188 protein-coding genes, 2 tRNA genes, 3 rRNA genes and 1 pseudogene (1 of these 194 only partly in view) are annotated in these 230686 nt (G+C 67.5%); 91 read left to right on the top strand and 103 right to left on the bottom strand.

All coding sequences use genetic code 11. The features are described 5' to 3' along the window. Positions 1-23: 23 nt before the first annotated feature. Genes I6H87_RS23120 through I6H87_RS23105 form a run of 4 tightly spaced genes read right to left on the bottom strand, consistent with a single transcriptional unit; the run spans position 24 to position 4249 of the window. On the bottom strand, positions 24-974 hold the full coding sequence (locus I6H87_RS23120; protein ID WP_011616854.1) for a CobW family GTP-binding protein: 951 nt from the start codon (positions 972-974) through the stop codon (positions 24-26). Beyond that, on the bottom strand, positions 971-2635 hold the full coding sequence (locus tag I6H87_RS23115) for an amidohydrolase (protein WP_371852247.1): 1665 nt from the start codon (positions 2633-2635) through the stop codon (positions 971-973). Before I6H87_RS23115 ends, I6H87_RS23120 begins: the two co-directional genes overlap by 4 nt. A gap of 12 nt (positions 2636-2647) precedes the next feature. Next, positions 2648-4030 carry a sodium:solute symporter family protein gene (locus I6H87_RS23110; protein ID WP_011616852.1) on the bottom strand — a complete coding sequence of 461 codons (1383 nt, stop codon included), beginning with the start codon at positions 4028-4030 and terminating at the stop codon, positions 2648-2650. 12 nt (positions 4031-4042) lie between these two features. Then, entirely contained in the window at positions 4043-4249 is a 207-nt protein-coding gene (locus I6H87_RS23105; RefSeq protein ID WP_010813395.1) for a DUF3311 domain-containing protein, read from the bottom strand. A gap of 155 nt (positions 4250-4404) precedes the next feature. On the opposite strand from I6H87_RS23105, the gene I6H87_RS23100 reads away from it, so the two are divergent. Together I6H87_RS23100 and I6H87_RS23095 are read left to right on the top strand one after the other, a co-directional pair. After that, a complete protein-coding gene (locus tag I6H87_RS23100; RefSeq protein ID WP_011616851.1) occupies positions 4405-5340 on the top strand; it encodes a LysR family transcriptional regulator in 936 nt (311 codons plus the stop codon). Positions 5341-5399: 59 nt separating this feature from the next. After that, positions 5400-6437, top strand: a complete 1038-nt coding sequence (locus tag I6H87_RS23095) for a LacI family DNA-binding transcriptional regulator (RefSeq protein ID WP_041688032.1) — start codon at positions 5400-5402, stop codon at positions 6435-6437. A gap of 4 nt (positions 6438-6441) precedes the next feature. On the opposite strand, the gene I6H87_RS23090 is transcribed toward I6H87_RS23095, so the two are convergent. Genes I6H87_RS23090 through I6H87_RS23080 form a run of 3 tightly spaced genes read right to left on the bottom strand, consistent with a single transcriptional unit; the run spans position 6442 to position 9969 of the window. Beyond that, complete coding sequence (locus I6H87_RS23090; RefSeq protein ID WP_010813392.1) at positions 6442-7149, bottom strand: sulfite exporter TauE/SafE family protein; 708 nt, start codon at positions 7147-7149, stop codon at positions 6442-6444. A 2-nt stretch (positions 7150-7151) separates the two neighbouring features. After that, positions 7152-8600 carry an amidohydrolase family protein gene (locus I6H87_RS23085; protein WP_062804587.1) on the bottom strand — a complete coding sequence of 483 codons (1449 nt, stop codon included), beginning with the start codon at positions 8598-8600 and terminating at the stop codon, positions 7152-7154. A gap of 19 nt (positions 8601-8619) precedes the next feature. Beyond that, positions 8620-9969 carry a uracil-xanthine permease family protein gene (locus I6H87_RS23080; RefSeq protein WP_010813390.1) on the bottom strand — a complete coding sequence of 450 codons (1350 nt, stop codon included), beginning with the start codon at positions 9967-9969 and terminating at the stop codon, positions 8620-8622. 301 nt (positions 9970-10270) lie between these two features. Here I6H87_RS23080 and sorA point away from each other — a divergent pair, with 301 nt between their 5' ends. The 4 genes from sorA to I6H87_RS23060 all read left to right on the top strand — a co-directional run bounded on the left by sorA (position 10271) and on the right by I6H87_RS23060 (position 13168). Then, positions 10271-11533 carry a SorA family sulfite dehydrogenase catalytic subunit gene (sorA, locus tag I6H87_RS23075; protein ID WP_010813389.1) on the top strand — a complete coding sequence of 421 codons (1263 nt, stop codon included), beginning with the start codon at positions 10271-10273 and terminating at the stop codon, positions 11531-11533. 10 nt (positions 11534-11543) lie between these two features. Beyond that, a complete protein-coding gene (gene sorB, locus I6H87_RS23070) occupies positions 11544-12206 on the top strand; it encodes a SorB family sulfite dehydrogenase c-type cytochrome subunit (RefSeq protein WP_010813388.1) in 663 nt (220 codons plus the stop codon). 100 nt (positions 12207-12306) lie between these two features. Next, positions 12307-12693, top strand: a complete 387-nt coding sequence (locus I6H87_RS23065) for an ArsR/SmtB family transcription factor (RefSeq protein WP_051398556.1) — start codon at positions 12307-12309, stop codon at positions 12691-12693. After that, complete coding sequence (locus tag I6H87_RS23060; RefSeq protein WP_010813386.1) at positions 12683-13168, top strand: SRPBCC family protein; 486 nt, start codon at positions 12683-12685, stop codon at positions 13166-13168. Before I6H87_RS23065 ends, I6H87_RS23060 begins: the two co-directional genes overlap by 11 nt. Positions 13169-13330: 162 nt before the next feature. On the opposite strand, the gene I6H87_RS23055 is transcribed toward I6H87_RS23060, so the two are convergent. The 10 genes and pseudogenes from I6H87_RS23055 to I6H87_RS23010 all read right to left on the bottom strand — a co-directional run bounded on the left by I6H87_RS23055 (position 13331) and on the right by I6H87_RS23010 (position 26083). Then, entirely contained in the window at positions 13331-14017 is a 687-nt protein-coding gene (locus I6H87_RS23055) for a hypothetical protein (RefSeq protein WP_011616847.1), read from the bottom strand. Beyond that, positions 14014-15129 carry a DUF6708 domain-containing protein gene (locus I6H87_RS23050; RefSeq protein WP_011616846.1) on the bottom strand — a complete coding sequence of 372 codons (1116 nt, stop codon included), beginning with the start codon at positions 15127-15129 and terminating at the stop codon, positions 14014-14016. Before I6H87_RS23050 ends, I6H87_RS23055 begins: the two co-directional genes overlap by 4 nt. A 9-nt stretch (positions 15130-15138) precedes the next feature. Next, entirely contained in the window at positions 15139-17298 is a 2160-nt protein-coding gene (locus tag I6H87_RS34825) for a T6SS effector BTH_I2691 family protein (protein WP_276507980.1), read from the bottom strand. A gap of 85 nt (positions 17299-17383) precedes the next feature. Next, a pseudogene (locus tag I6H87_RS23040) lies at positions 17384-19060 on the bottom strand (type VI secretion system Vgr family protein); the annotation flags it as partial. Between the two features lie 495 nt (positions 19061-19555). Next, entirely contained in the window at positions 19556-20581 is a 1026-nt protein-coding gene (locus tag I6H87_RS23035; protein WP_010813380.1) for a porin, read from the bottom strand. Between the two features lie 52 nt (positions 20582-20633). After that, positions 20634-21641, bottom strand: coding sequence for a Bug family tripartite tricarboxylate transporter substrate binding protein (locus I6H87_RS23030; protein WP_011616843.1), 1008 nt, complete (start codon positions 21639-21641; stop codon positions 20634-20636). Between the two features lie 105 nt (positions 21642-21746). Beyond that, positions 21747-22892 (bottom strand): acyl-CoA dehydrogenase family protein, encoded by a 1146-nt coding sequence (locus tag I6H87_RS23025; protein ID WP_062804662.1) that lies wholly within the window; start codon positions 22890-22892, stop codon positions 21747-21749. Positions 22893-22935: 43 nt separating this feature from the next. Then, positions 22936-24159 (bottom strand): acyl-CoA dehydrogenase family protein, encoded by a 1224-nt coding sequence (locus I6H87_RS23020; protein ID WP_011616841.1) that lies wholly within the window; start codon positions 24157-24159, stop codon positions 22936-22938. A gap of 14 nt (positions 24160-24173) precedes the next feature. Next, positions 24174-24863 carry an enoyl-CoA hydratase/isomerase family protein gene (locus tag I6H87_RS23015; RefSeq protein ID WP_011616840.1) on the bottom strand — a complete coding sequence of 230 codons (690 nt, stop codon included), beginning with the start codon at positions 24861-24863 and terminating at the stop codon, positions 24174-24176. Further along, on the bottom strand, positions 24860-26083 hold the full coding sequence (locus I6H87_RS23010) for a CaiB/BaiF CoA transferase family protein (protein WP_011616839.1): 1224 nt from the start codon (positions 26081-26083) through the stop codon (positions 24860-24862). The genes I6H87_RS23015 and I6H87_RS23010 overlap by 4 nt, the downstream gene beginning before the upstream one ends. 200 nt (positions 26084-26283) lie before the next feature. Here I6H87_RS23010 and I6H87_RS23005 point away from each other — a divergent pair, with 200 nt between their 5' ends. The 3 genes from I6H87_RS23005 to I6H87_RS22995 all read left to right on the top strand — a co-directional run bounded on the left by I6H87_RS23005 (position 26284) and on the right by I6H87_RS22995 (position 29727). Next, positions 26284-27216: a LysR family transcriptional regulator gene (locus tag I6H87_RS23005; RefSeq protein WP_010813374.1), complete on the top strand. Its 933-nt coding sequence runs from the start codon at positions 26284-26286 to the stop codon at positions 27214-27216. A gap of 222 nt (positions 27217-27438) precedes the next feature. Then, entirely contained in the window at positions 27439-28692 is a 1254-nt protein-coding gene (locus tag I6H87_RS23000) for an alkyl sulfatase dimerization domain-containing protein (protein ID WP_041688026.1), read from the top strand. Positions 28693-28701: 9 nt separating this feature from the next. Further along, entirely contained in the window at positions 28702-29727 is a 1026-nt protein-coding gene (locus I6H87_RS22995) for a Bug family tripartite tricarboxylate transporter substrate binding protein (protein ID WP_011616837.1), read from the top strand. A gap of 58 nt (positions 29728-29785) precedes the next feature. Here I6H87_RS22995 and I6H87_RS22990 read toward each other — a convergent pair whose 3' ends face one another. Beyond that, positions 29786-30619, bottom strand: coding sequence for a universal stress protein (locus tag I6H87_RS22990; RefSeq protein WP_010813371.1), 834 nt, complete (start codon positions 30617-30619; stop codon positions 29786-29788). A 291-nt stretch (positions 30620-30910) separates the two neighbouring features. Between I6H87_RS22990 and I6H87_RS22985 the strand changes: the two genes are divergently transcribed. Continuing rightward, complete coding sequence (locus tag I6H87_RS22985) at positions 30911-32920, top strand: alkaline phosphatase D family protein (protein ID WP_011616836.1); 2010 nt, start codon at positions 30911-30913, stop codon at positions 32918-32920. Positions 32921-32949: 29 nt separating this feature from the next. Here I6H87_RS22985 and I6H87_RS22980 read toward each other — a convergent pair whose 3' ends face one another. Together I6H87_RS22980 and I6H87_RS22975 are read right to left on the bottom strand one after the other, a co-directional pair. Continuing rightward, positions 32950-33879, bottom strand: a complete 930-nt coding sequence (locus I6H87_RS22980; protein ID WP_011616835.1) for a 2-hydroxyacid dehydrogenase — start codon at positions 33877-33879, stop codon at positions 32950-32952. Between the two features lie 2 nt (positions 33880-33881). Beyond that, on the bottom strand, positions 33882-34652 hold the full coding sequence (locus I6H87_RS22975) for a class II aldolase/adducin family protein (RefSeq protein WP_010813368.1): 771 nt from the start codon (positions 34650-34652) through the stop codon (positions 33882-33884). A gap of 109 nt (positions 34653-34761) precedes the next feature. On the opposite strand from I6H87_RS22975, the gene I6H87_RS22970 reads away from it, so the two are divergent. Together I6H87_RS22970 and I6H87_RS22965 are read left to right on the top strand one after the other, a co-directional pair. Continuing rightward, positions 34762-35466 carry a Crp/Fnr family transcriptional regulator gene (locus I6H87_RS22970; protein WP_011616834.1) on the top strand — a complete coding sequence of 235 codons (705 nt, stop codon included), beginning with the start codon at positions 34762-34764 and terminating at the stop codon, positions 35464-35466. A gap of 157 nt (positions 35467-35623) precedes the next feature. Continuing rightward, positions 35624-36019 (top strand): hypothetical protein, encoded by a 396-nt coding sequence (locus I6H87_RS22965; protein WP_062804663.1) that lies wholly within the window; start codon positions 35624-35626, stop codon positions 36017-36019. 75 nt (positions 36020-36094) lie between these two features. On the opposite strand, the gene I6H87_RS22960 is transcribed toward I6H87_RS22965, so the two are convergent. After that, a complete protein-coding gene (locus I6H87_RS22960; protein ID WP_011616832.1) occupies positions 36095-36991 on the bottom strand; it encodes a LysR substrate-binding domain-containing protein in 897 nt (298 codons plus the stop codon). Between the two features lie 112 nt (positions 36992-37103). Between I6H87_RS22960 and phnA the strand changes: the two genes are divergently transcribed. Both phnA and I6H87_RS22950 read left to right on the top strand, forming a co-directional pair. Next, positions 37104-38324 (top strand): phosphonoacetate hydrolase, encoded by a 1221-nt coding sequence (gene phnA, locus I6H87_RS22955; RefSeq protein ID WP_011616831.1) that lies wholly within the window; start codon positions 37104-37106, stop codon positions 38322-38324. 88 nt (positions 38325-38412) lie between these two features. After that, a complete protein-coding gene (locus I6H87_RS22950; protein ID WP_011616830.1) occupies positions 38413-40092 on the top strand; it encodes a Na/Pi cotransporter family protein in 1680 nt (559 codons plus the stop codon). Positions 40093-40294: 202 nt separating this feature from the next. On the opposite strand, the gene acs is transcribed toward I6H87_RS22950, so the two are convergent. The 4 genes from acs to psrA form a co-directional block, all read right to left on the bottom strand. Beyond that, positions 40295-42277 carry an acetate--CoA ligase gene (gene acs / locus I6H87_RS22945; protein WP_136227856.1) on the bottom strand — a complete coding sequence of 661 codons (1983 nt, stop codon included), beginning with the start codon at positions 42275-42277 and terminating at the stop codon, positions 40295-40297. A 204-nt stretch (positions 42278-42481) separates the two neighbouring features. Continuing rightward, entirely contained in the window at positions 42482-43927 is a 1446-nt protein-coding gene (gene phnY / locus I6H87_RS22940; RefSeq protein ID WP_011616828.1) for a phosphonoacetaldehyde dehydrogenase, read from the bottom strand. Positions 43928-44012: 85 nt separating this feature from the next. Further along, complete coding sequence (locus I6H87_RS22935; RefSeq protein WP_010813479.1) at positions 44013-45317, bottom strand: MFS transporter; 1305 nt, start codon at positions 45315-45317, stop codon at positions 44013-44015. A gap of 79 nt (positions 45318-45396) precedes the next feature. After that, the gene (gene psrA / locus I6H87_RS22930) at positions 45397-46488 is read right to left on the bottom strand and encodes an iron-containing alcohol dehydrogenase PsrA (RefSeq protein WP_011616827.1); all 1092 of its coding nucleotides are present in this window, start codon (positions 46486-46488) and stop codon (positions 45397-45399) included. 244 nt (positions 46489-46732) lie between these two features. Between psrA and I6H87_RS22925 the strand changes: the two genes are divergently transcribed. Beyond that, positions 46733-47599, top strand: a complete 867-nt coding sequence (locus I6H87_RS22925; RefSeq protein WP_010813481.1) for a LysR substrate-binding domain-containing protein — start codon at positions 46733-46735, stop codon at positions 47597-47599. Positions 47600-47771: 172 nt separating this feature from the next. Here the strand turns inward: I6H87_RS22925 and I6H87_RS22920 are convergent, their stop codons facing one another. Both I6H87_RS22920 and I6H87_RS22915 read right to left on the bottom strand, forming a co-directional pair. Then, positions 47772-48608, bottom strand: a complete 837-nt coding sequence (locus I6H87_RS22920; protein WP_011616826.1) for a DUF2182 domain-containing protein — start codon at positions 48606-48608, stop codon at positions 47772-47774. Positions 48609-48616: 8 nt separating this feature from the next. Continuing rightward, on the bottom strand, positions 48617-49393 hold the full coding sequence (locus I6H87_RS22915; RefSeq protein ID WP_011616825.1) for a DUF899 domain-containing protein: 777 nt from the start codon (positions 49391-49393) through the stop codon (positions 48617-48619). Positions 49394-49491: 98 nt separating this feature from the next. Between I6H87_RS22915 and I6H87_RS22910 the strand changes: the two genes are divergently transcribed. From I6H87_RS22910 to I6H87_RS22885, 6 genes are all read left to right on the top strand, one after another. Next, entirely contained in the window at positions 49492-50712 is a 1221-nt protein-coding gene (locus tag I6H87_RS22910) for a hypothetical protein (protein WP_011616824.1), read from the top strand. Between the two features lie 34 nt (positions 50713-50746). Continuing rightward, entirely contained in the window at positions 50747-51415 is a 669-nt protein-coding gene (locus I6H87_RS22905; protein WP_011616823.1) for a Vgb family protein, read from the top strand. Between the two features lie 109 nt (positions 51416-51524). Further along, the gene (locus tag I6H87_RS22900; protein WP_010813486.1) at positions 51525-51719 is read left to right on the top strand and encodes a lipoprotein; all 195 of its coding nucleotides are present in this window, start codon (positions 51525-51527) and stop codon (positions 51717-51719) included. Positions 51720-51844: 125 nt separating this feature from the next. Then, positions 51845-52378: a hypothetical protein gene (locus I6H87_RS22895; RefSeq protein WP_010813487.1), complete on the top strand. Its 534-nt coding sequence runs from the start codon at positions 51845-51847 to the stop codon at positions 52376-52378. Between the two features lie 110 nt (positions 52379-52488). Beyond that, the gene (serA, locus tag I6H87_RS22890; protein ID WP_011616822.1) at positions 52489-53706 is read left to right on the top strand and encodes a phosphoglycerate dehydrogenase; all 1218 of its coding nucleotides are present in this window, start codon (positions 52489-52491) and stop codon (positions 53704-53706) included. Positions 53707-53881: 175 nt separating this feature from the next. Then, positions 53882-54229: a hypothetical protein gene (locus I6H87_RS22885; protein WP_011616821.1), complete on the top strand. Its 348-nt coding sequence runs from the start codon at positions 53882-53884 to the stop codon at positions 54227-54229. Positions 54230-54294: 65 nt separating this feature from the next. Here I6H87_RS22885 and I6H87_RS22880 read toward each other — a convergent pair whose 3' ends face one another. Further along, the gene (locus tag I6H87_RS22880) at positions 54295-55299 is read right to left on the bottom strand and encodes a Bug family tripartite tricarboxylate transporter substrate binding protein (RefSeq protein ID WP_041688024.1); all 1005 of its coding nucleotides are present in this window, start codon (positions 55297-55299) and stop codon (positions 54295-54297) included. Positions 55300-55631: 332 nt separating this feature from the next. On the opposite strand from I6H87_RS22880, the gene I6H87_RS22875 reads away from it, so the two are divergent. Continuing rightward, the gene (locus tag I6H87_RS22875; protein WP_011616819.1) at positions 55632-58337 is read left to right on the top strand and encodes a winged helix-turn-helix domain-containing protein; all 2706 of its coding nucleotides are present in this window, start codon (positions 55632-55634) and stop codon (positions 58335-58337) included. 40 nt (positions 58338-58377) lie between these two features. Here I6H87_RS22875 and I6H87_RS22870 read toward each other — a convergent pair whose 3' ends face one another. Together I6H87_RS22870 and kbl are read right to left on the bottom strand one after the other, a co-directional pair. After that, positions 58378-59334 (bottom strand): L-threonine 3-dehydrogenase, encoded by a 957-nt coding sequence (locus tag I6H87_RS22870; protein ID WP_010813492.1) that lies wholly within the window; start codon positions 59332-59334, stop codon positions 58378-58380. Continuing rightward, the gene (kbl, locus tag I6H87_RS22865; RefSeq protein ID WP_011616818.1) at positions 59334-60533 is read right to left on the bottom strand and encodes a glycine C-acetyltransferase; all 1200 of its coding nucleotides are present in this window, start codon (positions 60531-60533) and stop codon (positions 59334-59336) included. The genes I6H87_RS22870 and kbl overlap by 1 nt, the downstream gene beginning before the upstream one ends. A 104-nt stretch (positions 60534-60637) precedes the next feature. Here kbl and I6H87_RS22860 point away from each other — a divergent pair, with 104 nt between their 5' ends. Then, entirely contained in the window at positions 60638-61234 is a 597-nt protein-coding gene (locus I6H87_RS22860; protein ID WP_010813494.1) for a helix-turn-helix domain-containing protein, read from the top strand. 35 nt (positions 61235-61269) lie between these two features. Here the strand turns inward: I6H87_RS22860 and I6H87_RS22855 are convergent, their stop codons facing one another. The 8 genes from I6H87_RS22855 to I6H87_RS22820 are packed head-to-tail and all read right to left on the bottom strand — an operon-like array spanning position 61270 to position 69984. After that, entirely contained in the window at positions 61270-62439 is a 1170-nt protein-coding gene (locus I6H87_RS22855; RefSeq protein WP_011616817.1) for a xanthine dehydrogenase family Fe-S subunit, read from the bottom strand. A gap of 9 nt (positions 62440-62448) precedes the next feature. Beyond that, complete coding sequence (locus tag I6H87_RS22850) at positions 62449-63276, bottom strand: FAD binding domain-containing protein (RefSeq protein WP_011616816.1); 828 nt, start codon at positions 63274-63276, stop codon at positions 62449-62451. A 3-nt stretch (positions 63277-63279) separates the two neighbouring features. Further along, positions 63280-65676, bottom strand: a complete 2397-nt coding sequence (locus tag I6H87_RS22845; RefSeq protein ID WP_011616815.1) for a xanthine dehydrogenase family protein molybdopterin-binding subunit — start codon at positions 65674-65676, stop codon at positions 63280-63282. Positions 65677-65709: 33 nt separating this feature from the next. Further along, entirely contained in the window at positions 65710-66336 is a 627-nt protein-coding gene (locus tag I6H87_RS22840; RefSeq protein WP_011616814.1) for an N-carbamoylsarcosine amidohydrolase, read from the bottom strand. A 2-nt stretch (positions 66337-66338) separates the two neighbouring features. Further along, entirely contained in the window at positions 66339-67394 is a 1056-nt protein-coding gene (locus I6H87_RS22835) for a 2,5-dihydroxypyridine 5,6-dioxygenase NicX family protein (protein WP_010813499.1), read from the bottom strand. Positions 67395-67410: 16 nt separating this feature from the next. Beyond that, the gene (locus I6H87_RS22830) at positions 67411-68238 is read right to left on the bottom strand and encodes an alpha/beta fold hydrolase (protein WP_062804643.1); all 828 of its coding nucleotides are present in this window, start codon (positions 68236-68238) and stop codon (positions 67411-67413) included. Positions 68239-68247: 9 nt separating this feature from the next. Beyond that, positions 68248-69000, bottom strand: a complete 753-nt coding sequence (locus I6H87_RS22825) for a maleate cis-trans isomerase family protein (RefSeq protein ID WP_011616812.1) — start codon at positions 68998-69000, stop codon at positions 68248-68250. A gap of 21 nt (positions 69001-69021) precedes the next feature. Then, positions 69022-69984, bottom strand: coding sequence for an amidohydrolase family protein (locus I6H87_RS22820; RefSeq protein WP_011616811.1), 963 nt, complete (start codon positions 69982-69984; stop codon positions 69022-69024). Between the two features lie 439 nt (positions 69985-70423). Here I6H87_RS22820 and I6H87_RS22815 point away from each other — a divergent pair, with 439 nt between their 5' ends. From I6H87_RS22815 to I6H87_RS22770, 10 genes are all read left to right on the top strand, one after another. Beyond that, entirely contained in the window at positions 70424-72028 is a 1605-nt protein-coding gene (locus I6H87_RS22815) for an MFS transporter (protein ID WP_010813503.1), read from the top strand. Positions 72029-72193: 165 nt separating this feature from the next. Next, a complete protein-coding gene (locus tag I6H87_RS22810) occupies positions 72194-73411 on the top strand; it encodes an ABC transporter substrate-binding protein (protein WP_011616810.1) in 1218 nt (405 codons plus the stop codon). Positions 73412-73418: 7 nt separating this feature from the next. Then, positions 73419-74225: an ABC transporter ATP-binding protein gene (locus I6H87_RS22805; protein ID WP_011616809.1), complete on the top strand. Its 807-nt coding sequence runs from the start codon at positions 73419-73421 to the stop codon at positions 74223-74225. Further along, positions 74222-74959 (top strand): ABC transporter ATP-binding protein, encoded by a 738-nt coding sequence (locus I6H87_RS22800; RefSeq protein ID WP_010813506.1) that lies wholly within the window; start codon positions 74222-74224, stop codon positions 74957-74959. Before I6H87_RS22805 ends, I6H87_RS22800 begins: the two co-directional genes overlap by 4 nt. 10 nt (positions 74960-74969) lie before the next feature. Continuing rightward, on the top strand, positions 74970-75854 hold the full coding sequence (locus I6H87_RS22795; RefSeq protein ID WP_010813507.1) for a branched-chain amino acid ABC transporter permease: 885 nt from the start codon (positions 74970-74972) through the stop codon (positions 75852-75854). Next, positions 75854-76900 (top strand): branched-chain amino acid ABC transporter permease, encoded by a 1047-nt coding sequence (locus I6H87_RS22790; RefSeq protein ID WP_011616808.1) that lies wholly within the window; start codon positions 75854-75856, stop codon positions 76898-76900. Before I6H87_RS22795 ends, I6H87_RS22790 begins: the two co-directional genes overlap by 1 nt. An 82-nt stretch (positions 76901-76982) precedes the next feature. Further along, positions 76983-77288 (top strand): non-heme iron oxygenase ferredoxin subunit, encoded by a 306-nt coding sequence (locus I6H87_RS22785; RefSeq protein ID WP_011616807.1) that lies wholly within the window; start codon positions 76983-76985, stop codon positions 77286-77288. Positions 77289-77299: 11 nt separating this feature from the next. Beyond that, positions 77300-78580, top strand: a complete 1281-nt coding sequence (locus tag I6H87_RS22780; protein ID WP_011616806.1) for an NAD(P)/FAD-dependent oxidoreductase — start codon at positions 77300-77302, stop codon at positions 78578-78580. Positions 78581-78592: 12 nt separating this feature from the next. Continuing rightward, on the top strand, positions 78593-79882 hold the full coding sequence (locus tag I6H87_RS22775) for an aromatic ring-hydroxylating dioxygenase subunit alpha (RefSeq protein WP_010813511.1): 1290 nt from the start codon (positions 78593-78595) through the stop codon (positions 79880-79882). Positions 79883-79917: 35 nt separating this feature from the next. After that, on the top strand, positions 79918-80433 hold the full coding sequence (locus I6H87_RS22770; RefSeq protein WP_011616805.1) for an aromatic-ring-hydroxylating dioxygenase subunit beta: 516 nt from the start codon (positions 79918-79920) through the stop codon (positions 80431-80433). A gap of 42 nt (positions 80434-80475) precedes the next feature. Here I6H87_RS22770 and I6H87_RS22765 read toward each other — a convergent pair whose 3' ends face one another. Both I6H87_RS22765 and I6H87_RS22760 read right to left on the bottom strand, forming a co-directional pair. After that, positions 80476-80949 (bottom strand): MarR family winged helix-turn-helix transcriptional regulator, encoded by a 474-nt coding sequence (locus I6H87_RS22765; RefSeq protein ID WP_010813513.1) that lies wholly within the window; start codon positions 80947-80949, stop codon positions 80476-80478. Between the two features lie 132 nt (positions 80950-81081). Then, the gene (locus I6H87_RS22760; RefSeq protein ID WP_011616804.1) at positions 81082-81756 is read right to left on the bottom strand and encodes an ankyrin repeat domain-containing protein; all 675 of its coding nucleotides are present in this window, start codon (positions 81754-81756) and stop codon (positions 81082-81084) included. 257 nt (positions 81757-82013) lie between these two features. On the opposite strand from I6H87_RS22760, the gene I6H87_RS22755 reads away from it, so the two are divergent. From I6H87_RS22755 to I6H87_RS22705, 11 genes are all read left to right on the top strand, one after another. Then, entirely contained in the window at positions 82014-82481 is a 468-nt protein-coding gene (locus I6H87_RS22755) for a nucleoside deaminase (RefSeq protein WP_010813515.1), read from the top strand. Between the two features lie 363 nt (positions 82482-82844). Then, positions 82845-83054, top strand: a complete 210-nt coding sequence (locus I6H87_RS22750; protein WP_010813516.1) for a hypothetical protein — start codon at positions 82845-82847, stop codon at positions 83052-83054. Between the two features lie 66 nt (positions 83055-83120). Beyond that, complete coding sequence (locus I6H87_RS22745) at positions 83121-83816, top strand: intradiol ring-cleavage dioxygenase (RefSeq protein ID WP_010813517.1); 696 nt, start codon at positions 83121-83123, stop codon at positions 83814-83816. A 389-nt stretch (positions 83817-84205) separates the two neighbouring features. Beyond that, complete coding sequence (locus I6H87_RS22740) at positions 84206-85249, top strand: TRAP transporter substrate-binding protein (RefSeq protein ID WP_010814223.1); 1044 nt, start codon at positions 84206-84208, stop codon at positions 85247-85249. Positions 85250-85274: 25 nt separating this feature from the next. Then, positions 85275-85904, top strand: a complete 630-nt coding sequence (locus tag I6H87_RS22735; RefSeq protein WP_011616803.1) for a TRAP transporter small permease subunit — start codon at positions 85275-85277, stop codon at positions 85902-85904. After that, entirely contained in the window at positions 85901-87820 is a 1920-nt protein-coding gene (locus tag I6H87_RS22730) for a TRAP transporter large permease (RefSeq protein ID WP_011616802.1), read from the top strand. Before I6H87_RS22735 ends, I6H87_RS22730 begins: the two co-directional genes overlap by 4 nt. Positions 87821-87864: 44 nt before the next feature. Further along, positions 87865-89331, top strand: a complete 1467-nt coding sequence (locus I6H87_RS22725) for an MFS transporter (protein WP_010814226.1) — start codon at positions 87865-87867, stop codon at positions 89329-89331. A 517-nt stretch (positions 89332-89848) separates the two neighbouring features. Further along, entirely contained in the window at positions 89849-91231 is a 1383-nt protein-coding gene (locus I6H87_RS22720) for an HlyD family secretion protein (protein WP_010814227.1), read from the top strand. 27 nt (positions 91232-91258) lie between these two features. Next, a complete protein-coding gene (locus I6H87_RS22715; RefSeq protein ID WP_011616801.1) occupies positions 91259-92611 on the top strand; it encodes a hypothetical protein in 1353 nt (450 codons plus the stop codon). Between the two features lie 2 nt (positions 92612-92613). After that, positions 92614-94575 carry a glycosyltransferase gene (locus I6H87_RS22710; RefSeq protein WP_010814229.1) on the top strand — a complete coding sequence of 654 codons (1962 nt, stop codon included), beginning with the start codon at positions 92614-92616 and terminating at the stop codon, positions 94573-94575. Between the two features lie 39 nt (positions 94576-94614). Continuing rightward, entirely contained in the window at positions 94615-96438 is a 1824-nt protein-coding gene (locus I6H87_RS22705; protein WP_011616800.1) for an efflux transporter outer membrane subunit, read from the top strand. Between the two features lie 28 nt (positions 96439-96466). On the opposite strand, the gene I6H87_RS22700 is transcribed toward I6H87_RS22705, so the two are convergent. Next, a complete protein-coding gene (locus I6H87_RS22700; protein WP_011616799.1) occupies positions 96467-97684 on the bottom strand; it encodes an acetyltransferase domain-containing protein in 1218 nt (405 codons plus the stop codon). A gap of 2 nt (positions 97685-97686) precedes the next feature. Beyond that, positions 97687-99870 carry a TonB-dependent siderophore receptor gene (locus tag I6H87_RS22695; protein WP_011616798.1) on the bottom strand — a complete coding sequence of 728 codons (2184 nt, stop codon included), beginning with the start codon at positions 99868-99870 and terminating at the stop codon, positions 97687-97689. A 99-nt stretch (positions 99871-99969) separates the two neighbouring features. Between I6H87_RS22695 and I6H87_RS22690 the strand changes: the two genes are divergently transcribed. Together I6H87_RS22690 and I6H87_RS22685 are read left to right on the top strand one after the other, a co-directional pair. After that, the gene (locus tag I6H87_RS22690; RefSeq protein ID WP_010814233.1) at positions 99970-100392 is read left to right on the top strand and encodes a Fur family transcriptional regulator; all 423 of its coding nucleotides are present in this window, start codon (positions 99970-99972) and stop codon (positions 100390-100392) included. Positions 100393-100523: 131 nt separating this feature from the next. After that, a complete protein-coding gene (locus I6H87_RS22685; RefSeq protein WP_010814234.1) occupies positions 100524-101399 on the top strand; it encodes an EamA family transporter in 876 nt (291 codons plus the stop codon). Here the strand turns inward: I6H87_RS22685 and I6H87_RS22680 are convergent, their stop codons facing one another. Then, the gene (locus tag I6H87_RS22680; RefSeq protein ID WP_011616797.1) at positions 101400-101981 is read right to left on the bottom strand and encodes a GNAT family N-acetyltransferase; all 582 of its coding nucleotides are present in this window, start codon (positions 101979-101981) and stop codon (positions 101400-101402) included. Positions 101982-102059: 78 nt separating this feature from the next. Here I6H87_RS22680 and I6H87_RS22675 point away from each other — a divergent pair, with 78 nt between their 5' ends. The 8 genes from I6H87_RS22675 (at position 102060) to I6H87_RS22640 (ending at position 113899) form a co-directional block, all read left to right on the top strand. Then, positions 102060-102545 (top strand): winged helix-turn-helix transcriptional regulator, encoded by a 486-nt coding sequence (locus I6H87_RS22675; RefSeq protein WP_010814236.1) that lies wholly within the window; start codon positions 102060-102062, stop codon positions 102543-102545. Positions 102546-102863: 318 nt separating this feature from the next. Further along, positions 102864-104183 (top strand): MFS transporter, encoded by a 1320-nt coding sequence (locus I6H87_RS22670; protein WP_010814237.1) that lies wholly within the window; start codon positions 102864-102866, stop codon positions 104181-104183. A 65-nt stretch (positions 104184-104248) separates the two neighbouring features. Continuing rightward, entirely contained in the window at positions 104249-106810 is a 2562-nt protein-coding gene (nirB, locus tag I6H87_RS22665; protein ID WP_011616796.1) for a nitrite reductase large subunit NirB, read from the top strand. 25 nt (positions 106811-106835) lie between these two features. Beyond that, a complete protein-coding gene (nirD, locus tag I6H87_RS22660) occupies positions 106836-107219 on the top strand; it encodes a nitrite reductase small subunit NirD (RefSeq protein ID WP_010814239.1) in 384 nt (127 codons plus the stop codon). Positions 107220-107277: 58 nt separating this feature from the next. Next, positions 107278-108519, top strand: a complete 1242-nt coding sequence (locus I6H87_RS22655; RefSeq protein WP_010814240.1) for an NAD(P)/FAD-dependent oxidoreductase — start codon at positions 107278-107280, stop codon at positions 108517-108519. A 41-nt stretch (positions 108520-108560) separates the two neighbouring features. Continuing rightward, the gene (locus tag I6H87_RS22650; protein ID WP_011616795.1) at positions 108561-111290 is read left to right on the top strand and encodes a nitrate reductase; all 2730 of its coding nucleotides are present in this window, start codon (positions 108561-108563) and stop codon (positions 111288-111290) included. A 174-nt stretch (positions 111291-111464) separates the two neighbouring features. After that, positions 111465-112472: a tripartite tricarboxylate transporter substrate-binding protein gene (locus tag I6H87_RS22645; protein WP_010814242.1), complete on the top strand. Its 1008-nt coding sequence runs from the start codon at positions 111465-111467 to the stop codon at positions 112470-112472. A gap of 278 nt (positions 112473-112750) precedes the next feature. Continuing rightward, on the top strand, positions 112751-113899 hold the full coding sequence (locus tag I6H87_RS22640; protein WP_011616794.1) for an MFS transporter: 1149 nt from the start codon (positions 112751-112753) through the stop codon (positions 113897-113899). Positions 113900-113977: 78 nt separating this feature from the next. Here the strand turns inward: I6H87_RS22640 and rrf are convergent. From rrf to I6H87_RS22615, 5 genes are all read right to left on the bottom strand, one after another. Beyond that, positions 113978-114090: ribosomal RNA gene (rrf, locus tag I6H87_RS22635) — 5S ribosomal RNA — on the bottom strand. Positions 114091-114203: 113 nt separating this feature from the next. Then, a 23S ribosomal RNA gene (locus tag I6H87_RS22630) occupies positions 114204-117177 on the bottom strand. A gap of 296 nt (positions 117178-117473) precedes the next feature. Then, a tRNA-Ala gene (locus tag I6H87_RS22625) sits at positions 117474-117549 on the bottom strand. 12 nt (positions 117550-117561) lie between these two features. Further along, positions 117562-117638 (bottom strand) — tRNA-Ile (locus I6H87_RS22620). A 62-nt stretch (positions 117639-117700) separates the two neighbouring features. Further along, a 16S ribosomal RNA gene (locus I6H87_RS22615) occupies positions 117701-119232 on the bottom strand. Together the 16S, 23S and 5S rRNA genes with 2 tRNA genes alongside form the textbook arrangement of a ribosomal RNA operon. 489 nt (positions 119233-119721) lie before the next feature. Between I6H87_RS22615 and I6H87_RS22610 the strand changes: the two genes are divergently transcribed. Then, a complete protein-coding gene (locus I6H87_RS22610; RefSeq protein WP_041688015.1) occupies positions 119722-121317 on the top strand; it encodes an exonuclease domain-containing protein in 1596 nt (531 codons plus the stop codon). Positions 121318-121430: 113 nt separating this feature from the next. Then, positions 121431-121871, top strand: coding sequence for a hypothetical protein (locus tag I6H87_RS22605; RefSeq protein WP_010811651.1), 441 nt, complete (start codon positions 121431-121433; stop codon positions 121869-121871). Between the two features lie 36 nt (positions 121872-121907). Here the strand turns inward: I6H87_RS22605 and I6H87_RS22600 are convergent, their stop codons facing one another. The 3 genes from I6H87_RS22600 to I6H87_RS22590 all read right to left on the bottom strand — a co-directional run bounded on the left by I6H87_RS22600 (position 121908) and on the right by I6H87_RS22590 (position 124721). Further along, positions 121908-122915 (bottom strand): Bug family tripartite tricarboxylate transporter substrate binding protein, encoded by a 1008-nt coding sequence (locus I6H87_RS22600; protein WP_010811652.1) that lies wholly within the window; start codon positions 122913-122915, stop codon positions 121908-121910. Positions 122916-123050: 135 nt separating this feature from the next. Next, on the bottom strand, positions 123051-124025 hold the full coding sequence (locus I6H87_RS22595; protein ID WP_011616792.1) for a pyridoxamine 5'-phosphate oxidase family protein: 975 nt from the start codon (positions 124023-124025) through the stop codon (positions 123051-123053). 54 nt (positions 124026-124079) lie between these two features. After that, positions 124080-124721, bottom strand: coding sequence for a glutathione S-transferase family protein (locus I6H87_RS22590; protein WP_010811654.1), 642 nt, complete (start codon positions 124719-124721; stop codon positions 124080-124082). Between the two features lie 98 nt (positions 124722-124819). Between I6H87_RS22590 and I6H87_RS22585 the strand changes: the two genes are divergently transcribed. From I6H87_RS22585 to I6H87_RS22570, 4 genes are all read left to right on the top strand, one after another. Continuing rightward, a complete protein-coding gene (locus I6H87_RS22585) occupies positions 124820-125722 on the top strand; it encodes a LysR family transcriptional regulator (protein ID WP_011616791.1) in 903 nt (300 codons plus the stop codon). Between the two features lie 23 nt (positions 125723-125745). Continuing rightward, positions 125746-126480, top strand: coding sequence for a VIT1/CCC1 transporter family protein (locus tag I6H87_RS22580; RefSeq protein WP_011616790.1), 735 nt, complete (start codon positions 125746-125748; stop codon positions 126478-126480). Between the two features lie 157 nt (positions 126481-126637). Further along, on the top strand, positions 126638-127324 hold the full coding sequence (locus I6H87_RS22575; protein WP_010811657.1) for a TetR/AcrR family transcriptional regulator: 687 nt from the start codon (positions 126638-126640) through the stop codon (positions 127322-127324). Positions 127325-127521: 197 nt separating this feature from the next. Next, positions 127522-128196, top strand: a complete 675-nt coding sequence (locus I6H87_RS22570) for a histidine phosphatase family protein (RefSeq protein ID WP_010811658.1) — start codon at positions 127522-127524, stop codon at positions 128194-128196. Positions 128197-128369: 173 nt separating this feature from the next. Here I6H87_RS22570 and I6H87_RS22565 read toward each other — a convergent pair whose 3' ends face one another. From I6H87_RS22565 to I6H87_RS22555, 3 genes are all read right to left on the bottom strand, one after another. After that, positions 128370-129545, bottom strand: a complete 1176-nt coding sequence (locus tag I6H87_RS22565) for an acetyl-CoA C-acetyltransferase (RefSeq protein ID WP_011616789.1) — start codon at positions 129543-129545, stop codon at positions 128370-128372. A gap of 146 nt (positions 129546-129691) precedes the next feature. Beyond that, complete coding sequence (locus I6H87_RS22560) at positions 129692-130162, bottom strand: PaaI family thioesterase (RefSeq protein WP_010811660.1); 471 nt, start codon at positions 130160-130162, stop codon at positions 129692-129694. 4 nt (positions 130163-130166) lie between these two features. Beyond that, positions 130167-131138, bottom strand: coding sequence for an NAD(P)H-dependent flavin oxidoreductase (locus I6H87_RS22555; protein ID WP_010811661.1), 972 nt, complete (start codon positions 131136-131138; stop codon positions 130167-130169). A gap of 216 nt (positions 131139-131354) precedes the next feature. On the opposite strand from I6H87_RS22555, the gene I6H87_RS22550 reads away from it, so the two are divergent. Together I6H87_RS22550 and I6H87_RS22545 are read left to right on the top strand one after the other, a co-directional pair. Further along, complete coding sequence (locus tag I6H87_RS22550; protein ID WP_010811662.1) at positions 131355-132230, top strand: crotonase/enoyl-CoA hydratase family protein; 876 nt, start codon at positions 131355-131357, stop codon at positions 132228-132230. A gap of 34 nt (positions 132231-132264) precedes the next feature. After that, the gene (locus I6H87_RS22545; RefSeq protein WP_011616787.1) at positions 132265-132936 is read left to right on the top strand and encodes a nitroreductase; all 672 of its coding nucleotides are present in this window, start codon (positions 132265-132267) and stop codon (positions 132934-132936) included. Positions 132937-132973: 37 nt separating this feature from the next. On the opposite strand, the gene I6H87_RS22540 is transcribed toward I6H87_RS22545, so the two are convergent. After that, positions 132974-135736: a winged helix-turn-helix domain-containing protein gene (locus tag I6H87_RS22540; RefSeq protein WP_011616786.1), complete on the bottom strand. Its 2763-nt coding sequence runs from the start codon at positions 135734-135736 to the stop codon at positions 132974-132976. A 157-nt stretch (positions 135737-135893) separates the two neighbouring features. Beyond that, positions 135894-137441: an AMP-binding protein gene (locus tag I6H87_RS22535; protein ID WP_011616785.1), complete on the bottom strand. Its 1548-nt coding sequence runs from the start codon at positions 137439-137441 to the stop codon at positions 135894-135896. A 254-nt stretch (positions 137442-137695) separates the two neighbouring features. On the opposite strand from I6H87_RS22535, the gene I6H87_RS22530 reads away from it, so the two are divergent. The 4 genes from I6H87_RS22530 (at position 137696) to I6H87_RS22515 (ending at position 142749) form a co-directional block, all read left to right on the top strand. Then, positions 137696-138847, top strand: coding sequence for an acyl-CoA dehydrogenase family protein (locus I6H87_RS22530; protein WP_010811666.1), 1152 nt, complete (start codon positions 137696-137698; stop codon positions 138845-138847). A gap of 45 nt (positions 138848-138892) precedes the next feature. Next, positions 138893-140128, top strand: a complete 1236-nt coding sequence (locus I6H87_RS22525) for an acyl-CoA dehydrogenase family protein (protein WP_011616784.1) — start codon at positions 138893-138895, stop codon at positions 140126-140128. A gap of 575 nt (positions 140129-140703) precedes the next feature. After that, the gene (locus I6H87_RS22520; RefSeq protein WP_011616783.1) at positions 140704-141840 is read left to right on the top strand and encodes an FAD-dependent monooxygenase; all 1137 of its coding nucleotides are present in this window, start codon (positions 140704-140706) and stop codon (positions 141838-141840) included. Positions 141841-141909: 69 nt separating this feature from the next. Continuing rightward, positions 141910-142749 (top strand): IclR family transcriptional regulator, encoded by an 840-nt coding sequence (locus tag I6H87_RS22515; RefSeq protein ID WP_010811669.1) that lies wholly within the window; start codon positions 141910-141912, stop codon positions 142747-142749. On the opposite strand, the gene I6H87_RS22510 is transcribed toward I6H87_RS22515, so the two are convergent. From I6H87_RS22510 to I6H87_RS22480, 7 genes are all read right to left on the bottom strand, one after another. After that, positions 142736-143752 carry a tripartite tricarboxylate transporter substrate binding protein gene (locus I6H87_RS22510; protein ID WP_010811670.1) on the bottom strand — a complete coding sequence of 339 codons (1017 nt, stop codon included), beginning with the start codon at positions 143750-143752 and terminating at the stop codon, positions 142736-142738. The two genes, I6H87_RS22515 and I6H87_RS22510, sit on opposite strands and share 14 nt — an antisense overlap. Before the next feature lie 38 nt (positions 143753-143790). Next, complete coding sequence (locus I6H87_RS22505; RefSeq protein ID WP_010811671.1) at positions 143791-144642, bottom strand: IclR family transcriptional regulator; 852 nt, start codon at positions 144640-144642, stop codon at positions 143791-143793. A 102-nt stretch (positions 144643-144744) separates the two neighbouring features. After that, on the bottom strand, positions 144745-145482 hold the full coding sequence (locus I6H87_RS22500; protein ID WP_010811672.1) for an SRPBCC family protein: 738 nt from the start codon (positions 145480-145482) through the stop codon (positions 144745-144747). Further along, complete coding sequence (locus I6H87_RS22495) at positions 145472-145948, bottom strand: (2Fe-2S)-binding protein (RefSeq protein WP_010811673.1); 477 nt, start codon at positions 145946-145948, stop codon at positions 145472-145474. Before I6H87_RS22495 ends, I6H87_RS22500 begins: the two co-directional genes overlap by 11 nt. A 9-nt stretch (positions 145949-145957) precedes the next feature. Further along, a complete protein-coding gene (locus I6H87_RS22490; RefSeq protein WP_010811674.1) occupies positions 145958-146824 on the bottom strand; it encodes an FAD binding domain-containing protein in 867 nt (288 codons plus the stop codon). Then, positions 146817-149108, bottom strand: coding sequence for a xanthine dehydrogenase family protein molybdopterin-binding subunit (locus I6H87_RS22485; protein WP_011616782.1), 2292 nt, complete (start codon positions 149106-149108; stop codon positions 146817-146819). The genes I6H87_RS22490 and I6H87_RS22485 overlap by 8 nt, the downstream gene beginning before the upstream one ends. 49 nt (positions 149109-149157) lie before the next feature. Further along, positions 149158-150150 (bottom strand): Bug family tripartite tricarboxylate transporter substrate binding protein, encoded by a 993-nt coding sequence (locus tag I6H87_RS22480; RefSeq protein WP_011616781.1) that lies wholly within the window; start codon positions 150148-150150, stop codon positions 149158-149160. 322 nt (positions 150151-150472) lie between these two features. Here I6H87_RS22480 and I6H87_RS22475 point away from each other — a divergent pair, with 322 nt between their 5' ends. Beyond that, positions 150473-150991, top strand: a complete 519-nt coding sequence (locus I6H87_RS22475; RefSeq protein ID WP_010811677.1) for a MarR family winged helix-turn-helix transcriptional regulator — start codon at positions 150473-150475, stop codon at positions 150989-150991. Positions 150992-151052: 61 nt separating this feature from the next. On the opposite strand, the gene I6H87_RS22470 is transcribed toward I6H87_RS22475, so the two are convergent. From I6H87_RS22470 to I6H87_RS22410, 13 genes are all read right to left on the bottom strand, one after another. Then, the gene (locus I6H87_RS22470; RefSeq protein WP_231881505.1) at positions 151053-152360 is read right to left on the bottom strand and encodes an MFS transporter; all 1308 of its coding nucleotides are present in this window, start codon (positions 152358-152360) and stop codon (positions 151053-151055) included. A gap of 374 nt (positions 152361-152734) precedes the next feature. Beyond that, positions 152735-153691: a PDR/VanB family oxidoreductase gene (locus I6H87_RS22465; protein ID WP_010811679.1), complete on the bottom strand. Its 957-nt coding sequence runs from the start codon at positions 153689-153691 to the stop codon at positions 152735-152737. Between the two features lie 26 nt (positions 153692-153717). Beyond that, positions 153718-154692 (bottom strand): VOC family protein, encoded by a 975-nt coding sequence (locus I6H87_RS22460; RefSeq protein ID WP_011616780.1) that lies wholly within the window; start codon positions 154690-154692, stop codon positions 153718-153720. A gap of 23 nt (positions 154693-154715) precedes the next feature. After that, a complete protein-coding gene (locus tag I6H87_RS22455; RefSeq protein WP_010811681.1) occupies positions 154716-156194 on the bottom strand; it encodes an aldehyde dehydrogenase in 1479 nt (492 codons plus the stop codon). 41 nt (positions 156195-156235) lie between these two features. Continuing rightward, positions 156236-157036 carry an aspartate dehydrogenase gene (locus tag I6H87_RS22450; RefSeq protein ID WP_010811682.1) on the bottom strand — a complete coding sequence of 267 codons (801 nt, stop codon included), beginning with the start codon at positions 157034-157036 and terminating at the stop codon, positions 156236-156238. Between the two features lie 12 nt (positions 157037-157048). Then, positions 157049-158764: a thiamine pyrophosphate-binding protein gene (locus I6H87_RS22445; RefSeq protein ID WP_011616779.1), complete on the bottom strand. Its 1716-nt coding sequence runs from the start codon at positions 158762-158764 to the stop codon at positions 157049-157051. Beyond that, positions 158757-159560 (bottom strand): SDR family oxidoreductase, encoded by an 804-nt coding sequence (locus tag I6H87_RS22440; RefSeq protein ID WP_011616778.1) that lies wholly within the window; start codon positions 159558-159560, stop codon positions 158757-158759. Before I6H87_RS22440 ends, I6H87_RS22445 begins: the two co-directional genes overlap by 8 nt. A 5-nt stretch (positions 159561-159565) precedes the next feature. Next, positions 159566-160420, bottom strand: coding sequence for an IclR family transcriptional regulator (locus I6H87_RS22435; protein WP_041688341.1), 855 nt, complete (start codon positions 160418-160420; stop codon positions 159566-159568). 38 nt (positions 160421-160458) lie between these two features. Further along, positions 160459-160995, bottom strand: a complete 537-nt coding sequence (locus I6H87_RS22430; RefSeq protein ID WP_010811686.1) for a cupin domain-containing protein — start codon at positions 160993-160995, stop codon at positions 160459-160461. A gap of 34 nt (positions 160996-161029) precedes the next feature. Further along, positions 161030-161803, bottom strand: a complete 774-nt coding sequence (locus I6H87_RS22425; RefSeq protein ID WP_010811687.1) for an SDR family oxidoreductase — start codon at positions 161801-161803, stop codon at positions 161030-161032. Further along, a complete protein-coding gene (locus tag I6H87_RS22420; protein ID WP_011616776.1) occupies positions 161796-162857 on the bottom strand; it encodes an aromatic ring-hydroxylating dioxygenase subunit alpha in 1062 nt (353 codons plus the stop codon). The genes I6H87_RS22425 and I6H87_RS22420 overlap by 8 nt, the downstream gene beginning before the upstream one ends. Before the next feature lie 40 nt (positions 162858-162897). After that, the gene (locus tag I6H87_RS22415; RefSeq protein WP_010811689.1) at positions 162898-163203 is read right to left on the bottom strand and encodes a recombinase-like helix-turn-helix domain-containing protein; all 306 of its coding nucleotides are present in this window, start codon (positions 163201-163203) and stop codon (positions 162898-162900) included. A gap of 250 nt (positions 163204-163453) precedes the next feature. Beyond that, positions 163454-164338, bottom strand: a complete 885-nt coding sequence (locus I6H87_RS22410) for an alpha/beta fold hydrolase (RefSeq protein ID WP_010811690.1) — start codon at positions 164336-164338, stop codon at positions 163454-163456. A gap of 321 nt (positions 164339-164659) precedes the next feature. On the opposite strand from I6H87_RS22410, the gene I6H87_RS22405 reads away from it, so the two are divergent. The 3 genes from I6H87_RS22405 (at position 164660) to I6H87_RS22395 (ending at position 167512) form a co-directional block, all read left to right on the top strand. Further along, a complete protein-coding gene (locus I6H87_RS22405; RefSeq protein ID WP_010811691.1) occupies positions 164660-165754 on the top strand; it encodes a porin in 1095 nt (364 codons plus the stop codon). A 112-nt stretch (positions 165755-165866) separates the two neighbouring features. After that, positions 165867-166859, top strand: coding sequence for a Bug family tripartite tricarboxylate transporter substrate binding protein (locus I6H87_RS22400; RefSeq protein WP_010811692.1), 993 nt, complete (start codon positions 165867-165869; stop codon positions 166857-166859). Between the two features lie 161 nt (positions 166860-167020). Beyond that, complete coding sequence (locus tag I6H87_RS22395; RefSeq protein ID WP_010811693.1) at positions 167021-167512, top strand: DUF421 domain-containing protein; 492 nt, start codon at positions 167021-167023, stop codon at positions 167510-167512. 49 nt (positions 167513-167561) lie between these two features. Here I6H87_RS22395 and I6H87_RS22390 read toward each other — a convergent pair whose 3' ends face one another. Together I6H87_RS22390 and I6H87_RS34740 are read right to left on the bottom strand one after the other, a co-directional pair. Next, the gene (locus I6H87_RS22390) at positions 167562-169640 is read right to left on the bottom strand and encodes a 3-hydroxyacyl-CoA dehydrogenase NAD-binding domain-containing protein (protein WP_011616775.1); all 2079 of its coding nucleotides are present in this window, start codon (positions 169638-169640) and stop codon (positions 167562-167564) included. Next, positions 169637-171022 (bottom strand): MFS transporter, encoded by a 1386-nt coding sequence (locus I6H87_RS34740; RefSeq protein ID WP_011616774.1) that lies wholly within the window; start codon positions 171020-171022, stop codon positions 169637-169639. The genes I6H87_RS22390 and I6H87_RS34740 overlap by 4 nt, the downstream gene beginning before the upstream one ends. Before the next feature lie 533 nt (positions 171023-171555). On the opposite strand from I6H87_RS34740, the gene I6H87_RS22380 reads away from it, so the two are divergent. From I6H87_RS22380 to I6H87_RS22350, 7 genes are all read left to right on the top strand, one after another. Next, positions 171556-172740: an acyl-CoA dehydrogenase family protein gene (locus I6H87_RS22380; RefSeq protein WP_011616773.1), complete on the top strand. Its 1185-nt coding sequence runs from the start codon at positions 171556-171558 to the stop codon at positions 172738-172740. Between the two features lie 54 nt (positions 172741-172794). Beyond that, positions 172795-173934, top strand: a complete 1140-nt coding sequence (locus I6H87_RS22375; protein ID WP_010811697.1) for an acyl-CoA dehydrogenase family protein — start codon at positions 172795-172797, stop codon at positions 173932-173934. A gap of 297 nt (positions 173935-174231) precedes the next feature. Continuing rightward, a complete protein-coding gene (locus I6H87_RS22370) occupies positions 174232-175188 on the top strand; it encodes an ABC transporter permease (RefSeq protein ID WP_011616772.1) in 957 nt (318 codons plus the stop codon). After that, positions 175188-176105: an ABC transporter permease gene (locus tag I6H87_RS22365; protein ID WP_010811699.1), complete on the top strand. Its 918-nt coding sequence runs from the start codon at positions 175188-175190 to the stop codon at positions 176103-176105. The genes I6H87_RS22370 and I6H87_RS22365 overlap by 1 nt, the downstream gene beginning before the upstream one ends. Positions 176106-176231: 126 nt before the next feature. Then, the gene (locus I6H87_RS22360) at positions 176232-177899 is read left to right on the top strand and encodes an ABC transporter substrate-binding protein (protein ID WP_010811700.1); all 1668 of its coding nucleotides are present in this window, start codon (positions 176232-176234) and stop codon (positions 177897-177899) included. Positions 177900-177923: 24 nt separating this feature from the next. Further along, complete coding sequence (locus tag I6H87_RS22355) at positions 177924-178925, top strand: ABC transporter ATP-binding protein (protein WP_011616770.1); 1002 nt, start codon at positions 177924-177926, stop codon at positions 178923-178925. 46 nt (positions 178926-178971) lie between these two features. Next, a complete protein-coding gene (locus tag I6H87_RS22350) occupies positions 178972-179982 on the top strand; it encodes an ABC transporter ATP-binding protein (protein ID WP_041688337.1) in 1011 nt (336 codons plus the stop codon). 14 nt (positions 179983-179996) lie between these two features. Here I6H87_RS22350 and I6H87_RS22345 read toward each other — a convergent pair whose 3' ends face one another. The 3 genes from I6H87_RS22345 to I6H87_RS22335 form a co-directional block, all read right to left on the bottom strand. Next, the gene (locus I6H87_RS22345; protein WP_010811703.1) at positions 179997-181235 is read right to left on the bottom strand and encodes a TetR/AcrR family transcriptional regulator; all 1239 of its coding nucleotides are present in this window, start codon (positions 181233-181235) and stop codon (positions 179997-179999) included. Positions 181236-181382: 147 nt separating this feature from the next. Further along, the gene (locus tag I6H87_RS22340) at positions 181383-182966 is read right to left on the bottom strand and encodes a fatty acid--CoA ligase (protein WP_011616768.1); all 1584 of its coding nucleotides are present in this window, start codon (positions 182964-182966) and stop codon (positions 181383-181385) included. A 76-nt stretch (positions 182967-183042) separates the two neighbouring features. Then, entirely contained in the window at positions 183043-183825 is a 783-nt protein-coding gene (locus I6H87_RS22335) for an SDR family NAD(P)-dependent oxidoreductase (RefSeq protein ID WP_011616767.1), read from the bottom strand. A gap of 264 nt (positions 183826-184089) precedes the next feature. On the opposite strand from I6H87_RS22335, the gene I6H87_RS22330 reads away from it, so the two are divergent. Next, complete coding sequence (locus I6H87_RS22330) at positions 184090-186459, top strand: mechanosensitive ion channel family protein (protein WP_041688010.1); 2370 nt, start codon at positions 184090-184092, stop codon at positions 186457-186459. 27 nt (positions 186460-186486) lie between these two features. Here I6H87_RS22330 and I6H87_RS22325 read toward each other — a convergent pair whose 3' ends face one another. Both I6H87_RS22325 and I6H87_RS22320 read right to left on the bottom strand, forming a co-directional pair. Continuing rightward, on the bottom strand, positions 186487-186915 hold the full coding sequence (locus I6H87_RS22325; RefSeq protein WP_011616765.1) for a type II toxin-antitoxin system VapC family toxin: 429 nt from the start codon (positions 186913-186915) through the stop codon (positions 186487-186489). Then, positions 186912-187166: a FitA-like ribbon-helix-helix domain-containing protein gene (locus I6H87_RS22320; protein ID WP_010811708.1), complete on the bottom strand. Its 255-nt coding sequence runs from the start codon at positions 187164-187166 to the stop codon at positions 186912-186914. Before I6H87_RS22320 ends, I6H87_RS22325 begins: the two co-directional genes overlap by 4 nt. Before the next feature lie 446 nt (positions 187167-187612). On the opposite strand from I6H87_RS22320, the gene I6H87_RS22315 reads away from it, so the two are divergent. Next, positions 187613-188809 (top strand): helix-turn-helix transcriptional regulator, encoded by a 1197-nt coding sequence (locus tag I6H87_RS22315; RefSeq protein WP_010811709.1) that lies wholly within the window; start codon positions 187613-187615, stop codon positions 188807-188809. Positions 188810-188828: 19 nt separating this feature from the next. On the opposite strand, the gene I6H87_RS22310 is transcribed toward I6H87_RS22315, so the two are convergent. Beyond that, positions 188829-189719, bottom strand: coding sequence for a LysR family transcriptional regulator (locus I6H87_RS22310; protein WP_011616764.1), 891 nt, complete (start codon positions 189717-189719; stop codon positions 188829-188831). Between the two features lie 106 nt (positions 189720-189825). Between I6H87_RS22310 and I6H87_RS22305 the strand changes: the two genes are divergently transcribed. From I6H87_RS22305 to I6H87_RS22285, 5 genes are read left to right on the top strand one after another with little or no spacing between them, the layout of a single operon-like run. Continuing rightward, entirely contained in the window at positions 189826-191049 is a 1224-nt protein-coding gene (locus tag I6H87_RS22305; RefSeq protein WP_011616763.1) for a CaiB/BaiF CoA transferase family protein, read from the top strand. After that, entirely contained in the window at positions 191046-191507 is a 462-nt protein-coding gene (locus I6H87_RS22300; protein ID WP_010811712.1) for a MaoC family dehydratase, read from the top strand. The genes I6H87_RS22305 and I6H87_RS22300 overlap by 4 nt, the downstream gene beginning before the upstream one ends. Positions 191508-191557: 50 nt before the next feature. Continuing rightward, on the top strand, positions 191558-192547 hold the full coding sequence (locus I6H87_RS22295; protein WP_010811713.1) for a tripartite tricarboxylate transporter substrate binding protein: 990 nt from the start codon (positions 191558-191560) through the stop codon (positions 192545-192547). Between the two features lie 40 nt (positions 192548-192587). After that, complete coding sequence (locus tag I6H87_RS22290) at positions 192588-193748, top strand: acyl-CoA dehydrogenase family protein (RefSeq protein WP_011616762.1); 1161 nt, start codon at positions 192588-192590, stop codon at positions 193746-193748. Between the two features lie 39 nt (positions 193749-193787). Beyond that, positions 193788-194786, top strand: coding sequence for an acyl-CoA dehydrogenase family protein (locus I6H87_RS22285; protein ID WP_011616761.1), 999 nt, complete (start codon positions 193788-193790; stop codon positions 194784-194786). Between the two features lie 31 nt (positions 194787-194817). On the opposite strand, the gene I6H87_RS22280 is transcribed toward I6H87_RS22285, so the two are convergent. The 8 genes from I6H87_RS22280 to I6H87_RS22245 all read right to left on the bottom strand — a co-directional run bounded on the left by I6H87_RS22280 (position 194818) and on the right by I6H87_RS22245 (position 206055). Further along, positions 194818-196371 carry a SpoVR family protein gene (locus I6H87_RS22280; protein ID WP_010811716.1) on the bottom strand — a complete coding sequence of 518 codons (1554 nt, stop codon included), beginning with the start codon at positions 196369-196371 and terminating at the stop codon, positions 194818-194820. A gap of 135 nt (positions 196372-196506) precedes the next feature. Further along, complete coding sequence (locus tag I6H87_RS22275; protein ID WP_010811717.1) at positions 196507-197769, bottom strand: YeaH/YhbH family protein; 1263 nt, start codon at positions 197767-197769, stop codon at positions 196507-196509. 37 nt (positions 197770-197806) lie between these two features. Continuing rightward, positions 197807-199729: a PrkA family serine protein kinase gene (locus I6H87_RS22270; RefSeq protein ID WP_010811718.1), complete on the bottom strand. Its 1923-nt coding sequence runs from the start codon at positions 199727-199729 to the stop codon at positions 197807-197809. Positions 199730-200155: 426 nt separating this feature from the next. Then, positions 200156-201343, bottom strand: a complete 1188-nt coding sequence (locus I6H87_RS22265) for an acyl-CoA dehydrogenase family protein (protein ID WP_037024190.1) — start codon at positions 201341-201343, stop codon at positions 200156-200158. A 136-nt stretch (positions 201344-201479) separates the two neighbouring features. Beyond that, positions 201480-202259, bottom strand: a complete 780-nt coding sequence (locus I6H87_RS22260; protein WP_010811720.1) for an enoyl-CoA hydratase/isomerase family protein — start codon at positions 202257-202259, stop codon at positions 201480-201482. A 23-nt stretch (positions 202260-202282) separates the two neighbouring features. Further along, positions 202283-203266, bottom strand: coding sequence for a Bug family tripartite tricarboxylate transporter substrate binding protein (locus tag I6H87_RS22255; protein ID WP_011616760.1), 984 nt, complete (start codon positions 203264-203266; stop codon positions 202283-202285). A 34-nt stretch (positions 203267-203300) separates the two neighbouring features. After that, a complete protein-coding gene (locus I6H87_RS22250) occupies positions 203301-205013 on the bottom strand; it encodes a long-chain fatty acid--CoA ligase (RefSeq protein ID WP_011616759.1) in 1713 nt (570 codons plus the stop codon). Between the two features lie 34 nt (positions 205014-205047). After that, entirely contained in the window at positions 205048-206055 is a 1008-nt protein-coding gene (locus tag I6H87_RS22245) for a tripartite tricarboxylate transporter substrate binding protein (RefSeq protein ID WP_011616758.1), read from the bottom strand. 321 nt (positions 206056-206376) lie between these two features. Here I6H87_RS22245 and I6H87_RS22240 point away from each other — a divergent pair, with 321 nt between their 5' ends. Further along, positions 206377-207549, top strand: a complete 1173-nt coding sequence (locus I6H87_RS22240) for an AraC family transcriptional regulator (RefSeq protein WP_011616757.1) — start codon at positions 206377-206379, stop codon at positions 207547-207549. Positions 207550-207623: 74 nt separating this feature from the next. On the opposite strand, the gene I6H87_RS22235 is transcribed toward I6H87_RS22240, so the two are convergent. From I6H87_RS22235 to I6H87_RS22205, 7 genes are all read right to left on the bottom strand, one after another. After that, complete coding sequence (locus I6H87_RS22235) at positions 207624-208976, bottom strand: TolC family outer membrane protein (RefSeq protein WP_011616756.1); 1353 nt, start codon at positions 208974-208976, stop codon at positions 207624-207626. A gap of 166 nt (positions 208977-209142) precedes the next feature. Beyond that, positions 209143-213801 (bottom strand): beta strand repeat-containing protein, encoded by a 4659-nt coding sequence (locus I6H87_RS22230; protein WP_011616755.1) that lies wholly within the window; start codon positions 213799-213801, stop codon positions 209143-209145. A gap of 74 nt (positions 213802-213875) precedes the next feature. Continuing rightward, complete coding sequence (locus tag I6H87_RS22225) at positions 213876-215264, bottom strand: HlyD family type I secretion periplasmic adaptor subunit (protein WP_011616754.1); 1389 nt, start codon at positions 215262-215264, stop codon at positions 213876-213878. Further along, positions 215248-217440 (bottom strand): type I secretion system permease/ATPase, encoded by a 2193-nt coding sequence (locus I6H87_RS22220; protein WP_011616753.1) that lies wholly within the window; start codon positions 217438-217440, stop codon positions 215248-215250. Before I6H87_RS22220 ends, I6H87_RS22225 begins: the two co-directional genes overlap by 17 nt. 293 nt (positions 217441-217733) lie before the next feature. Next, complete coding sequence (locus tag I6H87_RS22215; RefSeq protein ID WP_010813946.1) at positions 217734-217940, bottom strand: DUF6494 family protein; 207 nt, start codon at positions 217938-217940, stop codon at positions 217734-217736. A gap of 146 nt (positions 217941-218086) precedes the next feature. Beyond that, positions 218087-219331, bottom strand: coding sequence for a CaiB/BaiF CoA transferase family protein (locus tag I6H87_RS22210; protein WP_010813947.1), 1245 nt, complete (start codon positions 219329-219331; stop codon positions 218087-218089). Then, on the bottom strand, positions 219331-220245 hold the full coding sequence (locus I6H87_RS22205) for an SDR family NAD(P)-dependent oxidoreductase (protein WP_010813948.1): 915 nt from the start codon (positions 220243-220245) through the stop codon (positions 219331-219333). The genes I6H87_RS22210 and I6H87_RS22205 overlap by 1 nt, the downstream gene beginning before the upstream one ends. Positions 220246-220435: 190 nt before the next feature. On the opposite strand from I6H87_RS22205, the gene I6H87_RS22200 reads away from it, so the two are divergent. Beyond that, a complete protein-coding gene (locus tag I6H87_RS22200) occupies positions 220436-221338 on the top strand; it encodes a LysR family transcriptional regulator (protein ID WP_010813949.1) in 903 nt (300 codons plus the stop codon). Positions 221339-221359: 21 nt separating this feature from the next. Here the strand turns inward: I6H87_RS22200 and I6H87_RS22195 are convergent, their stop codons facing one another. Together I6H87_RS22195 and I6H87_RS22190 are read right to left on the bottom strand one after the other, a co-directional pair. Beyond that, a complete protein-coding gene (locus I6H87_RS22195) occupies positions 221360-221866 on the bottom strand; it encodes a DUF2628 domain-containing protein (RefSeq protein ID WP_010813950.1) in 507 nt (168 codons plus the stop codon). Positions 221867-222062: 196 nt separating this feature from the next. Continuing rightward, positions 222063-222530, bottom strand: coding sequence for an MgtC/SapB family protein (locus I6H87_RS22190; RefSeq protein WP_010813951.1), 468 nt, complete (start codon positions 222528-222530; stop codon positions 222063-222065). A gap of 500 nt (positions 222531-223030) precedes the next feature. On the opposite strand from I6H87_RS22190, the gene I6H87_RS22185 reads away from it, so the two are divergent. From I6H87_RS22185 to I6H87_RS22165, 5 genes are all read left to right on the top strand, one after another. Further along, a complete protein-coding gene (locus I6H87_RS22185; protein WP_011616752.1) occupies positions 223031-224200 on the top strand; it encodes an acyl-CoA dehydrogenase family protein in 1170 nt (389 codons plus the stop codon). A gap of 9 nt (positions 224201-224209) precedes the next feature. Beyond that, the gene (locus I6H87_RS22180; protein ID WP_011616751.1) at positions 224210-225406 is read left to right on the top strand and encodes a CaiB/BaiF CoA transferase family protein; all 1197 of its coding nucleotides are present in this window, start codon (positions 224210-224212) and stop codon (positions 225404-225406) included. A 79-nt stretch (positions 225407-225485) separates the two neighbouring features. Beyond that, positions 225486-226868, top strand: a complete 1383-nt coding sequence (locus I6H87_RS22175; protein WP_011616750.1) for an MmgE/PrpD family protein — start codon at positions 225486-225488, stop codon at positions 226866-226868. A gap of 10 nt (positions 226869-226878) precedes the next feature. Further along, positions 226879-227703: an HpcH/HpaI aldolase/citrate lyase family protein gene (locus tag I6H87_RS22170; protein WP_011616749.1), complete on the top strand. Its 825-nt coding sequence runs from the start codon at positions 226879-226881 to the stop codon at positions 227701-227703. Positions 227704-227745: 42 nt separating this feature from the next. Then, positions 227746-228612 carry an HTD2 family dehydratase gene (locus I6H87_RS22165; RefSeq protein ID WP_011616748.1) on the top strand — a complete coding sequence of 289 codons (867 nt, stop codon included), beginning with the start codon at positions 227746-227748 and terminating at the stop codon, positions 228610-228612. 908 nt (positions 228613-229520) lie between these two features. Here I6H87_RS22165 and I6H87_RS22160 read toward each other — a convergent pair. Both I6H87_RS22160 and I6H87_RS22155 read right to left on the bottom strand, forming a co-directional pair. Further along, positions 229521-230492, bottom strand: a complete 972-nt coding sequence (locus I6H87_RS22160; protein ID WP_011616747.1) for a Bug family tripartite tricarboxylate transporter substrate binding protein — start codon at positions 230490-230492, stop codon at positions 229521-229523. A 57-nt stretch (positions 230493-230549) separates the two neighbouring features. Beyond that, positions 230550-230686: the 3' end of a class I adenylate-forming enzyme family protein gene (locus I6H87_RS22155; RefSeq protein ID WP_011616746.1), read on the bottom strand. The gene runs 1384 nt beyond the window's last position; only the last 137 of its 1521 coding nucleotides appear in the window; its start codon lies off the right edge, out of view; its stop codon occupies positions 230550-230552.

The following is a 230686-nucleotide window of genomic DNA, read 5'->3' as shown; positions in this document are numbered from 1 at the left end:
AGCGACGCCGTTCGCGCGCCCGCTCAGGCGAGCGCCCGATCGAGGCAGGCGCGGATACGCCTCTCCTCCTCCGCACCGAAGGCACCGATCAGGACCATTGCAGACCCTGCCGCATCGCCTTGCGCCATCGGACTCAGCCGCATGCGGCCCGCGACCACATGCAGTTCGTGCAGGCGCGGATCGGCTGCCAGCCTGACCATGCCCTTCGCGCGCAGCAGCCGCACCGGCAGCGCCTTCAGCGCCTGCCGCAGCAGCGCCTTGTCGAAGTCGCGGCCGGTCTGGTATGAAATGCTGCGGATGCCGGCGGGCACGGTGCCGACGGCTCGCCGCCAGTGCCCGCCCGCCTGCAGCACGGCATCGGCATGTGGTTCCGGCGGGGCGGCGTCGACAAAGACCGACAAGGGCACCTCGCCCTCGCATGCGGTCAGCACCGCGGCATGCGGCGCGATGGCGTCGACCGTGGCGGCAGCCATTGCCAGCGCATCCGCATCGGCAAGATCTGCCTTGGTCAGCACCACTACCGAGGCCCCCGCGATCTGTTGCCGCACCATGTCGCCCACCAGCGGATCGTGCAGGTTGTGGCCGACCTCGGTCACGTCCACGGCCACCGCCACGGCATTGAGCACAAAGGCCCGATCCAGCAAGCCGACCTGAGCAATGCGCTGCGGGTCCGAGACGCCGCTGGCCTCGATCACCAGCAAGTCCGGCCGCTGCTCCCGCGCTGCGATGGCCACCAGCGCCTCGGCCAGCCGGCCGCCAATCGAGCAGCAGATGCAGCCGTTCTCCAGCTGGATCACGTCGTCGCTGCGCGTGCGGATCAGCGCGGCATCGATATTGATCTCGCCGAAATCGTTGACCAGCACCGCGATGCGGCGCCCCTGCGCGTTGGCCAGCAGGCGGTTGAGCAAGGTGGTCTTGCCGGCGCCAAGGTACCCGCCGACCACCACCAGCGGGACCGGAGCCCGCGCGTTCATCGTGCCGGCGCCGCGAACACGCGCCCGCCCAGCACCGTGCCCCAGACACGCACATCCTTCAGGCGCTCTGGAGCCACCTCGGTCGGGTCATCTTCCAGCACGGCAAAGTCTGCCAGCTTGCCGGGCGCGATGCTGCCGATGCGGTGATCGAGCTTCAGCGTATAGGCCGCACCCATGGTGATGGCATACAGCGCGTCGGCGGCCGGCAGGCGCTCAGCTTCGCCCAGCACGCGGCCGGAAGCGGTCTGGCGCTGCACCGCGCACCACGCCGTAAAGAGCGGGTTCAGCGGTGTGATCGGCGCATCGGAATGGATCGCGAACGGAATCCCCAGCCGCCGCGCCGTGCCCGCCGGGTTCATGCGCGCGGCCCGCGCCGGTCCCACGGTCTGGCCGGCATGCGCATCGCCCCAGTAGTACAGGTGGTTGGAGAAGAAGTTGATGCACAGGCCCAGCCGCGCCGCGTGCGCCAGCTGTGCCTCGTCCGCCAGCTGGCAGTGCTGCAGCGTATGGCGATGGTCCGCGCGCGGATGGCGCGACAGCATGGCTTCCAGCACGTCCAGCACCACTTGCGTCGCCTCGTCGCCATTGGTGTGGATATGCAGCGGCAGGCCGGCCAGGTGGAATGGCGTGAAGGCGTCGAGCAGTTGCTCCGGCGGGATCAGCCACAAGCCATTGGCCTGGCCCCCGGCATACCCCGGCGCGCGCAAGCGCGCGGTAAAGCCCTGGATCGAGCCGTCGACGATGAACTTGACCGGACCGAAGTGCAGCTTGTCGGTGCCGGCCGCCGCCGCGGCCTGCACGCGGGCGGGGCCGCCCTGCGCATTGCGCTGCGGCGAGAACGCCGGAACGATGCGCAGCGGGAAGCCGGGGTCGGCAGTGACCGCCTGCAGCGTCTCCAGCCCCTTGGGCGACAGGTCGTTGACCAGATCCGTCGCCGTGGTCACGCCCGCCAGTTGCGCCACGCGGCCGAAGCGGCGCACCGCGTCGGCATTCTCGGCCGCCGCCAGCGACAGGCCGCTGCCAAGCACGCGCTGCACCGGGAACATCGCCGCGAATTCCTGCAGCTCGCCGGTGGGCAAGCCCCGCGCGTCCTTGTGCACGCCGTCGATATCGGTGTCCTCGTCGATGCCGGCCCGCGCCAGCATCGCGGAATTGACGTTCATCAGATGCACGCTGGCATGCATCACCACGATGGGCCGCGTGGCCGAGACGCGATCCAGCTCGCGCACCGACAGCCGGCTGGCGCCGAAATAGATCGGGTCGAAGCCCCAGGCCAGCAGCGGTGTGTCCGGGTCATGCATCTGGCTTGCCGCGCCCGCCAGGCGATCGATCACCTGCTCCAGCGTGCGCAGGCCGCGCCACAGCTTGCCGTCCGGATCGCGGCGGTCGAAGTAGCCGACGTAAACCGCATCCCACATCGCGCCTTCCATCAGGTGGCAATGGCCTTCCACCAGCCCGGGCATCAGCACCTTGCCACGGAAGGTATCGACCTGCACCGCATCCGGCCAGCCGGCCATCTCGGCGGCGCCGCCCACGGCAAGGATCCTGCCGTCGCGCACCGCGACATGTGTCGCCTCGGGCTGGCCGGCTTCCATCGTGAGGATCTTGCGCGCCACGAATACCTGCGTGCGCGCCGTGTCGTCTTGTGTCATGGATTGCATGATTCCGGTCATTCACGCCGCCTGCACGCGGGCCAGTCGGGGCGTGTAGTTCACCAGCGCGGTCACCAGCAGGTTGACGCCCAGGCTGACCAGCCCGAGGTTGATGCCGCCGAAGTCGACCTGCTGCACATACAGCGCGATCGCCAGTGCCTGGCCGGTGACGATGCCGAGCGCAATCGCCAGCGGACGCACCTTCAGCGAGAACAGGATCACCAGCACGCCAGGGAAGAACTGCGTCACGCCGTAGTAGGTGGTATTGATCAGCGTCAGCATCAGGTTCGGCGTGGCCAGTGTCATGGCGATCGACAGCACCAGGTAGATCACAATCACCACCTTGGCGCCCTGCTTCTGGCGCGCCTCGGGCATGCCCGGCAGCAGGTTGCGCGTGACGATGGGGCCGATCGCCAGGCAGATGCCGGCCAGCACCAGCAGTCCCGACAGCGCCGCGCCGGCGGTCACCAGTCCGAGCAGCCAGTCCGGCAACAGCCGCACCGCGGCCGCGAAGAAGGCCTCGTTGGGGGAGGCGAGCTGCAGGTTCTGGCTGATCGCGTAGTACGACGCCAGCACCAGGAACGGATACATCAGCATGTACAGCGGCATCGCCACCTGCGTGCGCCGGATGGTGTTGGCGCTCTTGGCCGTGAAGAAGTTCTGCACCGCGAACGGCATCACGTAGAAGCCCAGCGCCTGGAACAGCATGGTGCTCATCGAGAAGCGCAGCTGGGTGTCATTCATCTGGTTGCTGACCTGCATGCTGGCGGCATGGAACACTTCGCCCACGCCCGCCTTCCAGCCCACCGCAACGCCGGTGACGACGATCGCCACCACCATCAGGATGTCCTTGAGGATGGCGATATAGGCCGATGCGCGCACGCCGGAGATGGCAATGTAGGTAAAGGCCAGTGCCGCCGAGATCATCACCAGGTACACCGGCTCGAACTCCCAGCCCAGCCCCTTGAGCGCCGCCACCAGCCCGGTGAACTGCAGCTGGCCCCAGGGCAGCAGGAACAGGATCGCCGAGCCCGCCACGATCAGCTCCAGCGCACGGCTGCCATAGTGGCCCTTGAACAGGTCTGGCAGCGTGATCGCGTTATAGCGCGCGCCCGCCTGCCAGATCTTGGGCCCGAGGAAATAGCCGAGCGGATACGCCAGCAGGATGTAGCCGAGGAACCAGACCCCGTAGGTCGGTCCCTTGGCGTAGATGCCACCGGGAAAGCCCACCATCGTGCCGATGCTGTAGATCTCGCCCGCCGCGAGGAAGAACACCAGGTAGGCGCCGAACTGCCGCGACGCCACGAAGAAGTCATGCACGCTCTGCGCGCCGTGGCCTTTCTTCGAGCGGATGGCGAGGTAGAGCGAGAAGACAATGAAGCCGACGAATACCGCTGTGGTCATGGTGGTCTCCCTTCAGGCTTCATGCGCCGCGTCGGCGGCGTGGCGGTCGAACAGCAGCCAGCACGCCAGCATGCAGCCGGAGGTCAGCACGAACCAGGCAAAGATCCAGGCGTAGATGAAGGGCACGCCGAGCACGAAGCGCTCGACAGCCGCCACCCAGGGCAGCATTCCGATGACGCCGATAAACGGCAGGCCTAGGCCGATAAACAGCTTGAGCATGATGTCTCTCCGATTTCCGATGGACGGTGGATGGCGGACGCCGTGTGTGCTGTCACCGGCCCGCTCTTGTGTTCCGGTCATCATAGGGAGCGCGGGGGTATGATTCAAATGCAAATGTTGAACCGCTCCCATAACCAACGCGCATGGTTTTCCGCATGGACACACAGAAACTTCTGCACCTGCTCGCCGTGGTCGAGCACGGCACGTTCTCCGAAGCGGCCCGTGCCGTGCACCTGACCCAGCCGGCGCTGAGCCGCAGCATCCGCGCGCTGGAAGACGAACTCAAGGCGCCGCTCTTTGACCGCGGCGCGCGGCGCGCGCGCCTGACGGTGTTCGGCGAACTGGTGGCCGAACGCGCGCGCCGCATGCGGCTGGAAGAACGCCAGTTGCGGCGCGACCTGGACCTGCTGCGCGGCGCCGAGGAAGGCTCGCTGACGATCGGGGTGGCGCCCGCGCCGGCGGCGCTGCTGCTGACGCCGTTCCTGATCCACATGGCGCAGGCCCACGCGCGCATCAAGGTGCGCACCGAGAGCGGCGCCACCAGCGCCCTGCTGGAGGCCCTGCGCAACGAGACCATCGACGCCATCGTCGGCGATGCCTATGTGCTGCGTGCGGCCGACGACATCGACGTGGAGCCACTGGGTGAATTGCCCGCAGGTCTTGTATGCCGCGCCGGGCATCCGATCCTGCGCAAGCGCCGCATCGATATCGAGACCATCCGCGCCTACCCGGTGGCAACCACCACGCTCAGCACCGTCATCAGCCGGCAACTGGCGGAGCTATGGGGGCCGGGCGCCGCGCCGGACAAGCTCTTCACCCTGCATTGCGACAACCTCGACATGCTGCGCAGCGTGACGCTGGCCAGCGATACGCTGCTGTTCGGCGTACTCTCGATCACGCGGCAGGAGCGCGCCGCGGGGCTGATGGCCGAAGTGCCGATGCCGCCCGATCCGCGCCGCTGCGGCCGCTATGGCATTGCACGCATGGCGGCGCGCTCGCTGTCGCCGGCGCTGGAGGTGCTCTATCGGTTCACGCGCGAACACTGGAAAGCGCTGTCGTCCGAAGCTGGCGGTGCCAACGCGCGCCGCTGAGCCTGCCCCTTGCCGCGCGCTGTTGTATGCTCCGCCCTGAACCATCGCCCGTGTCCCGCATGACCGAATCCACGCCAGACCGCCCTCGCCGCATCACCATCCATGACGTCGCCCGCGCCGCCGGCGTGTCGCTGACCACGGTGTCGCACGCGCTGAACGACCGTGGCGTGCTGGACCCGGCCACGCGTGCGCGCGTCAAGCGCGTTGCCGCCGAGCTGGGCTACCGTCCCAGCGTGCGCGCGCAGCGGCTGCAGTCGGGCCGCGCCAACTGCATCGCGCTGTTGTCGTCGATGCCATTCGCGGTGGCGGGCGGCACATCGCGGCTCGGCTTCATGATGGAAGTGGCGGCGATTGCCGCCGAGGCGGCAATGGGGCGCGGCCTGGGCGTGGTGCTGGTGCCACCGCTGGAAGGCGCGGGGGGCCTGCTCGATACATTGGATATCGACGGCGCGATCGTGATCGAGCCGATTGCGGGCGACCCACATATCGCGCGGCTGCGCGAGCGCGGCGTCAGCATCGTGTCGATCGGACGCGAGCCGCTGACCGACACGCCGGTGCCTTGCGTCGACCTGCAATCGGCCGACACCGCCCGGCTGCTGCTGGCGCACTTGCACGGGCACGGGCGCCGGCATATCGGCCTGATGATCGGCGCGGCGCCGCGCCAGTCGTATGTGGAAACCGAACGCGCTTACCGCGAGTTCACGCAGGCAATGGGCCTGCCCTGCCATATCGTCAAGGCAGCCGAGGAACACGGCGAAGCCGCGGGCGCCGACGCCTGCGCGCAATTGCTGGCGCAGATGCCGGCGCTCGATGCGCTGTGCGCGCCGGTGGATGCGTTTGCGGTGGGCGCCATGGCCCACCTGCAAGCGCTGGGCAAGCACGTGCCCGACGATGTGCTGGTGGTGACGCGCTATGACGGCATCCGCGCCCGCAGCGCGCAGCCGCCGATCACCGCGGTCAACCTGCACCTGGAGCGCGTGGCATCGCTGGCCGTGGAGCTGCTGTTCGCACACCTGTCCGGCGACCGCAGCCGCGACGTGATCACCGGGCCCGCGCCCGAACTGGTGGTGCGGGCATCGTCCACGCCAGGCGTCTAGGACACTAACCGCGCAGCAGCACCACCGCACCGGAAACCAGCGCAAACACCAGCACGCCGATGCGCAGCATGCGCTGGTTGATGCGCTTGTGCACCAGGTGGCTGGCCACCATGCCGACCATCAGCACCGGCAGCAGCCCGATGGCATAGAGCACCTGCTCCATGCCGAGCCGGTCGCTCAGCGCCAGCACCACCAGCGAGATCGCTTCACCGACCAGGAAGCACAGCGCCACGGTGGCGCGCAGCGTCGCGACCGGCGCATGCTGGTAGGCCAGCGCCAGCGGCGGGCCGCCGACACCGGTTGCGGTCTCGGTCACGCCGGTGATCAGGCCGGTCGAGGCAAAGGTCAGCCGCCCCGGCGTAAAGGCCGGCGCCAGCAATGACACCACCGCTGCGGCAATGGTGCTGCCGCCGACCAGCGCGTTGAGCCATGCCATCGGCATCGCCACCAGCACCCACAGCCCGCCGAAGGTGCCGGCCAGCCGCCCGGCGCTGATCCAGCCGGCCCCGCGCATATCGATGGCATGGCGTTCGCGCCAGGCCACATAGGCGTTGAGCGGCAGCATCGCCAGCAGCAGCGCGCCGGGCAGCATTGCCGGCGCGGCCAGCGCCAGCACCGGCACCACGATCAGCGCGAAGCCCATGCCGGTCGCACCCTGGACCAGCGCGCCGGTAAAGACCGCCACGCCGACGCTGAACAACGTCATGTCCATGGTCAGGATGCCTCCGTGCCGGCATGGCGGACTCGGTGCACGTCCGCGGCTTCATGCAGCTTGCGGATCGGGGCGTTGGCGACGGTGTCCTCGGCCATGGCGTGGATCGCCCGCATCAGCGCGCGTGCGTCCCAGTCCGTGGGCCAGCCCTGCCACAGGCGCAGGCTGCCATCGACAAAGACCGCGCGGATCTGGTCGCGGTTGGCCAGGCGCACCAGTTCCCAGGTCAGGTCCCAGGACGGCGTCAGCTCAGGCACGTCCAGGTCGACCAGCAGGAAGTCGGCGCGCTTGCCCGCGGCGATCTCGCCGGTGAGCGCACCGAGACCCGCCACATCGGCCGCGTCGTGCGTGGCCATGTCGACCCAGCGCCAGCCCGCGCCGCAGGAGGAATCGCCCACGCCGATGCCGAAGGCGAAGCGCTGGGCGGCCTCGGCATAGTCCAGCAGGCGGAAGCCGTCGCTGCGGGTGCCATCGGTGCCCAGGCCCAGGCGCACACCGAAGGTAGCCATGGTCTCGGCCGGTGCCACGGCGTTGCCCTTCCAGGCGCTGGCCACGGGGTTGTAAGCCACCGCGCTGCCGGTGTCGGCCAGCAAGCGGATCTCTTGCGGCGTCACCAGCGTGGCATGCGCCAGCAGTGCCGCCGGACCCAGTGCGCCGACTGCGGCGAGATGTTCGATCGGACGGCGCCCGCAGGCGTTGAGCGAGCGCTCCACCGCCACCAGGTGCTCGTTGGCATGGGTCTGGAAGATGCGGCCGGACTCGGCGCACAACTGGTAGACGTGGTGCAGCATCGCGTCGGAGGCCACCTCGGGAATCGAGATCGCCAGCGACGGGGCCACCAGCGGATCGCTGGCGTACTTGTCCAAGTGGGCGGCGGCGCGGCGCAGGATCGGCGCGGCGTCGAGCGTTTCGGCGCCGGGCTTGTCGTTGCAGATCAGGCCCAGCACGCAGCGCACGCCGGCATCGGCGACCGCGCGCGCGACCGCATCCAGCCCGGCGTCGCTGCGCGTGCCGGCATCGACCACGGTGGTGAAGCCGCCGCGCAGCGCTTCCAGCGCCGCCAGCTTGGACGACAGGTACAGGTGCTCCGCCTTCAGGCTGCCTTCCAGCGGCACCCACACGCGCCGGAAGATCTCCGATGGTTCGCCGAACACCAGCGACTTGCCGAACGACTGCGTCAGGTGGTGGTGCGTGTCGATCATGCCGGGCATCAGCAGCATGCGCGGCAGCGGCAGGGTTTCCAGCTCGGGGAAGCGCGCGGCGACTTCCGCGGCCGTGCCCACTGCCGTGAAGCGGCCGCCCTCCACCACCACCGCGTGGCCGCGTACCGTGCCCTGGCGCAGCAAGGTCCATTCCGGCAGCAGGATGCGCGGCTGCCTGAAGCTGTCCGGCACCAGGGCCGGGTTGGTATCGCCGGGCCAGGCCGGCGTCGAGTCAGAACGATCAGTCATTGCAATTCAGGAAGCCGGGTCAATGCGTGGCGGCGGCATCGTCGCGGGCAACCGCGCCCGCTGCCGCGGCTCGCAGGCCCGTATGGAAAAACAGGAAGTTGAGCAGCGCCGCGGTAATGGCCCCCATGGCCACGCCATTGCCCACCAGGATGCGCACATTGGCCGGCAGGCCGCCATAGATGCCGGGCACCAGGATCGGCAGCAGGCCCACGGCCAGCGCCACGGCCACCACGTACATATTGGCGTGGTCGCGCAGGTCCACCTTGCGCAGCATGTCGATGCCCATGGTGCCGACGATGCAGAACACCACCAGCCCGGTACCGCCGACCACGGCCTCGGGAATCGCGCTGATCAGCGACGACACCGGCACCAGCAGCCCGAACACCACCAGGATCGCGCCCGACATCGCCGTGACGAAGCGCGAGCGCACGCCGGTGGCACGCACGATGCCGATGTTCTCGCCGCTGGTGATGATCAGCGAGGTGCCGAACATCCCGCCCAGCAGCGAAGTCAGCGCATCGGCGCGGATGGTGCGCGGCACGTCGCGCTGCTGGTCAACCGGCCGGCCCACGGCATCGCTGATCGCCAGCGTCTGGCCGGTGGCCTCCACCATCGAGATCACGGCGAACACCATCAGCGGGATTGCCGCCACCACATCGAAATGCGGCCACCCGAACGGGAACGGCGTGGGCAACGCGAACACGGGCGACATCGACACATGGCCAGGCTGGAACGCGCCGGCCAGCCCGGCCACCAGCGCACCGCCCAGCAGCCCCAGCAGGATCGCCAGCTGCGCCAGCATGCCCGACAGCAGGCGCGATGCCGCCACGGTGCAGGCAATGGTGGCGAACGCCAGCAGCAGGTTGAGCGGGTCCACCGTGCTGCCCGCGGCCGGGTGGCCGGCAACCAGCTTGCCGGATACCTGCGCCAGGTTGATCGCCACCAGCAGCAGCATCGTCCCCACCACCACCGGCGGGAAATAGCGCAGACAGCGCCGGAACACCGGCAGCACGCAGAAGTAGAACACGCCGGTCAGGATCACCGCGCCGGCAGCGGTCTGCACGTCGGTCTGCTGCGCGATCAGGATAAACAGCACGATCGGGGCGCCGCCGGGCAGCATCACGAACGGCAGCCGGGCACCGATGCCGCGCTTGCCCAGCGACTGCAACAGCGTGCCGAGGCCGCAGATCACAAAGGTGGCGCTCAGCAGCTGCACCGCCAGCGCGGGCGGGAAGTTCAGCGCCTTGCTCATCAGGAAGACGGACGCGATCGGCGACGCGGCCATGACCAGTACGTGTTGAAGCCCGAAGACAAACAGGCGCCGCCATGGCAGCCGTTCATCCACCGGCGCGGGGGCGGGGTGGGACATGCTTTGCTCCTCGTTTGGTGTGTGAGCGTTTGTGCCGGTGGCTCGCAAGCCACTTGCTGCGTCTGTGCGCAATTCGCCTCAGATATTATCGATTTCCGCAAACAAAAACGTTTTGGTAAGTGTAGGGAAATGGAATTCGCGATGCAAGCGGTTTCTCGGCGGAACGCCCGTGGTCTTCCCCTATATCGATTCAATCGATAAGTGCTAGCAGCAAAACACGTTTCACAAGTTGATGCCGCGGCCTCAAAGTACCCGCCATAGCGCCTTGCGAGACACAACAAGCCCCTGAAGGAGACGCCCCATGCGAGACAAGAACAGTCCGGCGGAATCTGCCGACCCCGCCCAGCCGCTGCCGGCCCGGCGCCGCATCGTCCAGGGCGCGGGCCTGCTCGCCCTCGGCGCCACCCCGCTCGGCGCACTGGCCGCGCGCATCAGCGACGGCGTCACGCTGGCCGACGGCCCCCGCCCGCTGGTGCGCTATCCGGGCAAGCGCCCGCTGGTGCGCGTCAGCACCCGGCCGCCACACCTTGAGACGCCCTTCTCCGCGTTCAACGAGGGGCCGATCACCGCCAACGACGCCTTCTTCGTGCGCTACCACCTGGCCAACATTCCGCTGTCTGTAGACCTTGCCACCTTCCGCCTGACGGTCGGCGGCCACGTCAACAAGCCGCTGAAGCTGTCGCTCGATGAACTGAAGCGGCTGGCCGATCCGGTGGACATCGTCGCCGTGAACCAGTGTTCAGGCAACAGCCGCGGCTTCTCCGAGCCGCGCGTGTTCGGTGCCCAACTTGCCAACGGCGCAATGGGCAATGCGCGCTGGACCGGCGTGCCGCTGCGCAAGGTGCTGGAGCACGCGGGCGTCAAGGCCGGCGCCAAGGTGGTCACGTTCAACGGGATGGATACGCCGGTGTTGCCGAGCACGCCGGACTTCCGCAAGTCGCTCGATATCGCCCATGCCATGAACGGCGAGCCGATGCTGGCCTGGGGCATGAACGGCGAAGACCTGCCGCTGCTCAACGGCTACCCCGTCAAGCTGGTGGTGCCGGGCTACTTCGGCACCTACTGGATCAAACACCTGTCCGAGATCGAGGTGCTGGACCACCCGTTCGAAGGCCATGATGCGTTCTTCATGACCAAGGGCTATCGCGTACCGGATAACGACTGCCAATGCGTGGCGCCGGGCACCCCCGCCAGCAAGACGCGACCGATCTCGACGCTGGCGGTACGCAGCTTCATCACCAGCGTGGGCGCCGGCGGCGTGCTGCCCGCCGGGCGCACGGTGGAGCTGAAAGGCATTGCCTTCGATGGCGGCTCCGGCATCCGCGGCGTCGAGGTCTCGGTGGACGGCGGGCAGAGCTGGCAGGCCGCGACGCTGGGCCAGGACCTGGGGCGCTTCTCGTTCCGCGCCTGGCAACTGCCGGTGAAGTTCGCGCGCAAGGGCCCGGCGGTGCTGATGGTGCGCGCCACCAGCGTCCAGGGCGAGGTGCAGCCCGCCAAGGCCAACTGGAACCCGGCCGGCTATCGCCGCAACGTCATTGAATCCACGCCGGTCACCATCGCCTGAGGAGCGCACCATGCATCGATCCATCACCCCAGTGCTGCTCGCGCTCGCCCTGCTGGGCGCGGGCAGCGCGTCCGCGGCCCCCCAGGACATCAAGCTGCCGGCGGAGAACGTCAAGCTCAAACCCGCCAAGCTGCCCGGCTACGGCATCGCCATGCAGAAATGCGCGATCTGCCATTCGGCCGACTACGTCTCCTACCAGCCGCCCGGCCTGAGCCTGACGCAGTGGACCGCCGAGATGAAGAAAATGCAGCAGGCCTATGGTGCGCCGATCGACGATGGCGAGGTCGAGCAGCTCGGCGCCTACCTCGCGGTGGCCTACGGCTCCGCCAGGATCAAGGACCCGGAGATCGTGGCGATCGCGCAGAAGGCGGGCAAGCCCGCGCCGGCCACACCCGCGGCCGCCTCGGCGCCTGCCGCCGCCGCGGTGGACGTGCAGGGCCTGCTGGCCAGGAACGCCTGCCTGAGCTGCCACAGCGTGACGCAGAAGGTGGTCGGCCCGGCTTATCACGAAGTCGCCACCCGCTACAAGGGCGATGCGCAGGCACAGGCCAAGCTGGAAGCCAGCATCCGCGGCGGCAGCAGCGGCAAATGGGGATCGGTGCCGATGCCGCCGTTTGCCGGCTTGAAGGCGGATGAGGTCAAGGCGCTGGCGGCGTACGTGCGGCAGCAATAGCCTGCGCCCCGCTTCCCCGATCACAAGACGCCCCGGCTGATGCCGGGGCGTCTTGCATTTCGCGCTTGCAGTTTCCGCTTGCTTCCCTATACTTAGCCCCATGGCTAACCATTGTGCCGAGTTTGCTGACGTGTCCCAGGCTGTCGATATTTCCCCGCTTTCCGACGTGTTCTACGCGCTGGCGGACCCGACCCGCCGCGCCATCGTCAGCGTGCTCGGCCGCGGGCCGGAAACGGTCTCGGCGCTGGCGGCACCGTTCACGATGGCACTGCCCTCGTTCATGAAGCACCTGCAGGTGCTGGAGCGCAGCGGCCTGATCCGCTCGCGCAAGACGGGGCGCGTGCGCACTTGCGAACTGGTACCGCAACCGCTGTCAGACGCGCAGCAATGGCTGGCCGACCAGCGCGCCATGTGGGAGGCCCGTACCGACCGCCTGGCCGCTCTTGTCGAAGCCCTTCATCAGGAGGAACAGTCAGATGCCGAATGAAAACGCCGCCAGCCCTGAAAGCCAGGACCTGGTCATCTCGCGCCTGCTCAAGGCCCCGCGTGCCAAGGTCTGGCGTGCATGGAGCGATCCCAAGCTGCTCAAGGAATGGTGGTGCCCCAAACCCTGGACCACCGAGGTCCTGGCCTTCGACATGCGCCCCGGCGGCGCCTTCCATACCCTCATGAAAGGCCCGGACGGCGGCGTCAGCGACAACCCGGGATGCTTCCTCGAGATCGTGCCGATGGAGAAGATCGTCTCCACCTCGGCCCTGGTGGCCGGGTACCGGCCCAACAAGCCGTGGCTGTCGATGACCGCGGTCATCACCATGGCCGACGAGGGTGACGGCACCCGCTACATTGCGCGCGTGATGCATCCGGACGAGGCCACGCGCAAGCAGCATGAGGAGCTGGGGTTCTATGAAGGCTGGGGCATCTGCATTACGCAGCTGGATGAGTTTGCGCAGCAGTTGAAGTAGGGCTGCGGCAAGTGAATGGCGCCGGCACGGGATACCGTGCCGGCGCGACTTCCTTGATATTTCGCCGGTCTGCATGGTGAGGTGAGGGTCTCAAATTACATGGCCTCAAGGAAAGGCTGAATTGAACAACGTGTCGTCTGGCCGAGACGCTCCGAATCAACGTCAGCCTACCGTGGCGCTGTCGCCGCCTCCATGTGGGTGATTGTTCTCCGGCACATCGTCCATCGTCTGGCAAGGGACAAAATGCCATTGTTCCGCCTCCGGATCGAATACGGCGATCTGGTTCACGACCTGGCCAGCCGAATGCACTACCGTACTTGCGGTTGCCAGCGCGCTGTCTATTGCGTGCTTCATGCGGTCGCCCTTCCAGATCCTGGCTAGCGACTGCAGTGTGTCCTGCCAGGCAAAGAGACCTGCGCCCTCAAAGAGACGGCTGATCTCGCGTCGGCCATCGGTGGTGTATTCAGGCATAAGAATTCCCATCCGCAATGGCGCGCGCACGTCATGCACCAAGACGTTGCGCCGCCACTTGCCGCTTGGGCTGAGCAGGAGCTGTCCGTCGCGGGCGAGAAAGCCGCAGGCAATGTCCAACTCCACGCCGGTCGGGAAGGTTTGCTTCACGCGGGCTGCGGGCAGCCGGTCAAGGGATGGAAACTTGAAGGCTTGATTGGGGGCGCTGCCCCGCATTGAGTCCAACAGCAGGTCGATCGGCGACAGGTAGGCAGTCAGGACCGTCTTGTTCCCGTAGCGCATGCCCCAGAATCCTTCCATTCCGCGCTTGCCCGGTACCTTGGAAGGTTGCTCTATCAAGATAACGTGAGGCGCTGGTAGCGGCGAAGTGGCGGTCATGTGGTCTGTTCCGTAGTGCTTCGAAGCAGGGCTTCCGCTTCCGCGCGGGTCAGCGCGCCACGCTTGCGTCGCTCCTGCTGCTGGTCGAGCATTCGCGCCAGATCCTCGCGGGAGGGCCTGGCATCCGGGCCGCTCGGCACGCCGATGTAGTCGTCGGCGTACGGGCGCGCGTACGGGTCATTGGGCATGGGCTTGCACGCCGCCTCGATCTCCGGCGGCCACACGGGATCACTGCACGTGACGAGCACGAGCCAGCGGGCGATCGCATCCAGCAGTGCGAACGGTGCAAAGATGACGTCGGTCAAGGTGAAGAACGCTCCGGAGAATTTACCCCCTCTGCAGATCTTGTAGCCTTCCCAGAACGTTTCCCGCGGCGCCCAGAAGCGATATGGCTCGGGCAGCCCAGCCGGCCCGTCCTGCATGTAGCGGCGGTAGTATTCCCACTGCGCGTAGGCTTCTTCCAGGGTGAAGACGAACTGGCCGAGCACGAATGCGCGGACGACGTTGCCACTCGCGTCGAGCTGGTAATGGCGGATGTCGTACATGTCATAGGCGCGTGAAAATCCGCCCATGCGCCGATGGCCCACACAGAAGAATTCGTCATGGTTCCATGGCACTTCCCAGATGCCGCCCGGGTCCTTGGTGCGAATGGCATAGATACGACGGGTCTTCCGGTTCAGGCGGATGGGGCGGCGCTTCAGCGTGAACATGTTGCGACGCATCGGATCGAAGGCAAGCAGACCGAAGAAGCCTGCAGAACTAAAGCCAAGTAATATGCCGACGATCGTACCGAACCAATACCCGTTCTTCGCCATCATTTCCTCAGAGTCTCTGAATGGGCTAGTTGCAAGCAATAATCCGTAAAAGAGAGAAAACGACGCAAATGCTGAACAGATAATCCAAAGCAGACCAACGTTCTGCATCCGAGCCTGCGACTCATCGGTGATCTCCAGGCAGGTCGAATCAATGCGGTAGACATTGCCGCTCTCCAGCACATGCTCGCTGGCAGGCTGGCCGACATGGAGCCGGTGTTCTTGCTCCCACTTGCCCAGCGGTTTGCCCTGTTGGCGGAAGTAGAAAGGCGTGCGTTCATCCTTGGTCGGGAATTTCATCGAAGAGTCCTATTTGACGTCCTTGAGGCCCAGTTGCACGAACTCGAACGACTCGGTCTCCAGGCTGGTGTAGCGTTCGCTGGCGGGTCCCTTGCTGAAACGGCAACGCTTGGCCCACTTGAGCGTCGCCGGGTCGTCTAGTATCAGGATGCCGATGTTCACCGCGAGCAACACGACTAGGAACGGCCAGCTAGGCACCCCAACGAGGAAGGCCAGGAATTCTTCAGTCGCCAGCGGGAGGACGGCTGCTGCGCCTCCGGACATCGCAGAGCCAAAATATAGTATTGAGACTGTCCGGTTTCCCCTCATGCCTTCATCGTAGGCATGGTACGCATCCCATCCCACCCCAACTGCAGCCCCGGCAAAACCAATCCAACGCCCTCTGACAGCCAGCTTCTTGCCCATTTCCAGCCATTCCGCCTTCGGCGGCGAGCGCATGATGCGCCGGACAATTACGTGCGTCGGCGCCTTCTCCAGCACGACGCCAGTCTGCTCGGCAAGGGTCCCGGCCATGGACACCAGGCCGCCGACCAGCTTGATTCCTCTTTCGGGTTCGTCGAACTCGCCCGCTGCGCGGAACGATTGCGTGGCGTGATAGAGTGCCAGTCCCTGCAGGATGCAGGCGACCGCCCCGACATTCACGAAGCGTGAACCCAGGACCGCCTTGACTTGCCGCACCCCAGGCACGTCATTGGCGGTACGCAGCTTGAGGGCGCTCAGTTCCGGAATGCGCTCCAGGTCCTCTGTCTTGAACCACACCAATCTGGCGGTTTGAGCCATGCGCTTGGCCGCGCGTCCGAGTGCCACGGCGTCCTCGCGCCGTCGGGTGCGGTCCAGTTGCTTGTACAACTCCGGATTCACTGTGGAGAGATCGTTCAGCACGACCGCGCGGATTTGCATGACGCTGGCCGTCGGGGCGATCAGGCGCACGCCGCCTAGCAGGCTCATCCCGTACAAGGCGAGCCTGGCCGATGCCGAACTGAAGCTGTTTGCAAGGGTCGGGATGATCTGGTCGGCCAGTATCCAGGTCAGGCGCGGTACCAGGCCCATCTTCGCTAGGGCTTCGGGAAGAGTGAGGCCCTTTGCCATGGAGTCCATCTTGTCGAGACCGCTCTTCAGGATGCCGAAGATGGCAGCATAGCCCTGGTCGGTCGGGTCCGGCACCGTGTCGATGATGGGCTTGTGGTCCAGCAACAGGGCGCGCGCAAGCAGATTGCTGTGGTTCTCCGGATTCGCCTCGTTGAACCAACGCTGGATGACCCGACGGCATTCCACGGTGTCGAGCGCGTTCTCCAGGCAGCGCGTCAGGGATTCGTTGTAGACATAGCCGTGCGGCAGGTCCATCTTGTCATGCCGGTATTGCATGTAGGAAGCAAGCTGAGGACTCATGAGCCACTGTGCGAGCGAGGTCGCAATGGGTGCCAGCACGTCCTCGTTGAGGGCCTTCAGTCTGGGACTCAGGTCCTGGTGGCGCTTGCCTGGCGTGAGTTCGTCTTCGTAGGGTTTCCAGGCGGCGTCACTGGCGGCTTTCTTGCGGGCAAGTCGCGTGGCTTCACGCTCCGCATCTTCGCGCTTCCATCGCTCGGCCGTCGCTTTTCCATTAAACAGAACCGACATGAGTTCGTAAGCCGGAAATCCATCCGGCGTGGTCTTCATGCGCTCAGCCTCGGCCGCCGCGGCCTCCGCCTCTTTCGTGTGCTGCGCCTCGGCGTTGGCCCGGATGTTCTTTTCGAGCGTATCCAGGAACAGATCTGTTGCCTTGTCCCAGATGACGCCGTTGTTTGCCTTAGCGTGCAGCTTGGGATTGGTCAGGATGCCCAGGTCTTCAGTGATTGCGAGCGGATCATTGAACGCCAGCATCATCGCCTTGCCGGGGGACACGATCTCCATCCGATCCGCAAGCATCGAACCGCTTATGGGGCCAATCGGAGCAATCTCGCCCAGGTTAATGGTTCCGGGTGGTGTGGCGCTCAGATGCCGGAATGCTTGTTGCTGCGCTTCGGGCGTCATGGCGAACGATGCCACGCGCTTGTTGATTTCCGTCGCGCGGCCGGCGTGTGGCTGGTTCTGGTTGCCCATCCAGGCGGCCACGTCGAGGCATTGCATATGAGCCCTGCGCACATCGACTTTGTGCTTGTTGTCGTTCAGTTGGGCCTTGGTCCAGGCCACATGCGAATAGGCGTACCAGACACGCGTCGCGTGCGCGGGATCGGGGGTAGGTGGTTAGCAGCATGCCCAACGCCGCGCGTAGCGCGGCATGTCCATCGGTGCGCGCCTCCAGCCCCTCACCACGCTTGTCGCGGCGTCCCTGCACGTCAGGAATGCCGGTGATGTACCCCATGCTGATCTGCGACTGCAGGTGGTCCGATGCGAGCTGCGCCTGGATTTTTCCCTTGGTGTCGTCCAGCACCAGGTGGTTACTACGACCACCATCGTGCTCGCGGCTGCGAATGCCGGTGAGAGCGAGCTGGTCCGGCAGCTGCCATGGCGGCATGTTGAGGCTGTTCGGCACCGCCCCCATCACAATGGGCTTGTCCGGATCGCCGCCGTCCAGGAACATCACCAGAACTTCGCTGCCGATACGCGGGATGCTGATCTGGCCGTACTGTGAGCCCGCCCACGGCGTGGCCACGCGCACCCAGCAGGACATCTTGTTGAAGCGGTCCCACGGAAACTGGACGCGGACGCGCCCATACTGATCCGGCCACACGACATGGCTGTCTTCCGGCCCGACCACGGTCGCGCTTTGCGGCCCAGCGACCACCGGCCACGGGATGCTCAGCGCCGGACGGAAGACCTCATGGGTGGGGTGGCACTCGAACTCGACGCGGCAATGCCAGCGCTGGCCCTCGCCGGAGGCCTCGGCCACGTCTTCCAGCCTGAGGTTGGCGCCAAGCACCACGTACTCGCGGTTGGCCGCCTGCTGGGGGTGTCCCTTCACATTCATGGTGCAGCCTGGCACCACCGCGCGCAGGTTGCCGGTGCCAAAGCAGCGCAGGCCACGCGAACGGATTTCCTCCATGCGGATGCGGGCGATCATGTCGCCTTCGTCCCACGGGCGGTTGTCCGTGGCCGGCTGGGCATGCTCGCTGGGGAAGTCGTACACCTCCTGGTGCAGCGCGCCAGTGTTCAGGCCCGTGTCCCGCGGGTCCGAACTGCTGGCGCTCAGGTTGCCGCGCGGCTGGGTGAAGCTGTAGGCATTGGTCGTGTACTTGCCTGCGACCACGGCATCGACAACCGAGAACGCATCGAGGTGTTCCTGGTCGACCCTGACGCCAGGCGGATGGATTTCCAGCACCTGGTACGCCTCGCTCGGCATGCTGAAATAGCCACCGACGTGATCGACCAGAACCAGGCGGTGCTTGCCGTCAGAATGTTCGAAGAACCACGATATGCCCCAGTGCTGCATGAGGCGGGCGATGAAGGTGTAGTCGCTCTCGTCGCACTGGGTGCGGTAGACCCGCCTGGGGTATTTCGCCACGTCGAGCCTGCGCTCAACCGGAAAGGAGTATGCAGACAGGACCTCTTCGATGATCTCGATGTCGGTGCGGTTCTCGAAGACGCGGCTGTTCCGGTTCTGGGAGGCGATCCACAGCCAGGGACGCAGGGTCAGTCCGTAGACAAAGTGCCGCCCTTCGGCGCGCAGGTAGCGGGCGCGGTCCACTATGCCGCTGATCTCACGCGTGCCGGCACCCACGCCGCCTGCCATCCCGGTGCCCATGCCATCCAGTTCGATGCGAACGGTCAGCTCGCGCCCGTTCATCTCGCGCAAGTCGAAGTTGCCTTCCGGGCCGTGGAAGTTGTAGGCCTTGTCCGGCGTCTTCAGTTCGATGTCGTATTCGAACAGGCCGCAGACGCCTTCCTTGCCATCCAGGCGTACGAAGGTAAAGGGGGACTGTCCGAAGAGTTCCGGCAACGCCGGACCAGACACGGTGACGGTGCGGGAGGAAAGGAACGGCGGTCGGTTATCCAAGTGCAGCACTCCGTAGCGTTGAACTTTCTCTTGCCGCAGAAGCACCAGTGTTCCGGTGCTTTGCTTCTCGCGTCATTTGCATGACCGTCAAGAAGATGCGTTCGTCGCGTACGGTAGCCGTTATGCGTTGAGGAAGGAAGGTGGATTATTCAGATATCGCCATTGTTTTCGATTGAATGAGAATTCCAATAGAAATTAAGGGATGTCCTATATCAATCTCGTATCGCCATGATCTATAGGGTCGTTCCGTGCGATTTCGTTCGCCTTGTGAAGCGCGAAGAGTAAGCACAAAGGAAAATGACCCGACACGAGCGACAGCCCGGGATGCGTTCTAGAGATTGGCGCCCTCCCCCAGTTTGCGGGGAGCGCCACGGGACAGGTGGCAGCCCGCCCCGGGTCTCCGTAGCCTCAGCCGCTTGGCCTCAGCGCCGCATGAACGGGCAGCAGTCCGTTTCAGAACCGATGCCGCAACCCCACGCTCACCGACTTCGCATCATCCCCGCTACCCGGATCGATCACGATGCTGTTGTTGCTCACGCTGCCGCCAGGGCTGTTATGCACCAGCACCGCCCGCACATAGGCGGTGGTGCGCTTGCTCAGGTCATGGTCCCACCCCAGCGTCACCGCCAGCGGCCGCTGGCCGCCGCCCAGGATCTGGCGCTTGAGTGCGGCGGCCTTGAAGGTGTCGCGCTGCGTCACGTTCCAGCTGAAGGTCACGCCGTAGTGGCGTGCCGAGCGGGTCTCGGGCCGGTCGCTGCTGGCGGCGCTGTACAGCAGGCCGATTTCCACCGGCTTGAAGCGATAGGAGCCGCCGACGAAATGGTTGGAAGTCAGCGTCGGTTCCACCGGCACGTTGGCGCCCGAATACATCCCCTGGTAGGAGTAGAACGCGTAGACGTTGCCGGCCTCGTAGGTCGCATTCATGCCGAAGTTCAGCCCTGAGCGCGCCGACCCCGGCACCTCGCCCGGCGCCACCGCTGCGCCGAAGGAAAAGCCGCCCCACTTGGGCGAGAAATACTGCACCGCGTTGTCGAAGCGGGCGCCGTAGGCCACGTGCCCGGTGCCCTGTGATGCGGTCGCGCTCAGCAGGTTGAACGGCGACACCGCGCCATTGAGCAGGAACGGATCCAGCCGCAGCAGCGCATAGAACGACGGCGTGTACTGCCGCCCCAGCCGGAACTCGCCCCAGTTGCCCGACAGGCCCAGATAGGCCTGCCGCCCGAACAGCCGGTTGTTGCCGAAGAACTCGGTGCCGTTGTCGATATTGAAGCCCGACTCGACCAGGAAGTTGGCCTTGAGCCCGCCGCCCAGGTCCTCGATGCCGCGGATGCCCCAGCGCGACGCGGCCTGCTGGCCTTCGCGCATGCGCACCACGCTTTCCGAGCCCCTGGCGTATTCGATCGATGCATCGACCACCCCGAACAACTGCATCGTGCCCGCCACGGCATTGCCCGCGGCCAGCGCCGCACCCATCACCATCCACTGTCTTACCTTCACGCTGCCTGTCTCCCGTTGTTGTTGTGGTCCAGCCTTACTTCGCCTGCAGCCCCGCCACCTTCACCACCTCGCCCCACGCGGCCAGGTCGGCGCTGACCAGCTTGCCCAGGTCGGCCGGGCTCGACGGCGCGGCCGGCTGCAGGTTCATGGCAGTGAATTTCTCGCGGTCGCCCGGTGTCTGCAGGATGCGATTCACCTCGGCGTTGAGCCGGTTGACGATCGGCGCGGGCAGGCCCCTGGGGCCGAAGATCGCGACCCAGCTGGCTTGCTGGAAGGGCACGCCCTGCTGCGACATGGTCGGCACGTCCGGAGCCGTCAGCAGGCGCTCCGGTCCGGAGATCGCAATGCCCCGTATGCGGCCGGACTTCAGGTGCGGGACCGACGAGATGGCGTCGGTGATGCCGACGGTGACGTGGCCCGCGGCCAGGTCGTTGCTGCACTGGGTGGCGGTCTTGTAGGGGATATGGCGCAGGTGGATGCCGGTCTTGGCCTTCAGGTATTCCATGGCCAGGTGGCCGCCCGAGCCCACGCCCCAAGAGCAGTACGCCAGTTCCGTCTTGCTGGACCTGGCGTAGGCAATCAGCTCCTGCAGGCTGTGCACCGGCACATTGGCGCTGACCGCGAGCAGGTTGCCGCCGGGCTGGCTGGGGCGTGCGATGGGGGTGAAGTCCTTGATCGGGTCATAGGGCAGCGACGGCGTGGTCCACGGGTTCACCGTCATGGTCGCGGCATAGGTGAACAGCAACGTGTAGCCGTCGGGCGCGGCGCGCGCCACGGTCTCGTTGGCGATGATGCCGTTGGCGCCGGGGCGGTTGTCGACCACCACCGGCTGCCTGAGCGCGGCGGTCAGGCGCTCGGCCACCAGCCGTGCCGTCTGGTCGGTGACGGTGCCCGCGCCCGAGGGCAGCACCATGCGGATGGGCTTGCTGGGGTACGGGGCCTCGGCGTGCGCGCTGGCGGCGCCCGCCAGGGCCAGCGCCGCGGCCAGGGCTGCTGTGCGCGTGGCACAAGCCCTGCGGGCGCCAGTGTGCTGGCTGCTCATATTGCTGTCTCCGTTGCGGCGCATTGGCCGCGCATGCCGGTGCGTTGCCGGCGTGTCATGGGTGGGCGCACCGGGCAGCGGCCCGGGCGCCCTGGCTGAACCGGCTCAGGCTTGCGCCTGCGCCGCGTGATCGAGTGCCGCCAGCCGTTCGTAGTGCCAGTCGGCATCGCCGAACAGGTTGGCGTGGGCTGCCAGGCGCTTGTAGCAGTGGCCGATTTCCATCTCGTCGGTCATGCCCACCGCACCGTGCAGCTGCACCACGTCTTCGCCGAGCGCGCGCCCGGCATCCGAGACAAAGGCCTTGGCATGGGATACCGCGCGCATGCGCGCCACCGCATCGCCATGCAGGGCGTTGGCCGCCAGCTCGGTGATGGCGCGTGCCTGCTCGACGCTGACATAGAGGTCCACCAGCCGGTGCCGGATCACCTGGTTGGCCGTCAGCGCGCGGCCGAACTGCTCGCGCGTCACCAGGTAGTCGCGGGTCAGGTCGAACGCGCGCGACATGGTGCCCACGGCTTCGGCGCAGGCCATCACCGTGGCCTGGTCGATGGCGGCTTCCACCAGCGGCCAGGCGCCGTCCACCGGGCCGATGCGCGCGCTGTCCGGCACGGTCGCGCGGCGCAGCGTCACGCTGGCGGTCTGGCGGCCGTCGTAGGTCGGCAGCGCATCGACGCTGATGCCGCGCATGTCGGCCGGCACCGCGAACAGTGTCAGGCCGTCGCGGTCGCGGCGCTGGCCGCCGCTACGCGCCAGCACCAGCAGCACCGCGGCGCTGCCGCCGCCCAGCACCAGGGTCTTGCGGCCGTCCAGCGTCCATTGCCCCGGCTCATGCTGTTGCGCGGTGGTGCTGATATCGAAGGCGTCATAGCGTCCCTGCGTTTCCCATGCGGCCAGCGCCAGCATCGCGCCACCCTCGGCCATCGCCGCCGCGATCGCGGCGTGGGCGGGATCGCCGCAGGCGGCCAGCAGCGGCGCGCACAGCGCGGCATTGGCCAGCCAGGGCTCGGCAGGCTGGGCGCGGCCCAGTTCCTCGGCCAGCAGGGCCTGGTCCGCGGCATCGCCCAGGCCGCCGCAGGCTTCGGGCAGCCCCACGGCCAGCCAGCCCATTTCGGCAAACGCCTGCCAGTGCTTGCGCGAGAAGCCATCGGGCTCGGCCAGCGCCGCGCGGCGCTGCTCGAAGCCGTAGCCGCGTTCGACATAGCGCCGCACGCTTTCCTGCAGCATGCGGCGATCGTCCGTTGGATCGCTCATGTGTTCAGTTCCTTGTCCTGGGTTGCGGGCACGATTGGAGCCACTACAGGCCCAGCACCTGCTTGGCCAGCAGTTCGTGCTGGATCTCGCTGGAGCCGCCGGCAATGGAGTAGCCGCGGGTGACGAAGCGGCGCGCCGATGCCGCCGCGGCGTACGCCGACTGTCCCGCTTGCGGCACGGCGGGCTCGAAGTGCGCGGCGCGGTCATAGGCCAGCGTGTCCGGCCCCAGCGCATCGACCGCCAGGTTCTCGATGTCCTGGATCAGCCGGCTGCCCAGCAGCTTGAGCATGCCGGTCTCCGGCCCCAGCGTTTCGCCGGCGCGCGCCCGCTTGCGAAAGCGCAGCACGGTTGCAGCCAGCGCTTCGAGCCGCACCTCCAGCGCGCGCATCCGGCGTGCAAACCACGGGCGCTGCGACAGCGGCTGGCCGCCCTCCTCCAGCTCGTTGCCGATGGCGCGCACCTTGGCCAGGCGGCGGCGGTTCTCCGCCACGCGCGCCAGGTTCAGCCGCTCATGCTCGAGCAGGGACTTGGCGATGGTCCAGCCGGCGTTCTCCTCGCCGACGAGGTTCTGCACCGGCACTTCCACCTCGTCGAAGAACACCTGGTTGAACAGGTGCCAGCCATGGATGCCCACCAGCGGCCGCACGCTGACGCCGGGGCTGCGCATGTCGATCAGCAGGAAGCTGATGCCCCGCTGCGCGCGCGCCTCGGTATCGGTGCGCACCAGGCAGAAGACCCAGTCCGCGTACTGCGCGTAGGAGGTCCAGATCTTGCTGCCGCTGACCACGTAGACCTCGGTGCCGTCGGGCCGCGTCTTGCGCACCGCACGCGTCTTCAGCGAAGCCAGGTCGGAGCCGGAGTTCGGTTCGGAATAGCCCTGGCACCACCAGTGCTCCTGGTTCAGGATGCGCGGCAGGAAGTACTGCTGCTGCGCCGGCGTGCCGTAGCGGATCAGGATCGGGCCGATCATCTCGAAGGTGATGCCGCCGCTCTCGGGCGCGTGCGCCAGCACCAGTTCTTCCTGGAATGCGGCGCGGCGCTCGGCGCTCCAGTTGCAGCCCTGCCATTCAGCCGGCCAGTGCGGCGCCAGCCAGCCGCGTTCGGCCAGCCGGCGCTGCCAGTCGACCAGCTCTGGCTTGCTGAGTTCCAGTCCGAGGCGGACTTTCTCGCGCACGGCATGGGGCAGCGACCGGGCGACGAACTCGCGCACCTCGCGGCGGAAGTCCTGCAGCGACGCGTCGTCGTCGGTGGTGATGGAATCTGTCATGGAAATATCGGTCCTCAGGAATTCTTGTCGCGCGCAGCAGATGCCATGCGCCTCGTCGCGGCGCGCATGCCGCCCTTGATCGCAGCCACGCCATCAGCCGGAAAACCCCCGATGGTGGCGGCCAGGCCGCGCGCGCGGTCCAGCACCTCGGCGTCTTCGACCAGTTCGGTGGCAATGCCCAGGCGCAGCAGCTCCGGCGCGGGCACGCGGTCGCCAAGCAGGCACAGGCGCGCGGCCACGGCCTCGGAATGGCGCAGCGCCAGCCAGTCGGCATTGCGCGGCGCGGCCATGCCCAGGCGGATCTCGCCGATCTGCAGGAAGGCCCCGGCGCCGCACACCAGCAGGTCGCCGGCCAGCGCCAGCGCCGCGCCGCCGTTGATGGCATGGCGCTCCAGCGCCACGATCCATGCCTTGCTGCTTTGCAGCAGGCCCAGGTGGACGCGCTCCCAGAGCGGCGCAAACGCGGCCAGCCCGCCGCGCTCCGCCTGCAGTGCCTGCAGGTCCAGGCCGGAACAGAAGGCGCCGTCGGCGCCGCGCAGCAGCACGGCGCGCACGCTGTCGTCGGCGGCCAGGGTCTCGATGGCGTCGCCCAGCGCGCGTGCCAGCGACATGTCGACGGCATTGCGGCGGGCCGGGCGGTTCAGCACCACCTCGGCCCAGCCGGCATGGCGCTGCAGCAGTACAGGGGATTGGGGGGTGTTCATGCGGGCTCCTGCCGGGCTTGTTCCACGCCGATCGCGCCGGCGCGGGCCATGGTGTGAATCTCCGCGGCGCTGAAGCCGAGCTCGGCCAGCACCTCGGTCGTATGCTGGCCGAGGCGCGGCACCGCGGGCATCGCGCCTGCCGGCATGCTGGCCATGGTGAAGGGCAGTCCCGGCAGCTCCAGCTGGCCGCCCTCGCCGTCGTCAACGGCTTGCAGCACGCCACTGGCGCGCACGTCGGGGCTCGCGTTGACCTGGTGGTAGTCGCGCACCACGCCCACCACCACCTGGTGGCGCTCCAGCAGCGTGCGCGCGGCGTCGCCGCTGAGGTGGCGCATGGCGTCGTGCAGGATGGCCAGCAGCGCCGGGCGGTTCTGCACGCGCAGCGCGTTGCAGGCAAAGCGCGGATCGTGCGCCAGCGCCGGCTGGCCGATGGCCTCGCACAGGCGCGTCCAGTGCTCGTCGAGATAGGCCGACAGCACGATATGCCCGTCCGCCACCGCGATCACATCCGCGGCCGGCGCGGCCTTGGGCTGGCTGTTGCCGCTGCGCACCGGCAGCGCGCCGGAGCACTGGTACTCGGCCCACAGCTGGGCCTGCATCTGCACGCCGACCGACAGCAGCGAGGTCTCGATGGTCTCGCCGGCGCCGGTGCGCTCGCGCCGGAACAGCGCCGCCAGGATGGCGTTGCCGGTCGCCAGCGCGGTGGCCGCGTCGATCAGCGCAAAACCGGCCTTCAGCGGCTGCCCGCCGGCCTCGCCGGTGACGGACATCATGCCGCTCTCGGCCTGCGCGGCAATATCCAGCCCGGGGCGCGTGCGCGACGGCCCACGCGTGCCGAAGCCGCTGATGGAGGCATGGATCAGGTCGGGACGCGCCGCGCGCAGCGTGGCGGCGTCCAGCCCCAGCGCTTCCATCACGCCGGCGCGGGTGTTGTGCAGCACCACGTCGCTGGCCAGCGCCAGCCGCCGTGCGGCGTCCAGCCCGCCGGGCGTGCGCAGGTCCAGCGCTATGCCGCGCTTGCCGCGGTTGTAGGCCAGGTACATCGGGCTCTGCGGGCTGGTGCCGTCAAAGCGCCGCGCGCTGTCGCCGCGCAAGGCCTCCACCTTGACCACGTCGGCGCCCAGGTCGGCCAGCATCATGGCCGCGCCCGGCGCCGCGATGAACTGCCCGAACTCCGCCACGCGTATGCCTGCCAGCGGCAGGTCTTGCCGGTTCGTCATGCGATGCCACTCCTCGAAGATGCCGGCGCGGCCGGCGGTTTGCGACGATGTGGAGCGATCATGCGTTGGCACGGCGCATCACGGCAGATGCTAAAACTGCCTCGGTGCAAACCAATGGTTAGCACCCTGGGGTTATCCCGAACCCGCCGGAATGCCGCTATGCTGTGCGCCCAGTGCGTCGTTTGAGTGGAGCCAAATCCATGCGTCTGAGCCAAGTCCAGGACTTCATCGCCGTGGCCGAGCACGGCAGCATCCGCGCCGGGGCCCGTGCGCGCGACGTGTCGGCACCGGCACTGACCAAGAGCATCCGCCAGCTGGAAGAGGAGCTGCATGTGCCGCTGCTGACCCGCACCACCCGCGGCGTGGTGCTGTCGCGCTACGGCGATGCCTTCCTGCGGCGCGCGCGGCTGATCGCCACCGAGGCCCGCAAGGCCAGCGAGGAAATGGCGCAGATGCTGGGCGCGCGCAACGGCGTGGTGCGCGTCGGCACCACCCGCGGCCCGGCGCATGTGCTGCTGCCCGCGGTGGTCAAGCGCTTTCGCGTCCAGCACCCCGACGTGCTGGTGTGCATCGACAGCTGGGGCTACCCGACCCACCTGGACGAACTGCGCTCGGGCGTGATGGACATGGCAGTCAGCCCGGTCCCGGATGAGGGCATCGAGCGCGAATTCACCTGCGAGCCGCTCTACAACAACGACTCGGTCGTGATGGCGCACCGCGAGCATCCGCTGCGCAACGCCCGCAGCCTGCGCGAACTGATCGGCTCGGACTGGATCCTGACCGGCCAGCGCATGCACGGCCCGGGCGCCGCCATCCTCGATGCCTTCCGTGAACGCGATCTGCCATTGCCGCGCGTGGCAGTGCGCTGCGACACCATCGGCATGATCGAGCACCTGATGCAGGACCGCCACCTGCTGTGCATGCTGCCGCGCCAGATGGTGGCAGGCCGGCTGGCCGCCAATGGCCTGGTGCCGTTGCCGATCGAGGACAAGCTGCCCAGCCACACCGTCAGCCTGATCTACCGCGCCGATTCGCCGATGACGCCGGTGGCGGCGCAGTTCGCCACCTTGCTGCGGCGTGAAGTCCACTATCTGTCCAACCTGCCTGACAGTCCGCTGCGCCGACTTGACTGAAGGCAGCCGCTACCGCAGCGCGTGCCGGCGGGGAACTCCCTGCACCCGCGCGGTGCTAACCAGCGGTTTACACATGAAATTCCAAAACCTCCGCCGGGCCGCACCGGCGCTTGGTTTGCGGCCGGTTCGCCGCATCCCGGCGGGATTTTCCCCAATCCCCGGGATGCCCCTTCTTGCGTGACAGTTGCGCTGGACGCGACCTGGTTCGCAGAGGAGGCAAGCATGCAGGACATTGAGGACCGGCCGGCCGCACTGGTCACTGGCACCGGCATCGAAAGCGTCAGCGACGGCGTGTGGCTGCTGCACGGACAAGGGCAGAGCTTTGTCGCCGACGTGGGCGGCGGCCTGCTGGTGGTCGACAGCGGCCCCGGCGGGCGCGTCACGCGCGGCATGATCGAGGCGCTGCGCACGCAGACCGGGCTGCCGGTGCTGGCAGTCTGCTACAGCCACGGCCATATGGGCTACAACGCCGGCCTGCAGCAATGGCTGGACCACGCCGCCGCGCGCGGCGAGCCCGCGCCACGGGTGCTGGCCCACGTCAACGTGCTGGCGCGGCAGGCGCGCTACCGCGAGACCCAGCGCATGCAGGAGCGCATGGCAGAGATCCAGTTCCGCCAGCCGGCCGGCGCGCTGGCGGGAAAGCTGGTCCACATCGAACCCACCGAGACCTTCGCCGATGGCCTGACCCTGGGCCGGGGCGAGCGCCGCGCGGAAATCCTGTGGGCACCGTCCGAGACCGACGACGCCGTGGCGGTCTGGCTGCCGGGCCGGCGCCTGCTGTACGGCGGCCCCGCGGTGATCGATTCGATCCCGAACATCGGCACCCCCTTCCGCACGATGCGCGACACCGTGCGCTGGGCCGATACGCTGGAACGCTTGGCCGGCCTGCAGCCGCGCACCGTGGTGCAAGAGTTCGGCGCCACGCTGCAGGGCGAGGAAGAATGCCAGCGCGTGCTGTGCCAGACCGCCAGGGCCCTGCGCTGGCTGCGCGCGGAGGTGGTGCGGCTGATGAACGCCGGCTGCAACGAACGCCAGGTGCTGGCCGCGCTCAAGCCGCCGGCGGACCTGTTCGACCAGCCCTGGATGCGCCCCACCTATGGCGACCCCAGCTACATCGCGCGCGACATCTACCGCTCTGAGAACGGCTGGTGGGACCGCAATGCCACCACGCTGCATCCAGCCGCGCCTCAACAGGCGGCCGCCGAGATCGCCGCGGCCGTGGCCGACCATGGCGCACTGATCCGCCACGCGCAGGCCCTGGCCGCGCGCGGCGACACGCAGCTGGCGCTGCACGTGATCGACGTGCTGGCGCTGGCGCCCGATGAAACGCCCACCGTGCGCGAGGCCCGCCAACTCAAGGCCGCCTGGCTGCGCCAGCGCGCCACGCAGATCCGCAGCTATGTGTCGCGCAGCCTGTACGGCGCGGCCGCCGACGCGCTGGAAAGCGACGCGGCGGACAACTTCGGCATGCACTAGGGAGACGCCATGCCCCGAGCAATGAACCCGGCTCCGACGGAACTGCCTGGCAACGCCGCGCGCCGGCGCGACGTGCTGCGCGCGCTTGCCGCACTTGGTCTTGGTGCTGCGGCCGGCCCGCTATGCGCCAGCAATGCCTGGCCCGCCAAGCCCATCCGGCTGGTGGTGCCGGCCCCGCCCGGCGGCGGCACCGACCTGTTCGCGCGCGCGCTGGCCGCATCGCTCGGCAAGGCGCTGGGCCAGACCATCGTGGTCGACAACAAGCCCGGCGCGACCGGCATCATCGGCAACGATACCGTGGCCAAGGCCAGCCCCGACGGCTACACGCTTCTGTTCACCTATGCCGCCACGGTGGTGATCAACCAGACCCTGCAGCCCAGGCTGCCCTATGACGGCCTGCGCGACCTGTTGCCGGTGGCGCAGGTCGGCGCGGGCGGCAATTTCCTGGTGGTGACGCCGGACTTCCCGGCGCGCACGCTCAAGGAGCTCGTCGCCCACGTGCTCAAGCGCCCGGATGCATACGACTACGGCTCATGGGGCATCGGCTCGGGCGGCCACCTGACCATGGAAGCCCTCAAGATGCAGACCGGCATGAAGCTGCGCCACGTGCCGTACAAGGGCGTGGCGCAGATCCTGACCGACATGCAGGGCGGCGTGGTCAAGGTGGCCTTTGTCGATACCTCGTCGTCGCTGCCGCTGATCCGCGCCGGCAAGCTGCGCGCGCTGGCCATCAGCGGCACGCGCCGCGCGCCGGCCACGCCGGACGTGCCGACCATGACTGAACAGGGCTACCGGTTCGATACCGACAGCTGGTATGGCCTGTTCGCGCCGGCCGGCACCAGTGCCGCCATCGTGCAGCGGCTCAATGCGGAAGTGACCCGCCTGCTGGCTGACGCGCCCATGCGCGAGCGCTTCCTGCAGCTGAACATGGGCATGGCGCCCGCCAGGAGTGCCGAGCAGTTCGCGCAGACCGTGCGCGACGACGTGGGCGTGTGGGGCAAGGTGATCCAGGCCAACCACATCACGGTCGACTGAAGACCACCGGGGGGCGCCGCGCTGGAGGGGCTTGCCGCATGAACCCTGGCGCTGCGCTTCAGTGCGAGAACAGCACCGGCACCGTCATCGACTCCAGCACCACCCTGGTCACGCCGCCCAGCACCAGCTCGCGCAGCCGGCCGTGGCCGTAGGCGCCCATCACGATCAGGTCGGCACCAAAGTCCGACGCTCGCGACAGGATCAGCTCACCGATGGCCAGGTCGCCACCGCCCGGGCCGTGCTCCACCTCAACTGCCACACCCTGTCGCTCCAGCACGTGCACGGCATGGCTGACCGGAGTGGCATCGGCACGCGGCTCCCTGGCGGCATGGGCGCCCAGCACCCGCGCGCGTGCCCCGGCCATCAGCGGCAGCGCGTCGTGCAAGGCACGCGCGGCCTCGCGGCTGCCGTTCCAGGCCACCAGCACGCGTGTGCCCACGGTGGCGAAAGCGCCGGAACAGGGCACCACCAGCGCCGGCCGGCCGCTCTCAAGCAGCAGCGCCTCCAACAGCTGCCGCGCCACCGGGCCTTCAGCGTTGTCGGCGTCATACTGGCCGGAGACGATCAGGCCGGCCTCGCGCGCCTCGCGCAGCGCCAGTGGCACCGGATCGCGCTCGACGGTGCGCCAGTCGCAGGCAACCGCCAGCTCGCGCGTGGCGGCCGCGAAGGCACAACGCATGTTCTCGCGCTGCAGCCGGCGCCGCTCCTGGTCTTCGGCCAGGCAGCGCTGGGCATTGTTCATGCGGTAGAACCAGCTGGGGTCTGGCACGCGCCCGGCCAGCAGGCCGATCAGCGGACACTGGCTGGCGGTGGCAAGGCGTGCCGCAACCTGCAAGCGCTGCATGGCCTGCCGGTTGCCGTCGAGATGGACCAGGATGCTGTCGTACGCCATGATGCCCTCGCGTCCGAATCTTTTGCTTCCAGTCTAGGCCGCGTCGCAGGCAATGCATGCCGACTTGCCGATCGCGCCAGCAACGGTGGTGCGCGGTGCGCCAGCGCCGGCACGAACCAGTCGACTTCCTCCTATATCGATGTCGGAACCTCACCGACGGCGAGCGTGCAGGCCAGCCACTAGTATGCATTCAGCAACCAGCACGCCCCCACGAATCCTGGTGCCGCAAGCGGCATCGTGGCCGCGGCTGCGCGCTGCGTGGACCGAGACCGCAAGCACAGGAGGAGCGCCATGGACCGCCGACAGTTTCTCAAGTGGGGAAGTTTCCTGACCGTCACCGTTGCCACCGGCGGGCTGAGCGCCTGCGGCGGCGGCGACGACCCGGAACCCGACACCGGCAATCCGGAAAATTTCAATTTCGTCCATGGCGTCGCCTCGGGCGACCCCAAGCCCGACAGCGTGGTGGTATGGACGCGGCTGGAAGGCAGCAATGGCAAGCGGCCGGTGGTGGTGCGGCTGCAGGTGTCGGCGCAGCCTGACTTCCCGCCGCCGAGCCTGCTGGTCAATCAACCGCTGATGGCCCTGCCGGACTGGGACTACACCATCCGCAACAAGGTCACGGGCCTGAGCCCCGGCACCCGCTACTACTACCGCTTCCTGCTGGGCAACCGCCCCAGCACCGTCGGCCGCACCCGCACCGCGGCAGCGGCCGGCACGCCCTTGTCACAGCTGCGTTTCGCCTTTGTCAGCTGCCAGGACTGGAATGCCAACCACTGGGCCGGCATGGAAGAACTGGCGCAGCAGGACCTGGACTTCATCGTCCATGTCGGCGACTACATCTACGAGGCCGTCCCGGGCGGCTCGCGCGCCGGCAATGTGGAGGATCGCCACGGCGTGCTGCAACTGCCCAATGGCACCGCGCTGCCGGACGGCAGCGTCTACGCCACCACGCTGGACGACTATCGCTACCTGTACCGCAGCTATCGCACCGACGCGCGCCTGCAGGCCCTGCATGCCGCGTTCCCGATGATTGCGATCTGGGACGACCATGAATTCTCGGACAATTGCTGGCAGGACCGGCAGACCTACGACTCCGACGACGACCTGACGCCGCGCACCGCGCGCCGGCGCGCTGCCAACCAGGCGTGGTTCGAGTTCATGCCGGCCGATGTCAGCCTGGACGTCAACAACCCGTCGTTCCAGAACATCCAGATCTATCGCTCGTTCACCTTCGGCAATCTCGCCACCCTGCTGATGACCGACGAGCGCCTGTACCGCGCCGACCACATCATCTCCGAGCAAGCCACCGGCCGCGCAGTCGGCGCCCTGTACTTCGTCCCGGCCGAGACACTGGCTGCGGCCGAAGCGCAGAAGATTGCCGCCGCCGGCGGCACGCTGACACCGGTGTCGATGCTGGGCGATGCGCAGCGCGCGTGGTGGCAGGACCGCGTCGGCGCCGACGCCACCGCGTGGAAGCTGTGGGCCAACCAGTTGTCGCTGTTGCGCATGCAGGTGGATGTGATCCAGGCGGTGGCACGGCTGATCGCCAGGGCGCTGGTGCTGGCCAACAATTCCCTGTCCTCGCTGGAGAGCGCCATTGCCAATGCGCTGGCCGACGACCTGCGCGCGGCCAAGACCGCCGGCACCTATGCCAACCTGGCCTACACGGCGCTGCGCAATGTACTGGCGCAGGTCGGCATCGACAGCGCCACGTTCGATGCCAACATCAAGCCGCTGATCGAAAGCCGGTTGCCGGCCATCGCGCTGCTCGACCGCTTTATCCTCAATGCCGACCAGTGGGATGGCTACAACGCCGAGCGCAAGAACCTGATGGCGTTCCTGAAGAACAACGGCGTGCGCAATGTGGTGGCGCTGAGCGGCGATATCCACGCATTCTTTGCCGGCCAGGTGATGGACGACTACGATGCGGCGACGCCAGCGCCGGTGATGGTGGACCTGGTCACGGCCGGCCTGTCGAGCAACTCCCTGCTCAGTTCATTCCGCTCGATCGTCGACAACGACCAGGCCTTCGCCGCACTGCGTGAACTGGTCTACAGCGACGTGGGCAGCACGGTGGTGAACACCTTCGACACCACCTTGCGCACCTTCAACGCGTGGCTGCGCCATGCCGACTCCAACGCCGAGGGCTACACGCTGGTCACCCTGACGCCCGAGAAGCTGAGCTGCACCTTCCATACGCTCAAGCCGCTCGAGGGCGGCACGGCGCCGGCGCTACCTGCCACGGCGAGCACGCGGCTGCTGGAGGTGGCGGCGGGAACCGCGGATGTAAGCGTGACATAGCCACCCGGACGGACCGGCACGCCGGGCGCTCAGTAGCCCGCTTGCCGGTCCACCTGGTTCAACAGTTCACGCCCGTCGCGCGCGCGCCGCAGGTTCTCGATGCATTGCCGCGCCACCAGTTCGTACGAGGGGTCGGCCGCGATATGCGGCGTGGCCTCGATGCGGGGATGGTTCCAGACCGGATCGTCCGCCGAGGGCGGCTCCTTGGCGAACACATCAAGCGCCGCGCCGGCAAGGTGGCCTTCGTCGATCAGTGCGACCAGGTCTGGCTCGACCACATGCTCGCCACGCCCGACGTTGATCAGGAACGCCCCCTTGGGCAGCCGCGACAGCGTCTGGCGGTTCAGCATGCCCTCGGTGCGCGGCGTCAGCGGCAGCGTGCAGACCAGGATGTCGCTGTGCGCGAGCATGGCATCCAGCCCGTCGTCGCCGGTGAAGTCGGTCACGCCGGGCAGATGCTTGGCGCTGCGGCTCCAGCCGCTGACCGGGTAGCCGATGGCGGCAAACATGCGCGCCACCTCGCTGCCGATCTCGCCCAGCCCCAGCACACCCACGCGGCAGCGCGACACATCGCGCCCCGGGTGGCGCTTCCATTCGCCGCGGCGCTGCTGTTCGGCGTACCGGCCGAGCGCGCGGGTATGGCGCAGCGCCATCGCCAGCACGTAGTGGGCGATGCCGGCCTGCTGGCCGGGATCGACGATGCGCGTGACCGGCATGCCAGGCGGCAGGTCCGGCGCCGCCAGCAGCTTGTCGACGCCCGCGGTGGCAGCGCAGACCAGCCGCAGCTTCGGGTAGGCCGGCAGCACGCCGGGCTTCAGGCCCCAGGCGATGATGGCTTCGACCTGTTCCGCGACGGCGGCCTCGCGGCCGTTCCACACGGTGATGTCCGGCGCGGCTTCGCGCAGCGCGGCAGTGATGGGAACCGCCATGAACGACGGCAGGTGAACGAGGATGGCCATGGTCAGTTGCGGTAGTCAGGGTTGATGCGGTCGAGGCGGCGCAGCAGGCCCGGCCAGGCCAGGTTGGAGCCCTTGCCCTTGGTGGCCTGGCGCGCCTGCTGGCCCATGTTGGCGCTGGCGGCTTCGGGCACCATGGTCAGCGGCGTGCCGCCGCTTTGCGCCAGGATCTGGATGCGGCAGGCGGACTCGAGCGTGTACATGGTCAGGAAAGCATCGGATACCGTGCGCCCGCACGTCAGCAGGCCATGGTTGCGCAGGATCATCTGCTTGCAGCGGCCCAGGTCTGCCACCAGCCGCGCCTTTTCGTCCTCGCGCAGCGCCACGCCTTCATAGTCGTGGTACGCCAGCCCGGTCAGCGCGAACATCGACTGCTGCGAAATCGGCAGCAGGCCCGCCTGCTGCGCCGAGACGGCGACGCCGTGCGAGGTATGCGTGTGCATCACGCAGCCGACTTCGGGGCGCGCCTCGTGCACGGCGCTGTGGATGATGAAGCCGGCCGGGTTGACGTCATACGGCGTTTCCAGCACGGGCTGCCCTTCGTGGTCGACCTTGACCAGGCTCGATGCCGTGATCTCGTCGAACATCATCCCGTACGGGTTGATCAGGAACTGGTCCGGTGCATCGGGCACGCGTGCCGAGATATGGGTGAAGATCAGGTCGTCCCAGCCGAAGTGGGCGACCAGGCGGTACGCGGCCGCCAGGTCCACGCGCATCTGCCATTCGGCGTCGGAGACGCGGTCCCTGATTGAATCGACGAGCTGGATTTGCGCCATATGCGTACCTCCCGGGGGCATGTGAGTCATTGAATCGATGCATTGTCCGGGCGCACCGCGCCAAAGTCTGTTAAGTATTGGACAATCTCGGCTCCAGCAGGGGAGCAATGTGAAGGCTGATGTGAAGAGTGGATCGAGAGCGGTGGAGCCGGCGCGCACGCTGCCGCGCAGCGTGCTGGCCAGCGGCTGGCTGCGCAATGCGCCGCCGGGCGTGCTCGATGCCGTGGCGAACGCCGCACGCCGCCTGCGCTTTGGCGACGGCGAGATGATCTTCGCGCGCGGCGATCCGCCCACCTACTTCTGCATGGTGCTGTCGGGCCGGGTGCGCATGAGCCGGGTCAGCACGGGCGGGCGCGAGTCGGTGTACTCGGTGATCGGGCGTGGCCGCTGGTTCGGCGAGATCTCGCTGCTGGACGGCAAGCCGCGCACGCACGACGCCTTCGCCGTAGGCAATACGGAACTGATGGTGCTGAGCCAGCGCGACTTCCACCGCATCCTGGCCGCGCATCCGGAAGGCATGCAGCTGATCGTGCAGCAGATCTGCGCGCGCCTGCGCGTAGCGTTCGACCACGCGCAAAGCGCGGCGCAGGCGCCCATCGACGCGCGCATGGCGGCGCGCCTGCTGGAACTGGCCGACCGCACCGACCATGTCGTGCGCATCAGCGCTGAGGACCTTGGCGACATGGTCAACCGCTCGCGCCAGACCGTGGCCAAGTACCTGCAGGCGTGGGAAGACGCGGGCCTGATCCGCCGCGAGTACCGCCAGATCGAACTGCTGGACCCCGCGGCGCTCAAGCGATTGGCCCGGCGTTGACGGCCGCGCAAGATTTGCAGGCCGCGCGCGCAATTAACCTGCCCTGGCCGCAATGGCAAGGCTGGTTAACGACCGTTGCAAAATCAAACAGAATGTCAGGTGCTGCGGCGCTACAGTGACTGTTCCCTTGCCTGTAGGCGTTCTAGGAGGTACACGAATGAAGCAACATCTGGCGAAATCCCTGGTCGTGGCTGGCGCGATGATCGCGTCCTACCCGCTGTTTGCGCAGCAGGCTCAGCCCCTGCAGCCGAGCCAGCCGATGCCAATGACGCAGCCGATGCAGCCGATGCAATCCAGTCAGCCGGTGCAGTCCGCCCAGCCCGTGCAAGCCATGCCGTCGGCAGCGCCGTCGGCCCAGGTGGCACCCGCAGCGGGCGGCAGCTATGCCCAGGCTCCCGTACAGGCGGCCCAGCCGGGCATGGCGCCGGCAGCCGCCGACCCGACCATGGCAGGCAGCCCCGCCTCGGCCGTGGACCCCGCCAGCATGAGCCTGGCCCCCGATGCGCTCGGCTCGCGCCTGGGCCAGCGCAGCGCGTTCCTCGACGGGGCCTGAGCTCCCGTCTCAGCGCAGGCCCGCATCGCGCGGGCCGCGCGCCACACTCGCCCCGCTTCCCCGGCTCGCGCCGCTTCAGGTCGCTGCGGCCGTCTGCCCCTGCTGCTGCAGCCACTCCAGGAACGCGCGCAGATGCAGCGGCTTGTCGGCATCGCGCGGCACCAGCGCATGATAGGTATTGCCCGGTGCGCGGATGGCGGCAAACGGCGTCGCAATGCGCCCGTCCGCGCGGTCCGTTTCCAGGGTCGGAAAGGTGCCGATGGCAAAGCCAAGGCTGTCCACCACCGCCTGCAGCGTGACAAAGAAATGGTCGAAGCGCAGCGTTCGCACCGGCAGCAGCGAGGCATGTCCCGCCTGCTGCAGCCACGATTCCCAGCTTCCCGGCCGGGTCTCCGTATAGAGGAAGACGCCCTCCACCAGGTCCTCTACACCTTGCAACGGCACCTGCTCCAGCATCGCCGGACTGGCGATCACCGTCTGGTACTCCGAAAAGATCGGCACTGACTCGAACTGTTCGCCACGTTCGAGGGTGCGCCGTATCGCCACGTCAAAGGTGCCATTGAATCCTGCCTCGTTGCTGAAGGCGGTCGACACACGCACGTCGACCTCGGGCTGCCGGTGCCGGAAGTCATCCAGCCGCGGAATCAGCCAGCGCATGGCAAAGGTTGCCGGGGCATTGACGCGCACCACCTTGCGCGTGGCGATGCGGCCATAGCGCTCGGAAGCGGCGCTGATCTGGTCGAACGCCGTGCTGATCTCGCGCGCGAACGCCTGCGCGTGGACAGTCGGCACCATGCGCTGGCCCTGGCGGATAAACAGCGGCTGCCCCAGCCATTGCTCCAGGATCTCGATCTGCCGGCTGACCGCGCCATGGGTCAGGTGCAGCTCGCGCGCGGCCGCCGAATAGCTGCCGGCGCGGGCGGCAACCTCGAAGATGCGCAGGGCGTTGAGCGGAGGCAGCTTGTGCGGCATTGTGAGATTTCCTGACAGAATCTGGAAAATAAACTCGATTGTGAGAGTTTATCGCCTAACTTAGCATGGGTCTCAGGCAAATCCCCTTCACAATCCTTCCGCAAGAGACGCCATGAGCACCCAGATCCAGGTCAACGGCCACCACTACCAGCTTCCCGCCCGGCCCACCGTCATCGTCTGCATCGATGGCTGCGAGCAGGAATACATCAACCTTGCCGTGCAGGCGGGCGCCACCCCGTTCTTCGCCAGCCTGGCCAAACGCGGCACCGTCCTGACCGGCGATTGCGTGGTGCCGTCGTTCACCAACCCCAACAACCTGTCGATCGTGACCGGCGTGCCGCCGTCGGTGCACGGCATCTGCGGCAACTTCTTCTACGACACCGAAGCCGGCGCCGAAGTGCTGATGAACGACGCCCGCTACCTGCGCGCGCCCACCGTGCTGGCTGCGGCAGCGCAGGCCGGCGCATCGGTGGCGGTGGTCACCGCCAAGGACAAGCTGCGCGCGCTGCTGGGCCACGGCCTCAAGGGCATCTGCTTCTCGGCGGAGAAGGCCGACCAGGCCACCATCGAAGACAACGGCATCGACGACGTGCTGCGCAAGGTCGGCATGCCGCTGCCCTCGGTCTACAGCGCCGACCTGTCCGAATTCGTGTTCGCCGCCGGCGTGGCCTTGCTGGAAACCGTCCGCCCCGACCTGATGTACCTGTCCACCACGGACTACATCCAGCACAAGCATGCCCCGGGAACGCCGCAGGCCAATGCCTTCTACGCCATGATCGACAGCTACCTGCAGCGCCTGGACGCGCTCGGTGCGGTCATCGGCGTCACCGCCGACCACGGCATGAATGCCAAGACCGATTCGCTGGGCAAGGCCAACATCCTGTTCCTGCAGCAGGTGCTGGACGAGCGTTTCGGCGCGGACGCCACGCGCGTGCTGCTGCCGATCACCGATCCCTACGTCGCCCACCATGGCGCACTGGGCTCCTACGCGACCGTGTACCTGCCTGCCGGCACCAATCAACAGGCCGTGCATGAAGCCATCGCCGCACTGCCCGGGATCGAACTGGTGCTGGACAAGCGCGCCGCCAGCGAGCGCTTCGAACTGCCGCCCGACCGCATCGGCGACCTGGTGGTGGTCAGCGAACGCCTGACCGTGCTCGGCACCACGCCGGCGCGCCATGACCTGAGCGGCCTGGATGCCCCGCTGCGCTCGCATGGCGGCCTGTCCGAGCAAAAGGTGCCGCTGCTGTTCAACCGCAAGGTCACTGCGCCCGCAGGCCAGCGGCTGCGCAACTTCGACATCCTGCGGCTGGCGCTGAACCACGCGGACTAAGTCCGGTGCGTGCCGGCCTGGCCGGCACGCTTCCTCAACAAGCAGATAAAGGTGGCCGCGAAGACAGCCACCACCAGGGGGCGGCGCCATGCAAATCCTGCTTTCCCTGATGTCCGGGGTCGCACTACTGATCTGGGGCGCGCATGTGACGCGCCACGGCATGCTGGAGCTGTTGGGGCCGCGCTTGCGGCTGGTGCTGGCCGCGGGCACGGCCAGTCCCGCGCGTGGCTTCCTGGCCGGGCTTGGCGTGACCGCACTGATCCAGAGCAGCAGCGCCACGGCGCTGATGACCAGCGCCTTCGTTGCAGGGGGCCTGGTGTCGTTGCCGGCGGCACTGCCGATCGTGCTCGGTGCCGACGTCGGCACCAGCCTGATGGCGCGCCTGCTGACGGTCGATATCTCCTGGCTCTCGCCACTGCTGCTGGTGATCGGCATCGCACTGCGCCTGTCCGGCAAGGCCAGCCTGCGCGGACAGGCCGGCGAAGTCATCGTGGGACTGGGGTTGATCACGCTGGCCTTGCAGCTGATCCGCCTCTACGCCGCGCCGCTGCTGCACGCCGAGATCGTGCGCGCCATCTTCACCTCGCTTGGTAACGACGCACTGCTGGCCCTGGTGATCGGCGCCTTCGTGACCTTGCTGGCCTACTCCAGCCTGGCCGCAGTATTGCTCACCGCAACGCTGGCCATGGGCGGCGTCATCGGACCTGCCACCGCCTTGCCGCTGGTGCTTGGCGCCAATCTGGGCAGTGGCCTGATTGCCTGCCTGGCCAATTCCGGCAGTTCGCCTGCCGCGCGACGGGTATCGCTCGCGAACCTGATCTTCCGGTTCGCGGGGATACTGGCATTCCTGCCGCTGCTGGACGCCATCCCCTGGCTGCTGGCGCGCCTGGGCAGCAGTGCCGGCACCATGGCCATCGACTTCCACATGGCCTTCAACCTGACCCTGGCCGCAACGCTGATCTGGTTTGTCAACCCGGTGGCGGCCCTCTGCACCCGATGGCTGCCTGATGCGCACGACGACGCAGCGCCCGGCGGCGCGCGCTACCTGAGCCAGGGCGACCTGCGGCACCCGTCCGTCGCGCTGGGCAATGCCACGCGCGAGGTCGTGCGCATCGGCGACGTGATCGAGGAAATGCTCGATGGCATGAAGCTCTCGATCGTGGGCAACGACCGCGCCGCTAACGCCCGCTGCCGCGCGCTGGACGACCGCATCGACGACCTCTATTCGTCCGTCAAGATGTACCTGACCGACGTCGACGCCGGCAGCCTCGACGGTGAGGATGCGGAACGCTGGGATGCGATCATGCTGGTCAATATCAACCTGGAGTACGCGGGCGATATCGTCGAACGGATCCTGGTCGACCTGGACCAGCGCAAGCTCACCCGCAACTACTGCTTCTCGGCCGAGGGCAGCGCCGAACTGCTGGAACTATGCGACATGCTGGTGGCCAACCTGCGTACCAGGATGTCGCTCTTTGTTGCCAACGACCGCGCAGCTTCGGCATTGCTTCTCGAATGCGCCGGCGACTTCCAGGCGCGCGCCGAGCGCTTCACCGCCCGCCACATTGCCCGCGTCGCGCAGCGCCGCACCGCGAGCGTGGAAACCAGCGCATTGCACCTGGACACCCTGCGCGAGCTGTCCCAGATGAACGCGCTGCTGTGCGCCGCGCCGGCAGGCATGCCTGGCGCCCTGCGCGAAGACCCTTCGTTCCTGGCTGCCGGCAACCACGGCACGCCGCACGCAAGTCCCAGGCCAAGCTCAACATGACCCATGTCGCCTACAAGGGCGGCGGTCCGGCCATGCTGGCCGCGATGGGCGGCGAGGTCACCCTGACGATCGAGACCATTGCGGAATGATCCCGCGCGTCAAGTCTGGAAAGCTCAAGGGGCTGCGGTCACCTTGGGCCAGCGCTCGGCGGCACTGCACAATTGCCGACCTTGTCTGAATCGGGCATAGTCGCGCCGCATCTTCAGCGTGCCTGGCCAAGCTGCTCCAGGATGGCCGGATTCTCCAGCGTCGAGGTGTCCTGCGTGATCTCCTCCCCCTTGGCCAGCGACCGCAGCAGGCGCCGCATGATCTTGCCCGAGCGCGTCTTGGGCAGGTTGTCGCCAAAGCGGATGTCCTTGGGCTTGGCGATCGGGCCGATCTCCTTGCCGACCCAGTTGCGCAGCTCCGTCGCGATCTTGACGGCCTCTTCGCCAGTCGGACGCGAACGCTTGAGCACGACGAAGGCGCAGATGGCCTCGCCGGTCATGTCGTCGGGGCGGCCCACCACGGCGGCTTCGGCCACCAGCGGGTTGGACACCAGCGCGGACTCGATCTCCATCGTCCCCATGCGGTGGCCCGACACGTTCAGCACGTCGTCGATGCGGCCCATGATGGTGAAGTAGCCGGTGTCCTTGTCGCGGATCGAGCCGTCGCCGGCCAGGTAGAGCTTGCCGCCGAGCTCTTCGGGGAAGTAGCTCTTCCTGAAGCGCTCCGGATCGCCCCAGATGGTGCGGATCATGGCCGGCCACGGACGCTTGACCACCAGGATGCCGCCGTTGCCGTTGGGCACGTCATGGCCGGTCTCGTCGACGATGGCGGCCATGATGCCCGGCAGCGGCAGCGTGCACGAACCCGGCACCAGCGGCGTCGCGCCCGGCAGCGGCGTGATCATGTGGCCGCCGGTCTCGGTCTGCCAGAAGGTGTCGACGATCGGGCAGCGCTCGTTGCCGATGTTCTTGTAGTACCACATCCAGGCTTCGGGGTTGATCGGCTCGCCCACGGTGCCGAGCAGGCGCAGGCTGGACAGGTCGTACTGTTTCGGGTGGATCTTCTCGTCGGCCTCGGCGGCCTTGATCAGCGAGCGGATCGCGGTCGGCGCGGTGTAGAAGATGCTGACCTTGTGGCGCGCGATCATGTCCCAGAAGCGGCCGGCGTTGGGGTAGGTCGGCACGCCTTCGAACACCACCTGGGTGGCGCCCGCGGCCAGCGGGCCGTAGGCAATATAGGTGTGGCCGGTGACCCAGCCGATGTCCGCGGTACACCAGAACAGGTCGTCGGGCTTGATGTCGAAGGTCCACTTCATTGTCATCAGCGCCCACAGCAGGTAGCCGCCGGTGCTGTGCTGCACGCCCTTGGGCTTGCCGGTGGAGCCGGAGGTGTAGAGCACGAACAGCGGGTGCTCGGCGCTCACCGGCTCGGCTTCGCAGGTCTCCGGCTGGCCGGCGCTGACATCTTCCATCCAGCGGTCGCGGCCTTCGGTCCAGGCAACCTTGCCGCCGGTGCGGCGGTAGACGATCACGTTCCTGACGGCCTCGCAGCCCCCCAGCGCCAGCGCGTCATCGGCGATGGCCTTGAGCGGCAGCGCCTTGCCGCCGCGCATCTGCTCGTCGGCGGTGATCAGCGCCACCGCGCCCACGTCCACCAGCCGCTCCTGCAGCGACTTGGCCGAGAAGCCGCCGAACACCACCGAGTGCGTGGCGCCCAGGCGTGCGCAGGCCTGCATCGCGACCACGCCTTCGACCGACATCGGCATGTAGATCACCACGCGGTCGCCCTTCCTGATGCCGAGCGCCTTCAGGCCGTTGGCAAAGCGGCACACCTTGCCATGCAGCTCGCGGTAGGTGACGCGCGTCACGCTGCCGTCGTCGGCCTCGAACACGATCGCGACCTTGTCCGCATTGCCGTTCTGCAGATTGCGGTCCAGGCAGTTGTAAGAGGCGTTGAGCTCGCCGTCTTCGAACCACTTGTAGAACGGTGCGTTGCTTTGGTCCAGCACCTTGGTGAAGGGCTTGGTCCAGTGCAGCAGCTCGCGCGCGTGGCGCGCCCAGAAACCTTCATAGTCACGCTCGGCTTCGTCGCACAGTGCCTGGTAGGCCTCCATGCTGGGAATCGCGGCCTTAGCGCTGGCGTGGCGGGATGGCGGGAACATCCGCCCTTCGTGCACAACGGATTGAATGCTTGTCATGAAAGCTCGGAAACAGGAATGCGGCGCAGGACAGCGCCGCCTGAAAACAAAGCAGCCGCCTGCTCAGGCGGCCAAATCCGGGGTGGTGGTGCCGGAGAACCCACCTGGCCCCGGCTACCGGAGACACCAGCAGAAACTACGCGCCGGGGCAGGCAGCGCAGGGACGAACTGCGCTGCCGCCCCCGGCGCACGGGCCACCGCCGCTTACCACGGCAGCGAATACGTCTTGGTATTGGTAAAGCTCCTCATCGCCTCCAGCACGCCTTCCTTGTAGCCCAGTCCGGAATCCTTGATGCCGCCGAACGGCGTCAGCTCCAGGCGATAGCCCGGCACCTCGCGCACATTGACGCTGCCGACCTTCAGCTCCCGCACGAAGCGCGTGATGTAGTCGAGCCGGTTGGTGCAGACCGACGACGACAGCCCGTACGCAGTGCCATTCGAGATGCGGATCGCATCTTCAATGTCCCTGAAGCGGATCACCGGCGACACCGGCCCGAAGGTCTCATGCCTGGCCACGGTCATTTCGGGATCGACATGATCGAGCACCGTCGGCGAGTACAGCGCACCGCGGCGGATATTGCCGTAGCGCAGCGTGGCCCCGGCGGCAATCGCTTCATTGACCACCGCCTCGAACTGGATCGCCGCGGCTTCGTCGATGACCGTGCCCATGTCCACCTTCGGGTCCATGGGGTCGCCATAGTTGAGCGCTTCGGTCTTCGCCACCAGCAGGTCGACAAAGCGGTCCGCCACCGACTCATGCACCAGCATGCGCTTGATCGCCGTGCAACGCTGCCCGGAGTTCTTGTACGAGCCGCTGGCGGCCAGCGTGGCGGCCTCTTCCAGGTCGGCGTCTTCCATCACGATGATCGGGTCATTGCCGCCCAGCTCCAGCACCTGGCGCTTGTAGGTGGCCGTGGCGGCGATGTACTTGCCGATCGGCACGCCGCCGGTGAAGGTCACCAGGTCCACGTCCGGGTGCGTCAGCATCTCGTCGGCGATCTCGCGCGGGTCGCCGGTGATGACCGACAGCATCTGCGGCGGCAGCCCGGCCTCATACAGGATATCGGCCAGCAGGTAGGCCGCCAGCGGCGTCTTCTCGCTGGGCTTGAGCACCATGCGGTTGTTGGTGGCCACCGCCGGCGCCACCTTGTGGATCACCTGGTTCAACGGGTGGTTGAACGGCGTGATCGCGGTGATCACGCCCAGCAGCGGCTCGCGCAGCGTATAGACCTTGCGGCTCTTGCCGTGGTGGGTCAGGTCGCACGAGAACACCTGGCCGTCGTCGACCAGCGCCTGGTTGGCGGCAAACAGCAGCACGTCGGAGGCGCGGCCCACCTCGTACAGCGAATCCTTGCGGCACAGGCCGGATTCCAGCGTGATGGTGCGCGAGATCTCGTCCAGGCGCGAGGCGATGATCTCGCCGGCGCGCATCAGGATCTTGTAGCGTTCATAGCGCGTCAGCGTGGGCTGGTAGTCGCGCGCGATGCGGTAGGCGCGGCGCACTTCGTCGAGCGTGGCCTTCGGCACGGTGGCGATGACTTCGCCGGTGTACGGATAGGTCACCTCGATCACGTCTTCGCGGTAGATCTTCTCGCCGGCGATGCGCAGCGCTTCGTGGCGGATTTCGGCAATGGCTTGCAATGCGGTCATGAGCTTGCCCTCTCGGGTCTTGAGCAGTGTGTGGAAGGAGATGCAGCCGTCGCGGGCGGGCCGGCAAGGCGCCGGCCCGGCGCGCTCAGCGGCGGATGAAGGCCGCGATCACGGCGCTGATGATGCAGCTGGTTGCCACGATCGGGAACACCAGCGAGGTATTGCCGGACTGGTCCAGGATGCGGCCGATCAGGGGTTCGCCCAGGCCTGCGAGCAGGTACGAGAAGAAGTTCAGGATACCGGTGGCGGTGCCGGCCCGCTTGGCGCCGACCAGGTCCGGGCACAGCGCCCAGAAGGACGAGGCGGGGCCGTACACGAAGAAGCCGGCAAGGAACAGCGCGACGATCGCGCCCATGCCCGTGGGCAGCTGGTACATGATCATCGAGGCAATCGCACCCAGCACCATGTAGAGCATGATGGCCTTGCTGCGGCTGGAGCCGAACAGGCGGTCGGAAATCCAGCCGTTGGACAGCGCGCCGAAGGCCATGCCCACCGGCAGCGCCACCGAGATCCAGGCCGGGTCGATCAGGGTCTCGGCGCTCTTCCAGTTCTTGCCCAGGAAGTGGACCGGCACCCAGACGATCAGGCCATAGCGCGCGGCATTCTGGAAACCGATCGACAGGCCCGCGATCAGAAGCCGCGGGTTGCGCAGCACGGCCTTGTAGCGCGACCAGGAGCTTTCGCCGGCATCGGTCTCGACTGCGGTAGCCTTCTCCGCACCCTCGGCCTTGGCAACGCCGGTATCGGGCGACTTGAAGCCAAGGTCTTCCGGCCGCTCGCGCACGATCAGGAAGAAGGTGATGCCGCCCACCAGCATCAGCAGCACCGGCAGGCGGAAGATCCAGCGCCAGTCCAGGTGCAGGATATTCACGACCACGATCGAGGTGACGAACGACAGCACCGAGGCGCAGCCGGCCGCGAACACGTAGAAGCCGTAGACTTTGCCGCGCTCTTCGGCGCCCCACCAGTTCGACAGCAGCCGGCTGCCGGGCGCCCAGCCAAGGGCCTGGAAGTAGCCGTTGATGCCCCAGGGAATCGCCAGGCTCTTGAAGCCGACGGCGAAGCTGACCACCCAGTTGGCCGCGCACGACAGGATCGCGCCGGCGGTCATCACGCGGCGGCCGCCGAACTTGTCACCCAGGTTGCCGTTGATGGCCTGCCCGATGGCGTAGCACCACAGCAGGCAGGTGGAGGCCCAGCCCAGCGCTTCCTTGGAAAACCCGAATTCCTGCTGGATGCCGGGAATGGCGAAGCCAAAGGTCTGCCGCCCCGTGTAGAAGAAGAAGTAGCAGAACATCGCGGCCAGCAGCATGCGCCACTGGGCGCGCCGGAACGAATGCTCGGCCGGAGCGACGAACGCCCCTGCCTGGATGCGATCGGCAGTTTCCATTTTTGTCTCCTCTTGTATTGTCGGCCCGTATTGCGGGCTCGTGTTGGCCGGCTGCACCCGTCGGCCGGGGGTCGTGCTACTAGGCCGGCACAGCGCCGATGAAGTTCTTGCCCCGGGCGCCGTCCAGCGCACGCGCGATCATGGCGCCGGCCTCGTCGTCGGAGACGCCGTAGTCGGCAAACTCGGTCTTCACGCCCAGGTCCTGCAGGAAGGCGCGCAGCCGCTGCTGCCCGTCGCCCAGCACCGGCCCGAACAGCCGCTGCAGCGTGCGGTCGCGGTCGGGCCGGCGTGCCCACGCCTTTTCAAGCACCATCGGCAGCGTGAACGAGCACGCGATGCCGTGCGGCAGGCCATGGCGCAGCGTCATTTCGTAGGAGATGGAGTGCGCAAGTGCCGTCTTGGTATTGGAGAACGCCAGTCCGGCCTTGAGGGCGGCCAGCGCCATGCGCTCACGCAGGCCAATGTCGTCCAGGTTGCGCACCAGTTCCGGCAAGGTGTCGAAGATGTCCTCCACCGCCGAAATCGCGAAGGTGTCGGAAACCGGGTTGGCGTTGACGTTCCAGATCGATTCCAGCGCGTGGGACAGGGCATCGAGCCCGGTGGAGATCGTGGTGTCCCGCGGCACCGACATCATCAGCTCCGCATCCACGATGGCCGCTTCGGGCCAGGTTGCCTGCAGGTGAAGCGAGTACTTCTTCTGGTTCGCGGCGTCCCAGATGGTGGCCCAGGGCGTCACTTCGCTGCCGGTGCCGGCAGTCGTCGGCACCGCGATCAGCGGCTTGACCTGCGCCGGCGTGAACGCCTTGCCGGTCGCCAGCAGGCTGATCAGCGAATCGAACCGGCCCGACCTGGTCCCTACCATCAACGCCTTGGCGGTATCGATCGCGCTGCCGCCACCGACCGCAACGATGGCGTCGCAGGCGTCGGCGTCTTCCCAGAAGCGGTTGTACAGGCCGGACAACTGGGCGACATCCGGGTTCGGCTGCACGTCTTCGATCAGCCCGGCAAGGTCTGCGCCCAGCAGGGCTTCAAGCCGCGCCACCAGTCCCAGCGCACGCGCTTCGGGAAAGGTCACGACGACGACGCGCCGGCCGTGCAGCAGGGCCGGGAGCCGGTCAAGGCTGCCAGCCCCGCAATGGATCGACACGGGGTTGTGGTAGGCATGGTTCATGGGGTCTCCTCACTTCTTTTCTGGGTAGCCTGGGCGGCGGCTTGAGCCGCGTTTCCTGGTGGCTGAAGTTTGGGAGACGCCAAACCCCCGGTCCAATCGCATCTTTGACGGCGAGGTGCGCCAAAACCGATGGATCGCCGGCACGCTGCCGGCCTCGGGGAAACCCTGTACGCAACGGCACGCGTCTGTGGGAGACTCGCCGCACACGCCGCGCAGAACGGCGGCCAGCTCCCATCGAGACCCCATGTTCCACCAGTACTACAAGTCGATCCGCTGCTTCCATGCGGTCGCCCGGACGGGCGGCTTTACTGCCGCGGCGCAATACCTGCATATCGGGCAGCCGACCGTGACCGACCAGGTCAAGGCGCTGGAGACGCGCTTCGGCGTGGAGCTGTTCCTGCGCGCAGGCCGCACCGTGCGCCTGACCGACACCGGCGAGCGGCTCTACGCCATCACCCAGGGCTTGTTCGGGCAGGAAGCAGAGGCCATGCAGTTCCTGCAGAGCGCGCACAAGCTCAAGACCGGGCTGGTGCGCGTGGGCGCGGTGTCACCGCCGATCGCGCTGGGGCTGGCGCGTAGTTTCCGTTCCACCCATGCTTCGCTGGAACTGACGGTCACCATCGGCTCGGAAGCCTCGGTGCTGCGCGGCCTGCAGGATTTCGATATCGACGTCGGCATCCTGGCCGAGCCCGATCCGGTCGATGGCCTGCATATCGCGCCGTATCGGAGAGAGCGCATCGTTGCCGTGATGCCGGCCGGCCATCCGCTGGCCGCGCGCGCTTCGATCACGGTGCAGGAGGTCGCCGGCGAAGCCGTGATCCTGCGCGAGCCGGGCTCGAAGACCCGGCTCCGGGTTGAACGCGCGTGCGCACAGCATGGCGTGGCGCTGAACTGCGTGATGGAGATCAACAGCCGCGAGGCCATCCTGCATGCAGTGGCCAATGGCATGGGCATCAGCTTCGTCACGCAGATCGAATGCATCCCGCTGCCGGGCCTGCAGGTGGTGCCGGTCGACGAGCCGCTGCTGTCGATCGATTACTCGCTGTGCTGCCTGGAGGTGCGCAAGGAGCGGCCGCTGATTGCGGCGCTGTTCGCGGTCGCGCTGGGCTAGTGTCCTGTTCCGCAGATAGCTTGCCAACGTGAAATCGTCCAGTTGGTCGTCAGGCTAGGCGCGAGGAGGCGCCATAGCCGTAGCTATGGCAACGACGAGCAGCGACGCATGGCGGCCAACTGGGCGATTTCATGGCAAGCTATCTGCGGAACAGGACACTAGTACCCCGCCGTCATCCGCCCCAACCTGCCTGCACAAGCGTAGCCACGCCCACGCCGACCAGGACGGCCCCGGTAAGCCGTACCGCAAGCCTGGCCACGCGCGCACCTGCCGGCATCCATCGTTCGAGCGTCATCGCCAACATCACCGCTGCCATCACGCGCAGGTCCATCACGCCCATGACGAGCAATGCCGCAGTCAGGCCCGCACAGCACCGGGTGCAGTGCAGGCCCAGCCGCAGGCCATGGCGCCACGCCGAGCCGGCATCCGCCGGCAGTGCGCGCGTGCGGCCCGCTGCGTTGGTGCAGCAGGCAAGCTGCCGTGCTTTCCACGGGGTGAACTGCAGCACGCCTGCCATCACCAAGACCACCGCCGTGGCGAGCGGAACCGCGCGCGCCAGGCCCTGCGCCTGCACGGCTATCGCCGCCAGCGCAGCGCCAACCGGGAAAACGGCGAAGCCCACCATGCCCCACACGAAGAAGTAGCCGGCGCCCGCCAATACCGTCGACATGCCCGGGCGCACCTGCCCTGCCGTCGCCAGGGCCTGGCGGTAGCGCCACAGTATCGGTGCCAGTGAGGGCAGCATCATCGGCACCATCATGGCGATCCACATGCCGAGGAAGGCCATTGCCGTGCGGGCCCAGGTCTGGCCGCACATCCGCATCCACGCCATCGACATGGTCCAGCCGCCGGGCATCGGCATCGCGCTCATCGCCGGCATGGATGCATGCCAGGCGAGTGTCGCCGCCCCGCCGGCGATGAATAGCACGGCCACGATGCCAAAGAAGGCAAGGCGCGGGCCGGTGCCGCGTGAGCGCGCCAGCCTGTGCGTGGTGAGTACGATGGACATGGAATGCCTCAGCCCTGCTCGTATTCATCGTGCCGGCGCCACCAGACCCCGGCCTCGTTGCGTCCGCGCGGTGCGCGATCCAGCCACTGGTACATGCCCCACAGGCCATCCAGCCCGCGCGCATAGGTGGAATAGGTGTGGTACACAACGCCATCTTCCAGCGCGAAGGCGCTCATGCCCGGCCGGTCGCGCTGGTACGTTGCGGCATCGGTGCCGCACATGGCAGCAAACTGGGCCTCGGCCGCTGCGCCGCCGGCCTCCAGTTCAGGTCGCCAGGCGAATGCCGCCTCGCGCCGGTAGTTGTAGTCGATATCGCCCTGGCGTTGTTGCGCTTCGCTGAACCAGACGTTGAAGTCCGTGTTGAAGTCGCTGCCCTGCGACGATGCCCACGGGAAGGTCCAGCCCATGCGCCGCTGGTACGCCTGCAACTTCGCCAACGGTGCCCGCGACACCGCGGCCAGCGTGACGTCGTGATGCGCCAGGTGGACGACAAAGCCGTCAAACCCGTCCGCAATCGCGGAGCAGGACGGGCACCCTGCCTGGTAGTCCGGGCCGAACATGAAGTGGTAGACCAGCAGTTGCGAACGTCCCTGGAACAAGTCTGCCAGCGAGGCGCTGCCCGCCGCGGTCTCGAACCGGTAGGGCTTGTCGATTCGAACCCACGGCAAGGCCTGGCGCTGCCGTGCCAGTTCATCGCTGCGTCGGGTGAGATCCTTCTCGGCCTCGAGCAGTTCACGCCGCGCGGCCAGCCATGCTTCACGGGTTCCGGTGCTGTGTGTGGTCATCGTGCATCCCTCCGTTGGTTGGTGTTCGTGTGCTAGATTAGGCGCCGGCTTCCAACGGTGGGAGTGACAAGTGTGGCGGGATTTCTGGCGGGATTCGGATGGACTCACGCATTGCCGCCGCGGCGCTCGCGCTTGCCGCGGGTGATCCGCTTGGCGCGCTGAACCGGGTTGCCCTGCGCGACGATCCGCCGGCGCTGGCGTTGCGCGGCATCGCCATGGCGCAACTGGGCGACTTTATCCGCGCCCGGGCACTGTTGCGCAGCGCGGCGCGCGCCTTCGGTCCGCGCGAAGCCGTAGCGCGCGCCAGGTGCTTGGTGGCCGAAACGGAAATCGCCTTTGCCTCGCGCGACCTGGGCTGGCCGGCAAAGACGCTGGACCGTGCGCGCGCCACCCTTGAAGCGCACGGCGACTGGGTCAACGCCGCCCATGCGCGGTATCTCGCGATCCGGCGGCTGCTGCTGATCGGCCGCATCGACGACGCCGAGCAGGCGCTTGCCGGGCTTGACCCCACTCCCTTCCCGCCCGCATTGCGCACAACCCATGCCCTGATCGTGGCGGGCATCGCGATGCGGCGCGTGCAGACCCGGCCGGCGCGCACCGCGCTGGCACAGGCCGCGCACGCGGCGCAGCGCGCCGGCATTCCATCCTTGCGCGCCGAGGTCGAAAGCGCGGCCCAGGCGCTGCACAGCCCCGCGGCACGCCGCATCGCGCGCGGCGAGGAACGGCCGCTGCTGCTTGAGGAAGTCGAAGCGCTGCTGGCATCGAAAGCGCTGGTCGTGGACGCGTGCCGCTATGCCGTGCGCTGCGCTGGCACCACGGTCCCGCTCGCCAGGCGGCCGGTGTTGTTCACGCTGGCGCGCGCGCTGGCCGAGGCCTGGCCCGCCGACGTGCCCCGGGACACGCTGATCGCGCACGCCTTCCGCACCAGGCACGCCGATGCATCGCACCGCGCGCGGCTGCGTGTCGAGATCGGGCGGCTGCGCGCGGTGCTTGGCGCATTTGCCGGCGTCACGGCAAGCGGGCGCGGCTTCGCGCTGGTGCCGCACCACGCGCGCGAGGTGGTGGTGCTGGCGCGGCCGGTGGAAGAGAAGCACGCGGCAGTGCTCGCCTTGCTGGCCGATGGCGAGTCATGGTCCAGCTCCGCTCTCGCGCTGGCGCTGGGTGCCAGCCAGCGCTCGGTGCAGCGGGCACTGGAAACGCTGGCGGCAGCCGGCAAGATCCAGTCCCTTGGCCACGGGCGTGCGCGCCGCTGGATGACGCCGCCGGTGCCGGGATTCACGACGACCTTGTTACTCCCCTCGCCGCTGCCGGTTGACTAGCATGTAGCCATCCCCAAACCAAAAGGATGACAGCATGAAACGATCACAAGCCGAAGTGCTTCGCGAGTATGGTCCCTTCCCCGGCGTCGAGAACGTCCACGGTGTCAGCTATGACGGCCAGCGGGTCTGGTTTGCCAGCGGAGACAAGCTCAATGCCCTGGATCCGGTCACCGGCAGGACGCTGCGCTCGCTCGATGTCGCCGCCCATGCCGGTACTGCTTTCGACGGCCAGCACCTGTACCAGATTGCCGAGGACCGGATCCAGAAGATCGATCCGCAAAGCGGCCGCGTGCTGGCCACGATCCCCGCGCCGGGCGGCGGCGGCGACTCGGGGCTTGCCTGGGCCGAAGGCACGTTGTGGGTGGGCCAGTACCGGGAGCGGAAGATCCGCCAGGTCGATCCACAGACGGGGGCGATCCTGCGCACCATCACGTCCGACCGCTTTGTCACCGGCGTCACCTGGGTCGATGCCGAGCTCTGGCACGGCACCTGGGAAGGTGACCAGAGCGAGCTGCGGCACATCGACCCGCAATCGGGCGCGGTGCTGGAATCGGTCACCATGCCGGCCGGCGCGAGCGTGTCGGGGCTGGAGTCCGATGGCGGCGACCAGTTCTTCTGCGGCGGCGGCAACAGCGGCAAAATCCGTGCGGTGCGCCGGCCCCGGCCAGCCGGGAAGCGCCCCGCCGGCGGCGCGGGCAAGTAGCCGGCATTCACCCTGAGCGGACTCGTTTTCACTATTCCTTACAGACAAAGGCGCTGCCACCATCTATTCTCCTGTCGCAAACGGAATCCCCCACAACAAGGAGAATGCGATGAAATCCGCTCTGGCCCTTCTGGTCGCCTGCAGCGCACTGCTGGGTGGCTGCGTGGTAGCCCCTTATGACACCTACGGCAGCGGCCCCCAGGGCTGCCCGCCGGGGCAGGCAAAGAAGGGCAACTGCCGCGTCGACCCGTACGGCAACGAGTCCTTCTGCCCGCCGGGACAAGCCAAGAAAGGCCGCTGCTGAGCCAGCGCCCGGCGCCGCACTGACCGGCCGGCCCCGCCTGCCCCCGGCACCAGCCGGTGTTGCACGGGCCGGCCTGGCGGACGGAGAATGGCCGGATGCGGGCATCTCGTCCGCAGGAGAGCGCCATGCAATCACGCACGCCATCCCGGTGTATCGGCGAACTGTGCGTCGCCGCTGTCGTGCTCGGCTCGCTCGGAGCCTGTGCGACCTTGCAGCCGGAACAGACCGGCAAGCAAATGATCGGCAGCCCAGAAAGTGCCGTACGCAGTACATTCGGATCCCCCACCGAGACCTACCGCCTCGCCGACGGCACCAGCCGCTGGATCTGGTCGCGCCAGCCCCTTGGCCATCAGGTCTATGCCGCCGATTTCGACGCCGGCGGCAAGCTCACCAACTATCGCCAGATGCTGACCGAGACGGAGATCTACCGCGCCCAGGTCGGGACCTGGACCAAGAAGGACGTGCAGGAGCACTTTGGCCTGCCGCGCGAGCCCATCCAGTACTACCCCCTGATGAAGCGTGAAGCCTGGTCCTGGCGCATGTACAAGGATGGCTTGCAGACCGCGCATTTCAGCTGCTACTTCGATGATGCCGGCGTGCTGCGCCAGACCATGATCATCGTCGACCCGCTCGGCGGCGACGCGCGCCACTCGCGCTGAAGCGACGCCAGCGAGGCAGCCGGTGCCATTGCCGGCAGCAGGGACTCCCCGGTCCACGGGCTTTTTTGCGCGCAGAATGGTGGCGATGCGGCAAGCGCCGCCAACCCTCCATGCGGAAAACAAACGTGACCACTGCGATCCTGCTCGAGAACATCCACCAGAGCGCCAATGCCCGGCTGGCTGAAGCCGGCCTGCAGGTCGAGCGCCGCACCGGCGCCCTGGCCGGTGCCGAACTGCGCCAGGTGCTGGCCAGCCACGACGTGGTCGGCATCCGCTCTGCCACCCACCTGCGCGCCGACGACATCCGCAGCGCGCCCGAGCTGCTCTCGATTGGCTGCTTCTGCATCGGCACCTCGCAGGTGGACCTGGAAGCCGCCACCACGGCCGGGATCCCGGTGTTCAACGCGCCCTTCTCCAACACCCGCTCGGTGGCCGAGCTGGTGGTGTCGGAAGCGGTGATGCTGCTGCGCCGGATTCCGGAGAAGAACACCCTGGCACACGCCGGCAAGTGGGCCAAGGGCGCCGCCGGCGCGTTCGAGGCGCGCGGCAAGACCATCGCCATCGTCGGCTACGGCAATATCGGCTCGCAGGTGGGCGTGCTGGCCGAATCGATGGGCATGCGCGTGGTCTACTACGACGTGCTGGCGCGGCTCTCGCACGGTTCCGCGCGCGCCGCGGGATCGCTGGAAGAGGCGGTGTCGCAGGCCGAAGTGGTGACCCTGCATGTGCCAGCCACGCCGCGCACGCGCAATATGATCGATGCGCGCATCCTGGCCGCCTGCAAGCCGGGCGCGATCCTGATCAATGCCTCGCGCGGCAGCGTGGTGGACATCGCCGCGCTGGCCGCGGCGCTGCGCGAGAAGCGCCTGGGCGGCGCCGCCATCGACGTGTTCCCGGAGGAGCCGAAGACCAACAACGATCCTTTCGTCAGCGAACTGCAGAACATGCCCAACGTACTGCTGACCCCGCACGTGGGCGGCAGCACCGAAGAGGCGCAGGAGAATATCGGCACCGAAGTGGCGGCCAAGCTGGCGCACTTCCTGGCCACCGGCGGCACCATCGGCGCCGTCAACTTCCCCGAGGTCGATCCCGGCCCGCTGCACGCGCCGGCGCGGCTGCTCAATGTGCACGGCAACGCGCCGGGCGCCCTGGCGGCACTGAACACGCTGCTGGCGCAGGAAGGCGTGAATATCACCGGCCAGCACCTGCAGACGCGCGGCCACACCGGCTATGTGGTCACCGACCTCGACCGCGTGCCGTCAGACCAGCTGATGCAGGCGCTGCGCACCCATGCAGGCTTTGCCCGCTCGCGGCTGATCCTGCGATAGGGCAGCGGCCGTCCCCAGGCTCAATTGTCACAGAAGTGTCATAACTCTTAAGAATGTTCTGAAACCGTCGCTATGATGAATATGGCCCACGCGCGGATCCGTGGGCCTGCACTGTGCCGGTTCTCAGAGGCGCCCTGTCTCGGCGCCACGCTGACAATAAGAGAGAGGGGTAGTCATGAAAACGGTCGAACTCAGCAGGAAGGCCGCCGGCGTTGCCGGCCGGCTGGTCGCAGTGGGCGTTCTGGCAGCCGCGGGTATCGGCACCGCTGCCGCGCATACCGGCACCATTACGTTCCTTGGGGGAATCTCGTACCCGTCCTGCGGCTTCCGTCCGTCCGCCGGACAGTTGCAGGCGAGCTGCCAGCAGCCGTCGGGGCAGATCGTCTCGGCGCCGTTGCCGTTGTCGCCTGCCCGGATGACCGGGCAAGCCCGCATCGGCGTGGCAAGGCTGGACGTCGAGCCCGCCCGTGCCGGGCAACGCGGCACGCCGGACGCGTACGTGGTGGTAGTGACCTACCAGTAAACGCGCGGCAGGCAGGCGCCCGCACCAGCCGGCCCTGCCTGCCGCCATGCCCTGCCGGGGCCGCATCAGTCCAGGCGGATATTGGACGCCCGGATCGCTTCAGCCCAGTAGGTCTGCTCCACCTTCACGACATCGGCAAAGGCCGCGGGCGAGCTTCCCTTGACGATGATGCCGAGATCGACCAGCCGTGTGTGCAGCTCGGGGTTGGCCAGCACGCGGTTGACGTCGGCAGACACCTTGTCGACCACGGCGCGCGGCGTCGCCGCCGGCGCGAACAGGCCCAGCCAGCCCTGGCGCTCCAGCCCGGGCACGCCCGCCTCCTGGAAGGTCGGCACCTCCGGCAGCAGCGGCGAGCGCGACTGCCCGGCCACGGCGACCACCTTGAGCTTGCCGGCGCGCGCATGCGTGCGCGCGGTGACCGCGGCCACGACGCCGGCGGGCAGTTGTCCGCCAAGCAGGTCGTTGACCAGCGGGCCCTCGCCCTTGTAGGGCACGTGGGTCAGTTCAACCCTGGCGTTGCGGCCGAAGACCTCCATCTGCAGATGCCCGCTGGAACCCAGCCCGTAGCTGCCATACGGCAGCGGCTTGCCCAGCTTGCGGATGTAGTCGATCAGTTGCTTCACGTTGGCCGCCGGCACGTCGGGCTGCACCACCAGCGCCAGGTTGGAGGTCGCCAGCTCAGAGATCGGCGCGAAGTCACGCACTGCGTTGTAGTTTGCCTTGCTGTACAGCAGCGGCGCCTGGACCAGGCCGGTCAGCGCGAACAACAGCGTATAGCCGTCCGGCTCTGCCTTGGCCACCATGTCCGCGCCGATCATGCCGCCGGCACCCGGCCGGTTGTCCACCACCACGGCCTTGCCCCATGCCTTGGCCAGGCCGTCCGCGACCATGCGCGCGACCACGTCGCCGGTCCCGCCCGCGGCGTATGGCATCACGATGCGCACCGTGCGTGCCGGGAAATCCACCCCCGCACCACCCTGCGCGCGCGCACCCAGCCCAACCCCTGCCAGCGCCGCACCCGCGACGCCCAGACCCATTTGCTGCAGAACCCTGCGCCTGCCTTGCTGCATACCTTGTCTCCTGTGTCTCGTCTCCGGCAGCCGGCCTCGTGCCGTGCCGGCATCCTGCCGTGTCATACCCGGCCAGCCTCTGCGGGCCGCTGCCGGGAGCGCGTGCGGGTCAATGTAGGAGGCTCGGGCACCGCTGTCGTCCATCGAAGGGAGGAAATTCGGCAAGCCGGCAGAATCGTCCAAACGAACTAGGACGCAACCCTCAGGGCCGTGGAACAATCGCCCGGACCTGATGCCCTCCCGCCAAAATATTCCCGATACAGCACTTATGATCTTGTCTGCCACAGACGGGCCAGGGTGGCGGTGACGGGCATCGCCCCCAGGAGAGTGCATTGCATCCCTTTGCCAACCACGCCGTGAGCGGCGGCCCGCTGCCGACGGTGCTCGCCTCCAAGCTCGCGCCCCCCGTGGCGCACCCCGCCACGATCGGCCGGCCGCACCTGGTCGCGCGCATGGCGCAGGACCGCGCTGCGCGCGTGATCCTGGTGCGGGCCGCGGCCGGCTTTGGCAAGACCACGCTGATGCAGCAATACGCGGAGCATTGCGCAGCGCAGCAGCAAGCCACGGTGTGGCTGCGCCTGGATGCGGGCGACAATGACCTGCAACGGCTGCTGGTCCACCTGGACGCCGGCCTGGACGCGCTGCGCGGCGGCAAGCGGCGCGGCGCGGCAGCGCCGGAGCCGGCCAGCGGACCGCGCCTGGCGCAGCGCATCCTGGGGCTGGTGGGCGCCACGGCGCAGCCGTTCGCGATCATGCTGGATGATTTCGAGACCTTGCAGAGCCTGCCGGCGCTGGACCTGGTGCAGCAGCTGATCGAGGCGATGCCGCCCTGCGGCATACTGGTGATCGGCTCGCGCACCGCGCCGGAAATCGGCCTGGGCCGGCTGCGCGCGCGCGGGCAGTTGCTGGAGATCCCGCCCGCCGCCCTGCATTTTTCCGTCGACGAGGCCGCGCAGCTGCTGCGCAGCCGCTGCGGCCTGCCGCTGCGCGACAGCGACATCGCCACGCTGCATCGCCGCACCGAAGGCTGGGCCACCGCGATATACCTGGCCGCGCTGTCGCTGCAGCAGTGCAGCGACCACGCCGCCTTCGTCGCGGTGTTTTCCGGCACTCACCTGGAGCTGGGCGAATTCCTCGCCGAGGACATCCTGGCGCGGCAGTCCGACGCGTGCCGCGCCTTCCTGCTGGAAACCAGCGTGCTGGGGCAGCTGAGCGCGCCGCTATGCGACGCCCTCACCGGCCGCGCCGACGCGCGCGCGATGCTGGATCACCTCGAACGCGCCAACCTGCTGCTGTTCCCGCTCGATGCCGAACGCACGTGGTACCGCTACCATCGGCTCTTTGCCAGCTTCCTGCAGCACCGGCTGGCCGTGCAGGCGCCGGATCGGGTCGCGCCGCTGCACCTGGCCGCCGCGCACTGGTACCTGGAGCACGGCTACCCGATCCCCGCAGTGGACCACCTGCTGCAGGCGGGCCGTCATGACGAGGCGCTCAGCGCCATTGCCAGCCAGTCCGACTCGCTGCTGGGCACGGGCCGGGTGCGCCTGCTGTTGCGCTGGTTCGAGCAGATCCATCCCGCAACGCTGGCGCGGCAACCGGCGCTGGCGCTGACGCGCGCGTGGGTGCTGCTGCTCAACCGGCGCCACGCCGAAGCCATGGCCGCACTGGCGTCATTCCAGCCCGAACTTGAGCAACCCGGCGACGACAGCCAGCGTGCGCGCCTGGGGGTGGAAGCACAGACCATCCACTGCGTGCTGCTGGCCATGACCGACCAGGTCGAGGCCTGCCGCGATGCCGCCGGCGCGCACCTGCGCCGCCTGGCGCCCGACGAGCCCTTCCAGTACCGCATCCTGGCCAATTCGCTGGCCTACGCGCTGATCTGCACGCACCGCTACGACGAAGCGCGCAGCGTGCTGTCGCGGGCGACGCTGCGCGCGCAGCAGCCCCAGCCGGTACGCAGCCTCAGCGACACGCTGGAGGGCGTGATCGACCTGGTGCAGGGGCGCCTGGGCAACGCGCTGGCGCGCCTGCGCGCCGCGTCCGGCGACAGCCCGGGCAGCGACGTGTTCTGGGCACTGGCGCTGTATGAGCACGATGCGCTGGAAGAGGCCGGGCGCCTGCTGGCCAATGCGCTGCCCTACAGCAAGGGCAACGGCCCGCCCGATTCGCTGATCGCCTGTCACGTGCTGAGCGCGCGGCTTGCGCTGGCGCGCGGCGACCGCGGCCAGTGGCTGCAGCGCCTGGCTGAACTGGAGCAACTGGGACAGCAGTCCGGCACCGCGCGCATCGTGTGCTCGGCCTGGCTGGAGCGGGCCCGCGTCGCCACGCTGGAAGGCAAGCTGGAAACCGCATCGCAGGCGTTGCAGGCGGCCGACCTGTACGGCGGCTGGGAAGCGCTGGACGCCACCGGCCATGCCAACGACATCGACCGGCCTTCCATCGCGCGCTGCCGGCTCGACATAGCGCGCGGCAATATCGCGCCGGCGCTGTCCGCGCTGGATGCCGCCATCGACGCCGCACTGGCACGCCAGCGCTACTGGCGCCTGATCCGGCTGCGCGTCCTGCGCGCCACCGCGCTCGACGGCATGCAGCAGCGCGATGCCGCCCTGCAGGAAATGACCGAAGCCCTGCGCCTGGCCAGCCATGAAGGCTTCCTGCGCTCCTTCCTGGAAGAAGGCGAACGCGTTGCCGTGCTGCTGCGGGCCTGGGCAGGTGTCCATCTGGCACAGGCAGCAGCGCTTGGCGTGGCCGAGCCCTTTGTCGCGAGCCTGCTCGCGCGGCTTACCGACGCAGGCTCGACCAAGCCGGCCGCAGAACCGCCGGCGGAACCGGCGCACCAGCCCGACCCGCTGACCGGGCGCGAACTGGAAGTGCTGCGCATGCTGTCCGCGGGTTACCGCAATCGGGTGATCGCGCAGAAGCTGTTCCTGTCCGAGCTGACCGTCAAGTCGCACCTGCGCCGCATCCATGCCAAGCTGGGCGCGCAAAGCCGTACGGAAGCGGTGGCTCTGGGGCGCGCGCGCGGCCTGATCCCGTGAGCCACTGCGCGCACGCGCTTCCCGTTGGGGCCATAGCGCTTCAGCCCGCCAGCGTGGCCTTCAGGTTGGCAAGCATGTCCGCGACCATCTCCTTCAGTCCATACTGGGCCTTCCACCCCCAGTCCGCGCGCGCGACCGAATCATCGATCGAATCCGGCCAGCCCTGCGCAATCGCCTGGCGATAGTCGGGTTCATAGCGGATCTGGAAGCCCGGCACCTGCTCGCGGATGGCCGCGGCGATCTGCGCGGGCGTGAAGCTCATGCCGGCGATGTTGTAGCTGCCGCGCTCGCTCAGCTTGTCCGCCGGGGCTTCCATCAGTTCGATGGTGGCGCGGATCGCATCGGGCATATACATCATCGGCAGGGCTTCGTCTTCCTTCAGGAAGCAGGTGTAGGGCTCGCCCGTCACCGCCGCATGGAAGATGTCGACCGCATAGTCGGTGGTGCCGCCGCCGGGTGGCGTCTTGTGCGAGATCAGGCCCGGATAGCGCACGCTGCGCACATCCACGCCGTGGTTGGCGTGATACCAGCGGCACCAACCCTCGCCCGCCTGCTTGGAGATGCCGTAGACCGTGGTGGGCTCCATCACGGTCTTCTGCGGTGTCTGTCCGGCAGGCGTGGTCGGGCCGAAGGCTGCAATCGAGCTTGGCCAGAACACCCGCTCCAGCCCGGTCTGCCGCGCCAGCTCCAGCACATTGAGCAGGCTGGTCATATTGAGGTTCCAGGCCCACTGTGGCGCCTTTTCGCCGGTGGCGGACAGCGCGGCGGCCAGCAGGTAGACCTGGGTGATGCCATGGCGCTCGACCACGGTGGCCAGCTCGCCGCGGTCGGTGGCGTTGAGCATCTCGTGCGTCAGATGCACATGGCGGCCGGTGGGCACCACGTCGGAGGTGATCACGTTGGTGCGCCCGTAGCGCTCGGCCAGCGCCAGTGCCAGTTCAGACCCGATCTGGCCGTTGGCGCCGACAATCAGGATCTTCGGTTTGCCAGCTTCCATCAGATCAGCCCCAGTTCACGGCCAGCCTGGCCGAAGGCATCCAGCGCCGCCTGCAGCGCGGCCTCGTCATGCAGCGCGCTCATCTGCACGCGGATGCGCGCCTGGCCCTTGGGTACCACCGGGTAGAAGAAGCCGACCACGTACACGCCCAGCTCCAGCAGGCGCTGCGCCAGTTGCTGCGCCTTGTCGGCGTCGTAGACCATGATCGGGATGATCGGGTGGTCGCCCGCCTTGACGTCGAAGCCCAACCGGTCCAGTCCCGCGCGGAAGAACCTGGTATTGCCCTCCAGCCGGTCGCGCAGCTCGGTGCTGGCTTCCAGGATATCGAGCACCGCGATCGACGCGCCCACGATGGCCGGCGCCACGGTGTTGGAGAACAAATACGGCCGCGAACGCTGGCGCAGCAGTGCCACCACTTCCTTGCGCGCGCTGGTGAAGCCGCCGGAGGCGCCACCCAGCGCCTTGCCCAGCGTGCCGGTAATGATGTCGATCTTGCCGAACACGCCGCGCGCCTCATGCGTGCCGCGCCCGCGCTGGCCCATGAAACCGGTGGCATGGCATTCATCTATGCCCAGCAGCGCGCCGTACTCGTCGCAGATCGCGCGCATCTCGTCGAGCCGCGCCACGGTGCCGTCCATCGAGAACACGCCGTCGGAAAACACCAGCGTGTAGCGCGCGCCGTCGGCCCGCGCCTGCTCCAGTTGCACGCGCAGGTCGTCCATGTCGTTGTGCTGGTAGCGGTAGCGGCGCGCCTTGGACAGGCGGACGCCGTCGATGATCGAGGCATGGTTGAGCGCATCGCTGATGACCGCGTCTTCCGCGCCCAGCAGCGTTTCGAACAAACCGCCATTGGCATCGAAGGCCGAGCCATAGAGGATGGTGTCCTCGGTGCCGAGGAAGGCCGACAGCCGCGCCTCCAGCGTCTTGTGCAGGTCTTGCGTGCCGCAGATAAAGCGCACCGAGCTCAGCCCGAAGCCATGCGTGCGCAGCGCTTCATGCGCGGCCTCGATCACCTGCGGGTGCGACGACAAGCCAAGGTAGTTGTTGGCGCACAGGTTGATGACCTCGCGGCCGTCGGTGGTGCGCACCCGCGCACCCTGCGGCGTGGCGATCACGCGCTCGTTCTTGAACAGCCCCGCCGCGCGGATGCTTTCGAGTTCGGTACGGATGGATGCATAGAATGCCTCGGCATTCGACATGGCTTGGCTCCCGTTGGTGTGCGAGGGATATGCTAGGATTCGATCGATAAATCGAACACGTTCTGTATATCGAACATTTTGCGCAATATAACGAACATTAATCCATGACGCAAGCCCTCGCCCAGACCCCGCAGGCCGATGGCCCGCCCGCCGTCGGCATGGCGCTGCAGGCGCTGCGCCAGCAGCAACGGCTGTCGCTCGATGAACTGTCACGCCGTGCCGGGGTTTCCAAGTCGATGCTGTCGCAGATCGAACGCAACCTGGCCAACCCCACCGTGGCGGTGCTGTGGCGCCTGGCCAATGCGCTTGGGGTGAACCTGACGGACTTCCTCGCCGGAGGCGCCGCTGAGCGCCCCGCCGGCGGCATCACCGTGGTCCAGCCGCACGCGATCCCGTCGCTGAAAAGCCCTGATACCCGCTGCGACCTGCGCATCCTGGGCCCGATCGACCTGGCCGGGCGCTTCGAGTGGTATGAGCTGACCATCCAGGCCGGCGGCGTGCTGGCCTCCGAGCCACACGAGGCCGGCACCCAGGAACACCTGTCTGTGCTGAGCGGATCGATGACAGTGCGCGCGGGTGCCGATGAAAAGAAGCTGAGGCACGGCGAGACCGCGCGCTATGCGGCCGATGTCGCACATGCGATCTCCAATGGCGGCAAGACCACTGCCACCGCACTACTGGTTGTAGTGCATCCGGGCTGACGCGGGCAAGGGTTGCGACAGCCCGGAGGGCGGGTTCAGCGGGCGCCGAACCACCGTTTGACCCGCTCCCACAGCACGCCGAAGAACATCGCCGCGGGATTGAGGCGTACCGCCTGGTTGCGTTCGGCATCGCTCAGCGTCGGGTCCATCCGGCGCGCCACCGACTTGCCGAAATCCGCAATCATGCGCCGCACGAAATCGCGCACCAGCCCCGACCGCGAGAACTGCGCCAGCGGCCCCTGCAGCGAATACTGCAGGTCGACCGCAACCTCGGTCTCGTGCGCGGCAAGCGCCTTCAGCTGGTAGGCGATGTCGCCCGCGGCCTTGGAATTGCTGAGCGAGTCCTGCCCCGCCCCCTTCAGCACGCCGCGCTTGTTCGCGTCGTCGCGCTGCAGGCGCGCGGCGCCTTCGAACCTGGCGGACATCGGGCCGAACTTGATGGCGATATGGCCCTTGACCTTCTCCCCCTCCATTTCAGTGAGCACCGCACCCGGCAGGCAGCCTGCCACGGCCGGCAGGTCGGCCATGAAGGCCCATACCGCGTCGAGCGTATAGGGGACGGTGAAGCCGCCTTCGATGCGCGACCAGCCCTTGCGGTCGGCTGACCGTTCCGCCTCGGCGCCGGTGCCCGCGGCCAGGTGAGGCAGCGTGCCGAGCGCTTCGTCCGCAACGGCAAAACCGGTGAACGGCGCTTCGGCCGGCGCCGCGCCCGCGGCGTGCCGCGCAATCACGCCGGCTGTTGCGCGGCGTGCGTCCAGCACCGAGCGGATGGCGGCGACGATTCCCATATAGCCGGTGCAGCGACACAGGTTGCCCGACAGCTCGTGACGGATGGTGGCGTCGTCGGCGTCGGGCAGGCGCAGCACGATGTCGCGCGCGGTCGCCAGCATGCCCGGCGTGCAGAAGCCGCACTGCAGCGCGTGGTGCTGGTTGAACGCCGCGCGCAGGCCGGCCATCACGGCATCGTCCTGGTAGCCTTCGACGGTGACGATGTCGGCGCCCTGGCAGGCAGCCGCGAAGGTGATGCACGAACGCACCGGCTTGTCGTCGAGCAGCACGGTGCAGGCGCCGCACACGCCGTGCTCGCAGCCGAGGTGGGTGCCGGTCAGCCGGTGCGTGTCGCGCAGGAAGTCGCCCAGGTGCGTCCGGTCCGCGCACGCGCCGGAAACCCGGCGGCCGTTGACACTGAATTCGATGGTCTGCACGGGCGCTCCTCAGTTCAGCATTTGCGTGACGCAGCGCATCACGACGGTACGGTAAAGCTTGCGGTCGATGGCGTCCTTGCCGGGCGCGGCCTGCGCCACCGCTTCGTCCACGGCACCGGCGGTGAGCGCCGCGGCGCCTTGCGCGGCGACCGCGCGCGTGAGGCCGGGCAGCACCACCGGCGGTCCGTCCAGCGCGCCGAGCACGATGCGTGCGAAGCGGCAGCCGGCATCGAAGTACGCGGCGCAGCTGGCTTCGGCAAACTCGCCGGTCTTGCGGCACAGCTTCTGGTAGCCCCAGCGGCTGTGCGCGGTGGCGTGCGGCACGCGCACGGCGGCGATCAGCTCGCCATCGGCCAGCACCGTGGTGTAGGCGCCGATCATGAAGGCTTCCATGGGCACCTCGCGCGTGCCGGTGCCTGATGCAATCTCGATGCGCGCACCCAGCGCGGTCATCACCACGACCCAGTCCGCGGCCGGGTCCGCATGGGCCAGGCTGCCGCCAACGGTGCCGCGGTTGCGGATCGCGCGGTAGGCAATGCCGCCCGCCACGGCCTGCAGCATGGTGCCCTGCAGCGGCGCGAACACGCCGTCCTCGATCTGCGCATGGGTCACGCAGGCGCCGATGCGGATGCCATCGGGGGTGGACGCGACTTGCCGCAGTTCGGCCAGCCCCGACACATCGACCACCGTGTCAGGACGGGTCAGCCGCAGGTTCAGCATCGGGCCGAGCGACTGGCCTCCGCCCATGGTCTTGGCCACGTCGGTGCCCGCGCCAAGGCGGGCCAGCGCGTCCGGCAGCGAGCCGGGCGCATGATAGGAAAAGGCGACGGCTTTCATCGGTCAGGCTGCCTTCTTGCTCTGTGCGCCGGCCACTGCCGCATCCAGCGCTTCAAGGATCTTTCTCGGGGTCAGCGGCGTCTCCTGAAGTTCGACGCCGAAGCCGCGCAAGGCGTCGTTCACCGCATTGAAGATCGCCGCCGGCGGTGCGATGGCACCGCCCTCGCCCATGCCCTTGGCGCCGAATTCCGTATGCGGCGACGGCGTCTCGAAATGATGGATGCGGATCGACGGAATCTCGGTCGGCCCGGGCAGCATGTAGTCCGCCAGCGTGGAAGCCAGCGGCTGCCCGTTGCCGTCATAGCGCATCTCTTCGAACATCGCGGTGCCGATGCCCTGTGCCACGCCGCCATAGGTCTGGCCCTCGACCACCATCGGATTGATCATGGTGCCGCAGTCCTCCACCACCACGTAGTCCAGGATCTCGACATGGCCGGAATCGGTGTCGACTTCCACCGCGACCGCATGCGTGGCGTAGGTGAAGCTGCCGGTGTCGACCGCGGGCTTGAAGCCCATGGTGACCTCCAGCCCTTGCGCATCCACATCGGGCGGCAGCAGGTGGGGATTGATGTACCAGGCGTCGGCAATACGGCCGATGTCGATGGCGTCGGCATCGCCCGCACGAACCGCGCCGGCTGCAAACGTTACCGCCTCCACCCGCTGCCCCAGCATATGCGCGCCAATCTTCTGCAGCCGCGGCAGCAGCGCCTTGCACGCCCGCGACACCGCGCCGCCCGACATCACCAGCGAGCGCGAGGCATAGGTACCGGTGGAGAACGGCGTGAGTCCGGTATCGCCGTGCACCAGCTTGATCCGTCCGATGTCGATGCCCAGGATCTCGTGGGCAATCTGCGCGAAGGTAGTCTCCATGCCCTGCCCGTGCGAGTGCACGCCGACGCGCACCTCCAGCCCGCCGTCCGGCGTGATGCGCACCGTCGCCGAGTCGAAGCCGGGGATCACCGGCGTGCCCCAGGCCGCGAACACGGAAGTGCCGTGCGCCGACTGCTCGGTGTAGGTGCCAAAGCCCACGCCGACATAGCGGCTGCCCTGCGGACCCGCCTGCTGCCGCGCGCGGATCGCGGGCAGGTCGATCATCTCCATCGCCTGGCGCACGCTGGCCGGGTAGTCGCCGCCGTCGAAGTGCTTGTTGGTCACGTTGACGTAAGGCATGGACTGCGGCGGCACCAGGTTTTCAACGCGCACTTCCCACGGCTCGCGTCCCACCTCGCGCGCGATCGCGTCGATCATCAGCTCCATGGCGAAACAGACGCCGGTCCGGGCCACACCGCGATACGGCACGAAACCCGGCTTGTTGGTGGCCACGCAGGTAGTCTCGCAGCGGTATCCGTCGAAGGCATAGGGACCGGGCAGGTTGCCGATCGCCTGCCCCGGCTCCAGCCCGATGGTGAATGGCCAGACCGAATAGGCACCGCCGTCGATGGCAATGTTCGCGTCCAGCGCCAGCAGGCGGCCGCGCTTGTCGGCATAGGCGGTAAGCTCGTAGTGATGCTCGCGCGAGTTGGCGCCGGCGGTCAGGTGCTCGCGCCGATCCTCGATAAAGCGGAACGGCCGCTTGTAGGTCAGCGCCAGCCAGGCGATACAGAGCTCTTCCTGCTGCAGCACGCATTTGTAGCCAAAGGCGCCGCCAACGTCCGGCGAGATCACGCGCACGCGCGCCTGGTCCAGGTCCAGGCAATGGCTCAGGATGGTCCGGATCATATGCGGCACCTGGGTGGCGCTGTACACCACCAGCTGGTCGAACTGGTGGTCCCAGTAGGCCAGCACCGCCTTGCCCTCCATCGGCACCATGCACTGGCGCGCCAGGTTGACCTTGCGGTGAACGACGACGGAGGCCTCGCGCTGGCGCGCCTCGAAGTTCTTGTCGATATTCAGCGTCAGGAAGGTGTTATCGCGCCAGTGTTCGTGCACGCGCACCTCGCCAGCGAGCTGGCGGGCCTGCGCCACGTCGGTCAGCGCGGGCAGCTCGTCGAACTCGGCCACCACCTGCTCGGCGATGTCCTCGGCTTCGGCGCGCGTGGGGGCAAAGGCCATGGCAACGGGCTCGCCGACAAAGCGCACCTTGCCGCTGGCCAGCGGCGCCTGAGCCGACGGCTGGTAGGACGGGAACGCCGAATCCGCGACGATGTCCCGCGCCGCCGCCATGTCCTCGCGCACGATCACCGCTTGCGCGTGGCGCGCGGGCTTGGTCACGGACAACAGCCTGGCATGCGCCACGGGGCTGCGCAGGAAGGCCACCTCCTGCAGGTCCGGCATGGCGATGTCCGCGACAAAGCGGCCCTTGCCGTGCAGGTGCCTGGCGTCTTCCTTGCGCGCCACCCGGGCTCCCACGCCCTGGCCGCACCCTCCTTCCGAATGATCCGGTTCCATCGACGATGTCATTGTTTTATCCGTCCCGATGATTCATGCAAGCGCTCATTCGCGCACCCCGATGGCCGCCAGCCCTTCCGCGCGCGTGGTGACCGTCGCATATTTCTGCTCCATGTCGAACAGGTTGGCCTGGTGCGGTCCAAGCGCGCGGTCGCCGACGCAATCCGACAGCACCAGCGGCCGCAAGCCGTACTGCATGGCGTCCACCACGCTGGCGCGCACGCAGCCGCTGGTCACCGCGCCGGCCACCACCAGCGTGCGCACGCCGCGCTGCGTCAGCCAGGCGGCCAGCGACGTACCGAAGAACGCCGACGGCACGGTCTTGCGCACCACCAGCTCGCCCACCCGCGGCGCCAGTTCTTCGACGATGGCGCTGTTGCGTTCGCGCTCCTTCAGCGACAGCATGTTCGGCACCTTCATGGAAAAGATGTTGTGGTCCGAACCATCGTCCGCAAAGACGATGCGGCTGTGCGCAATCGCCCAGCCTTCGCGCCGTGCCACGGCCAGCAGCGGCACGGTGTTGGCGATGGCCTCGCGGATATTGCCGCCGCCGAACACCTCCGGGTCGGCAAAGCCGTTGACGAAATCGACCAGCAGCAGCCCGAACGGGCCCGCCAGTTCCAGGTCGTTGCCGAAGCCCTGGCGCTGGTACGCGCCGATCTCCTTGTGCATGGCTACTTCTCCTCCGGGTAGCGGAACCCGTCCATGACCTTGCCGCGGCTCACCACATCCACGCCGTCCAGGCGCACGGTGCAGTTGCGCACGGGAATATCGATATGGCAGGCCGTGGTGCGGCTGCCGCCGGCTTCGTTATTGGGGCCGAGCGAGAACAGGAAGTTGCCCTCGAACGCGCGCGCGTCCATGCCGATGGTGGCCTCGCGATCGTACAGCCCCAGCGTGGACCAGTGCGCGCGCGGCTGCAGCCCCCAGCCGATATGCGAGATGGCATAGGCCTGCGGGTCGTTGAAGGAGGCCATGTACTCGCTCAGCAGTTCGGCGTGCAGGCCGCCTTCGATGCGCGTGGCAAAGCCGCCCTCCACCGTCAGCATGACCGGCTCGGTGACGTAGGTCTTCTGCGGCAGCAGGATGTCGCCGCGCTCCAGCACGATGGTGCCATTGGCAGCGCCCTCGTTGGGCCAGGTCAGCGCGAAGCCGCTGGGCCAGTGGTCCCAGCGCCCGGGCTCGTCGACAAAGCCATACTCGCTGATGGCCGGGAACTCGCCCAGCGGGCAGCGCAGGTCGGTGCCGGCCGGCGACACCACATGCATCTCCTTGGCGCGGGCCAGCCGCTCGGAGGCGGCCTTGACGCGCTCGCGGTCGGCCTCGCAAGGCACCAGGCGCGTCAGCACCTCGGGCGGCTCGGCGGCCAGCAGGATTTTGGTGCCGCCCTTCAGGATGTCGTGCTGTTCGGGGGAGAACAGCAGCGTCATCAGGTCCAGCACCAGGTCGCTTTCCCTGAGCGCGGCAATCGCGGCCCGGTTGCCCGTGAGCGGGGTCGTGCCCAGGTAGGCCAGCGCGTCGCGGCTCAGCGCCTTTTCGCCGTTGACGGGCGGCAGGTCGAGCCGGTTGACGATGGCACCCATCGCCTGCGTGGCGATCAGCGCGGTGGAGAGCGTCTGCGGGTGGGTCGCGGCGCTGGTCAGGATGGTGACGGTCTGCCCCGGCTCCAGCCGCGACAGCTTCAGCACCTTGCGCCAGGCCTCGATCATCTGGTGGTCACTTACCGGCATGTCGCCTCCTTGCTTGTCATTGCGTCAGCGGCGCGCCGAGGAAATCCCCAAACGCCGCGTAAAAGCCCGCTTCGTCATCCCACGGGATCATGTGGCCGGCCCCGGCAACGTGGCTGACCAGCACCCCCGGCAGCAGCGTGCGGATCTCCGCCACGTCTTCAGCGCGCACCACGTCGCCACGCCCGGCGGTCATCAGCAGCGTCGGCACCTTGACCCGGGGCAGATCCGCATGGATGTCGTCGCGATGGAAATCCTCAAAGCTGCGCACCACGGCGTCTTCGTTGCAGGTATGCAGCCATTCGGCGCGCAGGCGCAGCTGCTCGTCGGTCCAGGTCGGGCAGAAGCGGCGCATGCCTTCCACGTCGGTGCCCTGGCGCGACAGGCGGATGGAATCCACATACCACGGCAGTTGCGCAGGATACGCGCGGCGCCCGGGCCCCGACACCGGCGGGTCGACCAGCACCAGTCTGGCCAGGCCGCCAGGCCGGCCCGCCGCGGCGCGCACGCCGATGCGCGCGCCCATCGAATGGCCAACCACGCTGTGGCGGCGCAGGCCAAGTGCCTCGGCAAAGGCCACCACGTCGCGGGCCTGGGCGTCGAGGCTGTAGTCCATCCCGGCCTCGGCCGACGACAGGCCACGCCCGCGCACATCCAGCACATAGGTATCGAAGCTGGCGCCAAAGCGCTCGCCGACGAAGCCCCAGGTGATTGCCGGGCTGGTGATGCCCGGCACGATGATCACGGGATCGCGCGCGGCGCGTTCACCGTCGTTTCCACCATAGCGCAGGAAGTGCTGGCGAATGCCGTTGGCATGGACATGCCCGCCATAAAGGAAGGTGGTCATGGCAAGCCCTCAGTAGGCGCCCGACAGCAGCGCGCCGGCGCCCGGCACGACCGGCTCCAGGTCCAGCGCCTTGAGCATGGCGTAGGTCGTGGCAATGGCCGCGGTGATGACCGGCTTACCCGTCATCGCCTCTACCTTTGCCACTGCCGGCAGCGACGGCATCTGCACGCAGGCCGACAGCACGATGGCATCGACATCCGCCAGGTTCATCTGCGACACGATGCCCGGCAGCCGCGCCGGATCGTGGCGGCCGACCTCAAGGTTGTCCGGAATCTCCAGCGCACGGTAGTCCACCACCTCATAGCCTTCGTTGCGGATGTAATCCACCACAAGCTCGGTCAACGGCTTCAAGTATGGCGCGACCACGGCGATGCGGCGCGCGCCGATCACGCGCAGCGCATCCACCAGCGCACCGGCGCTGGTGATCACCGGCGCGTCGCCGCCATTCTCGATGGTGTGGACCTTCAGGCGCTGCTCCGACTTGCGGTGATAGCCGTGGCCCATGGCCATGATGGCGACCAGGCAGGCGTAGCCGAGCACGTCGACGCGGGCGTCGCTAAGTTCCACCGCGCAGCGGTCGGATTCGGCATCCATGGCGGCCAGCTCTTCCTTGACCACCTTCTTCATGCGCATGCGGCTGGAGTGGAAGGTGAAGCGCTCCGGACGGATCTGCTGGCGCGCCAGCAGCATCGCGGGAATCTCGGTTTCCATGGTCGTGTTCGAGCTGGGAACGATCTGGCCGATGCGAAAGACTTTTTGCATGAGGGTCCTCGGGTTGTACGGTTACAGCTTGAGCAGGCGTTGCGCGTTGCCGTGGCAGACCAGCGCGCGCATGGTGTCGTCGAGCGGCGCGTCCTCGATGAACTTCGCCGCGACTTCGGTGGATTCGTAGGGATAGTCGACCGAGAACATCACGGCCTCAGCGCCGAGCTCGGCAATGGCACCGGCCAGCGCACCGTGCGAACACACCCCCGAAGTGGTGATGACGATATTGGTGCCGATGTATTCCGAAGGTGAGCGCTCCAGCCGGACGCCGTGCGAATAGACCGCAAAGCGGCTGTCGAAGCGCCAGCGCTGGTACGGCAGGCCCTCGCCCATATGGCCGAGGATGAGCTTCAGGCGCGGGAAGCGGTCGAACACGCCGCCGAACAGCAGCCGCAGCGCATGCGATGCGGTCTCGACGCCCCAGCCCCACGCCGCGCCGGTCAGCTCGGGGTGGCCCGCCAGGACCTGCGGCTGAACCAGCGCGTCGGTCGGGTGCAGGTACATGGGCACGTCCAGCGCCTGCATGCGCTCCCAGAAAGCATCGTATGCCGGGTCGTCGTAGTAGCGCCCGTGGGTATGGCCGTTCACCAGCGAGCCCTTGAAGCCAAGCTCGCGCACGGCGCGTTCCAGCTCGCGCGCGGCCTGTTCCGGGTCGTGCATGGGCAGCGCGGCAAAGCCGGCAAAGCGCGTGGGGTGGCGCGCGATCTGCGCGGCCAGGAAGTCATTGCTCTCGCGCGCCCGCGCCACGGCGAGGCCGGCATCGCGCTCGCCCTGCACGCCCGGACCCGTCTGCGACAGCACCGTGATGTCGATGCCGGCGCGGTCCATCTCGGCAAGGCGGTCCTCGTCGAAATCGGCGAGGCGGCGGCCCAGCTCGGCAAACACCGCCGGATCAATATGCTGCGTGAACGCCTTGGAATAGGCCTGAAATCCCGGCGTCATGAAATGCTCTTCGAGGGCGATCTTCTTCACTTTGGTCATGCTGGTGGGGGCTCCTGATTGGTGAAATCGCTTCGCTGCGGGCGTGTGCTGCATGGCATGCGGCGTGCACCGATGCAATTGATCAGTACACTGATTAGTTTCGGATTCTAGTCAGCGAATTTCCAAAAGTCTAGAAACGGCGCGGAGGGTTAACACCTATAACGATGACCATAGGTGCTCAGTACACTGAGCCCAGATGCTCAGTATGCTGACGATATTAAAAGGCCATTTAAATAGGCGATTTCGGGCATTCCGGCACATTGTGGACTGGCCCGCATTTTGCTCAGCATACTGCGTTTCTCATCAGCATACTGACTGATGCACCGGAAGGATGCGGCGCTGCACTGCGCGAGGGACCGACAGGCCCTGGCCAGCGGCGCCGGCACCGCCGGGACGAGCAGACATATAGAGACAATAGCTAGACCAAAGGACCCCCGCCATGACGATCAGCCTGACTCGCAGCGAGACACGCGCCCCCGCATCCGGCATGACAGCCGAGGAGCGCAAGGTCATCCTTGCCTCTTCCTTCGGCGCCCTGATGGAGTGGTACGACTTTTACATCTACGCCGCACTGGCGGTGTATTTCGGCGCACTGTTCTTCCCCAAGGGCAATGAGACTGCCGCCTTCCTGGCCAGCCTGGCCACCTTCGGCGCAGGCTTCCTGATACGGCCGGTGGGCGCGCTGCTGTTCGGCCGCCTGGGCGACCTGATCGGGCGCAAGTACACCTTCCTGGTCACCATCCTGCTGATGGGTGTTGCCACCGTCGGCGTCGGCGTGCTGCCCACGTATGAGCAGATCGGCATCACCGCCACCGTGCTGCTGGTGTTGCTGCGGCTGCTGCAAGGCCTGGCGCTGGGCGGCGAGGTCGGCGGCGCGGTCACCTACGTGGCCGAGCACTCCCCCGTGCACAAGCGCGGGCTGTACACCAGTTCGCTGCAGACCACGGCAACGCTGGGCCTGCTGTCCTCGTTGCTGGTCGTCTACCTGCTCAAGACCTTCCTGACCGAGGCCGAGTTCCGTGACTGGGGCTGGCGCATTCCCTTCATCGTGTCGCTTGTGATGCTGGTGATCTCGGTCTACATCCGCGGCAAGCTGCATGAATCGCCGGTCTTTGCCCGGATGAAGGCTGCCAACACCACCTCGAGGGCGCCGATCCGCGAGAGTTTCACCAACTGGAAGAACCTCAGGTCGGTGCTGCTGCTGTTCGTGGTGGCGGCGGGCCTGGGCGCCATCTTCGGCACCGGCCACTTCTATTCGATGTTCTTCCTCAACAAGACGCTGCACGTGCCGCTCGAAACGGTCCACATGCTGATCGGGATCGCGCTGGTGGTGGCCACCCCCTGCTACCTGCTGTTCGGCTGGCTGTCCGACCGCATCGGCCGCAAGTACATCATGATGGCCGCCTGCCTGCTGGCGGCGGTGTGCATCCAGCCGGTGTTCAAGGGCCTGACGCACTATGCCAATCCGGCGCTGGAACAGTTCCAGCAGCAGGGCGCCGTGCAGGTGACGGCCGGCGACTGCAAGGCGCGCCTGTTCGGCGAGCCGGTGTCCGCCTGCGACAAGATCCGCGGCTACCTGACCGACCTGGGCGTGGGCTACACCTTCGTGCCGGCCAGCAATCCGGCGCAGGCTGAAGTACGCATCGCGGATCGCACGCTGCAGGGCTTTGACCGCGACGCCATCAAGAGCGCGCTGGTGGCGGCCGGCTGGCCCGAGCGCGCGGACCCCGCCAAGATCAACACGCCGATGGTATTCGTGCTGCTGCTGGTCCCGATCCTGTTCCTGGCCATGGTGTACGGGCCGATGGCGGCCTTCATGGTGGAGCTGTTCCCGGCCCGGGTGCGCTACACCTCGCTGTCGCTGCCCTTCCACCTCGGCGCGGGCTGGGTCGGCGGCATGCTGTCCTTCGTGGTCACGGCCATGAACGTGGCCAGCGGCGACGTCTACTTCGGCCTGTGGTACCCGGTGATCATCGCCGGTCTGGCCTTTGTCATCGGCATGCTGTTCGTGCCGGAGACGCGCGGCCGCGATCTGGCCACCTGAGCGGCACTACGGGTGAAGCTGAAGGGCGGATCTCTCCGCCCTTTCTTCCGGCAAACTATTCAGTATACTGAGTTTATCCGCGCTACCCGCGGCGCAGCGATGGCGCCGCGGTCTGCCGACGCAGCAACCATTCCAATCTTTCGCGTAGACAACCTGGAGCCCCTGATGTCCACCTCTCGCATCCTCCGCACCCTCGCTGCGTCCTCCGCCCTGCTGGGCCTGGCCGCCGCCACGCCCGCACTGGCCGACGCCAATGGCGTGAAGATCGGCGTCATCACCGACATGTCCGGCTCCTATGCCGACCTCTCCGGCAAGGGCTCCGTGCTTGCCGCGCAGATGGCCGTGGAAGAGTTCGGCGGCAAGGCCCTCGGCAAACCTGTGACGGTGCTTTCCGCCGATCACCAGAACAAGGCCGATATCGCCTCGTCGCTGGCGCGCCGCTGGTTCGATACCGATGGCGTCGACATGGTGATCGACTTTCCCAACTCGTCGACCGCGCTGGCGGTGCAGGAGGTGGCGCGGCAGAAGCAGAAGATCGACATCGTCTCGACCGGCGGCGCCATGGCGCTGACCAACCAGAACTGCTCGCCCACCGGCTTCCATTGGGCCTGGGACACGTATTCGGTGTCTTACCCGCTGGTGCGGCGCATGATCGAACAGGGCCGCAACAGCTGGTACTACATCACCGTGGACTACGCCTTCGGCCAGTCGCTGGAGGCAGATTTCCGCAAGGCCGTGGACGCAGGCGGCGGCAAGAACGTGGGCGCCACCCGGCATCCGCTCAACGCCAGCGATTTCAGCAGCCCGGTGGTGGCCGCCTCGGCTTCCAAGGCCAAGGTGGTGGTGCTGGCCAACGCCGGCAACGACATGATCAACGGGGTCAAGGCAGCCGGCGAGTTCGGCCTGATCAAGGCGGGCCAGACGGTGATCACGCCCTCCACCTTCATCACCGATATCAAGAGCCTGGGCCTGAACGCTGCGCAAGGGCTGACCTATGTCGACCCGTTCAAGCTCGACCTGGATGGCAAGTCGAAGGACTTCGTCGAGCGCTACTACAAGCGCCACAAGGCCTATCCCACGCATGGCCAGATCGGCGTCTATTCAGGCGTGCTGCATTACCTGAAGGCGGTGGAAGCCGCCAAGACCGTGGAAGGCCCGGCCGTGGCGGAGAAGATGCGCGCGCTGCCCGTCAACGATGCCTTCGTGCGCAATGGCAAGGTGCGTGTCGACGGCCGCATGGTGCATGACATGTACCTGGCCCAGGCCAAGACCCCGGCCGAGTCCAAGGGCCCGTGGGACCTGGTCAGGTACATCGGCACGATCCCCGGCGACGAAGCCTTCCGGCCGCTGTCCGCCAGCGAATGTCCCCTGGTGAAGAAGTGAGCGCGCCATGCCTGACACTGATGTAATCCTGCAGACGCAGGGACTGACCAAGGCGTTCAAGGGCTTTACCGCAGTCAGCGATGTCAGCCTGTCCGTGCGGCGGGGCTCGATCCACGCGCTGATCGGCCCCAACGGCGCCGGCAAGACCACCTGCTTCAACCTGCTGACGAAGTTCCATGCGCCCTCGTCAGGCTCGATCCACTTCAACGGCACCGACATCACCGCGCTGCGGCCGGCCCAGATCGCCCGCATGGGGGTGATCCGCTCGTTCCAGATCTCGGCGGTGTTTCCGCAACTGACGGTGCTGGAGAACGTGCGCATCGCGCTGCAGCGCCGGCTCGGGACCTCCTGGCATTTCTGGCGTGGCAGGCGCTCCCTGTCGCGGCTGGACGGCCGCGCCATGGAACTGCTGGATGCGGTCGGCCTGGCCGGCTTCGCGCACCTGGGCACGGCGGAGCTGGCCTACGGGCGCAAGCGCGCGCTGGAACTCGCCACCACGCTCGCGACCGACCCGGAGCTGATGCTGCTGGACGAACCGACGCAAGGCATGGGGCATGAAGACGTGGAGACCGTCACCACCCTGATCAAGCGCGTTTCGGCGGGGCGGACGGTGCTGATGGTGGAACACAACATGAGCGTGGTGTCGTCCATCGTGGACCGCATCACGGTGCTGCAGCGCGGCGCGGTGCTGGCAGAAGGGACCTATGACGAGATCTCACGCAATCCGCAGGTAAGGGAAGCCTATATGGGAACCACCGACGAACCCGAAGACCGCCACGCAGCCGCGGCGGCGCTGAACGCGGAGGCATCATGACAAGGACGGCCTCCCCTGCCCTCGAACTCCGCGGCCTGCACGCCTGGTATGGCGAGTCGCACATCCTTCACGGCGTGGACCTGACCGTCAACCCGGGCGAGGTGGTGACGCTGCTCGGCCGCAACGGCGCCGGACGCACCACCACGCTGCGCGCCATCATGGGCCTGGTCGGCATGCGCAAGGGTTCGGTGCGTGTGCACGGCCAGGAAACCATCGGCATGAAGACGCACCGCATCGCACCGCTGGGCCTGGGCTACTGCCCGGAAGAGCGCGCCATCTTCGCCAGCCTGTCCTGCGAGGAGAACCTGCTGCTGCCGCCGCAATTCGCCTGCACCCCGGGGGCGGTCGGACTGCGCGAGCCCATGACGCTGGGCGAGATCTACGAGATGTTCCCCAACCTGCACGAGCGGCGCAAGAGCCAGGGCACGCGCATGTCGGGCGGCGAGCAGCAGATGCTGGCGGTGGCCCGCATCCTGCGCACTGGCGCCAGCGTGCTGCTGCTCGACGAGATCTCGGAAGGCCTGGCGCCCGTGATCGTGCAAAAGCTGGCGAAGATGATCGCCATGCTGCGCGGCCGCGGCTACACCATCGTCATGGTAGAGCAGAACTTCCGCTTTGCCGCGCCGCTGGCGGACCGCTTCTTCGTGATGGAGCACGGCCGCATCGTCGAGGCCTTCGGCGCCGATGAGCTCGAACGAAAGATGCCCACGCTCAGCGCCTTGCTGGGCGTTTAAGGAGACTTTCATGGAATTGTTTGGAGTGCCCCTGCCCGCGCTGCTGAGCCAGTTACTGCTGGGGCTGGTCAACGGCTCGTTCTACGCGATCCTGAGCCTGGGCCTGGCCGTGATCTTCGGTCTGCTCAACGTGATCAACTTTGCGCACGGCGCGCTGTTCATGCTCGGCGCGGTGCTGGCCTGGATGGGCCTGAACTATCTCGGGCTCAACTACTGGCTGATGCTGGTGCTGGCACCGGTGCTGGCCGGGGCGCTCGGCGTGGTGCTGGAGCGCACCATGCTGCGCCACCTCTACCGCTTCGACCACCTGTACGGGCTGCTGCTGACGCTGGGCATCTGCCTGCTGATCGAAGGCGCGCTGCGCTCGATCTATGGCGTCTCAGGCCTGCCCTATCCCACGCCTGAAGGCTTGTCTGGCGTGAGCCAGCTGGGCTTCATGGTGCTTCCCAACTACCGCGCATGGGTGGTGCTGGCGTCGCTGGCGGTGTGCTTTGCCACCTGGTTCATGATCGAGAAGACGCGGCTGGGCGCCTACCTGCGCGCCGGCACCGAGAATCCGCGCATGGTCGAGGCCTTCGGCGTCAACGTGCCGCTGCTGGTGACGCTGACCTACGCGTTCGGCGTGGGCCTGGCCGCGCTGGCGGGCGTGCTGGCCGCGCCGGTGATGCAGGTCTCGCCGCTGATGGGCCAGAATCTGATCATCACGGTCTTCGCCGTGGTGGTGATCGGCGGCATGGGGTCGATCCTGGGCTCGATCTTCACCGGACTTGGCCTGGGTGTCTTCGAGGGTATTACCAAGGTCTACTACCCCGAAGCCTCCGCGACGGTGGTCTTCGTCGCCATGGTGTGCGTGCTGCTGGTGCGCCCCGCCGGGCTCTTTGGAAAGGAAAAATGATGGCAAGCGGAAAGCGTGCGACCTTCGCCTACGGACTGCTGCTGGCGGTCCTGCTGCTCGCGCCCTGGCTGGGCGCCTACCCGGTGCTGGTGATGAAGCTGCTGTGCTTCGCGCTCTTTGCCTGCGCCTTCAACCTGCTGCTGGGCTACACCGGGCTGGTGTCGTTCGGCCATGCGGCCTTCTTCGGCGGCGCCGCCTATGCCTGCGGCTATGCGATGAAGTTCCTGCAGCTGACGCCGGAGCTTGGCCTGCTCGCAGGCACCGCGTTCGGTGCCCTGCTCGGCCTGGTGTTTGGTGCACTGGCAATACGCAGGCAGGGCATTTACTTCGCCATGATCACGCTAGCGCTGGCGCAGATGTTCTATTTCTTCTGCCTGCAGGCGCCCGCGACCGGTGGCGAAGACGGCCTCCAGGCGGTGCCGCGGGGCGACCTGTTCGGCGTGCTGCCGCTGGCGTCGGACCACACCATGTACTACGTCGTGCTGCTGATCACCGCCGCGGCCTTCCTCGGCATCATGCGCATCGTCAACTCGCCGTTCGGGCAGATCCTGCGTGCGATTAAGGAGAACGAGCCGCGTGCCATCTCGCTGGGCTATGACGCGGACCGCTTCAAGCTGCTGGCGTTCGTGCTGTCGTCGGCGCTGGCCGGGCTGGCGGGCGCGCTCAAGACCCTGGTGCTGGGCTTTGCCACGCTCACCGACGTGCACTGGATGATGTCGGGCACGGTCATCCTGATGACGCTGGTCGGCGGCATGGGCACGTTGTCGGGCCCGCTGGTCGGCGCGCTGGTGATCGTGGCGCTGGAAAACAAGCTGGGCGACGCCGGCAATGCGCTCGCGGCCATGACCGGCATCGGCTGGTTCGAAACGCTGGGCGAATCGGTCAGCATGGTGACGGGGCTGATCTTCGTGGTGTGCGTGCTGACGTTCCGCCGCGGCATCATGGGCGAGATCCTGGCGCGCTGGCAGGCCCGCCCGTCGCTGCAGGCCGGCGCGCCCGCGGTGGGGCCAGCCGGATCCGGCGCGGCCAACCCGGGCCAGGGTTAACCAGAATACTGCGAGCATAAAACATCAGTACACTGATCTTATATATTCAGCATACTGACAAATCAAATTCACGGAGATCGCCATGGCATGGATTGAAATCGACGCCGCCCACGGCCTGCGGAACGACGAGGTAATGCCGCTCACGCTGGGGGACCGCCAGCTCGCCGTCTATCGCAGCGACGACCAGTACTTCGTCACCGACAACGTCTGCACGCACCAGTACGCGCTGCTGTCCGACGGCTACCTGGAAGACGGCTGCATCGAGTGCCCGCTGCACCAGGCCCGCTTCGACATCCGCTCCGGCAAGGCGATGTGCGCGCCTGCCACCAGCGACATCCGCACCTACCCGGTCAAGTTCGAAGACAGCCGGGTGTGGGTCGAGCTTTGAAGGAGCCGAGCATGCCACAAGACACGCCCATCCTGATTGTCGGCGCCGGCCAGGCAGGCGCGATGGCCGCTGCCGAACTGCGCAGGCTCGGCCATCGCGGCCGCATCGTCATGGCCGGCGGCGAACGCCATGCACCGTACGAACGCCCGCCGCTGTCCAAGTCCGTGCTCGCCGATGCCGCGCAGGACGGCAAGATCGGCGTGCACCCCGCCGGCTTCTATGCCGGGCAGGAGATCGAGCTGCGGCTTGGCACCACGGTCACCGCGCTGGACCCCGCGCACAGCGTGGCGCACTGCGCCGATGGCGAGGCCATTCGCTACGCCGCCTGCCTGCTCGCCACAGGCGGCAATGCGCGCGTCCTGCCTACGCTTCCCCCGGGCACGCCCCGCGTGCACTACCTGCGCACGCTCGACGACGCCGCCCGCCTGCGCGATGCCATGCAGCGCGCGCGCGAAGTGATCGTGATCGGCGGCGGCTTCCTTGGCCTGGAAACGGCCTCGACCGCGGCCGGCCTCGGCCTCCGGGTCACGCTGATCGAAAGCGCCGACCGGCTGCTCGGCCGCGCGCTGCCGCCTGAGCTTGGCAGCTGGCTGGCGCAGCGCGTGCTTGCGCAAGGCGTCGAGCTGCGGCTCGGCTGCGGCATCGCGGCCCTGGTGCCGCAGGCCGATGGCGTGCAGGTCAGGCTTGCGGACGGCGCGGCGTTGCAGGCGCCGCTGGTGGTGGTCGCGATCGGGCTGACGCCCGAGGTGGCGCTCGGCGCCGCCGCCGGCCTGGCGCTGGACCCCGCCAACGGCGGCATCCAGGTCGACCAGCAGGGCCGCACCAGCGCGGCCGGCATCTATGCCGCGGGCGACTGCTGCAGCCAGTACCAGCCCCGGCTCGGCGCCCACATGCGGCTGGAGTCCTGGCAAAGCGCCAACGAGCAGGCGCGCATCGCCGCCGCCGCCATGCTGGGCGTGCAGACCGAACCCGCGGCGATGCCGTGGTTCTGGACCGACCAGTTCGGCTGCAACGTGCAGATGCTCGGCGCGGCCACTCCCGATACCCGCTATGCCTGGCGCGGCATCGCCGCCAGCGACGCGCCCTGCCCCAGGTTCATGCTGCTCGGCACCCGGCACGGCCGGCTCAGCCACGCCATCGCCATCAATGCCGGCGGCGACCTGCGGCCGCTGCGCGCGCTCTTCGGCCATGCCGTCGAAGACCTGCTGCCACGGCTGTGCGATGACGCCATGCCGCTGCGACAGCTGGTGCGCGACCTCCCTACGGCAGCGGCCAGCCCCACTACACTCTGAAAGGACTCCCACATGTACCAGACACAAGCTGTGATCCAGCACACGCTGGGCAAGAAAGACGCCGGCCTGGCCGACTGCCGTTGGCCCGAAGACAGCCTGCACTACATCCCGGACTGGGTCTACACCAGCAAGGAGGTGCATGACCTCGAGCTGCAGAAGATCTTTCGCGGACGCTCCTGGAACTACGTCGCGCTCGAAGCGGAGATCCCCAACGCCGGCGACTACAAGCGCTCCTATGTCGGCGCGACGCCGGTGGTGGTGTCGCGCGCCGAAGACGGCTCGGTCAACGTCTTCGAAAATCGCTGCGCGCACCGCGGCGCCGAGTTCTGCCGCCACAGCCAGGGCAATGCAAAGGAATTCGTCTGCCCCTATCACCAGTGGTCCTACGACCTCAAGGGCAACCTGCAGGGCGTTCCGTTCAAGCGCGGCGTCAATCGCGCGGGTGGCATGCCCAGGGACTTCCGCAACGAGGACCACGGCCTGGTCAAGCTGAACGTGGCCACGCGCAACGGCGTGATCTTCGCCTCGTACGCGGCGGACATGGAAAGCCTGGAAGACTACCTGACGCCGGAGATCCTCAAGGACTTCGACATCGTCTTCAACGGCAAGCCGCTCAAGGTGCTCGGGTACTACAAGAACGAACTTCCGTGCAACTGGAAGATGTACCACGAGAACCTCAAGGACCCGTACCACGCCACGTTGCTGCACTCCTTCCTGGTGGTGTTCGGACTGCTGGTGGCGGGCAACGAAAGCGCCATGATCGCCGATCCCGTGCACGGGCGGCACGGCACCATGGCGTCGGCGAAGAAGGAAGACAAGTACGCGGCCGTCAGCGACGAGAACAAGAAGGAGATGCGCTCATACCATGAAGGCATGCGTCTGGAGGACGAACGCTTCCTGGAATATGTGAAAGAGTTCGATTCGCCTTGGTCGGTGACGATGCAGACGATCTGGCCGAACCTGATCGTGCAGCGCGAAATGAACACCCTCGGCGTGCGCCAGATCGTGCCCAACGGGCCGGACAGCATGCTGATGCTGTGGACCATGTTCGGCTACGAGGATGATACCGAGGAGATGACGCAGCACCGCCTGCGCCAAGGCAACCTGATGGGCCCCGCTGGCTTCCTGGGGCTGGAAGACAACGAGGCGATGAAGTTCGTGCAGGAAGGCGTGCGCCGCTCCAGCAGCGACCTCAATGTGCTCAAGCTGGACCCGGACCAGGTCGGCACCTCCAACTCCCTGATCTCCGAATCCGCCATCCGTGCGATGTACCAGTACTACCGCGGCGTGATGGGGTTCTGAACGGCGGCTAACGGGATTCCCAGAATATGAAACCGATGAACTATTCCCTCTATCGCGAGAGCGCCCTCGGCACCGCGCGCGCCATTGAACTGCGACTGGAGATCGAGGCCTTCCACGCGGAATACTGCGCGGTGCTCGACGCCGGCCTGGTGGAGCAATGGCCCCGCTTCTTCACCGAGGATGCGCTCTACCGGATCACCGCGCGCGAGAATGCCGAGCGCAACCTGCCGGTGGGGCTGGTCTACGCCGAAGGGGTGGGCATGATGCGCGACCGCGCCGCTGCGATTGCCAATACCCAGATGTTCGCGCCGCGCTACAACCTGCACCTGGTGACCAACACGCGGGTCAGCGACGAAACCGCGGACGGCGATATCGTGGCACAGGCCAACTACATGCTGCTGCAGACACTGGTGGAGGGCCCCACCACGATCCACCTGGCGGGGACCTACTACGACCGCTTCCGCCGCCAGGGTGGCAGCCTGCTGCTGCGCGAGCGGCAGGTTGTCTACGACACCACCATCATCGCCAACGACCTGGTCTACCCGGTCTAGCGCGCGTTGGGGGCGCGGCGGGCCTTGCGCCCGCCGCCGGGCTCACATGCTGCGCAGCACGGTGCGGCTGTACTGGTTGTTGGCTTCCACCAGCGTCGCCAGCAGGTCCATGAACACTTCGCGCTGGGCGGGCTTCAGCGGCGCCAGCATGCGCTCCTGCGCACGCGCCATGTCGCCACGCAGCGCCGTGACCACGCTCTTGCCTTCCCGCGTCAGGTGGACGTGGCGGGTGCGCCGGTCGGCGGGGTTGTCGCGGCGCTCTACCAGCCCGCGCTCCTCGAGCCGGCGCACGACGTCGGCGGTCGTGGTCCGGTCCAGGCCGACCTCCTGCCCGAGCGAAGTCTGGTCCAATCCCGGCAGCACCGACAGCACCGTCAGGATGGCATATTGCACGGGCGTGATATTGGGCGACTTGCACTCCTCGAAGAACATCGCGACGTGGATCTGGTGCAAGCGCCGCACCAGGAACCCCGGGCGGGCCCAGAGCAATTCCTTTGCCGGATCGGCTTCCGGCATGGCATCCGCCACCTCATGACTGCCACTCGTTGCGTTGCGTTTTGCTCTCGCAGACATCGCTCTCACCATTTTGTATGCACACTGACAGTATATATGAGGCAGGCGAGAGCGAGCCGCCTTGCGGCGCAGGGTTCAGCGTGCGCCGGCGGCGCTGAGAATCTGTTCGATCTGCGTATAGCCGCGCTGGCGCGCATGCTGCAGCGGCGACACGCCGTCGCCGTCGGCCAGGTTCACGTCGGCGCCCGCCTTGACCAGCAGGCGCACGATCTCGGTATGGGCCTGCCCGCCGTTGCCAAGGATGATGGCCTCCAGCAGGGCCGTCCACTTGAGCTTGTTGACATGGTTCACCGCCACGCCGGCCGCGATCAGCGTGCGCACGGTCTCGACATGGCCGCGCTCGGCGGCGGGAATCAGCGCGGTGCCGCCGTAGCGGTTGGTGCTGCGCAGGTCCGCGCCATGGGCCAGCGTCAGGCGCAGGATTTCGTTGTAGCCGCGCGCGCCGGCGTACAGGTAGGGGCTGTCGTGGATGGCATCTTTCGCGTTCACGTCGGCGCCGGCATCGACCAGGACCCTGGCCGCCTGCACGCGGTTGTGGTGCGTGGCCAGCAGCAGCGCCGTGCGTCCCTGCGCATCGCGGTCATCGATGCTGGCGCCCTGGCCAAGCAGTGCGGTGACCTGCGCGGCGTTGCCGCTGGCCGCGGCCTCGCGCAACTGTTGTTCGGGCGGGCCGCCGGCGGCGGCGGCTGGGGTGGATATCAGCATGGCAATGACCAGGGCAAGGCAGATGGACAGGCGCGCCACCAGCATGTTCTTTCCTCCGTGCGGATGCCTCGGGTGTAAGGGGTGTCGATGCGGTCCGGTGCATTCTGTCATGCCAGCCACGCCGCGCGAAGTTATGGATTCGAATGCACGCCAGTGCCATCGCCAATAACCGGTGCTGCACGCGCAAGGCCCAAATATGCCCTATAACAACCCACGCCACCATGCCCGTGCACGCTGGCCTATAGTCCCGAGGCCCGAACCATCGTCCGCCTGCACGGGCCAGGCCTCAAGGGAGACAACGCGTGTCCACGACAGAAGCCTATCTGCTTGATTCCATCCGCCTCGCCATGGAGAACGTGCGCGAACGCAATACCTGGCCCTTTGGCGCCGTGGTCGTCAGGGACGGCGAGGTGCTGGCCCGCGCGGTCAACCAGGTAGACGCCACCTGCGACCCGAGTGCACACGCCGAAATGCAGGCCGTGCGCGCCGCCAGCCGGGCACTGGGCAAGCCGGACCTGAGCGGCTGCACGGTGTACGCCAGCGGCTACCCCTGCTCGATGTGCCTGTCGGCAATGTATCTGGCCGGCGTGAAGGCGGTCTACTACGCCTACTCCAATGAAGACGGCGAACCCTACGACCTGTCCGCGGAGCGCGGTTATATCGAGCTGGCCCGGCCGCTGGAGCAACGGGAGATGACGCTGGCCTATGTACCGGCGCGCGACGAGGGCATCGACCTGTACGAGGCGTGGCGCGAGCAGCAGGACCGATAGACGCCGCGATGCGGCGCAAGCGGTGCAATGGGCGGTAGGCTGCCGCCCAATTCCACAGTACCGGCATGGCCATCACATTGTCATCGTGACAGGCTGATAATGAGCGGCGGATGACGATCACGGCGTGCGACGCCCGGTCACATGTAACCGCGAGCGGTTGCACGGAACCGCGTGCTGCCGGCCTCGTCAAACCAATTAGTCGCCGGAGACAGGATGCCGCGCCGCAGCATTTCACCGCGGCGCAGCACGCATGGGCGGCATGTGCCGCATCGTCTCCAGGGCTTCTGACAATCTTCCCGCGTTTGGCGCTGCTGCGCCGCGCAGACTCCCAGCAAACGCCCCCCTCTAGCCAAGGAGACGAACGTGCTGAGCCCGCATGAATTTGCCACGCTGCTATTGCTGAGCGACGGCCCCGATTCTCTCGATTCCAGCGATTCCCGCCAGATCGACCCCATCGACCTGAAGGCACTGGTCGAAAAGCAACTCGTACAACTTGAGATCCTGCACGGCCGCCGGCAGGAGCCGCGCATTACCAGCCACGGCTACTCGATGCTCAAGGCGATGGGACGCTGACGTCTCGGCGCCGGCGCGGCAGCACCACGCGCCGCAAGGCGCACCCGGATCACCTCGGAGCCCACCATGACAGTGCGCCCGGCAATTGGCGCCGACAGCGCGGCAGCCACCGACGCGGCGCGCCGCCGCTTCCTGCATGAGTTGGGCGGCCTGCTTGCCGCTGCCGGCATCGCGCCCGCGGCGGCAGCAGCCACCCCCGCCGCCTGCCTGCTGACGCCCGCCGCCACCGAAGGCCCCTTCTACCTCGACGACGCCCTGGTGCGCACCGACATCCGCGACGACCGCCCTGGCCAACCCTTGCGGCTGTGCATCCGGGTGGTGGATGCCGGGCGCGGCTGCGCGCCGGTGCCGGGTGCGCTGGTCAGCATCTGGCACTGCGATGCCGACGGCAGCTACAGCGGCGAGGGCCGCGGCAACCGCCAGGCGCGTTTCCTGCGTGGCGTCCAGCCCACCAGCCAGGACGGCGTGGCCACGTTCACGTCGATCTATCCCGGCTGGTACGCGCCACGCGCCATCCATATCCACTTCAAGGTGCTGCTGGGGCGGTCGGAAGCCCTGACCAGCCAGCTGTACTTCAGCGATACCCTGAACCGCGAGGTGCTGGGCAGCCACCCGGCCTACCGCGCGCACGGCGTGCCGTCGCGCGCCACCACGCAGGACCCGATCGCGGGACCCCACCCGAACCAGATGCGCGTGCGCCAGGCTGCCGATGCAGCGGGGCTGCTGGAGGCCGAGTTCACGGTCGGCATCACCCGCACCTGAGCGCCCAGCCCCGGATCCGCGGCATCGGCGGGCCCCGCCACGAAGTGCGCGGGCCCACACCGCGCGGGTAATCCCTAGATTGTGGTTCCCTGTCCCTTTCCTACCATGAAGGGAATCACGGGCCACCTGCACGCCCGCTTCTGCCGCGCGGCCACTGGCCCGGCATGCTTCAGATTTCCCGACTTTTCCGATGTTCGCGTCAGTGGCGAGTTGTCTCGGCCCCCATGGTCGGCGCTCGCGGGTAATCCCACACATAGCAAATGGAGGCGGTCATGGCATCCAGGACAAGGAAAGCAGGCGCAGCAAAACCTGAAGCGGAAACCAAGCCAGGCGTTTCCCGGCGCGGCTTCCTTGGGGGGGCCGCCGGTGCGGCCGCTGGCGCCGCGGCAATGGGCTTCCCGGCCATCGTCAAGGCGCAAGGCCCGGTCACGATGCGCTGGCAGAGCACCTGGCCCACCAAGGACATCTTCCACGAGTTCGCCGGCGACTTCGTCACCAAGGTGAACAATATGTCGGGCGGCGACCTGAAGATCGAGCTGCTGCCCGCGGGCGCGGTGGTCAAGGCCTTCGACCTGATCGACGCGGTCAGCAAGGGCACGCTGGACGGCGGCCATGGCGTGATCGCGTACTGGTATGGCAAGAACTCGGCGCTGGCGCTGTGGGGCTCGGGCCCGGCCTGGGGCATGGACCCGAACATGCTGCTGGCCTGGCACAAGTACGGCGGCGGCAAGGAGTTGCAGCAGGAGATCTACCGCAGCCTCAACCTGGACGTGGTGTCGTTCCTGTATGGCCCGATGCCGACCCAGCCGCTGGGCTGGTTCAAGAAGCCCATCACCAAGCCGGAAGACTTCAAGGGGCTGAAGTTCCGCACGGTGGGGCTGTCGATCGACATCTTCACCGGCCTGGGCGCCGCGGTGAACGCGCTGCCGGGCGCGGAGATCGTGCCGGCGATGGACCGCGGGCTGCTCGATGCGGCCGAGTTCAACAACGCCAGCTCCGACCGCGCGCTGGGCTTCCAGGACGTGTCCAAGGTCTGCATGCTGCGCAGCTTCCACCAGCCCTCGGAGCAGTTCGAGATCCTGTTCAACCGCAAGCGCTATGACGCGCTGCCGGCCAAGCTCAAGGCGCTGATCGCCAACGCGGTGGAAGCGGCGTCCGCGGATATGTCGATCAAGGCGATCGACCGCTATTCCAAGGACTACCAGGCGCTGCAGAAGCAAGGCGTGAAGTTCTACGCGACCCCCAACTCGGTGCTGCAGGCGCAGTTGAAGGTATGGGATGAGATCGTGGCGCGCAAGGAAAAGGAAAACCCGATGTTCAAGAAGGTCAATGATTCGATGAAGGCCTTCGCCGAGCGCGCCACGCGCTGGCAGAACGACACTAACGTCGATTTCCGGCTGGCAACGAGCCACTACTTCTCCAAACGCACCTGAGCCGCGCCACTCCGGGGGCCATACCGTGCAACGCCTGCTGCTTGGCATCGACCGCATCAGCACCTTCGTCGGCCAGGCCGGCGCGTGGCTGATCATCGGGCTCACGCTGATGATCAGCTACGAGGTGTTCTCGCGCTATGCGCTGGGCACGCCGCACGCCTGGGTGTTCGATGCCAGCAATATGCTGTACGGCACGATGTTCATGCTGGCCGGCGCGTATACCCTGGCCAAGCGCGGCCACGTGCGCGGCGACATCCTCTATGGCTTCCTGCCGCCGCGGATGCAGGCGTCAATCGACCTGGTGCTCTACCTGGCCTTCTTCTTCCCCGGTGTGATCGCGCTGGCCTGGGCGGGCATCGATTTCTTCGAGGTCTCGCTGGCACAGGACGAACACTCTTCCATCGCCGCCGACGGTCCGCCGATCTATCCGTTCAAGGCAGTGATTCCCGTGGCCGGCGCGCTGCTTTTGCTGCAGGGCGCGGCCGAGACCATCCGCTGCATCCTGTGCCTGGCGAACGGCAGCTGGCCGCCGCGCGAAGGCGATGTCGAGGAAGTCGATGTCGAGCAGCTCAAGGAGATGGTGCAAGGCACCCCTACCGCTGAGCTGGCCGAGTCACCGCCGCCGCGCGACGACCAGCCTGGAGCCGGCCGATGAGGAAAGAACTGTGGTTCGGCATTTCCCTGATGGTGCTGATCGTCGGCGCCGTGGCGTGGTTCATGCCCGCGCCGGCGGACTGGACCAACGGACACCTCGGCCTGTTGATGCTGGCGCTGATCGTGGTGGCGATCATGCTGGGCTTCCCCACCGCGTTCACGCTGATGGGCATGGGCGTGCTGTTCTCCTGGCTGGCCTACCGCCACGCCGACCCCACGATCGCGGTGCAGCAGACGCTGGACCTGATGGTGCAGCGGGCCTATGCCGTCATGACCAACGACGTGCTGATCTCGATCCCGCTGTTCGTGTTCATGGGCTACCTGGTCGAGCGCTCCAACCTGATCGAAAAGCTCTTCCGCAGCCTGCACCTTGCGCTGGCGTGGATTCCCGGCTCGCTCGCGGTGGCCACGCTGGTGACCTGCGCGATCTTCGCGACCGCCACCGGCATCGTCGGCGCCGTGGTCACGCTGATGGGCCTGCTGGCCTTCCCCGCCATGCTGCGCGCGGGCTACAGCACGTCGCTGTCGGCCGGCGCGGTCACCGCGGGCGGTTGCCTGGGCATCCTGATCCCGCCGTCGGTGCTGCTGATCGTCTACGGCGCCACCGCGGGCGTGTCGGTGGTGCAGCTCTATGCGGGCGCGTTCTTCCCGGGCCTGATGCTGACCGGGCTCTATATCCTCTACCTCCTGATCCTGGCCAAGCTCAAGCCCGCGCTCGCGCCGCCGCTGCCGGAAGCCGAGCGGGTGGTGCCGCTGCCGCCGGTGGCGCGCACGCTGGAAGCCCGCGGCGCCACCCATGCCTTGCCTGCGCTCGGTGCCGGCCTGATGCGCGCGCTCAAGGGCCCGCGCAATGCCGACCTGCCGACGGCAGTGTTCGCGCGCCAGCTGGGCATCGTGCTGCTGCCGGCGATCGCCGTGGTATTGGTGATGGGAACGATATACAGCGTGGTCACCGCGCCCGCCGCCAGCGTCGCGGTGGAGGCACCGCTGTCGATGGGAGGCGCCGAGGAAAGCAGCGCATCACTCGACGACCTGCAGGCGCCGCCAGTGGAAGAATCCGCTGCGCCCGCAGCGCCGGCCGCTCCCGCCGCTACCACCCCTGCACCGACGACCGCAGCGCAAGCCGGGGCGCAGCCAGCGCCAGTGCCGGCGGCGGCTGCAGTATCCGCACCCCGCTGGTTCTGGATCACGCTGGCGGCCGTGGCGGCGGTGCTGGTGTACTTCTACTGGCGCTTCAGCTTCGCGCGGCTGGAAATCTTCAAGATGCTGCTGTCGTCGTTCTTCCCGCTGGCGCTGCTGATCCTGGCGGTGCTGGGCTCGATCGTGTTCGGGCTGGCCACGCCGACCGAAGCCGCGGCGGTGGGCTCGCTCGGCGGCGCGCTGCTGGCGGCAGCGTACCGGCAGCTGAACTTCCGCGTGGTCAAGGAATCGGTGCTGCTGACGGCCAAGACCAGCGCCATGGTGTGCTGGCTGTTCGTGGGCTCGTCGATCTTCTCTGCCGCGTTCGCGCTGCTGGGCGGACAGGCGCTGGTCGAGCAGTGGGTGCTGTCGCTGAACCTGTCGCCGGTGCAGTTCATGATCCTGGCGCAGCTGATCATCTTCCTGCTCGGCTGGCCGCTGGAATGGACCGAGATCATCATCATCTTCATGCCGATCTTTATCCCGCTGCTGGATAACTTCGGCATCGACCCGCTGTTCTTCGGGCTGCTGGTGGCGCTGAACCTGCAGACCGCCTTCCTGTCGCCGCCGGTGGCAATGGCCGCGTTCTACCTGAAGGGCGTGGCGCCGCCGCATGTCACGCTGAACCAGATCTTCCTGGGCATGCTGCCGTTCATGGGCATCCAGCTGATTGCGCTGGTGCTGCTCTACGTCTTCCCCGGCATCGGCCTCTGGCTGCCCACGGTGCTGTACCGCTGAACGCTGCGGCACCCGTTTGCACCCGTTTCCTATACTGGTTGGCAATGCCAACCGATACCGCCCTCGCCAGCCTTCCCGTCGACACCGCATTCCGCACCGACATTCCGGGGCGGCTGGACCGCCTGCCATGGTCGCGCTGGCACTGGCGCGTGGCGATTGCGCTGGGCGTCGCCTGGGTCCTCGATGGCCTCGAAGTCACGCTGGTGGGCTCGGTCGGCGCCGTGCTGGAGCGCCCCGATACGCTGGGCCTGACCGCGACGCAGGTCGGCTGGTCAGGCTCGCTCTATATCGCCGGCGCGGTGCTGGGGGCGCTGGTGTTCGGGCGCATGGCCGACCGGCTCGGGCGCAAGCGGCTGTTCCTGGCCACGCTCGCGGTCTACATGGTGGCGACGCTGGCCACCGCGTTCTCTCCCGGCTTTGCCTTCTTTGCGGCCTGCCGCTTTTTTACCGGCCTTGGCATCGGCGGCGAATACGCGGCCATCAATTCCGCCATCGACGAACTGATCCCGGCGCGCGTGCGCGGGCGCGTCAACCTGGCCATCAACGGCAGCTTCTGGCTGGGCGCGGCACTCGGCGCCGGGTTGAGCCTGGTGCTGCTCGATGCGCGCGTGTTCGGCCCGGTCTGGGGCTGGCGCGTCTGCTTCGCGCTGGGCGCGGTACTGGCCGTGGCCATCGTGCTGGTGCGCAAGCATGTGCCGGAGAGCCCGCGCTGGCTTGCCACCCATGGCCGGCTGGAAGAGGCCGAGCGCGTGATCGCCGCGATCGAGGCCGAGGTGCGCGCCCGCCATGGCCCGCTGCCGCCGGTGGCACCGGATTGCGTCGCGGTGGCGATGCGCCGGCGCGCCGCGCCGGGCGTGGGCGAAGTCATGCGCCTGCTGTTGCGGCGCTTCCGCCGCCGCAGCATGATCACGCTGGCGCTGATGGTGGCGCAGGCCTTCTTCTACAACGCAATCTTCTTCACTTATGCGCTGGTGCTGACACGCTTCTATGCCGTGCCGGAAGCGCGCGTGGCGCTGTATATCTTTCCCTTTGCGTTGGGCAACGCGCTGGGGCCGCTGCTGCTTGGCCCGTTGTTCGACCACATCGGGCGCCGGCGCATGATTGCCGCCACCTACGTGCTGTCCGGCATCGGGCTGGCACTGACCGGCTGGGCCTTCGTTGAAGGCTGGCTCGATGCGCGCGGCCAGGCGCTGTGCTGGTCGGCGGTGTTCTTCCTGGCCTCGGCCGCGGCCAGCTCCGCCTACCTGACCGCCAGCGAAGTTTTCCCGCTGGAAATGCGCGCGCTGGCGATCTCGGTGTTCTACGCCGTGGGCACCGGCACCGGCGGCTTTATCGCGCCGGTGCTGCTGGGCGCGCTGATTGAAAGCGGCAGCCGCGAAGCCGTGGCGGCAGGCTACGGCTTCGGCGCGCTGCTGGTGATCGTCGCCGGGCTGCTGGCATTGCGCTTCGGCATCGACGCCGAACGGCGGCCGCTGGAGCACATCGCGCCGCCACTCGCAGCCGACGATTAGCCCGCGTCACCGCAGCGCGCGCCAACTGCCATCGCTGCCGGACTCAACTCCGTACCAGCGTCAAAACCCCGTCAATGTGTGCTGTATTCGTCGTTCATTGCATGTCATGTTACTGCCGTGTTAAGCAGTGCTACAGCCTCCCCTTACACATTTTTACAGCAAGGGACGGGGCAACTGACTAGCCTTTAACTCACACACGGCGGCCTGAGTGCATGAATCTTTGCGTCAGCGGGCTGCCACTTCTTGGCCATTGACTGGCCATTGTTCAACTCTGCCCGGATGAAGCCGGGCAAATCCAGGGGCCGCTTGTCGGCCCGAATGCAAGGCGCGCCGATACGGCCTGGCCACATCGAGCGTGCTGCAGACAACAAGCTGAATTGGGGACATGCAAGCCGGGCACCGCGCGACAGCCCTTGCGCGACGCTACCCGCTTGCGTGGAATTTTCGCTCATCCGGCATGCACCCTGTGCATGCCGGCGGGGACGCTTTTTGACTTTGCTTGCCGGAGAACAACACCATGGCCGACCAGCGCAATAATCCGCCACCCAGACAACACCCGCTGACACCGGCTCCGCTGCGCCAGCCCCACGGCGACGGCCTGGTGCAACGCCCGCAGCCCGTTACCGTGCCGCTCTGGCACATCGTGCCGCGCATGGCGGGCTACGGCGTGGTGCTGTTCATCATCTGGGCCGTACTGACAATCATGTTTCCAAATGTGTTTACGCGCTCGTCGGAGCGGGCCGTGGTGAACAGTCCGGTCAGCCTGGTGACTTCTCCCGTGGAAGGCATCGTGACGAAGCAGATGGTGGCCGCGGGCCAGTCGTTCTCGGCCAACCAGGCGCTGATGATCGTGCAGAACCCGAACATCGACCGTTCGCTGCTGGTCGACCTGACCGGCAAGAAGCTCGACAACCAGCAGCGCCATGACTCCGCCCGCGCGCGGCTGGAAAGCAACCGCCGGCTGATGGCCGCCACCGAGCAGGACCTGCAGCGCTACAACAGCGCTGCGCAACGCGAGCACGGTGCGCGCGTGCGCGCCCTGGAGGCGCGCCTGGCATCGGCCCGGGCACAGGAAGACCAGCAGCAGGAAGTGGTCAACCGCAACCAGAACATGCAGTGGGCCGGGGCCGTCAGCGAGGCCTACACCAATGCCTCGCGCTACCAGCTGTCGATGCTTTCCAATGCCAAGGCAGCGGCCAAGGCCGAGCTCGATAACGCAGTCAGCGTGAGCGAGGCCGCGCGCAACAAGGTCTATGCCTCATCCACCGACGGCCCCAGCGCCACGCTGGCCCAGCGGCGCCAGGTACTGGGCGCGGAATCGGCACAGCTGACGGCAGAGCTGGAACAACTGGAGGCCTATGGCAAGTCGGTGGACGAGATGATCGCCACGGAACAGGAACGCCTCGACCGGCTTTCGAACCTGGAGATCCGCTCGGCCGAACCCGGCACCATCGAAGACCTGATCGCGCAGCCCGGCATGCGCGTGGCCGCCGGCGCCACCCTGGCGCGCGCCAGCAACTGCGCGCAGACGCGCGTGGTTGCGGTGTTCCCGCGCAGCCTCAGCGACAACCTGCTGCCCGGTGCACGGCTGAACGTGAATGTCGACGGCGTGCCCACGGCGTTGCCGGCATCGGTGGCAGAGGTACTGCCGCGCGCGCCGGACGGCGACCAGGCGCGTTACTTCGTGCCCTTCCCGCCGATCGAGAAGAACGAGATCTATGTGATCGCCAAGCTCGACCGCCCGCTGGGCAACGTGCCCGGCAAGGCTGGCGGGGCGTCAGGGGCAGCAGCACGGGCAGCGGCAGGGCCAACCCAGTCCGGCCATTGCGGCATGGGCCGCTGGGCGCGCGTGACGCTGAACCAGAGCTGGCTGGGCCAGCTGCGGGCATCGCTGATATAACCGCCGACGCAGGCAAAGGAGCCCCGGATGCGACTGCCGATCCCGACTGCACGCCTGCCCCGCCTGGTTGCCGGCGCGCTGCTTCCCGCCGTGCTCGCGCTGGCGCCAGGCGCGGCGCGCGCTGCCGAGCCTGCCCAGCAGACCCTGCTGGCCGACGGCTGCAAGACCCTGGCCGAGCGCGTCAGCCGTGAAAGCGGCAACGGCCCCTTGTTTCTCGCCAGCTATGAGCCGGCGCCGGGCGGCGGGCCGCTGGCCCCGGCGCTGCGCAATGCCGCCTTCGTCTACGACAACGCGCTGGCCGGCATCGCGCTGGTGGCCTGCAAGCGTCCCGCCGAAGCGCGCCGCATTGCCGACGCCGTGCTGCAGGCAACCCGCCAGGACCGCCACTTCCGCGATGCGCGCCTGCGCAACGCCTATCGCGCCGGCCCGCTGCCGGCCGGCGCGGTGCCCCTGCCAGGCTGGTGGGACGAGCCCAGCAAGCGCTGGTTTGAAGATGCCTACCAGGCCGGCACTGCCACCGGTAACGTGGCCTGGGCCGCGCTGCTGCTGCTGGCCGTGCATGAGGCCACCCGCGATGCGCGCTACCTGGATGGCGCCGCCGCGCTGATGGGCTGGGTGCATGCCACCGTGCCCGACACGAGCGCGCCCGCCGGCTATATCGGCGGCTTCTTCGGCCATGAGCCGAAGCAGACCCGCCAGGGCTGGAAATCAACCGAGCACAACGTCGATACCTATGCCGCCTTCAGCTGGCTCGCCAGCCAGCGCAACGATCCGCGCTGGCGCGACGGCGCGGCGCGCTCGCGCGGCTTTGTCGGCGCCATGTGGCAGGCGCGCGAGGGCCGCTTCATCATCGGCACACGCGACGATGGGCGCGCGCCAAACGCCGGCCCGTCCGCGCTGGATGCGGTGCTGTGGCCGCTGATCGCGATCCCGGACCCGCCGCAGGACTGGCGCCGCAACCTGGCGTGGGTGGAGGCCAAGCACCGCGCCGGCGCGGGCTACGGCTTCAAGGGCGGCCCCGACGGCATCTGGACCGAAGGCACCGGGCAGGCCGCGCTGGTGCTGCAGGCCGCCGGGCAGGCGCAACAGGCGCAGCCACTGTGGCAGCTGCTGCTGTCGCAGCGGGCGCCGTCCGGGATGCTCTACGCCACGCCCGAGGCGCGCATCAGCACCGGGCTGTCGATCGGGCCCACCTCGACCACGGAGGACTTCCACTACTTCCACCTGCCCCACCTGGGCGCCACTGCATGGGCCGTGCTGGCCGCGGCGCGCTGGAACCCCTTCCGTCCGGGCGGATGCCTGGAACCGTCCTGCCCGCCGCCGGCCATTGCGGCCGCGGCACCTGCAACCGCCCCTATCAACACCGCCGCCAAGGAGTGACGATGTTCGCCCTGTTTCTGGAAAACCAGACGCTGCTGGTCATCAACGGCGGCGTGCTGCTGGCGATGGTGCTGCTCTCGATGCTGTGCCGGCAAGACCGGCCGGCGGACCGCGTGCTGTTCGGCGGCGTCACCGCCTTGCTGCTGGCGGTATACCTGACCTGGCGCGTCCGCGAAACGCTGCCCGACTGGCAGATGAACTTCGCCAGCGTGTGGGCCCATGTGTTCTTTGCCTTCGAATGCATGACGCTGGCCTATACGCTGCTGTCGATCGTGGTGCTGGCGCGCACCAGCAACCACACCCCCGACGCCGACGCGGGCGAGGCCGCCTTGCGCCGCGCGAAGCAGGTGCCGCCGGTGGACATCTTCATCGCCACCTACAACGAAGGCCTGGACATTTTGGAGAAGACCATTGTCTCGGCGCTGGCGATCGACTATCCCGACTTCCGCGTCTGGGTGCTGGACGACACCCGCCGCGACTGGCTGCGCGAGTTCTGCGAACGGGTCGGCGCGCACTACGTGACGCGCCCGGACAACGCCCACGCCAAGGCCGGCAATCTCAACAACGGCCTGCGCCACAGCGCCGCGGCCGGCGGCGCGCCCTACATCCTGGTGCTGGACGCCGACTTCGCGCCGCATCGCAATATCCTGCTGCGCACCGTGGGGCTGTTCAGCGATGCGCGCGTGGGCGTGGTGCAGACACCTCAGTTCTATTACAACGCGGATCCGATCCAGTACAACCTGCGCGCCACCGAATGCTGGGTCGATGAGCAACGCGCCTTCTTCGACGTGATGCAGCCGGCCAAGGACGCCTGGGGCGCGGCGTTCTGCATCGGCACCTCGTTCGTGGTGCGGCGCGACCTGATCGACCTGATCGGCGGCTTCCCCACCGGCACGGTGACCGAGGACATCCACCTGACCTACCGGCTGCTGCCGCACGGCTATATCACGCGCTGGCTCAATGAGCGCCTGAGCGTGGGCCTGTCAGCCGAAGGCCTGCCCGAGTACATCAGCCAGCGCAGCCGCTGGGGGCTGGGCACGATCCAGGTGGCGCTGACCGCGGACGGGCCGCTGCGCGGGCGCGGCTACACCGGGATGCAGCGGCTGCACTACGTGCACGGCCTGTTGCACTGGCTGTCGCGGCCATTCACGCTGATGCTGCTGGCAGGGCCGCTGCTGTACTGGTACCTCGGCGTCTCCACCCTGTATGGCGAGCCGCTGCAGTTTCTCGCCTACGGCCTGCCGGCGCTGGTGGCGTACTGGGCGTACAGCATCTGGATCACCGGCCAGCGCGCGCTGCCGATCTTCACCGAAGTCACGCAGATCGTGGCGGCGCTGGCCGTCACCGCATCGCTGGTGAGCGCGATGTTCAAGCCGTTCGGACGGCCTTTCAAGGTGACCAACAAGGGGCTGGACCGCTCCAAACTGGTGATCCACGGCAAGTTCGCTGCACTGTACGCGGGGCTGCTGGGCTTCTCCGCGCTGGGACTGGGCCGCGCCCTGGTGGTGGACCCCGATGCGCAAGGGCTCGCCTTCAACACCATCTGGACCGGGGTGGCGCTGATGCTGTACCTGGCCTCGCTGCTGGTCTGCGTGGAACTGCCGCGCCCGCGCAAGGAAGAGCGCTTCCCGCACCGCGCGGCAGCGCTGCTGCGCGTGGATGGCAAGGAATACCGCGTGACCACCAGGGATCTTTCCTGCAACGGCGTTGCCGTCACCACGCCGCTGGCGCCGGCCATTCCAGCCGGCACCGAGGGCGCGCTGTGGCTGGCGCAGGCCGGCTGGATCCCGTGCCGCGTGGTGCGCCGCGACGGCCAGTTGCTGGGCATCGCCCTGAACGCCGGCATGGCGGCGCGCCACGCGCTGATCCGGCTGCTGTTCACCGATCCCGCACACAACATTGCCCGGCAGGGGCAGCCCAAGCTGGCGCTGTCGCGCTTTGTGCGGCGCGCGCTGCTGGGCTGAACCATGCCAGATAACAATCCCCACTCTCCGGAACCATCCATGCGAAGCCTGCCACGCCCCCGTACCCTGCCCCCGCCGCGCCTGCTGCTGCCCGGCGCACTCGTGCTGGCCCTTGCTGCCTGCACGCTCGAACCGCAGTACCAGCGCCCCGACGCGCCGGTCCCGTCGGCGTGGCCGGAGGGCGCTGCCTACCGCACCCCGCAGGCCGGTGCGGCGCAGCCGGGCCAGCCGGCTCAACCCGCCGGCCCTTCGGCCGCGGACCTGGGATGGCGCGATGTTTTCGTCGACCCGCAACTGCGCCAGCTGATCGAACTGGCGCTGGCCAACAACCGCGACCTGCGCATGGCCACGCTTGCCATCGACGAAGCGCGCGCGCTGTACCAGATCGAGCGCGCGGCGCAGTTCCCCACGGTGGAAGGCAATGCCGGCATGGTCTCGCAGCGGTTGCCGCAACGGCTGCGCGCGGCGGGCCAGTCGCCGCAGATCACCACCTACAACGCGGGCATCGGCTTTACGGCGTTCGAGCTTGATTTCTTCGGCCGGGTGCGCAGCCTCAAGCATGCCGCGCTCGAGGAATACATGGCCACCGAGGAAGCGCGCCGCAGCGCGCAGATCAGCCTGGTGTCCGAGGTGGCCAACGCCTACCTGACGCTGCTGGCCGACCGCGCGCTGCTGAAGCTGTCGCAGGACACGCTGAAGACGCAGCAGGACGCGGCGGAGATGGTGCGGCGCGGGCGGCAGGTTGGTGCGATGGCGCAGCTGGACCAGCATCGCGCGCAAACCCAGGTGCAGACCTCGCAGGTCGGCGTTGAGCAATACACGCGGCAGGTGGCGCAGGATGAGAACGCGCTGTCCTTGCTGATCGGCGGCCCGTTGCCGAAATCCGTGACCGATGCCGGCGCGGCAACGGCCAACGCCAACGCCGCCGCGCGAGATCCGCTGGACGCGCGCACCCTGGTGAGCGAGTTCCCCGAAGGGCTGCCGTCCAGCGTGCTGGTGCGCCGCCCCGACATCCTCAACGCCGAACACCGCCTCAAGGCGGCCAACGCCAATATCGGCGCGGCACGCGCGGCGTTCTTCCCGCGCATCTCGCTGACCGGCGCGCTGGGCGTGGCCAGCAGCAGCCTGGCGGGGCTGTTCTCCGGCGGCATGGCATGGGTGTTCGCGCCGCAGCTGACCGTGCCGATCTTCGACGCCGGCCGCAACCGGGCCGGGCTGGATGCGGCCAACGTGCGCAAGGACATCAACATCGCCAACTACGAGAAGACCATCCAGACCGCGTTCCGCGAAGTGGCCGACAGCATGGCGGCACGCGCCACCTACGAGCGCCAGGTGCAGGCGCAGGAAGCGCTGGTGCGCGAAGGCAGCGAGACCCGGCGGCTGTCGGAAATGCGTTTCAAGAACGGCGTGGACGACTACTTCGGCGTGTTCGACGCGCAGCGCCAGCTCTACACCGCGCAGCAGGCGCTGATCACGTACAAGCTGGCCGGCCTGACCAGCCGCGTATCGCTGTACAAGTCGCTCGGCGGCGGCTGGCGCGAGGTGACCGAGGCCGCCCCGGCGGCCAATGGCGGCGCACGCCAGGCACCCGCCGCGCGGCCGCAAGCCGCGGCACAGCCCCAGGCGGTGGCACGGCCTCAAGCCGTGGCGCAGCCGCAGGCCGTGGCGCAACCTCCAGCCGCGGCGCAACCTCCAGCCGCGGCGCAACCTCAGGCCGTGGCACGGCCCCAAGCCGCCACACAGCCTCAAGCCGTGGCACCGGCTCAGGCAGCAGCCCAGCCCCAGGCCGCAGCGCAACCTCAGGCTCCGGCGCAATCCCCGGCGGCGGCACAGCCGGCACCCGTCGCGGCCACGCCGCGCTGAGCCGGGACGTGCGGGACCCAGGCGCTGGTCAGAAGTACTTCAGCCAGCGCCAGTCCCGCCGCCTTGCTTTCAGCGCCGCGAACCAGCGCACCGCCGGCCACAGCGCCAGGGCGAGCACGGCCGCGCCCAGCCACAGCTGCCAGACGTGGTCGAGGCCGAACACCTTGCCCTGGTTCAGGCCCCAGCGGTGCACGCAAGCCTGGTACAGCCCCTGCAGCACGTAGAGGTGCAGCAGGTAGAAGAACATCGGCACGGCGCCGAACACAGCCAGGCGCCGCGCGATCCAGCTGCCCTGCGCTCGCTCCAGCCACACCAGCAGCAACCAGCCCACGCCCAGTGTCAGCAGCAGGAACAGCAGCGACGGCGGGTATTTGGTGACGTTGAGGAAGCTCATCGCGGTATGCAAGGCGTCGCTGCCCGCCAGCCATTTCTGCTCCTGCCCGTAGCCGTTCAGCGCGCGCAGCACCGCAAAGCCTGCCAGCGCCGCCAGCCCGCATCCAGCCAGCCGCCGCTGCCGTACCGCGGCAGGCACCGTGACGGCAAACCACGGCCCCGCCGCATAGCCCAGCGCGATCACGCCGATCCACGGCAGCACCGGGTATGAGGTACGCACCCTGAAACCATCAGCCACCTCGATCCAGGTGCGGTCGTGCAGGATGGCCCAGGGCACGTGCCAGGCGCTGTCCACCGGGAAATGCAGCGGGCTCAGCAGGTTGTGGCCGGCAACCAGCGCAATGCCCGCGGCAATCAGCACCGCCCGCGGCAGCCACACCAGTGCCGCCAGCGCCATCATGCTCAGGCCGATGGCCCAGATCACCTGCAGGTAGATCACCTGCGGCGGCAAGGTCCCGGTCCAGGCAAAGCCGACCAGCGTCACCTCCAGCAGCACCAGGAACACGCCGCGCCTGAGCAGGAAGCCGCTGACGGCGCGCCGGTCGTTCCCGGCGGCACCGTAGAGCCACACCGATATGCCGGCCAGCCAGATGAAAACCGGTGCGCACAGATGCGCGGCGAGCCGGCTGAAGAAAAGTGCCGGAGAGGTCGTGGCGACATCCATGGGATCGGCCACCTGGACGTGCAGGAAGAACATGTCCCGTACGTGGTCCAGCAGCATGATCAGGATCACCAGTCCGCGCAGAGCGTCGATGGACAGCAGCCGGCCGCCGGCCGGCCGCGCGACCGCGGCAGAAGGGAAATCTGTCGGAGAAGACAGGGGCGCGGCAGTGCGCGCCTTGGCTGGCAGCATCGTCAATAGCTCAGTTGCACGCCCAGCCGCACACTGCGGCCCGCGCCCGGCGCAATCCACAGGCTGCTGTACGAACTGGCGTAATAGGTCTTGTCGAACAGGTTGCCCACGTTGAGCGACACGCGCACGTTGCGGCTGTATTGCCAGTAGCCATGCAGGTCCACCAGCACATAGGCCGGCAGCGAGAAGCTGTCCTGCACATCGCCCGGACGCCGCCCCACATAACGCAGGCCGGCACCAACGCCATAGCGCTGGCCCACCGGCGCGGCATCCTCGTACACCGCCAGCACGCTGCCGCTGGTGCGCGGCACGTTGGACAGCGGCGTGCCGGCGGCCAGGCGCGTGTCCTGCGTGATCTCGGCATCGGTCAGCGCAAAACTGCCCGATACGCGCCAGTGGGTGCCAAGCTGCCCGGCCACATCCAGCTCCAGGCCGCGGCTGCGCGCTTCGCCGGCGGCGATATAGAAGGAGGGATCGGACGGGTCGGTGGCCAGCACATTGCGCTTGCGGATCTCAAAGATGGCCAGCGTGGCGCCGCTGCGGCGGTCCTCGCTGTCGAACTTGATGCCGGCCTCCACCGCGCGGCCGCGCTCGGGGTCGAACGGCAGCCCCGCGGCGTCGGCGCCGGCATTGGGACGGAATGACTGGCTGGCATTGGCAAACAGCGACACGTTCTGGCTGGCCAGGTAGCTCACGCCCACGCGCGGCGACACTGCGTTCTGGTGCTGCGTGGTGCGCGTGCCGCGCAGGTGGTTGTCCAGCGACTGGTCGAAGGCGTCGAAGCGCACGCCGGCCAGCACGCGCCAGCGCTCGCCCAGGCTCAGCTGGTCCTGCGCGTAGGCGCCGAGATTGCGCTGGCGCTCGTACGTGTCCATGTTCCACGGCATCGGCGGCGCCGGCTGGCCATAGGCCGGGTCGTAGATGTCGATCGCGTACGGCGCCGCGGCGCTGGGGTTCTTGCGCAGGATCGCCATGGTATTGCCGAAGCGGTAGGCATCCACCCCCATCAGCAGTTCATGCCCGACCGGGCCGGTGCTGAACTTGCCGGTCACGCTGGCCTGCAGCGAGACATCGTCCGACTGGAAGTCACGGTAGCGGCGCTGGCGCCAGAGCGTGCGGCCGTCGGCGGCCAGTGAAGTCGCCTCGCTGCTATGTCCCGTCAGTGCGCCGCCGCGGTAGGACAGGCCGAGCCTGCCCTTCCAGTTCTGACTGAACTGGTGCTCCACGCTGAGCTGGTGCGACTGGCTGTCCAGCCGCATGTCGCCGTCGCCGGGCTCGCCCAGGAAGCGCGAGCGCGGGATGCGGCCCAGCTGGCCGTTGACGGCCACCACGCCGCGGTCCATCGGCGTGGTGTAGCGCTGGAATTCGGCCGCGTACTGCAGCACGGTGTCGTTGCCCAGGGTCCAGGTGAACGACGGCGCCACCAGGTAGCGCTGGCTGTTGATGTAGTCGCGCGTGCTGCCCTGGTGGTCGGCCACGGCGATCAGCCGGCCGGCCACGTTCTCGCCAAGCGGGCCGGTGACATCGGCCGTGGCACGATAGCCGTCGCGCGTGCCAAGCTCGAAGCCATAGCGCTGCGCAGGCCGGAACTGCGGCTGGCGCGTGACCACGTTGAAGGTGCCGCCCGGCTCGCTGGTGCCGTACAGCGATGACGTCGGGCCCTTGAGCACTTCCACGCGTTCGATCGTGGCCGCATCCATCGGCGCGGTATAGCCGCGGTTGGCGGCAAAGCCGTTGACCAGGTAGCCCGCGCCGGTGTTCTCATGGCCGGTGAAGCCGCGCATGGCGAAGTTGTCCCACAGGCCGCCGAAGTTGTTCTGGCGCGCGATGCCGCTGACATAGTCGAAGGTCTGGGCGAAACGGGTCGCGGCGATATCGTCCAGCATGGCGCGCGGCACCACGCGCACCGACTGTGGAATTTCGCGCAGCGGCGTGTCGGTGCGGGTCGCGCCGGAGGCGTCGGGCGGGTTGTATGATGCGGAGGCCGTGCCGACCACCGACACCGCCGGCAGCGTAATATCGGAGGCCTCGGTGGTATCCGCCGCCTCGGCCAGGCCGGACATCGCCAGCATCAGGGCGGCAACCGGCCGCAATGAACGCGCCTGGACCGGGCGCAGGTCTGGCACAACAGGCTGGAACGAAAACGGCGCGCGGCGCCGGGCACGGCTGAGCTGCGCAAGCAGCATAAGGAACACCCCAATAAAAACGAGTCGCGGCGGCGGCCATCCGACTGGCAAACCGCAGCGACTCACTAATGATAATAATTTCTCATTAAGATTCTAGTCATGGAACGCATGACCCGTCAACGCGGCGCCGTCATCGACGCGCTGCGCGAAGCCGGCCGGCCCCTGAGCCCGGCCGAGATCCTGGCCGCGGCCCAGCACCAGGTGCCCTCACTGGGACTGGCTACGGTCTACCGCAACATCCGTGCCCTGGTGGAAGGCGAGCAGGTGCATGCCGTCGAACTGCCGGGCCAGCCGGACCGCTATGAATTGTCGGAAGTGCCGGGTGCCGCGACCCACCGGCACTATTTCCAGTGCCTGTCGTGCGACCGCGTCTTCCCGCTGGAAGGGTGCCCCGGGCATCTGGAAGAGATCACGCCACCGGGTTTCGAAGTGGAGCACCACGAGCTGACGCTACTGGGGCGTTGCCCGGACTGCGCCAGCAAACCCGGCAAGCGGCGCAAGGCGGCAGCTCGGGATCACTGAGCAGCGGCGTGCCCGGGGCACGGCCAACTGTACTGAGCCACTGGCCCGCACCTGTATATGGCGCCCGCGCCGGGCTTGCCGCATGATGCGGCAGCATTGCACAGGCCACGCCATAAAACAGGATCCCCAAATTGCCGCAAACCGCCGCCCACCGTCGCTCGACCCTGCTCGCCGTGCTGGCCCTGACCGGCTCGATGGCCTCGCTGTGCATCGGCACCTCTTTTGCCAAGAGCCTGTTCTCGGCGCTCGGGGCACAGGGCACCACGGCGCTGCGGGTGAGCTTCTCCGCGCTGATCCTGCTGTGCGTCTGGCGCCCGTGGCGCATCCCGCTGACGCGAACCAACGCGCGCGCGATCGCGCTGTACGGCGCGGCGCTGGGCGCGACCAACCTGCTGTTCTACATGTCGCTGCGCACCATCCCGCTGGGGCTGGCGATCGCGATCGAGTTCACCGGGCCGCTGGCGGTCGCGGTGCTGTCGTCGCGGCGCGCAATTGATTTCCTGTGGATCGCCTTTGCCGTGGCCGGGCTGCTGCTGTTGCTGCCGGTCGGCGATGCCGCCGGCACGCTCGATCCGGTGGGCATCGGCTATGCGCTGGCCGCGGGCGTGGGCTGGGCGCTGTATATCGTGTTCGGGCAGATGGCGGGCAACGCCCACGGCGGGCAGGCCACCGCGCTAGGGCTGACCATGGCGGCGCTGGTGGTGCTGCCGTTCGGACTCGCGCATGCGGGCACCGCGATGTTCAGCCCGACGCTGCTGCTGTTCGGGCTGGCGGTGGGCATCCTGTCGAGCGCGATCCCCTATTCGCTGGAAATGGTGGCGCTCAAGCGCCTGCACCGGCGCACCTTCGGCATCCTGCTGAGCATGGAGCCGGCGATGGGCGCGCTGGCCGGGCTGGCGTTCCTGCATGAACAGCTGAGCGCGCTGCAATGGCTGGCGATCGCCAGCATCATCACGGCCTCGGCAGGTTGCACCATGACCTCGCGCGGCAAGCGCGACGCCAGTTAATCAGCGCGCGCCGAACCAGTCCGCCGGCAGCCGCTGCGGGCTGCGCGCCGGCTGGCCAAGCGCCAGCGTGACTTCATGCAGGTGGCTGTCCTGCGGATTGCGGCGGCTGGCAAAGCCGAGGCCGCGCAGGATGGCCAGCATGCGGCGGTTCTCGCTGAGCACGTCGCCGCGCAGGGTGCGCAGGCCGGCCGCGCGCGCCAGTTCGCACAGCCTGGCGATCAGGCGCCGCCCCAGTCCCTGCCCTTGCCAGCCGTCGGCAACCACCACGGCAAATTCCCCGACCTGCCCGGACACCACGTATTCCGCGCTGGCGACAATGGCTGAGACACCAACTTCGTCGGGCGCCTCCACCACCAGCGCCACCCCGCCAGGTCCGGGCGCGGCCAGGCCGTCGACAATCGCGTCCACCACGCGCCCGCCGCTCAGGAAGCGGAAGTAGCGGCTCTCACGCGAGAGCCCATCCACCAGCGCGCGCAGCGCCCCGCCATCCTGAGGCCGCGTATGGCGCAGCGTGACCTGCACGCCCCGTCCCACCGTCCAGCTTTCCGCCTTGCCCGTGCGGGCCTCGCTCTGATCATCCATCCCGGCACCCTCTGGATTCAAAATTCGTAGTCAGAGTATAGGAGATAACCTGACTTTTGCAAATGAAGTCAGCATGCTATGCTTGCCGGCATCATGACCCTCAATGCGTCCGACCTCCGCCACTGCTCGATTGCCGCGACGCTGTCGCTGATCGGCGAAAAGTGGACGATCCTGATCCTGCGCGATGTCTTCCATGGCGTGACGCGCTTCGACGACTTCCTGCGCCGGCTGGAATGCTCGCCCGCGGTGCTGTCCGCGCGCCTCAAGACGCTGACCGACGCCGGCCTGCTGCGCAAGGTCGGCTACCGCGAGCCCGGCGAGCGCGAACGCTTCGAATACCGCCCCACCCGCGCCGCCGTCGAGTTGCTGCCGGTGCTGGTCGGCCTGATGCAGTGGGGCGACAGCCACATGGCCCCGTCCGGCGAAGGCCCGGTGCAGATCCGCTCGCGCGCCAGCGGCAAGCTGGTGCGCGCGGCATTGGTCGACGAGGACGGCGTGGAAGTGTCGCCGCGCGATATGCGGATCATTCCCGTCAACGCCCAGTCCCCGGCTTCGGACCAGTAGCGCCGACCGCGGTATTGCATCGCACCAGCGCAGCCCACCGCACTGCACCATGAGTGTGCCGCCAGCCCGGCGGCCGCCCCACCACAGCGCATCCCGGCATCACTCCGCCGCACCCAGCGCAACAAACCCCCACTCACCGTCACATGCCGGCCTGGCACACCCCTTGCGTAACATGGTACGGGCCCGTCAACGGCGACCGGCCCACCCCACATACGCAGCCCCTATCCCATGTAGTGGCTGTCAGGACAACGGCGTCCCCTGAACTGGCCTGAGCGGCCTGGTCTGCGGGACGCCATTTGTTTTTTGGAGCCAAGGACGATGACCGCCAAAGCCACCCGCATCGAGCTGCTGAGCTTTAGGACCCCGCAGATGCGCGCCTTCCACCTGACCTGGATGGCGTTCTTCGTCTGCTTCTTTGCGTGGTTTGCCTGCGCTCCGCTGATGCCTGTGCTCAAGGGCGAGTTCGGCCTGACCCCGGGCCAGATCGCCAACATCAATATCGCGGCGGTGGCGGTGACCATCCTGGTGCGCCTGGTGATTGGCCCGATGTGCGACCGCTTCGGCCCGCGCAAGACCTACACCGGCCTGCTGGCGCTGGGCGCGCTGCCGGTGCTGGGCGTGGCGCTGGCACAGAACTACGAGACCTTCCTGACCTTCCGCCTGCTGATCGGCGCAGTCGGCGCCAGCTTTGTGATCACGCAGTACCACACCTCGGTGATGTTCGCGCCCAACGTGGTCGGCACCGCCAACGCGGCCGCGGCCGGCTGGGGCAATGCCGGCGGCGGCGCCGCACAGGCCATCATGCCGCTGCTGCTGGCTGCCGTGCTGATGCTCGGCGCCGACCACGCGTTCGGCTGGCGCTTCGCCCTGCTGGTGCCGGGCGTGCTGATGCTGATCATGGCCGTCATTTACTGGCGCTTCACCCAGGACTGCCCGGAAGGCAACTACTCGGACCTGCGCGCCCGCGGCATCGCCATCACCGGCAAGGACGGTGGCAAGGGCGGCGGCTGGGCCAGCTTCCGCGCCGCCAGCGCCAACTACCGCGTGTGGCTGCTGTTCATCACCTACGGCGCCTGCTTCGGCGTTGAGATCTTCATCCACAACATCGCCGCCTCGTATTACGTGGACCGCTTCGGCCTGAGCCTGAAGGCTGCCGGCATGGCCGCCGCGAGCTTCGGCCTGCTGGCGCTGTTTGCCCGCGCCCTGGGTGGCTGGCTGTCGGACAAGGCGGCGCGCCGCCGCGGCCTGGACGCACGCGCCACGCTGCTGTTCGTGCTGATCCTGGGCGAAGGCCTGGGCCTGCTGTGGTTCGCGCAGGCCGGCAGTGTGACGCTGGCCGTGGTCGCGATGCTGCTGTTCGGCCTGTTCACCCACATGGCCTGCGGCGCGACCTACGCGCTGGTGCCCTTTATCGACCGCAAGGCGCTGGGCGGCGTGGCCGGCATCATCGGCGCGGGCGGCAACGTTGGCGCCGTCGCCGCGGGCTTCCTGCTCAAGGGCCTGGGCGACCTGCAGCACACGCTGACAGTGCTGGGCGTGCTCGCCACCATCTCCGCACTTTGCGCCATCGCCATCCGCTTCACCGCCGAGCACAAGGCCCAGGAGCAGGCGCTGTACGACAGCGCAATGGCCAGCTGATTTTGAAGCATCGCCCCCACAGCACAACAAGCAGCAAAGACTGACTACCGGACAAGGAAAGCATCATGAAACTGATCATCGTCGGCCACGGCATGGTGGGTCACAAGTTCCTGGAGTGCCTGGCGGAAGCCGGCGCGCAGAACGTGGAAGTGACCGTGCTGTGCGAAGAACCACGTCCCGCCTACGATCGCGTGCACCTGTCCGAATTCTTCGCCGGCAAGTCAGCCGAGGACCTGTCGCTGGTGCCCGCCGGCTTCTTCGAGCAGCACAACAACATGCTGCTGCGCCTGAATGCGCGTGCGGTGGAGATCGACCGCGCCGCGCGCACGGTGAAGGTGTCGACCGGCGAGACCCTGTCCTATGACAAGCTGATCCTCGCCACCGGTTCCTACCCCTTCGTGCCGCCGGTGCCGGGCAAGGACCGCAAGGACTGCTTTGTCTATCGCACCATCGAAGACCTGGAAGCGATGCGCGAATGCGGTGCGCGCTCGAAGACCGGCGTAGTGGTCGGCGGTGGCCTGCTTGGCCTGGAGTGCGCCAAGGCGCTGCGCGACATGGACCTGCAAACGCACGTGGTCGAGTTTGCGCCGCGCCTGATGGCGGTGCAGGTCGACGAAGGCGGCGGCCGCATGCTGCGCCAGAAGATCCATGGCCTGGGCGTGACCGCGCACACCGGCAAGAACACGGTGGAGATCATCGACGGCGAAGACGGCACCCACCGCATGGTGTTTGCCGACGGCACCCACCTCGACACCGACATGATCGTGTTCTCGGCCGGTATCCGCCCGCGCGACGAACTGGCGCGCACCAGCGGCCTGGCGGTGGGCGAGCGCGGCGGCATCGTGGTGGACAACCAGTGCCTCACCTCGGATCCCGACATCTACGCCATCGGCGAATGCGCGCTGTGGCAAGGCAAGATCTACGGCCTGGTGGCGCCGGGCTATGACATGGCCCGCGTCGCCGCGCGCCACCTGCAGGGCGAAGCCGCCGAGTTTGCCGGCGCCGACATGAGCACCAAGCTCAAGCTGATGGGCGTGGACGTGGCCAGCATCGGCGACCCGCACGGCACCGTGCCGGGCGCGCGCTTCTACCAGTTCTGCGACGACCGCAAGGAGGTCTACAAGAAGCTGGTGGTGTCCGACTGCGGCAAGTACCTGCTGGGCGGCGTGCTGATCGGCGACGCCAGCGAGTACGGCACGCTGCTGCAGATGATGCTGAACAAGATCGAGCTGCCCGAGTCGCCCGAGTTCCTGATACTGCCCGACAGCAGCGGCAAGGCCAAGCCCGCGCTGGGCGCCGATGCCCTGCCCGACACCGCCCAGATCTGCTCGTGCAACAACGTCTCCAAGAGCGAGATCTGCGCGGCCGTGTGCGACGGCGCCACCAGCATCGGCGCGCTCAAGACCTGCACCAAGGCCGGCACCGCCTGCGGCGGCTGCGTGCCGCTGGTCACGCAGATCATGAAGGCCGAGATGAAGAAGCAGGGCATGGCCGTCAACAACCACCTCTGCGAGCACTTCCCGTACTCGCGCCAGGAGCTGTATCACCTGGTTCGCGTGGGCAAGTTCAAGACCTTCGATGCGCTGCTGGAAGCGCATGGCAAGGGCATGGGCTGCGACATCTGCAAGCCCGCGGTGGGCAGCATCCTGGCCTCGTGCTGGAACGAGTTCGTGCTCAAGGAAGAGCACGCCAGCCTGCAGGATTCCAACGACTACTACCTGGCCAACATCCAGAAGGACGGCACCTATTCGGTGGTGCCGCGCATGCCGGGCGGCGAAGTCACGCCCGAGGGCCTGATCGCGGTCGGCCAGGTGGCCAAGAAGTATGGTCTCTACACCAAGATCACCGGCGGCCAGCGCGTGGACCTGTTTGGTGCGCGCGCCGAGGAACTGCCCTTCATCTGGGAAGAACTGATCGCCGCCGGCTTTGAGTCCGGCCATGCCTACGGCAAGGCGCTGCGCACGGTGAAGTCGTGCGTGGGCTCCACCTGGTGCCGCTATGGCGTGGGCGATTCGGTGGGCCTGGCGATCGAGCTGGAGAACCGCTACAAGGGCCTGCGCGCGCCGCACAAGATCAAGTTCGGCGTGTCCGGCTGCACCCGCGAATGCGCCGAGGCGCAGGGCAAGGACGTTGGCGTGATCGCCACCGACAAGGGCTGGAACCTGTACGTGTGCGGCAACGGCGGCATGAAGCCGCGCCACGCCGAGCTGCTGGCCAGCGACCTGGACCACGACACCCTGGTGCGCTACATCGACCGCTTCCTGATGTTCTACGTGCGCACCGCCGACCGCCTGCAGCGCACCAGCGTCTGGCGCGACAACCTCGAAGGCGGCCTGGACTACCTCAAGGCCGTGGTGCTGGACGACAAGCTGGGCCTCGCCGCCGAACTGGAAGCCGAGATGCAGCATGTGGTCGACACCTACGAAGACGAGTGGAAGAAGGCCGTGACCGATCCCGAGACGCGCAAGCGCTTCCGCCATTTCGTCAACAGCGACCGCCGCGACGACAACGTCGCCTTTGTCGAAGAGCGCGGGCAGATCCGCCCGGCCACGCCGGAGGAACGGAAATTGCGTCGTTCTCGCCTGAGCCAGATTCCCGTGGTTGCCATGCCCGCAAAAGCAGCCTGACCGTGCCGCAAACAAGGAGAACGTGATGAGCCATCCCCACCATCCTGAGACCTGGACCGCCGTCTGCACCGTACGCGATATCGTGCCCAATACTGGTGTGTGCGCGCTGGTCGACGACAAGCAGGTCGCCGTGTTCCGCATCGGCCGTGGCGACGAAGTCTACGCCATCGACAACTTCGATCCCAACTCGCAGGCCGCGGTGCTGTCGCGCGGGCTGGTCGGCAACCTCGGCGAGCGCCTGGTGGTGGCTTCGCCGATCTACAAGCATCACTTCGACCTGCGCACCGGCGAATGCCTGGAAGCGCCCGAGCAGTCCGTCAGTGCCTACGCCGCACGCGTCTATGACGGCAAGGTCTGGATTGCCGCCGGCGTGGCCGTGAGCGAGGCCGAGGAAGAACTCGCAGCCTGACACCGGCGCCCATTTGATGTTCCCCCTGTCCTCAAGCCACGCCAACGGAGATGCCGGCATGACGCCTTCCGCCACCCCCCAAGCCCGCCCGCGCCTGGTCGTCGTCGGCAACGGCATGGCCGGCATGCGCACTGTGGAAGAGCTGCTCAGGCTCGCCCCGGACCTGTACGACATCACGGTGTTCGGGGCCGAGCCGCACGGCAACTACAACCGCATCCTGCTATCCCCGGTGCTGGCCGGCGAGAAGACGGTAGCGGACATCATGCTGAACACGCGCGAGTGGTACGCCGAGCATGGCATCGAACTGCTTGCCGGCGATCCGGTGGTGGCCATCGACCGCCCGCGCCGCATCGTGCGCTCGGCCTCCGGCCGCGAAGTGCGCTACGACCGCCTGCTGCTGGCCACCGGCTCCAAGCCCTTCATCCTGCCGGTGCCGGGGCACCAGCTCGACGGCGTGATCGCCTTCCGCGATATCCAGGACGTGGAGACCATGCAGCAAGCCGCGCGCGACCACCGCCATGCGGTGGTGATCGGCGGCGGCCTGCTCGGCCTGGAGGCCGCCAACGGGCTGCTGCGCCAGGGCATGGACGTGACCGTGGTGCACCTGCCCGACAGCCTGATGGAGCGCCAGCTCGACAAGCCCGCTGCCACGCTGCTCCAGGGCGCGCTCGAACGCAAGGGCCTGCGCTTCCTGCTGGGCGCTCAGACCGCGGAGATTCTCGGCATCGACCGCGTCACCGGCGTGCGCTTCAAGGACGGCAGCGAGATCCCCGCCGACCTGGTGGTGATGACCGCCGGCGTGCGCCCCAATATCGAGCTGGCCGCCGGCGCCGGCCTGCACTGCGAGCGCGCCATCGTCGTCGACGACACGCTGCAGACCTATGATCCGCGCATCTACGCCGTGGGCGAGTGCGTGCAGCATCGCCAGGCCACCTTCGGCCTGGTGGCGCCGATCTGGGATCAGGCGCGCGTGTGCGCCGCGCACCTCGCCGGCGCCGGCCATCGCCACTACGTGCAGCAGGCCACCGCGACTAAACTGAAAGTGACCGGCGTCGACCTGTATTCCGCCGGCGACTTCATCGGCGCCGAAGGCAGTGAAGACCTGGTGCTGCGCGACCCGCGCCGCGGCGTCTACAAGCGCCTGGTGCTGCAGGACGGCTATCTGGTCGGCGCCGTGCTGTACGGCGACGTGCAGGACGGCCCCTGGTACTTCGACATGATCCAGCGCCGCACGCCGGTGGGCGCGCTGCGCCAGCGCCTGCTGTTCGGTCAGGCGCAGTGCGAAGCGCTCGCCGCATAAGCATCACCGTAAGCCATATAACGCCCCCGCACGGAGAACGCGTGAACCTGTCCGACATCCCGGTCGTCTCGGCGACCCTGACCACCACCACCGCCACCACCTGCCCGTACTGCGGCGTCGGCTGCGGCGTGCGCGCCACCGTGCGCGCCGACGGCCAGGTCGAGATCGCGGGCGACGCGCAGCACCCGTCCAATCACGGCCGGCTGTGCGTGAAAGGCTCGGCGCTCGGTGAAACCGTGGACCTGGAAGGCCGCCTGCTCCACCCCAAGGTGCGCGGCACCGATGGCTCCCTGCAGCAAGTCTCGTGGGACCATGCGCTGGACACCGTCGCGCAAGGCTTCTCGGACATCGTCCGCCGCCACGGCCCGGATTCGGTCGCGCTCTATGTCTCGGGCCAGCTGCTGACCGAGGACTACTACATCGCCAACAAGCTGATGAAGGGCTTCATCGGCAGCGCCAATATCGACACCAACTCGCGCCTGTGCATGTCGTCGGCAGTGGCCGGCCACAAGCGCGCCTTCGGCGAAGACCTGGTGCCGGGCAACTACGAAGACCTGGAACTGGCCGACCTGGTGGTGCTGGTGGGCTCCAACACCGCGTGGTGCCATCCGATCCTGTTCCAGCGCCTGTCCCGGGCCAAGGAAGCGCGCCCCGAGATGAAGATCGTGGCGATCGACCCGCGCCGCACCGCCACCTGCGAACTGGCCGACCTGCACCTGGCGATCCGCCCGGGCACCGACGTGTGGCTGTTCAACGGGCTGCTGAGCTACCTGGCGCGCGAAGGCCGCACCAACGCCGCCTTCGTCGCCGCCAGCACCGCGGGGCTGGATGAAGCCCTGCAGGCCGCGGACGCGGCCTGCGCCGATCCCGCTGCCGTGGCCCGCGCCTGCAAGCTGGACGTGCAGGACGTGCTGGCGTTCTACCAGCTGTTCGCGGATACGGAAAAGACCGTGACCGCCTTCTCGCAAGGCGTCAACCAGTCGTCGGCCGGCACCGACAAGGTCAACAGCATCATCAACTGCCACCTGCTGACCGGCCGCATCGGCGCCCCGGGCATGGGCCCGTTCTCTCTTACCGGCCAGCCCAATGCAATGGGCGGGCGCGAGGTCGGCGGCCTGGCCAACATGCTGGCCGCGCACATGGAACTGGCCAACCCGCTGCATCGCGACATCGTGCAGAGCTTCTGGCAATCGCCGGTGGTGGCTGACCGCCCGGGCCTGAAGGCGGTGGAACTGTTCGAGGCGATCGAAGCCGGCCGCGTCAAGGCGGTCTGGGTGATCGCCACCAACCCGGTGGTAAGCCTGCCCGACGCCGACCAGGTGCGCCGCGCGCTGGCCAGGTGCGAACTGGTGGTCACCAGCGACATCATCGAGCGCACCGACACCAATGCTGCCGCGCACGTGCTGCTGCCCGCGCTGGGCTGGGGCGAGAAAGACGGCACCGTTACCAACTCGGAACGACGCATTTCCCGCCAGCGTGCCTTCCTGCCCGCGCCTGGCGAGGCGCGCGCCGACTGGCGGATCCTGTGCGACGTCGCGCGCCGCATGGGCTTTGACGGCTTCGACTATGCGGGCGTGCATGAGATTTTCGACGAGCACGCACGCCTGAGCGCCTGGCGCAACGATGCCGCACCGCGCGTGTTCGACATCGGCGGGCTGGCCGGCCTGGACCAGGAGCACTATGACGCGCTGGAGCCCGTGCAATGGCCGCTGCCAGCGGGCGCACCGGCTGGCGCCGGCACGCAGCGCCTGTTTGCCGACGGCCGCTACGCCCATGCCGACGGCCTGGCCCGCTTTGTCGCCACGCCGCCGCGCGCGCCGGCCCACGCGCCCGACGACGATTTCCCGCTGATCCTCAACACCGGCCGCGTGCGCGACCAGTGGCACACCATGACGCGCACCGGCAAGTCGGCCAAGCTGGCCGACCACCTGCCCGAGCCCTTCGTCGACATGCACCCGCAGGACGCGCTGCTGTCCGGCGTGGGCGAAGGCAAGCTCGCGCGCGTCAGCACGCGCTGGGGCGCGATGGTGGCACGCGTGCGCCATGGCGGCGGCATCCCGCGCGGCAGCGTGTTCGTGCCGATCCACTGGAACGGCCAGTTCAGCTCCGACGCACGCGTCGGCGCGCTGGTCAATCCCGTGGTCGATCCCGTTTCCGGCGAGCCCGAATTCAAGCACACGCCAGTACGGGTGGAGCCATTCGGCGTGAACTGGCATGGTTTCGTGCTGAGCCGCAGCGCGCTGCCCGCGGAAGCGCTGACCTACTGGACGCGCGTGCAGGGCCGCCAGTTCCAGCGCTATGAATTCGCCGGCCGCGACACCGTGGCCGACCGCACCGCCTGGGCCCGCGCGCTGCTCGGCGTGACCGATCCGGACGCCGACTGGCTCGAGTACGAGGACCGCACCGCCGGCGTCTACCATGCGGGCTATGTCGTCAACGACCGGCTGGAAGCGTGCGTCTACGTTTCGACGCGGCCCGAGTTGCCCTCACGCGCGTGGCTCGCCGGCCTGTTCGGCCGCGAGCGGCTGGAAGACGCCGACCGCATCGGCCTGCTGCTCGGCCAGCCGATGGAGAAAGGCGCCGACACCGGCCCGACGGTGTGCTCGTGCTTTGGCGTGGGCCGCAACACCATCTGCGACGCCGTGCGCAAGCACGACCTGAAGACGCCCGCGGAGATCACCGCCTGCGTCAAGGCCGGCGGCAACTGCGGCTCGTGCGTGCCGGAACTGAAGAAGCTGCTGGTGGAAGTGCGCGTGGCCGAGGTCGCCTGACCAGTGCAGTGCCGAGGCAACCGGGCTACCAGCCAGCCGGCCTGATCTTCCATCACGGATTAGGCACCCTTCACGAGAACCAGATTGCGGTCGCGGCGGCATACCCCCATGCTAGCCGCGCAACCCCGACAAGCCGCCCCGGACTCACGGCGCGGCACCAATCTGGAGACAGCAATGAAGGATGCGAAGGATTTGCGCGCCGGGCCACGATGGCTGGCGGGCGTGATGGTGATGGCCTCGGCGCTGGCTGGCACAAGCGCCGCGGCAGCGGCTGACGCCTACCCCGGCAAGCCGATCACGCTGGTCGTCCCCTACTCCGCCGGCGGCCCGACCGACGTCGTGGCACGCACGCTGGCGCAGGCGATGTCGCAGGATCTCGGTCAGAGCGTGGTGGTGGAAAACCGCACCGGCGCCGGCGGCACCGTGGCTGCCGCCTTTGTCGCCCGCGCACAGGCGGACGGCTATACGCTGCTGATCCACCATAATGGCATGGCGACCGCGCCGGCACTGTACAAGAAGCTGTCGTACGCGCCGCTGAAGGATTTCGAGTATGTCGGCCAGGTCGCGGACGTGCCGATGACCCTGATGGGCCGCAAGGACCTGCCGGCCAAGACCGTGCCGGAACTGATCCGCTACGTGACGCAGAACAAGGACAAGGTGTCGCTGGCCAATGCCGGGCTGGGCGCCGTATCGCAACTATGCGGCGTGCTGTTCGAGCAATCGGTCCACGTCAAGCTCAATGCAATTCCTTACCAGGGCGCCGGCCCCGCGCTGACCGCACTGCTGGGCGGCCAGGTCGACCTGCTGTGCGACCAGACCACGGCCACGCTGCCCCATATCCAGGCCGACCGCGTGCGCCTGTTCGGCGTGACCACGCCGGCGCGGATCAAGGCGCTGCCCAGTGCGCCAACGCTGCAGGAAGGCGGTCTCAAGGGCTTTGACGTCAAGGTCTGGCACGGCATCTACGCGCCCAAGGGCACGCCGCCCGCTGCAGTGGCGCGGCTGACCAAGGCGCTGCAGAAGGGGCTGCAAGATCCCGTGGTGATCAAGAAACTCGATGGCCTGGGTGCGGAAATCGTGCCGGTCGACAAGCAGACGCCGGAAGGCCTGCGCACACTGCTCAAGGCTGAGAGCGACAAGTGGCAGCCGCTGCTGAAGTCGATGCAGATCGAGGCCGACTAACTTTCCGCCATGCCACCGGTGCCTGGGCACCGGTGGCCCCTGATTGCTGGCAATACGATAGAATCATCCCTGACTTCCCGGCGATCTTTCTGAATCGCCCCTTCTCGCAGTACCCGGTGCCGGCTCGCACCATCCCCATCTTGCCCGACTCAGCGGCGCATTCATTTTCCGGATTTACCCACTGTTAGGCGGCGATGCGCCCTTGTTACGTCGCGTTTCGCACGTCTTGGCCGGTATCGCCACGTCCCATCAATGTTGAAGCCCGAGGAGGCTACCCTATGCCATCTCCTTGCCTGCTGCCCGTGCTTGCCCTCGCCGTGTGCATGGTCGGCGCTGCTGAATTCATGTTGTCACCGATGCTGGCGCCGCTTGCAGACGCTTTTGCCACCACCCCGGCGCGCGCATCGGGACTCATTTCTGCCTATGCCCTTTCCTATGCCTTGGCCGCGCCGTTGATGGGCTGGTTCTCCGATCGTGCCGGACGGCGCCGCGTGCTGCTGGCTGCATTGCTGTTGTTCGCACTCGATGGCATCGCCCTCACGCTCGTCCCTACGCTGCATGCCGCCATGGCATTGCGTATCCTCGGCGGGCTCGCCGCCGCGGCCACGATTCCCACCGTCTTCGCATTGATTGCAGATCTGGTTCCCCCGGCGCGGCAGGCTGGCGCCATGGGCGGCGTCATGCTAGGCATGACCGCCGGCATTGCCGCAGGCCCGGCAGTGGCCGGGGTACTGGCCGATGGATTCGGCTGGCGCGCTCCCTTCCTTGTCACCGCAGGTGGTTGCCTGGCGGCCCTTCTTGCCGGCTGCCACGTACTTCCGCGCAATCTGCCGCGTAGCGGCGACTGCCAGGAAAAATCCAGGAACATCCCAGCATCTTCAGGCATCCTGCTTCCATTGATCGCGAAAGGCGCCTGGAATGGAAGCGCCGTAGCGGCCTATGTACTAGCGGGGGAAGTGCTGCGGCTGCGTTACGGGCTCGGCGTGCCCGGCGTCGGCGCGGCACTTTCGGTGTTCGGCCTCGGCCTGGCCGTTGGCAATCTGCTGGCAGGGCGTGCCAGCCAGTGCTTCGCGCGCGAGGAAAGTGTTTTGATAGTGGCCACCGCGCTTGTCGCCGTGGCCCTGACCTTGTTCACAACAGGCGTCTTGGGGTTGCCCGGGTCGCTTGGCTGCCTGCTGGCGTGGGGCGCGGCACTCGGCATCGCGGCGCCATCTAGCACCGCCATCCTGGCTCGGCGGGCCGGCGCAGCAAAGGGACAGATTCTGGCCGTCTCGGAAAGCATCAACAACCTGGCTGTGCTGATGCTGATGCCGGTTGCGGCCAGCTCACTGGCAGTGCACGGCACCGTGCCAGCCGCATTGCTGGTTGGAGGCTGCTGCCTGGCCGGCGTTGCGCTGGCTGTCGCGGACCGGCGGATGACGGCATGAGGGGCGCGGGCGTGATTTTCCGCCGCGCCAAAGCAAAAACCCCCAGCCTTTTGGGGCTGGGGGTTCTGCGGAATAAGAGCCTGGCGATGACCTACTTTCACACGGGAATCCGCACTATCATCGGCGCGGAGCTGTTTCACGGACCTGTTCGGGATGGGAAGGGGTGGTTCCAGCTCGCTATGGTCACCAGGCATGAGGGGTTGCAGCGCTGAGGTTGAGGTCAACGCTGCGAATAGGGATGTAGTTGGGGTTGTGCGTATCTGGCACAAGGCGATCGACTCACCAGGCAAAACACACTGGTTATAGGATCAAGCCTTACGGGCAATTAGTACTGGTTAGCTTAACGCATTACTGCGCTTCCACACCCAGCCTATCAACGTCCTGGTCTCGAACGACCCTTCAAGGCGGTCAAGCCGCCAGGGAATCCTCATCTTCAGGCGAGTTTCCCGCTTAGATGCTTTCAGCGGTTATCTCTTCCGTACATAGCTACCCTGCGATGCCTCTGGCGAGACAACAGGTACACCAGCGGTACGTCCACTCCGGTCCTCTCGTACTAGGAGCAGCCCCCGTCAAGATTCCAACGCCCACGGCAGATAGGGACCAAACTGTCTCACGACGTTTTAAACCCAGCTCACGTACCTCTTTAAATGGCGAACAGCCATACCCTTGGGACCGGCTACAGCCCCAGGATGAGATGAGCCGACATCGAGGTGCCAAACACCGCCGTCGATATGAACTCTTGGGCGGTATCAGCCTGTTATCCCCAGAGTACCTTTTATCCGTTGAGCGATGGCCCTTCCATTCAGAACCACCGGATCACTATGTCCTGCTTTCGCACCTGCTCGACTTGTCGGTCTCGCAGTTAAGCACGCTTTTGCCATTGCACTTTAGGTACGATGTCCGACCGTACCAAGCGTACCTTCGAACTCCTCCGTTACACTTTGGGAGGAGACCGCCCCAGTCAAACTGCCTACCATGCACTGTCCCCGACCCGGATTCACGGGTCAAGGTTAGAACCTCAAACAAACCAGGGTGGTATTTCAAGGACGGCTCCACGTGAACTAGCGTCCACGCTTCAAAGCCTCCCACCTATCCTACACAGATCGGTTCAAAGTCCAATGCAAAGCTACAGTAAAGGTTCATGGGGTCTTTCCGTCTAGCCGCGGGGAGATTGCATCATCACAAACACTTCAACTTCGCTGAGTCTCGGGAGGAGACAGTGTGGCCATCGTTACGCCATTCGTGCAGGTCGGAACTTACCCGACAAGGAATTTCGCTACCTTAGGACCGTTATAGTTACGGCCGCCGTTTACCGGGACTTCAATCAAGAGCTTGCACCCCATCATTTAATCTTCCGGCACCGGGCAGGCGTCACACCCTATACGTCCACTTTCGTGTTTGCAGAGTGCTGTGTTTTTATTAAACAGTCGCAGCCACCATTTTATTGCAACCCCTTCACCCTTCTGGCGCAGGCCAGTCAAGCTACCAGGGCGTACCTTATCCCGAAGTTACGGTACCAATTTGCCGAGTTCCTTCTCCCGAGTTCTCTCAAGCGCCTTAGAATACTCATCTCGCCCACCTGTGTCGGTTTGCGGTACGGTCTCGTATGACTGAAGCTTAGAGGCTTTTCTTGGAACCACTTCCAATTGCTTCGCAGCACTAGGCCGCTCGCCCCGCATCCTTGAATCCCGCGCCCGGATTTGCCTGAGCGCCTTCTCCAATGCAGGGACCGGGACTTCCAACACCCGGACAACCTTCCGCGATCCGTCCCCCCATCGCATCATACGACGGTGCAGGAATATTAACCTGCTTCCCATCAGCTACGCATCTCTGCCTCGCCTTAGGGGCCGACTCACCCTACGCCGATGAACGTTGCGTAGGAAACCTTGGGCTTACGGCGAGGGGGCCTTTCACCCCCTTTATCGCTACTCATGTCAGCATTCGCACTTCTGATACCTCCAGCATCCTTTACAAGACACCTTCACAGGCTTACAGAACGCTCTCCTACCACGCGTACGCTCCTTTAAATCCACTAGCATTGACACCCAACGATCATTGTTTGGGTGCTTTGTCGATGCTGCGCATCGACAAGCTTGGTGCACTTAAAGGAGCGCACGCGTCCGCAGCTTCGGTATATAGCTTAGCCCCGTTACATCTTCCGCGCAGGACGACTCGATCAGTGAGCTATTACGCTTTCTTTAAAGGGTGGCTGCTTCTAAGCCAACCTCCTGACTGTTTTAGCCTTCCCACTTCGTTTCCCACTTAGCTATATTTGGGGACCTTAGCTGGCGGTCTGGGTTGTTTCCCTCTTGACACCGGACGTTAGCACCCGATGTCTGTCTCCCGTGATTGCACTCTTCGGTATTCGGAGTTTGCTATGGCGGGGTAATCAGCAATAGACCCCCCAACCATGACAGTGCTCTACCCCCGAAGGTGAGACACGAGGCACTACCTAAATAGTTTTCGGAGAGAACCAGCTATTTCCAGATTTGTTTAGCCTTTCACCCCTATCCACAGCTCATCCCCTAACTTTTCAACGTTAGTGGGTTCGGTCCTCCAGTACGTGTTACCGCACCTTCAACCTGGCCATGGATAGATCATCTGGTTTCGGGTCTACACCCAGCGACTCAACGCCCTGTTCGGACTCGCTTTCGCTACGCCTTCCCTAATCGGTTAAGCTTGCCACTGAATGTAAGTCGCTGACCCATTATACAAAAGGTACGCCGTCACCCCTTACGAGGCTCCGACTGTTTGTATGCATGCGGTTTCAGGATCTATTTCACTCCCCTCCCGGGGTTCTTTTCGCCTTTCCCTCACGGTACTGGTTCACTATCGGTCGATCACGAGTATTTAGCCTTGGAGGATGGTCCCCCCATCTTCAGACAGGATTTCACGTGTCCCGCCCTACTTGTCGTACACCTAGTTCCACAATCGTGTTTTCGCATACAGGGCTATCACCTGCTAGGGCCGGGCTTTCCATCCCGTTCTGCTAACACCACTGCTAAAGAGTACAAGGCTCTTCCCATTTCGTTCGCCACTACTTTGGGAATCTCGGTTGATTTCTGTTCCTGCAGCTACTTAGATGTTTCAGTTCGCCGCGTTCGCTTCCCACACCTATGGATTCAGTGTGGGATGACCCATTCGGGCCGGGTTTCCCCATTCGGACATCTCCGGATCAAAGCTTGTTTGCCAGCTCCCCGAAGCTTTTCGCAGGCTACCGCGTCCTTCATCGCCTGTGATCGCCAAGGCATCCACCACATGCACTTGTTCGCTTGACCCTATAACGAGTGTGTCTCGATTGCTCGAAACCTCGCTACAGGATGAGTTCTCGCATTTGTGCCGTATTCCAAGTCATCTTTCGATCACTTAAATACATTTTGGTTGATACAATCACAACCCGGTATCGCGTCTTGTACTGCAGCGTCTCATCAACGCTCGCGCGACACCTTTACTACATCCCATATTTTTAAAGAACAGCCGATCTTGCGATCGCTTGGCAATGCCAAATGGAAACACTCGCCACTCATCGTCGCGATGCGCTTTCATTTGACAACCAATCCAAGGTACCAGGCAGTGGTGGAGGATGACGGGATCGAACCGACGACCCCCTGCTTGCAAAGCAGGTGCTCTCCCAGCTGAGCTAATCCCCCTTCCGGATAACTTGGTGGGTCTGGTAGGACTTGAACCTACGACCCCCGCCTTATCAAGACGGTGCTCTAACCACCTGAGCTACAGACCCTTGGCTGTAACAGCAAACAAACCGATAAGTGTGAACGCTAGGCTTGAGACACAAGCCTCTAGAAAGGAGGTGATCCAGCCGCACCTTCCGATACGGCTACCTTGTTACGACTTCACCCCAGTCATGAACCCTGCCGTGGTAATCGCCCTCCTTGCGGTTAGGCTAACTACTTCTGGCAAAACCCACTCCCATGGTGTGACGGGCGGTGTGTACAAGACCCGGGAACGTATTCACCGCGGCATGCTGATCCGCGATTACTAGCGATTCCAGCTTCACGTAGTCGAGTTGCAGACTACGATCCGGACTACGATGCGTTTTCTGGGATTAGCTCCCCCTCGCGGGTTGGCAACCCTCTGTACGCACCATTGTATGACGTGTGAAGCCCTACCCATAAGGGCCATGAGGACTTGACGTCATCCCCACCTTCCTCCGGTTTGTCACCGGCAGTCTCTCTAGAGTGCCCTTTCGTAGCAACTAGAGACAAGGGTTGCGCTCGTTGCGGGACTTAACCCAACATCTCACGACACGAGCTGACGACAGCCATGCAGCACCTGTGTCCACTTTCCCTTTCGGGCACCTAATGCATCTCTGCTTCGTTAGTGGCATGTCAAGGGTAGGTAAGGTTTTTCGCGTTGCATCGAATTAATCCACATCATCCACCGCTTGTGCGGGTCCCCGTCAATTCCTTTGAGTTTTAATCTTGCGACCGTACTCCCCAGGCGGTCAACTTCACGCGTTAGCTACGTTACTGAAGAAATGAATCCCCAACAACTAGTTGACATCGTTTAGGGCGTGGACTACCAGGGTATCTAATCCTGTTTGCTCCCCACGCTTTCGTGCATGAGCGTCAGTGACGTCCCAGGGGGCTGCCTTCGCCATCGGTATTCCTCCACATCTCTACGCATTTCACTGCTACACGTGGAATTCTACCCCCCTCTGACATACTCTAGCCTTGCAGTCACAAGCGCCATTCCCAAGTTGAGCTCGGGGATTTCACGCCTGTCTTACAAAACCGCCTGCGCACGCTTTACGCCCAGTAATTCCGATTAACGCTCGCACCCTACGTATTACCGCGGCTGCTGGCACGTAGTTAGCCGGTGCTTATTCTTCCGGTACCGTCATCGACCCCGGGTATTAACCAGAGCCATTTCTTTCCGGACAAAAGTGCTTTACAACCCGAAGGCCTTCTTCACACACGCGGCATTGCTGGATCAGGGTTGCCCCCATTGTCCAAAATTCCCCACTGCTGCCTCCCGTAGGAGTCTGGGCCGTGTCTCAGTCCCAGTGTGGCTGATCGTCCTCTCAGACCAGCTACTGATCGTCGCCTTGGTAGGCCTTTACCCCACCAACTAGCTAATCAGACATCGGCCGCTCCTGTAGCGCGAGGCCTTGCGGTCCCCCGCTTTCACCCTCAGGTCGTATGCGGTATTAGCTAATCTTTCGACTAGTTATCCCCCACTACAGGGCACGTTCCGATGTATTACTCACCCGTTCGCCACTCGCCACCAGGCCGAAGCCCGTGCTGCCGTTCGACTTGCATGTGTAAGGCATGCCGCCAGCGTTCAATCTGAGCCAGGATCAAACTCTTCAGTTCAATCTCTGTGTGGACCCGAGGGTCCTCGCTCTTTCGAGCGGTCGCTCACTCTCAGAAAACTGACTGACCAGATCCGAAGATCCAGTCACGTTTTGCTGTGCGAGCACTGTATAACTTGTGAAGCAACACTGTCCGAAGACAGTGGCGTCCGCTACCCAGCGCCCACACTTATCGGTTGTTTGATTGTTAAAGAACTTCGCCGCCGGCTTTGCCGTTCAGCGCCGCTGCGTTGTCTGCAGCAGAGAAACGAGATTATGCAGAGCTTTCTTCGTTTCGTCAACCGTTTCAGCATCTTTTTTCGCTGCGGTCAGCGCTGCAAACTTCGCTGCGCCAACCATCCCGGTCGACCCCGCAACCCTTGCTGCGTCTGCTTTGCAGCGCTGCGTTGTGTGTTGCGAGGGGGCGAATATTAAGTGACCGCAGCGGGGTTGGCAAGGGGTTTTTGAAAACTTCTTCGTGCCACCATCAGCGCCGCCTTAGAATCGGCAAATGCCTGACATGCCTACCTACCTGCCGTCGCGCCTGCCAGCGGACGGGGCGCGCCTGCTCGACGCCCAAGCTCTCGCCGCGGCGCTGTCGCGCCCTATTGTCTTTGTCGACCTGGAGACCACCGGCGCGGACGCCCAGCGCGACCGCATTACCGAGATCGGCGTGGTCGAAGTCGGCCCGGACGGCATCATTGAATGGGACACCCTGCTCGACCCCGGCATGTCGATCCCGCCGTTCATCCAGCGCATGACTGGCATTACCGAAGAGATGGTGCGCGGCCAGCCGAGCTTCGAGTCACTGGCGGAATCGCTTGCCGAACGCCTGCAAGGCCGCTTGTTCGTGGCGCACAACGCGCGCTTCGACTATGGCTTCCTGAAGAACGCCTTCCGACGTGCCGGCGTGACCTTCCGGGCCGACGTGCTGTGCACGGTAAGGCTGTCGCGCTCGCTGTTCCCCTCCGTGGAACGCCACGGCCTGGATGCGCTGATCGCGCGCTTCGGCCTGACGCCCAAGGGCCGCCACCGCGCCCTGGCCGATGCCGAGCTGCTGTGGCAGTTCTGGCAGAAGATCCATGCCACGTATTCGGTCGACCTGGTGGAATCGGCCGTGCGCACGCTGGTGCGGCGGGCCAGCCTGCCGGCCGGCCTGGACGAAACCGCGCTGGAAGACGTGCCGGCGGCGCCCGGTGTCTATATCTTCTATGGCGACCAGGACGTGCCACTCTATATCGGCAAGAGCGTGCACCTGCGGCAACGGATCGGCGCCCACTTCTCCGGCGACTACCGGTACGGCAAGGATATGCGGCTGGCCCGGCTGGTACGCCGTGTGGAATGGCGCGAGACCGGCGGCGAGACCGGCGCGCTGCTGCTCGAAGCCCGGCTGGTCAAGGCGATGCAGCCGGTGCACAACCAGCTGCTGCGCCGCAATGCCCGGCTCTATGCCTGGGAACTGCCGCAGCAGCTGCCGGTGCCACGCCTGCGCTCGGATCGAGATACGGATTTCTGCCGGCATCGCGACCTGTTCGGCGTGTTCGGCAGCCGCGGCGCGGCCGAGGCTCGCTTGCGCGCGCTGGCGCAGGAACACGGCCTGTGCCTGGCCACGCTGTCGCTGGAGAAAACCACCCGCCGTGGCAGCCCCTGCTTTGCGCGCCAGGTCCATCGCTGCGCCGGTGCCTGCGTCGGCGCCGAGCCGTCGGGCGCGCACCGCGCCCGGCTGGCCGCCGCGCTGGCGCCGATCGCGCTGATGCCCTGGCCCTTCGATGGCCCGGCTGCCTGGCGCGAGCAGCACGACGGACGCACCTGGTGGCATGTCGCCGACGACTGGTGCTACCTGGGCTGCGCAGCCACGCTGGAAGAAGCGCAGGCGTTGGCGGCAGCACCAGCGCATTTCGACCTCGATACATACCAGATCCTCGCGCCGCGGCTGGCGCAATGGATGCCGCAGGCGGTGCCGCTGTCCGTGCACAGGCCGTTCACGCTGACCGCCCCCGAGGCCCCCGCCCGGGCGCCACGCCCGGCACGCATCCCGGCCGGACAGACTGCCCGCAAGGCGCCACCGGCTGCCGCACAGCAACCCCTGGGCCTGGTCTCCGACTGAAGCCGGCCACGCTCTGTGCGTCATCGCGCAGAGCACGCTTGCAGCGAGGCACGCGGCTCCGCTAGCCTGCACAGGCCGGCCCTTGCAGCCGGCTGCGCCGATGCGGAGCCTACATGCCAGCCAACCCAATCCTTCCGGCCGAAACGGCCCGCGGCGCCGTCAGCGTGCGTGCAAGCCTGGCCGTCTTGTGGGCGGCTGCCATCACCGGTGCCTGCGCCGGCCTGGAGGCCAGCGCCATGCAGGACGTCTTCGATTCCTGGAAAAACGTCCCCGTCGATGAGGCGAAGCGCCAGTGGGGTCCGCCGCAATCGGTGCAGGTCCTGCCCTCCGGCACGGCCTATGTCTGGAACGATTCGATTGCGCCCGCGCGCCCCCCGGGCAGCGGCCCGCGCGATGCCGGCATGGAGCGCACGCCGGTACCGGGCCAATGCCAGCGCAAGCTGGTGACCGGCCAGGACGGCATCGTCATCGGCGGCGAATGGCGCGGCGATGCCTGCTGCATCACCGCGCTCGTCGGCCACTGCGCAAGCCTGAAATATCGGGGCCGCAGCTGAGCCATGAGCCACGGCACCCGCGGGTGCCCGCCCGGCTCAGTCGATACTTGCGCCCGACGCCTTCACTGCCTGCCCCCAGCGCTTCTGCTCCGCCGTGATCGTGGCGGCAAATGCCTCCGGCGACTGCCATGCGGGCTCGGCACCCTGCTGCTCGAGCTTCGCCTTGGTGTCGGGGTCGGCCAGCACCGTGCGCAAGGCACCGGACAGGCGTGAGACCACCTCCCTGGGCGTGCCCGCCGGCGCCAGCATGCCATAGAAGCCAACCACCTCGAAGCCCTTCAGCCCGGCCTCCTGCATCGTCGGCACATCCGGCAGCGCGGGAGAGCGCTGCGGCGACGTCACCGCCAGCGCACGCACCTTGCCTGCCTTGATGTACTGCGTGAACAGCGGGATCGAGTCGGCCATCATCTGCGCCTGGCCGCCCATCACGTCGGTCAGCGCCGGCGAGCTGCCCTTGTACGGGATATGGACGATGAACGTGCCCGAAGCCTGCTTGAACATTTCCGGCATCAGGTGCGAGATGCCGCCATTGCCGCCCGAGGCAAAGTTCAGCTTGCCCGGGTTGGCCTTGGCATAGCTGATGAACGCCTTCAGGTCGCGCGCCGGCACGTTGTTGTTGACCACCATCACCAGCGGGATCAGCGCCGTGCGTGCCACCGGCGCGAAGTCCTTCGGCATGCTGTAGGGCAGCTTGGGATAGAGCGAGTTGTTGATGGCCATCTGCCCAGTGTTGGCCAGCAGCAGCGTGTAGCCGTCGGGCGCGGACTTGGCGACGTTGTCCGAGCCGATATTGCCGGCGGCGCCGGCCTTGTAGTCGATCACGATGGTCTGGCCCAGGATCGGCTGCAGCTTTTCGGCCAGCAGGCGCGCGTGCGTGTCGACCGGGCCGCCGGGCGGGAATGCCACCACCAGCCGGATCGGCTTTTCCGGCCAGGCCGCTTGCGCGGTCCCCGCCGCCAGTGCCAGCGGCGCGGCGGCCAGGGCCAGCAGTGCGTGTCTCAGGATGTCCCGGCGGGCTTGCGGCTTGTTCTTCGTCTTGTCCACGGTTGATTTCTCCTTGATACAGGGCTGCCCGCCAGCGCCCTGGTTCCGGGTGCTACGAACAGTCGCCAGCCGCCATTGTGACTCTTTTGTGACTTTCTGATGTCATTTTTATGACAATCTCCCGGACTACCGGACTCAACGCACCGGCCACGCGCCCGTGTCCGCCAACACCGGCGAGTATTCGCGAAAACCGAAGCGCAGCGGCAATACCGCCGCACGCCGCACCACGCGCTCGACATGCAGCCGCACCAGCCGTTCGGCGCCGGCGTATGACGCCAGTTCATCGCCCTCCCAGATCACCTCGGCGCGCCCGCCCACATGCAGCAGCGAGCCATCGGCAAAATCCGGCACCACGATCCCGGCTTGCGGATTGGCCAGCAGGTTGCCGACCGTATTGAAGAAGTTGTTGCCGTTGAAGTCCGGGAACGTCAGCGTGCCGGCCTCGTCGACGCGGATAAAGCCAGGCTTGCCGCCGCGGTGCGAGACATCGGCGCCTCCGGTGTGCTCGCCCTCGTCCTGCGGAGATGCGGTGTTGCTGGTGGCGATGAACAGGGTATCGGCGCCGCGCAGCCAGGCCACCGCCTGCTCATCCAGCGCGTCGCCGTGCCAGGCGGGCGGCGCGGGCGCCGGCTCGGCCAGGCTCACGTCGCGCAACTGGATATAGCGCGGGCAGTTGCCAAAGCTCTGCTCGACCTCGACTGTCATCCCGCCCTCGTCGCGCGCCACGATGACCCCGTTCATGCGGTTGCGCCGGCGCGTAGGCAGCTCGATCCCGAGCAGGCCGATGCGCGCGCCCTGCGCCAGCGCCAGGGCCGCCGGGTCGCCGGGCAGCGGCACGGCGTCGATACGCAGGTGGGTGGCGTCAGGCGTATGCGCAAACCCCGGCGTCCCGGCCAGCATCGTGGCCCAGGGCTGCCCGTCGGCATCGACGGCGCCAACCAGCAGGAACGGCAGCTGCGCAAAGAACGTGCGGTGCTGCTCCGGCATCTCGCCACGGATTACCCGCGGGCCGGACGCGGCCATGCGTTCGCGCTTGCCGGCGCGCTCCTGGGCGGCCAGTTCGCCGGCGTGGAATGGCAGGCCGGCGTGCGGCCATGTGGGCAGATCCATGACTAGCTCCTTTTCCTTGTCGGATCGATTGGCGATACGCGGGTCCGGCAGGCGCTACGCCGCCAGGCCGACCTTCGACACCAGCATCGGCACGAAGCCGGGCAAGGCTTCGATGCGGCGCAGCCAGTCGTTCAGCGCGGGGTACGGCGCCAGCGGCACGTTGCCTTCCTCGGCGCGGGCGATATAGCTGTAGGCGGCAACGTCAGCAATGGTGGCATGGTCGGCCGCCAGGAACGGCTGCCCGGCGAGCAGGATTTCCATCAGCGTGAACAGCCGCTGCGCGCGGGCGATGGCATCGTCCATCGCCACCGGCCTGCCGAACAGCACGCCCAGGCGCGCCGCCGCCGGCCCGAAGGCAATGTCGCCGGCGGCCACCGACAGCCAGCGCTGCACGCGCGCCGCGCCCACCGGATCGCGCGGCAGCCAGCGGCCGTCGTCATAGCGCGTGGCCAGGTAGACCAGGATGGCGTTGGAATCGCCGACGACCACGCCGTCGTCATCCAGCACCGGCACCTGGCCGAACGGGTTCAGGCGCAGGAAGGCCTCGCTGCGCTGCTCGCCGCCGCGCAGGTCGACGTCCACCAGCCGGCAGGGCAAGCCCAGCAGCCCCAGGAACAGTTCTGCGCGATGGGCGTGGCCGGACACCGGCGAGCGGTACAGCACCAGCGGCTTGGCGGGGCGATTGGTTTCTTGCATGGCACTCTCCTCAACGGTTGGGATAGCCGGATTCTGGGCGCCGAAGTCGTTGCAATAAATAGGGCAATTGATATTTGACTACTCCAAAGAATGGAGTAATGTGTGGCGCCATGGACAAGCTACGCGCGATGCAGACCTTTGTGCGGATCGTCGACGAGGGCAGCCTGACGGCAGCCGCCACGACGCTGCATACCTCGTTGCCGGCGGTGGTGCGCACGCTGGCGGCGCTGGAATTCGAGTTGCAGGTCCGGCTGCTCAACCGCACCACGCGGCGGCTGTCGCTGACCGGCGAGGGGCGCAGCTACCTGGACAGCTGCCGGCGCATCCTGGCCACCATCGACGAGGTCGAGGCCGGCCTGACCGCCAGCCATGTCGAACCCAGCGGCCAGCTCACGCTGACCGCCTCGGTGCTGTTCGGCCAGATGTATGTGGCGCCGGCGGTCACGCGTTTCGTGCAGCGCTATCCGCGCGTGCGCTGCCGCATGGAATTCACCGACCGCGTGGTGAACCTGCTTGAAGAAGACCTGGACGTGGGGGTGCGCATCGGCCCGCTGGCTGATTCCACGCTGGTGGCGCAGACCGTCGGCAGCATCCGCCGCGTGGTGGTGGCCACGCCCGCCTACCTGCGCAAGCACGGCGTGCCACGCCATCCCGAGGAACTGGCCAGCGCCAACTGCGTGCGCTTCACCGGCAACCACGCGCACTGGTGGACCTTCCAGGAGGACGGCCGGGAGTTCCACGTGCAGGTCAGCGGCAACCTGGAATTCAACCAGACCGCGCCCGCCGTGGCTGCCTGTGCCGAAGGCGCGGGCTTCGGCCACTTCCTGTCCTATCAGGTCGCGCAACTGGTCGAAGCACGCAAACTGCGCATCGTGCTGGAGGCTTTCGAGCAACCGGCATGGCCGCTATCGCTGATCTATCCCCATGCGCGACTGTTGCCGGCACGCACGCGCGCCTTTATCGAATGGATGCGGGATGACCTGGGCCCGCGCTTCAACTGACAACGCTCCATCGCAAAAGGACCATGCCCCTGTCGAGCGCCCCCACTCCAACCGGCTTCGGCACCCGCGTACGGCGCCTGCTCCATCGACCGAGCGGCAACGCCTTGCGCGCAGCCGTGCTGGGCGTCAACGACGGGCTGGTGTCCAGCTTCTGCCTGGTGATGGGCCTGGAGGGCGCGGCGGCCTCGCGCGAGGCCGTCATCCTGGCCGGGCTGGCGGGCCTGGCGGCGGGCGCTTGCTCGATGGCGCTGGGCGAATGGCTGTCGGTGACCAACAGTCGCGAGATGAACAACAAGCGCCTGCGCGACATGGCGCACGAGCTCGCGCATGATGCCATCCGGGCCCGACAGCGGCTGGTCACGGTGATTGTGGGCAAGGGCGTGCTGCCGGCCGATGCCGAGCGTGCCGCCGACGAGATCATGCGCAACCCGCGCGCGGCCCTGGACACCTTTGCGCGCGAAGTGCTGGGCATCAACCCGCAGGAGCGCGGCGGCAACCCGGTGCAGGCGGCGGTAATTTCCTTCGTGCTGTACAGCAGCGGTGCGCTGGTGCCGTTGCTGCCGTTCCTCGTGACCGCAGGGCCATCGGCGCAGTTCGGCAGCATCGTCGCGTGCCTGGCCGGCCTTGGCCTGGTTGGCTGGGGCACCTCGTCGTTCAATGGCCGCCCGGGATGGTTCTCGGCGCTGCGGCAGGTGCTGATCGGGGGCATGGCGGCAGCCTTCACCTACGGACTGGGCACCGTGTTCGGATCGCTCTGACCCGCGCCGAGGCAAGCGGCACATGCGCGCCGCAACGCCACCTCCGGCGCAGCCCACCCACCCGCCACGCCGGGCTGCCACCCGACAAAATCCTTGACGCGTCGCGGCACGCACCGGTATTTTCAAATTCGAATCAGAATTCGAATACGGAGTGCCAATGTCAGCGACCCAATCCGGCTTCACCGCCAACGCCTCCTTTCCCCGTATCGATACCCCCTCGATCCTGCAGCCGCCGCGCCAGCGCCGTGCGCGCGAGACCGAACAGGCCTTGCTGGGCGCGGGCCGCGAACTGCTTGCCTCGCGTGACTTTGCCGCCGTTTCCGTGGCCCAGATCGCCGCGGCATGCCAGGTATCGGTGGGTGCCTTCTATGGGCGCTTCCGCGACAAGATGGCCTATTTCGAGGCCTTGCGTGCGCTGGTCATGGAAGAAACCGCCGCGTCGACTGAGCGCTACCTGGCGCAGGAGCGCTGGGAGGACGTGCCGACACCGGTGCTGCTGGAAAAGGCCACGCGCTTCATGGTGCTCGGCACGCTGGCCAACCGCGGCGTGATCCGGGCATCGCTGCGGCATGCGTCCACGCGGCCCGAGGAATGGGTGCCCCACCGCCAGAGCGGCGAAGCCATCGTGGAGCGCATGGTGCAGTTGCTGGTGCCGCGGCTGGCGATGCCTGCCGACACCGCCGAGGTGCGCGTGCGCTTTGCCATGCAGGCGGTGTTCAGCGTGCTGGTCAATGCCGTGCTCAATGATTCCGGCCCACTGCACCTCGACGACGAACAGATGATCCCGGAACTCAACCGCCTGATGGCCGGCTATCTCGGCGTCCCCTGCGCAGAGCCGGCCTGAGCACACCACCGGCCCGCGCCACCCGCGGTAATGCAGCCAGGCCATGGCTGCCATGAATTGCGCAGCGCTTGCTTGGCTGGCGCGCCGGACCTCCCTAGAATGTGCCCACGCCGGGCGCCGTGCCCGGCGCCCCCGGCCTGCCGCAAAACGACGCGCCGGGCGCAGCCCTATCCGCCTCACGTTTACCGGGACCGCTCATGGCCACGCTTTTCCTCGTCCGGCACGGACAAGCCTCGTTTGGCGCCGCCAACTACGATTGCCTGTCGCCGACCGGCCGCCAGCAGGCGCGCTGGCTGGGCGAGTATTTCCAGGAGCGCGGCGTCAGCTTCAGCCGCGTGGTGTCCGGCACGCTGGTGCGCCAGCAGGACACCGCCAGCGAGATCCTGGCCGGCATGGGTCAGCCGCAGACAGCGATCGTCTCGCACGCGGGCCTGAACGAATACGACGGCGAGGCGCTGTACCGTTGCCACACCGGCGGCGCCGACCACCGCGCGCACCAGAACGGCGACTACAACGACTACTGGCGCACCTTCCGCGCGGCCTACGCCGCATGGACCCAGGACGGGCTGGCCGAGATGCCCGAGAGCTGGGCCGATTTCGGCGCCCGCATTACCGGCGCCCTGGCGCACGCAAGCGAAGGCATGACGCGCGAGGATGCCATCCTGGTGGTGAGCTCCGGTGGCGCCATCGGCCGCGCCACGGCCGACCTGCTTGGCGCACCTGCACAGGCCGCCATCGAGATGAACCTGCAATTCCGCAATACGGCGTTCTGCGAGATCATCGTCGGCCGCGGCGTGCAGCGGCTGCTGAGCTTCAACAACGTGCCGCACCTGGAACGCGCCGACCGGCGCAGCGCAGTGACGTTCGCCTGACGCGCGCGACACACCGCAAACAAGAAAAGCCGCGAAAATCGCGGCCCCCTTTTCCGGCTGCTGGCGCGGGCACTCTGACATGCCCGCGCCGCCGGTCCTTCTCCCTTTACTACTCCTTGCTGCGGCGATCCATGCGCTGCGTGCCTGTGCGGCACGCGGCGACTCTCACAGCTTTACAGGCGCTCGACGATGGTCACGTTGGCCAGCCCGCCGCCTTCGCACATCGTCTGCAGGCCGTAGCGCTTGCCGTGCGTATGCAGCGCATGTACCAGCGTGGTCATCAGCTTGGCGCCCGAGCCGCCCAGCGGATGGCCCAGCGCGATCGCGCCGCCATGCACGTTCAGGCGCGCCGGATCGGCGCCGGTGGCCTTCAGCCAGGCCAGCGGCACCGGGGCGAAGGCTTCGTTGACTTCGAACAGGTCGATATCGCCGATGCGCAGGCCCGCCTTCTTCAGCGCGACTTCCGTGGCCGGCAGCGGCGCTTCCAGCATCACGACCGGATCATGGCCGATCACCGTCATGGCGTGCACGCGCGCCAGCGGCTTGACGCCAAGCTTCTTCAGTCCGGCCTCGTTGACCACCATCAGGCCGGCGGCGCCGTCGCAGATCTGGCTGGCGGAAGCGGCAGTCACGCGGCCGCCTTCGGCGATCAGCTTGACGCTGCCGATGCTTTCCAGCGTGGCGTCATAGCGGACGCCTTCGTCAGTGGTGTGCATTTCACCGTTGGCACCGTCGGCCGTGCGCACTTCCACCGGCAGGATTTCGGCGGTGAAGCGGCCCGACTTGGTGGCGGCGATGGCGCGCTGGTGGCTCTGCAGGGCGTAGGCATCCAGCTGCTCGCGCGACAGGTCGTACTTGCGCGCAATCATTTCGGCGCCGGTGAACTGGCTGAACTGCACGCCGGGATAGCGCGCCTCGATGCCGGGGCTCTTGGGCACACCGAAACCGTTCTTGGCCGGCAGCTGCGACGACAGGCCCATCGGCACGCGCGTCATGCTTTCCACGCCGGCGGCGATGACGATGTCCATCGCGCCCGACATCACTGCCTGCGCGGCAAAGTGCAGTGCCTGCTGCGACGAACCGCACTGGCGGTCCACCGAGGTGCCGGGCACGCTTTCAGGCAGGCGCGAGGCCAGGATGGCATTGCGCGCCACGTTGCCGGCCTGCTCGCCGACCTGGCTCACGCAGCCCATGATGACGTCTTCGACCAGCGCCGGGTCGGCGCCGGTGCGTTCCACCAGTGCGTCCAGCACCTGTGCGGCCAGGTCGGCCGGATGCCAGCCCGACAGCTTGCCGCCCTTGCGGCCGCCGGCGGTACGGACCGCCGCGACGATATATGCCTCTGCCATGTGATCTCCTTGGTTCGGTGCAGGCTGCCGGGGCAGCCATGGTGTTGTCCGGAGTGCCGGCATCTGGCGCCGGCAGTGTCGCTTTGCATTGTTGCGCCGCGGGTGGTGGCAAGCGTCGTCGGAAGCGACGAAGTTTGCCGCAGGCCTCAGGTGCGCGGCGCCAGCACTGCAAAGATTGCGGTCGCGCGCAGCAGGCAGCGCTCGCCACTGACCAGCCGGCAGGTGCCATAGCGCAGGCGCGAGCCGAGCTTGTCGAACTCCACGCGGGCCTCGACCCAGTCGCCCAGGCGCGCGGAATCCAGGTAGTCCAGGCTCAGGTTGACGGTCACCGCGCTTTTGGAGCGCCCGGTTTCCAGCGACATCATCATGCCGATGGCGGTATCGGCCAGCGTCGCCAGCATGCCGCCGTGCGGGATGCCCAGGTTATTCAGGTGACTCTCGTCGATGCGCACCGCCAGCGTGCGGCGCTCCGCATGCAGGTAGAGCTGGCCGAAACCTGCCATGTAGCCGCTCATGCTGCGCAGCGGGACGAAGCCCTCCGGCACGTCCCCGCCGGCAGCTTCGCCCGGCGCGGCGATGGCCTGGGTCATCGCCCGCTCGATTTCAGCCTCGGCCATGGCGTCAGGCAAAGAAGCGCGAAGCCACGCTGAGGTGCTCTCGGCAATCGGCCACCATGCGCGTGATCAGTTCTTCGCAGCTGGGCACGTCGTCGATCAGGCCCACGCACTGGCCGGCGCTGATGATGCCACTGTCGGTCTCGCCCGCCTTGAGCGCCGCCTTGCCGCGCACGCCGGCGACTAGGTGCTTGACGTCCTCGAACTGCGCGCCGCCCGGGCGGCGTTCAATGCTCACCACCTCGTCCGACACGGCGTTCTTGAGCACGCGCGCGGTGTTGTGCAGCGTGCGGAAGATCAGGTTGGTATCGCGCTCGCTGGCCTGCACCAGCGCCTTCTTGACGTTGTCGTGGATCGGCGCCTCGCGCGTGGCGCAGAAGCGCGTGCCCATGTTGACGCCCTCGGCGCCCAGCACCAGTGCCGCCGCCATGCCGCGTCCGTCGGCGATGCCGCCGGAGGCGATCACCGGGATCGACAGCTTGCGCACCGCCTGCGGGATCAGCACCATGCCGGGCACGTCGTCCTCGCCGGGGTGGCCGGCGCACTCGAAGCCGTCGATCGACACCGCGTCCACGCCCAGGCGCTCGGCCGACAGCGCATGGCGCACCGCCACGCACTTGTGGATCACCTTGATGCCGGCGGCCTTGGCGCGCGCGATATGTTCCTTGGGGTTGTTGCCGGCGGTTTCCAGCACCTTGATGCCGCTTTCGATGATGACGTCGAGGTAGCGCGCGTACGGCGGCGGGTTGATCGACGGCAGCAGGGTCAGGTTCACGCCGAACGGCTTGTCGGTCATCTCGCGGCAGCGGCGGATCTCTTCGGCCAGCGCCTCGGGCGTGGGTTGCGTCAGCGCCGTGAGGATGCCCAGCCCGCCGGCGTTGGAAACCGCGGAGGCCATCTCGGCGTAGCCAACCCATTGCATGCCACCCTGGATAATCGGGTAGCGGATGCCAAGCAGTTCGGTGATTCGTGTCTTCATGGTTGTCCCTTTGCTGTCTGCGCCGGCAGGCGCGCGGTAGTGCCGGCCCTGCCGCTTGATCGGGGTCAGTCTACGGCCAGGTGCCGATTCCGAGCCTCGTCGGAAGCGACGATTGCGGGCGGCGCATTCTGCACTAGTGTTGACCGAGCCCCGTGCCGGCGCCCCGCCCCGGCACACTTCCTCCCATATTCGCAGCAATCCCGGCAGGAGCCCCCCATGACGCAAGCCACGCCTTCGTTCGAAACCCTGCGCTACGCCGTTGCAGACGGTGTCGCCACCATCACCCTGCACCGCCCGGACCAGCTCAATGCGTTCACCGCGCAGATGATGCATGAACTGATCGCCGCGTTCGACGCCACCGATGCCGACGACAACGTGCGTGCCGTGATCGTCACGGGCTCGGGCCGCGCCTTCTGCGCCGGCGCCGACCTGTCCGGCGGCAGCTCCACCTTCGACTTCGAGAAGCGTTATGGCGCCAGCCCCGACAGCGCGCACCGCGACGGTGGCGGGCGCGTGTCGCTGCGCATCTTCCGCAGCCTCAAGCCGGTGATCGCCGCGGTCAACGGCGCCGCGGTCGGCGTGGGCGTGACCATGCAGCTGCCGATGGATATCCGGCTGGCGTCGACCGACGCCAAGTTCGGCTTTGTCTTTGCGCGCCGGGGCATCACGCCCGAAGCGGCGTCGTCGTGGTTCCTGTCGCGCGTGGTCGGCATCTCGACCGCGCTGGAATGGTGCTATACCGGCCGCGTGTTCTCGGCCCAGGAAGCGCATGAGCGCGGCCTGGTGCGCTCGCTGCACGCGCCGGAAGACCTGCTGCCTGCCGCCCAGGCCATTGCCCGCGAGATCGCCGCCAATGCCGCGCCGGTTTCGGTAGCGATCTCGCGCCAGCTGATCTGGCGCATGGCCGGCGCCAGCCACCCGATGGAAGCGCACAAGCTCGACAGCCGCGCGATCCAGTCGCGCGGGCGCTCCGCCGACGTCAAGGAAGGCGTCAGCGCCTTCCTGGAGAAGCGTCCCGCCGCCTTCCCGGAAACCGTGTCGCACGACATGCCGGACTTCTTCGACTGGACCAGCGAGCCGCCCTTCATCTGAAGCGCGCCCGTCGATCAACTTTTCCGGAATTCGCATGAAAGTCAGCCAAGCCGTCGCCAGTCGCAAGTCCGTCCGCGGCTTCCTGCCCCGGGCCGTTGCGCCCGACACCATCCGCCGCGTGCTCGACGCCGCCGCGCGCGCCCCCTCGGGGGGCAACCTGCAGCCCTGGCATATCCATGTCATCGGCGGCGAGGCCCTGGAGGGGCTGCGCGCCATCATGCGCAAGCGCATCGCCCAGGCGCCCGCGGGTGAAGAGCGCGAGTACGACATCTACCCGCGCGAGCTGGTCTCGCCCTACCGCGACCGCCGCTTCCAGGTGGGCGAGGCGCTCTACCACTACCTCGGCATCCCGCGCGAGGACAAGGCGCGGCGGCTGGCGCAGTTTGCCAACAACTTCACCTTCTTCGGCGCGCCGCTGGCGCTGTTCTGCACCGTGGACCGCCGCATGGGCCCGCCGCAATGGTCGGACCTGGGCATGTACCTGCAGACGGTGATGCTGCTGCTGCGTGAAGAAGGGCTGGACAGCTGCGCGCAGGAATGCTGGGCGATGTACCCGCAGACCCTCGGCAAGTTCCTGTCGCTGCCGGCCGAACGGATGCTGTTCACCGGCATGGCGATCGGCTACGAAGACCCCGAGGCGCCCGCCAACCAGCTGCGTTCCGTGCGCGCACCGCTGGAGGAATTCACGGAGTTCATGGGCATCTGAGCCGCAAGCGCGCGCGGGCTGACCTGCGCGCGCGGCCTCAGAGCAGCCCGAGCTGGCGTGCAATGGCCACCGCCTGGGTGCGGTTGCTGGCGTGCAGCTTGGCGCTGATATTGCGCAGGTGCGTGCGCACCGTGGTTTCGGACACGAACAGGCGCTCGGCCATGGCCACATTGGAATAGCCCTCGGCCAGCAGTTGCAGCACCTTCTGCTCCTTGGGCGTCAGCGGCTCCACCAGCGCCGCCGGCGCCGGCCGGCCGGTACCGGCGGCCTGCTCGCTCCCGGCCTGGCCGCAGGCCTGCAGCAGCCTTTCCACATAGGGGGCAGGCAGGCTGGCCGACTGGCGCGAGCAGGCATCGGCCACCAGCCTGCGCACATCGTCGCCCTCGTCGGCAAAGATGCGGACAAAGCCTTCGGCAGCGCCGAAACGCAGCGCCTCGCCCATCACCACCAGCGCGTGCGCGCCGTCGCCGGTGCGCTGGCACGCCTGCGCCAGCAGGATGCGCAGCTTGAGCGCGCGGCGCATCAGCTGGTTGCCGGCGGCAGCCGCCAGCTCGCGCTCGATGACCTCGCGCACCGGCGTGCCCGGGCGCGCATACAGGTCCAGCCGCAGCCGGCCAAGGGTGATGTCCTCGACATCGCTGGCAAAGGAGCTGACCCCGGGCCGCGTGCGCCACAGCGCCGGATCGGCGGCGCGTTCGATCGCCTCCTGCGCCGCGTGAACATTGCCCTGGCGCAGTGCCAGCCGTGCGCGCTCCAGCATTGCCGCCATCACCAGCCGCGTCAGCCCGCGGTGGTGCCCCAGCGCTTCCAGTTGCGCCAGCCATTCATGCGCCTGGTCGGCTTCGCCGCGCTCGAAGGCAATGCGGGCCAGCACCGTGTGCCCGGTGATGATCTGGTCAGGCAGCCCGAGGTCGCGCGACAGCGGCAGGTAGACGTTGAGCAATCGGCTGGCGCGCTCGGAATCACCGCTCTCGTACAGGCCTTCGGCCAGCAGGATGCCGGCCATGGCATTGCCGTTGGTGGGCCCGAAGCGGTTCGGCAGCATCGTGCTGGCGGCGATGCGAAACCGCGCCAGCGCCTGCTGCAGCCGCCCCTGGCGCAGGTCGATCAGCCCTTCGACCGATTCCGAGAAAATCTTGTTGAAATTGCTGTCCGAGCCTCGCACCGCGTGCCGTGCCACCTGCAGCAGCCGGCGCGCCTCCGGGTAGTCGCCGGCGACCGCAGCCAGGCGTGCCATCGACGTGCCCAGGATCGCATCGGGGAAGGCATAGCCCATCGGCAACGGCGGCAGCTCATTGCGGGCGAAGGCGCGCGCATCGTCGAAGCGGTCCATCATGTTCAGCAGCATGTGGCGCAGCGCGCGGATATGCGCCAGCAGGTCGCCGGCCGCGCCCTCGGTGGGGATCTGCTGCAGCAGGGCGATGGCTTCGGCCGGGCCGCGCGTGAACGACACCGCCCACACGCGCGCGATCTGCAGCTTGGGCCAGCGCGCCAGTTCTTCCGCCGGCACCGCCTCCAGCCAGCGCGTCAGCAGGCGCATGCGGCCCTGCGCCAGCAGGTCGTCCGCGGCGCCGTCCAGCAACGGCAGCGCGCGCGCCAGCGCACCGGCCGCGAAGGCATGCTCGATGGCGGGCACCGGGCGCCCCTGCGACTCATACCAGCGCGATGCCGACAGGTGCAGCTGCGGCACGGCGTCAGGCATGGCCTGCGCCAGCTGGCCGCGCAGGAAGCCGGAAAAGAGGCTGTGATAGCGGTACCACTGCTCCGATGCCGCACCGGAGCCACGCTCGCCATAGCGTTCGCTCTCCAGCGGCAGCAGGAACAGGTTGGCGCGCTCCAGCCAGGCCAGGATCTCGTCGCTGCTGCCAGCTGTCGCGGGCTTGCACACGGCGTCGCACAGCGGTCCGCACAACTGGTCCAGGATCGAGGTGCGCAGCAGGAAGTCGCGCACCGCCTCGGGCAGGTGCAGGAATACGTCTTCGACCAGGTAGTCGGCAATCGCCGCGTTGGAGCCGGAGAAGCCGGCGATAAAACCCTCTGGCTGGCTGCGCCGCTCCAGCGCGACTGACGCCAGCCACAATGCCGTGGCCCAGCCCTCGGTACGCCGGTGCAGCACGCTGATGGCCGCCTGCTCCAGCTTCAGCCCGCGCGCACGGCGCAGGAAGGATGCAGTTTCGCTGGCGGAAAAACGCAGCTGCGCGGGTTCGATCTCAAGCAGCTCGCCGCGCGCGCGCAGGCGGCCCAGGCCGGATTCCGGAACCCAGCGCGTGCCGATCACCACGCGGCAGCCGGGCGGCAGGCTTTCCACCAGTTGCCAGACCAGCCCGGTCACGGCGGCGTTCTGGATCGCTTCGAAATCATCGAGGAACAGCGTGAAGGCGCCGTTATGGCTGGCCAGGCGGTCGATCAGCGCGAGCGCCTGCTCGCCGGGATCCTGTGCCAGCGTCGCGTGCGCGGACCGGCCGGGGCCGCCGCCGCCCAGGCCCTGCGCGATGGCAGCTTCGACCGACCCCAGAAAGCGCGAGGCATCATTGTCCGACCGATCCAGCGTCAGCCAGGCGGTGCGCCCGCCCGCGGCCTCCAGGCGCGCGCGACACTGGAGCATGGCCGTGGTCTTGCCGAAGCCCGCCGGTGCACGCACCAGCACAAGCTTGACGAAACCGGCCGCGCACACGGTCTCGCAGATCGCCGCGCGCTCGACCTGGAACGGGGTCAGCAGCGGCGGACGCAGTTTGGCCGCCAGCGATGCGGCGCCGGCGGGCGGCGGCGCGCGCCGTCCGGTCTCCTCGATACTTGCCATTGGCTGTTGTCGTCTCCCGCACATCGCTGCCGTTGCAGGCCGCGCGATGCGCCCGCCCGCGCTGCGGATGCAGGCAGGCGGGCCGTGGCTGTGATGTAACGGAGGATTATGACGTAAACCGCCGCACTCGCGAAAATGCGGGCAGCGGCAGACGGCCCTACACCAGCTTGTTGGCGTGGCCGCCCCAGTAGCGGTCGCGCAGCAGCCGCTTGAGCAGCTTACCGGTCGGCAGGCGCGGCAGCTCGGACGCGAAGTCGACCGAGCGCGGGCACTTGATGGCCGACAGGTTGGCGCGGCAGAACGCGATCAGTTCCGCGGCCAGCTCGGGACCGGCCTGGCTCATGTCGACGGGCTGCACCACGGCCTTGACCTCTTCGCCGAAGTCCTCGTTGGGCACGCCGATCACGGCCACGTCCATCACCTTGGGATGCGTCATCAGCAGGTTCTCGGCCTCCTGCGGGTAGATGTTGACGCCGCCGGAGATGATCATGTTGGCCTTGCGGTCGGTCAGGTACAGGTAGCCGTCCGCATCCACGTAGCCGACATCGCCGATGGTGCTCCAGTCCGGCTGCTGCGGGTGGCGCGACTCCGCGGTCTTGGCCTCGTCGTTGTGGTACGAAAAGTCGCGGCCTTCGGCAAAGTAGATCGTGCCCGATTCGCCCGGCGGCAGCAGCGCGCCGTCCGGCCCGCAGATGCGCAGCTTGCCGACCATGGCCCGGCCCACCGTGCCCTTGCGCTCCAGCCACTCCGGCGTGCTGACCACGGTCACGCCGTTGCCCTCCGTCCCGGCGTAGTACTCCCAGATCACCGGCCCCCACCACGCGATCATGGCTTCCTTGACCTGCACCGGGCACGGCGCGGCCGCGTGGATCGCCACGCGCAGCGACGACACATCATAGGCCTGGCGCTGCGCCTCGGGCAGCTTGAGCATGCGCGAGAACATCGTCGGTACCAGCTGCGTATGCGTGATGCGGTGCTGCTGCACCAGCTGCAGATAGTGCTCGGCATCGAAATGCTCCATCACCACCGCGGTCCCGCCCAGCGCCTGCACGGTCATGTTGTAGCGCAGCGGCGCCGCGTGGTACAGCGGCGCGGGCGACAGGTAGCGCGTCTCGGCATCGAAGCCATAGAGCCGCTGGCACAGGCTGGTCAGGGTCGTGGGATCGTCGATATTCGGGCTTGATGGCGGCGCATACACTCCCTTGGGCCGGCCCGTGGTGCCGGACGAATACAGCATGTCGCCGCCGGTCACTTCGTCATCGATGCGCGTTGCCGGGCAGCGCGCCAGCGCGGTCTCGTACGCGTCATAGCCCGGCATTGTGCCGTCCAGCATCAGCCTGCCGCGCAAGGCCGGCGTCTGCCCGGCCAGGGCTGCCGCGACCTCGGCCTGCGCGTGCGTGGTGACCAGCAGCCTGGCGCCGCTGTCATTGATGATGTGGGCGGCATCGGCCACGTTCAGCCGCGTGCTCAGGCAGACATAGACAATGCCGCTGCGCTGCGCGCCCCAGCACAGTTCGAACAGGCGCGGATGATTCTCGACCATGAACGCCACGCGGTCACCGGGCTGCAGTCCCTGGCTGCGGAACAGGTGGGCGACCTGGTTCGAGCGTTCGTCCAGTTCGCGGTAGGTGACGACTGCGCCGCTGCCACCCATGATGACGGCTGGTTTTTCGGGTGTGCGCTGCGCGTGGATGTGCGGATGCATGGCGTTGGACTCCTCGAGGGTGTCGGTGTGTTGGCGGATGCCGGTACCGCATTCTCGGAACCCCAGCCGGTTCAACCATCGTCGGAAGCGACGAAGCGGCACCGCCACCGTTTTGCCGCAGTGCCACAAAAAAGGGCTGCGTTCGCGCCGGAACAGCTTCGTCCGATGCGACGATGCGCCACCGGGCGGCCTGGCAGGATGATGCCCGCCAGACTACTGCAATCACGCCTCACCCCCATTCCGAAGGAGCCAAGGTGGATTTCCAGTTCAGCGAAGAACAGTCGATGCTGCGCGACACGCTCGCGCGTTACCTGGCCGACCACTATGATTTCGAAGCCCGCCGCGCTGCCGTGCAGTCCGCCGCGGGCTGGCGCCCGGACTGCTGGCGCGCATTCGCCCGCGAGCTCGGCATTCTCGGCGCGGCCTACCCCGAGGCGCTCGGTGGCCTGGGCGGCGGCGCGGCCGAGCACATGATCGTGATGGAACAACTGGGCCGCCACCTGGCGCTGGAGCCCTACCTGGGCACCGTGGTGCTGGGCGGGGGCGCGCTGATGCACGGCAGCCCCGAGCTGGCCGCGCAGTGGGTGCCGGCCATCATCGGCGGCGAAGCCACCGCCGCCTGGGCCCACGCCGAACCCGCCAGCCGCTACTGCCGCCACGACGTGCAGGCCGGCGCCACGCGCCAGGGCAACGGCTACAAGCTGAGCGGGCACAAGCACGCCGTGGTCGGCGCGCCGTTCGCCACCCACCTGGTGGTCAGCGCCCGCACCTCCGGCGCGCGCCGCGACCGGGACGGCATCAGCCTGTTCTGGATTGCGCGCGACACGCCGGGCGTGACGCTGCGCGAGTACCCGACCTTCGACGGCCTGCGTGCTGCCGAGGTGCTGCTCGACAACGTGCAGGTGCCGGCGAGCCAGCGCATCGGCGCGGAAGGCGAAGCCTTTGCCCTGATCGAACAGCTGTGCGACGAAGCCATGGTCGCGCTCTGTGCCGAAGCCAATGGCGCGATGGCGCGCATGCTGGCCGACACCATCGACTATGCGCGCCAGCGCAAGCAGTTCGGCGTGCCGATCGGCACCTTCCAGGTGCTGCAGCACCGCATGGCCGACATGTACGTGCAGCTGGAGCAATCCGTGGCGCTGACCCAGGTGGCGGCGATGCAGGCTGCCAGCGCGCCGCAGGCACGCGCCCAGGCGGCGTGCGCGGCCAAGATCCAGGCCGGCCAGGCCGGTGCCTTTGTCGGCCAGGCGGCGGTGCAGATCCACGGCGGCATGGGCGTCACCGAAGAGCTGGCCGTGGGCCACTACTTCAAGCGCGTCACCGCGATCGACCTGCAGCTGGGCTCGGCCGAGCACCACCTGCGCCGCTACGCCGACCTGCTCTACCCCGCCCTGGCCGCGGCCTGAAGCCGGCATCCCCGAACCCAGACGATTACCCAGCGAGGCCCGTCGATGAATCTCGATTTCTCCCCGCAAGATCAGCAGTTCCGTGAAGACGTGCGCGCCTGGATCGCCCAGGCCTATGACGCCGACCTGCGCGCGATGATGGCGCAGTCCAAGAACGGCTACCTCGACAAGGCCGCGCAGCTGCGCTGGCAGAAGGCGCTGCACGCGCGCGGCTGGGCCGCGCCGAACTGGCCCAAGGAATACGGCGGGCCGGGCTGGACCCCGACCGAGCGCTTTATCTTCCAGTCGGAACTGGCCGCCGCCGGCTGCCCGCCAGTGTCGCCAATGGGCCTGAAGATGGTGGCGCCGGTGATCATGAAGTACGGCACGCCCGAGCAGAAGCAGCGCTTCCTGCCGCCGATCCTGAGCTCGGACGTGTGGTGGTGCCAGGGCTATTCCGAACCCAACTCCGGCTCCGACCTGGCCTCGCTGCAGATGCGCGCCGACCACGGCACCGACAGCGACGGCGAGCACTACATCCTGAATGGCTCCAAGATCTGGACCACGCATGCGCAGTGGGCCGACTGGATGTTCTGCCTGGTGCGCACCAGCCGCGAATCGAAGCGCCAGGAAGGGATTTCGTTCCTGCTGCTCGACATGCATACGCCCGGCATCACGGTGTCGGCGCTGCCGACGCTGGACGGTCCCATGACCGGCCAGCAGGAAGTGAACCAGGTCTTCTTCGAGAACGTGCGCGTGCCGGTGGCAAACCGCATCGGGGAGGAAGGCAAGGGCTGGACCTATGCCAAGTACCTGCTGGAGTTCGAGCGCGGCGGTACATATAGCCCGATGCTGCGCAAGCAACTGTCGAAGATCGCGGAGATTGCCGCGGAGCAGCCTGCCGACGACGGTGCCCGCCTGCTGGACGATCCCGCCTTCCGCCGCAAGCTGGCGGCGCTGCACCTGCGTGCTGCCGCGCTGGAAGCGGTTGAGTTGCGGGTGTTCTCAGGCGTGGAATCCGGGACCTCGATCGGGGCCGCGTCGAGCATGCTGAAGCTCACGGGCACTGAAACCCTGCAGGCAGCAAGCGAACTCGCGGTGGAAGCCGCGGGGCCGGCGGCGTTGCCGTTCGTGCAGGATACGTGGGCTGCGTTGCAAGGGCGCGAGGCCGCGCCGCGTGTCGGGCCGGATTATGCAGCCGTGCTGGCGCCGCGTTATTTCAACTATCGCAAGGCGTCGATCTACGGGGGGTCTAACGAGATCCAGCGCAATATCATTGCCAAGCTTGTGTTGGGGCTTTGAACGGTTCTGTTCCAGCCATGGTTTCAAAAGCAGCCGCCGTGTGCGGCTGCTTTTTTGGGACTTGGCGATATCGCATCAACGCCTTCGGCTGCGCCCCGCGCAAACGCAGAAAAAACCGACAGCGCACTTTGAGCCTGCGCAGCAGCCGTAGGCGTCCCCGCGATACGGTCGGCAGCAGGCGGCCTACACCCTGCATGGGGATCGTCCAATAGTGGGTTAACGCAGGCACTGCCCCACACTCACATGGCGTAGCAGGGTCGAACGGGCACCCACGCCCAAACGGCAAGCACCACCGCTCGAACCACCAACGCCGCGGAATTGATTGCCAGCCGCATAGGCGACGCGTTTTTTGGTTACTTTTTGTCGCTCGGACAAAAAGTGACTCGCCGGCCACGCCGGCGAAACAGCCACGCTGCCAGAAGCCACAAACCGACCGCATTGCCCCAACTCCATCCCCACCAAAGGACTGAAAACCACTCCCTAGGGTTCACCCTTAATTGACTGGCTACACCTGCGCTCATATATTTTTATGAACATATAGTTCATTTTTGAACACAACCAAGCAGGTAGACTAAATGCCCCTCAAGATCGGAATCAACGGCGCCGGCATCGGCGGCCTCGCCGCAGCCATCGCACTGCGCAAGCTCGGCATGGACGCAATCGTCTACGAACAAGCCCCCCGCTTCGCCCGCGTAGGCGCCGACATCAACCTGACCCCCAACGCCGTGCGCGTCCTCGACGGGCTAGGCATCGGCGACGCCCTGCGCGAAACCGCCGCACGCCCCAGCCACCGCATCAGCCGCACGTGGGACACCGGCGAAGAAACTTCCCGCCTGCCGATGCAGAAAGACGCCGAGCGCCGCTACGGCGCCCCGCAACTGACCATGCACCGCGCCGACCTGATGACCGCACTGGAAGCCGCCGTGCCGGCCGAATGCGTGCGCCTTGGCCACAAGGCCGTGGCGATCGAGCCGCATGCCGATAGCGCCACGCTGCGCTTCGCCAGTGGCGCAGAGGAGCGCGTCGATGTGCTGGTCGGCGCCGACGGCATCCACTCGACCGTGCGCACCGCCCTGTTCGGCCAGGAAAGCCCGATCTTCACCGGCGTGGTGGCCTACCGCGCGGTCGTTCCCGCCGAGCGCCTCGCCGGCGTGCCCAACCTGGGCGCCTTCACCAAATGGTGGGGCCCCGACGCCGCCACACAGATCGTCACCTTCCCGCTCAACCGCGGCCGCGACATCTTTATCTTCGCCACCGTCGCACAGGAAGCCTGGCGCCATGAGTCCTGGACCACGCCGGGCCGCGTGCAAGACCTGCGCAGCGCCTATGCCGGCTTCCACCCCGAGGCGCGCGCACTGCTCGATGCCTGCGACGAGGTGCTGATCTCCGCGCTGTACGTGCGCGACCCGCTGCCGGCATGGTGCGCCGGCCCGGTCACGCTGATGGGCGACGCCTGCCACCCGATGATGCCGTTCATGGCACAAGGCGCCGGCATGGCGATTGAAGACGGCGTGGTGCTGGCGCGCTGCCTTGCCGATGCCGCACCCGGCGGTGCCGCAGGCGTGCCCGCCGCGCTGGCACGCTACCAGGCCGCGCGCCACGAACGCACCAGCCGCATCCAGATCGGCTCGCGCGGCAATGCCTGGCTGAAGGAAGGCGGCAATGCCGACTGGGTGTACGATTACGACGCCTGGAACGTCGCCCTCGGCTGAAGCCGCGCCGATCGTTTCCGCCAGCACGGCCGCCTGCGCGGCCGTTTTCCGTTGACAGCAGACACCACCATGCCCAAATCCCGCCCACAGCCTGACCTTGCCGACGATGGCGATACCGAAGACGCCCGCGAAGCCCAGCTGGTCTCGCCGGTGATCCGCGGCCTGCGCCTGCTGCGCTTCATCGCCGAGGGCGGCGCCACCGCCAACCTGAGCGAAGTGGGCCGGCGCATCGACGTGAACCGCGTCACCGTGATGCGGCTGCTGGATACACTGGAGCATGAGGGCATGGTGGAACGCCTGCCGCAAGGCGGGCACCAGGTCGGCTTCAACTTCCTGAAGCTGGCCTCGCGCGTGCTGGCCAGCAATGACCTGACCAGCTTTGCCGCACGCGTGCTGGCCCGGCTGAGCGCATCGCTGCAGCTGTCGGCCTACCTGGCCGTGCGCGATGGCGGCGATGCACTCTACCTGCTGCGGCAGATGCCCGCGGCCTCGCTGGTCAGCAATATCCAGGTCGGCAGCCGCGTGGCCGCACACCTGACCACGCCGGGGCGGATGCTGATTGCCGAGCTGCCGCCGGAGACGCTGCGCGAGCTGCTGGGATCCGATCCCCTGCCGACGGTCACCGGCCAGAGCCCGGCCACGCACGCGCGGCTGGCTGATATCCTTGCCGCCGATCGCGAACGCGGCTGCGCCTGGAGCTTTTCCGCCTATGAACCGGGCATCGATTCCTGCGCGGCACCGGTGCGCGGCGCCGACGGCGACGTGATCGCCGCGATCAGCGTGGCGGGACCGCAGCAGCGCTTTGAAGCCGATGGCGCGCTGCGCGAGCGCGTGGAGAAGGAAGTCAGGCAGGCCGCGCGCGACCTGTCGGGCCTGATGGGATACCGCAGCGCCGCTACTCCGCGGTAATCCCGTACGCCTTGATCAGCTTCGCCCACGCCGCGGTTTCCTCGCGGATGCGGGCCTCGAGCGCCTGCGCCGTGCTGCCCACCGGCTCCATGCCCTGGCGCTGCAGCTCGGCCCGCACCGGGGGCGTGGCCAGCAGCGCGCGCACGTCGGCGCTGAGCGCATCGGCCGCCAGCTGCGGCGTGGCCCTGGGCACCAGCAGCGCATACCAGGAACTGACGTCGATGCCGGGCACGCCCTGCTCGGCCAGCGACGGCACGTTCGGCGCGGCCGGCGAGCGCCTGGACTGCGTCACCGCCAGCGCGCGCAGCGCGCCGGACTGGATAAACGGCGCCAGCGTCGGCCACGTGCCGAACAGCATCGGCACCTGTCCGCCCACCACGTCGTTGAGCGCCTGCGTGGTGCCTTTGTAGGGCACGTGCAGCAGCGTGATGCCGGCCTTGTTGCGGAACAGCTCGCCGGCCAGGTGCAGGCCGCTGCCGACGCCCGGGCTGGCGTAGCCCAGCGGCTTGCCGGACTTCTCTGCCTGCTGTGCCAGCCTGACCAGGTCCTGCACGGAATTCGCCTTTACTGACGGATGCACCGCCAGCACGTTGGGCGAGCCCGCCAGCAGCGACACCGGCCGGAAATCACGCTCGACGTTGTAGCTCAGCGCCGGCATCAGCGTGGGGTTGATGGTCAGGTTGCCGGCCGGGGCCACCAGCAGCGTGCAGCCGTCGCCCGGCGCGCGCCGCACCGTGTCGATGCCGATATTGCCGTTGGCGCCAGGCTTGTTGTCTACCACGAACGGCGTGCCGCGCCGCTGCTGCAGCCCGTGCGCCAGCGTGCGCGCGAGCTGGTCTGCCGGGCCGCCGGCCGGGAACGGCACCACGATGCGCACATTGGCGCAGCCGGCGGCTTGCGCCGCCTGCCACGGCACGCACGCCGCCAGCGCAGCGGCCAGCGCCGTGCCGGCCAGCCATTGCCGCCGGCGCGGCGGCCTGTTGTATGTCTTGCGTTGCTGCATATTGCTTCCCAATGGATGGCTGGCGGCGCGCGCTGCCGTCACGCGAACGGTTTCGGCACCTCCGGCCGGTAGTCGAGCAGGCTCGACAGCTCGGCCGCCGCCCGCCTGACCTGTTCCACCACATTGTCGAGCTGGTCCGGATCGATGCGCGAGGCCGGGATGGTCGCGCCCAGCGCCGCCACAACCTTGCCGCTGCGGTCGCGCACCGGCGCCGCGATGGTGGAGATGCTGGCCTCGAAGAACCCTTCATGCAGCACATAGCCGCGCTGGCGGTCGCGCTGGACCATGTCGTACAGCTCTTCGACAGTGCGCGGCGTGCTTTCGGAATACACCTCCAGGCGCTCTTCCGGATACAGCGTGCGCAGTTCCGCCAGCGACAGGTCTTCCAGCAGCACGCGGCCCAGCACGGTCGCATGCGCCGGCAGCCGGGTGCCAACGTTGACGGTGCTGGCAAACGGGCGCGAGGCCACCGACTTGGCCACATAGACGATGGAGCGCCCGTCGCGCACCACCAGGTTGCACGGATAGTGGATCTCGTCGCGCAGCCGGTCCAGCAGCGGGCGGCCCAGCTCGGTCAGCTCCAGCGAGGCCAGGTAGTCAAAGCCCAGCCGCAGCACCGCCATGCCCAGGCGGAATTCGCGCCCGCCGTCGGTGCGCTCGACAAAGCCCATCATTTCCAGCGTGGCCAGCAGCCGGAACACGGTCGAACGCGGCACCTTGAGCCGGCGCGCCAGCTCGGCCGCCGACAAGGTGCGCTCACGGCTGCTGAATTCGGCCAGCAGCCGCAGGCCGCGCTCCAGCCCCGGCACGATGTACTTCTCCTGGGCGCTCTCCGGGGCGCCCTCCTGGCCGCTTTCCTGCGTGTCTTCCTGCGGCGAATCGGTCGTCATGGTCTGTCTCTGCAATATTCGGTCTTGGCGTAACGCTCTCATATATCACGCCTGCACCCCGTAGGGTACCCGTATTGCCGGCAGACCCCGCCCTGGCTCCGCCTATGCCCCTGGGCGCAGGTAGTCGCGCAGCCAGGCCGCGCATTGCTCGCCCTGGGCGGCGGGCCACCGCACCACGATGGTCTCGTCGCTGCGGCGAAGCTCAACGCAGATGTCCGACAGCGGCCCGCGCGCGGCCTCGCCGCGCCCGAACAGCCGCGAGAACAGCCCGCCGGCGGCGGGTGCGGGCGCGGACCGTGTCGGCAGCACCGCATGGCCGTTGGCAGCCGCGGCCGATGCAACCGGTGCCGCAGGTGCGGACTTCGCCGCCGGCTCGGGCGCTGCCTGCGCCCCCTGCGGCGACAGCCGCGCCAGCAGGTTGGCGCCAAACTCGTCCCACATGCGGTCGGCCTTGGTCTTCATCACGCTCAGGCCGAAAGTGCCCAGCCGGCCCAGCACGTCCACCTCCACCCTGATGCGCAGCTGCGTGCCGCCATCGTCCAGGGCGGTCAGGAAGAGCTCGCTCGACTGGCGCAGCGAGCTGGCCACCGAGTCGTCCTCGCCGGTGCCCTCGGTGCGCAGGTAATGCGGCGCGCGCGTCTCGACGATCTTCGTATGCAGCCGGAAGCGCGCGTTGATGAAGGCGATCTTGACCGCCATATGGGCGATGTACTCGACATCGCTCAGCACTTCGATCGATTCCATGCCGGGCACGCACGCGCCCATCACGTTGGGGTCGAGCAGCAGCTCCCACACGCGCGCCGGCGGCGCCGCGGTGACCAGGGTCTTTTCAATTTCCACGCATTTTCTCCGCGGCGGACAGGACCGATTCAACGATGCCGACATAGCCGGTGCAGCGGCACAGGTTGCCGTTCAGGCCGTGCCGGACTTCGTCTTCGGTCGGGTTGGGGTTATTGGCAAGCAGCGCGCACGAGGCCATCAGGAAGCCCGGCGTGCAATAGCCGCACTGCAGCCCGCCGTTGTCCATGAAGCACTGCTGCAGCGGATGCAGCTGGCCGTCGGCGGCCAGCCCCTCCACCGTCATCACATGGCGCCCGCGCGCCTGCACGGCGAGCATCAGGCAGGACTTGACCACCTCGCCGTCGACCAGCACGGAGCAGGCGCCGCAGATGCCGGTCTCGCAGCCACGCTTGGTGCCGGTCAGGTTCAGGTCGTCGCGCAGCAGGTCGGACAGCAGGCGCCGCGCCGGCACCTCCACCTGGTGTTCCTCGCCGTTGACGGTGAGTTCGATGCTGACTTGGTTCATGGGGATTCCTTACTCCGATGCCACGCCGAACAGCTCGGCAATGGTGCGGCGCGCGACTACCCGCACCATCTCGCGCCGGTAGCTTTCGGACCCGCGCATGTCCGAGACCGCGTTGATGTCCGCGGCGACAATGGCGGCCGTCTCCTCGGCTAGTTCCGCGGTGACGGCCTTGCCGGCCAGCAGCGCTTCGGCGCGGCGCAGCCGGGCCGGGATCGGCGTGGACGCGCCCACCGCCAGCCGCGCCTCGACGCAGAACGCGCCCTCGCGCCGCACCGCCAGTGCCACGCTGGCGAGCGGCCGGTGCTCGGCGGCGGTGCGCAGGAAACGCGCATAGCGGCCATCGGCGCCGGCACCCGGCGCCGGCACGCGGATCTGCGTGACGATCTCGTCCGGCGCCAGTGCCGTGACGTAGTAGTCGACCAGGAAGTCCTCGATATCGATCTCGCGCTCGCCGCCTCGGCCGCTGACCACGATCCGCGCGCCCAGCGCCATCAGGCAGCCGGGCGGATCGGTGGCGGGGTCGGCATAGCAGAGGTTGCCGCCGATGGTGCCCTGGTTGCGCACCTGCGGATTGGCCACGCGCGAGGCCATGCTGGCCAGCATCGGGTAGTGCGCCTGCACCAGCGGCGAGCGCGCTACCTCGGCATGCAGCGTCAGCGCGCCGATGCGCAGGCCCTCGCGCGCATCGAAGGTGATGCCGCGCAGCGCCTTGAGCCGGCCCAGCGAGACCAGGTGGCCAGGCGTCAGCATGCGCTGGCGCATGCCGAGCATCAGCGCGGTGCCGCCGGCAAGGATGCGGCAACTGTCGCCCAGCTCGGCCAGCATCTGGCTGGCCTCGGCCACGGTGGCCGGCTCAAGGAAGGCAAAGTCACGCATGGACGGCCTCCTTCTGCTTCAGTTCGCGCAGGCCCGCCAGCACCTTCTCCGGCGTGATCGGCAGCGACTGGATGCGCACGCCCACGGCGTCGAAGACGGCATTGGCGATCGCCGCCGCGCCCGGCAGGATCGCGGTTTCGCTGGCGCCCTTGGCGCCATAGGGGCCGTTGGGGTCGTTCGATTCCACCACGTCGGTGCGCAGCATCGGCACCGCGTCGGCGGTCGGCATGGTGTAGTCGGCAAAGTTGCCGTTCATCAGGCGGCCATCCTCGTATTGCAGGTTCTCGTACAGGGTCCAGCCGATCGCCTGCACGGTCGCGCCGTGGGTCTGGCCGTGCACGGCGAGCGGGTTGATGGCCTTGCCGCAGTCGTCGGCGACAAAGCTGTCGATCACGGTGACCTGGCCGGTGCTGGTGTCGACTTCCACTTCCACCGCCTGTGCCGCGAAGGAGTGCGCGGGCGCGACGTTGCCGTAGTAGTCGGCGTCGTGCATCACCGTGGGCGCGTCATAGGTGGCGCGCACGTGGATGCCCTCGCCGCCGTGGCGGAAGATATGCAGCCGCGCGATCTCCGCCAGCGTGGCGGACTTGTCGGGCTGGCCCGGCGCGGCGATGCGGCCATCGGCAATCGCCAGTTGTTCCGCGTCCACGCCAAGCTTCTCCGCCGCGAGTGCCAGCAGTTTCTGGCGCGCCTCGCGCGCGGCACGCAGCAACGCATTGCCGGCGATGATGGTCACGCGCGACGCCAGCGAGCCCAGGCAGAACGGCGCGGTATCGGTATCCGGCGCCATCACGGTCACGTGCGACAGCGGGATGCCGAGCTCCTGCGCGCAGATCTGGCTGAGCATGGTGTTGGCGCCCTGCCCCATGTCGCACTCGCTGGTCTGCAGCATCGCGCGCCCGTCCTCGTTGATCTTGAGCAGGATGGTCGAGCCGTCCCAGTTGCCCAGCGTGCGGTTGCCGCTGACGTGCATGGCCGCGGCAATGCCCACGCCGCGCCGGCGCGTGCCGGTGCCGCGCGGCGCGGCGCGCTTCTCGTCCCAGCCGATGGCCTTGCGGGTCATTTCCAGGCACTCGGCCATGCCGGTGCTGCTGATCTTCCAGCCATGCACGCTGGTCTCGCCCGCGCCGATCGCATTGCGCTTGTGCACCTCCACCGGGTCCATGCCGAGCATGCCGGCCAGCACGGTCAGGTGGCAGTTCAGCGGAAACTGCATCTGCTGCCCGCCAAAGCCGCGGAAGGCGCCGCGCGGCGGGTTGTTGGTATAGGCCATGACCGCATGCGAGCGCACGTTCTGCACGCGGTGCATGTTGTCGCTGCGCATGGCGGTGACGTGCATCACATCACCGGCAAGCCCGGAGTAGGCGCCGCATTCGGCCGCGATGCGCACATCCTTGGCCAGGATCACGCCGTCTGCGGACAGCCCCATGCGCAGCCACACTTTCATCGGCACGCTGGCGCGCGCGCCCTGGAAGTCTTCCAGCCGGTTGTTGACCAGCCGCACCGGGCGCTCCAGCCGGCTGGCCAGGAAGGCGCAGATCAGGCTGTTGTTCTCCTCGACGATCTTGGCGCCGAAGCCGCCGCCGGTGGTCGCCTGCACCACGCGGATGGTCGAGACCGGCCGGTCCAGCGCCTCGGCCAGCCGCGCGCGCGCCAGGAACACGGACTGGGTCGAGGCCCACAGCGTGAGCCGCCCGTTGCCGTCCTGCGCCGCCACCGAGGCCATCGGCTCAAGGTAGCCCGGGTACTGCGAGTGCATGTCGTAGGTGGCCTCATACACTGCGGCGCAGGCTTCGAACGCGGCATCCACGTCGCCCCGCACGATGTGCATCTCATGGCCGATATTGCGCGTGCCGGCATGGATCTCGGGCGCGCCATCGGCCAGCGCCGCTTCCGGCGTCAGCAGCGCGGGCAGCGCCTCGTACTCGATGCGGACCAGGTCCAGCGCATCACGCGCGATCTCCTCGCTGACCGCCACCACCGCGGCCACTTCCTCGCCGACGTGGCGCACCACGCCGCAGGCCAGGATGCGCTGCTCCTTGCGGTGCGGGCCCCAGTTGCGGGCGGGCACATCGTGCCCGGTCACCACCAGCTTGACGCCGGGCAGCGCCTTCGCCGCGGAGGTGTCGATGCGCACGATGCGCGCATGCGGGTGTGGGCTGCGCAGCACCTTGGCATGCAGCATGCCGGGCAACTTGATGTCGCCGGCATACTGCGCGCGCCCCATGACCTTTTCCCGCGCGGTCACCTGCGGCGTGGAGCTTCCCACGATGGCCTTGCTCATGCCGGCCTCCTGCTTGTCTGGTTGCATGAACGCGATGCGCTGCCCTGCGTCATTCCGCCGTGATCGCGAGGTCGCGGATCACCTTGCCCAGCCGCTCGTAGTCGGCCGCGTTGACCTTTTCCAGCGCGGCCGGGGCGCCGCCCACCGGGCTGGCGCCGAAGGTGGCCATCTTCTCGGTCACGTCCGGCAGGCGCAGCACGTCGTTGAGCTGCTGGTTCAGCACCTTGACCACCTCGGGCGGCGTGCCCTTGGGCGCCATCACGCCATGCCAGGCGCCGACCACCACGTCCTTGTAGCCGAGCTCGGCCAGCGTCGGCACGTTGGGCAGCAGCGGCGAGCGCTTTGCGTCCGTGATCGCCAGCGGGATCAGCCGGCCGGTGTTGATGTACTGCGCCACCGGACCCAGCGTGACGTAGGCAAAGTTCACGTGCCCCGCCACCACGTCGTTGACCGCCGGCGCCACGCCCTTGTACGGCACGTGCTGGATCTTCACGCCCGCGGCGCGGTTGAGCATCTCGCCGGCGATGTGCATCGGCGAACCCGCGCCCGGGCTGCCATAGGTCAGCGTCTTGCCGCCCCTGGCCACGGCAATCATCTCGCCGACGGTCTTGATGCCGGCCTGCGGGTTGGCCACCAGCAGCACCGCCTGCACCGCGGTCTGGATCACGGGGGTGAAGCCGTGCAGCGGGTCATAGCTGGCCGACGGCGCCAGCTTGAGCACCATCGGCGCCAGCGTGAAAGGGTTGGGCGTGTACAGCAGCGTGTAGCCGTCCGCCGGCGCGCGGCTGACGAAGCTGGCGCCGACCACGCCGCCGGCACCGGGGCGGTTCTCGACGATGACCGGCTGCTTCAGGCGCGCCGACAGCTTGTCGGCATAGAGCCGGGCCATGGCGTCGGTGTCGCCGCCAGGCGGATAGGCCACGACCATGGTCACGGTCTTGGCCGGATACGCGGCGGTGGCCAGCGCGCTGCCCGCGGCAAGCGCAAGCGCGGCCATGGCAGTGGCTGCAAGGAAAAGGCGGCGGGGGCGTTCGTGTCTCATCAACAGCTCCTGTGGGGGCGCATTCGCGGTTGGAGTGGGCTGTTGTGCGCACCGCGAAAACAGGGTTGGCTCGGGTTACAACACTTTCGGTTGTTTTATTAGTAAAACGTACGTTCACACCAGGAACATTGATAATCCTATGTCGCCAATATTGACAACTCAACTTACGTTAAATACCTATTGACATGATTTAGTTTGCTTAATTCTCTTGCATGACACGAAAGCGACACCCGGTGGCGGAATTGGCGAGCGCCTGTGAGACAATCGGGCCCGCCAACCGGCCCGAACTCCGCGGCCGGCAGACCCTGACCAAGAGGAACGCATGCCCCGTGACGCCGCGCCCGCCAACGGCCAGCCCGCGCCAGACACCGACAACACCAGCCCGTGGACCGACCTCGACGAGGCCGGCAGCGGCCTGACCGTCGACAATTTCCTGACCACGATGCTGAGCCAGCTGGTCACCGCGCTGCGCAGCACGGTGACCAAGCCCTATGCGGAACAGTTCGGCCTGACCGTGCCGGAGTGGCGCATCCTGGCGCTGCTGGCGCACGCGCGCGAACTGCCGTTTGCCGAGCTGGTGACCCAGTCGACCTCGGACAAGGCGCTGGTGAGCCGCACGCTGCGGCTGCTGGAGGATCGGGGATTGGTGCGGCTGACCTCAGCCGGCAACACGCCGCGCAAGAAGCTGATCTGCGCGATCAGTGAAGCCGGTGCCGCGCTGCACGACCAGGTGATGCCGCTGGCGCGGCGGGGGCAGGCGCAGGTGATCCGGCAGTTGTCGCCGGAGGAGCGGGAAGCGGTTTACCAGGGGCTGCGCAAGCTGTTGCGCACGCAGGAATAAAGAAAAAGTGCCGCACCCGGATTGCGGGGCGGCCCGAAGGGAACGGGACCAGCACGCCCGTTCAGACCTCCAGTTCTTCCAGCACCCGCCCCTTGGTCTCGATGCCAAGGAAATGCACGGTGACAGCCGCCAGCGCCGGCACCACGGACAGCGCGAAGAAGGCGACGCTGAGGTTGCCGCTGCCAATGGTGCTGGCGATCAGGCCAGGCGCGAAGATCGCCGCCAGCTTCAGCCAGGCGCCGCCCAGGCCGCAGCCCATCGCGCGGACGCTGGTCGGGTACAACTCGGGCGTGTAAACATAGGCGGTGATAAAGCCGCTGGCCAGGAAGCCCATCGCCAGCGCGCAGAAGGTCGCTACCACATACACGTTCGAAGCGTGGAACACCCCCGCCAGCACCAGCGACAGCGCGCACAGCAGGAACGACACGTTGATCACCGGCTTGCGGCCCACCTTGTCGACAATCATCGCGCACACCAGCGAGCCGACCACGCCCAGCACCGAGGCGCCGGCGGCAAGGTTCAGCGCCAGCTGCAGCGGCGCGTGGTAGACGGTCTTGTAGACCGTGGGCAGCCACGTCGACAGCCCGTACTGGATAAAGCCGCAGGTTGCCCACAGCATCCATACCGCCAGCGTGCGGCCGAGGTAGGCCTTGCTGACCAGGTCACGCACGCGCCGGCGCGGGTGCTGGGTCATGCGGTCGTAGCTGCCGGCATTGACCGGCGGCGGCAGCGGATCCTTGGCGCGCGCCTCGAACGCACGCAGTGCGGCATCGGCTTCTTCAAGACGGCCTTTCTCCGCCAGCCAGCGTGGCGATTCCGGGATCACGCGGCGCAGGATGAAGAACAGCACCAGCGGCACGCCGCCGATGAAGTACATCACCTCCCAGCCGTAGTGCGGCACCAGCCAGGCGCCAACGCCGTTGGACACCATCAGGCCGATCGGGAACACCACCTCGTACAGCAGCACGAAGCGCCCACGGCCATGCGCGCGCGTGACTTCGTTGATATAGGTGGCGGCCACCGGCAGCTCACCGCCAAGGCCGAGGCCCTGCACGATGCGCAGCAGCAAGAAGATCTCGAACGACGGCGCGAAGCCGCAGGCAATGCTCATCAGGCCGATGATGCCCGCGCTCCAGCCGATCGAGCGCAGCCGGCCGAAGCGCTCGGCCAGCCCCGGGAACAGCAGCGCGCCGACCAGCTGGCCGACCGAAGGCGCAGCGATCAGCACGCCGATCTGGCCCGGCGTCAGCGACCACTGCGCGATCAGCAGCGGCAGCGTGGCTGCGATGGCGATGACGTCGAAGCCATCGAAGAAGGTGGCCAGGCCGATCAGCAGCCGGGCGCGGATATGCATGGCATTGCCCGGCATGCGCTCGATGCGGGCAACGATATTGCCGCGCGTGAGCGGGCCGCTGCGGGCCGCCGCCGCGCTCTGGCCGGCGCTGTCGGCCGTGGTCACGATACCTGCGGTGGCGGCCACCGGTGCGCCGGGGGACGCTGCGTCTTGTCTCTGGGTTAACACGGGGCTTCTCGGTTTGATTCTTCGGGGGTTGCTCCCCTCTCCCGCTTGCGGGAGAGGGGCCGGGGGAGAGGGCAGGCACTTGATAACGGCAGATGCCGCGGCTTGCCCGGCGGCCTGGGAAGAGGCAGTCGGGATTCGACAGCGCATCGGCTACGGCGTGCGCTGGCCCTCTCTCCCGCCCCTCTCCCGCGCGCGGGAGAGGGGAGAACACAATCGCGAAATTACAAGTCCAGCACCAGCTTGCTGCCCTTGCACCCCGACACGCACACCATCATGGTCTTGTTGCTGGCGCGCTCGCTGTTGCTGAGCACGCTGTCGCGATGATCGGGGCAACCTTCCAGCACCGCGGTCTCGCACGAGCCGCACACGCCTTCGCGGCAGCTGTAGTCCATCTGCACGCCGGCATCGAGCAGTGCGTCCAGCAGCGACTTGCCGGACGGCACCTTGACGGTGGTGCCGGTGCGCGACAGCGACACGGTGTACTCGCCCTCCTGCACCGCCTCGGTCGAGGGGTCGGCGGCAAAGCGCTCGATATGCACGTTCGGGTAGCCATGCGCTTCGCAGGCAGCCTCGAACGCCTTCAGCATCGGACCGGGGCCGCAGCAGTAGAAGTGCGTCTGCACCTCCTGGCCGGCCAGCATCGCGTTCAGGTCCGGCGGCACGCCGGCCTCGTCGTCGAAGTGAAAGTGCACGGCATCGCCATGGGCCGACAGCTGTTCGACGAATGCGGCCTCGGCACGCGAACGGGCGCAGTAGATCAGCGTGAACGACCTGCCCAGCTCGGCCAGGCGGCGCGCCATGCAGACGATCGGCGTGACGCCGATGCCGCCGGCGACCAGCACGGTGTGCGCGGCGCTTTCGTCCAGCTCGAAGTTGTTGCGCGGCGCCCCCACGGTCAGCGTGGCGCCCACGCGCAGCTGCTCATGCACGTAGCGCGAACCGCCGCGGCTGCCGCGGTCCAGCAGCACGCCCACGGTATAGCGCCGGCGCGCTTCGGGCGCGCCGCACAGCGAGTAGCTGCGCACCAGGCCGTTGCCCAGGTGCAGGTCGATATGGGCGCCCGGGCTGTACTCGGGCAGGGTCTTCCCTTCGGGATCTTGCAGTTCGATGCTGACCACGCCGCGCGCTTCATAGCGCATGGCGTGGACGCGCAGGGTCAGGGACTGGTGGGCACTCATTGCTGCTTCCTTCGATTGCTGCTGACTTACCGCTTCTCGGTCAGGAACTTGCCTGCCGGTCCGCCCGCGTTCTTCTGGCGGCGGGTGTTGCCGTCGATGCCGCCTTCGATCGCCCATTCGGCGAACATGGTCGGGCCCGGCTCGAAAGCGCGCGGCTCCCAGTGTTCGTCGAGCTGGTCTTCGTCGGCGTAGTACTCGATCAGGCCGCCGGCCGGGTTCTTGAAGTACCAGAAGTAGGCCGACGAGATCGGGTGCCGGCCCGGGCCGAGCTGCGTATCCCAGCCCTTGCGCGAGACATGCATGCCGCCGCCGAAGACTTCGTGGATGTCGCGCACGGTGAAGGCGACGTGATTCAGGCCGCTCTTCGGTTCCGGCAGCTGCAGCAGGAACAGGTCGTGGTGGCCGCCTTCGGGCGTGCAGCGCAGGAAGGCGCCGCGGTCCGGGTAGCGGTCCGACGGCACGAAGCCGAACTTCTCGACATAGAAGCGCTCAGTGGCCTTGACGTCCTTGACGAAGAACACCACGTGGCCCACTTCGATCGGGGTGGCATGGTCGTAGATCGGGCTGCGCTGGTTCAGGCGCGGCTTGTCGTTCCACGTGTTCATCAGCGCGCATTCGACCTGCACGTCATGCTTGCGGGTGACCTGGAAACGCACGGCCAGGCCGTTCGGATCGGTGCAGCCCACGCGCAGCGTATCGCCCTCGCCTTGCTTCACGAAGCCCGGTGCATCAGCGATTGCCTTGGCGAGCTGGTCCAGCGAGGCCTGTGACTCGACGCCCCACACCACTTCGCGCAGCGTCGGGCCGGCCTCGATCGCGGGCGGCAGCGTGGCATCGTCGATGCGGCGCACCAGCACGCGGCAGCCGTTCAGCGTTTCAAAATCCAGGCCCTGCGCATCGTCGCGCTTGATGGCCAGGCCCCAGTCGGTGAAAAAGCCACGGCAGGCGTCAAAGTCATCCGCGCCGTAGACGATCTCGTCGATCCCCAATACCTTGATCATTGCTTCTCTCCAGCCTGCCGGGTTCAGTGGTTGGCCCACGGCAGCGGTTGTTCGTTCAGACCCCAGTACACGCTCTTCTGCTCCATGTACTGCAGGATGCCAAGCCGCCCCTTCTCGCGGCCCAGGCCGCTGTCGCGCCAGCCGCCGAACGGCGTCGCGATCGAGAATTGCTTGTAGGTGTTGATCCACACATTGCCCGCCTGCACGGCGCGTGCCACGCGCCAGGCGCGCTTGTAGTCGCGCGTCCAGATGCCCGCGGCAAGCGCATAGACGCTGTCGTTGGCCTGCGCGATCAGGTCATCCTCGTCGTCGAACGGGATTGCGACCAGCACCGGCCCGAAGATCTCTTCCTGGCAGATGCGGGCGTTGTTATCCAGCCCTTCGATGATGGTCGGCGTGTAGAAATAGCCGTTGGGCAGGCCGGCCACGTCTGGGCGCAGGCCGCCGGTGCGCAGCTGGCCGCCCTCTTCCACGCCGGCGGCCACGTACGACTCGATGCTGTCGCGGTGGCGGTCGGTAATCAGCGGGCCCATCTGGGTACGCTCGTCGGCGGGGTCGCCCACGCGCAGGTGCGCGGCGCCCGCGGCCAGGCGGTCGATAAAGGCCTCGTACTGCGAGCGCGCCACGAACAGGCGCGAGCCGGCGATGCACGACTCGCCCGACGAGCTGAAGATGCCGTACAGCACGCCGTTGACCGCGTGGTCCAGGTCGGCATCGTCGAACACCATGGTCGGCGACTTGCCGCCCAGTTCCAGCGACACCGGCATCATCTTGTCGGCGGCGATATGGGCGATGTGCTTGCCGGTGGTGGTGCCGCCGGTGAACGACACGCGGCGCACCAGCGGATGCTTGGTGATGGCGTCGCCGATGACCGAACCCTTGCCGGGCAGCACGCTGAGCAGGCCCTTGGGCACGCCGGCCTCTTCGCAGATGCGCGCCAGCTCCAGCGCCATCAGCGGCGTGACCTCGGCGGGCTTGACCACCACGGCGTTGCCGGCGGCGAGCGCGGGCGCCATCTTCTGCGCCTCGCTGGCGATCGGCGAGTTCCACGGCGTGATCGCCGCAACCACGCCCATCGGCTCGTACACGCTCATGGTCAGGCAGTCGCCGCGCTGCGGCGTGATGGTTTCTTCCAGCGTCTCGCAGGCGGCGGCAAAGAACTGGAAGGTGCCGGCGGCGCTGGCCACCAGGGCGCGCGTCTCGCTGATCGGCTTGCCGTTGTCCAGGCGCTGGCGCTGGGCCAGCTGCTCGCCCTGGGCGCGGATCAGCTCGGCCACGCGGTACAGCACGGCGGCGCGCTCATGCGGCTTGCGTTGGGCCCAGCCGCTGGTGAGGAAGGCCTGATGGGCGCCCTGCACCGCTTCTTCCACGTCCGCCAGGCTGGCGGCGTTCAGTTCTGCCACCACTTCGCCGGTAGCCGGATAGCGGGTGCCATAGCGGTCGCCGGTCCCCAGGCGCCATTCGCCCGCGATGCAGATGGGGAGTACTTCTTGCGTCTTCATTGTCGTTGCCTGCTAAGTCTGTGGGGCGTTGGCTGCCGGGACTAGATCGATACCGCGTGCGCCCGGTTTCCCAGTGCGCGCACCACGCTGAACACGGTCAGCGCGGAAGTCTTGGGATTGGCCGCCAGCGGCTTGCCGCGCATCGTCAGCTCGAAGCCGCCGAAGGCGCCGCGCGCTTCCACGTGGTGCACGTTCTCCACCGCATGCGGGTCGGCCAGCAGCTTGACCGAGGTGCGGTCCAGCCCCAAGCCTGCCAGCGACACCGTGGCGGCCACGTTGGCGTTCTTGGGATACAGACGCGCCGCGTCGCGGGCCGTGCCTTCGAAGATCACGGTCGCCTCGGTCAGCGCATCCAGGTCGAAGAGCTGCTCGGCCGGCGTGCCGGCCCAGGCGCGAGCCGGCTTGCGGCCGGTGTAGATGACTTCGTCCAGCCCGCCGACACGCGCCGCGGCCAGCGCATCGATCGCGCCGATCGCACCTGACAACAGCTGCACCTGGGTGCCGCCGCGGCGCGCGGCCGCTTCCAGCCGCTCGGCCATGCCGGGCTCGGACAGCGCGCCCACCGACACCACCATGCACGGGATGCCGCGTTCCAGCGCCGGCACGATGTGCTCTTCCAGCGCATGGTGGCCGGCGCACTCGACCAGCAGGTCGGGACGCTGGTCGTCCAGGTGCGTCGCCACGCGGGCGCCCGGCGCCAGCGCGGTGACCGCGTCGCGGGCCTCGTCCATCGTGTGCTCCGGCACGATCACCACGTCGAACACCACCTCGGGATCGCTCTTGAGCAATTCCATCACGCCGCGGCCGATCGCGCCGCAGCCAACCATGGACACATGCAGCATCTCCGGTCTCCCTCAGGCGGTGACAGTGGTTTGTTCGCGCGCCGGCTCTTCGTTGTCCTTGTTCACCGGGGGGCCGGCGAAGATGGTCTTGAAGGAACCGATCGACAGCATGTCGATCTCCAGCAGGAACGGGCCCGACTCGACCGTGGCCGCTTCCAGCGCGGCGCCGACCTCGGCCAGGTTGCTCACGCGCGCATGGCGCAGCGACAGCGACTTGGCCAGCGTGGCGTAGTCCGGGGTATGCAGGTCCACGTAGTGGCGGCGGCCGCCGTACTGGGCGTCCTGGATGTTCTTGATCACGCCGTAGCCCTTGTCGTTCATCAGCACGATCACCATGTCGGCGCGTTCCTGCACCGCGGTGGCCAGTTCGCCCAGGTTCAGGATAAAACCGCCGTCGCCGGCCAGCGTGAAGGTCTTCTTGCCCGAAGCGGTCGCCGCAGCACCGATCGCGGCGCCGATGCCCATCGCCAGGCCCTGGCCGATGCCGCCGCCCAGCGCATGCACGCCGGCACGCGAATCGAAGATGCGCAGATGGCGGTTGCCCCAGGTGCTGTTCGACACGGTCACGTCGCGCACCCAGTTGAAGCTGCGGCCGACCGCGCCCTGCAGCGCCTGCACCAGCGCCGAGTACGGGCCCAGGCCGTCGACCAGGCTGTTGACGGCGGTGTCATGGGCGCGGCGCAGGTCGGCGGCGAAGGCCGGGTCGATCTGCATGCGCTTTTCAAGCCGATCCGCCAGGGCGTCCAGCGCCAGCGCGGCGTCGCCGCTGACAAAGTAGTCGCTCAGGTAGCAGCGGCCTTCGGCGGCCGGGTCGGCGTCGATGCGCAGCAGCGGGCGCGGCAGCTTCAGTTCGTACTTCAGGGTTTCATTGCCGCGCAGGCGCGAGCCCACCACCAGCATCGCGTCGCAGGTCTGGTAGAAGGCCTCGACCGGCTTATGCAGGTTGTAGGCGCCCAGCGAACGGGGATCGTCTTCCGGCACGATGCCGCGGCCTTGCGTGCTGGTGACCACGCCGAAGCCCAGGTCCAGCAGGCGCTGCACCTGCTTGCTGGCGTGGCGCGCACCGCCGCCCAGCCACAGCAGCGGGCGCTTGGCCTTGGCCAGGCGCTCGGCCAGCGCGTCCAGCGCATGTGCCGACGGCACGTGCTGCGGCACCGGCAGCGGCTGCAGGTCGGCCGGCATCTCGATCAGCGCGGCCTGGATGTCGATGGGGATCTCCACGCTGACCGGGCCGGTCGGCGCCGTCAGTGCGGTCTGCACGGCCAGCTTGATGGTGCTGATGGCGGTGTCGGCGCTGCGGATGCGGAAGGCGGCCTTGGACACGGCCTTGAGCATGGTGAGCTGGTCCGGCGCTTCGTGGATGTAGGCGAGGCTCTGGTCCAGGTAAGGCGTTTCGATCTGGCCGGTGATATGCAGCATCGGCGTGCCGGCGGTCAGCGCTTCGACCATGGCGCCGGCGGCGTTGCCCGCGGCGGTGCCGGTGCTGGTCAGGCACACGCCCAGGCCACCGGTGGTGCGGGCATAGGCATCGGCCATATTGGTGCCGCCCGCTTCGCCGCGCGCCGGCACGAAGCGGATCTTGCCGCGCTCGCCCATGGCGTCGAGGATCGGCATATTGTGGATCGAGATCACGCCGAAGGCGGCCTTGACGCCGCACTGCTCGAGAAACGCCGTGATGGCGCAACCGACGGTGACCTGCTGTTGCTCGTACTGTTGTTGATTAGGCATGACGGGAGTGTCCTCCGGAGATATCGATATGGCTGCCCGTGGTGTACGAAGACAACGGCGAGGCAAGGAACAGGATGGCGCGGGCTGCCTCGACCGGCAGGCCCAGGCGGCCAAGGGGAATATGTTTCTGCTGGGCCAGGCGCGCGGTCCATGCGGCCCAGTCCAGGTGGCGGTCTGCTTCAGGGCGCGCCTCGAAGCGGCGGCGCCACTGGCCCGATTCGACCAGGCCGATCAGGATGCCGTTGACGCGGACGCCCTTGGGCGCAAACTCGGTGGCCATCGAGCGCACCAGGTTGAGCACGCCGGCACGCGCGGCGGAAGTCGCCACCATGTGCGGCTCCGGCTGCTGCGCCAGCAGCGAGTTGACGCAGACGATGGCGCCCTGGCCTGACTTCTCAAGCTGCGGCAGGAACGCGCGCGTCGGGTGGATCACGGAGAAGAACTTGAGCTGCAGTTCTTCCATCCAGGCCGCGTCCTCGGTGTTGGCGAAGGTGGAGACACGGCCCTGGCCGGCGTTGTTGACCAGCATGTCGACGTTGCCCAGCGTGGCCTGCACGGCAGCGGCAAAGGCGGCGACCTGTTCAGGCTTGAGCACGTCGCAGGTGGCGGCATGGAGCCGGCACCCGGGGAATTTCTCGCGCAGCTGCGCTTCGGCGCTGCGCAGTCGGTTCTCGTCGCGGCCGCACATGGCCACGGCGGCGCCCGCTTCGAGCAGCAGCTCGACGGTCGCCAGCCCGATGCCGGAGGACCCGCCGGTGACGACGGCAACCTTGCCGCCGAGTTCAATCATGGACATTGTCCTCACTCCCGATACAGATTCACCACCTTGGCGCCGCTGCTGCGCAGCGACGGGCGGTAGTCGAGCAGGCGCGACAACTCGCCCGCGGTATCCCTGACCTTCTCCACCATCGCATCCAGTTGCGCCGGATCGATATGCGCGGCGGGGATGGTGGCGCCCAACGCCGCCACCACCTTGCCGGTGCGGTCGCGCACGGGCGCGGCGATGGTGGAAATGCTGGCTTCGAAAAAGCCTTCCTGCAGCACGTAGCCGCGCTCGCGGTCGCGCTGCACGATCTCGTGCAGCTCGTCGACGGTGCGCGGCGTGCTCTCGGAAAACACCGCAAGCTGCGTCTCCGGGTACAGCGTGCGCAGCTCCGCCAGCGACAGGTCTTCCAGCAGCACGCGCCCCAGCACCGTGGCATGCGCGGGCAGGCGCGTGCCGACGTTGACCGAGCTGGCAAACGGCCGCGGCGACACCGCCTTGGCCACGTAGACGATCGAACGCCCGTCGCGCACCACCAGGTTGCTGGGATAGCCGATCTCGTCGCGCAGCCGCTCCAGCAGCGGGCGGCCCAGCTCGGTCAGCTCCAGCGACGCCAGGTATTCAAACCCCAGGCGCAGCACGGCCATGCCCAGCCGGAAATCCCGGCCGCCATCGGCGCGCTCGACAAAGCCCAGCATTTCCAGCGTGGCCAGCAGGCGGAACACGGTCGAGCGCGGCACCTTCAGGCGGCGCGCCAGTTCCGCTGCCGACATGGTGCGGTCCTTGCTGCTGAACTCGCTCAGCAGGCGCAGGCCGCGCTCCAGGCCCGGGACGATGTACTTGTCCGGGGTTTCGCTGGCGGCGGACGTGGCCGGGATGGGGTTGCTGCTCATGGCTTCGGTGGATGCGTGCTGACGGACGTTCGCCGGCATCAGCGCTTGATCTTCGTCAGCGGATGCTCGGGCGGGTAGGTCGGCGTGATCGGCTTCTTCGCGCCCAGCATCACGCACATCAGCGCGTCTTCCTCGCCGATGTTGATTTCCTCGCGGTAGACGCCCGGCGGCACCGAGACCAGGTCGCGGTCGGTCAGGATGGTCTCGTAGCGCTCGCCGTCCTTTTCCAAGATCAGCTTGACCTTGCCGCGCAGGATGAAGAACACCTCTTCCACGTCGGTGTGGATATGCGACGGGCCTTCATGGCCGGCCGGGATGATCATGGTGGAGAAGGTGAAATGCTCGCTCGGCACGGTGTTGGTGTCGGCGGCCACGCCGGTGCCGCCGGTGCCCAGGTAGCGCATCTGCGCGCGGCGGTACTTGGGGTCGTAGTCGGCCTGGAACTTCAGCGCGTCCCAGTCGTACTTGCGCGTGGAGAAGCGCGCCACGCGGCTTTCCATCCATTGGTCGAACGAAGCGTTCTCCGGCTGGTCCCAGGAACGCTTGATGTTTTGCGGTTGAGAAAGATCGCTCATTTGGATTCCTTCTGTTTTCAGTGGATCGGTTGGATCAATGCATGACAAAGCCGCCGTTGACCGCCAGCGTCTGGCCGGTCACGAAACGGGCGAGGTCGGACAGTGCAAACAGCACCGCGCCGCAAACATCGTCGGGCAGTTGCTCGCGCGTGATCGCGCGCTGCTCGCGGTACAGGTCGTGCCGGTGCTGCGGCACGTATTCGGTGGCTTCCACCAGCGTCAGGCCCGGGGCCACGGCGTTCACCGTGATCTGGTCCTTGCCCAGTTCACGCGCCAGCGAACGGGTCATGCCGATGATGGCGCTCTTGCTCGCCACGTAGGCAAGCAGGTTGGGCGCGCCCCACAGCGGCGTGTCCGAAGCCAGGTTGACGATGGCGCCGCGGCCGCTGGCGCGCAGCGCCGGCAGGCAGGCGGTGGTCATCAGCCAGGTGCCGCGCACGTTGACGTTCATCACGCGGTCCCAGGTGGCGATGTCGATGGCGGCGGCGTCACGGCCGCCGGAATCCGTCACGGCGGCGTTGTTGACCAGGCCGTCGAGCCCGCCCAGCGCCTTGACCGCGGCCTCGGCGCAAGCCTGCACCGAGGCCGGATCGGACAGGTCCAGCGTGACCGGCACCACCTTCAGGCCGCGGGCGCGCAGGGCGTCGGCTTCCTGCTGCAGGCGCTCGGCCAGGATGTCGGCCATGGCCACGGTGGCGCCGGCTTCGGCCAGCGCCTTGACGAAGGCCAGGCCCAGTCCGCGCGCGGCGCCGGTGACCAGCACCTTGCGCCCGGCCAGCAGCGTGTTGTTGGTGTTTGCCTCAGGCATGGCTGGCGGCTCCGGCGGGTTGCAGCATGGCGACGGGCTCGTCGGCCACTTCCTGCTCGGCGCGGCGCTTGAGCAGGCGGCGCACGCGGGTAATGCCGGCGTCGTGCTGGTACAGCATCTCGTGGTCGCGCGCGTTCGGGGCCATCATTTCCAGCACCACGCGGTCCTGCTCCAGCACGTCCCAGTGCAGCTGCTCCAGGCGGTTGCGGTACAGGAAGCGCCACACGTCGCGCTCCCAGCCCTGCACGTGGCGGGTACGCCAGAAGAACACCATGCAGTGGTCTTCATCCACCGGCGTGGCCATGCCGACGATGCCGAACGGGCCGCCGGGGCCGACGCTGGCGCGGTACGGAATCGCCAGGCGCAGCCACAGCGTGCCGGTCTCGCCAAATTCCACCCAGTCGAAATTGACGCCGCGCTGGCCGGTCTTCTCGAACACCAGGCCGTGCTCGGTCTCGCGCACCTGCATCACGGCGGACTTCTCGCCGCTGGCCATCGAGTGCGACACCGCATGCAGGTAGGCGCCGTGCATCGGGTCCATCACGTTGTCGATGGCGTAGCGGTAGTTGCAGTCCCAGTGCGCCACGCACAGGAAGTTGCTGTGTTCCTCGCTGACCAGTTCTTCCGGCAGGCGCAGTTCGTCGGGGCTGCCCTCGCCTTGCGGGGCCTGGTCCCCGAACCACAGGAAGATGGCGCCGGCCTTCTCCTGCACCGGGTAGCTGCGCACGCAGGTGCGGCCTTCCAGCGGGCAGCTTTCCACCGCCGGCACGCTCTTGACCTGGCCATCGCCGCCGACCTCGACGCCGTGGTACCAGCAGGCAACGCGGTCGCCCAGGTTCCAGCCCATCGACAGGCGCGCGCCGCGGTGCGGGCAGCGGTCTTCCAGGGCGTGGACCTGGCCTTCGCCGTCGCGCCACAGCACGATGTTCTGGCTCAGGCGGGTAATGCCGATCGGGGCATGGGACACCGCCCACGAGGCGGCGACCGGGTACCAGTAGTTGCGCAGGCCGGTGTTCAGGCGGGCTTCGGTGCGGGCTTGCTTGTTCGATTCCATGGTTTTCTCGCTTCGAGGCTGGACTTGGACTGGGGCGGGCTCAGGCACCCAGCCGGCGCATTTCGGACAGGAAGCGCTCTTCGGTCCAGGGCTGGCCGTCCACGCCCAGGAAGCCGGCGTCATTGAAGGCGCGCACGATGTCCTGCGGGTTCTGCGCGCCGCCTTCGAACGCGGCTTCGAGGGCATCGCCCAGCGCGTTCTCATAGGCGGTCGGCGCGGCGGCGCGGGTCTGCCAGACGATGTTGGCGACCTTGCCGGGCTGCTCGATATGGCCCTTGCCTGCCACGTTGTTCGGCGCCGGACGCTCCCAGGGCACCAGGTTCGGGTTGTACGAGAGGCTTTCCATTGCGCTTTGCTCCATGTCTTGCAGCGGGGGGACCGTGTTCCGCGTGCCTCGCCGACCGGTCTTGCGATCGCCTGGCTACGTTTTACTAATGAAACACTGGTTTAGATATTGAACACAGGTACGACTATAGACAACGCGGCCGCAAAAATTGACTGGGGTTAACCCGCGATCGGCATACGAAATCTGGAACGGGTGGCGCAAGCTGCGCGACACCGCTCGGGATGCGGCGGCAGGCGCCGCCGCGGTGGCTTCAGGTGGCGTCGTCCAGCACCGAGCGGATCAGCCGCGCGGTGGCGGCGGCCTGGTCGATATAGCAGGCGTGGCCGGCATCGGGGATCAGCGAGAACGGCAGGCCGAAGCGTTCGGCCAGCGTGCCGCAGGCTGGCGGCGTGGTGACGACATCGCGGCTGCCGCAGGCGATCTGCGTGGGCAAGGCATCGGGGCGCCGCGCCAGGTAGGCGTGGATGTCGTCGCCGCACAGCATCGCCACCGCCTGGCGGTAGCCGTCCGGGTTCAGCCGCTGCATGTTCCAGCGCACCCATGCCTGGGCGCCGGGGTCGGCTTCCTCGCTCAGCAGCCGGGCCGGGCCGCGTTGCGCCAGGCCATCAACGCCCAGGGATTCCAGCGCCTCCAGCCGCTGCCGCGCCACTTCCCTTGCCTGCGCCTCCCTGCCCGCGCCGCCGTAGCCTTGCGCCACGCTGAGCAACAGCAGGCGCGCGGGCAGCTGGCGCGCGTTGGCAACATAGGCCGCCGCCATCAGCGCGCCCAGCGAATGCCCGACGATCAACGCCGGCTGCACGCCCAGTGCCTGCAGCAGCCGGTCCAGCCGCTGCGCGTAGTCCGACGCCAGCGGCCGCGCCTGCGGCAGCGGCGACGAATCGCCATAGCCCGGCGCATCCCAGGCGATCACCCGCGCGTGCGCGGCCAGCAGGCTCGCGCACGGCAGCCACGACGCCGCCCCGGAACTGATGCCGTGCAGCAGCACGACCGCAGGGCCCGTGCTCCCGCCGCTGCGGTAAGCCACGCGCTCGCCGTCCGCGCCCACCTGCACCACGCGCTGGGCAAACCCGCTGTCGAGGGCTTCCAGCAACTGCCGGTCTGGCTCGGCCAGGATGTGGGGCTGATTTTGTTCCATATATAAAACTTAGGTTTGAGAATAAAACTTTTGAAGCATAGGCGTGTCGGAGCCCAGCCGGGATGAGGGTTAACGATAGAAAGATCGGAAACCTCCGCGCAGAGCCGGCGTTAGCCGTCGCGGCGTCGCCTCACTAGGGATAACCCTCCTCACATCTTGTGGAAACTCGCAGCTATATTTTGCTTGACGTTTCTTATGTTGTTTGATGTTTCATATATAAAACACAAAAGAGACCGAAACAGCATCCGCAGCCGCCATCCGCAGTGGCAGCGGACTACAAGACGACAAAACGGAAAACGGAAAACGGAAGGAAACTGGTAGATGAAACTTGCACGAATCGCCGCAGGCCTGGCCGCGGCTTTCCCCCTGCTGGCCTCGGCACAATCCTCGGTCACCCTGTACGGGGTCATCGACACGGGCGTCGAGTATGTGAGCAATGTCGGCGCCAACGGCGACGGCCTGGTGCGCATGCCCAACCTGACCGCGACCGTGCCCTCGCGCTGGGGCATCCGCGGCACTGAAGACCTTGGCGGCGGCCTGAAGAGCATCTTCGTGCTGGAGTCGGGCTTCTCGCCGGATTCGGGCACCTCCAACCAGGGCGGCCGCCTGTTCGGGCGCCAGGCGCTGGTCGGGCTGAGCAACCAGTACGGGCAGCTGTCGTTCGGCCGCCAGTACACCATGCTGTTCTGGGCCACGCTCGACAGCGATGTCCTGGGGCCCAACGTGTACGGCTCGGGCTCGCTCGACAGCTACCTGCCCAATACGCGCGCCGACAACGCGGTGTCATACAAGGCCAACTTCAGCGGTTTCGTGGTGGGCGCCACCTACAGCTTCGGGCGCGATGCGGTCAACGCCGGCCCCAGCCCCTCGGGCACCAACTGCGCCGGCGAGAACGCCACCGACAAGAAGGCGTGCCGCCAGTGGTCGGCCATGCTCGGCTACGACAACAAGACCTGGGGCGTCACCGCCGCGTATGACTCGCAGCGCGGCGGCCCGGGCGCCTTCGGCGGCCTGACCAACAGCAACCTGACCGACGACCGCCTGTCTCTCGGCGGCTACATGCTGTTCCAGCGCACCAAGATCGGCGCCGGCTGGATCCGCCGCGACAACGAGGGCAGCCCCACCCCGATCAGCGACCTGTACTACGCCGGCGCGTCCTACGACATCACCCCCGCGGTCAACCTGGCCGGCCAGGTCTACTTCCTGAACTACCACGGCAGCGACAACCAGGCCATGCTGTATACGCTGCGCGCGATGTACAGCTTCAGCAAGCGCACCTCGGTGTACGCCACCGCCGGCTTCATCAACAACGGCGGCCAGCTGGCCATGTCGGTCAGCGGCGGCTCGCCTGGCTCGAACCCGCGCCCGGGCGAGAACCAGTGGGGCTCGATGATCGGCATCAAGCACGTTTTCTGATTTCCTCCGCGCCCCCCGGCGGTACCGTCCGGCGCATGCAAGGCGCCGGACGCCAACACAGCCATTGGCCCCGGCCCGTCCGGGCGCCACGTCTTACAGAGGTCTGAACATCATGAAGTCCGTACGCCGCAAAGTACTCGCCACGCTGGCCGCCGCGACCGCCCTGGTCGCTGCCACCGGCGGCACCGCCCTGGCCCAGGGTGCGTACCCGAACAAGCCCATCACCATCGTTGTAGCCTATCCGGCCGGCGGCGACGTCGACGTGCTGGCGCGCCTGTTCGCGGAAAAGCTCGCCCCGCGCCTGAAGCAGTCGGTGGTGGTGGAAAACCGCACCGGCGCCGCCGGCACCATCGGCAGCGCCTACGTGGCGCGCGCCAACCCGGACGGCTACACCCTGCTGCTGGCCCCCAACACCGTCGCCCTCGCGCCGCTGGTGCTCAAGGCCGGCACCGGCGCCAGCTATGACGTGCAGCACGACCTCACTCCCATCAGCCAGATCGGCACGCAGTCGCTGTTCGTGGTCGTCAACAAGGGCAGCGGCATCACCAAGGTCAGCGAGCTGGTGGCGCGCGCCAAGGCCGGCAAGGTGGAAACCTATGCCACGCCCGGCAATGGCTCGCCGATGCACATCATGGGCGAAATGTTCAACAAGTCCGCCGGCATCAAGATCAGCCAGGTGCCCTACCGCGGCTTGGCGCCGGCCATCGTCGACGTGATCGGCGGGCAGGTGCCGGTGACCTACATCACCTATGGCGCAATCTCGCAGTATGTCGGCAACGGCAGCCTGGTGCCGCTGGCGGTTGCGGACCAGAAGCGCTCGCCGTTCGCGCCCAACGTGCCGACGCTGGCCGAGCTGGGCTACAAGGACGTGGAAATCGGCGCCTGGCAGGCCCTGCTCGGACCGAAGGGCATGCCGGCCGACCTGGTGCGCACGCTCAACACGCACGTCAACGAGATCCTGAAGATGCCCGACGTGGTGGCGCGCATGGCCACCATCGCGGTCACGCCTGCGGGCGGCGAGCCGGCGGTGCTGTCGAAGCTGATCGCCGCCGACACCGCCCGCTACACCAAGGTGGTCAAGGAGTTCGGCATCCAGGCGGACTAGCCTGAGGCCGGACCGCCGGGCGTCCCCGCCGCGTGCGGGACGCCTGGCTTTCAGCGCAGCAAACCGTACGCGCCAGGTGTAAGAATTACCCGCGGCGCGGCGACTCCCGCGCCACAGCCGCCATCGTTGCAAAGTGGCCCGGAAGTTGCTGGGTAGCGCGCATGGACCTGTCGTTCGACTGGCGCGAAGCCCTCCTCCTGACCCTGTCCCCGCTCGAGATCATCGTGCGCGGCACGTTGATGTACTGGGTGCTGTTCCTGCTGTTCCGCTTCGTGGTCCGGCGCGACATCGGCTCGCTGGGCATCGCCGACCTGCTGTTGGTGGTGATCGTCGCCGACGCCGCGCAGAACGGCATGGCAGGCAACGGCGAGAGCGTCGCCGATGCCGTGCTGCTAGTGGTCACGCTGATCGCCTGGAACCGGCTGATCGACCTGCTGGCCTACCACTCCCCCGCTTTCCAGCGCTTTGCCGAACCCAGGAAGGTGCTGCTGGTGCGCAATGGCACCAAGCTGCGCGAGAACATGCGGCGCGAATCCATCACCGACGAAGAGCTCGAAGCCAAGTACCGGCAGGAGGGACTGGAATCGATCGACGAGGTCAAGGCGCTGTACCTGGAGGCCGACGGCAAGGTCAGCGTGGTCAAGAAGAAGTAAGCGCCTGGCCGGCGCATGGCACCGGCCGGCCGAGGCAGCCCTTGCTGCCTTAGAGATCGGCGAACCTGCGCCCCTGCGCCGCCAGTTCCTCCAGCAGTGGCGCCGGCGCGAAGTCCGCGCCATACAGCGCCTCATAGCGCCGCATTGCCGCCAGCACCTTGTCCAGCCCGATGGTGTCGGCATAGATCATCGGGCCGCCGCGATACACCGGCCAGCCGTAGCCGTTCACCCAGATCACGTCGATGTCCGAGGCGCGAATCGCCTTGCCTTCCTGCAGGATCTTCGCGCCTTCGTTGATCATCGGATAGATGCAGCGATCCAGGATCTCCTGCTCCGACACCACGCGGCTGTTCCTGCCCTGTTTCGCGGCGAAGTCGCGAATGACCTGCTCGACCACCGGCGACGGCTTCGCGTTGCGCTGTTCGTCGTAGTCGTAGTAGCCGGCGCCGGCCTTCTGCCCGCGGCGGTCCATCTCGCACAGCACCTCGCGCAGCGTCGAGCCGCTGGACTTCTCGCGCACCCAGCCAAGGTCAAGCCCGGCGAGATCGCTCATGGCGAAGGGGCCCATCGGAAAGCCGAAGTCGTACAGCACGCGGTCCACGTCCCACGGCAGCGCCCCGTCCAGCACCAGCTTCTGGGCCTCGCGCTGGCGCTGGGCCAGCATGCGGTTGCCGACAAAACCCGGGCATACCCCGACCAGCGCCGCGACCTTGCCGATCTTGCGCGCGAGTTCCATCGCGGTGCGGATCACCGGCTTTGCGGTCTTGTCGCCGCGCACCACTTCCAGCAGCTTCATCACGTTGGCGGGCGAGAAGAAATGCAGGCCGATGACCGCCTCCGGGCGCGAGCTCGCGGCCGCGATCACGTTCACGTCCAGCGCCGAGGTATTGGTGGCAAGGATGGCGCCCGCTTTGGCGATCCGGTCCAGCTTGCCGAACAGCTCCTGCTTGACCTCCATGTTCTCGAACACCGCTTCGATGATCAGGTCGGCATCGGCCAGCAGCTGCAGGTCCAGCGTGGGCGTGAGCAGCGCCATGCGGGCCTCGACATCGGCCGCGCTCAGGCGCCCCTTGCGCGCGGTGTTGTCGTAGTTGGCCCGGATCGTCTTCAGGCCGCGGTCCAGCGCCTGCTGCGAGGACTCGACGATGGTCACCGGATAGCCGGCGTTGAGGAAGTTCATGGCGATGCCGCCGCCCATGGTGCCCGCGCCGACGATGCCGATGCGCCTGACCGCAAGGGCGGGCGTGTCGGCTCCCACATCCGGCACGTTCCATACCTGGCGCGAGGCAAAGAAGTAGTAGCGCTGGGCCGCCGACTGCGTGCCGTTGAGCAGTTCGGTGAACAGCTCGCGCTCGCGCTTCAGGCCGGCTTCGAATGGCAGCTCCACCGCCGCCTCGATGCAGCGGATATTGAACTCGGGCGCATCGAAGCCGCGAAAGCGCCGCGCATTGGCCTTGCGGAAGGCAGCGAACAGTTCCGGCTTGCCGCGCGCGGCCGCCACCTTGTCATCGGATTCGCGCACCTTGCGCAGGGGCCGCTTCTCGGCCACCACCTTGCGTGCGAACGCCACCGCGTCGGCACGCAACGAGGCGTCATCGGTCAGCAGGTCGACCAGACCCATCTCCGCCGCTGCGCTGGCCGCCACGTGCGTGCCCGAGGTGACCATCTCCAGCGCCTGTTCCGGGCCCACGATACGCGGCAGCCGCTGGGTGCCGCCCGCCCCCGGCAGCAGGCCGAGATTGACTTCCGGCAGCCCGCACTTTGCCGAGCGCGTGGCAATGCGGTAGTGGCACACCAGCGCCAGCTCCAGCCCGCCGCCGAGCGCGGTGCCGTGGATGGCAGCCACCACCGGCTTGGGCGCGTCCTCGATCATGGCCTGCACCTCCGCCAGCGACGGGCCCGCCGGCGGCTTGCCAAACTCGGTGATGTCCGCGCCCGCGACAAAGGTCTTGCCGGCGCAGATCAGCACCACGGCCTTGACGGCATCGTCGGCGAGCGCGCGCGCCATGCCGTCGCGGATGCCGCTGCGCACGGCGGCGGACAGTGCATTGACGGGGGGCGAGTCGAGGCTCAGGACGGCGATGTCGGCGTCCACCGTGAGGTCGGTCACGGCGTTGATGGCGGTCATGGATCGGTTCTCCTGGATTGAATCGGTGTGGGGTGCCGGTGCAGGCCCGGCGGATGCTCAAGCGCCGCCCTGCGCCGGCGCGGGTCGACAATGCGCAGGGCCAGCACGAAGGCGGCGCACTTGACCACGATGGCGAGCGCGAACACCACCCAGAAGCGCACGCCCTGGGCCAGCAGGCCGCCGCAGACCGGGCCGATGGCCATCATCGCGTAGGTGGCGGTATCGGACACCGCCAGCAGCATGGGCCGGTCCTTGCGGCTGCCGAACTCCATCACGAGGTTGTCAGCCGAGATGAAGAAGCCGCCAAAGGCGGCCCCCAGCCCACAGAAGGCAAGCAGGACGCCGGGCAGCGTGGTGCCGCACAACAGCAGCAGCGTTGCCGCCACCCACAGCGCGATGCTGGCCAGGAACACCAGCCGGTAGCCGTGGCGGTCGGCGATGCGGCCCCAGGCCAGGCTGCTGGTGGTCTGCGCCAGCAGGTAGGCCAGGCTCATGTAGCCCAGCACCGCACCGGACAGGTCGATATGGGTGCCGGCATAGATCGCATAGAACGGCATCGCCATCATGCCGGACGCCACCAGCGCGCGCGCCACGAAAAAACGCACGAAATCGCGGTCCGCACGCAGCAGCGCCGGCACCTCGGCCAGGCGGCGCAGGAAGCCCGCCGGCAGGCGCACGTCGTGCAGGGTCGGCTCGCGCATCTGCGTGAGCGCTGAAATGCCGATGCTGGTCAGCACAAAGGCCGCCAGGAAGGTGGCGGCATAGCCGTTGCCCAGCACCTGGTTGCCCACCAGGTAGCGCCCGCCCAGCCACGCCACCGCGGCCGCGGTGAGCCCGCCGCAGAAATTGCGCAGCGCGGTCAGCCGGCCGCGGCGCGCCAGTGGGATGATCTTGGAGGTCAGGTAGTTGAAGCTGACGTTCTGCACGCCGTTGAGCAGCCCGAACAGCAGCAGGAAGATGCCCGCCGCGACCAGCGCCGCCTCGCCCGACAGCCACAGCGCCGACAGCGCCAGCCCCAGGATCTGCGCGCGCACCAGCCAGCCCACCAGATAGATCAGCGGCAAGACGCGCGGGCGGTGCTCGATCAGCGTGGCGCCCCAGATCGACGACGCGGCCATGCCCGCATATTGCGCGGACAGCACGATGCCGACAGTCAGCTTGGAGCCGGACAGCAGGTACAGGTAGGCCGGCACGAAGGTGGGCGCGGTCACCAGCCGGAACCCGGTCATGCCCAGCATGCCGTGCGCCAGGTACGCGCGGGCGTTGCGCGGCAGGTGCTGGTCGACATGCTGGAGATAGCACCGCTCAGCCTGTTCATGCGCGCTCAGGTCAGGCCCCTCGTCGGGGCCGGCTACCCGCTCGGGGGTCCGCTCGCCTGTCATGCGCCGAGACCTGTGCCGCCTGAATCCACCCAGCGCACGCGGTCCGGCGCCCGGGCACCGGGATACGAAACGGTTCGCTGGTCGAGCGAAGGCATGACGACGGGCACGGCTTGGTCTCCCTATGGCACCGGTCTGCGTTGGCAAGCTGCCTGTCCGGCATCGCACGCAACCGGCGCATCCCGTTTTTTAGTGATAGCAGTATGTTTTGAATGGATGCTACCACAGGAAACATCTTCAACGCCCGGCCTTCCTTTCACTGGATGACTACGTCGAATTACCGCTTATTTCCCCGGATTTTTCGTGCTGCAGCGCAACCTCAGACATGACCCATGGCCTGCAATGCACGCACATCGGAGATCCGGCCGCTGCTCCGGCCACATCCATTTTAGGTAATTGAGTATTGACGCTGCCAGATGCGACTTGTATAACGGGATACGCCGCCTGGCCGACCAGCCAGGTGCGGGCGACCTCACCGGCAGCGCGCCAGAGAAAGAGGCGTCCAGCGAAAGGCACCTGAGCACAAGGAGACACGCGTGGACGAGTTGGAGACCTTCCGGCAGCAAGCGCGCGCCTGGCTGGAGCAGAACTGTCCGGCCGAGATGCGGCAGCCGGTGCGCAACGAAGACGACATCTGCTGGGGCGGGCGCAGGTTCCGCTTCCAGTCCGAGGCCCAGCGACAGTGGCTTGGCCGCATGGCCGACAAGGGCTGGACCGTGCCCGAATGGCCCACGGAATACGGCGGCGCCGGCCTGGCGCGCGAGCAGGCCAAGGTGCTGCGCGAGGAAATGGCCCGGCTCGGCTGCCGCGTGCCGCTGCAGAGTTTCGGCATCTCCATGCTTGGCCCCGCCCTGCTCAGGTACGGCACCGAAGCCCAGAAGCGCGAGCACCTGCCCCGCATCGCCCGCGGCGAAATCCGCTGGTGCCAGGGCTACTCCGAGCCCAACGCCGGTTCCGACCTGGCCGCGCTGCAGACCCGCGCCGAGGACCGCGGCGATCATTTCCTGGTCAACGGCCAGAAGGTGTGGACGTCCTATGCCGACCAGGCCGACTGGATCTTCTGCCTGGTGCGCACCGATGCTGCGGCGCAAAAGCACACCGGCATCAGCTTCCTGCTGTTCGACATGGAAACGCCGGGTGTGACGACCCGGCCCATCCTGCTGATCTCCGGCAAATCCCCCTTCTGCGAGACCTTCTTCGACGACGTCGCGGTGCCGCGCGCACAGCTGGTCGGCGAGCTCAACGGCGGCTGGGAGATTGCCAAGTACCTGCTCACCCACGAGCGCGAGATGATCAGCGCCATCGGCAGCCGCGGCATGCGGCAGCCGCTTGGCGCGCATGCGGCAAAGGCCATCGGGCTGGACGCCGCCGGCCGGCTCGACGAGCCGATGCTGCGCGCACGCGTCGCACAGTTCGAGATCGACGAAGCCGCCTTTGCCGCGGCCGGCGAGCGGGTGCGCGACCTGGCCCGCCAGGGCGAGGGCATCGCGGCGTTCTCGTCGGTGCTCAAGTACTACGGCGCGGAACTGAACAAGCGCCGCTACGAGCTGCTGATGTCAATCGGCGGCAGCGACGCGCTGGAATGGGAAAGCGAGCGCAGCCAGCAGGGCGCGCTGGCACGCGCGTGGCTGCGCAGCAAGGCGAACTCGATCGAGGGCGGCACCAGCGAGGTCCAGCTCAACATCGTCGCCAAGCGCCTGCTCGGCCTGCCGGGCGCCTGAGCCCGGCCCCGTGCGCTTCCCCCCGCTGCCCCGTACCCAGACACGAGTCCGCCCATGCCCATCGTACTGAACCAGACGCAGGAAATGCTGCGCGACAGCGCCCTGACCTTCCTGCGCGAATCCGCCCCGATCTCCGCGCTGCGCATGCTGCGCGATACCCGCGACGAGACCGGCTTCTCCCGCGCCTTGTGGCAGCAGCTCGCTGAACTCGGCTTCGCCGGCGTGCTGGTGCCCGAGCAATATGGCGGCAGCGGCCTGGGCGTAGTGGAGGCCGGCGTCATCATGGAAGCGATCGGGCGCACGCTGGCGCCCTCGCCGTTCCTGTCCACCGCCGTGCTGGGCGCGGCGCTGCTCAGCCACTACGGCAGCGATGCGCAGCGCACGGCGATGCTGCCCGCCATCGCCGCCGGCCAGCACCTGACCGCGCTGGCACTGGAAGAGAGCGCCAGGCACCGGCCCACGCGCCATGCCCTGCGCGCAAGCGCCGACGGCGACGGCTTCCGCCTCGATGGCGACAAGGTCTTTGTCGTCGATGGCCACGTCGCCGACACCCTGATCGTGGCGGCGCGCACCGCCGGCGCGCGCGACGACCGCGACGGCATCACGCTCTTCCTGGTGCCCGCCGGCAGCGCCGGCCTCTCGATCGAGCGCACGGTCATGGCCGACGCCACCAATGCGGCGCGCGTGACCCTGCGCGAGGTCCGGCTGCCGGCCGCCGCTGTGCTGGGCACCCCCGGCAATGGCGCCGCCATGCTGGAGCGCGTGCTGGACGTGGGCCGCGCCGTGCTGGCATCCGAACTGCTCGGCATCGCCGACGAAACCTTCGACCGCACGCTTGCCTACCTGAAGGAGCGCCGCCAGTTCGGCCGCATCATCGGCGAGTACCAGGCGCTGCAGCACCGCGCCGCGCACCTGTTCACCGAGATCGAGATCACCCGCGCCGCCGTGCTGCAGTGCCAGCAGCGGCTCGATGCCGGCACGGACGACGCCGCCGGCCTGGTCTGCGTGGCCAAGGCGCGCGCTGGCACCACCGCGACTCTGGCCGTGCAGGAGGGCGTGCAGATGCATGGCGGCATCGGCATGACCGACGCGCTGGAGATCGGCTTCTTCATGAAGCGGGCACGCACCGCCCAGGAACTGCTCGGCGATACCAACGTCCAGTTGCAGCGCTGGGCGACGCTGCGCGGCTACTAGCCGGCGCGTCCCGCACACCGCCGCGGGACCATGGAAAACCACTAGCTTTTCCGCGCGGCAATCGGGTTGTTTTCGTTTCGAACGATCAGTATGCTGGGATCACGGCCTCGCAAGACCACCCGCAACGGTATTTCGCCACTGGCGCAATATCAAAAAATCACTCCCCCTCAGCAGCATGATCCGGTGCTGGCGGATGCAAGGGGATCGGAAGACAGGAGACGACATGTACCAAGCATCATGCAGATTCGTGTTGCCGGTATCTTCCGTTTCGGCTAGCCGCGCCAAGGCAGGGCTGCGATGAGCGCCTACGTGCTGCGCCGGCTGCTGGCGCTGATTCCCACGCTCTTGTTTGCCAGCCTGATCGTCTTCACCATCGTGCGCATGGTGCCGGGCGATGTGGTCGACCTGATGCTGAGCCAGAACGACATCAGCGCCGATACCCGTACCCGTGAAGACCTGGTCCGCGCCCTCGGCATGGACCGCCCGATGTGGCAGCAGTATGTGCACTGGGTCGGCGGCATCGTGCTGCGCGGCGACCTGGGCCAGTCGCTGTGGCAGGGCGAGCCGGTGCTGTCGATGGTGACCGCGCGCATTCCCGCCACCTTCTCGCTGGGCGTGATCGCGCTGGTGGTGGCGCTGTCGGTGGCGCTGCCGATCGGCGTGCTGTCGGCCATCCGCCAGGACAGCGCCGCCGACTATATCGCGCGCTCGTTCTCCATCCTGATGCTGGCCATCCCCAGCTTCTGGCTAGGCACCATGGTGATGGTGTTCCCGTCGGTCTGGTGGGGCTGGTCGCCCGAGGCCCGCTACGTGCCCTTCCATGAAGACCCGGTGCAGCATGTGCGCAACATGCTGATCCCCGCCATCGTGCTGGGCATGGCGCTGTCCGCCATCACCATGCGCATGACGCGCACCATGATGCTGGAGGTGCTGCGCCAGGACTATATCCGCACGGCCTGGGCCAAGGGCCTGAGCGAGCGCCTGGTGGTGCTGCGCCACGCCTTGCGCAATGCGCTGATCCCGGTGGTGACGCTGATCGGGCTGCAGGCGCCGCTGCTGATCGGCGGCGCGGTCATCATCGAGCAGATCTTCGCGCTGCCCGGCATGGGCCTGCTGCTGCTCGACGCCGTGCACCAGCGCGACTATCCGGTCATCACCGGCGTATTCCTGGTGGTGGGTGTCGCGGTGATGCTGATCAACCTGCTCGTTGACCTGAGCTACGGGCTGTTCGATCCGAAAGTGAGGCACCGCTGATGGCCAAGCCCGCCCTGCACCCCAATCCCGCCGCCCCCGCGGCCGCTGCCGCACCGGTCCGGCGCGCCGTGCCCGGCCGCGGGCTGCTCAGGCGGCTGTTCCGCGACAAGCCGCTGGGCGCCGCCGGCGCCGTCATCTGCGCCATCTTCCTGTTCTGCGGCGTGTTCGCCGACCTGCTGGCGCCGTACGGCATGAACGAGATCAGCATGCTGCAGCGGCTGCAGGCGCCCTCCTGGGCGCATCCGTTCGGCACCGACAACCTTGGCCGCGACATGCTGTCGCGCTGCCTGTACGGCGCGCAGCTGTCGGTGGTGATCGGCCTGAGCGCGGCCACGCTGGCCACGGCGATCTCGGTGCTGCTCGGCATCCTGACCGGCTACCTCGGCGGCAAGCTGGACCTGATCGTGCAGCGCATGGTCGATGCCTGGATGAGCTTCCCGGACCTCGTGATCCTGATCGTGGTGGTCTCGGTGCTGGGCCCGGGCAGCTGGCAGATCGTCTGCACGCTGGGGCTGCTGCTTGGCATCGGCGGCTCGCGCATCGTGCGCAGCGCGGTGGTCTCGGTGCGCGAGAACATGTATGTCCACGCCGCGCAGTCGATGGGCGCGTCCACCACGCGCATCCTGTGGCGCCATATCCTGCCCAATGTGCTGCCCCCGGTGATCGTGCTGTTCACCACCCGGGTCGGCACGGCAATCCTGGCGGAATCGGGCCTGTCCTTCCTGGGCCTGGGCGTGCCGCCGCCCGCGCCGACCTGGGGCGGCATGCTGTCCGGCGATGGGCGCACCTTCATGTTCCAGGGCCCCTGGCTGGCGCTGGCGCCGGGCATCTGCCTCACCATCGTGGTCTACGCGATCAACATCTACGGCGACGCCCTGCGCGACCTGCTGGACCCGCGCATGCGCGGCACACGCTAGCACCTGTCCCGAATTGCAGTCCCCTGCCGCTAGCGCGGTGGGGCACGGAATCTCCCGGCGGCGATGCCGCCGGGCCAACGGCAGTCGACCACGGAGGGCTTCGGTTTGAACACACAGGCATCCTCGATGTTGGCGGGCGTGGTGCTCGCATTGTGCGCGGCCACGGCCAACGCGCAGAGCGACGCGCCCAAATACGGCGGCACGCTGGAGATCGGCTCGGTCTACCCGACCATCTCGGCACTGTCATGGGACCTCGCCGACTGGAACTGGAAGCAGAACTACGACACCGGCCAGGTCTACGAGCAGCTGTTCGTGGCCGACCTGTCCAAGTCCAGGCGCCTCGGCGGCAAGTACAGCTTCCAGGCCGACGCGTGGCTGCCCGAGGACGCCATCCGCGGCGAACTGGCCGAAAGCTGGAAGTGGCTCGATCCGCAGACGCTGGAAGTCAGGCTGCGCAAGGGCGTCAGGTTCCCGGCCAAGCCCGGCGTGATGGAAGAGCGCGAACTGGTGGCGGACGACGTGGTCTTCAGCTACACGCGCCAGGCCGAAAGCGCGAAGAAGATCCCCACCTATTTCGACCACCTGGCCAAGGTGGAAGCGAAGGACAAGCATACGGTGCTGTTCCGCTTCAGCAAGTACAACGCCGAGTGGGACTACCGCTTCGGCTGGGGCTACTACTCCGGCATCATGCCGAAGGAGGTGGCCACCGCCGGCGCCGGCAACTGGAAGCACGTCAATGGCAGCGGCCCGTTCCAGCTGACCCAGTTCGTGCAGGGCAACGCCAGCACCTATACGCGCAACGCCTTGTACTGGGATACCGAGAAGGTGGGCAGCAAGGATTTCAAGCTGCCCTTCGTCGACAAGATGGTACTGCGCACCATCAAGGATGAAGCCACGCGCAACACCATGCTGCGCACGGGCAAGCTCGACGTCATGGAAGGCATACGCTGGACCTCGGTGGAAGAGCTGAAGAAGAGCGCGCCGCAGCTGCAGTGGTCGCGCTGGCTGTCCTTCACCGGGCAATACCTGGCCATGCGCGTGGACACCAAGCCCTTCAACGATATCCGCGTGCGCCGCGCGCTCAACATGGCGGTCAACAAGCAGGAGATCGTCAAGCAGTACTACGGCGGCAACGCGGAGCTGTTTGCCTATCCGCAGCACCCGGACTACGAGGGCTACTTCGAGCCGCTCAGCGCCATGCCTGAGAACGTGAAGGAGCTCTTCACCTACAACCCCGACAAGGCCCGCAAGCTGCTGGCCGAGGCCGGCTACCCCAAGGGCTTCAAGTTCAAGGTGCAGGTATGCGCCTGCGCGCCGGACCATATGGAGCTGCTGCCGCTGATTGCCGCGTACCTGGAACAGGTCAATGTGCGCATCGAGATCCAGCCGATGGAGTACGGCGCATTCCTGTCCGCGATGACGACGCGGACCAATGCGCCCGGCTACATGATGGCCAACGGCCATACCAATCCCACCACCACGATCCGCAAGAGCTTCGTGCCGGGACAGGTATGGAACGCCGCGCAGTGGGGCAACGACGCTTACACGAAGCGGGTCGAAGCCGCCTTTGAGCTGCGCGATCTCGGCAAGCGGCAGGAAGCGCTGCGCGGGCTGACGCGCGACATCCTGGCCGAGGCGCCTTATATCTGGCTGCCCACGCCCTACATGTACACCGCCTGGTGGCCATGGGTGCGCAACTACGGCGGCGAGCTGCGCGCGGGCGCGGTGCGGCCCGGGCCGATCTATGCACGCATGTGGATCGACCAGGACATGAAGAAGAAGCTTGGCTTCTGAGCCGCGCCACCCGAGGAGACACGCATGACGCAGCCTATCCTGCAGGTCAGGGACCTCACCACGCGCTTTCGCACCGATCGCGGCGTGGTGACCGCGGTCGACCAGGTCTCGTTCGACGTGGCCCCGGGCGAGACCCTGGCCATCGTCGGTGAATCCGGCTCGGGCAAGAGTGTGACGGCGCTGTCGATACTGGGCCTGATCCCCGCCCCGGGCGGTTCGATCGACTCCGGCGAGATCGTGTTCGAGGGCCAGGACTTGCTCAGGCTCGGCCCCCGCGGCATGCGTGCCATCCGCGGCAACCGGATCGCGATGATCTTCCAGGAGCCGATGTCGTCGATGAACCCGGCGCTCACCATCGGCAAGCAGATTGCCGAGCCCATCCACCTGCATCGCGGCCTGCCCTGGAAGACCGCGCTGGGGATGGCCGGCGAGCTGCTCGGCAAGGTCCAGATCCCCGAGCCCCAGGGCCGGCTTTCAGCCTATCCGCACCAGTTTTCGGGCGGCATGCGGCAGCGCGCGATGATTGCCATGGCGCTGGCCTGCGAGCCGCGGCTGATCATCGCCGACGAGCCCACCACCGCGCTCGACGTCACCGTGCAGGCCCAGATCCTGGACCTGCTGAAGGACCTGGCCGAGCGCATGGGCACGGCACTGATCCTGATCACGCATGACCTGGGCGTGGTGGCGCGCTATGCCGACCGGGTTGCCGTGATGTACGGCGGCAGGCTGGTGGAAACCGCCTCCGCCGAGGCCCTGTACCGGCAGCCCGCCCACCCCTACACACGCGGGCTGATGGCCTCCGTGCCGCGCATTGACGGCGACACCCGGGAGCCGCTGGTTCCCATCGAAGGCCAGCCGCCCGACCTGACTGCGCTGGGCCCGGGCTGCGCCTTCCTGCCGCGCTGCAAGCAGGCGATCGACCAGTGCCGCAGCGCCCGGCCGCCGTTGCTCGGCGTGCCGGACGCGGCCACGCGGCAGCTTTCCGACCAACATTTCAAGGCGTGCTTCCTCCATGAACTCCATTGAAGCGATAGCGGAGCCGGCAACGGGCAACGGCGGTGTGCAGGCGGGCATGCAGCATGACGTGCGGGCCGACGTGCAGAGTGGCGATGAGATCCTGCGCATCGACGACCTCAAGGTGCATTTCCCGGTCACGCGCGGCGTGCTGCTCAAGCGCCGGGTGGGCTCGGTCAGGGCGGTCGACGGCGTGTCATTCACGCTGCGCCGTGGCGAGACCCTGGGCCTGGTCGGCGAAAGCGGCTGCGGCAAGTCCACCACCGGGCTTGCCATCCTCAAGATGCTGGCCGCCAGCGCCGGACGCATCGCCTTCCGCGGCGCCGACCTGGCCAGCTTCACGCGGGCGCAGGAGCAGCAATTCCGGCGCAGCGTGCAGATGGTCTACCAGGATCCCTTCGGCTCCCTGAACCCGCGCATGAGGGTCAGCGACATCATCAGCGAACCGCTGGAGGTGCATGATTTCCCCGGCGGTCGCAGCGCCCGCCGCGCGCGCGTGGCGGAGTTGCTGGACATGGTCGGGCTGCTGCCCTATATGGCGGACCGCTACCCGCACGAGTTCTCCGGCGGGCAGCGCCAGCGCATCGGCATCGCCCGCGCGCTGGCGCTCGGGCCCAGCGTCATCGTCTGCGATGAGCCGGTGTCGGCGCTCGACGTGTCGATCCAGGCGCAGGTGGTCAACGTGCTGATGTCGCTGCAGCGGCGGCTTGGCCTGTCCTACCTGTTCATCGCGCACGACCTGGCCGTGGTGCGGCATATCAGCGACCGCATCGCGGTGATGTACCTGGGCCGCATCGTCGAGATCGCGAGCCGCGAGGCGCTCTACGCCCGCCCCCGCCATCCCTACACCCAGGCGCTGCTGTCGGCGGTGCCGGTGGCCAGCGTGGAAGGCGAGCGCAGCCGCAAGCGCATCGTGCTGCAGGGCGAGGTGCCGAGCCCGATGAATCCGCCGTCGGGATGCCGCTTCCATACCCGCTGCCCGGTGGCGATGGCGCGTTGCCGCAGCGAAGACCCGGCGCTGCAGGCGCAGCCGGATGGCCAGATGGTGGCCTGCCACCTCTACACTTGAGCGTGTGCTAGCGCTCAGGGCTCCGAGAGGATCCCCATCAGCAACGGCCGCACGAACAGGTCAGCGGCGTTGTCCGCATGGGCATCGCGCACCCAGCGGGACAACTCCACCGCGGCATTGATCATGCCGTTGACCTGCAGCGCGGCAATGGACTGGTCCAGTGCCCGGATCGAGCCATCCTGCATGCCCAGCACCAGGAAGCGCACGATCCGCGCCGACAGCCGGCTCATGGTCAGCATCTTCTCCTTGCGCATGTCCTCGGGCAGCGCGCCATAGATGGTCAGGCGCAGCAGCGGCCCCTGGCTGGAGAACTGGTATTGCACCAGCGCCCGCGACACCGCGCACAGCTTGTCCCAGCCAGTGCCCGGGCCGTTCTCCACCAGCGTCTGGGTATTGCGGATCACTGCAAACATGCGGTCGACGCAGGCCGAGATCAGGTCGTCCTTGTTCTCGTTGTGGTGATAGAACGCGCCCTTGGTCAGGTTCAGCCGCGCCGAGATGCGGTCGGCCGACGCGCCGCGATAGCCCTGCTCGTTGAGCAGCTCGGTCGCGGCGCGCAGGAACGCCTCCTGCGTGGTCTCGGGCCTGTCCGGCGCAGGCAGCAGCGCGGATACGTCCATCTGCGCATGCCAGCGGGCCGACGGCGCGGCAATGCCGTGCAGCAGCACGTCGACCACGGTCTGCGCCACCTTCGGATAGTCCTCGGGCTCATAGCGCTCCACCCACGACATCGCGCCGGTCGCCAGCGACAGCAGCAGGTGAGCGCGCGCGCTCAGCGCACTGCGCTGCGCCGGATCGGCCGGCGGGCGCTCGCGCAGCAGCTGGCGGATGCGGCGGAACATGTCGGTGTAGGCGTCGAATGCGATATCGGCATGGCTGTCCGGCAGCGCCCGGATCTCGCGAAAACTCATCAGTTCAGGCCGCTCGCCGGTGGCGGTGCGCGCCAGGCGCTCGAAGAACAGCGCGATGAAGGCCTTTACCCGTTCGCGCGGCGCCGGCTGCTGCTGGGCCGCACTAGCGATGTCCACCATCTCGCCGATGGCGCGCAGCAGGCACGCCACCACCAGGTCTTCCTTCTTGCGGTAGTAGTACGTGATGCTGTTGGTGCTCAGGCCCACGTCCTCCGCCACATCCGACAAGGTGGTGCCCCGTACGCCCTGGTGGTTGAAGCGCCGCGCGGCGGCGTCCAGGATGGCCTCGCGCTTTTCGACATAGCGGCGGGTCAGGCGGGCTTGCGCGGGGTCCTTGGACATGGCTGGGGGATGTGGTCGCGCAATATTGCGAGTGGACGTGGTGAGGCGGCACAGTGCCTGCGCGGATTATAGCGGGCGCCCCGCTCCCTGCGCGCCAATGCAAAAGCCCGCCAGTGACGGCGGGCTCGTGCTTGCTGCTTGCCGGCGTCAGTTCACCCGCCGGTTCATCCCTTCCCAGAACGGCTCGCGCAGCTTGCGCCGCAGCAGCTTGCCCGATGGGTTGCGCGGCAACGCCTCGACAAACTCGATGCTCTTGGGCACCTTGAAGCCCGCCAGCCGCTGGCGCGTCCACGCGATGATGCCGGCCTGGTCCGGCACCTGTCCCGGCTTGAGCACGACGATGGCCTTGACCGCCTCGCCCCACTTCTCGTCCGGCACACCAACCACCGCCACGTCGGCCACCTGCGGGTGGCCGTAGATCGCGCTTTCGACCTCGGCCGGATAGACGTTCTCGCCGCCGCTGATGATCATGTCCTTGACGCGGTCATGGATGTACAGGTAGCCCTCGGCATCCAAGTAGCCCGCGTCGCCGGTGCGCAGCCAGCCTTCGGCGTCGATGGTGCGCGCGGTCTCTTCGGGCTGCTTCCAGTAGCCAGCCATGTTGTGCTGCGAGCGCACCACGAGCTCGCCGACCTCGCCGGGCGCGAGCTGGCGGCCTTCATAGTCGACCACCTTGATCTCCACGCCAGGCAGCGGCTTGCCCGCGGCACGCATGCGCGGCACTTCCTCGGTGGTGTGGTCCTCGGGCGGCAGCGCCACGATGGTGCCGGTGGTCTCGGTCATGCCGTACTGCTGCACGAAGCCGCAGCCGAACACCTCGATGCCCTCGCGCAGCAGCGCCGCGGGAATCGGCGCGGCGCCGTACAGCAGGTACTTCAGGCGCGAGTAGTCCACCTGGCGCGCGCGCGGGTCGCGCAGCACGATCTGCATCGCGGCCGGCACCAGGAACAGCTTGCTGATGCGTTCCTTCTCGATAAAGTCGAGCACCGCGCGCGGATCGAACTCGCGCGCGACCACGCCCTTGGCACCGGACAGCAGGTTGCGCAGGCCCCAGCCGGAGCCGCCGATATGCGCCACCGGCATCGCCACCAGCGAAACATCGTCGGCGACCCAGTGCGACCAGAGCAGGTTCTCGCGCTCGCTCACTTCGGTGCCGATGGTCAGGTTGCGGTGCGTGAGCATCGCGCCCTTGGGCCGGCCGGTGGTGCCGGATGTGTACAGCTGCAGCAGCACGTCATGCGCGGCTGGCTGGTGCGCGGGCGGCGTGTCCGGCTGCGCGTCGCGCCAGTCGGTGTAGCACTGCCACTCGCCTTGCCCGGCGCACGGCTCCATCACCACCACCTTGCGCACCATCGGCAGCGCGGGCAGCAGGTTCCGGACCATTGCCGCCGATTCCGCCCCGACGAAGAGCACCACGGCATCGCAATGGCCGAGGATGAATTCCACCTCGGGCGGCGCCAGGCGCCAGCTGGCCGGCGTCATCACCGCGCCGATCTTGGACGCGCCAAGCAGCAGCTCGAAATAGTGGTCGCTGTTCTTGCCGATATAGCCAATGCGCTCGCCGACCCCGGCGCCTTCAGCCAGCAGGGCTTGGGCCACGCGATTGGTGTTCCGCTCGAACCCGGCATAGGTGGTCTGCCGGCCTTCGAACGCATACGCCACCGCCTCGGGCCGCAGGCGCGCGAAGTGGCGTACCGCGTGGGGCAGTGTCGTCAGATAGCTGAAGTCCATCCGCGTCTCCTGATTTTGATAGTGTCCGGACCAGCGGTGCGCGGGGCCCGGACACGACGATGTGCTGGCGCTACGCTCAGCGCGGCGCCATGCGGATGGCGCCGTCGAGGCGCACCGACTCGCCGTTGAAATAGCCGTTGCGGCACATCTCGACGGCCAGCGAGGCGAACTCTTCCGGCTGCCCCAGGCGCTTGGGGAACGGCACCGAAGCCGCCAGCGCGGCCTTGACGTTCTCTGCCGCGCCCTGCAGCAGCGGGGTATTGAAGATGCCCGGCAGGATGGTGTTGACGCGGATGCCTTCGCCCGCCAGGTCGCGCGCGATCGGCAGCGTCATGCCGACCACGCCGGCCTTCGATGCCGAGTACGCGGCCTGGCCCATCTGGCCGTCCTGCGCCGCCACCGACGCGGTATTGATGATCACGCCGCGCTCGCCGCCGGCGCTGTCCAGCGTCAGCATGCCCGCGGCCGAGCGCGCGATGCAGCGGAAGGTGCCGATCAGGTTGATCTGGATGATGCGCTCGAAGGCATCGGTCGGGAAATGCTTGATCTGGTCCGGCGCTTCCTTGGAACGCGAGGCGGTCTTGATGGCGTTGCCGGTGCCGGCGCAGTTGACCAGGATGCGTTCCTGGCCGATGGCGGCGCGCGCCCTGGCAAAGCCGGCCTCGACCTCGGCCTCTGAGGTGACGTTGACCTGGCAGAACACGCCGCCCAGTTCACGCGCCAGCGCTTCGCCCTTCTCCACGTTGAGGTCGAACAGCGCCACGCGCACGCCCTGCGCTGCCAGCGCACGTGCCGTCGCCGCGCCCAGGCCCGAAGCGCCCCCCGTCACCACTGCCGATACCGATGCATTGAGTTCCATATGTCTTTCCCTTGTCTCTTGTTCCTGGCCCGGCCGGATCCAGCGCGGCCCCGCGGTCTGATAAAGCCGGCAGGCGCAAGAATCGCCTGTACCGGAGTGGGGTCGAGATTCGTGGATCGGCCGTTGCCACGCATCGTCCGAAGCGACGAATGAGGATGGCGCGGGCCTGCGGCGCGCTCCGGCACCCGGCGCGACCGATGCGCTACAGTGACGCGATCGACGGCCATTCCGGCGCCGCCCGGCACCGGCAACCGACTACGAACCATGCACAAACCCGAACACCACGCCCCCACCCCTGCGCACCGCTGGCATGCCGCCTTGCAGCCGGTGCTGCGTGCGCTCGCCATGCTGGCCGCGCTGTTGACGCTGCTGTGCGCCATCCCGGCGCACGCCACCCCGGCCGGCTCCCTCGCGGCACTGCTGGGCAAGGCGGAGAAACCCGCGGCGCCGGCCAGCGCACCCGCCGCCAGCGTGCCGCTGGCGCAGTCGCTGGACCAGGTGATCGCCACGCTGCAGAACGACGGCGAGCGGCGCGCCCTGGTGGGCCAGCTGCAAACCATGCGCCAGGGGCTGGGTGCCTCCGGGGCCGCGCCCGCCTCCGCCGCGGCAGCCCCGGCCGGCGCCTCCGCGCCCGGCCTGATCGGTGCCGTCGCTGAAGTGCTGGACGAAGTCGATTCCCATCTGCGCGAGGATCGCGGCCCGTGGCAGTTCTGGCGCTGGCGCACGCGCTTCGCGGGCGAGGAATGGCACGCCGCGCTCAGCCACAACGGCACCGGCACGACGCTGGCCTCGCTGCGTGAATTCGCGCTGGTGCTGACAGTCTGGGCGGTGAGCGGCGGGGCCTTGTGGGAGATCGGCCACCGCATCCGGCGCCGGCGCGCGGGCAAACCCACGCGCGCCGAGCGCGGCAAGCTGCCCGAGCTGCCATCGTGGGTCGACGTCGGCGTCTTCATGCTGCGCCATATCGGGCCGTGGGTGGTGGCATTCGGGCTGACGTTGCTGCTGGCCCAACACATGTTTGCCCAATCGCCAGCCAGCGTCGCCGCCGTGCTGGTGGCGTATGCGATCGTGGCCGGTGCGATCGCGGCAGCGGTGTGCCAGGTCATCTTCACGCTGTTCCGCACCGCGCACCGGCAGCTGGCGGTGCGGCAACTGCTGGCGCACTCACCGTGGCTGCTGTTCTGCACAGGGGCGCTGGCAGCACTGGGCGACGGCGCCACCGACAGCCGCGTGATCGCCGTGCTCGGCACCAACCTGTGCGCGCTGGTGGCCACCGTGGCCAATATCGCCGCGGCACTGGGCATCGGCGCGTTCGCGCTGTGTTTCCGCCGGCAGATCGGCCAGCTGATCGGGCAGCGGCCGCTGGCCTTCCGCCAGGCCCGCCCGGCCGTGACCGACCTGCTGCGGCTGGCCGGCCAGGCCTGGCACCTGCCGGTGCTGGCGGTGGTGGTGGCATCGGTGGTCGGCACCATCCTGGCCACCGGCAATGCGGATGTGTTCCTGCGCCGCACGGTGGCATCGGTGGCGCTGTTCCTCGCCGGGCTGCTGCTGACGATGGTGGTGGGGCACTCGCCCAAGGCCACCGCGCGCGCGCCGCGCATCCGCGACCGCCGCCGCTCGGCCTACCTGCAGCGCTTCGGGCGCTTTGCGCTGGCGCTGGTGCGCGTGCTGATCTGGGCGGTCTTCATCGAGATGGTGATGCGCGTCTGGGGCACGTCGCTGGTGCGCCTGGCCGAGTCGTCCGCCGCGGGCCGCCATCTCACCGAGACGGTCTTCAGCGTCACCAGCACCGTGCTGCTGGCCTGGCTGGTCTGGCTGCTGATCGACACCGCCATCATGCAATCACTGTCGCCGGCGCACGGGCGCGGCGCGCAGCCCAGCCTGCGGGCCAAGACCATCCTGCCGCTGGTGCGCAACGCCTCGTTCATCGGCCTGCTGGTGATCACGGTGATCGCGGTGCTGGCCAACCTGGGCGTCAATGTGACGCCGCTGCTGGCCGGCGCGGGCGTGGTCGGCCTGGCCATCGGCTTCGGCGCGCAAAGCCTGGTGCAGGACCTGATCACGGGGCTGTTCATCGTGGTCGAGGACTCCATCGCCATCGGCGACTCGATCGAGCTGCCGGACCACGCCGGCGTGGTCGAAGCCATGACCATCCGCACGGTCAAGCTGCGCGACGGCCGCGGCGCGCTGCACACGCTGCCGTACAGCCAGATCAAGGCAGTCAAGAACCTGTCGCGCGGCTATGGCTACGCGGTGTTCAACATCGGCATCACCTACCAGAGCGACCTGGACCAGGCGCTGGAGCTGATCCGCACCACCGGCGCCGAACTGGCGCGTGACCATCGCTACGCGCGCAACCTGATGTCGGGGCTGGACGTCCTGGGGCTGGACCGGTTCGACCCGAACGGCCCGGTGGTGATGGCACAGTTCAAGACCCGGCCGCTGATGCAGGCCGAGATCACGCGCGCCTTCAATGCGCGGCTCAAGCGCAATTTCGACGCCAACGACATCCGCATGGCATCGCCGAGCCTGACGATCCAGGTGGATGGCGGCGCGGCGCAACTGCTGGATCCGGAAACCGCCAACGAAAAAGCCACCCAACGGGCGGCTGATCCGACAATTCAGGGACAGTAGCAACGCGGTTGGCGCGGGCGTTCCCCTTCACGACGGAGGCGGCGCCTGCCACGGATTGAGCACCTGCAGCCCGGCCGCTTCAAAGGGCGACACGTCCCGTGTCGCGACCATCATGCCGTTGGCCGCGGCAATCGCGGCGATGTAGCCATCCGGCGCGGGAAGGCCGCGGCCACGGCTTCTGGCGGCAACGGCGAGTTCCGCATAGTGCCGGGCCGCATTCGTGTCGAACGGCAAGATGCGCCCTTCGAACAGCGTCACCAGGCCGTCCAGCGCAGCGGCCAGCATGGCGCGGCGCCTGTCCGCCGGCAGCGCGCCGATGCCGAACAGCAGTTCGGCCAGCGTCACACTGGACAGGTACAAGGTCTCGGCGGCCTGGTCGTTGAGCCAGCCGCGCACGGCATCGGCCGGTTCCGGCTTCATGGCCTCGGAAATAACGTTGGTATCCAGGACGATCATTCAAACCTCACCGGCTCGGCCGCTGCCTTGTCCTTGCCCTGCCCGATCGCTTCAACGTCCGCATTCGACAGGCCGATCTCGCGGCCAAGCATCGCCAGCGCATCGCCCAGGCGCACGCGCTTCTGCGGCATCACCGCGCTGGCCAGGATCTGACGCACCTCAGCCTCGGTACTGCGTCCGTTCCGGGCGGCACGGACCCGCAGCGCACGATGCACGTCGTCGGGCACATTTCTAACGGTCAGGATCGGCATGATTGCCCTCATTAATGCAGTCAATGACTGCATTATTATGCCAACGCTGTCACCCAAGCAAGTACTGTGCTCTTGCTGCGTTGAACCTGTGGCACAAGCGCCAACAGAATCGTGGCGCATGTGGAACGTCGCGCACTATTTCAGTGCTGAAAATTCCTTTTTTTCCGGGGCGCTACCATCGCGCTGCGGCATGATCACGTCCCTGCCTGGCCTGGCGGGGAGTTACGCCGTGCAATCCGTATTTTCCCCCCCGATACGGGGGATAAAACAAACAACATTGTTTGGCATGATTGCGTTACGGCGGACATGACGGGACAATGCGCGCCGCCAGCAGCATCCGTATCGGCGCAGATGCAGAACGCCAGAACGGAACCGATAACACAAAAAGATGTAGCCACTTGCCGTGGCACAGAGCAATAGGCGTTTGCCACCGGGGGGATCTGAACATGGGCGAACACCCGACTACGGACGAGGACTTCCATCGTCTGGTCGACTCAATCTACGAGTCCGCGCTGGACGTTGCGGCCATGCCCGCCGCCCTCGACCTCTTTTCCCGATACACCTGCACAGGCAGCCCGCGTTACCTGATCTGGGACAAGCTGGCCGGCCACGCCCGCCTTGGCGTGACCCCGCACGGCTGCTTCACCAGCGGCGCCAGCATGCCCGACTGGCTGCCCGGTCCGCTCGACCTGCCCCATGCGGGCGCTTGCTGCGCCCCCAATGACGCCCCCGCGCTGGCCTGCGACGGTGCCGCCGCGCTGGTGGCCTCGCACCATGGCGGCATGGCGGATGCGGCCACGGCTGCGCTGGCCTGCAGCGGACTGGAACAAGGCATCCGCCTGATCGAGAACGCCGAGGTTTGCGTGCTGATGAGCGGCACCAGCGCGGGCAGCATCAGCGTGGGCCAGCGCGAGCGGCGCCTGGCCCACGTGATGCCGCACTGGGTGCGCGCGGCACGGATGCAGCAGCGCAACTTCGAGCTGAGCGGACTGGCCAGCCTGGGACTGGCCGGGCTGGATACGCTGGACTTCGGCGTGATGGTGCTGCAGGCCGACCTGCGCGTGCGCTATGCCAACAGCTGGGCCGAGGCGCTGGTGCAGGCCGACGGCCACCTGTCGCTGCAGGGCGGCGTGCTGCGCGCCCACAGCGAGACCCTGCAGGCGGTGCTGCGCAAGCTGCTTGACGGTGCCATGCGCGCGCGCGGCACTGAGGCGGCCTCCGGCTCGTGGATGCACATCACCTCCGGCGGACAGCCGGTGCCGATCATCGTCACGCCGCTGGTGTCGCGCCAGCCGGTGGAGGGCCCGTGGCAGCTGCCGGCCGCGATGATGCTGTTCGGCAACTCGGAATCGCGCTCGGTGCTGGATGCCGGCGTGCTGACCTCGCTGTTCGGGCTGTCGCGCAAGGAGAGCATTATCGCGGTCCGCCTGGCTGCCGGCGAAACCCTCAACGAGATTGCCGAGCGCGAATTTCTCTCTCCCCACACCGTGCGCGTGCATATCCGCGACACGCTGCGCAAGACCGGCACGCATCGCCAGTCAGAGCTGGTGCGGCTGCTGCACCTGCTGCCGGGCGTGAACCTGGAGCGCGCCAGCGTGACCCCGGCTGTGCGGCCGCGCGCGCCGCGCCCGCGCGCCGCCTGAGGCGCCGCACCACCCCGCATCAGTTCACTGCCGCCTGCGCCGCCGCCAGGAAGCGCTGCACCTGGCGGTCGCCGTCATCGGGCCGCGCCGCCAGCGCAATGCCGATGCGCCCGGCCGGCCGCGGGCTGGACAATGGCAGGAAGCGCACGCGCCGGTTGGCGTAGCGCGCCGCCACGCTCGGCACCAGGGCCACGCCAAGCCCGCTCTCGACCAGGCTGACCTGGGTCTGCACCTGCACCGCCTCCTGCGTGACACGCGGCACAAAGCCCGCCTGCTGGCACAGCAGCATTGCCACCGCGTGCAGGTTGGGCACCTGCGCCGCCGGATACATGATGAAGGGCTCGTCCGCAAGCGCGCGCAGCGGGATGGCGTCTGCGCCTGCCAGCGGACTGTCAGCCGGGACTGCCGCGACAAAGACGTCGTTTTCCAGCGGCGTCAGCGAATAGTTGCCGGTGTTCAGGATCGGAAAGCGCACCAGGCCGGCGTCGATCTGGTGCTTTTCCAGGCGGTCCAGGATCGCGGCGGTGGTGGATTCATGCAGGATCAGCTCGATGCCGGGATGCGCCGCGCGGAACGCCGGGATCAGCTTGGGCAGCAGCGCATACGTCGCCGAGCCGATAAAGCCGATGCGCAGCGCGCCGCGCTCGCCCTGCCCCGCGGCGATCGCGGCGGCACGTGCCTGCTGCGCATGGAACAGTGCACGGCGCGCATCGTGCAGCGCAGCCTCGCCCGCCTGCGTCAGCCTCACCCCGCGCGAGGTGCGCACGAACAGCGCCGTGCCAAGCTGGTCCTCGAGCTTGCGGATGGAAATGGAAAGCGGCGGCTGCGCCATGTGCAGGCGTTCAGCGGCGCGGTGGAAGTTGCCCGTCTCGGCCAGGGCGACGAACTGCTGCAGCTGGCGGAAGTCCATGGCTCGTTAATATCCTGTGAATATCGATTTCTAAAAAACTAATATTAGACCAAGCCTCGCCTGCTGATCTACCCTGTGCCCCACAGTCAACAAGATCGGAGACAACATGCTGCCGCTTGCAGGCATCCGCGTGGTCGACCTGTCCACCGTGGTGATGGGGCCGTATGCCAGCCAGTGGCTGGCCGACCTTGGCGCCGAGGTGATCAAGGTCGAGCCGCCCGAAGGCGATTCCACGCGCCGCACCGGCCCCGCCGCCGAGCCCGGCATGGCGGCCATTTTCCTGGGCGTGAACCGCAGCAAGCGCAGCGTGGTGCTGGACCTGAAGCAGCCGGCCGCGCAGGCCGCGCTGGACCGCGTGCTGGCCGGCGCCGACGTGCTGATGCACAGCATGCGCCCGCAAAAGCTGGCCGCACTGGGGCTGGCACCCGACGACGTGCGGGCGCGCCACCCGGAGCTGGTCTTTGTCAGCCTGCTCGGCTTTGCCGAGGAAGGCCCCTATGGCGGCCGCCCGGCGTACGACGACATCATCCAGGGCCTGTCGGGCAATGCCGCGCTGATGGCGGCGCAAACCGGCGACAGCCGCTACTTCCCTACCATCGCCGCGGACAAGACCAGCGGGCTGGTGGCCGCGCTGTCGGTCTGCGCGGCGCTGGCCGGGCGCGCGCGGCGCAATGCCGATGGCGGCAGCGGCCACGGCACGCTGGTCGAAGTGCCGATGTTCGAATCCATGGTCGCCTTCAACCTGGTCGAGCACTTCTACGGCCGCCATTTCGAGCCGCCGCGCGGCCCCAGCGGCTATCCGCGCGTGCTGGCACCGCTGCGCCGCCCGTACCGCAGCGCCGACGGCTATGTCTGCATGATGCCGTACACCGACGCGCACTGGTGCGACTTCTTCCACGCCGCCGGGCGCCCCGAGCTGGCCGCCGATGCGCGCTTTGCCGACATCGCGGCACGCACGCGGCATATCGAGACGCTGTACGAGCTCACCGGCGAAATCGTGCACGGACAGACCACCGCGCACTGGGTTGACCTGTGCGAACGCCTGCAGATCCCGGTGGCGCGCATCAATGAACTCGACGACCTGCCGGCCGATCCGCACCTGGCCGCCACTGGCTTCTTCGAAACCGTCGAAGACCCGGCCATGGGCACGCTGCGTTTTCCCGGCGCGCCGGTGCGTTTCGACAGCCAGCGCGCGCCGCTGGGCATCCCGCCGCGGCTGGGCGAGCACACCGCGAGCGTGCTGGCCCAGGCGGGACTGTCCGCAGAAGCGATCGCGCAATTGCAACTAAGCGGTGCCGCACGCTGCGCACCCGCCAAGGAGACACCATGAAGCATGCAGAACTGCCCCGCCTCGGCCAGGGCTTCTACTGGCAGGACCTGCAGGAGGGCCAGGCCTTCCGCACCTTCGCCCGTACCGTGACCGAGACCGACCTGGTCAATTTCATCTCCGTCACCGGCATGGTCGAGGCCATCTTCATCGAAGCCGGCTATGACGGTGGCGCCATCCAGGGCCGGCCGGTGCCGGCGGCGCTGACCTACACGCTGATCGAGGGCTTCATCCTGCAGACCATGATCCAGGGCACCGGGCTGGCCATGCTGGAACTCACGCAGCAGATCCACGCCCCGGTGGTGGTGGGCGACACCATCCACGCCACCGTGACCGTGACCGGCATCCGCCCCACTTCGCGCAACGGCCGGGCGGTGGTGGATTCGCGCATCGAGGTGTTCAACCAGCGCGGGGAGCAGGTCATGACCTACACCGCGCGCCGGTTGCTGGCGGGACGCTGAACCCACGGCGGCATCCGCCGCGTGGCTGCATGGATGGAGGAGACAAGCACATGAAGGCAAAGACTTTCATCACGACACTGGCTGCCGCGGCAGCCATCGTATTGCCGGCGATGCTGGCGCAGCCGGCGGCGGCGGCCGATGCCGCCTACCCGTCGCACCCGATCCGCATGGTGGTGCCGTTCCCGCCGGGCGGCCCGACCGACCTGGTGTCGCGCGTGATCGCACGGCGCATGAGCGAGACGCTCGGCCAGCAGGTGCTGGTCGACAACCGGCCCGGCGCCAACGGCAATATCGGCGCGGAGATCGTCGCCAAGGCGCCGGCCGACGGCTATACGGTGCTGTACAACACCTCGTCGATCGCGCTGAGCCCGGCGCTCTACCGCAAGCTCAGCTACGACGTGAAACGCGATTTCGCGCCGGTGGCGCTGACGGCAATGGTGCCGCTGGTGCTGGAGGTCAACGCGCAGCTGCCGGTACAGAACGTGAAAGAGTTCATCCAGTACCTGAAGGCCAACCCCGACAAGCTCACCTACGGCTCGGCCGGCAACGGCAACGTGACGCACCTGGCGGCCTTCATGTTCCTGCAGGCCAACGGTCTGTCGGCAGTGCATGCGCCCTACAAGGGCAGCGCGCCGGCACTGACCGACCTGGCCAGCGGACAGGTGCAGTTCATGGCCGACACCATCAATTCATCGCTGCCCTTCATCCGCGACAAGCGCATGCGCGCGCTGGCCGTCACCAGCACCACGCGCAGCGCCCAGTTGCCGGACGTGCCCACCCTTGCCGAAACCGTGCAGCCGGGCTTCGAGGTCGGCGCCTGGCAGGGCATGATGGTGCCGGCCAGGACACCGGCCGAGATCGTGCGCAAGCTCAATGCCGCCGCCACCAAGGCGCTGGCCCACCCCGAGACGCGCGCAAGCCTGGCCGCGCAGGGGGCGGAGCCGCGCGGATCGACCCCGGAGGCCTACGCCGCCTACCTCAGCGCGGAAATGACGCGCTGGCAGAAGGTCGTGAAGGATTCAGGCGCGACGCTGGACTGAGACCGCTGGCACCAGCCAATACCAGACACAGGATTTCACCGTGACCGCATTGCTTTCCACTTTCGGCCTGACCTCCCTGCCGCCGCACGCCGTGGCGTTCCGCGGCGAGGTGCGGGCCTTTCTCGATGAACACCTGCCCGCGCTGCCGCCGGAAACGCGCGCGCGCTCGTGGATGGGCTTTGACGCCGCCTTCAGCCGGGCGCTGGCCGCGCGCGGCTGGGTCGGCATCACACTGCCGGCGCAGTTCGGCGGTGCGGGCCTGGACCCGTTTTCGCGTTTCGTGCTGGTGGAAGAACTGCTGGCCTGCGGCGCGCCGGTGTCGGCGCACTGGATCGCCGACCGCCAGAGCGGCCCGCTGATCCTGCGCTACGGTAACGACGCGCAGAAGGCGCGCTACCTGCCCGCGATCAGCCGCGGCGAGGCCTTCTTCTGCATCGGCATGAGCGAGCCCAACTCCGGCTCGGACCTGGCCAGCGTGGCCACGCGCGCGGTGCGCCAGGCGGACGGCAGCTGGCGCCTGAACGGCCGCAAGATCTGGACTACCAATGCCGACCGCTGCCACTTCATGATCGCGCTGGTGCGCACCTCGGGCATGCCGCAGGACCGGCAGGCCGGACTGTCGCAGTTCATCGTCGATCTGCACGCACCGGGCGTGACGGTGCGGCCGATCCACGACCTGGCGGGCGACGCGCACTTCTCCGAAGTCACCTTCGACGACGCGGCGCTGGCCCCGGACGCGCTGGTCGGCCAGGAAGGCAGCGGCTGGGAGCAGGTCAACGCCGAGCTGGCGTTCGAGCGCAGCGGCCCGGAGCGCCTCTACTCCAGCGTGGTGCTGCTCGACACCTGGCTCGACGCCATGCGCCGGCTGCCGCCGGCACGCCGCGACACGGTGACCGCGGGCCGGCTCGCCGGCCACCTGGCGGTGCTGCGCGCCATGTCGCTGGCCGTCACGTCGCGGCTGGCCGCCGGTGAAAGCCCGGTGGTGGAGGCCGCGCTGGTGAAGGACCTGGGCACGACCTTCGAGCAGTCGATCCCCGCGCTGGTGGAAGCCGCGCTCGGTGATGAACCCGCCCTGGCGGCCGATGGGGCGCTGTACCGCACCCTGGCCTATGTCACGCAGATCGCGCCGTCGTACTCGCTGCGCGGCGGCACCCGCGAAATCCTGCGCGGCATGATCGCGCGCGGGCTCGGCCTGCGCTGAATCCGCCCCCGTCGACCGCCATCCTGAACGAGATACCCCATGCATAACGCCTATTCCGACGCCCTCGACGCGCTGCTGCGCGACTGCTGCCCACCCGCCACCGTGCGCGCGCTGGAACAGCAGGCCGACCCGCAGCCGCTGTGGCAAGCGCTGCTGGAAAGCGGCTTTGCCGATTGCCTGCTGCCCGAATCAGCCGGCGGTGCCGCGCTGCCGCTGCGCGAGCTGGCGCCGGTGCTCTTTGCCACCGGCCGCCACGCCTTGCCGTTGCCGCTGGCGCAGACCATCTTTGCGCGCGCGCTGCTGCAGGCGCATGGCATCGCCCTGCCCGCCGGCCCGGTCGCACTCGCCGGCTTTGAAGACGGCGCCGGCGCGGCGCTGGTGGCCGACGCCCGCCATGCGCAGTGGTTCCTGCTGCAGGACGGCGAGCGTTGCCTGCTGCTGTCGGCGGCCGATGCCCGCGCCGAAGCGACCGGCGCCCATCACGACCTGACGCTGCGCGTGCCGCGCCCTGACGCCTCGGCGCCAGCGGCGTTTTCACTGCCCGCCGGCACCCTGCGCACGCTGGGCGCCTGCCTGCACACGGCGCAGCTGGCCGGCGCGCTGTCGCACGTGCTCGACCTGACCCTGCAGTACGCCAACGACCGCCAGCAGTTCGGGCGCGCCATCGGCAAGTTCCAGGCGATCCAGCACCAGGTCAGCGAGATGGCCGAGCATGTCGCCGCCGCACGCGTGGCCGCACAGCTGGCCTGCGACAGCGGCACCGGCACGCCCGACCGGCTGCGCGCGGCCATCGGCAAGCTGCGCGCCAGCGACGCGGTCACGCCGGTGGCCGCCATCGCTCACGCCGTGCACGGCGCCATCGGGATCACTGAGGAATACGACCTGCAACTCTATACGCGCCGGCTGCATGCGTGGCGCGTGGCGGACGGGTCAGAGCGCTGGTGGAGCCGGATGCTGGGCGAGCAGGTATGCGCCAGCGCCGGCCGCAACGCGGTGGAGCTGGTGCGCGAATGGTGCGAGCCCGCGCCCGCCGCCTGAGCGGCCGGGCCTAACCCCGGCAATCGCGGGATCAGGCGGCCAGGCTGAGGCCGCCGCCGTGCGGGCGGCGGTGGCGCCGCTCCGGCTTGCACTCATATTTCAGCTCGGTGCGGCCGTCCTCGTAGGCGACCTCGAGCCGCACGGTGAAGCCCCACAGCCGGGTCACGTGCCGGATCACCTCGTCGAAGTTGTGCGCCAGCGGCCGGCGGTCGTTCTGCAGGTGCCGCAGCGTCAGCGAGCGGTCGCCGCCCACGTCGACATTGGTGACCTGGATATTGGGCTCCATGCTGGAGAGGTCATATTGCGCCGCCATCAGCTGGCGGATCGCGCGGTAGCCTTCATCGTTGTGGATCGCGGTGACGCGCAGCTTGCCTTCGCGGTCATCGTCCAGCACCGAGAACAGCTTCAGCTCGCGGATCACGCGCGGCGACAGGAACTGCAGCAGGAAGCTCTCGTCCTTGAAGTTGCGCATGGCAAAGTCCAGCGTCTTGCGCCAGTCGCTGCCGGCAAACTCCGGGGCCCAGCGGTAGTCCTCTTCGGTCGGGTTCTCGCACATGCGGCGCAGGTCCTGGAACATCAGGAAACCGACCGTGTAGGGATTCATGCCGCTGTAATAGGGGCTGTTGTACGGCGGTTGGTAAATCACGTTGGTATGCGCCTGCAGCAGCTCCATCATGAACGCATCGTTGACCAGCTTTTCCTCGTACAGCTGGTTGATGATGGTGTAGTGCCAGAACGTGGCCCAGCCTTCGTTCATGACCTTGGTCTGGCGCTGCGGATAGAAATACTGCGCGATCTTGCGCACGATGCGCACGATCTCGCGCTGCCACGAGGCCAGCTTGGGCGCGTTCTTCTCGATGAAGTACAGCAGATTCTCCTGCGGCTCGGGCGGAAAGATGATTTCCCCCTCGGACGCCTCGTCCTCCGACGCCAGCGCATGCGGCCGGTGCTTGGGCAGGGTGCGCCACAGGTCGTTGACCTGCATCTGCAGGTAGTTCTCGCGATCGGCCTGGCGCGCCTTTTCCTCGGTGATGGACAGCTTCTTGGGCCGCTTGTAGCGGTCCACGCCATAGTTCTGCAAGGCGTGGCAAGAGTCCAGCAGCAGTTCAACCTCACGCTCGCCGTAACGCTGCTCGCACTCGGCCACGTAGTTCTTGGCAAACAGCAGGTAATCCACGATGGCGTCCGCGTTGGTCCAGGTGCGGAACAGGTAGTTGCCCTTGAAGAAGGAGTTGTGGCCGTAGCAGGCGTGCGCGATCGTCAGCGCCTGCATCGGCATGGTGTTCTCCTCCATCAGGTAGGCGATGCAGGGATTGGAGTTGATGACGATCTCGTAGGCCAGCCCCATGTGGCCGCGCTGGTAGCTGCGCTCGGACGCCAGGAAGTGCTTGCCGTAGGACCAGTGGCTGTAGCCGACCGGCAGCCCCGCCGACGCGTAGGCGTCGAGCATCTGCTCGGCGGTGATGATCTCGATCTGGTTGGGATAGGTATCCAGCCCGAATTCGCCGGCGATGCGGGCGATCTCGCGGTCATACCGTTTGATCAGCTCGAAGGTCCATTCCGAACCCGTGGAGAGATAAGCCATCTTCGCCCCTTGTTGCCCGGGCAAGGCGCCAGACCCGTCCGGCGCGCACGGCATCGCCGCGCCGCGTGGTCCGCGTTGCCTCGCCATTTGCCTTCACTGTGGCCCCCCGCGAGGAAGGCCAGGATCGGCGCCAACCTATGCTGCGCGCTTCTGGAACAGGTCGTGCAGCACCGGGTAGATCTCGTCCGCACCGATGATGCGCTGCATCGCAAAGTGATCGAACTGTCCCTTGACCGTCAGATACTCTTCCCAGAGGTTCTGCGGCTCTTCCGATGCGACTTCAACATATGCATAGTACTGGACCAGCGGCAGGATCGAATCGCGCAGCAGGCGTCCGCACAACTCGGAATCACCGGCCCAGTTATCGCCGTCTGACGCCTGCGCGCAGTAGATATTCCACTGGCTGGGCGGATAGCGGTCGTGGATCACTTCCACCATCAGCTTCAGCGCACTGGATACCACGGTACCACCGGACTCGCGCGAGTGGAAGAAGTCTTCCTCATCGACTTCCTTCGCCACCGTGTGATGGCGAATGAACACCACGTCGATGCGCTCGTAGTTGCGCTTCAGGAACAGGTACAGCAGCATGAAGAAGCGCTTGGCCAGGTCCTTGCGGCTCTCGTCCATCGAGCCGGACACGTCCATCAGGCAGAACATCACCGCCTGGGCCTGGGGGCGCTTCTTCAGCACGCGGTTGTTGTAGCGCAGGTCGAGCTTCTCGATAAACGGCACGCGGTCGATGCAGGCACGCAGGTGCCGCATCTTCTCCATCAGCTCGAGCGTGCCTTCGGCGTAGGGGCCGTCCTTTTCCAGCGCCTCGCTGTAGTCCAGCTCCAGCTCGCGCAGGCGCTTCTGGTAAGGGCTGGACAAGGCGATGCGCCGCCCCAGCGAACTGCGCATGGTGCGCAGGATCGACAGGTTGGACGGCGTGCCGTCGATGGAAAAGCCGGCGCGCACCTTGCGCACCTCGGCGATCTTGGCGAGGTGGCGCTTGGCCAGGTCCGGCAGCGCCATGTCCTCGAAGAAGAAGTTCAGGAAATCCTCGCGCGACAGCGTGAAGACGAAATCGTCTTCGCCTTCGCCGCTGTCGCTGGCGCGCGAACCGGTCCCGCCACCGCCCTGCTGCTGGCGGTCGAAGGAATCACCCTTGACGAATTTCTTGTTGCCAGGGTGAATCCACTCGCGCCGCCCGCCCGGGCCGTGGTGGAAGATCGGTTCGGAGATGTCCTTGACCGGAATGGACACCTGGCCGCTCTGCTCGATGTCCATGATCTTCCGGCCGGACACCGCCTTTGCCACCGCTTGCCGGATCTGCTCGCGGTAGCGCTTGATGAAACGTTGCTGGTTGACGGCACTCTTGTTGCCGCCGTTCTCGCGCCGATCGATGACCGTAGCCATATGTTGCCCTCGTTGAGAGACCTGTTCCGCGGCGCCGTTACGATGACTTTCTTACGCGCAGATACCACTCCACCAGAAGTCTCACTTGCTTGGGCGTGTACCCCTTCTCGACCATGCGGTTGACGAAGTTCTCGTGCTTATCCTGGTCTTCGCGCGAAGACTTGGCATTGAACGAGATCACCGGCAGCAGGTCCTCCGTGGTGGAGAACATGCGCTTCTCGATCACCATCCGCAGCTTTTCATAGCTGGTCCAGACCGGATTCTTGCCACTGTTGTTGGCCCGCGCCCGCAGCACGAAGTTGACGATCTCGTTGCGGAAGTCCTTCGGGTTCGAGATACCCGCGGGCTTTTCCACTTTCTCAAGCTCGTCGTTCAGCGCGTTGCGGTCGAGGATCTCGCCGGTATTGGGATCGCGGTACTCCTGGTCCTGGATCCACAGGTCGGCGAACACCACATAGCGGTCGAAGATGTTCTGCCCATACTCCGAATACGACTCCAGGTAGGCGGTCTGGATCTCCTTGCCGATGAACTCCACGAACGGAGTGGTCAGGTACTCCTTGATGTACGACAGCAGCTTGGCTTCCTGCTCCGGCGGGAACTGCTCGCGCTCGATCTGCTGTTCGAGCACGTACAGCAGGTGCACCGGGTTGGCCGCCACTTCGGTGTTGTCGAAGTTGAAGACCTTGGACAGAACCTTGAACGCAAAGCGCGTCGACAGCCCGTTCATGCCTTCGTCGATGCCGGCGTAGTCGCGGTATTCCTGGTACGACTTCGCTTTCGGATCCACGTCCTTCAGGCTTTCGCCGTCATAGACGCGCATCTTCGAGAAGACATTGGAGTTCTCGGGCTCCTTGATGCGCGTAAGCACCGCGAACTGCGCCATCATCTTCAGCGTGTTGGGCGCGCACGGCGCGGCCGACAGCGAACTGCTGCGCAAGAGCTTGTCGTAGATCTTCACCTCGTCGGACACGCGAAGCACGTACGGCACCTTGACGATATAGATCCGGTCCAGGAAAGCCTCGTTGTTCTTGTCCGACTTGAAGGTCGTCCACTCGGCCTCGTTCGAGTGCGCCAGGATGATGCCGTCGAACGGGATCGCGCCGAAGCCTTCGGTGCCCTTGTAGTTGCCTTCCTGTGTTGCCGTCAGCAGCGGGTGCAGGACCTTGATCGGCGCCTTGAACATTTCAACGAACTCGAGCAGGCCGCGGTTGGCCAGGCAGAGCCCGCCGGAATAGGAGTACGCGTCCGGATCGTCCTGCGGAAAATCTTCCAGCTTGCGGATGTCGACCTTGCCGACCAGCGAGGAAATATCCTGGTTGTTTTCGTCGCCAGGCTCGGTCTTCGAGATCGCAATCTGCGACAGCACCGAAGGGCGCAGCTTGACCACCCGGAACCTGGTGATATCGCCGTTGAACTCGTGCAGGCGCTTGACCGCCCATGGCGAGGCAATGGTGTTCAGATACCGGACCGGAATGCCGTAGTCCTCTTCCAGGATCTTGCCGTCCTCCTCTGGCGCGAACAGCCCCAGCGGCGACTCATGGATCGGCGAACCCTTGAGCGCGTAGATGGGGATCTCCTCCATCAGCGCCTTGAGCTTTTCAGCGAGCGAGGACTTGCCACCACCCGGAGGCCCGAGCAGGTAGAGGATCTGCTTGCGCTCTTCCAGGCCCTGCGCCGCGTGCTTGAAGAACGAGACGATCTGTTCGATCGTGTCCTCCATGCCATAGAAGTCGCGGAAGGCCGGATAGATGCGGATGACCTTGTTGAAGAACAGGCGGGACAGCCTGGGGTCATGGTGGGTATCCACCAGCTCAGGCTGGCCGATGGCGGCAAGCATGCGCTCTGCAGCAGTCGCGTAGGCAGTCGGATCCTTCTTGCAGATCTCCAGGTACTCCTGGATGCTGTATTCCTCTTCCTTGCGAGCTTCGAAGCGCGTAGCGTAATGGCCAAAAATGTCCATACCTCACTCCCGTCAGAGTTCACGTCCGAGGCGTGCTACCCCTAAGGCTTCGCGCAACGTTCGCGGCACACCACCCCGGCCTGGCGACCTGTCATGTTGCGAAGTCTTTACTTCATCATAGTCAAATAACGGCGATGGTGGAATCCGAGTTGACAAATCTTGCATCGATGCAACGACTGTTTCGTTGCTGCATTTTCTGCATGAATTCGCTTCAGCTTTTGGCTGCATTCCGCTCGGACCTTGCCCCCGCACGCGACGGGCCATTGACCATGCTTGTGAAACACCTTACACCTTTCCCGCCATCCGTGCACATCCGGTTTTGTAACCATACGCACGAAGGCCGGCACTGGTGTCGGCTTTCGTTTTTCCGCATTTTCTTACGCGTTTGCGCGCACTAGCACGCGCACACTGCTGATAGCAGGCGCGTCAAAGCGTGCGCGCGACCAGCTCCTTCATGATCTCGTTGGAGCCGCCGAAGATCTTGCTCACGCGTGCATTCGCATACATACGCGCGATCGGGTATTCAAGCATGTAGCCGTAGCCGCCGTGCAACTGCAGGCACTCGTCGATGACCTGGCAGTTCTGCTGCGTGCACCACCACTTGGCCATGGCGGCCGTGGCAGCGTCGAGCTTGCCGTCCATCAGGCGCAGCATGCAATCGTCGACGAAGGTCGCGGCAATGGTGGCGACCGTCTTGCACTCCGCCAGCTTGAAGCGCGTGTTCTGCAGATCGGCCAGCGGCTGGCCAAACACCTTGCGCTCGCGCACGTATTCGGTGGTCAGCTCGATGGCGCGCTGCATGGTCGCCACGGCCCCGAGCGCAATGATCATGCGCTCTTGCGGCAGCTGCTGCATAAGCTGGTAGAAACCCTGACCTTCCTGCGTGCCCAGCAGGTTGTCGCACGGCACCAGCACGTCGTCGAAGAAGAGCTCGGCGGTGTCTTGCCCTTTCTGCCCGATCTTCTCGAGAATGCGGCCACGACGGAAACCCGGCAGGTCGCGCGTCTCCACCATGACCAGCGACACGCCGCGCGAACCGGCTTCCGGATCGGTCTTGGCCACCACGCAGACCAGGTCGGCGTGATACCCGTTCGTGATGAAGGTCTTTGCACCGTTTATGCGATAGCAGTCTCCGTTTTCGGTCTGTTCGCGCACCGCGCGGGTGCGTATCGCTTTGAGGTCGGAACCGGCGCCAGGTTCCGACATGGCAATGGCCGCCACCATTTCGCCGCTGGCCATTTGCGGCAGCCATTTCTTCTTCTGCGCTTCCGTGCCGTAGTTGAGCAGGTAATGTGCCACGATGCCGCTGTGCACATTATTGCCAAGGCTGGTGCAGACGGCGCGCGACATTTCCTGGGTGATGACGGCCTCGTGGGCAAAGGTGCCGCCACCGCCGCCGTATTCCTCGGGGATGCTGGCGCACAGCAGCCCGATCTGGCCGGCGCGGCGCCAGACCTCGCGGTCGATATAGCCCTGGTCGGCCCAGCGGGCCTCGTTGGGCGCCAGTTCGCGCTCGATGAAGCGGCGCACGGTTTCCTGGAACATCCCCAGGTCTTCGGTCATCCAGGGGGTCTGGCGTACGGCGGGCGCCGTGTGCTGGTCGTGGGATCCCATATGGTGTGCTGGTATCAGGGTAAACGAGAAAATGAACAGGCGACCGGTACTGTCCGGCCAGCACCCGCCTGTATACGTAAACGACAGACTGGCGAGGCAGCCGGATGCTGCGGAGCAGCATGACCGGCGCCGCCGCTCAGTCCGGCCAGCGGTAGCGCAGCGGCTGCTTGGCCATGAAGCGGTCGGCAGCCTCGCGGCGATAGGCAGTGGAGAAGGCAATGCCCTGCCCGTCCGCTTCCATCGCCAGCATGGTGTGCAGGTCCTGGTTCAGCGAGGCGTTCAGCGCCTGCTTGGTCAGGCCCACCGCCACCGGCGAGGCCTCGGTGAAGGCCTGCGCCAGCGTCCGCGCACGTTCCTGCAGGCTGTCCGCCGGCACGATTTCCATGACGATGCCAAGGTCTTGCGCGGCCTGGGCGTTCAGCTCGCGCATCGAGAACATCAGCGCCTTGGCCCGCTGCAGGCCGATCATCCGCGGCAGCGTGTAGAACACGCCACAGTCGGGGACCAGCCCCATGCGCAGGAACGGGAGCCCGAAGCGCGCGCGCGGCGTGGCCAGGATGATGTCGGCCGTCAGCGCCAGGCTGAAGCCCGCGCCATAGGCCGCGCCGTCCACCGCGGCGATGACCGGCACGTCGAGCTGGATCAGGTCTTCCAGCCAGCCGTGCACCTTGTGCAGGCGCTTGCGGCCCTGCTCGGCATTGATCTCGACCTGCATCGAGCTGATGTCGCCGCCCGACGAGAAATCGGTGCCGGCGGCGGTCAGGATCAGCGCGCGCACGCTGTCGTCGGCGCGTACCCGGCGAATCACTTCGCCGATCTCGTCGCGCATCGGCAAGGACAGCGCGTTCTTGCGCGCCGGCGAGTCCAGCGTCAGCGTGGCGATGCCGTCCTCGACGGCGAAGCGGATGGTTTCCATCGGTAGGCTCCGGGAGGCGGGTTTCAGTCGAGCTGGATATTGGCGTCGCGCACGATCCTGGCCCACTTGGGTGTGTCGCCGGCGACCACGGCCGCCAGTTCCTGCGGCGTGGACCCGACCGGCTGCAGGCCCATGCCGGCCAGCTTCTGCGTCACTTCGGGCAGGCGCACGATGCGCGCGGTCTCTGCCGCCAGCTTCGCCGTCACATCCTTGGGCGCATTGGCCGGCAGGAACAGCCCGTACCAGCCGTTGGGCTCGAACCCCGGCAGGCCCAGTTCAGTGAAGGTCGCCACATTGGGCAGCGCCTTGTAGCGCTGGGTGCCGGTGATGCCGAGGATCTTGAACTTGTTGCTGCCCAGGTAGGCGTTGGCCGAGGTCACGTCGACAAAGGCGCTGTCCACCTGGCCGCCGAGCAGGTCGCTCATCAGCGGCGCCGCCCCCTTGTAAGGGATATGCGCGAGCTCGATGCCTGCCTGCTGCTTGAGCAGCTCGCCGTGCAGGTGCGACGAGGTGCCGTTGCCGTAGGAGCCATAGCTGAGCTTGCCCGCCTTGGCCAGCGCCAGGAACTCGCGCATATTGCTGGCGGGCACGCGGTTGGGCACCACGAACAGGTCGGACGACTTGGCGATCTGCGAGACCGGCGTGAAGTCCCTGGCCACGTCGTATGGCGTGCGCTTGTACAGGGCCGGCGCCTGGATCAGGGCCGTGATCGCCAGCAGGATGGTGTAGCCGTCGGCCGGCGCCTTGGCGACGGTGTCGTTGCCCAGCATGCCGCTGGCGCCGGGCTTGTTTTCGACCACCACCGGCTGGCCCAGGCTTTCGGCCAGGCGCTGGCCGATCAGGCGGCCCACGGTGTCGGTGCCGCCGCCGGCCGGGTACGGCACGATCATGCGGATCGGCTTGCTCGGATACGATTGCTGCGCGAAGGCGCTGCCCGCGCCGCCGAGGATGGCCGCGCCGGCCAGGGTGCCGGCCTGTGCCAGCCAGTTGCGTCTGCTTTGCTGCATGCTGTCTCTCTCTTTGCTGAATTCGCCGCTGGTGTCAGGCGCTCGGGTGGTCCGCCTGCATCTCGCGCTCCTGCAGGGCGCGCCACAGGATCTTGCCGGTGGCCGACTTGGGCAACGCATCGACCACGTCGACGATGCGCGGCACCTTGTACGCGGCCATATGCTCGCGGCACCAGGCCATGATGCGTTCGGGGTCGGCGTCGGCCGTGCCGCGTGCTTCCGGGCGCAGCGCCACCACGGCCTTGACGGTCTCGCCGCGGCGCTGGTCGCGGGCGGCGATCACGCAGGCTTCGTGGATGGCCGGGTGCCCGTACAGCAGGTTCTCCACCTCGGCCGGCCAGACCTTGTAGCCGGACGCGTTGATCATGCGCTTGAGGCGGTCGCGCATGAAGAAGTAGCCTTGCTCGTCCATGAAGCCGAGGTCGCCGGTGCGCAGGAAGCGCTTGCCGCCAAGCTCGATGAAGGTGGCCGCGTTGGCTTCCGGGTTGTTCCAGTAGCCCAGCATCACCTGGCCGCCGTGGACCACGATCTCGCCGGTCTCGCCGCAAGGCAGTTCCTGCAGCGTCTCGGGATCGACCACGCGTGCGTCCACGCCGAAGGTGGCGATGCCCAGGCATTCGCGCTTGGGCTGGTTGCGCGGGTTGGACAGGATGAAGGCCGCGGTCTCGGTCATGCCGTAGGCCTCGACGTAGGGCAGGCCGAAGCGTTCCTGCAGCATATTGGCCACCGCTTCGGGCATGGCCGCGCCGCCGCCGCCGACGTAGGCCAGGCTCGACAGGTCGCGCGCGTCGATTCCCGGCTGCGAGAAGAAGTCCACCATCATCGCCGGCGGCGCCCCCCAGACCGAGACGCGGTGGCGCTCGAGCAGGTCCGCGGCCAGCGCGCGGTCCCAGCGCGGCATCAGCACCACGGTGGCGCCCAGGTAGAGCGGCGAGTTCATGCAGTTCTGCATGCCCAGCAGGTGGAACATCGGCGCCACGGCCAGCACCACGGATTCGGGTGTGGCGCCGCGCCAGATCACCGCACCGGCCGCCGCGGTCATCAGCGTGCCGTGGCTATGCATGCAGCCCTTGGGATGGCCGGTGGTGCCGGAGGTATAGGCCAGCATGCACAGCGTGTCGTAGCCGGCCTGGTGCGGCAGCGGCCGGTACCCGGCGGCGCTGGCCGCGTCCCAGGCCACCGGCATGGCGCCGGACGGCGCAGCCTGCGGCGCGGGCGGCGCTTCGCGCAGCCAGGCCGGCACGGCCAGGCCGCCGTCGTCGCGCAGCATGCCGGCATAGTCGTGCAGGATCACATGGCGCAGCGCCGGGCCGTGCAGCGGCGCCACGCGCTGGTACAGCTCGCTGCCGGCAAAGGCGGCGACCGCGCCGCTGTCCTGCACCACATGGGCAAGTTCGGCCTCCAGCCACATCGGGTTGGCCGGGACCACCACGCCTTCGGCGCGCAGGATCGCGTAGTAGGCAATGATGAACTGCGGGCAGTTCTGGCTGAACAGCAGCACCCGGTCGCCCGGCTCGATGCCGCAGGCCTGCTGCAGGTAGCCGGCCATCCGTTCGATCTCGTCCTGCAGCTGGCCGTAGGAAATCGCGGTGCCGAAATACTGGATCGCGGTCTTGTCCGGATAGCGGTGCGCCGCCGCCTCGACGTTATAAAACAGGCTGGTGCGAGGCGTATGCAGCGTGGCCGGCAGGCCGGGCGGCCAGGCGGGGGAGCGGAACGGCTCGCGGGTACTTGTAGCAGGCTTCATATGCAGCAATCGATGCAGGTCAAACGGGAATGGCTTAATCCAGGCGGATGTTCCTGGTGCGGATCACCTTGCCCCAGCGGACATAGTCGGCCTGGATGGTCTGGGCAAACGCGTCCGGCGTGCTGCCGGTCAGGATCACGCCAAGCTCGTTCATGCGCTTGCGCACGTCGGGCTGGGCCAGCACGCGGTTGACGTCCGCCGAGAACTTCTCAACGATCGGCCGCGGCGTGGCGGCCGGCAGCAGCAGCCCGAACCAGCCCATCGCATCCATGCCTTCAATGCCGGCTTCGCGGAAAGTCGGCACATCCGGCAGTTGCGGCGCGCGCGCGGGGCCAGTCACCGCGAGGGCGCGCAGGCGGCCGGTGGCGACGTGGGGCTTGGCGCCCATCACCGAGATCACCGCCGCCGGCACCTGGCCGCCCAGCAGGTCGTTCAGCTCCGGAGCCTCGCCCTTGTATGAGACATGGAGCATGTCGATCTTGGCGGCCTCGTTGAAGACCTCGCCGTACAGGTGGCCGCTCGAGCCGGCCCCGAACGAGCCGTAGGAGAACTGCTTCGGCTTGGCGCGAACCTGCGCGATGAAGTCTTTCAGGTTGGTGGCAGGCACCGCATTGCTGTTGACGGCGAACACCAGGTTGGTCGTGCCGAGCTCGGACACCGCGGCGAAATCCTTCACCGGGTCATAGGGCGCCCGGGCATACAGGCTTGGCGCCTGCACCAGCGGCGTGATCGTCAGCAGCGCGGTGTAGCCGTCGGCCTCGGCACGGGCGACCACCTCGGCGCCGAGCATGCCGCTCGCACCCGGGCGGTTTTCCACCACCACCGGGCGCTTCCAGGCCTTGCCCAGCCCTTCGGCAATGGCGCGGGCCAGCACATCGGTGGCGCCACCTGCCGGGAAGGGCACGACCATGCGCACGGTGCGCGCCGGGAATTCGCTCTGCGCGAGCGCGGCGCCCGCCCCCAGCATCCCGGCGGCAACGCCGCTCCACGCCAGCAATCCGGCCCCAAAGCGCCACAGCGCACTACGACGATCTGCCTGCATGTGTTGTTGTCTCCATTGTTTTTCCTGAGGCGGGGAACGGGTGGTTGCTCCGTTTCTGGTCCCGTCCGGGCCGGTGCGCCGGCCTTGTATCGGTATCAGCCGGAGAGTGCGCGATGCTGCGGTGCGTGGACAATGACCAGACAAGCCAAAATGATTGGCCGAATCGCTCAGATGGAAGGCAGCCTTTGGCAAATCCCGATTGTGCGGCGCGGCCGCGGCTTGCTAAGGTGCCGGGACGATGTGGCGAAACGTCCTGGAACGCCCGCGGAGCCAGCCGTTCCGCGGTGCCGGCGCCGACGCGCCACCGTGATGAGGAGACCCATGCATACCGCTGTCCTGTCATCGCCGCGCCCGCCCGTGCCAGGCAAGCTGCACCTCGCCGGCAGCGCACTGCCGCCGGCGCCCGGGCACGGCCGTGTCCCGGGCCGCACCGAGGCCCCGGCCGGCACGGCGCCGCAGGCCTCGGCGCGCCACACCATTGCGATCCAGCATGTGGATCACATCCTGCTGGGCCCGCGCCGACTGGGCCACGACATTGCCGCGCTGCTGCGCCGGGCCGGGATTTCGCCGGCGCTGCTGGCCTCGCCCAATGCGCGCGTCACCCAGGGCCAGTACGCGGCGCTGATCCGCACGCTGCGCCGCGTCATGCGCGATGAACTATGGGGGCTGCTGGACCGGCCCGTGACCCCGGGCGTGTTTGCGCAGGCGTGCCGCAACCTGATCCATTGCGCCACGCTGGAAGACGCCATCCGAGCCGGCTTGCGGCTGTACCGGCTCCATATCGACGCCTTCGCGCCACGCCTGCATGTCAGCGCCGACGGCAAGGCCGCCTCCGTGGTGCTGCATCCGCGTGCGCCGGCCTCGGCCTGCCGCAGCTTTGCCGAATCGACTTTCGTGTTCCATGCCTACGCGCTGCTCAGCTGGCTGGTGGCCGGCCATATCCCGCTGGCGCGGGTCGACCTGAGCGCGGCGCCGTCGCAGGGCGGCCCCGAGACCGAGCGCGTCTTCAAGGCCGCCGTGCATTACGGCCAGCCTGTCTCCGTGCTGCATTTCGATGGCGCCAGCCTGCGCCTGCCGGTGATGCAGGACGCCGCCAGCCTGCGCGAGTTCCTGCGCGAGACGCCGCGCAACCTGCTGATCCGCTACCGCGACAACAGCTGCCTTGCCGAGCGCATCCGGCAGCACTTGCGCTCCCACCTGGATGACGAACTGCCGTCGCTGGAGCAGATGGCGCAGATGCTGCGGCTCACGCCCCAGACCCTGCGCCGCCGGCTGCGCGACGAGGGCAGCGGCTACCAGAGCATCAAGGACAGCCTGCGCCGTGACGTGGCCATCGGCATGATGGAGCGCCCCGGCATGACGCTGCAGGACGTGGCGCTGCGGCTTGGCTTCTCAGAACCGAGCACGTTCCACCGGGCCTTCAAGAAATGGACGGGCGTGGCGCCGGGAGAGTATCGGATGCGGGGATTGCGGGGAGAGGCTTTGCCGCGCTGATGCGGGCCGGGTCAGGATCTCCGGTGGCCGGCGGCTGAAGCATGGCTGCCGGCTTGCCCGGCACCGTCCCCCCGCTACCTCTGTCCCACCGGCGGCGCTGCCCGCTGCCCTACCTGCACCATCCCCGTCTGGGGCGGCGGCACCTGCAGGGTCGCCAATAGCAAGCCCATGCCGGCAAGGATGCGGTACTGGCTGGCCAGTTCGTTGTACTTGCCGGTCACGTAGGCCGTGCTGGCGCTGAAGTACTCGTTCTCGGCATTCAGCAGGTCAAGCAGGCTGCGCTGCCCAATCCGGAATTGCTTGCCGTAGCTGACGCGCGTGGCATCGCTGGCCTCCACGTATTGCTTGAGGCTCACCAGACGGTCCTTCGCCGTCAGGTGGGCGTTATAGGCCTGCGATACGGCCTCCTGCACCTGTCTGCGCAGACGGTCCAGATTCTGCTCTGCTTCCTGGACCTGGTAGCCGGCCTCGTTGATGCGCGCCTTGTCGGCGTTGCCGCGAAACAGGTTGTAGCGCACGCGCAGCATCACGCTGCGCTCGTCGGTGGTGCCGAGCACGCGGTCGCGGTCGCGCGCCACGCCGACCTCGAGATCCAGCCTTGGCCACAACGCGGCCTTGGCCAGCGAACGCCCGGCCTGGGCTTCGGCGATATCGGCCTGCCCGGCACCCAGCGCGGGGTGATTGGCGTTTGCCACCTGCTGCGCCTCCCGTTCGGTGGCAGGCAGCAGCGTCGACAGCGAGTCCGGCCTGGACAAGACCTCCGGCGGCGCGCCGACCACGCGTAAATAGGCTGTCATGGCGTCCTGCAAGCTGCCCTGCTCCGCCCGCAGGCTGGCCTTGGCCAGCGCCAGGCGGCTTTCGACCTGATAGAGATCGGCGCGGCGCAGCACCCCGTTGTCGGCGCCAAGCCGGATCTGGTCATAGATGTGCTGGTGCGCTTCCAGATTGGCCAGGCCGATGGCCACGGTTTCCTGACGCCGCAGGACCTCCACATAAACGCCGACCGTGCGCAGCGCGATGTCTTCGGCAGTCGCGCCGACCCGATAGGCCGCGCCGTCGATCCGTGCGCCCTGGCGCTCCACATCGCTGCTGGTGGCAAAGCCGTCGAACAGCATCTGCGAGATCGTCACGCCGGCGGCGTGGCTGGCATAGGAAGAGTCGGACAGGCCCATCAGCCGGGTGCTGTGGCTGTCCAGGCGTACGCGACCGGTGGCGGCATTGACATCGACCCGCGGCAGGTAACCGGCGCGCGCCTGCGTCAGCCCCTCGTCCGCGGCCAGCCGGCGGCTGCCCGCCGCCAGCACTTCGGGATTGGTATGCACGGCTTGCTCGACTGCCTGGCGCAGCACCTGGGCTGCCGCGTGATGCGGCACCACCATGGCGGCCCATAGCAGTACATGTGCCAGCCGGCACCATGTCGTTGTCATGCTTCCCCCGCTCGGGCGCACCCGCTGCCGCGCATCGCGCTGGCCGGCGCCTGCGCGATACGGGAAGCGGTGCGCCACCCGTTTATTATGGTTTTCAACTGCGCCGGATTCCGGCTTTACTGCCGCCCTGCATTTCCCTCTCTGAATCCGCCACCGATCGCCCGCCTCAGGCGGTGTGGAGATTGCCGTTGCTCAACAGCGTGTTGAGATCGAGCCCGACCACGCCCTGCAGCACCGCCACGTCCTGGAATGCAGCCGCCGTGCCACTGCCGTCACGATCCAGGCTGACCACGGTGTTGCCACCCACCTCCGAAAGGCGGACGAACTGCGCCGCGTTGGCAGGGTTCACGCCAACACCGGAAAGCAGATCGGAAAGATCCAGCACATCGCCACCGGAAGCCACGGGAGCCGCACCGAAGTCGGTGATGGTGTCGACCGAAGCGGGGTCCGCGCGCAGAAAGCGAAAGGTGTCGCTGCCATTGCCGCCGGTCAGTGTGTCGGCGCCGGCGCCGCCGGTCAACACGTCGTTGCCGGCGCCTCCGACCAACACGTCGTTGCCCGCGCCGCCACGCAGCACGTCGTTGCCGGCAGAGCCGGTGAGGTTGTCGTTGAAGGCGGAGCCGATGACGCCTTCCATGTTGCTGTAGCTGTCGGCACCGAGGCCAGTCACGCCCGGGCCTGCCGTGGTGGGGCTGCCGCTCTGCGTCAGCGTGAACACAACCCCGCCGGTGGCATCGGAGAAATCAAGCAGGTCGATGCCGTCGCCGCCGTTGATGGTGTCATCGCCCGCGCCACCGCGAATGACGTCGTTGGCGGAGCTGCCGGTCAGCGTGTCGACAAACGCCGAGCCGATCACGCCCTCCATGTTCGCGTAGCTGTCGGTACCTAGTCCGGGCGTCGCGCCCACAAGCACCTTGACGAGGGTGCTACTTTGGATCAACGTGAAGGAGACCGCGCCGGTGGCATCGGAGAAATCCAGCATATCTATGCCCACCCCCCCGTCGATGGTGTCGTTGTCGGCGCCACCTCTCAAGACGTCGTCGCCGATCCCGCCGTTGAGGGTGTCGTTGTCGGCGCCCCCTCTCAAGACGTCGTCGCCGTTCCCGCCGTTGAGGATGTCGGTACCACGTCCGCCAATGAAGATGTCACCCGCAACGGCACCAGTCATGCTGTCGGGATTGCTGCCACCCTCCAGATAGGAAGCCTGGTAGCTGGCCTGATCAAGCGAAAAGCCGTTTTTGTCCACGACATTGACGGTCACCGTCGCCGTGCTGCTGCCACCTGCCCCGTCTTCGACGGTATAGCTGAAGGTTGCCACCCCCTTGCTGTTGGGACTGTCGAACGCGACGAAGCTGTAATTGCTTTCGGTGACAAGCCTCAGGCCGGAAAGCGTGCTTGAGGTCAGACTGAGCGGGTTTATGGACAAGGCCCGCCCGTCGATATCGACGTCGTTGCCGAGCAGCGCGCTCACCGGAATCAGGATGTTGTCGGTGTTAGTCGAAACATAGACAACGTCCTCGGCTGCCACCGGCGCGTCATTGACGGGATTGACCGTAATCGCCACCGTATCGGTATCGACCAAAGCGCCATCGCTGGTCTGGATCTGCACCGACGCGGCGCCCGCATAATCCTTCTCGCCAAGGAAGCTCATTCCATTCAGCGCAGCATTGATTGCCGCATCGCTGCCCGTGAATGTCATGGTGCTGTCCGCGGTGCCGTCGCCCGACAGGAACTGCAGCCCGGCAACGCCATTCAGCGTGATCGCGCCGTGGCTTGCGCTCAGCGTCACGGTGTGGCTCGCGTTGTCCACGTCAGAGATGCTGAGTGCATTGCCGTTGGCCGTACGGAACACCAATGGCGTATCTTCGTTGACCACCTGCGCAAGGGGAACGGCATTCACCGCAGCATCGTTGGCACCTGTGATGTTGACGGTGATCGCCTGGGTGGCACTGAGATCGGCCGACTGTACGGACAGCGAGTCGGTCACATGCTGGCCCGCGGCGAGGGACTGCGCCTTGCTGTTGTCCAGCGTGTAGGTCCAGGCGCCGGTGCCGCTATCGAAGGTGAAGGCGCCGTATTGGCCGACCAGGCTCGCTGGCGGCACGGCGGCAAAGTGCGCATCGCCGGTATCGACATCGTTGACTGTCAACGTGCCGCGGGCGGAGGGGTCGCCGGGAATGGCATTTCCTGCCCCGCCGGCTTCGGTCACCGAGGTGTCCTCGCTGGCTGAAGCCGTGATCGTAGCGTAGTCGTTTGCGCCGGTGATGTTGACGGTGATGGTCTGCTGCGCCGTGTGGTCGGCCGAAGCCACCGTCAGCGAATCACTGACCTGCTGGCCCGCGATCAGCGCATCGGCCTTGGTGTTGTCCAGCGTATAGGTCCAGGCGCCGGTGTTGCTGTCGAAGGTGAAGGTGCCGTACTGCCCGACCAGGCTGTCCGGCGCCACCGCGGCGAAGTGCGCTTCACCGGCATCGACGTCAGTAACCGTCAGCTTGCCGCTGGCGGAGGCGTCGCCGAGGTCGGTGTTGCCTGCGCCGCCGGCTTCGGTGACCGCCTTGTCCTCACTGGCCGAGGCCGAGATGGTGGCGTGGTCGTTGGCACCGGTGATGTCGACCTTGATGGTCTGCTGCGCGCTCTGGTCGGCGGAGGACACCGTCAGCGAATCGCTGACCTGCTGGCCCGCGATCAGCACATCGGCCTTGGTGTTGTCGAGCGTATAGCTCCAGGCGCCGGTGTTGCTGTCGAAGCTGAAGGTGCCGTACTGTCCTGCCAGACTCTCCGGCGGCACTGCGGCAAAGTGCGCTTCACCGGTATCGACGTCAGTGACCGTCAGCTTGCCGCTGGCGGAGGCGTCACCCGTTTCAGCATTGCCTGCGCCGCCAGCCTCGGTCACCACCTTGTCCTCGCTGGCCGAGGACGTGATGGTGGCATGGTCGTTGGCACCGGTGATGTCGACCTTGATGGTCTGCTGCGCCGTCTGGTCGGCGGAGGACACCGTCAGCGAATCACTGACCTGCTGGCCCGCGATCAGCGCATCGGCCTTGGTGTTGTCCAGCGTATAGGTCCAGGCGCCGGTGTTGCTGTCGAAGGCGAAGGTGCCGTACTGCCCGACCAGGCTGTCCGGCGCCACCGCGGCGAAGTGCGCTTCACCGGCATCGACGTCAGTAACCGTCAGCTTGCCGCTGGCGGAGCCGTCGCCGAGGTCGGTGTTGCCTGCGCCGCCGGCTTCGGTGACCGCCTTGTCCTCACTGGCCGAGGCCGAGATGGTGGCGTGGTCGTTGGCACCGGTGATGTCGACCTTGATGGTCTGCTGCGCGCTCTGGTCGGCGGAGGACACCGTCAGCGAATCGCTGACCTGCTGCCCCGCGATCAGCACATCGGCCTTGGTGTTGTCGAGCGTGTAGCTCCAGGCGCCGGTGTTGCTGTCGAAGCTGAAGGTGCCGTACTGTCCTGCCAGACTCTCCGGCGGCACTGCGGCAAAGTGCGCTTCACCGGTATCGACGTCAGTGACCGTCAGCTTGCCGCTGGCGGAGGCGTCGCCGAGGTCGGTGTTGCCTGCGCCGCCAGCCTCGGTTACCGCCTTGTCTTCGCTGTCCGAGGCCGTGATCGTGGCTCCATCGTTGGCACCAGTAATCCGGATGCTCAGCGATGAAGCCGCGCTGGCCTGCCCGTCGGACACCTCATAGTTGAACGTGTCCTGGACTTGCTGGCCCTGCCGCAATGCCTGCACCTGGCCATTGCCGTTGTCCAGCTCATAGCTGTAGCTGCCGTCGGCGTGGAGCGTCAGCGTGCCGTACTGGCCGGCATAAGTGCCGGGATTGGCCACGGCCAGCACGTTCCCCGCATCGACGTCGCTGTCGTTCGACAGCACATTGCCGGTGATCGGGTTCGGAGAGTTGTTCTCGCCGATCGCGTGGGTATCGGCCACTGCCGTTGGCGCATGGTTGTCGTAGCCAGCGAAGTCCGACTTGGTCAGTTCGTGCAGGCCGTTGAGCTTGATGACCATTTCCGCCGTGGCGGGATTGCCGTCGACATCCACGTAGACATAGGTATTGCCCCCCGATTGCTGGAACCAGGCTCCGTGGGCCGTGGGCTGGCGGCCACCCCATTCAAAGCCAGTGTCGCCCAGCACGGGCCGCAAGTCGAGGTGGTCCACGCCGCGCTGGAAGTCGGTGATCACATCCATGCCGGCCGCGGTGGAGTCGGAGACGGCGTTATAGACAAAGACGTCGGCGCCGCTGCCGCCGCTCAGGGTGTCGCCGCCTGCCCCGCCGGCGATCTTGTCGTTGCCGCCTTCACCGTAGATGGTGTCCTTGCCGTTGCCACCGGCAATGATGTCGTCGCCGCCCAGGGCGGCATTGTTGCCGTTGTCCCCGTAGATCAGGTCGTCGCCGTTGCCGCCATAGATGCGGTCGTTACCCGGCCGGGCTGACTCATGGCCGGCACCGAGCAGGTAGTCGGCGTAGCTGTCATAGCCGTCGCCATACAGCGTATCGCCGCCATTGTCGCCGGTGTAAAGCGCCGACGAGCCGTCGATGCTGCCGATCACGTCATCGCCGCCGCCGCCATAGACCGCGTCGGTGCCGTTGCCACCCGACAAGTTGTCATTGCCGAGCCCGCCGAAGACCCGGTCCTTGCCGTTGGCGCCCAGCAGCGTGTCGTCGCCGCTGCCGCCTTCGACGATATCGTCGCCGTTGCCGGCATCGACATAGTCGTTGCCATCGCCGGCGCTGACGTAGTCATTGCCATTGCCGCTCAGGATGGTGTCGGCGGACGTGGTGCCGCTGATGCTGTCGCTGCCGTTGCTACCTGTCAGGGTTGCCATGATCACTCTCCGTCCTGAATGCCAGCCTGCTGGCCATGCCTTGCTTGTTGTCGTCGTGGGCAAACCGCCCGCTCTTATCGTTCCCGGAACGCCAGTTCCCTGGTCTTGATGATGGGCTTGAGCAGGTAATGGAGCACCGTCTTCTGCCCGGTCAGCACATCGACCGTCGCCACCATGCCGGGCAGGATGGGCACCTGCACGGCACTGCCGCCTGGCCGGTTGTCGCGCGTGCGCACGCGCACCAGGTAGTAGCTTTCCGGGCGCTCGCCCGGGCGCTCCGGTGTCAGCGTATCGGCGCTGATATGCTCCACGGTGCCGGCAAAGCCGCCATAGATCGAAAAGTCATAGGCCGACAGCTTGACCACCGCCGGCTGGCCGGGCCGCAGGAAGGCAATGTCGGCAGGCCGCACGCGCGCCTCTACCAGCAGCGTGTCTTCCAGCGGGACGATCTCCAGCAGATCCATGCCGGGCTGCACCACGCCGCCAACGGTATTGATCTTGATCTGCTTGATGACGCCCGCAAGCGGGGCGCGTACCAGGGTACGGTCGACGCGGTCCTGCAGCGCGGTGTTGGTGGCGCTCTGCGCGGCCTGTTCGGCCTTGGCCTGGTTGAGCTCTTTCATGGCCTCGGCACGATAATGCGTGCCCAGTTCGTCGGCTTTTTGCTGGCTCTCGCGGTAGGCGGCCTCCAGGCGCGGCATGGCGAGCCGCGCGGCCTCGAGCTCGCCTTTCAGGTCATTGGCCTGGCGCTCCAGCCGCAGCAGGTCGACCTCGGACACGACGCCCTGCGCCATCATCGGGCGCATCATGGCCAGCTCCTGTGCCACCAGCCGATGGCTCTGCCGCAGTTGCTGCTCGCGCGAGCGCTTCTCGGTCAGCTCCTGCCGCCGCTGCTCGGACTGCTGGCGCAGCACGGCGAGATTGGCATCGAACGCGCGCTTGCGTGACTCGAACAGCGCGCGCTCCTCGGACACGAAGCGGCGGCCCTCGGCATCGGCCGGCGCGCTCGCCACGAACGCCGTGCCGTCGGCCTCGGCGCTCAGGCGCGCAATGCGTGCCACCAGCGCATCGTCCCTGGTGCGGCCTTCCTGGTATGAAGCCGTGAAGCGTGTATCGTCGATGCGCATCAGCGGCTGGTCCTTGTTCACCACCTGCCCCGGTCGCACCATGATCTCGGCGATGATCCCGCCTTCGAGGTTCTGCACCACCTGCACCTGGCTCGACGGGATCACCTTGCCCTCGCCCACGGCCACCTCGTCCACCCGCGCCAGCGCGGCCCAGGCCAGCGCCACCAGCACGAAGACCAGGGCGGACCAGAGGATCCAGTGCGTGAAATAGCGCGGTTGCGCCATCGTGGCCGCATCGCGCTCGCACATGAAGGCGGTGTCGTCGGCACGTGGCCTCAGCGCGGCGATCAGGCGCCGCACTGGCCCCATGCGTTGCGGATCAGGCTGAAGCGACATGGAGCTTCCTCCCCGCGAGCGCGTTCAGGACTTCGGCCTTGGGACCATCGGCGACGATACGGCCCTGGTCCATCACGATCAGGCGATCGACCAGGCTGAGCAGCGAGCCGCGATGCGTGACCAGGATCAGCGTGCGCCCGCCCAGCGCTAAGGCCAGGCGCGCCTTGAACTGCTCCTCGGTGCGGTTGTCCATGGCGCTGCTGGGTTCGTCGAGCAGCAGCAGCGGCGGCTGCAGCAACTCGGCACGGGCAATGGCAATGGCCTGGCGCTGGCCGCCCGACAGGCCTTCGCCGCGCTCTCCCAGGCGCAAGTGATAGCCGTCCGGCAGGCGATCGACAAAGTCGCTCACGCCGCCCAGGCGCGCCGCGCGCAGCACCGCTTCGTCGTCGGTGTACGGGGCGCCCATCACGATGTTGTCGCGCAGCGTCCCGCTGAACAGCATCACGTCCTGCGGCACATAGCCGATGTCGCGCCGCAACGCGGCCGGGTCCAGCTGGCGCACCTCCGCGCCGTCGACCAGCACGGTGCCGGCATCCGGTGCGTACAGGCCAAGGATCAGCTTCTCGATGGTGGTCTTGCCTGAGCCGATGCGGCCTATCAGGCCAACCCGCTCGCCGCTGGCAATGCGGAACGAGACCCCATCCAGTGCCGCGATGTCGCGGCCCGGATAGCGAAAGCTGACCTGCCGGAACTCGATCTCGCCGCGCAGCGGCGGACGGTGCAGGAAGTGCTTGCCGGGCGGGCGCTCGACGGGCAGCGCCATCATGCGGTCGATACCGGCCAGCGCGGTGCGCGCCTGGTGATAGCGGGTGGTCAGCCCCGCCACTTGCGACAGCGGCGCCAGCGCGCGGCCGGCAAGGATGGTGCAGGCAATCAGGCCGCCCGTGGTCAGCCGGTCGTCGGCGATCAGGTAGACGCCGATCACCACCACCACCAGCGTGGCGGCCTGCTGGGCGAACAGCGAGAAGTTGATCACGCAGGCGGAGAGCAGCCGCGCGCGCAGCCCCAGTTGCGCCATCTGCCCGACCACCTGCTCCCATTTGCGCTGGGCGGCACCTTCGGCACCGCTGGTCTTGACGGTCTCCAGCCCCACCAGGGTTTCGACCAGTGCGGCCTGGCGCTGGGCCGCGCAGGCGCTGCTGGCGCGCACCGCGCGCGACAGCGGTCCCTGCAGCAGCAGGCTGGTGCCGATCACCAGCGGCACCGCCAGCAGCGGCACCCAGGCCAGCGGGCCACCGACCCAGAACATGGCCGCAATGAAGACCGCGGCGAACGGAAGGTCGACCAGGGTCGTGATGGTGGCCGAGGTCAGGAACTCGCGCACCGACTCGAATTCATGCAGCTGGCTGCTCAGGCTGCCCACCGACGCCGGCCGCGCCTTCATCTCGATGCCCAGCACCTTCTCGAACACCGTCGCGGAGACCGTGACATCGATGCGCCGGCCCGCTACGTCGACAAAATAGCCCCGCAGCGTGCGCATCACCAGCTCGAAGCCAAGCACCAGGCCCACACCGATGGCCAGTGCCCACAGCGTTTCCAGCGCATGGTTCGGCACCACACGGTCATAGACGTTCATGGTGAACAGCGGCATGACCAGCGCGAACAGGCTGAGCAGCAGCGAGGCAACCAGCACCTCGCCATAGAGCGGCCACGACTGGCGCATCACGCCCCAGAACCATCCATGTGGCGACGTCGGCCCGGCATCGTCCGCCGCCTCGAAGCGGTGCGCGGGCCGGGCAAAGATGGCATGGCCGGTGTACCGGGCCAGCAGGTCTTCCTGGCGGACCGGCTGCTCGCCGTCGCCCCACTCCGGCTGCGAGACCAGCAGCATGCCCACGTCGCCACGGCGCAGCAATACGCAGGCCTCGCCCTGGTCGAGCAGCAGGATGGCGGGCAGCACCAGGTCCGGGATGTCGCCCAGCGGGCGCTTGACCAGCCGGGCCGACATGCCCGCGCGTGCGGCCGCGCGTGGAAACAAGACAGGGGTCAGGCGCTCCGCCTCCAGCGGCAGGCCCGCAATCAGGGCTTCGGCCGCGACTGGCCGCTGGAAGCGCCGGGCCAGCCAGAGCAGGCACGCCAGCAGCGGATCATCGGGGCGCGCGTGCCGACCTGCCGGATCCGGCAGGTTCCAGCCGGTGTCCTCGATGTTCCTTGCGGGCGCGGCGGCGGCATGCATGGCAACGGCCCCCGCCCCTCAGAGCGGCGCGTGGCGAGTGACCCGCCCTTGCGCACATAGCGTTGCACGGCCTGCGCATACCGCGCCCCCTGCGCAATGCATGCGCTCGTTGCATCCAGCCATGGTTTCCCCCCGGTCCCATTGGTTCAACGTTTCCGGGAAGAATATGTGAAGGGGTCCTGCGCGCCCATACTGCGGATGGATCAGATGGCGCAACAAAAGGACCGGGCGGGGTCATCCTTTTGGCGTTTCACGCAAGAAACAGAACCAAAACGAGCACCGCCATGACCGCCTTACTCAAGCTGGATTTCACCCTCGAAGCGCGCCTGGAGCTTGACACCCGCCAGTTCCAGCGTCACCGACACCGGCAAATGTTCGTTGCCGGCGATGGTACCGTCGGCCATGGCCCTGGCTATCGCCTGTTCGATCTCGCGCTGTGAGCTGACGCCGACCACCTTCAGGAACTTGCGGATGCTGAGGTTGAAGGTCTCTTCGTTCATGGCTGTCTCCTGTGGGGAACCCGGGAATCACGGTTCGGGCCGCTACCCAGACAGCCTAGGCGATGGGGGGACTTTGTGCAGAGGCCTGGTGATCCGCCCGGAAGCAGGCAGTGCCCGGCAGTTGCCTGCCAGGCATCCGTCACCAATCAGACCACGCCTTGCTCGCGCAGCCTGGCGATGCGCTCGGCCGACATACCCAGCACCGATTCCAGCACCTGTTCGGTATGCTCGCCCAGCCGCGGCGGCGGTGCGTCGTATTGCACCGGGGTTGCCGACAGCCGCAACGGGCTCTTGACGGTCGGGCACAGGCTGCCGTCGTCGCGCACCAGGTCGACCTGCAGCTCGCGATGCCGCACCTGCGGGTCTTCCAGCACCTGGCCGTAGTCGTTGATCGGCCCGCACGGGATGCCCTGCGCTTCCAGCGCCTGCACCCAGTGCGCCGTCGGCCGCGTGCGCATATGCGCCTCGAGCAGCGGCACCAGCGTGTCGCGATGGATGATGCGGCCGGGGCCGGTGGCAAAGCGCTCGTCGGCGGCCAGGTCGGGACGCTCGACGCCGCGGCAATACGCCTGCCACTGCCCGTCGTTACCGGCCGCCACGATCATGTAGCCGTCGGCGGTGGCGAACACATGGTAGGGCACCATATTGGCGTGCGCATTGCCGTAGCGCGGCATGGCCTTGCCGGTCACGCGCTGGGCGATGATCGGCGTGGCGCCGACCGCCACCACCGCATCGAGCAGCGCCATGTCGATATGCTGGCCCTCGCCGGTGCGCTCGGCATGGCGCAACGCGGCCAGCACGGCCACGGTGGCATACATGCCGGTAAGCATGTCGACCACCGCCACGCCCACCTTCTGCGGCCCGCCGCCGGGCAGGTCGTCGCGCTCGCCGGTGACGCTCATCAGGCCGCCCAGGCCCTGGAAGATGAAGTCATAGCCGGGCTTGTGCGCGCTCGGCCCGGTCTGGCCGTAGCCCGTGATCGAGCAGTAGACGATGGACGGGTTGATCGCCTTGAGGCTGTCATAGTCCAGCCCGTAGCGCTTCAGGTCGCCGACCTTGTAGTTCTCCAGCACGATCTGCGACTTGGCCGCCAGTTCGCGCACAATCTCCTGCCCTTGCGGGCTGGCGATATCGAGCGTCACCGACTGCTTGCCGCGGTTGGCGCCGGCAAAGTAGGTGGCGTCGCGCGACGGCTGCCCGTCCGCGCCGGGCAGCCAGGGCGGCCCCCACGAACGGGTGTCGTCGCCCGCGCCGGGCCGCTCCACCTTGATGACTTCGGCGCCCAGGTCCGCCAGGTTCTGCGCGCACCAGGGACCGGCCAGGATGCGCGACAGGTCCAGCACCCGCACGCCGGCAAGCGCGCCGTGCGCCGCGGCCTGGCTGCCCGCCATCAGATCGGGTCCCAGCTGATCACATCGGGCGAACGCTCCAGCTTGAAGAAGCTGTTGCGCATCGCCGGCATGGCGATCTCGCCCACGGTTTCAGGCGTCCAGCCATCGCTCATGTGCACCGAGCGCACCGGGCGCGGCTGGCTCATCAGGATGATCTCGTTGGCACGCACCGCGAAGATCTGGCCGTTGACTTCGCTGGCGGCCGGGCTGGCAAGGTAGACCGCCACCGGCGCGATCTTGCCGGCTTCCATCTTCTGCAGCTTGGCCACGCGCGCTTTCTCTTCCGGCGTTTCGGCCGGGATCGAGCTGGTCATGCGGCTCCAGGCGAACGGCGCGATGCAGTTCGAGCGCACATTGAAGCGCTGCATGTCCAGCGCGATCGACTTGGACAGCGCGGCAATGCCCAGCTTGGCCGCCGAGTAGTTGGCCTGGCCCAGGTTGCCGATCAGGCCCGAGGTCGAGGTCATGTGCACGTAGGCGCCGCTCTCCTGGTCCTTGAAGTAGCTGGCCGCGGCGCGGCTGACGAAGAAGGTGCCGTGCAGGTGCACGTCGATCACCGAGCGCCATTCTTCTTCATTCATCTTGAAGAACATGCGGTCGCGCAGGTTGCCGGCGTTGTTGACCACGGCGTCGATGCGGCCGAAGTTGTCCAGCGCGCATTGCACGATGGCATTGGCGCCGTTCCAGGTCGACACGCTGTCGGTATTGGCCACGGCCTCGCCGCCGGCGGCGCGGATTTCCTCCACCACGCGCTGAGCGGGGCCGGCGTCGCCGCCCTCGCCGGTCATCGACACGCCGAGGTCGTTGACCACCACCTTGGCGCCGGCGGCGGCCAGTGCCAGCGCGATGCCGCGCCCGATTCCACCACCTGCGCCCGTCACCAGCGCGACCTTGCCTGCCATCAAACCGCTCATTGCGTTGCTCCTCTGAATACTTTTTGTGCGGTCACCGACCGCAAACCCGGCGAAACACCCCTGCGCCGCGGGCATTCGCCCGCCGGTGCGGTCAATCCGGATGTCCACGCCGCAGTGGATACGATAAATTGACGGCCGAGACTTTGGAATTCACGAATCACAAAACTGGCCTTTGGCCTGACGGAAGCCCATGCATTACGACCTGACCGACCTCCGCCTCTTCCTGAACGTTGGCGAGACGGAGAACCTGACCCGCGCGGCCGAACGCAGCTTCCTGTCGCTGCCCGCGGCCAGCACCCGGATCAAGCAACTGGAAGAGGCGTTCCAGACACAATTGCTGATCCGCCAGGTCAAGGGGGTGCGCCTGACGCCGGCGGGCGATGCGCTGCTGCGCCACGCGCGCGAGGTCTTCCGCGAACTGGAATGCCTGCACGCCGACCTGCGGCCCTATGCCAAGGGCGTCAAGGGCCGGGTGCGGCTGCTGGCCAACACCACCGCCACCAACTCGTTCCTGGCCACCGGCGTATCGCGCTTCCTGAGCGAGAACCCGGACGTGGACATCGAGCTGGAAGAGCACCTGTCGCAGGAAATCGTCTCGGCCATCAGCGCCGGCGCCGCCGACCTGGGCATCGTGGCCGGTGAAGTCGCCACCCAGGACCTGGACGCGATGCACCTGTGCAGCGATGAGCTGATCGTGATTGCACCGGTCAACCACCCGCTGCCGGCCTTCAAGCGGCTGCATTTCGCCGACCTGCTCGATACCTGCCGCTTTGTCGGCCTGAACCAGTTCAGCGCGATCCAGTCGTTCCTGGACCGCATCGCCGGCGGCATGGGCAAGCGCATCAGCCTGCGCATCCAGGTGGGCAGCTTCGATGCCGTATGCCGCATGGTCGAGGCCGGCGCGGGCATCGCCATCGTGCCCAACAGCTGCGCGCGCCGCTACGCCAGCCGCAAGGTGCTGCGCTTTATCCAGCTGGAAGACGAATGGGCCAAGCGCGAACTGCGCCTGGTGCGCCGCCCGGGGCGCGAACTGCCCCAGTTTGCCGAAACCCTGATCCAGTACCTGGTCGACGCGGCGCGCGAGCCCGTGTAAATCAGGGAAGCCGCCGACCGTTCAGCCGGCGGCCAGCCCGCCGCCCTGCACCACCAGCCCCGCCAGCGGGCTCAGCGACACCGCCATCACCACCAGCAGCAGGCCCATGGCGAACACACCGGGCCAGCTGGTGCGGCCACAGCGCGCCAGCGAGTCGTGCACCAGTTCCGGTGAGAAATGGTACTCGCGCAGGTGCCGGATGGTCGCCTCGGCATGCCAGCGGTAGATCTGGTTGCCATACATGCCCAGCAGCAGCGCCATGGCATACAGCATCGGCCGGACCGCCAGCGGCATCTTCAGCCCGAACAGCGCGTGCAGCACCGGTTCGGCGCAGACGATCAGCGCATAGACCCCCACCTGCCAGTACATGCGCCGGTAGGCCATCCAGAACGGCCCCAGCAGGCACGCCGCCCAGTTCCACGACATGCCGCCGCGTGCCTCTGCCAGGGACCAGCGCTGGCTGTAGTACGCATAGCGCGGCCCCACGAATGCGGCCAGCGCCGCATCGTCACGGATCGATGATTTCATGGCTGCCTCCCCCTGCTCTGCCACGGCCGCGCCTGTGGATCGCGGCGCAACCTGTGCCACAGCATAGGGCGCAGCGCGCGCGGGCAGCGTGCGCTGGCGCGCATTACTGTGGGAAATGACGCAAATTGGCGGGCAAGCGAACAGACCGGCGCACGCCGGGCGGCACGGGGTGCCGGATGCACCGGGCGCGGGTGCGCTATTTCCAGCGCTGCAGGACCTGCAGGATGACCAGCGTGAAAATGGTGGCGATCACCGCGGTGGTATCGCGACCCAGGCCGGCAGCCACGCCGATGGCCGCGACCATCCAGATGCTGGCCGCGGTGGTCAGGCCCTGGATGTGAGCTTCGTCGCTGTGCTTCAGGATCGCGCCGGCGCCAAGGAAGCCGATGCCGGCAATCAGCCCCTGCAGCACGCGGCTGATGTCGGCCAGCGGCGTCCCTGCCTGCAGCGGCACCAGCACGAACAGCGCCGAGCCCAGCGCCACCAGCATATGGGTGCGCAGCCCCGCTGCCTTGCCGGAGGCCTCGCGCTGATAGCCGATCAGGCCGCCCAGCAACACCGCCATGAACAGGCGTGCCAGGATGCGGGTGGCCTCGCCAGCGTCCGGCACATCGGCGAACTCGGCGCGCAAGACACTGTAGATCTCGGACCAGACCCCGTCCATGGCTCGTCTCCGGGTGCTTGGGTACACCTGAGCGTAGCACGGGATGGCCTGCCGGCAACCGGGCCGGCGGGCCCCAAGGCGCTCGCGCCACACCGCGCGGGCCGTCCGCCAGGCGCTTGCGGCTGCGTCCTACACCGCAAGCGGAAGCTCGCCGACAGTGCCGCCATGACGGCATTCCTATATTGGAATCACCGATTACCGTCATCGACAGGAGTTGCACCATGCCCTATATCCTTGCCTGGCTACTTGGCGTCCCGGCCTTCATCCTGGTCCTGATCTGGCTCTTCATGCACTGATTCCCAGGCCCGGCCTGCCAGCCATCCCCGCGCAAGAGGCCGCTGCGCCGGCCTCTTGCGCAACTGCGGGCGCCCCGGCGCCGCATGCAGCTTCCGCCCCCCCCCCGCTTCCGGCCCACCTAAGCCGCTCTTTCGCAAATCCGAATTTCAGCGTGCCGGGGGCTCGGGAATAATGGCCCCATTCAATCCGAGCGGGGCTACCCCATGCACGCACATCAGGATCCAGACCAGCTCTACCCCGAAATCCGCGAAGCGGTACGCGACCTCTGTGCCGGCTTCGATTCGGCGTACTGGCAACGGGTGGAAGAGCAGAACGCCTTTCCTGAGACCTTTGTCCAGGCTCTGACCCAGGCGGGCTGGCTGTCAGCGCTGATCCCCGAAGCCTATGGCGGCTCGGGCCTGTCGCTGACAGCCGCCTCGGTCATCATGGAGGAAATCAACCGCAGCGGCGGCAATTCCGGCGCCTGCCACGGCCAGATGTACGTAATGGGCTGCCTGCTGCGCCACGGCTCCGAAGCGCAGAAACAGCGCTGGCTGCCGGGCATCGCCTCGGGCGAGTTGCGCATGCAGTCGATGGCCGTGACCGAGCCCACCACCGGCACCGACACCACCAAGCTCAAGACCACCGCGGTGCGCCAGGGCGACAAGTACATCGTCAATGGCCAGAAGGTATGGATTTCGCGCGTGCAGCATTCGGACCTGATGCTGCTGCTGGCACGCACCACGCCGCTGGACCAGGTCAAGCGCAAGTCCGAGGGCCTGTCGGTGTTTGTGGTGGACCTGCGTGATGCCATCGGCAAGGGCCTGACGGTCAAGCCGATCCGCAACATGGTCAACCACGAGACCAACGAGCTGTTTTTCGACAACCTCGAAGTCCCCGCCGGAAACCTGATCGGCGAGGAAGGCAAGGGCCTGAAGTACATCCTTGACGGCCTCAACGCCGAACGCATCCTGATCGCCGCGGAGTGCATCGGCGATGGCTACTGGTTTGTCGAGCGCGCCAGCAACTATGCGCGCGACCGCATCGTGTTCGACCGCCCGATCGGCCAGAACCAGGCCGTGCAGTTCCCGATCGCGCGCTCGTACATCAATGTCGAGGCGGCCAGCCTGATGCGCTACAAGGCGTCGCAATTGTTCGACGCCGGCAAGCCGTGCGGCAAGGAAGCCAATATCTCCAAGCTGCTGGCCGCCGACGCGTCGTGGGAAGCGGCCAACGTCTGCCTGCAGACGCACGGCGGCTTCGGCTTTGCCGCCGAGTACGACATCGAACGCAAGTTCCGCGAGACGCGCCTGTACCAGGTGGCGCCGATCTCGACCAACCTGATCCTGTCCTACGTGGCCGAGCATGTGCTCGAGCTGCCGCGTTCGTTCTAAGGCCCCTGCATGTCCCATTCCCCCAAAGGCATCCGCCCGCTCGACGGCATCCGCGTGGTCTCGCTCGAGCACGCCGTGGCCGCGCCCTTCGCCACGCGCCAGCTGGCCGACCTTGGTGCCCGCGTCATCAAGATCGAGCGCCCCGGAGTGGGCGACTTCGCGCGCGGCTATGACCAGTCCGTGCACGGCCAGGCCTCGTACTTTGTGTGGCTTAACCGGGGCAAGGAAAGCCTGACCCTGGATCTGAAGGATCGAGAGGCGCAGGCCATCCTGCACCGGCTGCTGGCCGATGCCGATGTGCTGGTGCAGAACCTCGCCCCCGGCGCGGCAGTGCGCATGGGCCTGGACTTCGACAGCCTGCACGGCAAGTACGACAAGCTCATCGTCTGTGACATCTCGGGCTATGGCGACTCCGGTCCCTATCGCGACAAGAAGGCCTACGACCTGCTGATCCAGGCCGCCGCCGGCCTGGTGGGCCTCACCGGCGGACCGAACGAGCCGTCGCGCGCCGGCGTTTCGATCGCCGACATCTCGGCCGGCATGTACGCCTACAGCGGCATCCTTTCGGCGCTGCTGCAGCGTGGCCGCACCGGCAAGGGCCTGCGCGTGCAGGTGACCATGCTCGAGGCGATGGCCGAGTGGATGAACCAGGTCCTCTACTTCGGCCACTACGGCGGCAAGCCGCCGGGACGCTTCGGCGCTTCGCATCCGACCATCGCCCCGTATGGCGTGCATCGCACCGGCAATGGCAGCGTGATCTTCAGCGTGCAGAACGAACGCGAGTTCGCCAATTTCTGCGAGATCGTGCTCGGCAACCGGGAACTGGCGCAGGACGAACGCTTCTCCAGCAATACGGCCCGTGTGCACAATCGCCCCGAACTCACCGCCATCATCGAAGAGCGCTTCGCGCCGATGACTGTGGCGCAGGCCGAGGCACTGCTCGACGAGGCGCAGATCGCCAATGCCCCGATGAACGACATCGAGGGCGTATGGAACCATCCGCAGTTGCAGGCACGCCAGCGCTGGCGCGAAGTGGCCACCCCGGGCGGTCCGATCGGCGCGCTGCTGCCGCCCGCCAACCTGTCGGGCGTGGAGCCTGTCATGGGCGACGTACCGGCACTGGGCGCGCACAGCCGGCAGATCCTGGCCGAGCTCGGCTATGACGACGGCGATATCGCCGCGCTGGCTGACAAGCGGACCATCTGAACACACGACGCCCGGCCATCTCGCACAGAGCGCCGGGCTTTTTCCTCCTCCACGAAACCCAATCCGCATCGGAGCCTGCATGAGCCAACCCGCAGACACCACCTACCCCACCCGCCAGCTTTGCGACTTCCTGGCCGACCTCAAGCTGGCCGACGTGCCCGCGCCCGTGATCGAGCGCACCAAGGACCTGTTCCTGGACTGGATCGCCTCGGCCATCGCCGGCAAGGATGCCCCCGCCGTGCGCAAGCTGCAGGAGTTCGCCGCGGCCATGGGCCCGGACCAAGGCGGCGCCGAAGTGCTGGTGGACCGCCGCCGCACCTCGCCCTACTTTGCCGCGCTGATCAACGGCGCCTCCTCGCACGTGGTCGAGCAGGACGACGTGCACAACGGCTCGGTGCTGCACCCGGCCGCGGTGGTGTTCCCTGCCGTGGTGGCAGCCGCGCAGACCGAGGGCAAGACCGGCGCCGAAGTGCTGCTGGCCTCGATCGCCGGCTATGAGGCCGGCATCCGCATCGGCGAATTCATGGGCCGTTCGCACTACCGCGTGTTCCACACCACCGGCACGGTGGGCACGCTGGCCGCCGCCGCGGCCGTGGCCAAGCTCTACGGCCTCGATGCCGAAGGCATCAACCAGGCACTGGGCTCGGCCGGCACGCAGGCCGCGGGCCTGTGGGAATTCCTGCGCGACGCCGCCGACTCCAAGCAGCTGCATACCGCCAAGGCCGCGGCCGATGGCCTGCAGTCAGCCTGGCTCGCGCGCGCCGGCTTCACCGGCGCGAAGCAGATCCTGGAAGGCGCGCAGGGCATGGCCGCCGGCATGTCCAGCGATGCCAACCCCGCCTGCCTGACCGACGGCCTGGGCACGCGCTGGGCCACCGCCGAGACCTCGTTCAAGTTCTTCGCCTCATGCCGCCACACGCACCCGGCCGCCGATGCGCTCAAGGCGCTGATGCAGCGCGAAGGCATCGGCGCCGACCAGGTCGCCAGCGTCACCACGCACGTGCACCAGGGCGCCATCGACGTGCTCGGCCCGGTGGTCAACCCCACCACCATCCACCAGGCCAAGTTCTCGATGGGCACGGTGCTGGGGCTGGTGGCCGTGCACGGCCATGCGGGTCTGGGCGAGTTCGAGCAGCATGCGCTGCAGGACCCGAAGGTGACCGCCTTCCGCGGCAAGGTCGGCATGGAACTGGATGCCGAGATCAACGCCGCCTACCCGCGCCAGTGGATCGGCCGCGTTACCGTCACGACCACCGACGGCCGCACACTGGCGGCGCGCGTCGACGTGCCCAAGGGCGATCCCGACAACACGCTGTCGCGCCCGGAACTGGAAGCGAAGGCGCTGCAGCTGGGCGCGTTCCGCCACGGCGCGAGCGAGGCCGAGATGCGCGCCATCATCCAGCGCGTGTGGGCGCTGGAGCAGGCCCCGAACGTCAACGACTGGCTGCCCGCCGCAGGCTGAGGACCAAGACATGTCCACTGCAGTCACCTACCTGTTCGTGCCGGGCGACCGGCCGGAACGCTTCGACAAGGCCGCTGCCGCCGGCCCCGATGTGATGATCCTGGACCTCGAGGACGCGGTCCATCCGGACGCCAAGCCCGCCGCGCGCGCAGCCATCGCCGCGTGGCTGGCCGGACTGCCCGCGGCCAATGCCTTTGTCCGCATCAACGACAGCGCCTCGCCGTCCTTTGCCGCCGACCTGGCCTGGCTGCGCGCGCTGCCCCCGGGTACCGCGCTGGCAGGCCTGCTGGTGCCCAAGGCAGAAGATGCCGCCGCGCTGGCCACCATCGCGCAGGCCCTGCACTCGATCAACCCGCAGGGCGAACTGGTCGCGATCATCGAAACCGCGCTGGGCCTGCATCAGATCGACGCCGTGGCCACCGCCACCGGCGTGGCACGTCTTGCCTTCGGCTCGCTCGACTATGCGGTCGACCTGGGCTGCAGCCATACGCGCGACGCGCTCGCCTTTGCACGCGCGCGCATCGTGCTGGCCTCACGCGTGGCCGGGCTGCCGCCGCCGGTCGACGGCGTGACCACCGCACTGAAAGACGAAGCCGTGCTGGCCAGCGACGTTGCCTATGCGCGCGAACTCGGCTTTGCCGGCAAGCTCTGCATCCACCCGGCCCAGCTGGGCGCGGCGCGCGCAGGCTTCCTGCCCAGCCCCGAGCAGCTCGACTGGGCCCGCCGTGTGCTGGAAGCTACCGCCAGCGGCAGCCATGCGGTGCAGGTCGATGGCAAGATGGTGGACCGGCCCGTGATCGAGCAGGCCCGCCGGCTGCTGGCACTGGCGCAATAACCCGCCTTCCGGCCACTTTCACGCATTACAAGGCTTACTGTCATGACTGACGCCACTCCTGAACTCGAACGCCTGCGCGGCTGGATCGGCCGCAGCGAATCGCGCACCGAAACGCTGTCGCCGGAACCGGTGATCGGCCTCGCCGCCACCTTCGACCTCGACCCCGAGGCCGTCGCCGCCGGCCCGCTGCCGCCGCTGTGGCACTGGCTCTACTTCCTGCCGCGCGCGCCGCAGCGTGAACTGGGACGCGACGGCCATCCCACCCTCGGCGGCTTCATGCCGCCGGTGCCGCTGCCGCGCCGCATGTGGGCCGGCAGCGAACTGAGCTTCAGCCATCCACTGCATATCGGCGATACCGTCACGCGCACCTCCACCATCAAGGACGTGCAGTACAAGACCGGGCGCACCGGTGAACTGTGGTTTGTCGCCGTCGATCACGAGCTGACCGTCAACGGCAAGACCGCGGTCAACGAGCGCCACGATATCGTCTACCGCGCCATGCCCGACCCGTCCAGGCCGCAGCCGCCGCGCCCGCGCCTGGAGCAGGCCGCGCAGTGGCAGCGCACGCTGCAGGCAGATCCGGTGATGCTGTTCCGCTACTCGGCACTGACCTTCAACGGCCACCGCATCCACTATGACCGCCAGTACACGCGCGAGGTCGAGGGCTACCCCGGCCTGGTGGTGCACGGGCCGATGCAGGCCATGCTGATGCTGGACCTGGTGGCGCGCGAGCAACCGCAGGCGCGCGTGCGCCGCTTTGGCTTCCGCGGCCTGGCGCCGCTGTTCGACCAGGACACCATCATCGTTGGCGGCGCGGCTGATCCGGCGCAGGCTGGGCGGCTGGTGCTGTGGACGGGGGACGATGCCGGCGGGCAGGCGATGCAGGGGTGGGCGGAAGTGGAAGGTTAAGAGCCTGAAGCCTTATCTGCTCCGCTGGTTTGCTCCCCTCTCCCGCTTGCGGGAGAGGGGGCACACAAACGGTCGGTCAAGTCCTGCGGTGCCCACAATTGACACCAGCGGGACCTGCCATCTCAGTGAATCAGCGACCGACCGCGATTGGTTACCCGACCATCGCCTCCTCAATTCCCTCCGCGACTTCTTCTACCCTGTCGGCCAGCAATCCAAGGGAGGCCCGGCAGAGCGCTCGCAAGGCTCCAACGTAACCGGCTGCAAGGCTACGCTCCCCTCTTCCTGTGCGTCACATTCGCTGTGCGTAACCAACGTCAGTACGCAGGCCGTGCCTCGCGCAACCGCATCGGCTTGATCCAAGAGATTCAATAGCAAGAGTTGCCGAGGAACAGGCAGCGCGTCCTCACGCGCTGCGCGGCGGGTTTCGGGACTGAACCGCGAAAGGGAATCATCGAGTCGGGGCGGGGTGAAGGCGTCGGGTTCAATGCCGGATTGGGACATTGCTGACCTCCATAGCGTAGAAGAGGAGGTAACGTTGATCGGGTTCTCACTCCCGGCTCCTGCTGTATTAGCAGCCCATCCAGTCTAGAGAACCCTGCCGTTCACAATCAAGGCGCAGATTGTGAAGGATCGATACGCTAAGTTGAGCGTCAGTTGCCGACATCCACAGAGCGGAGAACTCCACGCCTTGGCGAAGGCACGCATCACGGCTCACAGGCGATGCCTTGATGGCATTCAAGAAGGTATTTCGGCAGATTTGTGGTGGTGGCTCTTGGAGAGGCCCCGGTTTCGCCCCTAAAGGGGCGAGTCGCTTTCTGTCGCTCGGACAGAAAGTGACCCGCCCAGCAGGGCGGAACAGGGCCGTCGACCTACAACAACATCGAACCAGCCCCCAAGCCCCTCCCCCCTCAATCCGCCTGAATCTTCGCCGCCTTCACCACCCCACCCCAAAGCGCCAGCTCCCGCTGAATCCGATCTCCCAGCGCCTTCGGCGTGCTGATATTCACGTCATACCCCCCAGCCGTCATCCGTTGCCGGAAAGCAGCATCCTCCCCAACCGCCTTCTGCGCCTTGACCAGCTTGTCCACCACATCGGCCGGCAGCTTCTGCGGCCCCACCAGCGCATACCAGCCGGTCAGGTCATAGTCCTTCTGCCCCGACTCGATCATGGTCGGCACGTTCGGCAGCGCCGGGTTGCGAGTCTTCGACGTGACCGCCAGCGCCCGCACCTTGCCGCCATTGATATGCCCGATGGCCGTGCCGGTAATATCGAACATGAACGTGACCTTGCCGCTCATCACGTCAGCCATGGCCGGCGCATTGCCCTTGTACGGCACATGCAGCATCTTCACGCTGTTCATTTGAGCCAGCAATTCCGCGGACAGGTGGTTCGATGCCCCAATGCCGGCCGAGCCGAACGAGACCCCCTCAGGATGCTTGCGCGCATAGTCGACCAGCTCGCCCACGTTCTTCGCCGGGAAGTCCTTGTTCACCAGCAGCACGTTGGTGTAATCGGTGATCAGGCCGATGTAGGTAAAGTCCTTGACCGGATTGAAATTGACCGAGTGCTGGATCAGCGGCGTCATGGTCATGGTCGGGCTGGCGACGAAATACAGCGTGTAGCCGTCCGGCGCCGCCTTGGCGGTCATGTCGGCGGCGATCGCGCCGCTGGCGCCCGCGCGGTTATCCACCACCACCGGCTGCTTGAGCACGCGCCCGAGTTGCTCGGCATAGATGCGCGCGGCTGTGTCGACCGGGCCGCCGGGCGCGTAACCCACCAGCAGCTTGATCGGCCGCGACGGGTAGGCGTCGGCGGCCCACGCCGCGCCCTGCAGCAGCAGCGTGGCGGTCAGGGCTGCCAGTGTCGTCCGTGTCTTCATTATTGTCTCCTCCAGGTATGGCTGATATTGCCCGGGGCCGGCGGGCCCGGCGGGCGCTTAATCGAGCATGGCGCGCAGCGGCTGCTTGAGCAGCTTGCCGCTCGCCGTGGTCGGAATCACGTCGACGGTGCGGACCTCGGCCGGGCGCTTGTACGGGGCCAGGCTCTCGCGCAGGTAGGTGTCCAGCGCCTTGC

This window comes from Cupriavidus necator, assembly GCF_016127575.1.
GTDB classification, from domain to species: domain Bacteria; phylum Pseudomonadota; class Gammaproteobacteria; order Burkholderiales; family Burkholderiaceae; genus Cupriavidus; species Cupriavidus necator_D.
Note: the sequence above shows the minus strand (reverse complement) of the source record. Positions and strands in the feature narration are given on the sequence as shown.

Excerpts from the sequence above, each read along its gene's own strand:
- I6H87_RS23120 (WP_011616854.1), bottom strand. The coding sequence starts at position 974 with ATGAACGCGCGGGCTCCGGTCCCGCTGGTGGTGGTCGGCGGGTACCTT.
- I6H87_RS23115 (WP_371852247.1), bottom strand. The coding sequence starts at position 2,635 with ATGCAATCCATGACACAAGACGACACGGCGCGCACGCAGGTATTCGTG.
- I6H87_RS23110 (WP_011616852.1), bottom strand. The coding sequence starts at position 4,030 with ATGACCACAGCGGTATTCGTCGGCTTCATTGTCTTCTCGCTCTACCTC.
- I6H87_RS23105 (WP_010813395.1), bottom strand. The coding sequence starts at position 4,249 with ATGCTCAAGCTGTTTATCGGCCTAGGCCTGCCGTTTATCGGCGTCATC.
- I6H87_RS23100 (WP_011616851.1), top strand. The coding sequence starts at position 4,405 with ATGGACACACAGAAACTTCTGCACCTGCTCGCCGTGGTCGAGCACGGC.
- I6H87_RS23095 (WP_041688032.1), top strand. The coding sequence starts at position 5,400 with ATGACCGAATCCACGCCAGACCGCCCTCGCCGCATCACCATCCATGAC.
- I6H87_RS23090 (WP_010813392.1), bottom strand. The coding sequence starts at position 7,149 with ATGGACATGACGTTGTTCAGCGTCGGCGTGGCGGTCTTTACCGGCGCG.
- I6H87_RS23085 (WP_062804587.1), bottom strand. The coding sequence starts at position 8,600 with ATGACTGATCGTTCTGACTCGACGCCGGCCTGGCCCGGCGATACCAAC.
- I6H87_RS23080 (WP_010813390.1), bottom strand. The coding sequence starts at position 9,969 with ATGTCCCACCCCGCCCCCGCGCCGGTGGATGAACGGCTGCCATGGCGG.
- sorA (WP_010813389.1), top strand. The coding sequence starts at position 10,271 with ATGCGAGACAAGAACAGTCCGGCGGAATCTGCCGACCCCGCCCAGCCG.
- sorB (WP_010813388.1), top strand. The coding sequence starts at position 11,544 with ATGCATCGATCCATCACCCCAGTGCTGCTCGCGCTCGCCCTGCTGGGC.
- I6H87_RS23065 (WP_051398556.1), top strand. The coding sequence starts at position 12,307 with ATGGCTAACCATTGTGCCGAGTTTGCTGACGTGTCCCAGGCTGTCGAT.
- I6H87_RS23060 (WP_010813386.1), top strand. The coding sequence starts at position 12,683 with ATGCCGAATGAAAACGCCGCCAGCCCTGAAAGCCAGGACCTGGTCATC.
- I6H87_RS23055 (WP_011616847.1), bottom strand. The coding sequence starts at position 14,017 with ATGACCGCCACTTCGCCGCTACCAGCGCCTCACGTTATCTTGATAGAG.
- I6H87_RS23050 (WP_011616846.1), bottom strand. The coding sequence starts at position 15,129 with ATGAAATTCCCGACCAAGGATGAACGCACGCCTTTCTACTTCCGCCAA.
- I6H87_RS23035 (WP_010813380.1), bottom strand. The coding sequence starts at position 20,581 with ATGGTGATGGGTGCGGCGCTGGCCGCGGGCAATGCCGTGGCGGGCACG.
- I6H87_RS23030 (WP_011616843.1), bottom strand. The coding sequence starts at position 21,641 with ATGAGCAGCCAGCACACTGGCGCCCGCAGGGCTTGTGCCACGCGCACA.
- I6H87_RS23025 (WP_062804662.1), bottom strand. The coding sequence starts at position 22,892 with ATGAGCGATCCAACGGACGATCGCCGCATGCTGCAGGAAAGCGTGCGG.
- I6H87_RS23020 (WP_011616841.1), bottom strand. The coding sequence starts at position 24,159 with ATGACAGATTCCATCACCACCGACGACGACGCGTCGCTGCAGGACTTC.
- I6H87_RS23015 (WP_011616840.1), bottom strand. The coding sequence starts at position 24,863 with ATGAACACCCCCCAATCCCCTGTACTGCTGCAGCGCCATGCCGGCTGG.
- I6H87_RS23010 (WP_011616839.1), bottom strand. The coding sequence starts at position 26,083 with ATGACGAACCGGCAAGACCTGCCGCTGGCAGGCATACGCGTGGCGGAG.
- I6H87_RS23005 (WP_010813374.1), top strand. The coding sequence starts at position 26,284 with ATGCGTCTGAGCCAAGTCCAGGACTTCATCGCCGTGGCCGAGCACGGC.
- I6H87_RS23000 (WP_041688026.1), top strand. The coding sequence starts at position 27,439 with ATGCAGGACATTGAGGACCGGCCGGCCGCACTGGTCACTGGCACCGGC.
- I6H87_RS22995 (WP_011616837.1), top strand. The coding sequence starts at position 28,702 with ATGCCCCGAGCAATGAACCCGGCTCCGACGGAACTGCCTGGCAACGCC.
- I6H87_RS22990 (WP_010813371.1), bottom strand. The coding sequence starts at position 30,619 with ATGGCGTACGACAGCATCCTGGTCCATCTCGACGGCAACCGGCAGGCC.
- I6H87_RS22985 (WP_011616836.1), top strand. The coding sequence starts at position 30,911 with ATGGACCGCCGACAGTTTCTCAAGTGGGGAAGTTTCCTGACCGTCACC.
- I6H87_RS22980 (WP_011616835.1), bottom strand. The coding sequence starts at position 33,879 with ATGGCCATCCTCGTTCACCTGCCGTCGTTCATGGCGGTTCCCATCACT.
- I6H87_RS22975 (WP_010813368.1), bottom strand. The coding sequence starts at position 34,652 with ATGGCGCAAATCCAGCTCGTCGATTCAATCAGGGACCGCGTCTCCGAC.
- I6H87_RS22965 (WP_062804663.1), top strand. The coding sequence starts at position 35,624 with ATGAAGCAACATCTGGCGAAATCCCTGGTCGTGGCTGGCGCGATGATC.
- I6H87_RS22960 (WP_011616832.1), bottom strand. The coding sequence starts at position 36,991 with ATGCCGCACAAGCTGCCTCCGCTCAACGCCCTGCGCATCTTCGAGGTT.
- phnA (WP_011616831.1), top strand. The coding sequence starts at position 37,104 with ATGAGCACCCAGATCCAGGTCAACGGCCACCACTACCAGCTTCCCGCC.
- I6H87_RS22950 (WP_011616830.1), top strand. The coding sequence starts at position 38,413 with ATGCAAATCCTGCTTTCCCTGATGTCCGGGGTCGCACTACTGATCTGG.
- acs (WP_136227856.1), bottom strand. The coding sequence starts at position 42,277 with ATGACAAGCATTCAATCCGTTGTGCACGAAGGGCGGATGTTCCCGCCA.
- phnY (WP_011616828.1), bottom strand. The coding sequence starts at position 43,927 with ATGACCGCATTGCAAGCCATTGCCGAAATCCGCCACGAAGCGCTGCGC.
- I6H87_RS22935 (WP_010813479.1), bottom strand. The coding sequence starts at position 45,317 with ATGGAAACTGCCGATCGCATCCAGGCAGGGGCGTTCGTCGCTCCGGCC.
- psrA (WP_011616827.1), bottom strand. The coding sequence starts at position 46,488 with ATGAACCATGCCTACCACAACCCCGTGTCGATCCATTGCGGGGCTGGC.
- I6H87_RS22925 (WP_010813481.1), top strand. The coding sequence starts at position 46,733 with ATGTTCCACCAGTACTACAAGTCGATCCGCTGCTTCCATGCGGTCGCC.
- I6H87_RS22920 (WP_011616826.1), bottom strand. The coding sequence starts at position 48,608 with ATGTCCATCGTACTCACCACGCACAGGCTGGCGCGCTCACGCGGCACC.
- I6H87_RS22915 (WP_011616825.1), bottom strand. The coding sequence starts at position 49,393 with ATGACCACACACAGCACCGGAACCCGTGAAGCATGGCTGGCCGCGCGG.
- I6H87_RS22910 (WP_011616824.1), top strand. The coding sequence starts at position 49,492 with ATGGACTCACGCATTGCCGCCGCGGCGCTCGCGCTTGCCGCGGGTGAT.
- I6H87_RS22905 (WP_011616823.1), top strand. The coding sequence starts at position 50,747 with ATGAAACGATCACAAGCCGAAGTGCTTCGCGAGTATGGTCCCTTCCCC.
- I6H87_RS22900 (WP_010813486.1), top strand. The coding sequence starts at position 51,525 with ATGAAATCCGCTCTGGCCCTTCTGGTCGCCTGCAGCGCACTGCTGGGT.
- I6H87_RS22895 (WP_010813487.1), top strand. The coding sequence starts at position 51,845 with ATGCAATCACGCACGCCATCCCGGTGTATCGGCGAACTGTGCGTCGCC.
- serA (WP_011616822.1), top strand. The coding sequence starts at position 52,489 with ATGCGGAAAACAAACGTGACCACTGCGATCCTGCTCGAGAACATCCAC.
- I6H87_RS22885 (WP_011616821.1), top strand. The coding sequence starts at position 53,882 with ATGAAAACGGTCGAACTCAGCAGGAAGGCCGCCGGCGTTGCCGGCCGG.
- I6H87_RS22880 (WP_041688024.1), bottom strand. The coding sequence starts at position 55,299 with ATGCAGCAAGGCAGGCGCAGGGTTCTGCAGCAAATGGGTCTGGGCGTC.
- I6H87_RS22870 (WP_010813492.1), bottom strand. The coding sequence starts at position 59,334 with ATGGAAGCTGGCAAACCGAAGATCCTGATTGTCGGCGCCAACGGCCAG.
- kbl (WP_011616818.1), bottom strand. The coding sequence starts at position 60,533 with ATGTCGAATGCCGAGGCATTCTATGCATCCATCCGTACCGAACTCGAA.
- I6H87_RS22860 (WP_010813494.1), top strand. The coding sequence starts at position 60,638 with ATGACGCAAGCCCTCGCCCAGACCCCGCAGGCCGATGGCCCGCCCGCC.
- I6H87_RS22850 (WP_011616816.1), bottom strand. The coding sequence starts at position 63,276 with ATGAAAGCCGTCGCCTTTTCCTATCATGCGCCCGGCTCGCTGCCGGAC.
- I6H87_RS22845 (WP_011616815.1), bottom strand. The coding sequence starts at position 65,676 with ATGACATCGTCGATGGAACCGGATCATTCGGAAGGAGGGTGCGGCCAG.
- I6H87_RS22840 (WP_011616814.1), bottom strand. The coding sequence starts at position 66,336 with ATGCACAAGGAGATCGGCGCGTACCAGCGCCAGGGCTTCGGCAACGAC.
- I6H87_RS22835 (WP_010813499.1), bottom strand. The coding sequence starts at position 67,394 with ATGCCGGTAAGTGACCACCAGATGATCGAGGCCTGGCGCAAGGTGCTG.
- I6H87_RS22830 (WP_062804643.1), bottom strand. The coding sequence starts at position 68,238 with ATGACCACCTTCCTTTATGGCGGGCATGTCCATGCCAACGGCATTCGC.
- I6H87_RS22825 (WP_011616812.1), bottom strand. The coding sequence starts at position 69,000 with ATGCAAAAAGTCTTTCGCATCGGCCAGATCGTTCCCAGCTCGAACACG.
- I6H87_RS22820 (WP_011616811.1), bottom strand. The coding sequence starts at position 69,984 with ATGACCAAAGTGAAGAAGATCGCCCTCGAAGAGCATTTCATGACGCCG.
- I6H87_RS22815 (WP_010813503.1), top strand. The coding sequence starts at position 70,424 with ATGACGATCAGCCTGACTCGCAGCGAGACACGCGCCCCCGCATCCGGC.
- I6H87_RS22810 (WP_011616810.1), top strand. The coding sequence starts at position 72,194 with ATGTCCACCTCTCGCATCCTCCGCACCCTCGCTGCGTCCTCCGCCCTG.
- I6H87_RS22805 (WP_011616809.1), top strand. The coding sequence starts at position 73,419 with ATGCCTGACACTGATGTAATCCTGCAGACGCAGGGACTGACCAAGGCG.
- I6H87_RS22800 (WP_010813506.1), top strand. The coding sequence starts at position 74,222 with ATGACAAGGACGGCCTCCCCTGCCCTCGAACTCCGCGGCCTGCACGCC.
- I6H87_RS22795 (WP_010813507.1), top strand. The coding sequence starts at position 74,970 with ATGGAATTGTTTGGAGTGCCCCTGCCCGCGCTGCTGAGCCAGTTACTG.
- I6H87_RS22790 (WP_011616808.1), top strand. The coding sequence starts at position 75,854 with ATGGCAAGCGGAAAGCGTGCGACCTTCGCCTACGGACTGCTGCTGGCG.
- I6H87_RS22785 (WP_011616807.1), top strand. The coding sequence starts at position 76,983 with ATGGCATGGATTGAAATCGACGCCGCCCACGGCCTGCGGAACGACGAG.
- I6H87_RS22780 (WP_011616806.1), top strand. The coding sequence starts at position 77,300 with ATGCCACAAGACACGCCCATCCTGATTGTCGGCGCCGGCCAGGCAGGC.
- I6H87_RS22775 (WP_010813511.1), top strand. The coding sequence starts at position 78,593 with ATGTACCAGACACAAGCTGTGATCCAGCACACGCTGGGCAAGAAAGAC.
- I6H87_RS22770 (WP_011616805.1), top strand. The coding sequence starts at position 79,918 with ATGAACTATTCCCTCTATCGCGAGAGCGCCCTCGGCACCGCGCGCGCC.
- I6H87_RS22765 (WP_010813513.1), bottom strand. The coding sequence starts at position 80,949 with ATGCCGGAAGCCGATCCGGCAAAGGAATTGCTCTGGGCCCGCCCGGGG.
- I6H87_RS22760 (WP_011616804.1), bottom strand. The coding sequence starts at position 81,756 with ATGCTGGTGGCGCGCCTGTCCATCTGCCTTGCCCTGGTCATTGCCATG.
- I6H87_RS22745 (WP_010813517.1), top strand. The coding sequence starts at position 83,121 with ATGACAGTGCGCCCGGCAATTGGCGCCGACAGCGCGGCAGCCACCGAC.
- I6H87_RS22740 (WP_010814223.1), top strand. The coding sequence starts at position 84,206 with ATGGGCTTCCCGGCCATCGTCAAGGCGCAAGGCCCGGTCACGATGCGC.
- I6H87_RS22730 (WP_011616802.1), top strand. The coding sequence starts at position 85,901 with ATGAGGAAAGAACTGTGGTTCGGCATTTCCCTGATGGTGCTGATCGTC.
- I6H87_RS22725 (WP_010814226.1), top strand. The coding sequence starts at position 87,865 with ATGCCAACCGATACCGCCCTCGCCAGCCTTCCCGTCGACACCGCATTC.
- I6H87_RS22720 (WP_010814227.1), top strand. The coding sequence starts at position 89,849 with ATGGCCGACCAGCGCAATAATCCGCCACCCAGACAACACCCGCTGACA.
- I6H87_RS22715 (WP_011616801.1), top strand. The coding sequence starts at position 91,259 with ATGCGACTGCCGATCCCGACTGCACGCCTGCCCCGCCTGGTTGCCGGC.
- I6H87_RS22710 (WP_010814229.1), top strand. The coding sequence starts at position 92,614 with ATGTTCGCCCTGTTTCTGGAAAACCAGACGCTGCTGGTCATCAACGGC.
- I6H87_RS22705 (WP_011616800.1), top strand. The coding sequence starts at position 94,615 with ATGCGAAGCCTGCCACGCCCCCGTACCCTGCCCCCGCCGCGCCTGCTG.
- I6H87_RS22700 (WP_011616799.1), bottom strand. The coding sequence starts at position 97,684 with ATGCTGCCAGCCAAGGCGCGCACTGCCGCGCCCCTGTCTTCTCCGACA.
- I6H87_RS22695 (WP_011616798.1), bottom strand. The coding sequence starts at position 99,870 with ATGCTGCTTGCGCAGCTCAGCCGTGCCCGGCGCCGCGCGCCGTTTTCG.
- I6H87_RS22690 (WP_010814233.1), top strand. The coding sequence starts at position 99,970 with ATGGAACGCATGACCCGTCAACGCGGCGCCGTCATCGACGCGCTGCGC.
- I6H87_RS22680 (WP_011616797.1), bottom strand. The coding sequence starts at position 101,981 with ATGGATGATCAGAGCGAGGCCCGCACGGGCAAGGCGGAAAGCTGGACG.
- I6H87_RS22675 (WP_010814236.1), top strand. The coding sequence starts at position 102,060 with ATGCTTGCCGGCATCATGACCCTCAATGCGTCCGACCTCCGCCACTGC.
- I6H87_RS22670 (WP_010814237.1), top strand. The coding sequence starts at position 102,864 with ATGACCGCCAAAGCCACCCGCATCGAGCTGCTGAGCTTTAGGACCCCG.
- nirB (WP_011616796.1), top strand. The coding sequence starts at position 104,249 with ATGAAACTGATCATCGTCGGCCACGGCATGGTGGGTCACAAGTTCCTG.
- nirD (WP_010814239.1), top strand. The coding sequence starts at position 106,836 with ATGAGCCATCCCCACCATCCTGAGACCTGGACCGCCGTCTGCACCGTA.
- I6H87_RS22655 (WP_010814240.1), top strand. The coding sequence starts at position 107,278 with ATGACGCCTTCCGCCACCCCCCAAGCCCGCCCGCGCCTGGTCGTCGTC.
- I6H87_RS22645 (WP_010814242.1), top strand. The coding sequence starts at position 111,465 with ATGAAGGATGCGAAGGATTTGCGCGCCGGGCCACGATGGCTGGCGGGC.
- I6H87_RS22640 (WP_011616794.1), top strand. The coding sequence starts at position 112,751 with ATGCCATCTCCTTGCCTGCTGCCCGTGCTTGCCCTCGCCGTGTGCATG.
- I6H87_RS22610 (WP_041688015.1), top strand. The coding sequence starts at position 119,722 with ATGCCTGACATGCCTACCTACCTGCCGTCGCGCCTGCCAGCGGACGGG.
- I6H87_RS22605 (WP_010811651.1), top strand. The coding sequence starts at position 121,431 with ATGCCAGCCAACCCAATCCTTCCGGCCGAAACGGCCCGCGGCGCCGTC.
- I6H87_RS22595 (WP_011616792.1), bottom strand. The coding sequence starts at position 124,025 with ATGGATCTGCCCACATGGCCGCACGCCGGCCTGCCATTCCACGCCGGC.
- I6H87_RS22590 (WP_010811654.1), bottom strand. The coding sequence starts at position 124,721 with ATGCAAGAAACCAATCGCCCCGCCAAGCCGCTGGTGCTGTACCGCTCG.
- I6H87_RS22585 (WP_011616791.1), top strand. The coding sequence starts at position 124,820 with ATGTGTGGCGCCATGGACAAGCTACGCGCGATGCAGACCTTTGTGCGG.
- I6H87_RS22580 (WP_011616790.1), top strand. The coding sequence starts at position 125,746 with ATGCCCCTGTCGAGCGCCCCCACTCCAACCGGCTTCGGCACCCGCGTA.
- I6H87_RS22575 (WP_010811657.1), top strand. The coding sequence starts at position 126,638 with ATGTCAGCGACCCAATCCGGCTTCACCGCCAACGCCTCCTTTCCCCGT.
- I6H87_RS22570 (WP_010811658.1), top strand. The coding sequence starts at position 127,522 with ATGGCCACGCTTTTCCTCGTCCGGCACGGACAAGCCTCGTTTGGCGCC.
- I6H87_RS22565 (WP_011616789.1), bottom strand. The coding sequence starts at position 129,545 with ATGGCAGAGGCATATATCGTCGCGGCGGTCCGTACCGCCGGCGGCCGC.
- I6H87_RS22560 (WP_010811660.1), bottom strand. The coding sequence starts at position 130,162 with ATGGCCGAGGCTGAAATCGAGCGGGCGATGACCCAGGCCATCGCCGCG.
- I6H87_RS22555 (WP_010811661.1), bottom strand. The coding sequence starts at position 131,138 with ATGAAGACACGAATCACCGAACTGCTTGGCATCCGCTACCCGATTATC.
- I6H87_RS22550 (WP_010811662.1), top strand. The coding sequence starts at position 131,355 with ATGACGCAAGCCACGCCTTCGTTCGAAACCCTGCGCTACGCCGTTGCA.
- I6H87_RS22545 (WP_011616787.1), top strand. The coding sequence starts at position 132,265 with ATGAAAGTCAGCCAAGCCGTCGCCAGTCGCAAGTCCGTCCGCGGCTTC.
- I6H87_RS22540 (WP_011616786.1), bottom strand. The coding sequence starts at position 135,736 with ATGGCAAGTATCGAGGAGACCGGACGGCGCGCGCCGCCGCCCGCCGGC.
- I6H87_RS22535 (WP_011616785.1), bottom strand. The coding sequence starts at position 137,441 with ATGCATCCGCACATCCACGCGCAGCGCACACCCGAAAAACCAGCCGTC.
- I6H87_RS22525 (WP_011616784.1), top strand. The coding sequence starts at position 138,893 with ATGAATCTCGATTTCTCCCCGCAAGATCAGCAGTTCCGTGAAGACGTG.
- I6H87_RS22520 (WP_011616783.1), top strand. The coding sequence starts at position 140,704 with ATGCCCCTCAAGATCGGAATCAACGGCGCCGGCATCGGCGGCCTCGCC.
- I6H87_RS22515 (WP_010811669.1), top strand. The coding sequence starts at position 141,910 with ATGCCCAAATCCCGCCCACAGCCTGACCTTGCCGACGATGGCGATACC.
- I6H87_RS22510 (WP_010811670.1), bottom strand. The coding sequence starts at position 143,752 with ATGCAGCAACGCAAGACATACAACAGGCCGCCGCGCCGGCGGCAATGG.
- I6H87_RS22505 (WP_010811671.1), bottom strand. The coding sequence starts at position 144,642 with ATGACGACCGATTCGCCGCAGGAAGACACGCAGGAAAGCGGCCAGGAG.
- I6H87_RS22495 (WP_010811673.1), bottom strand. The coding sequence starts at position 145,948 with ATGAACCAAGTCAGCATCGAACTCACCGTCAACGGCGAGGAACACCAG.
- I6H87_RS22490 (WP_010811674.1), bottom strand. The coding sequence starts at position 146,824 with ATGCGTGACTTTGCCTTCCTTGAGCCGGCCACCGTGGCCGAGGCCAGC.
- I6H87_RS22485 (WP_011616782.1), bottom strand. The coding sequence starts at position 149,108 with ATGAGCAAGGCCATCGTGGGAAGCTCCACGCCGCAGGTGACCGCGCGG.
- I6H87_RS22480 (WP_011616781.1), bottom strand. The coding sequence starts at position 150,150 with ATGAGACACGAACGCCCCCGCCGCCTTTTCCTTGCAGCCACTGCCATG.
- I6H87_RS22475 (WP_010811677.1), top strand. The coding sequence starts at position 150,473 with ATGCCCCGTGACGCCGCGCCCGCCAACGGCCAGCCCGCGCCAGACACC.
- I6H87_RS22470 (WP_231881505.1), bottom strand. The coding sequence starts at position 152,360 with ATGCCGGGCAATGCCATGCATATCCGCGCCCGGCTGCTGATCGGCCTG.
- I6H87_RS22465 (WP_010811679.1), bottom strand. The coding sequence starts at position 153,691 with ATGAGTGCCCACCAGTCCCTGACCCTGCGCGTCCACGCCATGCGCTAT.
- I6H87_RS22460 (WP_011616780.1), bottom strand. The coding sequence starts at position 154,692 with ATGATCAAGGTATTGGGGATCGACGAGATCGTCTACGGCGCGGATGAC.
- I6H87_RS22455 (WP_010811681.1), bottom strand. The coding sequence starts at position 156,194 with ATGAAGACGCAAGAAGTACTCCCCATCTGCATCGCGGGCGAATGGCGC.
- I6H87_RS22450 (WP_010811682.1), bottom strand. The coding sequence starts at position 157,036 with ATGCTGCATGTGTCCATGGTTGGCTGCGGCGCGATCGGCCGCGGCGTG.
- I6H87_RS22445 (WP_011616779.1), bottom strand. The coding sequence starts at position 158,764 with ATGCCTAATCAACAACAGTACGAGCAACAGCAGGTCACCGTCGGTTGC.
- I6H87_RS22440 (WP_011616778.1), bottom strand. The coding sequence starts at position 159,560 with ATGTCCATGATTGAACTCGGCGGCAAGGTTGCCGTCGTCACCGGCGGG.
- I6H87_RS22435 (WP_041688341.1), bottom strand. The coding sequence starts at position 160,420 with ATGAGCAGCAACCCCATCCCGGCCACGTCCGCCGCCAGCGAAACCCCG.
- I6H87_RS22430 (WP_010811686.1), bottom strand. The coding sequence starts at position 160,995 with ATGAGCGATCTTTCTCAACCGCAAAACATCAAGCGTTCCTGGGACCAG.
- I6H87_RS22425 (WP_010811687.1), bottom strand. The coding sequence starts at position 161,803 with ATGCCTGAGGCAAACACCAACAACACGCTGCTGGCCGGGCGCAAGGTG.
- I6H87_RS22420 (WP_011616776.1), bottom strand. The coding sequence starts at position 162,857 with ATGGAATCGAACAAGCAAGCCCGCACCGAAGCCCGCCTGAACACCGGC.
- I6H87_RS22415 (WP_010811689.1), bottom strand. The coding sequence starts at position 163,203 with ATGGAAAGCCTCTCGTACAACCCGAACCTGGTGCCCTGGGAGCGTCCG.
- I6H87_RS22410 (WP_010811690.1), bottom strand. The coding sequence starts at position 164,338 with ATGGAACAAAATCAGCCCCACATCCTGGCCGAGCCAGACCGGCAGTTG.
- I6H87_RS22405 (WP_010811691.1), top strand. The coding sequence starts at position 164,660 with ATGAAACTTGCACGAATCGCCGCAGGCCTGGCCGCGGCTTTCCCCCTG.
- I6H87_RS22400 (WP_010811692.1), top strand. The coding sequence starts at position 165,867 with ATGAAGTCCGTACGCCGCAAAGTACTCGCCACGCTGGCCGCCGCGACC.
- I6H87_RS22395 (WP_010811693.1), top strand. The coding sequence starts at position 167,021 with ATGGACCTGTCGTTCGACTGGCGCGAAGCCCTCCTCCTGACCCTGTCC.
- I6H87_RS22390 (WP_011616775.1), bottom strand. The coding sequence starts at position 169,640 with ATGACCGCCATCAACGCCGTGACCGACCTCACGGTGGACGCCGACATC.
- I6H87_RS34740 (WP_011616774.1), bottom strand. The coding sequence starts at position 171,022 with ATGACAGGCGAGCGGACCCCCGAGCGGGTAGCCGGCCCCGACGAGGGG.
- I6H87_RS22375 (WP_010811697.1), top strand. The coding sequence starts at position 172,795 with ATGCCCATCGTACTGAACCAGACGCAGGAAATGCTGCGCGACAGCGCC.
- I6H87_RS22370 (WP_011616772.1), top strand. The coding sequence starts at position 174,232 with ATGAGCGCCTACGTGCTGCGCCGGCTGCTGGCGCTGATTCCCACGCTC.
- I6H87_RS22365 (WP_010811699.1), top strand. The coding sequence starts at position 175,188 with ATGGCCAAGCCCGCCCTGCACCCCAATCCCGCCGCCCCCGCGGCCGCT.
- I6H87_RS22360 (WP_010811700.1), top strand. The coding sequence starts at position 176,232 with ATGTTGGCGGGCGTGGTGCTCGCATTGTGCGCGGCCACGGCCAACGCG.
- I6H87_RS22355 (WP_011616770.1), top strand. The coding sequence starts at position 177,924 with ATGACGCAGCCTATCCTGCAGGTCAGGGACCTCACCACGCGCTTTCGC.
- I6H87_RS22350 (WP_041688337.1), top strand. The coding sequence starts at position 178,972 with ATGCAGCATGACGTGCGGGCCGACGTGCAGAGTGGCGATGAGATCCTG.
- I6H87_RS22345 (WP_010811703.1), bottom strand. The coding sequence starts at position 181,235 with ATGTCCAAGGACCCCGCGCAAGCCCGCCTGACCCGCCGCTATGTCGAA.
- I6H87_RS22340 (WP_011616768.1), bottom strand. The coding sequence starts at position 182,966 with ATGGACTTCAGCTATCTGACGACACTGCCCCACGCGGTACGCCACTTC.
- I6H87_RS22335 (WP_011616767.1), bottom strand. The coding sequence starts at position 183,825 with ATGGAACTCAATGCATCGGTATCGGCAGTGGTGACGGGGGGCGCTTCG.
- I6H87_RS22330 (WP_041688010.1), top strand. The coding sequence starts at position 184,090 with ATGCACAAACCCGAACACCACGCCCCCACCCCTGCGCACCGCTGGCAT.
- I6H87_RS22325 (WP_011616765.1), bottom strand. The coding sequence starts at position 186,915 with ATGATCGTCCTGGATACCAACGTTATTTCCGAGGCCATGAAGCCGGAA.
- I6H87_RS22320 (WP_010811708.1), bottom strand. The coding sequence starts at position 187,166 with ATGCCGATCCTGACCGTTAGAAATGTGCCCGACGACGTGCATCGTGCG.
- I6H87_RS22315 (WP_010811709.1), top strand. The coding sequence starts at position 187,613 with ATGGGCGAACACCCGACTACGGACGAGGACTTCCATCGTCTGGTCGAC.
- I6H87_RS22310 (WP_011616764.1), bottom strand. The coding sequence starts at position 189,719 with ATGGACTTCCGCCAGCTGCAGCAGTTCGTCGCCCTGGCCGAGACGGGC.
- I6H87_RS22305 (WP_011616763.1), top strand. The coding sequence starts at position 189,826 with ATGCTGCCGCTTGCAGGCATCCGCGTGGTCGACCTGTCCACCGTGGTG.
- I6H87_RS22300 (WP_010811712.1), top strand. The coding sequence starts at position 191,046 with ATGAAGCATGCAGAACTGCCCCGCCTCGGCCAGGGCTTCTACTGGCAG.
- I6H87_RS22295 (WP_010811713.1), top strand. The coding sequence starts at position 191,558 with ATGAAGGCAAAGACTTTCATCACGACACTGGCTGCCGCGGCAGCCATC.
- I6H87_RS22285 (WP_011616761.1), top strand. The coding sequence starts at position 193,788 with ATGCATAACGCCTATTCCGACGCCCTCGACGCGCTGCTGCGCGACTGC.
- I6H87_RS22280 (WP_010811716.1), bottom strand. The coding sequence starts at position 196,371 with ATGGCTTATCTCTCCACGGGTTCGGAATGGACCTTCGAGCTGATCAAA.
- I6H87_RS22275 (WP_010811717.1), bottom strand. The coding sequence starts at position 197,769 with ATGGCTACGGTCATCGATCGGCGCGAGAACGGCGGCAACAAGAGTGCC.
- I6H87_RS22270 (WP_010811718.1), bottom strand. The coding sequence starts at position 199,729 with ATGGACATTTTTGGCCATTACGCTACGCGCTTCGAAGCTCGCAAGGAA.
- I6H87_RS22265 (WP_037024190.1), bottom strand. The coding sequence starts at position 201,343 with ATGGGATCCCACGACCAGCACACGGCGCCCGCCGTACGCCAGACCCCC.
- I6H87_RS22260 (WP_010811720.1), bottom strand. The coding sequence starts at position 202,259 with ATGGAAACCATCCGCTTCGCCGTCGAGGACGGCATCGCCACGCTGACG.
- I6H87_RS22255 (WP_011616760.1), bottom strand. The coding sequence starts at position 203,266 with ATGCAGCAAAGCAGACGCAACTGGCTGGCACAGGCCGGCACCCTGGCC.
- I6H87_RS22250 (WP_011616759.1), bottom strand. The coding sequence starts at position 205,013 with ATGAAGCCTGCTACAAGTACCCGCGAGCCGTTCCGCTCCCCCGCCTGG.
- I6H87_RS22245 (WP_011616758.1), bottom strand. The coding sequence starts at position 206,055 with ATGCAGGCAGATCGTCGTAGTGCGCTGTGGCGCTTTGGGGCCGGATTG.
- I6H87_RS22240 (WP_011616757.1), top strand. The coding sequence starts at position 206,377 with ATGCATACCGCTGTCCTGTCATCGCCGCGCCCGCCCGTGCCAGGCAAG.
- I6H87_RS22235 (WP_011616756.1), bottom strand. The coding sequence starts at position 208,976 with ATGACAACGACATGGTGCCGGCTGGCACATGTACTGCTATGGGCCGCC.
- I6H87_RS22230 (WP_011616755.1), bottom strand. The coding sequence starts at position 213,801 with ATGGCAACCCTGACAGGTAGCAACGGCAGCGACAGCATCAGCGGCACC.
- I6H87_RS22225 (WP_011616754.1), bottom strand. The coding sequence starts at position 215,264 with ATGTCGCTTCAGCCTGATCCGCAACGCATGGGGCCAGTGCGGCGCCTG.
- I6H87_RS22220 (WP_011616753.1), bottom strand. The coding sequence starts at position 217,440 with ATGCATGCCGCCGCCGCGCCCGCAAGGAACATCGAGGACACCGGCTGG.
- I6H87_RS22215 (WP_010813946.1), bottom strand. The coding sequence starts at position 217,940 with ATGAACGAAGAGACCTTCAACCTCAGCATCCGCAAGTTCCTGAAGGTG.
- I6H87_RS22210 (WP_010813947.1), bottom strand. The coding sequence starts at position 219,331 with ATGGCGGGCAGCCAGGCCGCGGCGCACGGCGCGCTTGCCGGCGTGCGG.
- I6H87_RS22205 (WP_010813948.1), bottom strand. The coding sequence starts at position 220,245 with ATGAGCGGTTTGATGGCAGGCAAGGTCGCGCTGGTGACGGGCGCAGGT.
- I6H87_RS22200 (WP_010813949.1), top strand. The coding sequence starts at position 220,436 with ATGCATTACGACCTGACCGACCTCCGCCTCTTCCTGAACGTTGGCGAG.
- I6H87_RS22195 (WP_010813950.1), bottom strand. The coding sequence starts at position 221,866 with ATGAAATCATCGATCCGTGACGATGCGGCGCTGGCCGCATTCGTGGGG.
- I6H87_RS22190 (WP_010813951.1), bottom strand. The coding sequence starts at position 222,530 with ATGGACGGGGTCTGGTCCGAGATCTACAGTGTCTTGCGCGCCGAGTTC.
- I6H87_RS22185 (WP_011616752.1), top strand. The coding sequence starts at position 223,031 with ATGCACGCACATCAGGATCCAGACCAGCTCTACCCCGAAATCCGCGAA.
- I6H87_RS22180 (WP_011616751.1), top strand. The coding sequence starts at position 224,210 with ATGTCCCATTCCCCCAAAGGCATCCGCCCGCTCGACGGCATCCGCGTG.
- I6H87_RS22175 (WP_011616750.1), top strand. The coding sequence starts at position 225,486 with ATGAGCCAACCCGCAGACACCACCTACCCCACCCGCCAGCTTTGCGAC.
- I6H87_RS22170 (WP_011616749.1), top strand. The coding sequence starts at position 226,879 with ATGTCCACTGCAGTCACCTACCTGTTCGTGCCGGGCGACCGGCCGGAA.
- I6H87_RS22165 (WP_011616748.1), top strand. The coding sequence starts at position 227,746 with ATGACTGACGCCACTCCTGAACTCGAACGCCTGCGCGGCTGGATCGGC.
- I6H87_RS22160 (WP_011616747.1), bottom strand. The coding sequence starts at position 230,492 with ATGAAGACACGGACGACACTGGCAGCCCTGACCGCCACGCTGCTGCTG.